Source organism: Martinezella lusitana, assembly GCF_010668395.1.
GTDB lineage: Bacteria > Pseudomonadota > Alphaproteobacteria > Rhizobiales > Rhizobiaceae > Rhizobium > Rhizobium lusitanum_A.
The window spans coordinates 280,167-509,415 of the sequence record NZ_WUEY01000004.1; the positions used below are offsets into that span (position 1 = coordinate 280,167).

Here is a 229,249-nt window from a genome sequence, read left to right on the forward strand (position 1 = left end):
CGGCCCTGCTTGCCGTACATGATGAAGGCATCGCCCTTTTCCGAGAACATGATGTTCTTGTCGCCCATGCGCACCAGATTGGCATCGGCGATGCCTTGCCTGCGGACGATCTCGACGGCACGCGTCACCGCATCGTCGGACACCGGCTCCAGCCGCTTCGTCGCGGGGCGCAAAAGGCTGAAGATCGCGATCGCCGACGACAGGATGGAAATGCCGAGCGCTGCGCGAAGGCCGCGCGGCGCCTCGTCGGCGAATTCGAACTGCCACCAAAGCTCGTTGCTGTAGCCGACATCGCGATAGACGAAGAACAGGACGACGATGGCGCCGATGCAGATCACCGCGATGGCCGTCAGCCAGCCGGCCGTCAGCGTCTGGTTGAGCAGCGATGCCGGCCTCCTGAACAACCGGCGGCTGACGACAAGGCTGAAGACGAAGAAGGCGAGCAGGCCGGCCTCGACGATGGCGATGGCCTTCACGAGCGACAGGAACAGGGCCAGCAGCGCGGAGAAGGTCGAGACCCACCAGGCGCCGTCGAGACGCTGGCTGAGGCCGCGCGCCGCCACGATGATCGCCAGCCCGAGAAGGCTCGAGAGGAAATGCGCGCTTTCGACGAGCGGCAACGGCAGGTAGCCGGAGAGCACGATCAGGTTCTGGTCCGGCGTCGGCGTCACGCTCGAGAACACCAGCATCATGCCGAGCAGCAGCGCGAAGGCCGACAGCAGTTGCGGCATGACGCGGGCGCCGATGCGGCGCATGCTCGACGCCACCGGATGGTCGACGAAACGGCGCAGCTCCGCCACCGAGATCGCCGCGATCGCGATGACCAGCGGGATGACGTTGTAGATGACGCGATAGAGGACCAGCGAGCTCAGCACCGCATCGGCGTTCACCGAGCTGCCGAGCCAGGCGATGATGATCGTCTCGAAGACGCCGAAGCCGGCCGGAACGTGGCTGAGCACGCCAAGGCCGACGGCGATGGCATAGATGGCAAAGAAGCCCGGCCAACCGATGGACGATTCCGGCAGCAGCACATAGAGCACGGAGGCCGAGGCGGCGATATCGAATGCGGTGACGAGGAATTGCCGCGACCAGGTGCGCGAATCCGGCAGACGGACGGCAATCGGTCCGATGCGCACCTCCCGGCCGTTACGCCCGGCATAGACGACGAAAGCCAGCGCCGCGAGGATGACGATGGCAACCAGCCGCAGCCAGAAACCATCGACGTTGATCAATGGGCCGATCTCATCGGCGATGACCAGGAGCGCGATGGCGCCGACGGCGGCAAGGCCGAGACCGAAGGCGAGCGTGACGAAGGCGATGACGCGGGTGATGTCGTCGGGCGACAAGCCAAGCCGGGTATAGGCGCGATAGCGGATTGCGCCGGCGCTGAGCGCGCCGAAGCCGGCCGTGTTGCCAACCGCATAGGAGCTGAACGAGGTCAGCGCCACATGCGGGAACGGCAGTTTCTTGCCGATATATTCGAGCGCGTTCTGGTCGTAGAAGATCAGGGAGGCAAAGCTCAGGCCGGTAAAGAGCAGCGCGAGCAGCACGGAAGAGATCTTCGTCGTGGTCAACGCGTGCACGACGTCGTCGTAACGTACCTCGTTGGTCAGGTCGAAGATCGCATAGGCGGCAATACTGAAGACCGCCACGGTGAGAAGAGCAACGATCAGGGCGCGATAGCGGTTCAGCAGACCGACGACGCCGCCCCGCTCCTCCAGCTCCTCATCAGCATTTTCCAGATCGATTGGGCTCGGCATGCTCTACCTGTTTATATTGATCTTCGCTGGTTCCGATGGTCCGGACGTCCAGTAATATCGGCGACGCGTCTTCGTGTTGCGATATACGCTTCTTTCGACGGGCCCGTTGTGACGCGCGTCCCATCATTCTCAATTTAGGCAATTTTGGCGCAGGCCCCGTTCCGCCGGCAATGAATCTGTTTTTATTGAAAGGATTTTGTCATTCACCCGGCTTTTAAGCTTATCCACACACAAAAATGACCTTCCCATGTTGCGTTCAGCGCAGCCCGGTCAGGACGTCGCGACTCGGTCTTCTTGCCTTGCGGATGCGGAAAACCCGTGCGGCGCGCAGCATCGGCAAAACGATTTCGAACGGAAGTGACGCATCCCCTACGATCATCTCGCCCCCACCACAACGCTAAATAGACCACACCCCGGCTCGATCAATCAAGTGTTCCGATAGCAACGATGCCGAAGACTTCGAACGTGTCCGGCTTCAGGAAACGGATAAGCCCGGCAAGGGCGTTCTTGCCGGGCCTTGGTGGGATTGGGCGAATGCAGGGATCAGACGCCCGATGGGCGATCGATGCCCGAGGCACCGCGTCAGAGCCTCAACGATCCGGCGCCTCCGCCGGCTCGCCGCGCATTTCGCTCAGGAAGAAGCCTTCGCGCAGGTTGATGCCGTATTCGACGAAGGCCTTCATGCAGCAGAGCATCTGCGTCCACCCCTCGCAATTCAGATAGGTGCCGCGGCGGCCGGCCTCATCCTCTCGCCAGCCGGTTTCCTCGATGATGAGAAGCGTGCCGCCATCGTCCAGGGCGTCGAAGGTCATCTCCACCTTGGTCCTGTAGCGAACGCCGTCCTCGCCGGTGCCGCCTTCCCAGTGAAAGACGATGCGCCTGTTTTCCTCGACCTGGTTGACCTCGACGGGCGCATTCTTCCACCAGACGACCGTCGTCCCCGCCACCAGCGGCGCGCTCGCCCCGCCGACGGTGGTGAAATAGCTCGAAAGCTTCTTCGGGTTGACGACCGCATCGAAGACTTCGTCGACCTTGCGGCCGATCCGTCCTGAAATCCGAACATTCAATGCCATGGCATCTCCTCCGTTGTTTGTCGCATCGCTCCATTGCGACCGGCCCCATTATGTTATAAAAACATAACATGTCAAACGAATCGAAAAGCGACCTCATTTTCAAGGCTCTTGCGCATCGTCGCCGGCGCGAGATTCTGGACATGCTGAAGGATGCGCCGCGAACGACCGGCATGCTCTGCGAAGCCTTCACGGACATGGATCGCTGCACCGTCATGCAGCATCTGAAAGTGCTGGAGGAGGCCGATCTCGTGATCGCAAAGAGGGACGGACGCGAGCGCTGGAACCACCTGAACAGCCTGCCGATCAAGCAGATCCACGACCGCTGGATCAGCGCCTACGCCGGCCATGCGCTATCCATTCTCGATCAATTGAAGAACGATCTGGAAGGCTGAAAAGAGAGGAAGGGATGGTAGCGACCGGCGGAAACCGCCGTCAGGCCTTAACGTCCCGGCGCAGCAATTGCTTCAGCTTGTCGCTCGTTCCGTCCTCGTCGAGCGGCGTATAGACCACCAGCTTCATGTCGGCGCGATCCATGACGGCAAGCGCGGTATATTCGAAGGTCATCAGCCCGCCTTCGGGATGGCGCAGGCGCTTGTGACCGGTCAGCGGCCGCAACACATCCTGTCTCGGCCACCAGGCGCGAAACTCGGGGCTGGACTGGGTCAGGGTGGCGATCAACCGCTCGAAATCCGGATCGCCGGCGTAGCGGGCACTGTCGGCGCGGAACATCGCGAGCGAATTCGCCGCCACGATCTCCCAATCGACGAGAAGCTGCCGGTGGGCAGGATCGGTAAACACCCGATGGACGCTGTTGCGCGCATCGCCCTGCAGCAAGGCGTAATCGCCGAAAAGCGCGACAGCCGCCGCATTCCAGGCGAGCACGTCCCAACGTCGGCCGAGAACATAGGCCGGCTGCCCGGCAAGGCTCGCAAGCATCCGCCGCAATGCGTCCGGCACATCCTCGGGCCCGCGCGACGGAACCTCCGCCGTCGGCCGATCGCTGAGGGTGAAGAGATGCCGGCGCTCGGCCGGATCGAGGCGTAGCGCGTCGGCAAGCGCCGACAGAACCTCCGCGGAGGGGCGGACATCCCGCCCTTGTTCCAGCCATGTGTACCAGGTGGTGCCGACGCCGGCGAGAAGCGCCACTTCCTCGCGCCTGAGCCCCGGCGTGCGCCGCCGAAACCCTTCCGCGAGCCCGACGCCTGCAGGCGTCAGCTTTTCGCGGCGGGAACGCAGGAAAGCGCCGAACTCGCGACGCCTGGCTTCGAGAATGGTCTGGGTCTGATTGATGGTCATGGCTTATCATAGCAGGATCAATACTAGGATAAAGTCAGAACTGTTTGCCGCCTCCGCAAGCTGCCAAATATCGCCATGCAGACAACAGAGAGGCGGTTTCGATGGATATGAGCGACAGAACGGTCCTGATCACAGGCTCGACGGATGGCGTCGGCCGCCGGGTTGCGGAAAGGCTGGCGACGACGGGTGCCACGGTGCTGGTTCACGGCCGCAACAAGGTCCGCGCCGAAGATCTGGCCTCCGGCATCCGCGACAATGGCGGGAAAGCAGCGGTCTATCTTGCCGACTTCTCCTCGCTGGACGAGGTCCGCGCCCTGGCCAATGCCATTGAACGCGATCACTCTCGCCTCGACCTCCTGATCAACAATGCCGGCATCGGTACGGGCGGCGATGCTGGACGCCGGACAAGCCGCGACGGATACGAGCTGCGCTTTGCGGTGAACTATCTCGCGGGCTTCCTGTTGACCGGCCGCCTGCTGCCGCTGCTGACAGCGAGCGCTCCCGCCCGCATCGTCAACGTTTCGTCCGCCGGCCAGCAGGCGGTCGACTTCTCCGACATCATGTTGACGCACGGCTATAGCGGTATGCGCGCCTATTGCCAGAGCAAATTGGCACAGATCATGTTCACCTTCGATCTCGCCGCGCAGTTGGCCGGCTCCGGCGTCACCGTCAATTGCCTGCACCCGGCAACCTACATGGACACGACCATGGTGCGCCAGGCGGGTGTCGCACCGCTGAGTTCCGTCGATCAAGGCGCCGACGCCATCCTCAATCTCGCCGTCTGCAACGCCTTGGAAGGGCAGAGCGGCCTCTATTACGACGGCCTGCGTCCCTCCCGCGCCGCCGCCCAGGCTTATGACGCATCCGCGCGGCAGCGTCTGCGAATACTCAGCGAAAGCCTCACCGGCCTCGCCTGAGCACGAACGTCCCTACTCCCATCTCAGCCTCAGAAAGGAGACACCCATGTCGTCTCAGCATGTCGTTATCATCGGCGGTTCCTCCGGCATCGGCCTTGCCGCGGCCGCCCACCTTCTCGAAAAAGGATATCGGGTCACGATCACGGGTCGCGACGCGGCGAAACTTCAGGCAGCCGCACAGAGCCTCGACGGCGATGTCGCCACCGTGACCATGGATGCGGCCGACCTTGCCGGCCTTGGCAAAGCCTTCCAGGCGATTGGGCCGCTCGACCATCTCGTCCTGGCGCTCGGTGGCGGACATGGGGCCGGTCCCTTCGCCACCGTCGACCTTGCCGATGTCAGAAGAGGCTTCGAACAGAAGACGCTGGCGCATTTCGCCTGTGCCCAGGCTTGCCTTCCCCATCTCTCCAAACAGGGAAGCATCACCTTCGTCTCCGCCGTCTCGGCGCAGGCGGCCATGCCCGGAACCGCCGGGCTTGGGGCCATCAATGCCGCGATTGCCGCTCTGGCGCCGATTCTCGCGGTCGAACTCAAGCCTGTCCGGGTGAACTGCGTTTCGCCCGGCGTCGTCGATACCCCCTGGTGGGATTTCCTGACCGCGGAACAGAAAGAGCCGACCTTTGCCGGCTTCGCGGCACGCACACCGGTCGGCCGCGTGGGCAGCTCGCAGGAGATCGCCGACGCCATCGCCTTCCTGATCGGCAACGGCTTTACCAGCGGTCACACGCTGATCTGCGACGGCGGCATCCGCCTCGGCCAATGATTCCCAGCGCCATTGCCGGCGATACCGGCAATGGCGCCTCTAGCCGTTTCGGGCATCCGCCTGAAGCTGCGTGAGGATTTCGATCAGTTTCGGCGCCATGTCGCGGATCTCGACCAGATGGATCGAACTGAGCCGCTGGAGAACCTCCTCGGATTTCTCCGTCAATCGCAGGGTCTGCCGCCGCTTGTCCGTGGGATCGGGATGCCGGGTCACATAGTCGCCGTCGATCAATCGCCCGACCAGTTCCGTCGCCGTATGCGGCGCAATCAGCAGCTTTTCCGCCAACATGCCGATCGTCATCGCCTCACCGGCGCCGTTCCCCTTGATGGCGAGCAGCGCCTGATGCTGCTGTGGCGGCAGGCCTGCCTCGTGCGCCGCCGAGGTGCTGAAATCCATGAACTTGCGCAGGGTATAGCGCAAGGTCGCCAGCGCCTCGTAATCCGCCTGGGATAGGGTTTTATCCAAACGTCGCACCATCAAATCGTCCTCACTGCCGCAATTCGCGGTCCCAAAGCATGTCGCGCAAAAGCGTTCAGCGGTTTTGCGGCAACGACGTGCTCAAGATCAAGGACCTAAAGCGCGGGAAGCGAATCTTGGAGATCGCGATACGCTTTGGTTGATTTATATCGCATTACGATATATTTGCCATCTCGAAGCGGAGAGCGGCTGACGGACGGCCGCGCACGCTGAGCACAGAAGGCCTCCGATGCAGGACACCCCTACCCCACAAACGCACACTCACGATTTCTCTGGCGGGGCCTCCCGCAAGGACAATGGCGATTTCACCACGGACAGGCGCGTGCTGGTGCTGATTGCCATGGCGCTCGTCGCCGGCACCGGCGGCGCATTCGCCGCCTGGGTGCTCATCAATCTCATCGCGCTCGTCAGCAATGCCGTCTGGCTGTTCAAGATCAGCACCGAGCCGCTATCCTTTACCGTGGTGGCGCGCTCGCCCTGGATGGTGGCGGCGCCCGTTCTCGGCGGCCTCGTCATCGGCCTCATGGCGCGCTACGGCTCGGAGAAGATCCGCGGCCACGGCATTCCCGAAGCCATCGAGGCAATCCTGATCGGCGGCAGCCGCATGTCGCCGAAGGTGGCGGTGCTCAAGCCGCTGTCCTCCGCCATTTCGATCGGTTCCGGCGGACCTTTCGGCGCGGAAGGCCCGATCATCATGACCGGCGGCGCCATCGGCTCGCTCTTTGCGCAGCTCTTCCATCTCAGCGCCGCCGAGCGAAAGACGCTCCTTGTCGCCGGTGCCGCGGCCGGCATGACCGCAGTCTTCGGCACGCCGATCGCCGCCGTCATGCTCGCCGTCGAACTGCTGCTGTTCGAATGGAAGCCGCGCAGCTTCATTCCGGTCGCGGTCGCCGCATGCGTCTCGGTCGTCTGGCGCCCACTGCTGATCGGCAGCGGCGCGCTTTTCCCGGCGCATTTCGACATGGCGCTCTCCTGGTGGGGCATCCTGCTCGCCGCCGGGCTCGGCATTGTCTCGGGCCTGCAATCCGGCCTGCTGACGACTTTGCTCTACAAGATCGAGGATGCCTTCGAGAAGCTGCCGATCCATTGGATGTGGTGGCCGGCCCTCGGCGGCCTCGTCGTCGGGCTCGGCGGCCTGATCGAGCCGCGCGCCCTCGGCGTCGGCTACGACATCATCGCCGACCTGCTGCACAGCCGCATCGCCGCCGGCGCCGTGCTGGCGATCCTGCTGGTCAAGGCGGGCATTTGGCTGGTGGCACTTTCCTCAGGCACCTCGGGCGGTGTCCTGGCGCCGCTGCTCATCCTCGGCGGCGCGCTGGGCTGGCTCGTCGGCCTCGTCCTGCCCGGCGACCCCGGCTTCTGGGCGATGCTCGGCATGGCGGCGATGATGGGCGGCACCATGCGCGCGCCCCTCACCGGCACCTTCTTCGCGGTCGAACTGACGGGAGACACGAGCGCGCTGGTGCCCCTGCTCGCGGCAACGGTCGCAGCCTATGCCGTCACCGTGCTGCTGCTGAAACGATCCATTCTGACGGAAAAGATCGCCCGGCGCGGCCAGCACATCACCCGCGAATATGGCATCGACCCGTTCGAACTGACGCGCGCCCGCGACATCATGATCGCCAAGGTAGATACCCTGCCCGCCTCCATGCGCCTGTCGGAAGCGCTGCAACAGATGACGGATCGGCCGGACGCGCATCGCTTCTATCCCGTCGTCGGCGACAATGACCGCCTCGTCGGCATGATCTCGCGCGCCGACGCCCTGCGCTGGCAGAGCGAGCCGGAGCTCATGGATCAGTCGCTGTATGACGTGATCTCGGATACGTCGCTCCCGGTCGCCCATGCCGAAGATACGGTCGGCCGCGTCGCCGATATCATGATCCATGCCGATACGGGGCGCGTTCCCGTCGTCGAGCCGCAGACCGGCCGCCTCGTGGGCCTCATTGCCCGCAAGGATCTGTTGCGGCTGCGCAGCGCGTCCAATCGCGCGGAACTCGAGCGCGGTGCCTACCTGCGGTCGAAAAGTTAAGGGGAGGAGGAGTGGCGTCAGCGCGGCAAAGAACTGCGCGGCTCCTTCCTTGCCATCGGCAGGAAGATTGAAGAGCGATCCACGACGACCGATGGATGTTTACGATCCTGGGTGCCTACAAACGTAGGTGGGCGCCATATGTCCAGGCCCACGGGCCTGGTCAGGGACAGCTCCCTTTGGATCGAGTATGGCCCCAGGGATTGTGGTTCCTGTCGGGAAGCGCAGACCGCCTGAACTATATAGAGCGGATTGTGCCCTCGCACCAGAGGGCCGCAGCCGGCATCCGCAGAAATAAACTCAAGCTTGCTCGGCGCCCGGCCGGGCAAGAAGCTTCTCGGTGATGCCGTGAATGCGCGTCGTCACTTCGTCGATGACGCTCGCCAGCGTCTCCTCGGCACGGGCATTGGCGGCAAGCGTCGTATCGCGGTTGCTGGTGAGCGATTCCAGCTCGGCCTCGAGCGTGGACATGCGGCGCGTCAGCTCCGACACCTCATCCATGATCATGATGCCGGCCATGACGGTCACCCGCAGGTCGCCGATTTCGCCGAACTGGCTCTTCAAATGCATGACATAACGGTCGAAGCGATTGGCGAGATCCGTCAGATGGTCTTCCTGGCCTTCTTCGCAGGCCATCCGGTAGGCTTTGCCGTCGATCGTTACCGTTACTTGTGCCATTCGACTTTCCGATCACTGCCGCACTGCGACGGCTGCCTCCCGAGGGATCAGCGGTCCAGCACGGCTCTTATGGTTTCCATCGCCGTGACGAGCCGGCGTGACACTTCACGATTAACCTCTTCGAGCCGGTTCGCGCGGAACTCCGCCTGATCCAGTTCCTGGGCAAGGCGGGAGCGATCGGCATGAACGCGCCGCACTTCGCCTTCTATGTCGCTCTGCGCGCGTTCCCGCTCGAACCGTCCGTCAACGGCACTCTCCAAAGTCGAGAGCGCCTGGCGCAACTGGGCGAGCGCCGCGTCCACCGTTTTGCCTGAAGGTGTCATACCCTTCGCTTCTCCGCGCAAGGCCCGAATCAAAACATCCGGCCACTTGTCTGATTTCGCAACAATATTCAACTCGGCAACAGCACGTCAATAAAGGCCGTCATGTGACACCCCCCCTATTCTGTGGATGAATGACGCCTTTGCCGATCATACAGGCCTTGTCGCATCATTGTCGTCTTTTGTAAAAGTGAACGGGCAAATGTCAAAAAATTGCCGCGGGAGACCCGGATTGGGCCCTCGATTTATTGACTTGCTCGCCCCAACTGCTATGTCTCGACCGCCTGAGGCGACGTTGAAAATGGAGTTCGGAGGACGGTCTCCCTTTCATCCCGCCTTTCAACCGATGGCCCTCCCTCCCAAGCGTGCGGCCATCCCCCGAACCCGGAACACTGCGGAAAAACCCATGAACTCTCGCGAACAACACGACCGGATGGCGAATGCGATCCGTTTCCTTGCCATGGATGCTGTCGAGAAGGCCAATTCCGGTCACCCCGGTTTGCCGATGGGGATGGCTGATGTCGCCACCGTTCTCTTTAGCAAATATCTTCGCTTCGATCCGAAGAACCCGCTTTGGCCGGACCGCGACCGTTTCGTGCTGTCGGCTGGCCACGGCTCGATGCTGCTTTATTCGGTTCTCTACCTCACCGGCTATCCGGACATGACGGTCGATGAGCTGCAGCGCTTCCGCCAGCTCGGTTCCAAGACCGCCGGTCACCCGGAATACGGCCACGCCACCGGCATCGAAACCACCACCGGCCCGCTTGGCCAGGGCATTGCCAATGCCGTCGGCATGGCGATCGCCGAGCGCAAGCTGCGCGAGGAGTTCGGCTCGGAGCTGCAGGACCACTACACCTATGCCATGTGCGGCGACGGCTGCCTGATGGAAGGCATCAGCCATGAAGCCATCGCGCTTGCCGGCCATCTCAAGCTCAACAAGCTGATCCTGTTCTGGGACAACAACTCCATCACCATCGACGGCGCCGTTTCGCTTTCGGATTCCACCGACCAGGTCGCCCGCTTCAAGGCCGTTCACTGGAACACCATCGAAGTCGACGGTCACGACCAGGCCGCCATCGGCGCCGCCATCGAGGCTGCACAGAAGTCCGACCGCCCGACGCTGATCGCCTGCAAGACCATCATCGGCTTCGGCGCCCCCAACAAGCAGGGCACCCACAAGGTTCACGGCTCGCCGCTCGGCGCCGAGGAAATCGCCGCCACCCGCGTCGCCCTGAACTGGCCCTACGAGCCCTTCGTCATCCCGAACGACATCCTCGGTGAATGGCGCGCTGCCGGCGAACGTTCCATCGGTACCCGCGAAGCCTGGGAAGGCCGCCTTGCCGCTGCCGACGCTGGCAAGAAGGCCGAATTCAACCGCCGCTTCGCGCATCAGCTGCCGGCCGGCTTCGACGCCGCCATCAGCGACTACAAGAAGAAGCTCGCCGAAACCAAGCCGACGGTCGCAACCCGCAAGGCGTCGGAAGACGCGCTCGAGGTCATCAACGGCTTCATCCCGGAAACGATCGGCGGCTCCGCCGACCTGACGCCGTCGAACAACACCAAGACCAGCCAGATGAAGTCGATCACCCCGACCGATTTCTCCGGCCGCTACATGCACTGGGGCATTCGCGAGCACGGCATGGCTGCTGCCATGAACGGCATCGCGCTGCACGGCGGTCTCATCCCCTACAGCGGCGGCTTCCTGATCTTCTCGGATTATTGCCGTCCGCCGCTGCGCCTCGCCGCCCTGATGGGCATCCGCGCCATCCACGTCCTGACGCATGATTCCATCGGCGTCGGCGAAGACGGCCCGACCCACCAGCCGGTCGAGCAGGTCGCCAGCCTGCGCGCCATCCCGAACTTCCAGCTGTTCCGCCCGGCGGACGCCACGGAAACGGCTGAGTGCTGGCAGATCGCGATCAAGACGACCAACCGTCCGTCCGGCCTCGCGCTGACCCGCCAGAACCTGCTGGCCGCCCGTACGGAATACAGCGAGAAGAACCTCTGCGAACAGGGCGCCTACACGCTGGCCGGCAATGCCGATGCCAAGGTGACGATCTTCGCTTCGGGCTCGGAAGTCGAACTCGCCGTCGCCGCTCGCACCGCTCTCGAAGGCAAGGGCATCGCGACGCGCGTCGTTTCCGTTCCCTGCACCGAGCTCTTCTTCGAGCAGCCGGACGCCTACCGCAAGGAAGTCATCGGCAACTCGCCGGTCAAGGTTGCCGTCGAAGCCGGCGTTCGCGAAGGCTGGGATGCCTTCATCGGACCGGAAGGCGCCTTCATCGGCATGAAGGGCTTCGGCGCTTCCGCTCCGTACAAGGACGTCTACAAGCACTTCGGCATCACGACGGAAGCCGTTGTCGCCGCCGCAGAGGCAAAGCTTTCCTGAGGGCGCTGACAAGCGCTCTCAAATCCAATAGATAAACACCCTGAGTGAACGGGAGTGAATTTCAATGACTGTAAAAGTTGCCATTAACGGCTTTGGCCGCATCGGCCGTAACGTTCTGCGTGCGATCGTCGAATCCGGCCGCACCGACATCGAAGTCGTTGCCATCAACGACCTCGGCCCGGTCGAGACCAATGCCCACCTGCTGCGTTACGATTCGATCCACGGCAAGTTTCCGGCCGAAGTGAAGGTCGAAGGCGACACGATCATCGTTGGCGGCGGCAAGCCGATCAAGGTCACGGCGATCAAGGACCCGGCAACCCTGCCGCACCGCGATCTCGGCGTTGACATCGCCATGGAATGCACGGGCATCTTCACGGCCCGCGACAAGGCCGCCGCTCACCTGGCGGCCGGCGCCAAGCGCGTCATCGTTTCGGCTCCCGCCGACGGCGCCGACCTGACCGTCGTCTTCGGCGTGAACCACGACCAGCTCACCAAGGAGCACCTGGTCATCTCCAATGCGTCCTGCACCACGAACTGCCTGGTGCCGGTCGTCAAGGTTCTCGACGACGCCGTCGGTATCGACCATGGCTTCATGACGACCATCCACTCCTACACCGGCGACCAGCCGACGCTGGACACCATGCACAAGGACCTGTACCGCGCCCGCGCCGCAGCCCTGTCCATGATCCCGACCTCGACGGGCGCCGCAAAGGCCGTTGGTCTCGTTCTGCCGCACCTGAAGGGCAAGCTCGACGGCACGTCGATCCGCGTTCCCACGCCGAACGTCTCGGTTATCGACTTCAAGTTCGTGGCCAAGAAGGCAACGACGGTCGGCGAAATCAACGAGGCCATCAAGGCTGCATCGAACGGCAAGCTGAAGGGTATCCTCGGCTACACCGACGAGCCGCTGGTTTCGCGCGACTTCAACCATGACAGCCATTCGTCGATCTTCGCGACCGACCAGACCAAGGTCATGGAAGGCAACTTCGTGCGCGTCCTGTCGTGGTACGACAACGAATGGGGCTTCTCCAGCCGCATGTCGGACACGGCCGTCGCCTTCGCAAAACTGATCTGACCGTGGCCTTCCGCCCGCTCCTTCCGACGACGGTTCGCTGGCGTCCCATGGAAGGAGACGGGCTGGAGCACTTGACGATCGCTCCCATAGACAATGCCGGCGGCGCGGCCATCCGTGCCGCCGGCATTATTGTTGGCGCGCGTGGCGGCACGCCCTACGGCGTCTCCTACCGCATCGATTGCACCGCCGGCTGGGCCGTTCTCTCCTTTTCCGTCGAAACCACCGACGGCCGCCGTCTCGCGCTGATGTCGGACGGCAAGGGACATTGGCGTAGCGAGGACGGGACCTCCCTGCCGCAATTCGTCGGCTGCATCGATATCGATCTCTACGGCTCGCCCTTCACTAACAGCTTGCCGATCCGCCGGCTCGAACCGAAGCCGGAAGACGGAACCGCCAGGCTCTCCATGCTCTATATCCCGTTCGATACCTTCGAGCCGGTGCGCGACGGACAGCATTACACCTGCATCGTGCCGGAGAAGCTTTATCGCTATGCCGCCGAGGACAGGGATTTCACCGTCGACCTTCCGGTTGACGACGACGGGCTGGTGATCGACTACCCGATCTATTTCAAACGCGCCGCTCTCTGAGGCGCCGACGCCACCGCTTCACGCATCATCTTAAAAACATTTCGATTTTTTTCGGCGCTGCCCTGCTATCGTCCAGATTTACCAGTAAATTTTAGAGCAGGAAGTCTCCCAGGGCATTCCAAGCCGCTTCGCCGTTCTGGCAGGGCGCATCACACCATGACGTTGCAGTCGCCGGAAAGAGTTTCAATCAGTAAGCTCTCCTCCGAACGACTTCCGTGTTTGCCAGTTTGCCAGGCACGGCGGCATGATGGAGAGTGGAGAGATTTCCGGCATTCCGGGCTTTGGGCCTGGCTGCGGCGCACGGAAAGGGGAAGAAAAGGTGGAGGCATTTTACGTCATCGTGCTGATCAGCACGGTCCTTATTCTCATTGCGGCTTTCTCCAGCCTCCTTGCCTTCCGTTTCGGCGCTCCCTTGCTGCTGCTCTTCCTCATGATCGGCCTTGCGGCCGGCACCGATGGGCTCGGCATCGAATTCTCCAACAACTACCTCGCCTATATCCTTGGTTCGCTGGCGCTTGCCATCATCCTCTTCGATTCCGGCTATGGCACGCCGATCCAGGCCTTCAAGCTTGCCGCCGCCCCGGCGCTGACCATCGCCTCGGTCGGCGTCATCGTGACGGCGGCGCTGTTCGGCTTCGCCGCCACCTGGTTGCTGGGCTTCACCTGGCTGCAGGGCCTGCTCCTCGGCTCCATCGTCGCCTCCACGGATGCCGCCGCCGTCTTCTTCCTGCTGCGCATCGGCGGCATCAACATCCGCGACAAGGTGCGCTCGACGCTGGAGGTCGAATCCGGCACCAACGATCCGATGGCGATCTTCCTGACGCTCGCGCTGGTCGAGCTGCTGGCAAGCGGCGAAGGCTATGCCGGCATCAATCTCGCCATGCTCGTCACCTTCGTGCAGCAGATGGGGCTGGGCCTCATTCTCGGCCTGCTCGGCGGCATGATGATCGTCCTCATCGTCAGCCGTCTGGAAACGGATCGCGGCCTGACGCCGATCTTCGTGCTGGCGCTGGCGCTGCTGGTCTTCTCCTTCACCGGCGCCGTCGGCGGCAGCGGCTTCCTGGCCGTCTACGTCGCCGGCATCTATGCCGGCAATCGCAAGATGCCGGCCTCGGCCTCGATCAAGCGCTTCCAGGACGGCATGACCTGGCTCGCGCAGATCATCATGTTCCTCGTTCTCGGCCTGCTCGCGACTCCGTCGGAATTTCCCGCCATCGCCATACCCGCCGTGGCGCTGGCGCTGTTCCTGATCTTCATCGCCCGCCCGATCGCCGTGTGGCTCTGCCTGCTGCCCTTCGACTATACCCAGCGCGAGACCGGTTTCGTCGCCTGGGTCGGCCTGCGCGGCGCGGTCTCCATTCTTCTGGCGATCATGCCCATCCTTGGCGGCCTTCAGGCCGGCCAGACCTATTTCAACGTCGCCTTCATCGTCGTGCTGGTGTCGCTGCTCGTGCAGGGATGGACCATCAAGCCGATGGCGAAACGCCTCGGCCTCATCATTCCCCCGCGCATGGGGGCGATCGACAAGGTCGAGGTCGACCTGCCGGGCACCGTCAACCACGAACTCCTCTCCTATCGCGTCGTCAAGGACAGCCCGGTTCTGCGCGGCGAGCGCATCCCGCGCTGGGCCATGCCCTCGCTCGTCGTGCGCGACGGCAAATCCATGCGCTATCAATATGCCGGCCGCCTGCGTGAGAACGACGTCGTCTATCTTTTCGTCTCGCCCAATTATTCGCGCCTGCTCGACCGCATCTTCGCCAGCCGCGCGCCGGTCGATCCGGACGATGCCGAATTCTTCGGCGCCTTCTCGATCTCGCCGCTGCGCCCGGCCTCCGATCTCGATGCCGCCTATGGGCCGGGCCTGCTGAGCGAGCAGGAAAAAGGCCTCACCATCGCCGACCTCATGCGCCACCGTCTGGGCGGCAAGGCCGATTATGCGGACCGAGTGCGCCTGGGCGAGATCATTCTCATTGTCCGCGACCTCGACGAGAACGACCATATCCAGTCCGTCGGCATGTCGCTGGAAGCGGTGGAGCCGCCCGTCCTCCTGCCGATCTTCATCAATCTCCACGATATTTTCAAAAGCGTCCGCGGCTACCTGCGAAAGCGGCGGGAACGGCCGGAAGAAGCCGTTTCAAACGATTCAAATACGGAAAAAAACGACGCCTGAATGGCCTTGCGTCTCCGATCATCCGTAGTATGGTCGGCGCACTTTCACGCCACCAACAACATTGGATCCTCCCATGGCAGCCTTCAAGACTCTCGACGATCTCACCGACATCACCGGCAAGCGCGTGCTCGTGCGCGTCGACCTCAACGTGCCGGTCAAGGATGGCAAGGTTACCGATGCGACCCGCATCGAACGTGTCGCCCCGACGATTCTCGAACTGTCCAAAAAGGGCGCCAAGGTCATCCTGCTTGCCCATTTCGGCCGCCCGAAGGATGGTCCCTCGCCGGATCTTTCGCTTGGCCTCATCGTGCCGGCCGTGGAAGAGGTTCTGGATCACGCCGTTCTCTTCGCGTCGGATTGCATCGGCGCCCCGGCAGCCGACGCCGTTGCGAAGATGAACAACGGCGACATCCTGCTGCTTGAGAACACCCGCTTCCACAAGGAAGAGGAGAAGAACGACGCGGCCTTCACCAAGGCGCTCGCCGCCAATGGCGATATCTACGTCAACGATGCCTTCTCGGCCGCCCACCGCGCCCATTCCTCGACCGAGGGCCTCGCCCACCTGCTTCCCGCCCATGCCGGCCGCACCATGCAGGCAGAGCTTGAAGCCCTGGAAAAGGGTCTGGGCAATCCGGTGCGCCCGGTCGTCGCCATCGTCGGTGGCGCCAAGGTCTCCACCAAGATCGATCTTCTGACGAACCTCGTGAAGAAGGTCGACGCGCTTGTCATCGGCGGCGGCATGGCCAATACCTTCCTCGCCGCCCGCGGCACCAATGTCGGCAAGTCGCTCTGCGAGCATGACCTTGCCGACACCGCCAAGCAGATCATGATCGAGGCTGCCGCATCCGGCTGCGCCATCGTCCTGCCCGAAGACGGCGTCGTCGCCCGCGAGTTCAAGGCCGGCGCCGACAACGAAGTCGTCGCGATCGAGGCTATTCCGGCCGATGCCATGGTGCTCGATGTCGGTCCGAAGTCGATTGAGGCCGTCAAGAGCTGGATCGGCCGCGCCACCACGCTGGTCTGGAACGGCCCGCTCGGCGCCTTCGAAATCACCCCCTTCGATACCGCCACCGTCGCGGCTGCCAAATATGCCGCCGAGTGCACCAAGGCCGGCAAGCTGACGTCCGTCGCCGGCGGCGGCGACACGGTTTCGGCACTCAACCATGCCGGCGTTGCCGATGATTTCACCTATGTCTCGACGGCAGGCGGCGCCTTCCTCGAATGGATGGAAGGCAAGGTTCTTCCGGGCGTTGCCGTTCTGCAGGCCGGCAAGTAATCAGGCCTCTTTGACAGGAATGACGCAAGCCGCGAAAGCTAAGCCTTTCGCGGCTTTTCCATGAGTGCTAGGATGATGTCCGAAACATTCAAACGGTTGAAATCATTTCAATCGTTTCAATTAGTTAGCCAGCCATTTCCCTCCTTCTATACTTCTGTTATCGCCGATCTATATTGATCTTGTCGCCGACTGAAATCGCCTTGGAGAAACAAAATGAGCGAACGCATTGAAGACATTGCCGTAAAGATGGTTGCCGGTGGCAAGGGCCTCCTCGCAGCGGACGAATCCACCGCCACGATCAAGAAGCGCTTCGACGCCATCTCTCTCGTTTCCACGGAAGAGAGCCGCCGCGACTATCGCGAGATGCTCTTCCGCTCCGACGATGCCATGAAGAAGTACATCTCTGGCGTCATCCTCTATGAGGAAACCCTCTTCCAGAAGGCCGCCAACGGCACGCCTTTCGTCGACGTCATCAAGGCCGCAGACAGCATTCCGGGCATCAAGGTCGATATCGGCGCCAAGCCGCTGGCCGGCTTCCCCGGCGAGACCGTCACCGAAGGCCTCGACGGCCTCGCCGATCGTCTGGCGAAATATTATGACGCCGGTGCCCGCTTTGCGAAATGGCGCGGCGTGATCGCCATTTCCGACGCCCTGCCCAGCTATGGCGCCATCAAGGCCAACGCCCACGCGCTCGCCCGCTATGCCGCGCTCTGCCAGCAGGCCAAGATCGTCCCGATCGTCGAGCCGGAAGTGCTGATGGACGGCGAGCCCGGCACCCAGAGTCTCGACCGCAGCGAGGAAGTGACCCGCTGGACGCTGCAGATCGTCTTCCAGGAACTCGCGGAAGCCCGCATCAATCTCGAAGGCATGATCCTGAAGCCGAGCATGGTCATCGACGGCAAGAAGGCCCGCAAGGCTTCCGTCGAGCAGGTTGCCGAACGCACCGTCAAGGTTCTGAAGGAAACCGTTCCTTCCGCTGTTCCCGGCATCGCCTTCCTCTCCGGCGGCCAGTCCACCGAAGAAGCCACCGCCCATCTCTCCGCCATCAACTCCGGCTATGACCTGCCTTGGAAAGTGACCTTCTCCTACGGCCGCGCCCTGCAGGATAGCGCCCTGAAGGCATGGGGCGGCAAGGCGGAAAACGTCGCTGCCGGCCAGCGCGCCTTCACGCACCGCGCCGAGATGAACTATCTCGCCGCCAAGGGCAGCTGGACGAAGGATCGCGAACAGGCTGCTTGATACCGGCCAGCCTTCGAATGAGCAGAGCCCCGATCGCGATGCGATCGGGGCTTTTTCTTTTGCGCGGCAGCATATCTGCTTCGGCGATCCGCGGAAGGAGCCGACGGTGAACTTGTCATGGGCACAAGTTCACGCTTTCGCGCGCAACCGGGCAGCGGCTAAATCCCTGCAGTTTCATCAAAACTCCTGAGGCTGCCATGAACACCGTTGCCTACGTCACCGTCGATGTCTTCACCTCGGAGCGTTTCGTCGGCAATCCGCTGGCCGTCATCCCCGATGCCCGTGGCCTGAGCCACGAGGCGATGCAGAAGATCGCGACCGAATTCAACTATTCCGAAACGACCTTCGTACTGCCCCCGGAAAATCCCGATCATACGGCGCGCGTCCGCATCTTCACGCCGACGGCCGAAATTCCCTTCGCGGGCCATCCCAACGTCGGCACCGCTTTCGCGCTTGGCCAGCAACTGGAGATCTTCGGAAAGCGTATAGGGGACAAGCTGACCTTCGAAGAGGATGCCGGCCTCGTGAATGTGACGCTGCTGCGCAGTAGCGAAGGCGTGATCGGCGCGAGCATACGCGCGCCGGGCAGGCTCACCATCGGAGAGACAATCGCCGATGAGCTGATTGCGCGCTGCGTCCAGATCGATCCTGGCTCCATCCGCCGGGCAACACATGCGCCGACATTTGCCTCCGTCGGCCTGCCCTTCGCCTTTGCTGAAGTGGATGGCCTCCAAACGCTCGGCAAGGCCTGGCCGAATGCGGCTGTCTTCACCGAAGCGGCGGCAAGGCACAAGGAAGACAAGACCGGTTTCTCGCTCTTTCTCTACACACGCTCCACCGAAAATCCGTGGCACATCCGCGCCCGCATGTTTGCGCCCCTGGATAATGTGACGGAAGACCCTGCAACCGGCAGCGCCTCGGCAGCCCTCGGCGCCTATCTGACCTCCCTGCTTCCGGCACGGGATGCCGAAGTGAAAATCACCATCGAGCAGGGCGTGGAGATGGGAAGACGCAGCGTCATCGGCGTCGATGTCAGGAAATCTGCCGGCAGGGTAAACGAAGTCTTTCTATCGGGCAGCAGCGTCGCTGTGATGCGCGGCGAGGTGTTGATTTAAGAAGCCCGCACGATCGCCGGAGAACCCGAATCCTGGCCTGGAACGCGCTAAAACGCCTCGTTGATAACAAGCGCGACAGTCCAGATGGCAAAGGCGAAGATGGCTATCTTCCAGAAGTCGGCCCTGCGCCTCAGGCCCGGCAGCCCCAAGGGCTTGATGATATGCACTGCCATAGCGAGCAGAAGCAGCAACCCTAAGGCTTTTGTCACGCTATTTTTCCCCGTTTGCGCAAGAGTGAGCATGGCCGCGACCAAAAACCGCTGCGCAGTTTTCGCGATCATGCTCTAATCGTCATAGGACGGACATTTTTCCGCGCCAACAGACTGCTTCTACACGCCGATAGCGGCAATCCGGGACACAATCAATAGCGAAGACAGGCAGGGCGGGATCCTGCCTTATCGGTTCCTTAAACGGAGCCGCATGAAGGTGGGGAGCATGAAAAGAAACATTTTGCCCGTATTGGCCCTGCTGTTCGGCACGCTCTTCCTGTTTACGGGAAACGGCCTGCATAGCCTGCTGCTGCCGGTGCGCGGCACGGCGGAAGGTTACGCGACGACGACGCTTGGCCTGCTCGGCACGACCTGGGCCACCGGCTTCGTGCTGGGCTGCCTGACGGCGCCGAAACTGGTCAGGCGCATCGGCCATGTCCGCGCCTTTTCGGGCTTCATTTCCGTCATCGCCATCATCGCGCTTTTGACCGGCATCGTCGTCGATGCGACCTGGTGGGTGGTGCTGCGTGCTGTCACCGGCTTCTGCACCGCCGGGACATCGATGATCATCGAGAGCTGGCTCAACGAGCGCGCCACCAATGAGAGCCGCGGCGCGATCTTCTCGCTCTATATCGGCATCACCCTCATCGGTGCCGTCGCCGGCCAGATGATGGTGCCCTTCGCCGACATCCATACGCCCATTCTCTTCATGATGTGCGGCATCTGCTATTGCGTCGCCATGCTGCCGACCACGCTGTCGACCGCGGCCTCCCCGCAGCCTTTGAAAGCCGTCAGCCTCGACCTGAAGGCGCTCTACCGCAATTCGCCCGTTGCCTCCCTCGGTATCCTGCTTGTTGGCATCGCGAATGGCGCTTACGGCACGCTCGGCGCGGTCTTTGGCGCCAATGCCGGCCTGTCCGACCGTGACATCGCAATCATGATGAGCTCGACCATCTTTGCCGGCGCGGTCATGCAGTTTCCGGCTGGACGTCTTTCCGACCGCATTGACCGCCGCTACGTGCTGGCGGGCATGGCCGCCATCGCGGCTCTGGACGGCTTGCTGCTCTTCGTGTTGAAACCCGCCAGCCCCTATTTCCTTATCGGCATGGTCGTGGTCTACGGCGCGGTTGCCAACACGCTCTATCCGATCGCCGTCGCTCACGCCAACGACTTCGCCGCGCCCGAGGAATTCGTCAAGGTTTCCGGCGGCCTGCTGCTGCTCTATGGCATCGGCACCATCATCGGCCCGACGCTCGGCGGACCGGTCATGTCCGCCGTCGGCCCCTATTCCCTCTTCTTCGTGACAGCCGTCGCTCATGTGCTGATCACCGCCTATTCCATCTTCCGCAGCCGCCGCCGGGCGGCCAGGCCCGCGGGCGATCGCGACGCCTATACGACGATGCCGTCCGCCAATGCCCAGATGATCACGCCGGAGAGCATGTCGCTCGCGCGAAGCGAGACTTCAAAAAAGGATGATATAACTGTAAATTACGGCACCTGATCCTATTGCAGGGAAAGGAGGAGCCGAAATGAGCATATTCGACGACGACCGCCCGAAGCAGCCGTCCGCCCACGAGATCGGCAGCGATCTCTCGGTGCTGTCCGTGGATGAGCTTAAGAACCGCGTGGCGCTGCTGCAGGGCGAGATCAGCCGGCTGGAACAGGAAATCGCCGCCAAGACATCCGGCCGCAAGGCCGCAGAGGGCCTCTTTCGTTTCTGAGGCGGCTGGAAGCAGCACAAAAGCTGTGCGCCGGCGCCCAAGAACAAGGCATGCTCAACCGAATATTAAGCTTTACGACATATTACTACGGACATCCAGATTCGCTCTGGACTCAGACAGTTCCTCCACTTGGCGAATTGGTCTGATTTTTCTCCCTGTTTTACCTTGAGAGCCGCTTTTGCGGCTCTTCTTTTTTGGCCTGTATCACGCCCCTCGCCGAAACTGTGGAGATTAACCCTTTCTTAAGAATCACCTTGCGAATTTCAGTTAAAACCAGCATCCTAAAGTCATAAAAGCAGATGCCGAAAGCTCTTAGGGACTTAACCGGCTTTTCCTGAACAAAAGTGTTGCGTGAAGCAGGGATTTATTCGATGTCGGAACTTGGGTTGAACACGATCAGCTTTGCTGGCCATGCCGCATCGTCGGCACAGTTCAGGGCACTTTATTCTGAAGGCATGTCGCTGGTCGAGGAAACCGCCGGCTATCTCGACGGTCAGGGCCGCGCCGCTTCCAAGGTTCTGCCGCGCATGGCCTCCGTTCTCTATGCTGCCGAATCCATGCGGCTGACGACCCGCCTCATGCAGATGGCCTCCTGGCTGCTGCTGCAGCGCGCCGTCAACAACGGCGAAATGTCGCGCGACCAGGTGCTGGCCGAAAAGAACAAGGTTCGCCTCGACGGCTTCAACGTCGACCGCAGCGCTCCGGGCTGGAACGACCTTCCCGAATCCTTCCGCGACCTCGTCGAGCGTTCTCTGCGCCTGCAGAATCGCGTCGCCCTGCTCGACCGCGAAATCTACCGTCCTGTGGAAACCGCCATCGTTCCGGACAACCAGAACAGCGTGAAGGCACAGCTCACCCTGCTGCAGACCGCCTTCAGCGGCAACTGAGCCGCTCGAGACATCGCCAGTGAATTTGAACCGGTCGCGCTTGGCGCGGCCGGTTTTGTTTTTGGTGATAATACCAGGAAAATGTGCAGCAGCTTTCCGTCCGGAACTACGAACATAGAGAGATAGAGTGTTTTGGCGGTTCGAAGAAAAACGAAAACACTCCCGCGTGAGCCGACGAGACAAAAACGCAAAAAAGCCCGGCAAGGCCGGGCTCTTTTCAAACGGCAGATCGCAAAGCGATTAGATGCCGAGACCGCCGAAGCGCTTGTTGAACTTCGAAACGCGGCCGGCGCGGTCAACCATCTGCTGGTTGCCACCCGTCCAAGCCGGATGGGACTTGGAATCGATTTCGAGGTTCATGACAGCGCCTTCAGAACCCCAGGTCGAGCGGGTTTCATATTCGGTGCCGTCGGTCATGACTACCTTGATGGTGTGATAGTCGGGATGAATGTTGGCCTTCATAACAATCTTCCTGTCATGCCAGGGTCCATTTGTCGCAAGCCATTGCGGCAACCGAACCGATTGAATAAATGAAGCCGCAGTCCGCTAAAGGCCACGGCTTCCAATTAAGATGGCGTGCCTATACATGAAGGCAGCAGCGATAACAAGGGGCGAAACGTCAAGTCCCTTGCTGATATGGGGATTGGAGACGACTTGTCAGAGACTGGCCAGGCAGAGGAAAAGAAAAACAGATCGATCCGTCCTCTCGGACGACTGACGCCATACCTCAGGCGATATCGAGGCATGGTGGCCGGAGCGCTCGTTTCGCTCGTGATTGCCGCCGTCACCTCTCTTGCTCTGCCGGTCGCCGTCCGGCGCATGATCGATCACGGCTTCGATCAGGTCGACCGAGGTCTGATCGACAGCTACTTTGTCGCGATCATGATCATGGCCCTGCTGCTCGCTGCGGCGAGCGCGCTGCGCTACTATTTCGTCATCTCCATCGGCGAGCGGATCGTCTCCGACATGCGCCGCGAAGTCTTCGATCACGTCACGCGGCTGTCGCCCTCCTTCTTCGATGTCAATCAGTCGGGCGAGATCGTCTCGCGGCTGACGGCCGACACGACTCAGATCAAGTCCGCGGTCGGCGCCACGGCTTCCGTCGCGCTGCGCAACCTCATTCTCTGTCTCGGCGCCGTGATCATGATGATCGTCACCAGCCCGAAGCTCTCGAGCATCGTCCTGATCGCCATCCCGATCATCGTGCTGCCGCTGGTCAGCTTCGGCCGTTCCGTGCGCAAGCGCTCGCGCGCCGCCCAGGATACCCTGGCGCAGGCGTCGGCCTATGCCAACGAAACCATCGCGGCCAACCGCACCATACAGGCTTATAATGGCGAGGCCGCCGCCTCTAAGCGCTACGGCGGCGCGGTCGAGGACGCCTATCAGGCGGCGCGCGCGGCGATCAAATCCCGCTCGCTGCTGACAGGCTTCGCCATTGCCATGGTCTTCGGCAGCATTGTCGCGGTTCTCTGGGTTGGCGCGCAGAACGTGCTTGCCGGCACGATGTCGGCCGGAACGCTCGGCCAATTCCTGCTCTATTCCGTCATCGCCGGCTCCTCGCTCGGTTCGCTGTCGGAAGTCTGGGGCGAGCTGTCGCAGGCGGCAGGCGCGGCCGACCGCCTGGGCGAGCTGCTGGCCGAAGTATCGCCGATCGCGCCTCCGGCCAATCCCCTGCCCTTGCCGCAACCGCCGCAGGGCCGCGTCGAATTCTCCGACGTCCATTTCTTCTATCCGTCGCGGCCGGGCAGATCCGCGCTGCACGGGCTCTCCTTCTCGGTGAAGCCCGGCGAGACGGTTGCGATCGTCGGAGCATCGGGTGCGGGGAAGAGCACCGTCTTTTCGTTGCTGCTGCGCTTTTACGATCCGCAGAAAGGCCGCGTCGCCGTAGACGGCGTCGATGCCCGCGACGTCCTGCCGGAGGCCTTGCGCGAGCGCATCGCCATCGTGCCTCAGGACACCACGATCTTTGCCGCCTCCATCCATGACAACATCGCCTTCGGCCGCCCGGACGCCTCGCGCGACGACGTGCGCGCCGCCGCCATCGCGGCACAGGCGGACGAGTTCATCTCGCGCCTGGAGACCGGATACGACACTCAGGTCGGCGAACGGGGCGTCACGCTTTCCGGCGGCCAGCGGCAACGCATCGCCATCGCCCGCGCCATACTGAAGAATGCGCCGATCCTCCTGCTCGACGAGGCGACCTCCGCCCTCGATGCCGAGAGCGAAACCCTTGTTCAGAAAGCGCTGGAAGGCCTGATGGAGGGACGCACCACCCTCGTCATCGCCCATCGTCTCGCCACCGTGCTCAAGGCCGACCGCATTCTGGTGCTAGACCAGGGTCGCATCGTCGAGGAAGGCACGCATCAAAGCCTGATCCGTCACGGCGGCATTTACGCCAAGCTCGCACGCCTGCAGTTCGATGCCGGCATAGAAGAACACATGCTCATTGCAAAATAGCGATCGCCGGGTAAGTCGCGTCCAATACAACCTTGTGGCAATAGCTTTGGAATTGAGCTAGATTTTCGACGTTATCTCGCGCTGACGCGATTCTAGGAGACGAAAGCCATGTATAAATTTGAAGTCTACAAGGACAAGGCCGGCGAGTTTCGCTTCCGCTTTAAGGCCTCTAACGGCGAAACCATGTTCGGTTCCGAAGGCTACAAGGCGAAGGCCTCGGCCCTGCATGCCATCGAGTCCATCAAGGCTCACGTCGGCGGCGCCGTCATCGACGATCAGACCATCGCTACCGCCTAAGACTTTCGCGTCAAGCGTCTGCTGTAAAGCCACTCACGGCCGGCTGCCTCTCGGGCATGCCGGCCGTTTTGTCTTTGCGAAAAGAAATTTCGAAAAATCCGGCCGCCTCTGTCGAAATCATCCTCGTCCGCGGCTCATTGTATCGAAGCGGCAGGATGTCGTTTCGCGGGCAGCGTTTGCTCATTCTGGAATCAGGTCCACAATGATGCCGCCGTCCGGTTCGTAAGCCAACACAGAGAACGGGAGTAGCTCCATGCAGTACGCCTTGATTATCCGGGAAGCACCCGAGGATTTCAAACGCCGCGAAGACCCTGCCTACAAGAATGGCTGGGTGGCCTATACCCAGGCCCTTGTCCAGGCCGGCATCATGACCGGCGGCGCCGGGCTCACTCCGCCTGAGACGGCAACCGTCATCCGCCGCCGCGGTGAGGATCATGACGTGCAGGACGGCCCTTTCCCGGAGGGCAAGGAGCAGCTCGGCGGCTTCTATCTCATCGACGTGCCGGATCTCGATGCGGCGCTGGAATGGGCCGTGCGGGTGCCGATCTCGCAGCAGGGTTCGGTCGAGGTCCGGCCGCGCCTGCAGATGTAGGCCTTCATGCTATCCGATGCTCAACGCGCCACCGAACGGGTGGCGCGCCAATCATACGGCAAGCTGATCGCTTTTCTCGCCGCGCGCTCGCATGATGTGCCGGCAGCGGAGGATGCCTTGTCCGAAGCGATCGCGGCGGCGCTGCGCAGCTGGCCGGACCGTGGCGTTCCAGACAGCCCGGAAGCCTGGCTGCTGGTCGCCGCGCGGCGCAACCTGCTTCGCGGCGCCAGGCATGAGACCGTCAAAGCCGCGGGCCGGGCCGGAATAGCGATGGCGATGGAAGAGGCGGAGGAACGTATGAATGCGGATCATCCAACCTTTCCGGACGAGCGGCTGAAACTCCTCTTCGCCTGCACCCACCCCGCCATCGACGCCTCGATACACGCGGCATTGATGCTTCAAACCGTGCTCGCCATCGATGCGGCCACCATAGCAAAGGCTTTCATCCTTTCACCGGAGGCCATGAGCCAGAGGCTCGTTCGCGCAAAGATCAAAATTCGCGATGCGCGCATTCCCTTCATCGTTCCGGAGCAGCCCCTGCTGCCGGACCGGCTGGCCGGAGTGCTTGCGGCGATCTATGCCGCCTATGGCCTCGGATGGGAGGGGCTCGGAGACAACGAGAAGCAGGGATCGCTGGCGGAAGAAGCCATCTGGCTTGGCCGCGCGTTGAACGCCACGCTGCCTCAGGAACCGGAAGCGATGGGTCTGCTGTCGCTCATGCTCTATAGTCAATCCCGCCATGGCGCACGCCGGAATGCGAACGGAGACTACATACCGCTTGATGAGCAGGATACGGCCCTGTGGAACGCTGCAATGATCGCCGAAGCCGATGATCTTCTACGGCAAGCAGGCGCTTTCGCTCGCTTCGGACCGTTTCAGTGCCTGGCCGCGATTCAGTCCGTACATGCGGAGCGGCGGCGCTTCGGCACGACCGACTGGCGAGCGCTTGCCAAGCTTTACGAGGCACTTCTGATGATGAAGCCGACGACGGGCGCGCGCATCAGTCACGCAGCCGTTGTCGCCAGGGTGCGGGGTGCCGCCGCCGGGCTGGAACTCCTGAACCGGATGGCCGAGCGGGATATCGTCAACTATCAGCCCTATTGGGCCGTTCGGGCGCATCTACTGTCCGAAGCCGGCGATGTGGAACATGCGATGAGCGCGTACCGCACGGCGATCGGATTGAGCAGCAGCGAGGCGGTGCGGCGATTCCTGCTGCAACGCCTCGAGTCCATTTCACCCGGAAATGGCTAAAGCGACTATTTTTCCGTCAGTTTCAGCTCGATGCGACGGTTGGTGGCGCGCGCATCCGGCGTGTCGCCAGGTGCGATCGGCTGGAATTCGCCAAAGCCCGCCGCAACCAGCCTGTCGGCGGGAACGCCCTGCGCGATCAGGAACTTGACGACGGCGATGGCGCGGGCCGACGACAGTGCCCAGTTATCCGGATAGCGGCCGTTGCCCGAAAGCGGCACGTTGTCCGTATGGCCGTCGACGCGCAGGACCCAGTTGATTTCAGGCGGAATTTCCTTGGCGAGATCGATCAGTGCCGCCGCAAGCTTTGCCATCTCCGCCTGACCGGCAGGATTGAGATCCGCCGCGCCGGACGGGAACAGGACTTCGGATTGGAAGACGAAACGGTCGCCGACGATGCGGATATTGTCGCGGTCGGAGAGGATTTCGCGCAGCCGGCCGAAGAAGTCGGAGCGATAACGGTTCAGCTCCTGGACACGCTGCGCCAGCGCCACGTTCAGCCGACGCCCGAGATCGGCGATCTTCACCTGCGATGACTGGTCCTTGGTCTCCGATGCCTGAAGAGCCGCTTCCACCGCGGCAATCTGGCTGCGCAGCGCGGCGATCTGCTGATTGAGCAGATCGACCTGGCTCAGAGCCCGCACGCTCACCTGCTTCTGCTCATCCAGTTCCTGCGAAAGCGTACCGGCTCGCTGCTCGGCGGCCTGGCTGTTGCCGGAACCCGTGGCAAGCAGGGCCTGCAGCCGTGAACGCTCGCTCTCGGCCGATGACAGCGATGCCTGCAGATTGGCGACGGCATCCTCGAGATCCTGCTTGCCACTTTTCTCCAGCGCCAGTTGCTGCACCAGATCGTTGATACGGCTGTTCAGGCGGGTAAGCACCTCGTCACGTCCGGAAATCTCGCGACTGAGGATGAATTGGCCGACGACGAAGACCGTCAGCAGGAACATGATGGCCATCAGCAGCGTGGAGAGCGCATCGACGAAACCGGGCCAGTAGTCGACGCTTCTCTGGTGGCGTCGGTTGCGGGCGAGCGCCATGGCTTACTTGCTCCCGGTCTTCTCGGTGTGGCCGATGCGGTCGGCGAGGCGGTCGAGCGTGCGGCGCATCGATTTCGCCTCTTCCTGCTGCGCCTCGATCCAGTCACGCAGCATCTGCTGTTCGTTGCGCATGTTCTTGACCAGGCCCTGGATGCCTTCGGCAAGGTTCGCCATGGCCGTTACCGAACGCTGGCCACCGCCTTCCTCGGCAATCTTGCGCAGATAGTCCGACAATGCCCGCACGTCCTCCGAGGACGCGCCGGCGGCACTTTCGATGACCGGGGCAAGATCGGAGCCGACATCGGTGACGGAAGACAGCCAGTTTTCAAGTTCGGTATAGAAGCGGTTCTGCGCGCGACCGGCCTGCAGATCAAGGAAGCCGAGGATCAGCGAGCCGGAAAGGCCGAGCAGCGACGACGAAAACGCCGTGCCCATGCCGACCAGCGGACCGGAAAGGCCGGATTTCAGGGCGCTCAGAATATCGCCGCTGTCGCCGGTGCCGGCATCGAGCCCCTGGATGACGTCGTTGATGGAGCCGATGGTCCCGATCAAACCCCAGAAGGTGCCGAGCAGGCCGAGAAAGACGAGCAGGCCGATGAGATAACGCGACGTATCTCGTGATTCGTCGAGGCGCGTGGCGATCGAGTCGAGGATGGAGCGTAGCGTCGCCGTCGACAGCTGCATGGCGCGGCGGTTGCCGAGCAGCGCCCGCATCGGCGCCAGGAGCCGTGGATTGCGACCGACCTTGTCCGCATCGCCGACCGCGCGGAAATGATTGAACCAGCGAACTTCCGGCCTCAGCATCAGCACATGATTGAAGACCAGCAGGATACCAACGGCCAGCACGCCCAGAATCAGGCCATTCAGGCCGGGATTGTGCATGAAGGCGACCTGGGCTTGCCGAAACAGGATGGAGACGATGAAACCGACGATGATCAGGAAAAGGATCATCGTCCAGAAGAAGGCCATCGGGCTTGAGAGCTTGTAGGCGTAGCTGCCCGATACGTTGTCGGTCGATCCCAGATCCGACAGATTCACATTTTCCATTATACGCTCCGCCACCGCATTTTCCGCAGCCGGAGACTAGAGCAACATTGCGCCGAATTGAAGAGACGGAAAGCACAAAACAGCCCGTTGGCAACAGACTGTTTTACCGCTCGAAAAGCAGCCGAAGCTAAACTTATTTCGTTGGGACAGGCCGCTTGACCACTTCGGCAAGCGCCTTCTGGATGTGCTCGTTGCCGCAGATGATCGAATTCGTGCCGAGCATGTCGGTGCCGCCATGGAAATCCGAAACGAAACCACCGGCTTCACGGACGAGCAGGATGCCGGCTGCGATGTCCCAGGGAGACAGGCCGGTTTCCCAGAAGCCGTCGAAGCGGCCGGCCGCCACATAGGCGATATCGAGCGATGCTGAGCCGAGGCGGCGAACGCCGGCGACTTCGCCCATGACATGGCGCAGCTCGACGAGGAACTTGCCATGATTGCCGCGGCCGAGGTGCGGAACGCCGCAGCCGATGACGCTATCCGACAGCACGCGGCGCGCAGCAACGCGCAAGCGGCGGTCGTTGAGGAATGCGCCGCCGCCGCGTTCGGCCGTATAGAGTTCGTCTGTCGCCGGGTTGAACGTGACGCCGGCGACGATTTCGCCGTTGCGCTCCAGGGCGATCGAGACGGCAAACAGCGGAATGCCGTGCAGGAAGTTGGTCGTGCCGTCCAGCGGATCGACGATCCAGCGATGCGCGCCGTCCGTGCCCGGCACCTCTTCGCCTTCCTCGCCGAGGAACCCGTAGGTCGGGCGTGCCTTCAACAGCTCGTCGCGGATGATCTTCTGCGCCTTCAAATCCGCCTGGCTGACGAAATCGCCCGGTCCCTTCACCGAAACCTGCAGGTTCTGCACTTCGCCGAAATCGCGGCTGAGTGACTTGCCTGCCTTGAGGGCAGCCTGAACCATGACATTGAGAAGAGCAGAACGGGCCATCGGGTTTCCTTGGATAATGCAGAAAGCGCTGATCGGGCCTGAAAGAAGGCCCCGACGGAGCGGGAGCGTCAGCGAAATAAAAGATTGGCGGCCTCAAGACCATAAAATCGGGAGAATTTCAAGTGGTGAGGCTATGACACGCGCAAACTGACCTCACATCAGCCCCGATACGATCGAATTTGGCCCACCGCTACTGCGCGCGACGGAACTTGTTGGCGGCGTCGATGGCCGCTTTCTGCTGATAGTCCTCGATGCCCTGATAGAAATCCTCAAGCTCGGGATCCTTCAGACCGGCGCGGCGGGAAATGACATACCATGTGGCCGCGGCCACCGGATCCTGCTTCGTGCCGATCGCATTGATATAAAGATGCGCCAGCTTGTTCTGCGCGACGACGTTGCCGCGATAGGCGGCAACGCGCATCCAGTTGAAGCCGTCTTCCAGGTCCTGTTTGCCGCCGGTGCCGTTGATCAGCCAGATGCCCATGTCGAGCTGCGCGGTATCGAAGCCGGCATTGGCTGCGCGCGACAACCATTCACGGGCGCGCGCCTTCTTCTCAGGCGGCAGATCGGGAAGATTGAGATAAAGCTGCGAGACGGCATATTGCGCATCGGCAATGCCCTGCTCGGCGGACTTCTCATAATAGGGAAGCGCCATCTGCAGGCCCTTCAGGCCCGGATTTTCCGCCGTCAGCATCTGGGCCACATTGAATTCGGCGGAAGGCTGCCCGGCATCGGCCGCTTTCCTCATCCATTCATCCGCCTTCTTCTTGTCGCGGGGAACATCGCGCCCTTCGATCAGCATCAGCGCATATTTGAACATCGAGGTCGGATCTCCGCCCTCGGCCGCCTTGCTATACCAGAAGGCCGCATCCTTGGGGTCGCGCTTGACGCCCAAGCCCTGCGACATCAGCTCCGCGATCAGGGTCTGTGCCGCCGGATCGCCGAGCTGCGCGCGTGGCAGCGCCTTTTGAAACGCCGTCAGGTAGTAGCCGCGCTGGAAGGCGCCGTAGGCGTCGTCGACCTTGCCCGTAAACGGCTTTTCCGGCGGCAGATCCGGCAGGTTGGCTCCCATGCGCTCGAAGACGCCAACGCCTTGCGATGGCTTGACGCCACCGTCGGCCTTCGGTTCGGCTCCCGGCTGGATGTTCTCGGTCTTGAAGCTGCCGGCATCTGCGCCCAGCGGCCGCGTCACGATGCTGCTGTCGCGCGCCGGCGCGTCCGGCACGGTGGATTCGTCGTCGGGTTGCGCCTGCTCATCCGGCCGAGCGCCCTTTTCCGCCGGCGCCGCAACACCCGGCAGCGACGTATCGCCATTGCTCGATTGCGCTGCGGCCAGCAAGGGAAATGACGCAAGCCCGGCTGCAAGCACGGCAACAAAGGATCGATGGCGGAATCGAGGCATCAACGACATGAATCGCTATCAATCCTCAAACCGTGGCGCTTTTTCGTCGAGAAGCGCATTCACTTCGGCAACGATCGACGGGGCCGCTGCGGGATCGGCAAAAACCGCCGCGTGCAGCGCAACGAACTCGGCACCCGTCAAAGCCACATCCAGGGCCGATTTCGGATCGGTGCCGCCCATGACGACGCAGGGGATCTCGATCATCGAGGCCCACCATTCGCCCAGCGCCAGATTTTTCGGATGCGCCTCTGGCTTGATATCGCCATCCAGCTTGCCGAAAAAGATATAGTCCGGCCGCAGCTCGCCGATTTCCAGAGCGCTGTGCCTGTCGGCCGCGCTGCCACCGCCGACGATCAGCTTCGGCACGAATTTTTCCACGGCCTCGGCAAGCTCCGGAAACTTGCCGGCAATATGCAACCCGTCGGCCTTGACGCGGCCCGCCACGCGGCTGTCGCCGGCAATCAGCGCCGCGGCACCGGCCGCCTGCACCACCGGCACCAGCTTCTCCGCATGTTTCTGGAACGTCCCGTCATCGAGACCATATTGAGGAATGATCACCGAGGCGACGTCCCCGCCCCTGAGAGCATCGGTCACCGCTTTCGTCTTCTGCTCGATATCGGCAATATCGGGAACGATGAGAACGAGGCGGCAACGATCTTCGGGCACGGTCATACGAGCTTCCATTGTTTCGGCTTCCATCGTCAGCGATGGCACACCGGTTCGATAGTCGTGAGTAAATCCGTTAGCTCTCTCTGACAAGAGGCAGCGTCCGAAACCGCCTGTCCGCACGAAAACGAATTGCTCCCGCAACCGCAGCAATCTGCGGGATCGCACAATATATCGTGCAGCGCACAATTAGCTTGCCGCCCTTTGGCGTTTGACGTAGCTTTCCGCCATGTCGACCATGGACCCCTTCGCAGCCATCGCGGATCCGAACCGGCGTCACCTGCTGGAGGAGTTGCGCCGCGCACCCAAAACGGTCAACGAACTGGCGCAGGGCCTGCCGATCAGCCGGCCGGCGGTTTCGCAGCATCTCAAGGCGCTGCTCGACAGCAATCTCGTATCCGTCACCAACGAAGGCACGAAACGCATATACGCGGTCAACAGCCGCGGTTTCGACAAGCTCAATCTATGGCTGGATCAGTTCTGGTCCTGAGCCTTCGCTTTGCCGACATTCTGGAAAAATTGCGAAATCGCTGAGATATCGGACGGGGAACGATGCCTCGAAAGTGGTTGGTCCGACTTACTCTGGTCCGAACGATGGGAGCCATGCCCGAACCGTCCTCTAGCGGGAAAATTGCGCCAGCCCCTACTTTCGACGCTATGAAGCCGGCGCATCCGTTTTAACGGAAATGCTCATCGATCCTGGCTGAAATTGCCTTGAGACCTTTCGATCTGCCTCTCTTGCCCCCAAGATCGATGGCTTTTTGAACTTTGAGGGCGTTACCTTAGTGAACTGAGGAACGCAGACGCTGGATTTCGTCCTTGACGCGCAGTTTCCTGCGTTTGATATCGGCTATTTCCGTATCATTGATAGAGGGAGATGACATTGCCATATGCAGCGCCTCCTCAAGCGCGACATGTTTCTTTTCGAGCGATTCAAGATGAGCTTGAACAGTCATATGACCCTTCCTTCCTCTGAAGAGCCTCAACCATCCATTCGCCGAGGCCCTAGGTGTCAACCCTCGCACTCTGCCATAACATCGAGCCTTTGTCGAAGGCGAAAACGTGTCCTATAGGCGGCAAATTCGTGATGAAGGATAACTTCCCGTTATCGTCATTTGATGATAGGAGCTTGCGAGATTCAGGAGGCGGGACGAATGCGATTCCGCAATATGCTGGGGAAAGAAACATGGCCGATCAGGAACAGGCGGAAATCAGGCTGATCGTGGCGCGTCTGCGTCAGGAACACGAGGATTATGACGCCGCAATCAATGCCATGATTCAGACGGGCTGCGATGCCCTTCGTATCCAGCGCATGAAGAAGAAGAAGCTCGTCATAAAGGACAAGCTGAGCAAGCTGGAAGACCAGATCATCCCCGACATCATAGCCTGAGGAGCAGAACGGAACGATGATGACCGAAAGACCGCCTGTCGCCATCATCATGGGAAGCCAGTCCGACTGGGAGACCATGAAGAATGCCGCGGACACTTTGGAAGCGCTTGAGATCACCTATGATGCGCGCATCATCTCCGCCCATCGCACACCCGACAGGCTGGTGAATTTTGCCAAGGGCGCAAGGGACGAGGGCTTCAAGGTCATCATCGCCGGCGCCGGCGGCGCGGCACATCTGCCGGGCATGGCCGCGTCGATGACGCCGTTGCCGGTCTTCGGCGTGCCGGTGCAATCCCGCGCGCTGTCCGGGCAGGATAGCCTCCTCTCCATCGTGCAGATGCCGGCCGGCATTCCTGTGGGAACGCTGGCGATCGGCAAGGCCGGCGCCGTCAACGCCGCCCTCCTTGCCGCGGCCGTCCTGGCGCTCGGTGACGAGGAAATCGCCGACCGGCTCGACGAATGGCGCGCGCGCCAGAGCGCTGCCGTTGCCGAATATCCGATGGACGACCTATGAGCGCGAAGACGATCGGCATCATCGGCGGCGGCCAGCTCGGCCGCATGCTGGCCATGGCGGCTGCGCGCCTGAATTTCCGCACCATCATCCTCGAACCGCAGGCGGACTGTCCGGCAGCCCAGGTCGCCAACGAACAGATCGCCGCCGCCTATGACGACGCGACAGCCCTTGCCGAACTGGCAAAGCTCTGCGACGTCGTGACCTATGAATTCGAGAACGTCCCGGTTTCCGCCGCCGAGGAACTGGCCTCGCGGGTAGCGGTCTATCCGCCGCCGAAAGCGCTGGAAATGGCGCAGGACAGGCTGACCGAGAAGCAGTTCATCAATGGCTGCGGCATCCCGACGGCCCGCTTCCATGCCGTCGACAGCCAGGCCGGCCTCGAAAAGGCTCTTTCCGACTTCGGCGGGCAAGGCGTGCTGAAGACCCGCCGCCTGGGTTACGACGGCAAGGGACAGCGCGTCTATCGCTCCGTCGCCGATAGCCCCGAGGGCGGCTACGCGGCATTGGGCAACGTGCCGCTGATTCTCGAAAGCTTCGTATCCTTCGAGCGCGAAATTTCCATCATCGCCGCCCGGGCGATCGACGGAACGGTTGCCTGCTACGACCCGGCCGAGAATGTTCACCGGAACGGCATTCTCCACACCTCCACGCTGCCATCGGGTATTTCGGAAAAGACGGCCGCCGCCGCCCGCGAAGCCGCGGAAAAGATATTGACGGCGCTCGGCTATGTCGGCGTCATCGGCATAGAGTTCTTCGTGCTTGCCGACGGCAGCCTGATTGCCAATGAAATGGCGCCGCGCGTCCATAATTCCGGTCACTGGACGGAAGCCGCCTGCGTCATCTCGCAATTCGAGCAGCATATCCGCGCCGTCGCCGGCCTGCCGCTCGGAAATCCCCGGCGGCATTCGGATTGCGTCATGACCAATCTGATCGGCGACGACATCCTGGCGCTGCCGGAATGGCTGCGTCTGGACGATACGCTCGTGCATCTTTATGGTAAGACCGAAGCACGGCCGGGCCGCAAGATGGGGCATGTTACCACCCTTGCACATGGAGCTTGAGAGCTGACTATAAAAACGCTCGCCTCGTTCCGAGAATTCTTAAGGACCGGAGTTTTAGGTACCATAAGGCCAGGATTGACCATATCCGAGGTGGTAGCTGCGCTGGGCGCTCCCAGCAAACTCGGAACGAGATCGGACGGGGGCGTACCTCTCTACTGGTGTTATGGAAAACTGGAAATCCAGTTCGATACAGATGCGCCATATAGAGCGAACTGGTTCCAGATCGAATGGGCAGGCGATCTGGAAGGCGACTTCGAGATTTTCACAAGCAATTTGGTCCTCGCCTTGGGTGGACTCACCGGCCGCGCGACGCCGCTAGGCTTTTTGTCCGCGGATATATGGCACCCATCGGACGTAGCCGTATATTTTGTCGAGATTGCCGGGGACATTACCGTCAATCTGCTGGTCGGAAAGGTGCAGTTGGTCTTTCGCGTTGATCAGACGTTCTTGAGCGACAAGGACCCCAAGATCTATTTGGCGAAGAATGCGATCGCAGACATTGTTCGAGGCATCGACTCACATTGTGAATTAGACAGCATTTATTCCTATTCGTCGGAGCTGGAAGCAGAAACAAGCAGCCGTCGCGCGCGACGTCAAATTTCCGGAACCAGCTATAAAAGTGCTTTGCTACATCCCGAGAGCTAAAGGTGCCCGCGCTAATAAAGCGTCAAACGACCGACTTTTACCTTGCATATTCGACGATCCCACCCCAAAAGTAGCGCCGTGTGGTTGACAGGCCCAGTATGACAGGGTATTTGCTCCCCACCCTAAAGAGCGCGCCCTGAGCGCGCTTTTGATTGTTAAAGACACGGGCGAATGTGACATTCCCCCTCGAACATCGCGGATCAGAAAAATGAAGATCAAGAATTCGCTCAAGTCGCTCAAGGCGCGCCATCGTGACAACCGTCTCGTCCGCCGCAAGGGCCGCATCTACATCATCAACAAGCTGAACCCGCGCTACAAGGCTCGTCAGGGCTGATTTAGCGCGCGGCTCGGATCCTGTGGGTCCGGCGCTCAGTTTTAGTTGATCGCATCAAATTTGTTTTGATCTTCGACATTGGCGGGCTACTATGCCCGCCATGCGCGTTTTTGCTTTGTCATATCTAGCCCTGCCGATTCTGCTTGCCTTGATTGCCACCGCCCCCCATGCGGCGCTGGCGGATGAGACGAGCCAAGTGGAAAAGACCGATCCCGGTGATTCCTCCGGCAGCCTGTCGCCCAAGCAGCAGCTCGACAATCTGTTCACGGCCCTGAAGCGCCAGCGCGATCCGGATCAGGCCAACCTGATCGCGGAACAGATCAATACCCAGCTCAGCGATTCCGGCAGCGCCACGATCAATCTTCTGATGCAGTGGGCCGACAAGGCCATCCAGGACAAGCGCAATTTCGCTGCCATGGACTATCTGGATCAGGTGATTTCGCTGAAGCCCGACTATGTCGAAGGCTGGAATCGCCGGGCGACGCTGAACTTCGCCATCGGCGACTACCGCAAATCCATGGAAGACATCAATCAGGTCCTGCGCATCGAGCCGCGCCATTTCGGCGCGCTGGCCGGCATGGCGGCGATCTTGACCGAACGCGGCAACGACGCGCTTGCCCTGAAGGCCTGGGAGCGCTTTCTGGAGGTCTATCCGGCGAATCGGTCGGCCCAGGAAGAAGCGGACAAGCTGTCGGAAAAGATTGCCGGAAGCCGCACCTGACGTCTTAGCCGCGGCTTTGCCCGTCCCGCCATTCGAATCAGGCAGGAAGGGATGAAAAGCCGCAACAATGCGCTAGATAAGTAGCTCGAGATATTTGATCCGTGCCGCAATGATCGATTCTTTGCTCGCCTCCGTTGTCATGCTTCTTGTCGTCGCTGCAGGCTTTTCCGCCTACAAGACGCGCGCCATCGAGCAGACCTATCCCAATATCGGCGAACTGACCGATATCGGCGGCTATCGCCTCAACGCCGTGCACTTGCCGCGCCCGGTAACGGCGGACCTGCCGGCCCTGGTGTTCATCCATGGCGCCAGCGGCAATCTGCGCGATCAGTTGGAAGCGTTTGCAGCGCCTTTGAGCGGCCGCGCCGAAATGCTGTTCGTCGATCGTCCCGGCCATGGCTATTCCGAGCGCGGAACGGCCGAAAACGCCCTTCCCTCCGGCCAGGCGGATGCCATCGCGCGGTTGATGGACGAGCGCGGCATCAAGAGCGCCATCGTCATCGGCCACTCCTTCGGCGGCGCAATCGCCGCCGCCTTCGGCTTGCGCCATCCCGACAGGACCGAGGGGCTGCTCTTTCTCGCTCCGGCGACACATCCCTGGCCGGGCGGCGTCGACTGGTATTATACGCTCGCCGCCATGCCCGTCCTCGGCTGGCTCTTCACGCATCTGTTTGTCATTCCGATCGGCCTGCGCCGGGTCGAAACCGGCACGCTCAGCATCTTCCGCCCGAACGAGCGACCGGCGGACTACATCATGAAAACCGCGCCCGAACTGGTGCTGCGGCCACATACCTTCCGCAACAACGCCGCCGATGTGGTCAACCTCCTCGCCTATGTCTCCGCTCACGCGCCGCGCTATAGGGAGATCAAGGCGCCCACGGTCATCATTACCGGCGACAGCGACGATATCGTGCTCGAGGAACTGCACTCGCGCGGTCTTGCACGGGATATCGCCGGCGCCGAGCTCGTCACCATCCGCAATCTCGGCCACAAGCCGGACTACGTGACGACGGATGTCGCGATCGCCGCCATCGAACGGCTGGCCGGCCAGCCGCGCGATCTGCAAGAACTTGCCGCACAGGCAGAAATCCGCATCGCCAGCTTCGGCAGCGGTGCATCCGGGCGGCCATCGCCATCTCAGGCCGTAACGGCGTCGTAGTCACGCGCATCCTCGAACAGCCGGCTCTGCGGCACGGCCTCGACGGTCTGCCGCACCGACTGCAGGATGATCGATGCCAGTCGTTCCGTCGCCGGGCTCGCCTCCACCTCGGCGCGATGCAACACGAGATCCAGCTTCGGCAAAGACGGCAGGCCGGCCTCGCCCGGCATCAGTTGCCGAACCTTGTCAGGCAAGCCGAGCGGCGTGCGCAACGCCAGGCCGAGGCCGGCCGCCGTCGCCGCCCAAAGCCCCCCGAGGCTCGGGCTGACGAAGGATATCCGCCAGCCGATACCGGCACGATCGAGCGCCTTCGTGGCGATGTTCCGCAGTAGACACGGTGCCTCCAATGAGGCAAGCGGCATGGTCTCGCCGCTGTCGGCACGCCAGTGCACCGCGCCATTGGCCGGCCCGACCCAGCAGAGCGGTACCTCCGCAATACGATCCGTATGGGCCGTACGAAAGCCATCGCTCCAGGCAAGCGCCAGATCGAGCTTGCCGGACGTTACCCGCTCGACCAGCTCCACATTGCGCACGACGCGCGCCTCGATGCGCACCTTTGGATGCGCGCGCGCGAAACGTCCGAGCACTTCGGGCAGCAGCGTTTCCCCGAAATCCTCTTGCAAACCCAGGCGCACCCATCCCTCGAGCTCGGTTCCGTGCAGCGCGGTGGCCGCCTCGTCGTTGAGATCCAGCAGCCTGCGCGCATAGGCGAGCATCGTCTCGCCGGCCTCCGTCAACGCCAGGCCTCGGCCTGCCTTGCGGAAGATCGGAGCGCCCGCCTGCTCTTCCAGCCTCTTGAGCTGGGCACTGATCGCCGAGGTCGAACGCCCGAGCCGATCCGCCGCCTTGGCATAGCTGCCGAGGTCCATGCCGGTGACGAAGCTGCGCAGGACATCGAGATCGAAGATAACTTTCCGCATGGATAACCATCCATATTTTTGGGACTATTAGTCCAGAATTTTCCAATTTTCAGGATGATTATCTCGTGGCAATCTATGCTCGTCAAGTGACACACAGACAGGAGCATCCCATGCCATTCACCCGCATCACCCTTCTGCGCGGCAAGTCGCCAGGATATCTCAAGGCACTGTCCGACAATTTCCACCGTGCTCTGGTGGAAGCCTTCGAGGTGCCGCCGACGGATCGCTTCCAGGCCATTCACCAGCTGGAGCCGCATGAGCTCGTCTTCGACCGAACCTATTTCGCCAGCACTCCGCGCTCGGACGATTACGTCTTCTTCGATGTGACGACGGGCAAACCGCGCAGCACCGAGGTCAAGAAGGCCTTTTATCGCAGGGTCGCCGAGCTTCTGGGCGATGCGCCCGGAGTTCGTCCCGAGGACATCATGATTACGATCACGACCGCAACGCGTGAGGACTGGTCCTTTGCCGACGGCCGCGCCCAGATGATCGAGCAGGCTTGAGAGCGATGTCCCAAACCACCTCCCGCCAATCTCCCGCCATTCACCGTGCCGGCACGGACATGCGTCAATCGCCCGCAGGTATCGCCACCGCCCCTTTCTGGGTGGAATCTCTCGTGGAAAGCAATGAAAACGGCGGCCTGACTGCGTTACGCTGCGCCCTCGAGCCCGGCGTCATGACACGCTGGCATACGCATCCGCACGGACAGATCCTCTATGTCCTGTCAGGCGTCGGGCTCGCCGAACGCTTCGGCGGCTCCGCTGAAGAACTGCGGGCTGGCGATTGCATCACCTTCGCGCCGAACGAGCGGCATCGGCATGGCGCAGCACCGGAAAGCACCTTTTCCTATATCAGCATCCAGGCCGCGCAGGACGGCAGCGCCGTGACCTGGCTGGAGGAACGGCCATGATCGCCATGCAGTATAACATTTCCTTGCCCGCGGACTACGATATGGCGATCGTCGATCGCCGCATCCGCGACAAGGGTCCCCTGCTCGACAACTTCCCGGGGTTGAAGTTCAAGGCCTATCTCTCGGCAAGAAAGGGCGATGCCGTGACCGGGAGCCGGGAAAACCTCTATTCTCCCTTCTATGTCTGGCAGCAGGAGGAGGGCTTGAGCGAATTCATCTGCGGCCCCGGCTTCGCGGCACTGACCGGGAGTTTCGGCAGACCCCAGGTCAATACATGGGTCGTCTGGGGTGCGGACACCGCCGCCAATATTCGCAGCGCGAAGTTTGCGGCACGGGAGGTCGTCCCGATCGAGCCTCACGCATCGCTTGCCGAACTCCGGATAGAGGAGAGCGAGGCGGCAGCTCAGGCAATATCGAATGGCGGCGCGCTCGCCTCGGTGGTTGCTTTCGAGCCGACCCACTGGACGCTGGTTCGCTTCCGCCTGTTGGCCGAGCCGCCGAAAGATCCGGCCCGATTGGGTCTGCAGATTTACAATGTTGGGCATCTTTCGCTGCCTGACGCCGCCTGAAGTGTCACGGAGACAATCTCCTTGTTTTAATGAGAAGCGGGGCGCTCTATGGATGGAAAGCCTTTCTAAATCAGAAGAGTGATCCCTCCATGGTCGATATCGCAATGATCGAAGCCGCCCGTACTCGCCTCGGCGGTCGGGCGCGGCGCACCCCGCTTCTCTCCTCCCCTTTTCTCGATGAGATCGCCGGGCGCCGCCTGTTCGTGAAAGCCGAGTGCCTGCAGCACTCCGGCTCCTTCAAGTTCCGCGGCGGCTGGTCGGCAGTTTCAGCGCTGGAGCCGTCCGTGCGTGTCAAGGGCGTCATCGCCTTCTCGTCCGGCAACCATGCGCAAGGCGTGGCGCTGGCCGCAAGGTTGCACGGCATCCCCGCCGTCATCGTCATGCCGACGGACGCGCCGAAGCTGAAGATCGCCAATACCCGCGCCTTCGGCGCCGAGGTGGTGCTTTATGATCGCGTGAAGGAAGATCGCGACGAGATAGGCGCGCGCCTTTCGAAAGAGCGCGGCCTGACGCTCATCAAGCCATTCGACGAGCCGCAGGTGATCGCCGGCCAGGGAACGACCGGGCTGGAAATCGCCGAACAGGCTGCGGAGGAAGGCATCGAGGCTGCAAGCGTGCTCGTGCCTTGCGGCGGCGGCGGCCTGACTTCGGGCATCGCGCTCGCGCTCGAATCCCGCGCGCCTGGCCTCAAGGTTCACCCATGCGAGCCGGAGAATTTCGACGACACCGCCCGCTCGCTGGCGTCAGGCAGGATCGAGCGCAACGCCGCGCTGCAAGGCTCGATCTGCGACGCCATCATCACGCCGCAGCCGGGCAACATCACGTTTCCGATCCTGAAACGCCTCTGCGGTCCCGGACTCGTCGTCTCGGACGAAGAGGCACAGAAGGCCATGGCGCTCGCCTTCACTCGTTTGAAGATCGTCGTTGAACCGGGAGGAGCCGTGGCGCTGGCCGCAGCACTTTTCCACGGGCAAGACATCGTCGGCGATACGGTGATCGCCGTCACATCGGGCGGCAACGTCGATCAGGATGTCTTCGAAGCGGCGCTCAGCCGCCACTAAATCCTCAGTTTGTGGCGCGACGATACAGCGCCAGCGATCCTGCCAGAGCCAGCAGCGCGCCGCCACAGGCGCGCTCGAGCCATCTTGCCCCTTCCGACTTCAGCACGCGCACGGCCTGCGAGCCGAAAACCGCATAGCCGAACATGATCGCGAAATCGAGCGCAGCGAAGATACCGCCCAGAACGATATATTGCTGCATTTGCGGCGCCGCCGGATCGATGAACTGCGGCAGGAAGGCCGAGAAGAAGAGATAGCCCTTCGGGTTGGTGACGGCGACCATGAAGCTCTTCAGGCCGATGGAAAAGACAGTTCCTCTCGGCTGGCTCGCGCCGGCCTGCAGGGCACCGTCGATGGTCCCCTTCGAGCGCAGCATCATGATGCCGAGAAAGGCGAGATAGGCCGCACCCACCCATTTCAGGGCGGAGAACCAGAATTCGGAAGCCGCCAGCAGCGCACCGAGGCCGATGGCGACGGCGCTGATGAGAACCGCATCGGAAAGCACAGCACCGACCATGCCCGGCAAGGCGCGCCTGACGCCGAAGCGCGAACCATTCGTCAGCGCCAGCAGCACGGTCGGCCCCGGCGTCACGATACCGATGAAGGAAACGGCGGCGAAGGCGAGCAACGTGGTCAGATGCATGTGTCCCTCCTCTTGAAGGGAGGAAGGTTGCATGTGGTGCGGTGCTTAGCAAGAGGGGCTTGCTTCCAATATGCCGAGCCGCTGATACCCCCCTCCCCACAGACTCGGCTGCCAATGGCTACTGCCCGTAACCTACTCCACCAACCCAGCGTCCGCCACCGTCGCGGCAACCCTGGCGCCTTCGCCGGCCAAAGCCTCGGCCTTGACGAGGTTGCCCGCCATGGCGCTGCCCATCTGACCCAATCCGATATCCGACTTTCATGGGCGGATTTCCTTTTCAATCCGCCTGTTGGGGTGATTGCAGGCACGTCGGCCTCAAAGTCATGACCTCCACCAAAGGTGGAGGTTTGAAACGCTGCGCTTGAACCACTAGAAGTGGTTTTGTTAGTGCTTAGTAGCTACGATTAAAGAGGTCGGCAAAGTCGGAAGCTTTGTCGGCCTTTTCTTGGTTCCGGATATATTGTCTGACGACCTGCTCATTATAGCCCGTCGTCGACACGAAATACCCACGTGCCCAAAAGTGATACCCTTTGTAGCGGCGCTTACGCGCGTACTTGTTGGCAATGTAAAGAGCCGTCTTGCCCTTCAAAAATCCAACTATATGCGCGACCGAGTATTTCGGCGGGATCGATATCAACATGTGGACATGATCGGGCATCAAATGACCCTCTTCGATCTGGCAGCCCTTTTGCTGAGCCAGACGACGTAAGAGTTCACCCAACTCTCGACGCACATCCCCGTAGAGTCTTTTCGTTCGGTATTTGCTGCCAAAAACAACGTGATATTTGCAGTCCCACGTCGCATGCGAGAGCGATTGCTCATCCATATAACCTCCTTGTTTGAAGTCTGGGCCACGCCAGCGGTTCAAGCAGGAGGTCTCTCAACTACCGTGTAAAACTCGTCCAGTCCTCCACCGTAGGTGGAGGTTTATTCTTGATATAGAAAAAACCCGCCGTCTTGCGACAGCGGGTTTCGGATATTTCAGGGTGCTTGCCGCAATCTTACATCGGCAATCACACGCCGGACTGGCCGTCCGAACCGATATAGGCGATGCGCAGCATGTTGGTGGCGCCGGGCGTGCCGAGCGGCACACCTGCCGAAATGATGATGCGGTCGCCGGGCTTGCCGAAGCCTTCTTCGGCGACGATGCGGCAGGCATTGTTGACCATGTCGTCGAGGTCGGTCGCATCGTGCGTGACGACACAGTGCATGCCCCAGACGACGGAGAGGCGGCGTGCCGTCTGGATGATCGGCGACAGCGCCAGGATCGGAACCTGCGGACGCTCGCGCGAGGTGCGCAGGCCGGTGGTGCCGGACGAGGTGTAGCAGACGATGGCGGCGAGTTTCAGCGTTTCGGCGATCTGGCGGGCAGCGAGCGAAATCGCATCGGCGCCGGTCGCTTCGGGAAGCGCGCGCTGGGCATAGATGATGCCCGGATAATGCGGCTCGCGTTCGATGGTGCCGGCAATGGAGGCCATCATGGAAACGGCTTCGACCGGATAATCGCCGGATGCGGATTCCGCCGAGAGCATGACCGCATCGGCGCCTTCGAAGACGGCGGTCGCGACGTCGGAAACTTCGGCGCGGGTCGGAACCGGTGCGGAGATCATCGATTCCAGCATCTGCGTGGCGACGACCACCGGCTTGCCGGAGCGGCGGCAGGCGCGGATCAGCTGCTTCTGAATGCCGGGAACGGATTCCAGCGGCATTTCCACGCCGAGGTCGCCACGGGCCACCATCAGCGCATCCGAAAGCTCGATGATTTCCTCGATGCGCTCGACGGCCTGCGGCTTCTCGATCTTCGACATCAGGCCGACGCGGCCATGGGAGATCTTGCGGACTTCCGTCAGGTCTTCCGGGCGCTGGATGAAGGAAAGCGCCACCCAGTCGACTTCGTTAGTGGCGAGGACGGCATCGAGATCGACACGGTCCTTCTCGGTCAGCGCGCCGACGCCGAGCAGCGTATCGGGCAGGCTGACGCCCTTCCGGTCCGAAATCTTCGTGCCCGAAATGACCGTCGTGACGATGCTCTTGCCGTCGCACTTCTCGGCACGCAGCGCCAGCTTGCCGTCATCGATCAGCAGGCGGTGGCCGGGCTGAACCGATTCCAGGATTTCCGGATGCGGAAGGTAGACACGCGTGTTGTCGCCGGGGATATCCTGATTGTCGAGCGTGAAAGTCTGGCCCGGCTTGAGATCGACCTTGGTTTCGGCAAACTTGCCGACGCGCAGCTTGGGACCCTGCAAGTCAGCGAGAATGCCGATCGGACGACCACAGCGGGCTTCGACGGCGCGAATGCGCTGGATCAACGTGCGCATCAAATCATGGCTGGCATGGCTCATGTTGATGCGGAACAGGTCTGCCCCGGCCTCATGAAGCTTCTGGATCATTTCCTCCGTCGAGGAAGCCGGACCGAGCGTTGCGAGGATTTTGACTTTTCTGTTTCGTTTCATCAATTCTGGCTCTCTTGGCTGCCCGGGGTATCGGAGAGCTGAACCATCCAGCTCGCCTGACGCCCCGTGTCGTATTCCTTGAATCCCATCTTCTGGAAGCCACGCGCGTAGCAGTCCTTCACGCCTGGGATCTTGAATTCGTTTTCCGCCACGCACATTTCGACGTCACCCGTCCAGCGGCCGCCGCGGGCCGCATCTTCTGCGTAGAGGTAATAATAGCGGGACTGGAGCGGCCCCTCGATCAAGGTGGCGCAGGTGTTGGCGGGAATCTGCCACCAGCCTTCCGTTACCCAGCCTTCTTTCGCGCGATACCCGATCGCCACACCGACGAGATTCTGCGTGCCGTTGCAAGTTCGGAAATCGGCATGAGCCGCATTCGGCATGAAGAAGAACGGCGCAGCCGCAGCGAGAATGAGGAAGGCGATTCGGGCTAGCGGACCTGACCGCTTAACGAAACGTGGCGCGACTTGGCTGGACACGGCTTCCAATTGGCTCCCGGTTATTCGTTGTTGCGTCTTCTTGCGCCGCCATCCCATGAATGTCAACGCAACTCTAATCGATTATATTTTCTTCGCGGACGGTCACGGCGCGACGCGCCGCTCTTCATCCGATCGAAGCTGCAAACCTTGCACCTTCCATCCGCACATGCAATCAAACAAAGAGTTGAAAATTACGATAACCGACAATCCGCATGGCCGACTTCAAAGCTTTCGAAATCATACCCGGCAATCGTGACAAAGGCATGGTCATTCTTGGCGATCATGCCATGCGGCACCTGCCCGAGCGCTACGGCAGCCTTGGGTTGCCGGAAGCCGCGTTTTCCCGCCACATCGCCTATGATATCGGCATCGAAGGCCTGTGCCGCCATCTCTGCCAGAGATTGGGCGTGCCGGGCGTGCTCGGCGGCTTCTCCCGCCTGCTGATCGATCCGAACCGCGGCGAGGACGACCCGACCCTGGTCATGAAGATCTCTGACGGAGCGATCATATCGGGCAATCATCCCATCACGGATGAAGAATGGAACTACCGCATAGAGGCTTTCCACCGGCCCTACCACAAAGCCGTCGACGAGACGATTTCCGCGGTGGCGGAAGCGACGGGCAAGGCTCCCCTGGTCTGGTCGATGCATTCCTTCACGCCGGCGTGGAAAGGCGTGCCGCGACCCTGGCACGCAAGCGTTTTGTGGGATAGCGACGAGCGCGCCGTCGCACCGCTCCTTGCAAAGCTCGGCGCCGATACCGATCTCGTTATCGGAGACAACGAGCCTTATGACGGCGCTTTGCGCAACGACACCATGTTCCGCCATTGCATGATGAAGGGTATTCCGCATGCACTGCTGGAAGTCCGCCAGGATCTGATCGGCGACGAGGCCGGCATTGTCGAATGGGCCGACCGGCTGTCGCCGATCTTCGCCGAGATCAATGCCGACCCGGCCTTGCACGAATATAGGCGCTATCCTTCACGCACCGGGCCTTACGAGGCTTTGGCATGAGGCGCGGCACCGCCAGCAAATCGAGGAAAAAGAGATGACCACACTCACCAGGGAACAGCAGACGGAGCTCGAGGCCGCCGCATTTCGCCATCTCGTCGTGCATTTGCGCGAGCGGAGCGACGTTCAGAATATCGATCTGATGAACCTCGCCGGCTTTTGCCGCAATTGCCTCTCCAACTGGTATCGCGAAGCGGCCGAAGAAGCAGGCCTGCCCGTCAGCAAGGACGAGTCGCGCGAGATGATCTACGGCATTCCCTACGAGGATTGGAAGAACCTGCATCAGAAAGAAGCCTCGCCTGTGCAAAAAGCCGCTTTCGAGCAGAACAAGCCGAAAGATTAACGCTCCCTTCACCAATACGGCTTGACCTTGCGCGCCATTCGCGGCACGTCAACTGCCCGATCGAATTCGAAATACCGCGCTCGCCTGAAGCGATGTTCCATATCGGTGATCCACCGATCTTATTTGCGACCGGCGGCAGGCGACCCTTTAGGACCCTTTAGGAGAAGTGCATGGAAGAGAACAGCGTCGAGAACGTGGCCGCGGCGGAACTGCGTCAATTCATCGAACGGATCGAACGCCTGGAAGAAGAAAAGGCCGCGATCGGCAGCGACATCAAGGATGTGATGGGCGAGGCCAAGGGTCGTGGCTACGACACCAAGGCGATCCGCACCATCATCCGCCTTCGCAAGAAGGACGCGAACGAACGGCTGGAAGAAGAATCCATCCTGCAGACCTACATGGCCGCACTCGGCATGGAATGATCGAGGCTCTCGTCAGCCTTGCGAAATGATCGGGAGCCGGCTTGCCGGCTCCTTTCTTTTTGGAGCGTGAGAAAACGTCATTCCGCGAAAAGACGGTCGATCAGCGCGGCGGCACTGCCCTGCCAGAGCTCGCCCCTGCCGGTTCCCGACCAAAGGGACAGGAAATCCGGCGATCCCTTCGCCGTCGATGCGCCGCGCATGTCGCGCGTGAACTTGTTTTGCGCCGGGAAGGGAAGGATGCCTTCCGGTTTCCCATCCATCTCATCCATGAAGCGGTTTTCGATGCCGCGGGCGAAGCGGCCGGAAAAGGCGCGGGTCGTACGCGTCCTGCGCTCCGGCGTTTCGAGAAGCTTCCTGCGATAGGGCGCCGATGTTCCGGCCTCCGCGCAGGCAAGGAACGCCGTACCCATCTGCACGGCCTGCGCGCCCGCCTGCAGCGCCGCCCGAATGCCGCCGGCCGTCATGATGCCGCCGGCCGCAATCAGCGGCACGCGAATGGTGCCGACGCATTGCGCCAGGAGATCGCGAAGGCCGATTTCCGGATCCGCCGCCCTGGCATCGAAAATGCCGCGATGGCCGCCGGCCTCGAAGCCCTGCAGCGTGACCGCATCCACGCCGCTCTCCTCAAGCGCCCTCGCCTCATCGAGCGTCGTCGCCGTGCCGATCAGCGGAATGCCGGCCTTTTTCGCCGCGCGGACATGCTCGGCAGGCAGCAGACCGAAGACGAAGCTGAAACATGCCGGCCTGAGGCCCAGCACGGCCTCGAACTGCGCGTCAAAATCCTCCTCGTAGGGAGCCTCAAGCTGCGGTGACGGCAGTTCCAGTTCCTGGCGATATCGGGCAGTCGCCTCCACCGCGCGGTCAACCCGGTCGCTTGCGACCTCTGGGATCGAGTGCGGAATGAAGAGGTTGATCGAAAACGGCTTGTCGGTCCGCTGTCGCACCTGCACCGCGAAAGCCTCAATGGCCGCGGCATTGGAATAGGCGCCTCCCATGGCCCCGAGAGCGCCAGCAGACGAAGCGGCCGCCACGAGTTCCACCGAAGAAGGACCGCCGGCCATCGGCGCGACGATCAATGGATGCTTCAAACCAAGCCGTTGAAAAAGATTGCTGTCCACAGGGGCAGACATGTCCGTTTTCCTTTCAGGAATGTCTGATGATTTCTCAACCGAACATAGGCATCGGACCGTGGTTTGCTAGGAGCGACGAAGCGCCGCGGTACGGGCCTCGATGGCTGCCACCACCGACACCATGTCGAGCCGGCCGTTGCCGAGCTCGACGCTTTCCCCATAGAGCTCGCGGCAAAGGTCGAGAACCGGCGACGCCAAACCGGCGGCGCGCGCCGCCTGCGCGATCAGTTTGGTGCTGTTGAACGCATCGGCCGTTGCCGCCTGCACTGAAAAATCCCGGACGACAAGCTTCGGAATTTTCACGCGCGTCAGATCGCTTGCCATCGGGCCGCTATCGATGGCCGCCCGAAAAGTCGCAAGGTTGAGCCCGTTGCTTTCGGCAAAATGCGCGGCCTCGGCGAGCCCCGCCAGCATCGTGCAAAGATAGAGATTGACGGAAAGCTTCATCAGCAACGCATTGCCGACCGGGCCGCACAGGATCGTCTCGCGGCACATGGGCGCAAGCAAGGGCCGCACCTCTACAACCGCGTCCGTATCGCCGCCCAACAGTGCGACGAGCTGCCCTGTTTCCGCGGGCTTGCGCGAGCCGGAAACCGGCGCCTCGACATAGCGCCCGCCGGCGGCAGCGATCTCGGCGGCGAGCCCGCGCGAATAGTCGGGAGAATTGGACCCCATGGACACCACGATGTGCCCGGCAACCAGCTTGGCAAAGGCGGGCGTGCCGCGCTGCAGGACCGCGTCCAGCGCCCCTTCGTTGACAAGCATCAGAATGACGATGCGCGTCTGCTCGAACACCTCTTCGACGCTCGCAGCCACGGCGGCACCAGCCTTAAGCAGAGGATCTGCCGCGGCCGGCGAGCGGTTCCAGACCACGAGTTTCGTACCGGCTTTTGCAAGATTGAGGGCCATCGGCTGGCCCATGACGCCGAGACCGACAAAGCCGATCTCCTCGCCCGGCTCGGTGCCGGGACGTTCGCTGACCTTGGTCATCACAACAACTCCGATGGTTCGGGTGACTATGCGATCTCTCGTGTCAGAGCCCGGCGGGAGCGTTTCCCGCCGGGTATCGATCATGCTCCGGTCAAAACCCGGCGCGGATCATAGGGCTTTCCGCTCAGAACAGGCGGTCCAGCCACTCATGCTTGTCCTGCGCCCGGCCGAACTGGATATCGGTCAGCGCAGCCTTCAGGCGAAGGGTGGCAGGACCGGCATTGCCGTCGCCGATCGTGAAGCCGTACTTGCGGCCCTTCACCTTGCCGATTGGCGTCACCACCGCTGCCGTGCCGCAGGCGAAGGCTTCGCGCAGGCGGCCGCTCTGGGCATCGGCCTGCCATTGATCGATGGAATAGGGCTCCTCGCGAACGGTCAAGCCCATGTCGCGCCCGAGCTTGATCAGCGAGTCGCGAGTGATGCCCGGCAGGATCGTACCGGTCAATGCCGGCGTCTGCAGCGAGCCGTCGTCGAAGACGAAGAACACGTTCATGCCGCCGAGTTCTTCGATCCAGCGCTTTTCGACGGCGTCGAGGAAGACGACCTGCTCGCAGCCTTCGCGCTGGCCTTCAGCCAGTGCGGAAAGGCTTGCCGCATAGTTGCCGCCGCACTTGGCAGCACCGGTGCCGCCAGGTGCGGCGCGCGTGAAATTCTCGGAAACCCAAAGCGTGACAGCCGATGCGCCGCCCTTGAAATAGGAGGCAACCGGAGAGGCGATGACGCAATAGAGGTAGTCGGTCGCCGGCCGTGTGCCGAGCGCGGATTCCGAGCCGATCATGAACGGCCGGAGATAGAGCGACGCGCCTTCCGCGGTGGGGATCCACTCGCGATCGATCTTCACCAGCTCGCGGACGGACTCGACAAAGACATTTTCCGGCAAGGTCGGCATGGCCAGCCGCTCGGCCGAATTGTTGAAGCGCCGGGCGTTGGCGCTCGGACGGAAGAGAGCAGCACCGCCATCGGGCAGGTGGTAGGCCTTCATCCCTTCGAAGATTTCCTGCGCATAGTGAAGCACCACGGTCGCCGGATCGAGAGCCAGCGCCTTGCGCGCCTCGATCTTGGCGTCGTGCCAGCCACGGTCCTGCGAATAGCGGATCGTCACCATATGATCGGTGAAGACGCGGCCGAAGCCCGGATTTTGCAGCAGCGCTTCCCGCTCGCTAGCCGTCGCGGGACTGGGGTTTTTCTGGATGTCGAAGGTTAGTGCGTCGCCGTTGCTCATGGCTCCTCCAATGCTTTATTTGTCGCGGCTTTCGCCGCCCATCTCCCGAAGGATGGTGTAAATCAAATCGGGTGGTATTTGATTGCGTTTACGCCTGTTCCTGCGCAAGTTTAAGAGCGATTTTCAGAAATTTGCGAGGCAAATCGCTATTTCGCGCCGGCAAATGGCTCATTGCTACCGTCAAGCCTCGATCACAGCGCTTTTACGACGGCTTCCGCCGCCGCGATGCCATTTTCATAGGCGCCGTGCGCCGTCGAATATCGCGCCCGCGAGCAGGCCTCTCCGGCAAAGAACAGACGGTCGTCGCAAGGGGCTGCCAACACCCCGCGCAGATCCGACGCGCCGGGCGTCGCATAGGAATAGGATCCGCCGACAAAGGGCTCGGCCGCCCAGGCGGACATGACGAGGGGCGACAGTTTCGCGCCGACATCCGAGCCGAAGACGCGCTTCAGCTGCTCCACCGAGAAATCGAACACGGCATCGATGCCCTGCCGCTCCAGATCGAGCGCGAGATCGGCGGCAAAATAGGCCTCGATGACAGGGGCGCCGAACGGTTTCAGCTGATAGGCGCCTGTGCGGCGGCTATGCTGCGATCCCATGACATGCGTATCGTCGGGAAACATCGCCGGCTCGACGGTGCGAATGAACAGCTTGTTTGCAAGGCCAAGGGGCAGACGCGACGCCGCCTCGATCTTCTCCGGCAGCGGCGGCCAGAAGGCGATGCGCTCGGCCGCCAGGACGTTTGTGGAAACGGTGACGATGACGGCTCTGGCCCGCAGCTCGCCCCTGTTCGTCGAAAGCACGATATGGCCCGCGGCGCTGTGATCGATGCGGCGGACCTCGACGCCAAGAACGGTCGGAACCGGCAAGCCGTAGGTCGCCACCAGCGTTCCATAGCCCTGCCGCACGCGCCAGTCGGGGCCAGGGCCGGGATCGTAGCGGCCGAGATCGATCACCGATGACTTGTCGAGTTCTCCCCCGGTCATGAATGCACCGACCGCGTAAATCCGCTCGCTCCACGGGTCGCCCGGCAAGACCATCGCGGTCAGATCCGCATCCTCATCGCCGTCGTAATCATCAACGCGCTCGAAAAAGTCGTTGACGGCTGCGGCGGCGGCCTTTGCGTCGGGAGTGTCCTGCTCCAGCCGATGACCGCCGTCGCTCCAGGGGGCCGGCGTGCGATCGACGGTCAGGCCGATTTTCTCGGCGATACCGGTCCAGGCGTTGGTGCGCGCACCATGCAGCCAGCCGCAGCCGAGATCGAGCGCGGCGCCATCGGCCCCGAATGGATGGATCGACCGGGCGCGGCCGCCGACGCGGTCGGAGGCTTCGAGCAGCAGGATCGACAGATCAGGCCGAAGCAACTGCAGTTGCCGGGCCGCACCCACACCGGCAGCACCCGCGCCGATGACGGCAACATCGACCTCGCCGCCGTTCCAGGACTCGATGGGCATCCCAATTCCTTTTCGCGCAAGCGCCGGTGAGCGAACCGGCCGCACGATGAGATGAACGATATGAGGCTCGCCAATCCGCCAGCGCGAGCCCCCGCCGCCATCTGTAGCCGAGCTCGACGCGGCGTGTAAACGGGCACGACGACGGCCATACCAAATTGCCGCATTGAGCTGAAACGGCGAATGTCGTACGTGCTTCATGCAGACAGATGATGAGGAGAGATCGTGCAGAAGCGGATCTTCGCAACAACGCAAAAGCTGATGCGCGTTCTGTGCGCCATCGCGTTGATATCCGTCGGCTTTGCCCACCATCCGACCGTTTCCAGCGCCGCCGAACTGCCGCTGGAGCTTTCACAGTACCGCTTGCCGGATGGAAGCCTGCCGATCATCTGCACGACGGAGAAGACATCCGACGGCAAGCAGCATGGCAAGGCGCATATGCCGGGCTGCGGAGCCTGCCGTATTTCCGCCGCTACGCTGCTTCCAGCCCCGCCGGACGATCCCTTCGGCCATCTCGCATTCGTGCGGCAGGATGTGGTCGCTCCCGTCAGCGAGACATTCCGGCGAGAGCTCTATCCCCCCAATGGCGGGCCACGCGCGCCCCCTGCTCTCCAAAACTTTGCCTGAGCCTGCGCTTCAGCGAAAATGCTGTGATTGACGGTCTCGTGGCATTCCGGTCGCCTGCGGCGGATTGACATCCGTGCGACCCTGGCGAACGCCTCTTCTCATAAAAAGCCTTGCGGCAGAACCTGCCACGAGGCGCAGAACTCCCCAAGGAACCCGCTCATGATCCGATCGATATGCCATTGCGCTGCCTTCGGCCCCTGCCCCGCCGAGACTTATGCCACTGGAGGCGACAATGCCGACACAGCTCAATAAGACGACGGCAGGGCGCCGAGCCACTTTCAAACCTCGCCAGGAAACGCCTGTGTTCGCGAAGGAATGGTCCATTCCGGCGATCCTCACCGTCTTCCTGCTCGGCGTCTGCGGCCTGATCGCCTACTTTACATGGACGCTCATGCCGCCGACCGCGACGGGACAGAGCCATGTGGGCGGGCCGATCACGCTCAGCGACAGCAATGGCCACAGCATCGAGAATCCCGCGCCGACAAAGCAGCCATAACCCCTGCAGCCGCTTGCTGGCGGCAGCCGGCGAGCGGCCGCATCCGAAAGAAAAACAGCGGCGGCTACGGTTTCACCGTAGCCCCATAACCGATGCCGCTAGCCGACGACGCACTTCTTGACGAAATGCAGCCAGCTGTCGTTGCGCCGAACGGTCGCGCGCGGCAGGCCGAACGGATCGTTATCCGGCCGTGCCCGCCCGCGCCGCGTCGTCGTCGCGGCACTATAGCCCGCCTCATAGGTCAGCACGCGATCGAGCGGCGTTTCGTCGCCATAGGGAAAGCAAAAGGACGAGACGCCCTCGTCGAGCAGGTCTTCCAGCAGCTCGCGCGAATGCGTGATCTGCCGTCGCGCCTCCTCCATCGGCAATTGCGGGAGATGAACGTGGTCGAGCGTGTGCGATCCGACCTCGTGGCCCAGGCTATGCCACCGGAGCAACTGTTCCACCGACATGCATGCCGCTTTTGCCACGCCGATGGGCGTGTCCCAGACGTTGCTGCCGCCGATCTGGTTCACGACCACGAAATTCGTGGCGGTGAAGCCGAGCTCCTGCAGCACGGGCAAGGCATTCTCATAGACATTGGCATAGCTGTCATCGAAGGTGATGGCGGCAACCTTGCCCGTTTTTTCGCCCCGGATGTAGGGCATTGCGTCGCGCAACGACAGACCCTGGATGCCAAGCCTCTTCAGCCACTCCATCTGGCGATGAAAGGCCGCGGGATGAACGACCATGCTTCTGAATGGCGCGGTGTGCGACGGCGGCACCGCTATCTGATGATATGCGAGAATCGGAACAGCCACGATGCGGGATCTCAGACGATGCGATGCGAACGAAGAGCGATCTTCGCACGATAGAGCGGCCGCAACACTTCCCTGGAGAGCCGTTCCGCCAATGTCCTGGGGGTCTTGATGGTGCTGCCGCCAAGCTGCGGGGAAATCTCGCGCACGCCGCCCGGAAGGACCGCAAGCGGAGACACGCGGGTAAACCAGCTCATCTGCATGGTCGTATCGACGGGCCGGTCGAAGACCGACGTCACTTCCAGCAGGCGTATGGCGGCATCGCGGCTCACAAGCTGGGCCACCATGCCGAGGCCGATGCGCTTGGGCTGAATGACGTTGGTTTCCCCCTGCGAGAGAACGCACTCGCCATGCTCCTTGCCCATGCGGAACGGGAAACGAATGAACGAGCCCGGCTTCAGACAGACCTTGGCCGCGGCAAAGGCCGCCTGAAACGTATCGTCGATCTCGACATCGTCCTCGAAGATCAGCCCCGCATCGACACCCTGCTCGACGATGGCTGCCCAAGCCTTCCGGTGCGACAGGAAGCAGGCAATCTCGCCTGCGCTCAATTCGAAAGGATAGTACGGCGTCTGGAGCCGGCGGCGATAGACACGCTCAATTTCATCGGCCGTCAAGGTGCGGCCATCGACCGCGTCGATGACCTCGCTCGGCACCGGAAGCTTTGCCGCGAGCTTTTCGACCTGAGACATACGGTCATATGCCCGATGCAAATGGATGATAAAACCGCGAATGATGGGCTGCTTCGGTTCGTCCAGTCTGATGCCGATCAGACCGGACGCGTGATCGAACTCGAATCCCGTAAGAGATCTTTCGAGCGGCATCGCCGAAGACGGGCTGAATTCGTGGGTTCGCATTGAGAATACCTCGGTCATTTCTGCGAGGCTCTAGCAACCGTGAATGAAAGCGGGCTTAGGCAAACATGAGGCGAAACTGAAAACGGTTGTTTTCAACCGATCTTGGCAACTGCCGGGCTAGACGAGCAGGCTGATACGCCCGCTGCCTATCCTGTCATCGACCCAGCGGCGCTCGTCCAGCCAGGCGTGACGCTTCCATCCCTCCCAGCTGAAGCCGCACAGCTTCACGTCCCATTCGTCGGCGGGCAATTGCGACAGGGCATAACGGATGCCGAAAAAGCCGGTGCTCGGAAAGAGCTGGTGCATCCGGCTTTCGGTCACCCCGAGTTCCGCACAGCCTTCGATATAGAATTGCGGCGGCATGATGCGGATCTCCTTGCCGGCAGCGCCGACCAGCTCGATTGTCCGCATCGTCCAGTCGCTTCTCCTGCCCTTCAGGCGCGACAGGAAATTGGGCTTGGGATGGTACTTTCTGATGATATCGGGATGATAGGCGAGCATGACCTCCCTGGCGGCCCGGAAGGTGGCGCTGGTCAGGAAGGTCGGATCCGTCAATCGGCGCTGCATCGGCTTGCTGGAGGCTGCCAGCATGAGAATGTCCGTGCGGGATCCGCTCATGCCGATAGACGCTTTCGGCTCGTTGAAGCGCATCGTGAATTCGGCATTGTCGACGATCTCCGAGAGATCGCGTTGCAGCTTGCCGTTGCCGATTATGATTGCCGTCTTGCGGTTCAAATGCCGTTATCCATCGCGTCCGAGCTTGTCGGCCTACTGGAGCTGGATGAAGCCAAACTGAACGAACGAGGCATGGAAAGCATAAATTCTGACACGAACCTGAAAGCACGCGCAATGTCGCCCGCAAGCAACAGACGTGCCGACCGAAACCATTCCAACCGACTATGCGCAACAGCAGCCGACTGATCCTTCCGGACCGCGACCGCATGACCGAAAGAAAAAGGGAGCCAAAAGGCTCCCTCGAGGATATGCGCTTCGGAACGACAGGCTATTCAACCGAATTGAACTTCTTCACCTGAAGGAAATTCACCGCGGTTCCGCTGAAACGCTCGGGATCGATGGAAGCCGTCTGCACCTTGAAGCCATCCGTATAAACGGCGGTCGGCTGGGCGCGGAGCGTCGGGCTCACGAAACGCGGCGCCTTGACCGGGCGATTCCCGATCTCGACGCGAGCCTTCGCGATCGCCCATTGCGAAATCATCTTGTCGGTCAGCTTCGGCGCAGTCGTCACCGTTGCCCGGCCGGCATCGGCATCGGCCGCATCCTGCTTGCTCGGCCGCCCGCCCTTGGCTGCAATGCCTGCGGCAATCGCACGTTCCTGCGGCGTTACCGTGTCGAAACTGTCATTGAAGCGATGAGTGCTCGCCTTCACCTCGTTGCGGATCGGCGCCAGCGCCGCCACCTGCATCGGCATCCGCTGGGCCGGCCTCTGCTGCGGCAGGACCGAAGCGATCGCCTGGGCCGCATCGTTGTCGGTCGCCATGCCGCCATTTACGGGCGCAACCTGATCCTTGGAGGCGACATTGTTGGACGGCGGCGTCATCGGAACCGCATTGTTCGCATCCGACCGATCCGGCCGGCTCTGCTCCAGTGCAGCGACGATCGACGGCGAAAGCGTACCTGCGTCGGCCTGATCGTCGATCGATTCCTGATCGGCGTCGGCGGAAGCCAGAAGGCTTTCGGCCAGCTCGGGGCGCTGTGCCGGGACGGGAACGGCAGCCAGTTGACCTCTCATGTCAGCCTCGGCCGATGCCACTTCGGCATCTCCGGGAGCACGGCGATCCAGCAGGGAAGGCACCGGCACATGATAGGCGCGCAGATCGGCATATTGCGGCTGATCGTCCGTATTCGGCATGGCGGCGGCGAGCGCATCCTGAGCCGCGTTACGAGACGGCGAGACAAGAGCGGAAGCAACGTCACTGCCGGCAGGCTGATTGCCAAAAGCGGGCCGAACCTGCGGGACAGGCGCATTTACGCTGGCAACCTGAACCTGGGCGGGAGCCTGAGCCGGGCTATCGTCACCCTCGTCGCTGGCGGCCGGAGCCGGCTGGCCCTTGCGGGCAGCCGAAGCGACAGCCACCGGCGCTGCGGCCGTGCCCGTATCTGCATTGTCCTCTTCTTCATCCGCACCACCGCCGCCGCCGAACAGGCGGGCGAAGAAGCCGCGACGAGGCGAAGAAGAACTGGCGATCTGGATATTGTCCGACGACATGCGGCGCTTGTAATCGGCCACGGCCTCCTGGTAGCCCGGCAGCGGCCGGCCGTCGGCCGGAATATGCATCGTCTTGCCGTCCGGGAAGAGGCGGACGAGATCCTGGCGGTCCATGCGCGGCCATGCGCGCACGCCGCCGACATCCATGTGGACGAAGGGGGAACCGGAGGTCGGATAGTAGCCGACGCCGCCCACCTGAAGCTTCATGCCGATTTCGCGCAGCTTGGTGAGCTTGACGTCGGGAATGTAGAAATCCATCGCGTTGCCGAGCATGTGCTGGCTCTTCTTGGCAACGCCGGTATGGGCGGAGCGCGTGCGCAGCATCTCGTTGGTGCCGGGCGAACGGAAGCCGCAAATCACGTAGATGAATTCATGCGAACCGCTTTCGCGGTAGACTTCCCAGATCAGGTCGAACAGGCGCGGATTCATCTTGGTCGGCTGATTCTTGCGCCAGTCGCGCAGGATGCGGTTCAGCTTCTCGAGGCCGTCCGGATCGAACTTGCCATTGCGCTTGTAGGTGATGACGGCCTTTTCACCGGTGTGGACGTAATAGATCTTGAGGCTACGGGTTTCGCCGCCCGCCTGCGAGGGCGTACCGACGAAAACAGGAGTGGAAACAGCCAAAGCAAGGAGGCCAACGGCTACTACCTTGGCCACCTTGCGAAATATGTCAGAGCACGCAGAATGCCAGCTCAAGCTATTAGGCTTGGTATTTCCACTCAAATTCGGCAATTCGATCCCCGTCCGACAGACAATGTCGCATCGTGTTCCAAATGGCTGTCAATTGCGGTGACACGATGGCAAAAATGCCACACATGGTCGCCCTCTTCATACATGGTGAACGATGCACTAACAAGTGCCTTACGACGGGTAACAAAATATGCTTGCCTAAACGTTAAGCATTCACTCATGCAGCGTTTTTCTGCGGATCGTCGGGGTCTATACCATAATCCTTCAACTTACGATAGAGAGTTGAGCGCCCGATGCCAAGCTTTCTGGCCACTTGGCTCATCTGCCCACGATAGAATTTCAGCGCGAATCGGATCAGTTCCTCCTCGACATCCGCCAGTTTCCTGACGTCGCCGGCTATGTTGGTGCTGACGATGACATTGTCGGAAGCGCTTGCCGATGCATCGGCCGCGGAAAGCGGAGAGGTTGCAGCCGCCCCGTGCGAAACCATGTGCGCCATGCGTTCGCCCCGTTCGACGGCGACGGTATCGGCCGGATGACCATGCGAATTATCCACAACTAAGGTCGGATGCTCGGCGGCGAAATAGCCGGGCAGCTGCGCGGCGATCTGCGGGAAATCCGTGTCAAGCAACTCCGGCCCTTCGGACAGAACGACCGCCCGGAAGATCGCGTTTTCGAGCTGGCGGATATTGCCCGGCCAGTCATAGGCCGTCAGCAGCGCCAGTGCGTCGTTGCTGATGCCGAGCGGGTGATCGAGCTTCTGCTCGAGCGCGAACCGGTCAACAAAGGCGCGCGCCAGGTGCGGAATGTCTTCCTTGCGGCGGCGCAGGGCCGGCATGGTGATCGGGAAAACGTTGAGGCGATAGTAAAGGTCCTCGCGGAACCGCCCTGCCTTCACCTCTTCGATCAGATCCTTGTTGGTCGCCGAAATCAGCCGCACGTTGACCTTCTGCGCGACACGCGCGCCGACGGTCTCGATTTCACCCTGCTGCACGGCGCGCAGCAGCTTGACCTGGACTTCCAGCGGCAGATCGCCGATCTCGTCCAGGAACAGCGTGCCGCCGTCGGCCTCCATGAACTTGCCGATGTGACGCTCGGCCGCACCCGTGAACGCGCCCTTTTCATGTCCGAAGAGGATGCTCTCGACCAGATTGTGCGGGATAGCGCCGCAGTTGACGGTCACGAACGGCTTGCCGGCGCGGTCGCTTGCAGCCTGGATGGCGCGGGCCACCAGCTCCTTGCCGACGCCCGATTCGCCTTCCAGCACCACCGGAATGTTGGATTGCGCGGCGCGATGAGCCAGATCGATCACCCGCATCATCGCCGGACTTGCCGAGACGATATCGTCGAAGGTGATGCTGCTCGAGCGCGACTTGCGTCCGGCGCGGGCCTTCGCCTCGCGCTGATCGAGTTTCAGCGCATTGGCGATCGATGCCGCGATGCGCTCCGGCGATACCGGCTTGACGACGAAATCGAAGGCGCCGGCCCGCATGGCCTGCACCACGGTATCGATGCCGCCCTGCCCCGTCTGCACGATGACGGGCAGGTCGATGCCCATATCGTTCAGCGCGCCGAGAAACTCTATGCCGTTCATCTCCGGCATCATCAGATCGAGCACGATAACGCTGATCTGATCGATGCCACGCTTCAAGAACTCAAGGCCGAGACGGCCGTTCTCTGCCAAATGGGCAACGTGTCCGTGCCGCTCGATGGCATTCTTCAGCAGACGACGTTGAATCGGATCATCCTCAACAACGAGAATCTGCGCGCCCCCCTTGGCGCTATTGTAACCGGTCATTGGTGCCTCACTTCATGCGAAACCTGAAGCGAACACTCGCAGAAAGGCTTGAACATGAAGTTTTGCCAAACCATCGCATTTTAATCATTATGACGAATATAAAATCGCTTATGATTCAACCGACAGTGCAGGAAAATCAGGCCTTGCGGCGGGCTTTCCAGCCGAATAGACACCAACGGAACGGACGTTCCGAACAATAAAAGCAGAGGAAATATCGCCCATGAGCCCGACCTCGCTCCATCGATCCCTTAATTTCTCCGCGAGCCAGGCCGCCGGTAGCGCGCTCGGAGACCTGCCAGCCTGGAAGCTCAGCGATCTCTATCCGTCCGCGACCTCGCCCGAGTTCCTCGGCGACATGGAAAAGGCCGGCAAGATGGCCGTAGCCTTCGAAGAGAAGTGGAAGGGAAAGCTTACCGATGCCGCCGCCAAATCAGGCGATGCCGGCATCGGCGCGGCTATAAAGGACTACGAGGCGCTGGACGACGTCATGGGCCGCCTCGGCTCCTTCGCCGGCCTCACCTATTTTTCCAACACAATCGATCCGGCCAACGGCAAGCTTTACGGCGACGTTCAGACAAAGCTGACGGACTATTCCGCGCATCTGCTGTTCTTTGCGCTGGAGCTGAACCGCATCGACGATGCGGTCATGGACGCCTGCATGGCGAACGACCCCGCCGCTGGCCATTATCGCCCCTGGATCGTCGACCTGCGCAAGGACAAGCCGCACCAGCTCGACGACAAGTTGGAGCAGCTGTTCCTGGAAAAATCCATGACGAGCGCCGCCGCCTTCAACCGGCTGTTCGACGAGACGATGGCGGAGCTGCGCTTCGAGATCGACGGCGAAAAGCAGCCGCTGGAAGTCGCCCTGAACATGCTGCAGGAGCAGGATCCGGAAGCGCGCCGCAAGGCGGCCATGGCGCTTGCCGAAACCTTCAAGGCCAACCTGCGCACCTTCACGCTCATCACCAACACGCTCGCCAAGGACAAGGAAATCGCCGACCGCTGGCGCGGCTTCGAGGATATCGCCGACTCGAGGCATCTGGCCAACCGCGTCGAGCGCGAGGTGGTGGATGCGCTGGCCGCCGCCGTGCGCGACGCCTATCCGCGCCTTTCGCACCGCTACTACAAGATGAAGGCCAAGTGGCTCGGCATGGACCAGATGAATTTCTGGGACCGCAATGCGCCGCTGCCGGAAACGCCGAATGCGCTGATCCCCTGGAACGATGCGAAAGACACGGTGCTGTCAGCCTATGGCAATTTCGCCCCGGAAATGGCTGATATCGCCAAGCGCTTCTTCGATGAGGAATGGATCGATGCGCCGGTGCGCCCGGGCAAGGCGCCGGGCGCCTTCGCGCATCCGACCGTACCGTCGGCTCACCCCTACGTCCTCGTCAACTACATGGGCAAGCCGCGCGATGTCATGACGCTCGCGCATGAGCTCGGTCATGGCGTGCATCAGGTGCTGGCCGGCGGCCAGGGCGCTCTGATGTGCCAGACGCCGCTGACATTGGCCGAAACCGCCTCCGTCTTCGGCGAGATGCTGACCTTCCGCGCCCTGCTCGACAGGACCACCGACAAGCGCGAGCGCAAGGCGATGCTCGCCCAGAAGGTCGAGGACATGATCAATACGGTCGTGCGCCAGATCGCCTTCTACGAATTCGAGCGCAAGGTGCATACCGCCCGCAAGAATGGCGAGCTGACGTCGGACGACATCGGCGCGCTGTGGCTCTCGGTCCAGGAGGAAAGCCTGGGCCCGGCCATCAAGATCTCGGAAGGCTACGAGACCTACTGGGCCTATATCCCCCATTTCATCCATTCGCCCTTCTACGTCTATGCCTATGCCTTCGGCGATTGCCTGGTGAACTCGCTCTATGCGGTCTACCGCAATGCCGAAAAGGGCTTCCAGGAGAAGTATTTCGAGCTGCTGAAGGCCGGCGGCACCAAGCACCACTCCGAACTTCTGAAGCCTTTCGGCCTCGACGCGACCGATCCGTCGTTCTGGAGCAAGGGCCTGTCGATGATCGAAGGGCTGATCGACGAGCTGGAAGCGCTAGATAAGAATTGAAATTCAGTCTGCTCGCAGGAGCAGGTCAGGCACGTCCGTCATTGCTGCAGCTTCCGTGCCTGACAATCGACATAACCAGAACCCGATCGAAATCCGCGCATGGCCGACGCCATACCCTACGTCCTCTTCAGGGACGACAGCACAGGACAAGTGATGATCTTCGCCGAGCCGGCGGAGATCATCATCGCCCATACGCGCGCGCAATTCTCCGATGCGCTGGAGCGCATGGAAGAGGCCAAACGGCAGGGAAAATGGCTTGCCGGATACATGGCCTATGAGGCCGGCCATCTCTTCGAAGAGAAGCTCGCATCCTTTGCCGAGGAGAACAGGGAGACGCCGCTGCTCTGCTTCGGCGTTTTCGACGGCCCGGCCGCCGATGGCCATCCCCTTGGCCAGCCGGCCCAGCGCCTGGAAAACCGGGAATTCCTGACGGAGCCGAAAGCGGCCTGGAATTTCGAGATCTACAAGGAGCGCTTCGACAGGCTGCATTGGCACCTCCGCCAGGGCGACTGCTACCAGGCGAACCTCACCATGCCGATCCATGCCCGCTGGAATGGCGACGCGCGGGCAGCCTTCTGGTCGCTGATCGAACGGCAGCCGGTGAAATACGGCGCACTCGTCGATCTCGGCGGCCCGGTCATCCTGTCGCGCTCGCCGGAACTCTTCTTCCGCACGGACGATGACGGCTGGATAGAGACGCATCCGATGAAGGGCACGGCCAAGCGCGGCGCGAGTGCGGCCGAAGATGCCGAGATCATCCGCGCCATGCTCGCCGACGAGAAGACGCAGGCGGAAAACCGCATGATCGTCGACCTGCTGCGCAACGATATCTCGCGCATCACCGAGGTCGGCACGCTCGACGTTCCCAAGCTCTTCGACATCGAAACCTACCCGACCTTGCACCAGATGGTCAGCCATGTGCAGGCAAGGCTGCTTCCGGGCATGTCCGTTCGCGATATCCTTGCAGCGCTCTTTCCTTGCGGTTCGATCACCGGCGCGCCGAAAATGCGGGCGATGGAGATTCTGCATGACCTCGAAGACGGCCCACGCGACGCCTATTGCGGCGCGATCGGCATGATCTCCCCCGCCGGCGCCATGCGTTTTTCGGTGGCGATCCGCACGATCACGCTTTTCGAAGACGGCCGCGCGGTGTTCAATGTCGGCGGAGGCATCGTCTTCGATTCGACGGCGGAAGCGGAATATGAAGAATGCCTCCTCAAGGCGCGCTTCGCCGTGGGGGACCGATGGATCGACCGGTAGAGGATTTTTCTCTGATCGAGACGCTGCGATACGAGCCGGAAACCGGCTTCGTCCGTTTGCGCCTTCATCTCGCCCGGCTGCAACGGTCCGCCCGCCGCCTCGGCTTTTCAGCTCCGCAGAACGTACTCGGGAAACTGGACCATGCGGTCGCCGCCGCCGCCGCACCTTTGAGGGTTCGGCTGACGCTGGATCGCCAAGGGCAAACGGAGGTGACGACGGCGCCGTTTGTCCCGCTGCTGCCCGATACCGTCTGGCGCGTCCGCATTGCGGCAACCCGCCTCGATTCCTCCGACAAGCTGCTGCGCGTCAAGACCACGCGCCGCGCGGTCTATGAAGCGGCACGCGCGGAATACCGGCCCGACGAGGCAGACGAGGTGCTGATGCTCAATGAGAAGGACGAGGTTTGCGAAGGCACGATCACCTCGGTCTTCGTCGAGGATGACCCGGATACGCTGCGCACCCCGCCCATTTCCGCCGGCCTGCTCGCCGGCGTCCTGCGCACCGAACTCATCTGCCAGCGCAAGGCCCGCGTCGGCCGCATCCGGCTCGACGATCTGAAGGACCGCACCCTTTACGTCGGAAACTCCCTGCGCGGCCTGATCCGCGCGCAACTTATATGGAATTGACGCATGTTCATCCTCTCGCTTACCTACCTCAAGGGCAATGACGAAGCCGACAAGCACATGGAGCCGCATATGGCCTGGGTGAAGGAAGGCTATGCCAGGGGCTGGTTCCTCGCATCGGGCCGCAAGGTGCCGCGCACCGGCGGCGTCATCTTCGCCCGCGGCGAGCGTGCCGAGCTGGAGGCCTACGTCGCCGCCGATCCCTTCACTATCCACGGTGTCGCCGCCTACGAAGTTCAGGAAATCGCCTTCACCACCGTCATCGATGGATTGGAAACCTTGAAGGGATAAGCGATGGAAGAAGGCCTTTTTCCGCTTATGTCAGCGAAAACCAACCTTGAAGGCAACAAACTCGTCGCATAAGGCGTGTATGTTGCCTTTACTTGACTTTGTCCGGCTAACCCTGAACAGCTCTTTATTGTGACATCAATTTGTGGTTAGAGCCGTTCACCTCGCGCATCCCCGCGCAAACTCTGATTGAGTTTCATGAACCGAACGGCGCACCGCCTTTCGAAGGAGAAAAGAATGACGGAACAGAACTATCCGGTATATGCCGAAATTACCGGTCCGATCGTGATGATCGGCTTTGGCTCCATCGGCCGTGGCACGCTGCCCCTGATCGAGCGCCATTTCAAATTCGACAAGAGCCGGATGGTCGTCATCGACCCGCGTGAAGAGCCAGCCGACATGGAGATCCTGGCAAAGCATGGCGTCCGTCATATCAAGGAATATGTCACCAAGGACAACTACAAGGATCTGTTGAAGCCGCTCCTGACGGAAGGCGGCGGCCAGGGCTTCTGCGTCAACCTTTCGGTCGATACCGGCTCGCTCGATCTGGTCAAGCTGTGCCGCAAGCTCGACGTGCTTTACATCGACACCGTCGTCGAGCCCTGGCTCGGCTTCTATTTCGACAAGAGCCTGAAGAATGCCGACCGCACCAACTACGCGCTGCGCGAAACCATGCGCAAGGAAAAGGAAAAGAATCCGGGCGGCACGACGGCGGTTTCCACCTGCGGCGCAAACCCGGGCATGGTCTCCTGGTTCGTCAAGCAGGCGCTCGTCAACCTCGCCAAGGATATCGGCCTGAAGTTCGAGGAGCCGGATCAGCACGACCGCGAAGGCTGGGCCAAGCTGATGAAGAAGGTCGGCGTCAAGGGCATCCACATCGCCGAGCGCGACACGCAGCGTACCAAGCATCCGAAGCCGCTCAACGTCTTCTGGAACACCTGGTCTGTCGAAGGCTTCATCTCCGAAGGTCTGCAGCCGGCCGAACTCGGCTGGGGCACCCATGAGGAATGGATGCCGAAGAACGCCAAGAAGCACAAGAAGGGCTCCAAGGCCGCCATCTATCTGGAACAGCCGGGTGCCAACACCCGCGTCCGTACCTGGTGCCCGACCCCCGGCCCGCAATACGGCTTCCTCGTCACGCACAACGAGTCGATCTCGATCGCCGACTTCTTCACGGTGCGCGACAAGGACGGCGAAGTCACCTTCCGCCCGACCTGCCACTATGCCTATCATCCGGCCAACGACGCCGTGCTCTCGCTGCACGAAATGTTCGGCAACGGCGGCACCCCGCAGCCGGTTCACCACGTTCTCGACGAGCATGAGCTGGAAGACGGCGTCGATGAACTCGGCGTCCTGCTCTACGGTCACGACAAGAACGCCTACTGGTACGGCTCGCGCCTGTCTCTCGAAGAGACCCGCCGCATCGCCCCCTACCAGAACGCCACCGGCCTGCAGGTGACCTCGGCGGTTCTCGCCGGCATGGTCTGGGCGCTCGAAAACCCGAAGGCCGGCATCGTCGAAGCCGACGAGATCGACTACAAGCGCTGCCTCGAAGTGCAGTTGCCCTATCTCGGCCCGGTTGAAGGCCACTACACCGACTGGACCCCGCTCGACGGCCGCCCGGGCCTCTTCCCGGAAGACATCGACACGAAGGATCCCTGGCAGTTCCGGAACATCCTGGTTCGCTGAGAGTCGTAGGGTTCGCCCGATCCAACACTCCAATGCCCGCACAGGTCGTGCGGGCATTTTTGTTACGCAGGCCAGATAAATCAAGCAGATCCGCTGTGAAGCCTTGCTTTAGCCCAATGGTCGCGCCATCTTCTTTACAACCGATATGCCTCTAGTCCGCCCTTTTCCGCGGGAGACATTTATGAAGATAAGAAACGCTCTTGCCCTCCTCGCTGCCGCGGCAGCTCTTTCTGCCTGCGTCGATTTCGGTGGCTCCAGACCGCCGCCGATGGCGACGAACACCGGCGTCCAGCCGCGGATGAACTCCGTGGAAGGCAGCTGGGCCGATTCGAACGGGCTGAATTCGACATTTACCGCCGGGCGTTTCGAAACGCATACCACGGACGGCACGAACCAGCAGATGGCGTCGGGAACCTACACGACCGATGCCTCCGGCGTGATCCAGATCGATCTCTACTCGAACATCAAGCGCACATCCTCGAAGGTGAATTGCTTCCTGGCCAATCCCAGCCAGCTCAATTGCACCTCCGAAACCGGTGGACATTTCTCGCTCAACCGCCAGGGCTGACGTTAGCCGCCGGAGAGATGAGGCATCATGCGCGGCATGCCGGTCCTTTATCTGATGCCTGTCGCAGCATTACCCGTCGCCGTTCTGGCGGCGGTCCTCCCGGTAAACAGTTACCGTGCTCAAGGCATCGAAGCGCTCGATTGCGACGGCCCGATGAGCGTTCTCATTTTCGCTTTGCCCGCTTTGCTGGTCTACGGCGCCAGCACGATCCTTTTCTACAGGGGGCGGAGCCGGCGTTTTCATCTCGCAGCCTCTCTATGCTGCCTGCTCGTCTTTTGCTGCGTCGGCTGGAATGCCGCTGCCGCGTTGCGAGAATCCTACGCCGCAGTCGAAGCATGCGCCTGATCTGACGACACGCTCCCTCGCTTTGCAAAATCCTAATGAAGCCAACAGCTTTTGCTTGCGCTCGCTCCGCCGTGATGAAAACATCCGGGCGGGAAACCGCTGCGCGGCAAAGGCGGGCCGGATTGTAATGACCAACAGGAGAGACAGATGAAGCAGCCCTTCGGAGTGGGTCTTTTGGCCGCCACGCTGCTGGCGCTTAGCACAAGTGCCGCCTTCGCGGACTATCAGCTCAACATCCTGCACTTCAATGATTTCCACTCGCGCGTGGAGTCGATCAACAAGTTCGACGCCACCTGCTCCGCAGCCGAAGAAGCCAAGAACGAGTGCTTCGGCGGCGCCGCGCGGCTGAAGGCTGCCATCGACCAGAGGCGCGCAGCGCTTGCGGGCCAGAATGTGGTCGTGCTCGATGCCGGCGACAATTTCCAGGGCTCTCTGTTTTACACCACGTACAAAGGGGCCGCCGAAGTCGAGTTTCTCAATGACATGAAAATCGACGCCATGACGGTCGGTAATCATGAGTTCGATGACGGCGAAGGGCCGCTCGCAGCCTTCCTCGACAAGGCGCAGTTTCCGGTCGTGACGGCCAATCTGGTGGTCGACGATCAGTCGAAGCTCGGCGACCGCATCAAGAAATCCATCGTGCTCGACATCGGCGGCCAGAAGATCGGCATCGTCGGCGCCGTGACGACCGAAACGCCCGAGCTGGCCTGGCCCGGCCCGCATGTGAAGATCACCGACGATGCCGCCGCCATCAGCGCCGAGGTGGACGCGCTGAAGTCGCAGGGCGTCAACAAGATCATCGCGCTCACCCATGTCGGCTATCCGCGCGATGTCGAGAAGATCGCCAAGATCGCCGGCGTCAGCGTCGTCGTCGGCGGCCACTCGCATACCCTATTGTCGAATACCGATCCGAAGGCCGCCGGCCCCTACCCGACCATGGTCGACAATCCCGCCGGCTATAAGGTGCCGGTGGTTCAGGCCGCCTCCTACAGCAAGTATCTCGGCGATCTCGTCGTCACCTTCGACGACAATGGCGCCGTCAAGGATGCCAAGGGCGATCCGATCCTGCTCGACTCCACCATCAAGCCCGATCCCGCAATCGCCGCCCGCATACTGGAAATGGCCAAGCCGATCGAGGAACTGCGCAAGAAGGTCATTGGCAGCTCGCAAGGCCCGATCGAAGGTGCGCGTGAAGTCTGCCGCGTTCAGGAATGCTCGATGGGCAACCTCATCGCCGATGCCATGCTCGACCGCACAAAGGCGCAAGGGATCAACATCGCCATCCAGAACGGCGGCGGCCTGCGCGCTTCCATCGGCGCAGGCGACGTCACCATGGGCGACGTGCTGACCGTGCTGCCCTTCCAGAATACGGTCGCGACGTTCCAGTTGACCGGAGCGGATGTGAAGGCGGCGCTCGAGAACGGTCTCAGCCAGATCGATGACGGCGCCGGTCGCTTCCCGCAGGTTGCCGGCCTCAAATACAGCTTCGACAAGTCGAAGCCGCCGGGCAGCCGCCTAGTGTCCGTCGATGTCCAGGAAGGCACCGAATTCAAGCCGATCGACCCGGAAAAGACCTATGGCGTCGTCAGCAACAACTACATGCGCGCCGGCGGCGACGGCTACACGGTCTTCGCCAAAGACGGCAAGAACGCCTATGATTTCGGCCCCAACCTGGAAGCTGTCGTCGCCGACTACCTTGGCGCGCACAATCCCTACAAGCCCTATACGGACGGCCGCGTAACCCAGGTCGGCGCGGCACAGCCAGCCGCCCAGCCGGAACCGGCAAAGCCCGCCGATGCCAAGCCGCAGCCCGCGCCTGAGCAAAAACCGGCACCGGCTGCCGCCGATAGTGCCGCCTCCTCGTCTGCACCGACGCCGCCGGCCTCTTCTGCTCCCGCCGTCACGACGCCAGGCACGACCATGTCGGCAAACCCGACGGCCACGCCATCCGTTCCGGCAAATTCGGCAGCCGAAACAGCGGCGCCGACATCCTCCGCGCCCGCCACTTCAACGCCCACGCCCGCGACCGAGACTCCGACGACACCGGCACCGGCCGCCTCCACGCCCGCGACGACGACGCCCGTCGCCACAGCACCGGAAGCCAAGGCCAGCGAGCCGCCCAAAACGCCGACGACTCACGTCATCGTCGCAGGCGATACGCTCTGGGATCTTGCCAGGACCTACTATGGCAACGCCGGGCAATGGCGCAAACTTCTGGCGGCCAACCGCAATATCAAGCCGCATCGTCTGGCCGTCGGCGAAAAGTTGAGGATTCCGGCCAAGTAAGGACGATTTGTCTCGCATGCCCCAGCCGGTCCGGGCTTCCCCGGACCGGCTTTTGTTCCTATGTGAAGTGCTTCGTATCTTGAGAGGAATTCAATCGATGACAGCAGATTTGAGCGCGCTTCCGTCCGATCATCCAAGCGTGAAATACGGCAAGGTCGGCGTGCTGCTCATCAACCTCGGAACACCCGACGGCACCGACTATTCCTCGATGCGCCGCTACCTGCGCGAATTCCTGACCGACCGCCGCGTCATCGAGTGGTCACGCTGGAAATGGTACCCGATCCTGTTCGGCATCGTGCTCAACACCCGGCCGCAGAAGGTCGGCAAGGCCTACGAGACGATCTGGAACAAGGAAAAGAACGAAAGCTATCTGCGCACCTATACGCGCAACCAGTCCGACCTCATGGCCGAGCGCCTGCGCGACCTGCCCAACGTCCGCGTCGACTGGGCCATGCGCTACGGCCAGCCCTCGATCGGCGACCGCATCCAGGCCCTGAAGGACGAAGGCTGCGAGCGCATCGTGCTCTTTCCGCTGTATCCGCAATATGCGGCCGCGACGACGGCGACGGTCAACGACAAGGCGTTCGAGAAACTTCAGAAGATGCGCTGGCAGCCGGCGGTTCGCACCGTCCCACAATATCATGACGACGAGACCTATATCGAGGCGCTGGCCAACTCCGTGACCCGGCACCTTTCGACGCTGGACTGGCAGCCCGAAAAGATCCTCGCATCCTTCCACGGCATACCGATGTCCTACTTCAAGCTGGGCGACCCCTACTATTGCTTCTGTCAAAAGACCGGTCGCTTGCTGCGTGAGAAGCTTGGCCTTTCCGAAGATCAGTTCATGGTTACATTCCAGTCCCGTTTCGGTCCCGAGGAATGGCTGCAGCCCTATACGGACAAGACGGTGGAGGCGCTCGCCCAAAGCGGCACCAAGCGCATCGCCGTGCTCAACCCCGGCTTCGTCTCGGACTGCCTGGAGACGCTGGAGGAGATCTCCGAGCAGGCCGCGGAATCCTTCCATCACAATGGCGGCGAGAAATTTGCACACATCCCCTGTCTTAACGACAGCGAGGACGGCATGAACGTGCTGGAGAAGGTGGTCAGGCGGGAACTGCTCGGCTGGGCCTGATGATCCGCCGGGAAGAGTCCCGGCGAAAAACCTATTGCAGCTGCGGCTTCCTGAGGAAGCTGCCGCGATCGGCGGATTTGATGCGCAGCCAGGCCTCGCGGCCGTCGCGCAGCACCCGCATGGGGATCTCGGCGCCGGCCGGTCCGCTCTGCCAGATCTTGCGATAGAAATCGGCGAGCCCGTCGACCTCCCCGTCGCGGATTTCCGAAATGACGTCGCCCCGGCGCAACCCCGCCTTGGCCGCCGGACCGCCGTCCGTGACGCTCATGACCACGACTTCACCGTTGCTTTCGGCGGAAAAGGCACCGAGCCAAGGCCGCGGCGGCTTGTTGACGTGACCACGTTTGATCAGGTCGTCGAGGATCGGCATCAGCAGGTTGATCGGCACGATCATGTTGATGTCGGCGCTGTCGCCATTCTGGGTCGCCATCTGCAGGTGCAGCGAACCGATGCCGAGAAGCTTGCCATCCTCATCGAGAAGCGCCGCCCCGCCCCAGGAGGGATGGGCCGGTGCCGTGAAGATCGCCTCGTCCAGCAGATATTCCCAATAGCCGGCAAACTCCTGCTTGGCGACGATCTTCGCCTCCACGAACTGGCCGATCCCATCGGCAACGACAACCTCGTCGCCGATCTCGGTCCTGCTGGCATCGCCGAATTCGAGGGCCGGCACATCGAGCGGGCCGAGCGCCTGCACCAGGCCGAATCCCGTTTCCTGATCGTAGGCCAGCGCATGCCCCGGCACGACGCGACCGCTATTGGTCGTCAGCCAGACCTCCTCGGCTTCGGTGATCAGATAGCCGATGGTCAAGACCAGACCATTTCCCCGAATGACGACGCCGCTGCCTTCCCTGCGGACGCCGAGCGTCGTCGCCGTGAAAGCGTCTTCCGGAATTGATGCGTGCACGGCCACGACCGACCGCAAGGTCCTATCTATGTTCATAGCTTCACCCTGATGATGATGCGCGATGGCTTGGCCCGAAAGGTTGGGAGGCGGTGGGCCGGAAATTTCCATAATAAGGTATGAAGATCAATCGCCGGAAGCAAGACCCGGGTCGCGATTGATTGATCGGAGCTGACGAAGATGGCCCGTTTTGAGGCCATTCCTCACTTGCCGAGAACATGCTAACCCACCACATCTGATTGAGCTGCCGTCTCTTTGCTCGACCGAGCATATAGAGGCCGAACGGCAGCGGTTTACGCGACGCGAATTCCGCCACGGGCGGGCGCGTCCATGGAGGAGTTCGATGGTTGTGGGTGGTTTCAGCATCGTCGTGATTGCCCTGGTGGTCTTGGTTATCCTGGTGCTCTTTGCGGGCATCAAGACAGTTCCGCAGGGCTATCGGTACACGGTCCAGCGCTTCGGCCGCTACACCCGGACGCTGGAGCCGGGCCTCAACCTGATCCTGCCTTTCATCGAAACGATCGGCGCACGCATGAACGTGATGGAGCAGGTTCTCGCCGTGCCGACGCAGGAGGTCATCACCAAGGACAATGCCAGCATCTCCGCCGATGCCGTGGCCTTCTTCCAGGTGTTGAACGCCGCCCAGGCGGCTTATCAGATCACCAATCTCGAAACCGCGATCCTCAACCTCACCAAGACCAACATCCGCTCGGTCATGGGCTCGATGGATCTCGACGAGCTCCTGTCCAACCGCGACGTCATCAACGAACGGCTGCTGCGCGTCGTCGACGAGGCGGCCGAGCCCTGGGGCATCAAGATGACGCGCGTCGAGATCAAGGATATCCAGCCTCCGAAGGATCTGGTCGACGCAATGGGCCGGCAGATGAAGGCCGAGCGTGAAAAGCGTGCCCAGGTTCTGGAAGCCGAAGGGCTGCGCAACGCACAGATATTGCGTGCCGAAGGCGCCAAGCAGGCAGCGGTACTGCAGGCCGAAGGCCAGCGCGAGGCGGCATTCCGCAATGCCGAGGCCCGCGAACGCCTGGCGGAAGCGGAAGCCAAGGCGACCCGCGTGGTGTCCGAGGCCATTGCCGAGGGCAATGTGCAGGCCATCAATTACTTTGTCGCGCAGAAATACACCGAGGCCCTCACCGCGATCGGTTCCGCCGGCAATTCCAAGATCGTTCTGATGCCGATGGAGGCGAGCTCCCTCATCGGCTCGCTCGGCGGCATCGGCGCCATCGCCCGCGAGGTCTTCGGCGACAATGGCGACGGCAGCGGAGCGCCGCAGCCTCCCCGCCCGCGATCCGGCTCCGCTCGCACCACGCCTTCAATCAATCCGCTGACGTCGAAGGAGAGCTGAGATGCTCGACAATCTCGCCGTCGAACTCGGCCCCTGGATCTGGTGGTTGCTGGGGTTGGTGCTGCTGGCCGCCGAACTGATCCTGCCAGGCTTCTTCCTGGTCTGGATCGGGCTTGCAGGCATCATCGTCGGCGCTTTGTCGCTGCTTTTCTGGGAGAGCGCCTTCTGGATCTGGCAGGTGCAGGGGCTTGTCTTTGCAGCCACGGCAGTCATCGTCACCCTCATCGGTCGCCGCTATCTCTATAACAACAACCAGACCACCGACGAACCCTTCCTGAACCAGCGCGGCGCCAGCCTGGTCGGACGGACGGCAACGCTGGAGCAGCCCATCACCGAAGGCCGAGGGCGGATTCGTCTCAACGATACCTATTGGACGGTCAATGGACCCGACCTGCCGGTCGGCACCCGCGTCAAGATCGTCGCCAGCAGCGGTCGCGACCTGACGGTGGAACCCGTCTGATCAGGCCACGCCGATCCGCAGCAGGTCGTGGAAATGCACGATGCCGATCGGGCGTCGCGTGTCGTCGACAACGATAAGCGCCGAAATATTGTGGCGATTGAGCACGGCCATGGCGCTCGTCGCCAGCGTCGTTTCCTTCACCGTCTTCGGATTGCGGGTCATCACCTCGTCGACGCGCATGTCGGCAAGACTGGTGCCGAGATTGCGGGCGATATCGCCGTCGGTGACGATGCCGCACAGGCAACCCTCGTCATCGATCACGCCGACGCAGCCGAAGCGCATCTTCGACAGCGTCATGGCCGCTTCCGGCATACCCGTCCCAAGCTTGACCAAAGGTACGCGCTCGCCCTTGTGCATGATATCGACCACATGCGAGAGGCTCGCCCCCAGCTTGCCGCCCGGATGGAAGGTGCGGAAATCCTCGGCCGTGAAGCCGCGCGCCTCCAGCAGAGCGACGGCGAGCGCATCGCCGATGGCAAGCTGCAGCAGCGTCGATGTCGTCGGCGCCAGACCGTGCGGGCAGGCTTCCTGCTCCTTGGGCAGCAGCAGAACCACATCCGATTCACGCGCGAGCGTCGAGGATTCGCCGGCGGTGATGGCGATCATCGGAATCGAGAAACGGCGGGAATAGCTGATGATGCCGCGCAACTCCGCGCTCTCGCCGCCCCAGGACATCGCAACGATGACGTCGTCCTGCGTGATCATGCCGAGATCGCCGTGATTGGCCTCGACAGGATGCACGAAGAACGCCGGCGTTCCGGTCGATGCGAGCGTCGCGGCGAGCTTGTTGCCGATATGGCCGCTCTTGCCGACGCCGGTGATGATAACGCGGCCGCTGATATCGCCGATGATCTCTACCGCACGGCTGAAGGGCTCGGTCAGACCATTGGTCAGTGCGCGTTCCAGCGCTTCCATGCCCCGTCTTTCGGTTTCGATCGTTCGCACAGCGGATTCGATCGCACCGTTCGCGATGAGTCTTACAGCTCTCTTGTTCATGAGGGAGGCCTAACGCTTTTCTGCAAATCTGTCCACCGAAGATCGACCTGCAGCCACAGCGCCGGGCTGCTGCATCACGTCGATAATATTGCCGATCCACATCCTTGCGTAGTCCTTTGGCAACCAAGCGTTAACCACGCGGCTTTACACTTGGGTAAGAATTTAGGGCATTTCCAGCAGGATCAGATACAAACAACATGGACATCGGCAAGGACAAGGCGGGTCATGGTGCCCTCCGGCTGACGGCATGGGCGACATCCGCCGTGCTCGGCTGGGGTATCGCATTTGCCGCGCCGCTGCCGGCCCAAGCACAATCGCTCTCGCCCGACCAAAGTCTCGACGACACCTTGCCAGCCCCGACAACGTCGGCGGCGCCGGCCGATGCCGCGACCGGGCCGCTGACCGACACGCAAACGGGCGCACCAGTAAATCAGGCTTCACCGGCAAGCCAGGGATCGGGCGGCAGCGACACTCCGCCGAACATGCGCCTTCGCCTCGATGGGGTCGACCCCACAACCACGGGCTCCACGCTGGATGACGACCTACGCCGCGTCAACCTGCCCGAAACCACGGTCGACGGCCTGAGGACGCGCCAGTATCCGGATCGGGCTGATGTCCAGGGCATACCGCTCGGCACGTTCACCCTGCGCCCCTCGGTCAATCAGTCGATCAATCTCGAGCGGGACCGCACCGGCTCGGTTGAGGACAACCGCACCTTCCTGCAGACGGACCTGCGCAGCACCCTGACCTCCGATTGGGATCGGCATGCCCTGACAGTCACCGGCGAAGGCGTCTGGCAAAGGAACATCAGCGGCACCGGCGAAGAAAAGCCGACGATCAGCCTCGATGCCGACCTGCGCCTGGATCTTCCTGCCGACACCATCGCGCATATCACCGCCGGCTATCAGTTCTACCGCGAGGACACCAGCGATCCGAACGCCATCGCCGGCGCCTCGAAGCAATCCGCCGTCAACCAGTTCACGACGGGGCTTTCGCTGGAGCGTGACTTCGGCCTGCTGCGCGGCACGACGGCCCTGGCGCTGACACGCACGGTCTATTCCGATGCCGAACTCTCGGATGGAACCCAGGTCACGCTCAGCGACCGCGACCAGACGGCCGGCACATGGCGCGGGCGCATCGGCTACGAACTGTCGCCGGCCATCATTCCCTTCGTGGAAGTCAATCTCGGCCGCGCCGTCTACGACCAGACGCGAGACAGCAACGGCTATGCCCGCTCCAACCAGAGCTACGGCGGCAAGGGCGGCGTCGAATTCGACCTGGGCGAAAAGTTCAAGGGCGAGCTCGGCTTCGGCTACCAGCATACGGAATTCGACGATTCGCGCCTCGCTTCGGTCGACTCCCCGACGATCGACGGCAATCTGGCCTGGTCGCCGCAGCGCGGAACCGATGTCAGCATCGGCCTTTCCACCACCGTTCAGCCATCCACCACGCCCGGCCTGAGCGGCTATAGCGCTTACCAACTCACGAGCACGGTGAGCCATCAGCTGCGTGACGATCTCACGGCCAAGCTGACGGGCGGAACGATCTGGCGTGATTATCCTTCCAGCGGCAGTGCAGCCGACGAGACCGAATACGACGCGGCCTTCGGCCTGACCTGGGGGATCAACCGCTACCTCGATCTGACGAGCAATGTCGGCTATCAGCTGACCACCCGGAAGGAGGGCGACGACACACGCCAGCTCCAGGCCGGCGTCGGGCTGACGGTGAAGCGGTAACGGCCGCCCGGGATTCCTCGCAGCCATCCCCGGCGGCAAGCGTCCTCTTCAAACGAAACGAGGCCCGGTCCATGCCGAGCCTCGATGCTTTGCGTCCAAAGACCCGAACGCCTATTTCAGGGCGGCGATCAGGGCCTTCAGTTCGTTTTCGATGGTCGGGCGGATATCCGCACGCGCCAGCGAGAAGGCCACGTTGGCAAGGATAAAGCCATCCTTTGCACCACAGTCGAAGGTCTGGCCTTCAAAGTGATAGCCTGCGAAATCCTGCGTCTGCGCCAGCTTCAACATGCCGTCCGTCAGCTGGATCTCGTTGCCGGCGCCGCGTTCCTGGCTCTCCAGGATACGGAAGATTTCCGGCTGCAGGATATAGCGGCCGTTGATGAAGAAGTTGGACGGAGCCGTACCCTTGGCCGGCTTTTCGACCATTTCCGTGATGCGGAAGCCGTTGCCGATCGTCTCGCCGACGCCGACGATGCCGTATTTATGGGTCTGATCGGGGCTGCATTCCTCGACGGCGATGACGTTGCCGCCACTATGCTCGTAAAGCTCGATCATGCCCTTCATGCAGCCCTTTTCGGCGCGCATGACCATGTCCGGCAGCAACAGCGCGAACGGCTCGTCGCCGACGATCTCGCGGGCGCACCAGACGGCATGGCCGAGGCCGAGCGGCTCCTGCTGGCGCGTGAAGCTCGCCGTGCCGGCTTTCGGCAGCAGGCCGTTCAGCAACGACAGTTCGGCGTTCTTGTTGCGCTGGCGCAGCGTGTGCTCGAGCTCGAACTGAATGTCGAAATAATCTTCGATGACGTGCTTGCTGCGGCCCGTCACGAATACGAAATGTTCGATGCCGGCTTCCATCGCCTCGTCGACGACATACTGGATCACCGGCTTGTCCACGACGGTCAGCATTTCCTTCGGCACCGCCTTGGTCGCAGGCAAGAACCGCGTCCCGAGTCCAGCGACAGGAAATACTGCCTTACGAACCTTCTTATGTTGTCCCACTCATACCTCCTGGGCATTAAATCGCTTGGCGCCAAGCCATTCTAAAGGTCAGTAGATTAAATTTGCTACTGTTTTGCAAATAATGACTGACCCGGACTTCCATGGTAAAGAATTTGTTGACTTCGTTCGTTTAGCGTCACGCTTGGGCGAATGCCATGCGCATCCGCCGCACCGAAATCCAACGATTGATGGACAAGGCTGTAGATGACCGTAAACCGCAAAAACTCCCTTCGTGGTCTCGCTCTGGCGCTCGCGCTCGGCGCCTTCGCGGGATTCCTTCCCGTTAACGCCAATGCTGACCCAGGGTTCCAGAAATGGATCGCGGGCTTCTACGCTACCGCCGCCAAAAGCGGCATTACGCAGTCGACCTATCGCGATGCATTTGCAGGTGTGACGGACCCCGACCCCACGGTCCTCGAAAAGGCGCAATACCAACCGGAATTCAAGTCCCAAATCTGGGATTACCTGGACTCCCGTGTCAATCCCTATACCATTGATATTGGCCGTAAGATGGCGGTCAAATACGCATCCACGCTGCGCACCCTCGAACAGCGCTTCGGCGTCGACCGAAATATCATGCTGGCAATCTGGTCGATGGAGTCGAATTACGGCGCCGTTCTGGCCAAGAACGACCGGCTGCATTACGTGCCCCGCGCCCTGGCGACACTCGCCTATGCCGACCCGAAGCGGGGCAGCTACGCCAGGAAGCAGCTCATTGCCGCGCTGAAAATCCTGCAAAGCGGCGATATTTCGCGCAAGGAACTGAACGGCTCCTGGGCTGGCGCCATGGGCCACACGCAATTCATCCCGACCAGCTACCTGCTCTATGCGGTCGACGCCGACGGCAGCGGCCATGCCGATATCTGGAACTCCATTCCGGACGCCCTGGCGACGACGGCCAATCTGCTGGCCAAGAACGGCTGGGATACCGGACGCACCTGGGGCTATGAAGTCGTCGTCCCGCCGGGTGGCAGCGCTCAGGCCGGCAAGACCCATACGATCGCCCAATGGGCGGCCCTCGGCTTCGCGCGGCCGAACGGCAAGGGTTTCCGCCTGATGTCCGACCGTGCGCAGCTGAAGATGCCCGGCGGCCCGGACGGCCCCGGCTTCCTGATGACCGGCAACTTCTTCACCGTCAAGCGCTACAACGCCTCCGACAGCTATGCCCTGGCTGTCGGCCTGCTTGCCGACCAGATCGCTGGCTATGGCGGTATGCAGCAAACCTGGCCGCGCCCCAGCGGCACGCTCGACGTCAAGCAGAAATTCGAACTGCAGACGCGGCTGAAGGAGCTCGGCTATTATGACGGCGTCGTCGACGGCAACTTCGGATCGGGTTCGAAGGCTGCGATATCGGCCGTTCAGGAACGCATGGGCATGGATGCGGATGGCGAGCCGTCGATGAGCCTGCTGAAGGCCTTGCGCAAGTAAGCCGCCATCCAGCAAATCCGCGGTCGCTGGCGGAGAAGCCGTCCTTGTGCGACCATGGATGCGTGAGCGGAAAAGAAGCTATGATAAAACCACCTGTCCGCGCGACCATGGCAACCGCAAAGTTCATTCTCACGGCATTCCTTGCTGCCGTCATGGCACTTGCCTGCCTTCCGAAAATGGCGGAAGCGCAGGAACGGCGCAGGACGTTGCTCGACATGCTGTTCGGCAACCCCGAGCCCGATTATCCCGACCAGCCGGCCGAGCAGCCGCCGCCGCGACGCAAGGTGCAGCCGAAAAAGCGGCCGACGCCACCGCCTCGCCAGCCGGTGGCCCAGCCGGAGACGCCGCCGCCGACCGAAAAGCTCCCCGATGCCAGGACAATCCTGGTCGTTGGCGACTTCATGGCAAGCGGCCTGGCAACCGGATTGGAGGATGCCTTCTCCACCTCCCCCGGCGTCGTCGTCCAGGCGCGCGGCAATGTCGCCTCCGGCCTCGTTCGGCAGGATTATTACAACTGGCCGCAGCAGCTGCCTGGCATGATGGACCAGCTGAAGCCGGCCATGGTCGTCGTGATGATCGGAGCCAATGACCGTCAGCAGATGATCGGTGACGGGCTGAACGAGAAATACGGCACCGATCCGTGGTTCCTCGCCTACGAGGAGCGCGTGCAGCAATTTGCCAAGCTCGTGACGAGCCGCCACATCCCGCTGCTCTGGGTGGGGCTACCGTCATTCGGGTCGGACCAGCTGACGGCCAGCGCCGTCAAGCTCAATCAGATCTATCAAAGCCAGATGACCAGCGTCGGCGGCGAATTCATCGACATCTGGGATGGCTTCACGGATCAGGGCGGCGAGTTCATCGTGACCGGTTCCGATATCAACGGCCAGCAGGTGCGGTTGAGAACGGCGGACGGGGTCAACTTCACGGCGGCGGGCAAGCGCAAGGTCGCCTTCTATCTGGAGAAGTCGGCGCGACGGATATTGGGCGATCAGGCAAGTCCCGACATCACCCGCCTCGACACCGGCAACCCGCTGCCGGCGCAGCAAGCCAATCTGCCCGCGGCGGAGAGCGAAAAAATCACCCGTACGCAGCCCGTGAGCATTTCCGATCCGGACCTCGATGGCGGCTCGCAACTTCTCGGCGGCGCGCCTGCGCCTGCTGCGACGGCACCGTCGCCGCGCGATCTTCTCGTCGAGAAAGGCCAGATGGACCCCGCACCGGCGGGCCGCGTCGACGACTACCGCCTGCCAGGATCGGTCGCCCGATAGATATGCCGGAGGCGGTTTGACAACGCCGCACGCCGCCAATAGAAGAACAACATGAGCACGAACAGCGCAGATCATATCGATCGTTACCGCACCTGCCTGCAGGCTGTGGTTCCGTGCGCTTTCTCCGGCCGAGGTCTCCGCGTCCAGTCGTGACGGCCGGAGGCGTTGATGCGTCCGGCGGCGGCTGGACGTAAAGCCCTCGCCTCGAAACATCAACGTTGCCCATGGAGAAAGGCACCGTGCTCAATATCTATAACATCAATTCGCTCGTTCACTGGGAAGAGCGTGACATACGGCTGCGCGACGATCTTACCCGGTTCTTTTCGGATGAAGTCCGCAGCTTCCTGCGATCCGTAAACCCCGCCTGGGATGTCCGAAGGGTGGAGGCCCCTGCCCTCATGCCGCGCAACCTCGTTTCGGATGCCTATTCGAACGAGGACATATGGGTGCAGGAACGGCTGTCGGACACCGATGCCGAACTCGTGCTGCGTCCCGAAACGACGCCGTCAACCTATGTCTACATGCAGCATCTTCTCGGAAATCATTCGAGAACGCGTCTGCCCTTGTGCGTCTGGCAAGCGGGAAAATCCTATCGCCGCGAACAGGATCAGCCGACCAAGCATGTGCGGCTCAAGGAATTCTGGCAGCTCGAATTCCAATGCGCCTTCACCGCCGACAGCGGCAACGACTACCACGCCGCCGCCCTGGAACCGGTCCGCAGGATGATCGCTTCGGTGATCCATCTGCCGACAAGGATCGTGCCGTCCGACCGCCTTCCGGCCTATTCCGAGGTCACGATGGATATCGAGGTCGATAACGGCGATAAATGGATGGAGGTCTGCTCGATTTCGAGACGCACGGATTTCCCTGAGCGCTATCGCAGCCAGGCCAGGAAGGGACCGGCGATAGACCACGCTGTCACGGTGCTCGAGATCGCCATCGGGCTCGACCGCTGCATCTACAACTGGAACATCGCGGCGAACAGATAAGCAAAAGGCCGGGTTCATCACGAACCCGGCCTTTCAGATCCTGTTTGGGGCGGCCGTGAGGCTTATCGCGGCAGAACCGTCGAGCCCATCAGCGCCTCGTCGATCGCCCGGGCTGCCTGACGGCCCTCGCGGATCGCCCAGACCACCAGGGACTGACCGCGGCGAATGTCGCCGGCCGTCCAAAGCTTGTCGACCGACGTCTTGTAGTCCTTGTCGTTGGCGACGACGTTGGTCGAGCCGCGGCGGTCGGTGTTCAGCGTCAGCTTGCCGTCGAGTTCCTTCAGCACGCTGTCGGTAAACGGACCGCGGAAGCCGATCGCGATGAAGGCGAGATCGGCGCGGATGACGAATTCCGTTCCGGCGATCGGCTGGCGGCGCTCATCCACTTCGCAGCACTTCACGCCCGTCAGGACACCGTCTTCACCGAGGAATTCGAGCGTCGCGACCTGGAACTCACGAACGGCGCCTTCGGCCTGCGAGGACGAGGTGCGCATCTTCGTCGCCCAGAACGGCCATACGGCGAACTTGTCTTCCTTTTCCGGCGGCTGCGGACGGATGTCGAGCTGGGTGACCTTCACGGCACCCTGCCGGAAGGCCGTGCCGACGCAGTCCGATGCCGTATCGCCGCCGCCGACGACGACGATGTGCTTGCCGCCGGCGAGGATCGGGTCGGCGGGCCACCCGGCGCTGTCGATGTTTTCACGGCCGACACGGCGGTTCTGCTGCACGAGATAGGGCATGGCGTCATGGACGCCCGCCAGTTCGACACCGGGAATGCCGGCCTCGCGCGGCGTTTCCGAGCCGCCGCAATAGAGCACGGCATCATGGTCTGCCAGAAGCTGCTCGATCTTGACATCGACGCCGACATTGACGCCGCAATGGAAGGTCACGCCCTCGCCCTTCATCTGCTCGACGCGGCGATCGATGAAGTTCTTCTCCATCTTGAAGTCCGGAATGCCGTAGCGCAGCAGGCCGCCGGCCTTGCTTTCACGCTCGTAGAGGTGAACCTCATGGCCGGCGCGGCCGAGCTGCTGGGCAGCCGCCATGCCGGCGGGGCCGGAGCCGATGACGGCGACCTTCTTGCCCGTGTGCACCGTTGCCGGCTGCGGGCGGATGAAGCCGAGCTCGTAGGCCTTGTCGGCAATCGCCTGCTCCACGGTCTTGATGGCGACCGGCGCGTCTTCCAGGTTCAGCGTGCAGGCTTCCTCGCAAGGCGCGGGGCAGACGCGGCCGGTGAATTCCGGGAAGTTGTTGGTCGAATGCAGGTTGCGGATCGCCTCTTCCCAGTTGTTGTTGTAGACGAGGTCGTTCCAATCGGGGATCTGGTTGTGCACCGGGCAGCCGGTCGGGCCGTGGCAATAGGGTATGCCACAGTCCATGCAGCGCGCTGCCTGTTTCTGCACTTCCGGGTCCGACATGGGGATCGTGAATTCACGGAAATGCCGGATGCGATCCGACGCCGGCTGATACTTCGCCACCTGCCGGTCGATTTCCAAGAAGCCTGTTACCTTGCCCATGCTTTCGTTTCCTCACTCTAAAAGAGGAGCTCATGGCTCCCGTGCCTGAGGGTCATCCAAGTTTCCCTGTCCGGCACTTTAATTCAAATCCGATTCCGCTGTTCGACAGTCGCGACCGCCATGACGGCGACCGCAGTGCGAGGCGAAACCCTCGACTGGCGTTTGAACCGGGGCGGATTACTCCGCCGCCACGCTCAACCGGCTGCGCTCCATTTCCTCAAGGGCGCGACGGTACTCGACCGGCATGACCTTGCGGAATTTCGGGCGGTAGTCGGCCCAGTGATCGAGGATTTCCTTGGCTCGCGTCGAGCCCGTGTAGTGGAAATGGTTCGAAATCAGCTGGTAGAGGCGCTCCTCGTCGTGACGCGTCATGTCATCCGAGACGTCGACGCGTCCCTTGTGCATGATGTCGCCGCCGTGATGGTGCAGTTTCTCCAGCAGTTCGTCCTCTTCGGGAACCGGTTCCAGCTCCACCATGGCCATGTTGCAGCGACGGGCGAAATCGCCCTTCTCGTCGAGCACATAGGCCACGCCGCCCGACATGCCGGCCGCGAAGTTGCGCCCGGTTTCGCCGAGAACGACGACGACGCCGCCGGTCATGTACTCGCAGCCATGATCGCCCACGCCTTCGACGATGGCGATGGCACCGGAGTTTCTGACCGCGAAGCGCTCGCCCGCGACACCGCGGAAGTAGCACTCGCCCTCGGTCGCGCCGTAGAGCACGGTGTTGCCGACGATGATCGAGTTTTCAGCGACGATCTTCGAATTTTCCGGCGGACGGATGATGATGCGACCACCCGACAGACCCTTGCCGACATAGTCGTTGCCGTCGCCGACAAGGTTGAAGGTTACGCCGCGTGCCAGGAAGGCGCCGAAGGACTGACCGGCGGTGCCCCTCAGGGTGACGTTGATCGTATCGTCCTTCAAGCCGCGATGGCCATAACGCTTGGCAACCGCGCCCGACAGCATGGCGCCGGCCGAACGGTCGACGTTCTTGATGTCGACCTCGAAGGCAACCGGCGTCTTGGAAGACAGGGCCGGCTCGGCCTTCTCGATCAGCTTGCGGTCGAGAATATCGTCGATCGGGTGCTTCTGCAGCTTGGTCCAGTAGGTCTCTTCCTTGGCGGCATCGACCTTGTGGAAGATGCGGCTGAAGTCGAGGCCCTTGGCCTTCCAATGGGCAAGCATCTCGTCCTTTTCCAGAAGCTCGGAAGCGCCGATGATCTCGTCCAGCTTGGAAACGCCCAGCGAAGCGAGGATCTCGCGCACTTCCTCGGCTACGAAGAAGAAGTAGTTGATGACATGCTCCGGCGCACCCTTGAAGCGCTTGCGCAGCACCGGGTCCTGCGTGGCGACGCCAACCGGACAGGTGTTGAGGTGGCACTTGCGCATCATGATGCAGCCGGCAGCGATCAGCGGCGCGGTGGCGAAGCCGAACTCGTCGGCACCGAGCAGCGCGCCGATGATGACGTCGCGGCCGGTCTTCAGGCCGCCGTCCACCTGCAGGGCGATGCGCGAGCGCAGCCCGTTCAGCACCAGCGTCTGCTGGGTTTCGGCAAGGCCGATCTCCCAAGGCGAGCCGGCATGCTTCAGCGAAGTCAGCGGCGAAGCGCCGGTGCCGCCGTCATAGCCGGAGACGGTGATGTGGTCGGCGCGCGCCTTGGCGACGCCGGCGGCAACCGTGCCGACGCCGACTTCCGAGACGAGCTTGACCGACACATCCGAGGTCGGGTTGACGTTCTTCAGGTCGAAGATCAGCTGCGCCAGGTCTTCGATCGAATAGATGTCATGGTGCGGCGGCGGCGAAATCAGGCCGACGCCCGGCGTCGAATGCCGGGTCTTGGCGACCGTGGCATCGACCTTGTGGCCGGGCAGCTGGCCGCCCTCGCCGGGCTTGGCGCCCTGCGCCACCTTGATCTGCAGCACGTCGGCGTTGACCAGATATTCGGTCGTCACGCCGAAGCGGCCGGAGGCGATCTGCTTGATGGCGGAGCGTTCCGGGTTCGGCGAGCCGTCGAAGAGCGGCATATAGCGATCGGCTTCCTCGCCGCCCTCGCCGGTGTTCGACTTGCCGCCGATCCGGTTCATGGCGATTGCCAGCGTCGTATGCGCCTCGCGGCTGATGGAGCCGAAGGACATGGCGCCGGTCGAGAAGCGCTTGACGATATCGGCAGCCGGTTCGACCTCGTCGATCGAGATCGGCTTGCGGCCGAGCGCTTCCGCACCCTTGATGGTGAAGAGACCGCGGATGGTGTTCATCCGAAGCGCCGACTCGTTGACCATTTCGGAGAACTCGCGATAGCGGTCCTCGGCATTGCCGCGCACGGCATGCTGCAGGGCAGCCACGGCATCCGGCGTCCAGGCGTGGCTTTCGCCGCGCATGCGGTAGGCATATTCGCCACCGATGTCGAGCGTGCTCGCCAGCAGCGGATCGCGGCCGAACGCAGACTTGTGACGGGCGACGGTTTCCTCGGCGATCGTATCGAGGCCGATGCCCTCGATCATGGTTGCCGTACCGAAGAAATACTTGTCGACCAGCTCCTGCTGCAGGCCGATCGCATCGAAGATCTGCGCGCCGCAATAGGATTGATAGGTCGAAATGCCCATCTTCGACATGACCTTGAGGATGCCTTTGCCGACCGCCTTGATGTAGCGGTAGACGACTTCGGTCGCATCCACTTCCTTCGGGAATTCGCCGCGCTGATGCATGTCGAGCAGCGTGTCGAAGGCGAGATAGGGGTTGATCGCTTCGGCACCGTAGCCGGCCAGCAGGCAGAAATGATGCACTTCGCGCGGCTCGCCGGTTTCGACGACGAGACCGACCGAGGTGCGCAGCCCCTTGCGGATCAGGTGGTGGTGCACGGCGGCGGTCGCCAGCAGCGCCGGGATGGCGATGCGGTCCGGCCCAATCTGGCGGTCGGAGAGCACGATGATGTTGTAGCCGCCGCGAACGGCCGCTTCCGCCCGTTCGCAGAGGCGGTCGAGCATCTCCGGCATGCCTTCGGCACCCCGTTCGACATCATAGGTGAAGTCGAGCGTCTTGGTGTCGAAACGGTCCTCCGTGTGACCGATGGAGCGGATCTTTTCGAGATCGCCGTTGGTCAGGATCGGCTGGCGCACTTCCAGGCGCTTGGCGTTGGCCATGCCGGTATGGTCGAGCAGGTTCGGGCGCGGGCCGATGAACGACACGAGGCTCATGACGAGCTCCTCGCGGATCGGGTCGATCGGCGGGTTCGTCACCTGAGCGAAGTTCTGCTTGAAGTAGGTGTAGAGCAGCTTCGCCTTGTCGGACATGGCCGAGATCGGCGTATCCGTGCCCATGGAGCCGACGGCTTCCTGCCCTGTCGTCGCCATCGGCGACATCAGCAGCTTCGTGTCTTCCGTGGTGTAGCCGAAGGCCTGCTGGCGATCGAGCAGCGACACGTCGCGGCGCAGCGCCCGCGGCTCTACCGGCTTCAGGTCTTCGAGGATCAGCTGCGTGCGCTTCAGCCAGCTCTGGTAGGGATGCTTGGTGGCAAGCTCCGACTTCACCTCGTCGTCGGAGATGATGCGGCCCTTCTCCATGTCGATCAGCAGCATCTTACCGGGCTGCAGACGCCACTTCTGGATGATCTTCTCTTCCTCGACCGGCAGAACGCCGGCTTCGGACGCCATGATGATGCGATCGTCATTGGTAACGAGGTAGCGGGCCGGACGCAGGCCGTTGCGGTCGAGCGTCGCGCCGATCTGCTTGCCGTCGGTGAAGGCGACGGCGGCCGGGCCATCCCATGGCTCCATCAAGGCAGCATGATACTCGTAGAATGCCTTGCGCTCGGCAGCCATCAGCTGGTTGCCGGCCCATGCTTCAGGGATCAGCATCATCATGGCATGCGCCATGGAATAGCCGCCGCGCACGAGGAATTCGAGCGCGTTGTCGAAACAGGCCGTGTCCGACTGTCCTTCATAGGAGATCGGCCAGAGCTTGGAGATGTCCTCGCCGAACAGCGGTGAGGATACCGATGCCTGGCGCGCGGCCATCCAGTTGACGTTGCCGCGCAGCGTGTTGATTTCACCGTTATGGGCGACCATGCGATAAGGGTGCGCCAGCTTCCACGACGGGAAGGTGTTGGTCGAGAAACGCTGGTGCACCAGGGCAACCGCCGTCTCGAAGCGCGGATCGGAGAGGTCCTTATAATAGGCGCCCACCTGATAGGCGAGGAACATGCCCTTGTAGACGATGGTCGAGCTCGACAGCGATACAGGGTAGAAGTTGCTCTCCTCGCCCTCGTATTCGGCATAGATGCGGTTGGAGATCACCTTGCGCAGGGTAAAGAGGCGACGCTCGAACTCCTCGTTGGTGCCGGCATCGCGGCCGGCGCCGATGAAGACCTGCACATGATGCGGCTCGGTGGCAGCGATGTCGGGAGCCTTCGACAGCGACGAGTTGTCGACCGGCACGTCGCGGAAACCGAGCAGCACCTGGCCTTCTTCGGCAACGACCTGCTTGATAGCCGCCTTGAAGTGCTCGATCAGAGCCTCGTCGCGTGGCAGGAAGCAATGGCCGACGCCATATTCGCCCGCCTTCGGCAGGATGACGCCCTGCTTGGCCATCTCCTCGCGGAAGAAACGGTCCGGGATCTGCACGAGAATGCCCGCGCCGTCGCCCATCAGCGGATCAGCGCCGACGGCACCGCGATGCGTCAGGTTTTCGAGAATGAACAGGCCGTCGCGCACGATCTGATGCGACTTCTGGCCCTTCATGTGCGCGACGAAGCCGACGCCGCAGGCATCGTGCTCGTTGCGCGGATCGTAGAGGCCCTGCTTCGGCGGGATGCCAACAGCGCGTTTCGACGTTTTGGCCGTGGCAGCTGCATTGGCGGCTGCGGTCTGGTCAAAACTCGTGAACGTCGTCCTGTTCGTCATGGTCTTCCCTCCGGTAAGGCCCGCGTCGCGGGCGATCCTTCGTCTCGCGCGGTCCGTTTCCGGATCCGACGCGCGACAGCGCTGTTGCATTGTGAAGATCCGGCCGCGAACCGTGGCCCCGTGAGTGGAGCCCGTCGTCAGCGTTCCGCGCCTTGCTATTCCACCGCCGCAGTACCCACCGCCCGAAAGGCTTGAAAGGGCATGCTCTCGACGACTATAGCTCGAAATCCCGACATCGTCAGGACCCTGGGGGCACATCTTCGGCCTCGGCGGCCAAAATAGGACAGCAACCCTGTCCTAATTCATCAGCTCTATGCCAGAAAGCTCACGTCTTCGCAAGAGCAAAACGGCAAAAATTCGTCAACGAAAGACGGAAGATTGCCCATGTTGCATAAATCGAGCAATAAAGTTTCGCTGCGGCGCATCATTTTATTTGTTGATTGCGTAGATCAATTTCTGTGATGCATTCTTCAAGTTCATGCTCTTGATAGGTTTTTGCATTGGCGTAATGTCCGCCCGACCCTATTTAACCTAGCCGTAATTCAATCCTTCAACTGGTGCATTTCCATGTTCTTTGCTTCCGATAACTGGGCCGGCGCCCACACCAAGATCGCTGAACGTCTCCTTGCCGAATCCGGTGGCTTTGCCACCGCATACGGCTCGAGCGACCTGGATCAGAAGATCGAGGCCAAATTCGCCGAGGTCTTCGAGCGCGACGTCGCCGTTTTCTTCGTCGCAACCGGCTCCGCCGCCAATTCGCTGTCGCTTGCCAGCGTCCAGAAGCCGGGCGGCATCACGTTCTGCCACAGCGAGGCGCATGTGGCCGAAGACGAATGCGGTTCGCCGGATTTCTTCAGCAACGCGCGGCTGGCAACGGTCAAGGGCGCGGCCGGCAAGATCGACCCGCAGGCGCTCGCCGCAAAAATTGCCCGCTTCCCCCAGGACGCCGTGCACCACGGTCGCGCCGCCGCCGTGACGATCACGCAGGCGACGGAAATCGGCACGGTCTATTCGCTCGACGAGATCGATGCGGTCGCCTCCGTCGCCAAGGCGAACGGCCTGCCGCTGCACATGGACGGCGCACGCTTCGCCAACGCCCTGGTCGCTCTCGGCGCCAGCCCCGCCGACATGACATGGAAGCGCGGTGTCGACATCCTCTCCTTCGGCGGCACCAAGAACGGCTGCTGGTGCGCCGAGGCGATCGTCTTCTTCAATCCGGAGCAGGCAAAGGAGATGCCTTTCATCCGCAAGCGCGCCGCCCAGCTCTTCTCCAAGTCGCGCTTCATCGCCGCGCAGTTCGATGGCTATTTCCAGGATGGCCTCTGGCTCGATCTGGCCCGCCACTCCAACGGCATGGCCGATCGCCTGCGCGCCGGCATCGAAAAGGCGCCGGGCGCCCACCTCGCCTGGCCGACAGTCTCCAACGAGGTTTTCGCGATCATACCGAAATCCTCGGCCAAGACCGCCGAGGACAAGGGCGCGAAGTTCTACGAATGGCCGATCCCGGAATCGCAGCCGGATCTGGTCGGCGATGACCAGACGCTGATCCGTCTCGTCACCAGCTTCGCCACGACCGAGGCCGATGTCGCGAACTTCCTCGCCTGCCTGGGCTGACACGCACGAAGAGAGCGCCGGAGCCGGCTCGGAGCCGGACGGCGCTCATATAGACGGCAGGCGGACTAATTCTAATTCCGATGGGCGAACATTGCCGAGGTCGACTGGTCGCTGTGGGCGAATGCCGGAGCATGGTGAACGATCACCGTCATGGCCACGACGCAGGCGACAAGTCCGGAAATGAAGATGGCACCATAGGTCATCGGGACGGATATCCTCGCTCAGCTCCCTCGTAACCATCAACGATAGCAGCCAAAGCTGACTTCGACCTGAACCGGTGCAATGAGAAGGCGGGACGCGCAAAGATAGAAAATCCAGCCGGCAGAAGATCTCCCGATGGGAGGCCAATCGCATCGATAGGATCGGAAACGGTTTGTCGGGCCCGGCAAGCCCGAGCGTTGTCAGGTCGATCTCGGCCCCCTGACCTTTGCCAGAATATCCTCCGAGAGCGCTTCAACCAGAAGCCGGTCCGCCCCCTTACGGGGCACGAGCACGAATTCCACATCCTCGAGAGTAGGCAGCCAGCCCGGCCCGATCTCCATCAGGCCGGCGGGCGCCATGCTCCGGGGCTGGACGAGGACGCCCATGCCGGCGCGCGCCGCCGCCGTCAGGCCGCTGAGGCTGCCGCAGGTGCAGACGATCCGCCATGGCATCTGCTGCCGGCGCAGCGCCTCCAGCGCCACCGCACGCGTAACGCTCGGCGTGGGAAAGGCAATCAGCGGCAGAGGAGCCGCGAGCTTGCGAATGCGATCCGGATCGCGCGCCAGCCACACCAGCGGCTCGCGATAGACGAGCTTGCCCCTGACATCCCCGAGCCGGCGCTTCGCCAGCACGAGATCGAGATCGCCATTGTCCTGCATTTCATAAAGCGTGCCGCTGAGAGCGACCGTCAGCTCGAGATCGACGGACGGATGCGAACGGACGAAGTCTTCCAGAACGTCAGGGAGCTGGCTGGTGACGAAGTCCTCGGAAACGCCGAGCCGAAGGCTGCCGCGCAGGCTGTTGCCGGCAAAAAGCTGCCGCACATCGCCTTCGATCGACAGCATCTGGCGCGCATGGCCGAGCAAGGCCTCGCCGTCGCCGGTCAGGACCACGCGATGCGTGTCGCGCGCCAGCAGCTTGCGCCCGAGTTCGGTTTCCAGCCGCTGTATGTGCTGGCTGACGGTCGATTGCCCAAGACCGAGACGCTCCGCCGCCAGCGTGAAGCTGCCCATCTGCTCGACGGCGACGAAGCTGCGCAACTGTGTGAGATCCAGCATGGATTATCCTGTATCGCGATAACTGTTATTTCTTGCATCGTGGATCACGATAGGTCTATCTGCAAGGATTAATCCTGCGACTTGTAACTGCGATTGGGGTAGGCACGATGCGCCGCTTTCTTCCAGACACCTTCACCATGCTGCTGGTGCTCACCGTTCTGACGGCATCCTTCTTTCCCGTGCAGGGAATGAGCGCCAAGTATTTCGGCATTGCCACCAATTTTGCCATCGGTCTGCTGTTCTTCCTGCATGGCGCGCGCCTGTCGCGCGATGTGGTCATCGCCGGCATGCTGCACTGGCGGCTGCACCTCGTCATTTTGCTGACGACCTTCGGCATCTTCCCGCTGCTGGTGCTGGCCATGGGCCATATCGTTCCGAACAGCATCCTGCCCGTGTCGCTCTATACGGGCATGCTGTTCCTGAGCGTGCTGCCCTCGACCGTGCAGTCCTCCATCGCCTTCACCTCCATCGCCGGCGGCAACGTGCCGGCCGCGATCTGCTCGGCGTCGGCCTCGAATATCTTCGGCATGTTTCTGACACCGCTGCTCGTCGGCGTGCTGTTCTCCGTCGGCGGCCAGGGCGGCTTTTCCTGGGATGTCCTGTGGCAGATCATGCTGCAGCTGCTCGCCCCCTTCATCGCCGGCCAGTTGCTGCAGCCATGGATCGGTAACTGGATCCGCTCCAAGAAGAAGATCCTGATGCCGGTCGATCGCGGCTCGATCCTGATGGTCGTCTATTCGGCCTTCAGCGAAGCCGTGGTCGAAGGGCTGTGGCACACCTTCTCGGTGCTTGACATCGCTACCGTCATCGTTGCCAACATGGTGCTTCTTGCGATGGTGATCTGCATCACCATGTTCGGCAGCCGCGCACTCGGCTTTTCGAAGGCCGACGAGATCACCATCACCTTCTGCGGCTCGAAGAAATCTCTGGCGAGCGGCGTGCCGATGGCCAATGTCATCTTCGCCGGCCAGGGTATCGGCGCCATCGTGCTGCCGCTCATGCTGTTCCACCAGATTCAGCTGATGACCTGCGCGGTCCTTGCGCAGAAATACGCCGATGCGGCCAAGCGCCGGGAAGCGGCAAAGGCCGGGGCAAAGTCGGCTGAAGCGACGCACGCCGCCTGAGAATTCCAAAAGATTCCAAAGTATGAGCCAAAACAAAAGCGGCGCCCGAATGGGCGCCGCTTCTCGTTTGACCTTGGGAGGATCAATGCCGATGGCGGTATGGGACCGCCGTCGGCCGCATGTCTTAGTTTATGTGTGCCTCGATGGCCTTCGGGGTTTCCACGGGCTCGGCCTCAATGGAGATGCGGCGCGGCTTCATGGCTTCGGGAATGTTGCGCAACAGATCGATGTGCAGCAAACCATTCTTCAGCGAAGCAGCCTGGACCTCGACATGATCGGCGAGCTGGAAACGGCGCTCGAAGGCGCGCTTGGCGATACCGCGATAGAGATATTCGCTGGTTTCAGCCGGCTCCTCGCTCTTTTCGCCCTTGACGTGAAGCACATGGGCGTGGGCCTCGATGCTCAGTTCCTTTTCGTCGAAACCGGCAACGGCCATGGTGATGCGATAGGTGTTTTCACCGGTACGCTCGATATTGTAGGGCGGATAGGTCTGGGCCTGATCCGGCTGGCCAAGGCTGTCGAGCATGGTGAACAGACGGTCGAAACCGACGGTGGAACGGTAAAGGGGAGAGAAGTCTACGTGGCGCATGGAGTCCTCCTGTGAGCGACAATTGCGATTTCAAGGTTTGTCCCATGACCCCACTCCGGGCGGCCTCGGGACGGTTTCGCAGGCCCGTTTGGCACCTGCAGACTGGAAATGGGGATCGCTTTTCCGGAGTTCAAGACCCCTGTGCAGCTGCGCGTATCCTGCGGAAAAGCATTGCGTGAACCGCAGATGAACGGTTGGTTCGGAACCTGTTCAGGCTGGCGGGCGTATCACTGAATCATCGGAACACCATCATCCGATGACTGAAGTGTATCGTCCCTTCTTCTTCAGTCCTTGCTCGGCCGGCGAAGCGGATTTCTCTATTCCGCGAGCCGGCCTTTTTTCTTTCCGGCCTCAGCGCAGCAGCTTCAGCGAGCCCGTCAGCGATTTCACCCATTTCGATGGACCCGCTATTCCCAGACCGTCGATGGCTTCCTCGGAAAGATCGCGGCCGGGAAATGTGGCCTCATATTCCCTGTAGTCGTGCAGAGACCGTGCGAAGGCCGGAAAGGCAACGACCGCCCGCTCTCCCTGTTGAGGCAGCGCCTTCAGCAACAGCGATCGGATGGCATCGGCATCGGCCTGCAGCATCGGCACCGGCATGTTCGAGCTGATGTCGATCGCACGCTGTTGCCTGTCGACCAATTGCCTTGCCGCAAGTGCTGGAAATCGCGCCCCCAGCCCTATCGCGATGGCGCCGGCAGTATTGGCGATCAGCCCCAGCGGCAAATCCGGATTGATGATGATGGCGAGACGAATGTCGGGGAGCATGGGAAACCTTTTGCTGTTGTCGACGCTGGCCCGCAGAATATCTCCAACATCGGGGAAGTTCCTGCCTTTCATTGCTGAAAATCGATGATAGAAGGTAGATGCTACCTTAATATACTGGCATTGGGGTCACATATGCCTTCCACACTCGAACCTATCGACCTGAGAATCCTCGAGGCGCTCCAGAAGGACGGACGCCTGACCAATCAGGCGCTTTCGTCCGAAGTCGGGCTTTCCACCTCGCCATGCTGGCGGCGCGTGCGGCAACTGGAGGAAACCGCGGTCATCCAGGGCTATACGGCAACGCTGGACAGGCGCCAGATCGGCCTCGGCGTCCTCGCCTTCATCAGGGTGAAGATCGACAGCCACAGCGAAGCCGAAGCCGAGGAGTTCTCGCGCGACGTCCTGAAGCTGAGCGAAGTCGTGGCGTGCTACAGCATCGCCGGGGACGCGGATTTCCTATTGCAGGTCGTTGCCGCCGACCTCGACAGCTATGCGGATTTCGCCATGGCCGTCGTTCGCCGTCTGCCGCGCATCAAGGAGATGCAGACAACCTTCGTGCTCAAGGAGATCAAGCCATTCAAGGGCTTTCCGCTTGACGTCGGGCAGCGATGACGGCGCAGGACTTGGAATGCCGTCTTCAGTGGTCGACACTTGGTTGCCGTGCAGTCGACACTTGGTTGCCGTGCAAATGCCTCCGCCCCTTTACGTTTGGATCGCAGGCATCCTATTCTGCGAAAATGGCAGCCCAGTCGGGGTATTGAATGTCGGCGCTCCCTTTCTCGAAGATTTCCGCATCGCTGAACGCGCTGCTCGCCGCAATCGGTCTGTTGACTGTGGCCGCGCTTACGACACCGGACATATCCGGACAGACCAGGCTCATCCTGGAAGTCCTGCTTGCTGGTGTCTGGGCTGCCTATGTTCTGCAACTGATCGAGACGCTGATCATGCAGCGCAAGAGAGACGTTCGCGGCCGGGCGCTGGAAATCGCCGTCGACGTGCTTGCGGTTTTGGTCCCCGTGGCCGCATTCCTTTTCATCCGCGGACGTGACCAGAGCCTCTATTGCGCCATCTGGCTCTTGAAGCCATTGCGCGGCTCGACCTTCTTCCGCCTGCTGGGCAGGGTCCTGAGCAAGGAAGCGCGCAACCTGATCGGCGTCACCTCGATCTTCGGCCTCGTTCTGTTCAGTGCGGCGCTCGCGGCCTACATCATCGAGCGCGATGCCCAGCCTGACAAATTCGGCAGTATCCCCCTCGCGATGTGGTGGGCGGTGGTCACGCTATCCACGACAGGCTATGGCGACGAGATCCCGCAAAGCTTCGCCGGCCGCATCCTTGCCGGGCTGGTCATGATGAGCGGAATCGGCATCTTCGCGCTATGGGCGGGTATCCTTGCCACCGGCTTCTACGAAGAAGTCCGCCGGCAGGATTTCGTGCGCAATTGGCAGCTGGTGGCAGCGGTGCCGCTCTTCCAGAAGCTCGGGTCGGGCGCACTCATCGAAATCGTGCGGGCGCTGAGACCTCGTGTCGTACCGGCCGGCGCAGTAATCTGCCGCAAGGGCGATACGGGCGATCAGATGTTCTTCATCGTCGAAGGCCGTGTCAGCGTCGCCACACCGAACCCCGTGGAGCTCGGCTCCGGCAGCTTCTTCGGCGAGATGGCGCTCATCAGCGGCGAGCCCCGCTCGGCGACCGTCAGCGCCGTGACCGAAGTCTCGCTGCTGTCGCTCTATTCGTCGGATTTCCAGATGCTGTCCAGCAGCAGCCCGGAAATCGCCGAGATCATCCGCAAAACCGCACTCGAGCGACGCGGAACAACCACGAAAGCCTGATATTGGCGACGTCGTGGCAAGGCGCGGTCGAAAGCGTCACAGGCGCCGGCGCTGCCGTCGGAGAGGCCGATGGGGGGATGCCGGCACCAAGGATTCAGCCAAAGGGGACCGCCAACAAATCTGTTGCAATTCCGTCCACCTGCGCTATCCCCTTGAGGTGGGCCATTTGTCAGCGAGGCGCGACATCGCCATGGATTCGATCCTCTATTCCAAGGCAGACAATCCGGTGCCGGAGAACCGCACCGAGGGGTTCTTCGAGAGCTTCGACGGGCGCAAGCTGCGCTACGCCATTTTCCGTTGCGAGCAGCCGGTCGCGAGAGGCACCGTGGTTTTGCTGCAGGGCCGCAACGAGTTCATCGAGAAATATTTCGAGACGATCCGCGATCTCACCGCCAAGGGCCTGTGGGTCGCGACCTTCGACCTCCGCGGCCAGGGCGGATCGGAGCGGCTGCTGAAGGATCCCCTGCGCGGCCATATCAGCCGATTTTCGGATTATGAGCGCGACCTGACCGTATTCCTCGACAAGATCGTCCTGCCCGATACCCGCCTGCCCTTCTTTCTCCTCGCCCATTCGACGGGCGCGCTGATCGCCATGTCGGCAGCCCCTGGGCTTGCAACCCGCATCGACCGCATGGTGCTGTCGGCACCCTTTATCGGCCTCACGGGTCATGGTGCCTCGCCGGGCCTCATCCGCTTTGTCTCCGGCACCGTCAGCGGCATCGGCCTTGGCCGGATGCAATTCAGCAAGAAGTTCAAGGAAAAACCCTTTGCCGACAATCCGTTGACGACGGACGAGCAGCGCTATCGACGCAATATCGGCATCGGCACGACCTTTCCGCAGCTCTGCCTGGGGCCGCCGACGGCACGCTGGCTGTCGCAAGCCCTGCGGGCGATCGAGCGCGTCAACAGGCCGGAACATCTGTTTTCGATCCCCATCCCGACCGTTCTGATCGCGCCGACGCGGGACGGCGTCGTGCCCTATGCCGATCAAGAGCGCCTGTCGCGCTATTTCCGCGCCGCGCAGCTCGTGCCGATCCACGGCGCCAAGCATGAAATCCTGCAGGAGCGCGATATCTACCGCAACCAGGCCCTCGCCGCGATCCACGCCTTCATCCCCGGCAGCGATACGGAAATCAATGCCTACGAGATAGAAGCGGAAGCGTGACGCTGAAGCAGCTCGCTATTCCTGGAAGCGCCCGGAGCAATTCCAGGAACAGTGCATAGCGGCTTTCCGTCCGGAATTGCGCGAACGCAAAAGAACGGAACGTTTTCGCGAATCAGGGAAAAGCGGAGGCTCTAGCGGGAGAGGATGGCCAGAGCCTGTTCATAAACGGCTCGGCTGCCTGCGGCGATGATCGTTCCGCCCATTTCCGGCCGGCCGCCATCCCAGGTGGTCATGATGCCGCCAGCCTGCTCGACGACCGGAATGATGCCGCCGACATCATAGGGCTTCAGCGAATTCTCGATGACGAGATCGACGTGGCCGGCCGCAAGCAGCGCGTAGGCATAGCAGTCCGTGCCGTAGCGGAAGAGCCGGACCTGGCTTTCGATCTCGCGATATTTGGCAAGTTCCTCGCCGACGAAGAGATGCGGCGACGTGGTGAACAGGATGGCCTTCGACAGGCTGCCGCAATCGCGCACCTGCAGCCGCCGTTCACCGTCCGGGCCGGAATAGGTGGCGCCGTTGCCATCGGCGAAATAGCGCTCGCCGGTGAAAGGCTGGTCGATCAGGCCCATCACGGCACGGCCGTTCGTCTGCAATCCGATCAGGGTTCCCCATACCGGAACACCCGAAATGAAGGCGCGCGTGCCGTCGATCGGGTCGATCACCCAAACGTGCTCGCGATCGAGCCCGACATTGCCGTGCTCCTCTCCCAGAATGCCGTGATCGGGAAATTCGGCTTCGATCAGCGCGCGAATCGCCTCTTCGGCAGCGCGATCCCCTTCCGTCACCGGATCGAAGCCCCTGGCTTCCTTGTTGACCACATCGACGCCGGCGCGGAAGCGCGGCAGGGTTTCGGCCTTGGCCGCCTCGGCCAGACGATAGAAGAACGAACGATCGGGAAGCATGGTCAATCCGAGTGAGTGGCGGGATGAGCGAAGTCATAGCGCATATGAGCAGCGAAGCAAACCGGATGCTGAAGCGACAGGCGCAATGCCTGCCGATCAGGCAGAATTTTCAGAATTGCCTAATTATTTTGCACTGCAATAAAATGCTTGACATTTGTGCAATGCGATAGCAGTATCCGGCTACAGTCTTTTGACTGTAAATACCCTCCTTGGGTGTTTCCTCCCTAGACTTAGCCGCGCCACGAGCGCGGTTCTTTTTTGGCCGGATCGGCGATTTTCGCGGGAAGCCGCGCTCACTACGGCATTGTGGAGCGCACCTTCGTTTTCAGAAAATCGAGAACATCGACCTTCTCCGTCTGGATGGGCAGCGTCATGAGCTGGTTGATAGCCGTAAATATCATCCAGTGGGTCGGCCGCTCCCAGATCTCGATAACGGTGGACCAAGGAATTTTCGCCGATCCCAGATCAGACGCGACGTCAAACCCCTCGTCATAAAAAACAAACGTCGCCTGTCGGGTCTGCATTCGGTGGAATTTCCCGACAGTATTGCGGTAATGCGCAATCCACGCGACGAGAATCATAGCGGGATAGAGAAGAACAAGGCCGCCGAAGACACCGGTCAGCCATCCGGCATCACCGCTCCAAAGCTGCCAAAGAAACAGCGCAACCATTGCAATTTCCGCGACCCAGAGACGCTTCTGATTGGCAATCAGCCGCCGCCAGACAAAAGTCCTCACGGCATCGCGTACGATTTCTTCTGTATAGGTGACGGTGATAGTCTGATGCATGGCCCATCTACTGCGTTCAGCCTATCGCCAAGCTTTGGATTTCCGCATCATCCATAGGCAGATTTAACTTGCTGATGCATCCTCTGGCGAGCCGAACGGCACGGTCACTCCGCCGCCAGCGCCGGATCGCCCGTATAGGATTCCACATGCTCGGCCATGCGCTTCATGAACAACGTGATGGCAGCGGCGACCGTGTCGAAATCCGGACGTTTTTCGAGCGTCGTTTCATCGACATAGAGCGAACGATTGACCTCGATCTGCAGGGCATGCAGCCCGCGCGAGGGGCGGCCATAATGCTCGGTGATGAAGCCACCGGCATAGGGCTTGTTGCGCACGGCGTTGAAGCCGAGTTCCTCGAGGATCTGCATGGCGGCGCGCGAAAGCTCGGCCGAGGCGCTGGTGCCGTAGCGATCGCCGAGAATGAAATCCGGTCGGGCATTGCTGCCCGCGATACGGATATTGCCCGGCATGGAATGACAATCGACCAGCACGCCGAAACCGAACTTGACATGGGTGCGCGCGATCAGCCGCCGAAGCGTGGCATGATAGGGCTTGTAGATGGTGTCGATGCGCTTCAACGCATCCTCCACCGGCACGCGGCGCGCGTAAATCTCCATGTTCTCCGCGACGATTCGCGGAATGGTGCCGAGCCCGCCGGCCACGCGCAGAGAATTGATGTTCGCATAGGGCGGCAACGCCCCGTCGAACATGCGCGGATCGAGCTCGTAGGGCTCGCGGTTCACATCGATGTAGGCGCGCGGAAAGTTGGCAAGCAGCAACGGCGCGCCGAGCGAGCTTGCGGCCGAAAAAAGCTCGTCGACGTAATGGTCTTCCGAGCGCCGGATGGCGATGCCCTGAAGGCGGGACTGCGCGATGAAATCCGGGGGATAGACGCGACCACTATGAGGCGAGCTGTAGACAAACGGTATCGTCTGGGAGGCGGGCTCCAATACCTCGAAAATCTCGAAACTACGCATTTCCGCCGACATCAACGTCTTTACCATGCCAACAACTTGTCGCAGTAATCATGTTGCCAGTTGCATGACCGCAAGTCCATAGTAACTTGAACGAAATGGCCTTAATCCAAAGCGCCGTAATCGAAATCTCCGGATGCCCGGCCAGCGGAAGCGCAAGGCGTTTTCGTGGAAAGTAACTATGCCTCGAACAAATGCTGGAATGGCGCGTTTTGGCTGTCCATTCACAGCTTGTTTACGGCGTGGCGCTAACCTAAACGCTGGACGAGTCCAACAAGACAAAGTTGATTAGCGAAAAGATGATGACCCAGAAGATACTTCTTGCCGAAGACGACAACGACATGCGTCGCTTTCTCGTGAAAGCACTCGAAAAAGCCGGCTACAAGGTCTTGTCCTTTGACAATGGAGCAAGCGCTTACGATCGGCTGCGGGAAGAGCCGTTCTCGCTGCTTTTGACTGACATCGTCATGCCGGAGATGGATGGCATCGAGCTGGCCCGCCGCGCCACCGAGCTCGATCCGGACCTCAAGGTGATGTTCATCACCGGCTTTGCGGCCGTCGCGCTGAACCCTGATTCGAAGGCGCCGAAGGATGCAAAGGTCCTTTCCAAGCCCTTCCACCTTCGCGAACTCGTTGACGAGGTCAACAAACTCCTTGCCGCGTAGGGCTTTCGGCGGCCTCGTCACAAAACCGAAAAAAGCCTATTGACGGCCACCAAGGTTTTGTGATCTATGCGCCGCCATCGGATGGGCGTGTAGCTCAGCGGGAGAGCACTACGTTGACATCGTAGGGGTCACAGGTTCAATCCCTGTCACGCCCACCATCCTAATTCGCTGAAAAGCAAGGCCTTTCGAGAAATCGAAAGGCCTTTTCAGTTTCATATCGATCTGTGGAACGTCACGTTTGCCTTGAACCGGATTGTCCTAAAGGCTCACCGGGAGCCAAGGCGAATTGCAGGCGGTCAGCGATCCAGAAAATGCCGGAAGACTGCCGTCGTCGGATAGGCGTAGACGCCACGATCGACAAAGCCGTGGCGGTAGAGGCAATCCCTCAGCGCCAGCCAGTAGAAAGTGCTGTTCGGATCCGGCGACCCCCGATGCCAGGAATAGGCTTCCGGCTCGCAATAATTGAGAGCCCTGTCATATCTTGCCAGCACCACCGGATCGCTGTCGGCACGAATGCCCTGGTAAGTCTGATAGTTTGAAGGCGCCTCACCTGCGGAGACGCATGCCAGGCTCAAAATCGCCCCCAGCGCTAACATCATTCTCATGTGCTTCGATCTCCAACTTGCCGCGTCCCGAAAATTCGAGCGCAGGTCGAGAATAATCGCCTTTTGGGCGATAGCCAATCACATGCTGATGTTCGTGGGGATTGCGCGCTGCGCGAAGCCTGCGACACAAGTTCCCGCCACAAGCCGCTTGACTTCCGGCCGCGCCGTCATCCTACTGTCACATCAGCGCATCGATCATACGGGAGGACGAGATGACGGTGATGAAGCGGCAGTTCTACAAGAACCACAAGCCCAATGGCGACGAATACATGTTCCACCTCGCCCGCGACACTGAAAGCGGCGAAGTCTTCGTCATCCGCCAGGCGGACTATACCGTCGACGGCGGCAGCGAAAAAACCATGACCCTTTACGAATTCCTCGCCGGCGGCGGCAACCGCCAGAATGCCCTGCTGCAACTGATCGGCTCCCTCGTCCCGGAAGCCGCGCCACACTGAAGGATCTCGCGCAAAAGCGTGCAGCGGTTCCGTGATAGCGATATCGCGAACCATCGGCCTGAAGCGCGATGAGCTGATTCGAAAGATCGGAATGCGCTTCAGGCCTGCGTGCCCGCTTCGGGTTGACTGCCACATTTGGATCGGCGAATCTGCAGGGGCTTGAAAGGAGCCCCTCTTATGCGATTCGCAGGCATTGCTTTTGGATTAACCGTATTGACGGCAACGTCGGCCGGCGCTGTGGAAAATTTTCCGTCGCAAGGCGTCACCGTCGTCAGTGGAAAATGTTCCAAACTCGTGGTCGGCAAGCTCGATGCCTCCAAGGGGTGCAAGGCCGAAATCGCCAGCGTGACGACCCCTGACGGCACGGTGACCTTCATCTTCACCTCCGGCGGCAAGATGCTCGGCTTCCAGGGCAACGGCAAGGGCATCAAGCCAGGCAGCCAGAAGGGAACCGCGCAGCTGCCGATCGATATCATCTCGACGGGTGCCGGCAACAAGATGGCCGGCCGGGTGGAAGCCAAGGGCACCTGCACGTTCGCCAATCCCTACGCGGGCAAGCCGATCGCCATTGAATGCTCGGCTAAATCGACCGAAATGAGCTTCAACGGCAACTTCACCTCCGACGGCAAGGCGCCCCGACACAAGTGAGCGGCGTCCCTGGCCTGACTTGCGGCCGGACTAGTGCCGCCGGCCGCTCTTCTGCTTGTGGCCGTGGTTGGCATCGGCCGGCGCTTCGCGCGAAAGGTCCGCGCCATTGACGTGGGCCGGGACGTGAACATCCTCATGCGTCACGGGATGCAGCGTCAGGTCCACCTGATGCGGCGGCAGGACCTGGGCCTGCCGAAGCGTGTTCGGCCGGGCCTTTTTCTGCCGCTCCGTCAGTTCCGGCTTTTCCGATTGTTCTTTGCGGTGAATGGGGTTCGGGCTCATGGGAGCTGCTCCTGTCGGTCGTTGTCGTTGAAACACTAGATCCGCTCTAGGATCCGCTTGGCGGGCGGCACAAACATGCCTCAAGGGCAAACGCCGCCTTTTCCGTTTGGTTCCCGGAATTCTCAATTATCGGGAGTAGCCGCCGCGGCCGCCATTTCAACTCTTGACCTGCGTCGCGACTTCACTAACTATGAGCCATCTCCGCGCCTCTCTGACATCGGCGACGGATTGAACTTTGGTGCCGGGCCCCTCTGGCGAGAGTTTTCACGGCGCTCTCGCGATGTCGGTACCGCCTGCAGATTAGCCGGCGGATTTTTTTCCATGATCAGTCTGACCATGCCTCACCCGCATGCCGTCTTCGGTATGCGGCCATGCGCGCGACCCGGATATAGTCACTCCTCTTGCAACGAGGTGCGCCCATGACACCGGCCCCTGCCTCCAGATCCGTGCTCGGCTATTTCGGCTGGGCGTTTGCCGTCACCATCGGCGGCCTTGCCCTCGGCGCCCTCCTGGGCTGGAACACCACCGGCACCTTCGGCGGCCTCGCCACGGCCTTCTTCATCTGCGCGGTCCTGGCCGTCCTGGAGATTTCGCTCTCCTTCGACAACGCCATCGTCAATGCCAACAAGCTCAAGGAAATGACCCCAGTCTGGCAGCATCGCTTCCTGACGTGGGGCATCATCATCGCCGTCTTCGGCATGCGCATCGTCTTCCCGCTGATGATCGTCGCCGTCGCCGCCTGGATCAATCCCTGGGAGGCATTGAAGCTTGCCGCCGCCGAGCCGGAGCAATATGCGCAGATCATGCGGGCGGCACATCTGCCCATCGCCGCCTTCGGCGGCACGTTCCTGATGATGGTCGGCCTGACCTATTTCTTCAATCAGGAGAAGGATGTGCACTGGATCGGCTTCATCGAGAAGCGCATGGCGCATTTTGCCACCGTCAAGGGTGTTGAAATCGCCTTCGTGCTGATCCTCGTTCTCGTCTTCAGCTCCCTGCTCGACGGCGATGATTCGACGACGTTCCTGCACGCCTCCATCTACGGTCTGCTGACCTTCCTGCTGGTGGAGGTCCTGGCCGGGTTTCTGGATGCGTCGCAAAAGACGATGAGCGCTGCGGCAAAGGGCGGCTTCGGCGCCTTTCTCTATCTCGAAATCCTCGACGCCAGCTTCTCCTTCGATGGCGTCATCGGCGCTTTCGCCCTGACGCAGAACCTGTTCATCATCGCCATCGGCCTCGGCATCGGCGCCATGTATGTCCGCTCCATGACGATCATGCTGGTGGAAAAGGGCACGCTCGCCCACTACCGCTATCTCGAACATGGTGCCTTCTACGCCATATTGATCCTGTCGATGATCATGTACGTGCAGACGCTCATGCATATTCCGGAAGTCATCACCGGCCTCGGCGGCGCGGCCCTGATCGGCATCTCTCTCTGGTCGTCGATCCGCTACAACAGGCGCAATAACCTCGCTCCTGCATCGGCAAACGACGAGCACGACAGGGCGGAAGCCTAGGCAGACGAGTTGCGATCATCGCAATTCGCGGCCGAGCCGTGACGCATGCAAGACGGAAGCCGCTTACGACGGCTTCCGTTTTTGATTCGGGAAGACGTCTTCGGCGGACTTTCTTCGGACTTTCCAAACCAAGGTCGCCGAATGTTTACGATCTCGACGCATTGACGCTGGTGCTTTAAGAAAAAATATCGCAATGGCGATGAAAGTTGTCGAAGGAGCGTAAGCGAAAGCGCAATGGTTGCGCATCGTCGAGACGGCTCCCGAATGAGACGCTCAGGGGAGGCAAAACATGGCGGCAAGGATCGTTCCGGTGATCATGGCAGGCGGCAAGGGAACGCGACTGTGGCCGCTATCGCGCGCTTCCGCCCCGAAGCAGTTCATTCAGTTCATCGGCGACAGGACGCTGTTTCAGAATACGCTGGAGCGTGTGGCCGATCCGGAGCTTTACGAGGCGCCTATCGTCCTGACCAACGAGGAATTCCGCTTCCTCGTTGCGGAACAGGCGCGCGAACTGGGCCTGAAGCTTGCCGCCGTGCTGTTGGAACCGGTCGCACGCAACACCGCCGCCGCCGTTGCCGCCGCCGCGACACTCGTTTCCGAACTTTTCGGCAAGGACGCGATCATGCACGTCCTCGGCTCCGATTACGAGATCGACGCCAGCGCGACCTATTACGACTGCGTGCGCCTGGCGCGCGATACGGCGCACCATGGCAAGCTCGTCACCTTCGGTATCACGCCGACGGAGCCTGCCACCGGCTACGGCTATATCGAAAGCGGCAAGGCGCTCTCGACCGGCGCCCATGCCGTCAAGCGCTTCGTCGAGAAGCCCGCGCTCGAAAAGGCCGAAGAGATGGTCGCAAGCGGCGGCTTCTATTGGAACTCGGGCATGTTCATGTTCTCGGCAAGCCAGCTTCTCTCCGAGATGAAGGAGTTTGCGCCGGACGTCGAAAAAGCCGCCAGCAAGGCCGTCTCCAAATCGACGCGCGATCTCGATTTCACCCGCCTCGACGCCGACAATTTCGCAAAGAGCCCGGACATTTCCATCGACTATGCCCTGATGGAAAAAACGGCGAATGCCGCCGTCGTTCCCTCGCCTTTCACCTGGTCCGACCTCGGCAGCTGGGATGCGGTTTGGAAAGTCGGCAAGCGCGATGAAAGCGGCAACGTCTCGGCCGGCTCCGCGACCCTGGTCAACACGAAGAATTCGCTCGTCATGAGCCACAGTCTCCACGTCGCCGTTCAGGGGCTCGAGGATGTCGCCGTCATCGCCAGCGAGGATGCCGTCTACGTCGGCCCCTTAAGCGAAAGCCAGGAAGTCGGCAAGCTCGTCAAGCTGCTGGCGAGCCAGAAGGCGACGGCCAAGCTCACCGAAACGCATCCGACATCCTATCGCCCGTGGGGCGGCTATACGTCGGTGCTGAACGGCGAGCGCTTCCAGGTCAAGCGCATCTTCGTGCTGCCCGGCAAGAAACTGTCGCTGCAGAAGCATCATCATCGCTCCGAACACTGGATCGTCGTCAAGGGCACGGCCGAGGTGACGGTTGGCGAGAATGTGCAGATGCTGCGCGAAAACGAGTCGATCTATATCCCGCTCGGCGAAGTGCACCGCCTGTCCAATCCGGGCAAGATCCTGCTGGAGCTCATCGAGGTGCAGACGGGCTCCTATCTCGGCGAGGACGATATCATCCGTCTCGTCGACGAGTTCGGCAGAAGCTGAGCCGAAGTAAAGCAATAGAGTTTTCAAAAACGGCGGGTAAAACCCGCCGTTTCTGTTTCCGGACTACATGGCAGGAGATGACGAAGCAAAGAGAGACGCCTTGCTTTCTTTCGCTGCATTGCACACACTGCCCATGGGAACAGCAATCACCGCACAACGATGCGGGCAAGGCGAAGAGACATATGGCGATCAAGGCGAGCATCTATCATCTCACCCATTACAAATACGACAATCCGGTCCGCCTCGGCCCCCAGATCATCCGCCTGAAACCCGCCTCGCATTCCAAGACCCGTGTGCTGAGCCACTCGCTGAAGGTCACCCCCTCCAATCATTTCGTGAACCTGCAGCAGGATCCCTACGGCAACTATCTCGCCCGTTTCGTCTTTCCCGATCCGGTGACCGAGCTGAAGATCGAGGTCGATCTGGTCGCCGACATGACGGTTTACAATCCCTTCGACTTCTTCGTCGAAGAGGAAGCCACCAAATGGCCCTTCGACTATCCCGAGACCATCCGCGAGGATCTGTCGATTTACATGACGCCGGAAGAAACCGGCCCACGGCTGAAAGCCTTTCTCGACACGCTCGACCGTTCCGAGCAGCCAACCGTCGACATGATCGTCGGTATCAATGCACGGCTGCAGCAGGAGATCGGCTACGTCATCCGCCTGGAAACCGGTGTGCAGACGCCGGAGGAAACGCTTGAAAGAGCCAAAGGGTCTTGTCGCGACACCAGCTGGCTGTTCGTCCAGATCCTGCGTCATCTCGGTCTCGCCGCACGCTTCGTCTCGGGCTATCTCATCCAGCTCACGCCGGATCTGAAGGCGCTCGACGGCCCCTCCGGCACCGAAGTCGATTTCACCGATCTCCATGCCTGGGCCGAGGTCTATCTTCCCGGAGCCGGCTGGGTCGGCCTTGATCCGACCTCGGGCCTTCTGACCGGCGAAAGCCATATTCCACTCGCCGCCACGCCGCATTACCGCAACGCCGCGCCGATCTCGGGCGGCTATTTCGGCGAAGCCAGGACCGAATTCGACTTCAAGATGACGGTCACCCGCGTCGCCGAACATCCGCGCATCACCAAGCCCTTCTCCGACGAAAGCTGGGAGGCGCTGAACGCGCTCGGCATGGAGGTCGATCGCATCCTGCAAGCCAATGACGTGCGCCTGACCATGGGCGGCGAGCCGACTTTCATCTCGATCGACGATTTCCAATCGGAAGAATGGAACACGGCCGCCGTCGGTCCGACCAAGCGCGACAGGGCCGATCAGCTGATCCGCCGCCTGCGCGATCGCTTCGCGCCCGGCGGCTTCCTGCATTATGGTCAGGGCAAATGGTATCCGGGCGAAAGCCTGCCGCGCTGGACCTTCTCGCTTTACTGGCGCAAGGACGGCAGGCCCGTCTGGCAAAACCCGGCTCTGATCGCCGAGGAAACCGCAAAAACCGGCGCGAACGACGAGGACGCCGGAAGGCTTCTGGCCGCGATTGCCAGCGAACTGGCGATCGAGCCCGACATGGTGCAGCCGGCCTACGAGGATCCGGCCGAATGGATCGTCAAGGAAGGCAGCCTTCCCGAAAACGTCGATCCATCCAATTCGAAACTGAAGGACCCCGAGGAGCGCAGCCGCATCGCCCGCGTTTTCGAGCGCGGCCTGACGACACCGACCGGCTATATATTGCCCGTACAGGCATGGAACGCCCGCGCCGGCCGCACGCGCTGGGTCAGCGAAAAGTGGCGCACCCGCCGCGGCAAGATTTTCCTTGTGCCGGGTGATTCGCCGGTCGGCTATCGCCTGCCGCTCGGCACGCTGCCCTATGTGCCGCCGTCACGCTATCCCTATATCCATACCGCCGACCCCACCATTCCGCGCACGCCTTTGCCCGACGTCATCGTGCCGGCTGGCCGCGCCATGCCGGAAGCCTCGTTCCAGGCGGATGAAAGCGCGCAATCGCGTGTCGAACAGACGCTCGGCGAAATCGGCGGCGCCGTGCGCACGGCAATCTCCGTCGAGCCGCGTGATGGCCGGCTCTGCGTGTTCATGCCCCCGGTCGAACAGATCGAACACTATCTCGAACTACTGGCGGCGGCCGAGAATGCTGCAGCCGAGCTTGGCCTTCCGGTCCATATCGAGGGCTATTCGCCGCCGCAGGACGAGCGCATCAACGTCATCCGCGTCGCGCCGGATCCCGGCGTGATCGAGGTCAACATCCACCCGGCATCGAACTGGCAGGACTGCGTCGATATCACGACAGCGGTTTACGAAGAGGCGCGGCAGACGCGGCTCGGCACCGACAAGTTCCTGATCGACGGTCGTCACACCGGAACCGGTGGCGGCAACCATGTCGTCGTCGGCGGCGCCAATCCGAACGACAGCCCGTTCCTGCGCCGTCCCGACCTGCTGAAGAGCCTGGTGCTGCACTGGCAGCGCCATCCTTCTCTCTCCTACCTCTTTTCCGGCCTGTTCGTCGGCCCGACCAGCCAGGCGCCGCGCATCGACGAAGCCCGTCATGACAGCCTCTACGAGCTGGAAATCGCCATCGCCCAGGTGCCGGCTCCCGGCGGGGGGCAACCGCCGCTGCCATGGCTGGTGGATCGCCTCTTCCGTAACCTTCTGACCGACGTCACCGGCAACACCCACCGCTCAGAAATCTGCATCGACAAGCTTTTCTCGCCGGATGGACCGACGGGACGCCTCGGCCTGGTCGAATTCCGCGGCTTCGAAATGCCGCCGAATGCCCGCATGAGTCTTGCCCAGCAGTTGCTGGTGCGCGCGCTCGTCGCCCGCTTCTGGCGCAACCCCATCGATGGCGGGTTCGTGCGCTGGGGCACGACCCTGCACGATCGCTTCATGCTGCCGCATCACATCTGGCAGGACTTCCTCGACGTGCTTGCCGATCTCCGCGAAAACGGCTTCGATCTGCGGCCGGAGTGGTTCCAGGCACAGCTCGAATTCCGTTTTCCCTTCTGCGGAGAGGTGGAATACGAGGGCAACAAGCTGGAACTGCGCCAGGCACTCGAACCATGGCATGTGATGGGCGAAGAAGGCGCGGTCGGCGGCACGGTGCGTTATGTCGATTCGTCGGTGGAGCGGCTGCAGGTGCGGATCGAATCGGCCAATCCATCGCGCTACACGGTTGCCTGCAATGGCCGCCCCTTGCCGCTGACGCCGACGGGCTTGTCAGGCGTTTCCGTCGCCGGCGTGCGCTACAAGGCATGGCATCCGGCGTCGGGCCTGCATCCCGTCCTGCCCATCGATACGCCGCTGACCCTGGACGTCTACGATAGATGGTCACGGCGCTCGATCGGCGGCTGCATCTACCATGTTGCCCATCCCGGCGGCCGGAACTACGACACTTTCCCGGTCAACGGCAACGAGGCGGAAGCGCGACGTCTTGCGCGATTCGAACCTTGGGGGCATACAGCAGGTAGCTACGCCCTGAGACCGGAGGCCACGTCGGCGGAATTCCCGCTGACCCTCGACCTCAGGCGACCGGCGGGAATTTGAGACGGAACTAACTTTACATGGGTAGAAAACCGGCGACGGAACGGCGGGACAGCGTAAAGACCGGGGTCGGCAAGGATCCGGCCTTTGCCTATCGTCCTTTGCCGGGTATCGCCGACGAAATGGTCGACAATGACGGGACCGTCCGTCCGGTCTGGCAAAACCTGTTGTCGGCGCTGTCGCGCATGTCGGAACCGGAGCTGGTGGAGCGCTTCGCGCGCGCCGACCGTTACCTGCGGGACGCGGGCGTTTTCTATCGAGCCTATGGAACCACGGGCGCCAGCGAACGCGGCTGGCCGATCTCGCATATTCCCGTGCTCATCGACGAGCGCGAATGGCAATCGCTTTCCGAGGGCCTGCGCCAGCGCGCCGATCTGCTCGAAGCGGTCATTGCCGACATCTACGGCGATAGCCGGCTGGTGAGCGAAGGGCTGCTGCCGCCTGCATTGATCGCGGCCAATCCGGAGTTCCTGCGTCCACTCGTCGGCGTCAAGCCCGCAAGCGGTCACTATCTGCATTTCCTGGCTTTCGAAGTCGGCCGTGGACCGGACGGTAACTGGTGGGTGCTGGCGGACCGCGCGCAGGCGCCGTCAGGCGCCGGCTTCGCACTGGAAACCCGCGTCGCCACGACCCGCGCCTTCTCCGACATCTATGCCGAAACCAAGGTCCATCGCCTCGCCTCCTTCTTCGGCGCCTTTCGCGATGCACTGCTCGGCGGCAAGCGCAGCGGCGAAGGACGCGTCGCCGTGCTGACGCCGGGGCCGGCCAATGAGACCTATTACGAGCACGCCTATATCGCCCGCTATCTCGGCTTCATGCTGCTGGAGGGCGAAGACATCACCGTGGTCAACGATCAACTGATGGTGCGCACCGTCGCGGGCCTGCGGCCGATCAGCGTGCTCTGGCGCCGCCTCGACGCCTCCTACGCCGATCCGCTGGAACTCAACCAGCAATCCCATATCGGCACGCCGGGCCTGGTCGAGGCATTGCGGGCGCAGACGGTGACCATCGTCAATGCGCTCGGCTCCGGCATCCTCGAGACGCGCGCCCTGCTTGCCTTCATGCCCACCATCTGTCGGCATCTGCGCGGCGAGGAACTGAAGCTGCCGTCGATCGCGACCTGGTGGTGCGGCCAGAAGAGCGAGCGCGAGCATGTCGCCGCCAACATCGAGAAGATGGTCATCGGCCCGGCCTATTCCTGCATGCCCTTCTTCGACGACAGCGGCCAGTCCGTGCTGGGCTCGACGTTGCGCAGCACCGCTCGCGATTCGATCGCCGACTGGCTGACGACGGAGGGCCAGAAGCTTGTCGGCCAGGAGGTCGTCACGCTTTCCACCACACCGGCCTGGGTCAACGGCAAGCTGACGCCGCGGCCGATGAGCCTGCGCGTCTTCGCCGCCCGCACCGAAAACGGCTGGCAGATCATGCCCGGCGGCTTTGCACGCATCGGCAGCGGCGACGACGTCGCGGCCATTGCCATGCAGTCGGGCGGCTCGGCCGCCGATGTCTGGATCGTTTCCGACAAGCCCGTCGAAGCGCATACGCTGCTGCCGGCCGAAGAAACCTTCACCCGCAACATGCCGGGCAGCCTGCCGAGCCGCGCGGCCGACAACCTCTTCTGGCTTGGCCGCTATATCGAGCGCGCCGAAGGCGCTTTGCGCATCCTGCGCGCCTGGCATGGGCGTTTCGCCGAGGCGGCCGACCCGAGCCAGCCGCTGCTTGCCGACGTCACGGATTATCTCGCCGCCATCGACATCGACACCAAGCAGGCCGTGCCGGAAAACCTGCTGCGCAACATCGACAGCGCCGTCTATTCGGCCAGCAACATCCGCGATCGCTTTTCTCCGGACGGCTGGCTCGCCCTGAACGACCTCGCCACCACCGCGCGCCGCTTCAAGGAAAGGGTTAAGCGTGGCGACGACGCCAGCCATGCCATGACGATCCTTTTGCGCAAGCTTGCAGGCTTTGCCGGTCTGGTGCACGAAAACATGTATCGCTTCACCGGCTGGCGTTTCCTGTCGCTCGGACGCTACATCGAACGCGGCCTGCACATGACGCGGCTGCTCGGCCACATGTCAGGCCCCGATGCGCCTGATGGAGCGCTCGACATGCTTCTGGAAATCGGCGACAGCGTCATGACCCATCGCCGCCGCTACAACGTCAATACCGCCCGCCTGACGGTGACGGACCTCCTCGCGCTCGACCCCCTCAACCCGCGCTCGATCCTCTTTCAGATGAACGAGATCCACCGCGAGGTCGAGCAACTGCCGAACGCCTTCGTCAACGGCCAGATGTCGCCCTTCTACCGCGAGGCCATGCGCCTGCATTCGGGGCTGGCCGTCATGACGCCGGAAACGATGACCGTCGAGGTCTATCAGCAGTTGGCGCGCGAATTGGAGCGGCTTTCCGACCTGCTGGCGCGCACCTATCTCGGATGACGTGATGCTTTACGATCTCTCGCTTCACATGGGCTATATCTACGACGTGCCGGCAAGCGGCGCGCGCCATATTCTGCGCGTCATGCCACTCTCCCTGCCCCATCGGCAGCGGCTGATCGCCGGTTCGGTGAAAGTGACCCCAGGCCCGGACGAGCAATCGAATTTCACCGACTTCTTCCAGCATCCGGCAACCTCGATCCTGGTGCGTGATCCGCATGAAAGGCTCGACATCCGCATGCAGGCGCGCGTGCAGGTGGAAAGCCAGCCGGTGGCGGCCGATTTCTCGCCGGTGCTTGCCAAGTTGCCCGAGGAAATCAGCGACTGCTGGTCGATCGATCCCTCGTCGCCCCATCATTTTATCGGCAGCAGCCCGCGCCTGCCCGAAACAGGCGAAATTGCCGACTATGCCCGGCGATGGAAGGCCACGAATCTGACGACGCTGCAGATCGCGCATGCGGCCTGCGCACAGATACACAAGGATTTCACCTACGATCCCAAGGCGACGACGGTCGACACCACGCCCAAGGAGGCCTTTCGCCTCAAGCGCGGCGTATGCCAGGATTTTTCGCATGTGATGATTATCGCGCTTCGCAGCCTCGGCATCCCCGCCGGCTATGTCAGCGGCTTCCTGCGCACCATCCCGCCACCCGGCAAGGAACGGCTCGAAGGCGCCGACGCCATGCATGCCTGGGTGCGCGTCTGGTGTGGCGAGACGGCGGGCTGGATCGAGCTTGATCCGACCAACAACATCCCCGCCGGCACGGATCACATCGTCGTCGCCTATGGCCGCGATTATTCCGACGTCGCGCCGGTCATCGGCGTGCTCAAGAGCTACGGCAACCAGAAGACTGTCCAAGCCGTTGATGTTATTCCTCTAAAATAGCAAAGTTTGAAATAGTAGAAATTCAGCTCAAATTGAGACCGATCAAACAATTTGTTAAAAAACAACCGGTCGCATAAACGTTCAACTAATGTTTGTAATTGATAGTCCCGCCATTCTTGAGGTTTCACTCTTTCCAATAGGCGGACATGATGATTGCCGGCTCCGATTTACTTCGCGCACTAAAGCAACTTCTACGTGATAGAGCCGGAAATTTTGGCATCCTGACGGCGATTTCGATACCCGTACTGGCAGCCGCGAGCGGCATTGCCATCGACGTTACCAACATGTCGCTGTCTCACAGCCAGCTCCAGGAGGCGACGGACGCCGCCGCGCTTGCCACGGCGACAGCGCTTGCCGACGGCAGCGTCACAACGACGACGGCAAAGGACTTCGGCAATAATTTCGTGCTCGGCCAGATGTCGAATTACCTGTCGGGAGATACCACGACGGCGAATGCGCTGAAAAGCGGGACCAACACGGTCGTAACAAAAACGACCGATTCCTCGGGGAATTCAGGCTATTCCGTCGTGATAAATGCATCGTATTCGATGCCCGTGAACAGTATGACGCGCCTGCTTGGCCAAAGTTCGATGAATATTTCGACGTCGAGTACCTCGATCAGCGGAAAAACTTCTGAAACCCAGAAAAATGCCCTGTCTATGTATTTCGTTCTCGATCGCTCCGGATCCATGGACGAGGCCACAGATACGGTTAACGCCGAACAACCAACGGTTTGCACAAAAACGAGGCAGGACGGGACGTGCAAAACGACCGCGACCAATTATTACACCAAAATGGAATCGCTGAAGATTGCTACGTCCAATCTTTCCTCCCAGTTGAACAGCGCCGATCCGAATATGATGTATGTGCGCACGGGCGCGGTGTCCTATAATTCCGCCGCCCAAAGCGCTTCATCGCTTACGTGGGGCACAAGCGGCATCAAAAGCTATGTCAATAACCTGACATCAAGCGGCTCCACCAATTCGGCCCCCGCTTTTAAGATCGCGGTCGATGCGTTGACGAAACCATCGACAACCGCCGGACTGACGGATGAGCAGCAGCAGCATAAAACCAAGAGCGGCGTCACAAATCCGACCATGTACATCGTTTTCATGACGGACGGTGATAACAATGTGGCAAACGCCGACACGGATACGAAAACCCAGTGCGATAAAGCACGTAGCAATGGAATCCACGTCTACACAATTGCCTTCATGGCACCGGCAAATGGTCAGGCATTGCTGAAGTATTGCGCTACCTCACCCTCCGACTACTTCACCCCGCAGAGCGCCGCAGATCTCTTCAAGGCGTTCACGACAATCGCCACGGAAACATCAAAGCAAATGACGCTCCTGACCAAGTGACCGCCGGCGTTTGGCGCCCGGCAACCGCAGGTCGATGCAAAAGAAAAAGCCGCGCGATGCGAGTATCGCGCGGCTTTTTCTTTTATCGGTGCGCGAATAAAAGCCCGAAACACCATCGGAATCAAGTCTTTTCCCGTGAACGGCAAACCTTTCGCGGCTATTTTCGCATCTGCCCAACTCGCTTGTTGCAACTGCTTTACATCAATGCGTAAACTGATAGCGAAACGGAAAGGCAATTCGATTTACGAAGGCGTAACACCCTGAATATAAATCACAAATGGCGAGAGTTGATAGTATGAATAACTTGACGAAGGCCGATCTCCCCGTTCCCGCGCCGCGCAGTTCCCGCCCCGAAATCCTTGCCGAAGAAATCATCGAGCGCCTGACATACCGCATCGGCAAGGATGCGAAGGTCGCCAAGCCGCACGACTGGCTGACGGCAACGATCCTTGTCATTCGCGACCGCGTCATCGACAAGTGGATCGAATCGACCCGCAAGGTCTATGAGACGGACGCCAAGCGCGTCTACTACCTATCCCTTGAGTTCCTGATCGGCCGCCTGATGCGCGATGCCATCTCCAATCTCGGGCTGATGGAGGAAATCACCAACGCACTCGCCTCGCTTGGCGTCGATATCCGCGTCATCGCCGGCCTCGAGCCCGATGCAGCGCTCGGCAACGGCGGCCTCGGTCGTCTCGCCGCCTGCTTCATGGAATCCATGGCGACGGTCGACGTGCCCGCCTACGGCTACGGCATCCGCTACGTGCACGGCCTCTTCCGCCAGCAGATGGCCGATGGCTGGCAGGTGGAACTGCCCGAAACCTGGCTGGCGCATGGCAATCCCTGGGAGTTCGAGCGCCAGGAAAGCTCCTACGAAATCGGCTTTGGCGGCGCTGTGGAGACCGTCAGCGGCCATGACGAACTGCCGCGCTACGTCTGGAAGCCGGCTGAACGCGTCATCGCCACGGCATTCGACACCCCGGTCGTCGGCTGGCGCGGCCATCGCGTCAACACGCTGCGCCTGTGGTCGGCCCAGCCGATCGATCCCATCCTGCTCGATGCCTTCAACGCCGGCGACCATATCGGCGCGCTGCGCGAAAGCAACAAGGCCGAAAGCCTGACGCGCGTCCTCTATCCGGCCGACGCGACACCGGCCGGCCAGGAATTGCGCCTGCGCCAGGAGTTCTTCTTCTCGTCCGCGTCGCTGCAGGACATCCTGCGCCGCCACCTGCAGCAATACGACGATCTGACCAATCTTGCCGAGAAGGTCGCCATCCAGCTGAACGACACGCACCCCGCCGTCTCCGTCGCGGAGATGATGCGCCTACTGGTCGACGTTCATGGCCTCGATTTCGACAAGGCCTGGGATATCACCCGCGAGACGTTCGGCTACACCAATCATACGCTGCTGCCGGAAGCTCTCGAAAGCTGGCCGGTGCCGCTGTTCGAGCGTCTGCTGCCGCGCCACATGCAGATCGTCTATGCCATCAACGCGAAGATCCTCGTCGAGGCGCGCAAACTTCGCAATTTCAGCGATACCGAAATCCGCTCGATTTCCCTGATCGACGAGGCCGGCGATCGCCGCGTGCGCATGGGCAATCTCGCCTTCGTCGGTTCGCACTCGATCAACGGCGTTTCCGCGCTCCATACCGATCTGATGAAGGTCACTGTCTTTGCCGACCTGCACAAGCTCTATCCCGACCGCATCAACAACAAGACGAACGGGATTACGCCGCGCCGCTGGCTGATGCAGTGCAATCCGGGTCTCACCAGCCTCGTGCGCGAAACCATCGGCGATGCCTTCCTCGACGATGCGGAACAGCTGAAGCCGTTGGATCAGTTCGCCCGCGACAGCGCCTTCCAGGAGAAGTTCGCCGCCGTCAAGCGCGCCAACAAGGTGCAGCTCTCCAACCTCGTCGCCAGCCGCATGGGCATCAAGCTCGATCCGAATGCCATGTTCGACATCCAGATCAAGCGCATTCACGAATACAAGCGCCAGCTTCTCAATGTCATCGAAGCGGTGGCGCTCTACGATCAGATCCGTTCGCATCCCGAGCTGGATTGGCAGCCGCGCGTCAAGCTCTTCGCCGGCAAGGCGGCGCCGAGCTATCACAACGCCAAGCTCATCATCAAGCTGATCAACGACGTCGCCCGCGTCGTCAACAACGACCCATCGGTGCGGGGCCTGCTGAAGGTCGTCTTCGTGCCGAACTACAATGTCTCGCTTGCCGAGGTCATGGTTCCCGCCGCCGATCTTTCCGAGCAGATTTCCACCGCCGGCATGGAAGCATCGGGCACCGGCAACATGAAGTTCGGCCTCAACGGCGCCCTGACGATCGGCACGCTCGACGGCGCCAATGTCGAAATGCGCGACAATGTCGGCGAGGACAACATCGTCATCTTCGGGTTGCGGGCCGACGAGGTCGCCAGCCTGCGCAATGACGGTCATGACCCCCGTGCCATCATCGAGCGCTCGCGCGAGCTCTCGCAGGCTCTCTCGGCCATCGCTTCCGGCGTCTTCTCTCCCGACGACCGCAACCGATACGCCGGTTTGATCGAAGGCATCTATAGCCACGACTGGTTCATGGTTGCCGCCGATTTCGACGCGTATGCCTCGGCGCAGCGCGAAGTCGATATCCTTTGGGCCAATCCGTCCGAATGGTATGCCAAGACGATCAACAACACCGCTCGCATGGGCTGGTTCTCCTCCGACCGGACGATCCGTCAGTATGCCAAGGAAATCTGGAGAGCCGGATGAAAAAGCCGAAAAAACCCGCTGACAGCATAAGCTTGAGGGATATTTCGGCAGACGATATTGCTGCAATTCTCGCAGGCACGCATTCCAATCCGTTCGCCGTCCTCGGCATCCACAAGACGGACGAAGGCTACGTGGCCCGTTGCTTCATCCTCGGCGCGGAAGCCATCACCGCCTTGGCGCTGGACGGCTCCGTCATCGGTGAGCTGGACTGCCTCGATCCGGCAGGTTTCTTTTCAGGCGACGTGAAGCTCACCAAGCAGCAGCCGGTGCGTTATCGCGCAAGGCGCGGCGATGCCGAATGGGCGGTGACCGACCCCTACAGCTTCGGTCCGGTTCTCGGGCCGATGGACGACTATTTCGCCCGTCAGGGCACGCATCTGCGCCTCTTCGACAAGATGGGCGCTCATCCCCTGAAGCATGAGGGCGTGCAGGGCTTCCATTTCGCCGTCTGGGCGCCGAATGCGCAACGCGTTTCGGTCGTCGGCGATTTCAACAACTGGGACGGCCGCCGGCACGTCATGCGCTTCCGTTCGGATTCCGGCATCTGGGAGATTTTCGCCCCGGATGTGCCGACCGGCGTTGCCTACAAGTTCGAAATCCGCGGCAAGGACGGCGTCGTGCTGCCACTGAAGGCCGATCCCTTTGCCCGCCGGAGCGAATTGCGCCCCAAGACCGCTTCTGTGACGGCAAGCGAACTGCAGCAGGTGTGGGAGGATTCGGCCCACCGCGAACATTGGGCCAGCATCGACATACGGCGCCAGCCCATCAGCATCTACGAGGTTCATGCCGGCTCATGGCAGCGCCGCGATGACGGCTCGATGCTGTCGTGGGACGAACTCGCCTCGCGGCTGATCCCTTATTGCGTCGACATGGGCTTTACCCACATCGAATTCCTGCCGATCACCGAGCATCCCTATGATCCGTCCTGGGGCTATCAGACCACCGGCCTCTATGCGCCGACCGCCCGCTTCGGCGAACCGGAAGGCTTCGCCCGTTTCGTCAACGGCTGCCACAAGGTCGGCATCGGCGTCATCCTCGATTGGGTGCCGGCACATTTCCCGACCGACGAGCACGGCCTTCGCTGGTTCGACGGCACCGCGCTCTACGAGCACGAGGATCCGCGCAAGGGCTTTCATCCCGACTGGAACACGGCGATCTACAATTTCGGCCGTACCGAAGTGCTCGCCTATCTTCTGAACAACGCGCTCTTCTGGGCGGAAAAATTCCACCTGGACGGTTTGCGCGTCGATGCCGTCGCCTCCATGCTCTACCTCGATTATTCGCGCAAGCATGGCGAATGGATCCCGAACGAATATGGCGGCAACGAGAACCTCGAAGCCGTCCGCTTCCTGCAGTCGATGAACACTCGGCTTTACGGTGCGCATCCGGGCGTCATGACCATCGCCGAGGAATCGACCTCGTGGCCGAAGGTGTCGCAGCCGGTTCACGAAGGCGGCCTCGGCTTCGGCTTCAAGTGGAACATGGGCTTCATGCACGACACGCTGAGCTATCTCTCCCGCGAGGCCGTGCATCGCAAGTATCACCACAACGAGCTGACCTTCGGTCTGATCTACGCCTTCTCGGAAAATTTCGTCCTGCCGCTCTCCCACGACGAAGTGGTGCACGGCAAGGGATCGCTGATCGCCAAGATGACCGGCGACGATTGGCAGAAATTTGCCAACCTGCGGGCCTATTATGCCTTCATGTGGGGCTATCCCGGCAAGAAGCTGCTCTTCATGGGCCAAGAATTCGCCCAGTGGAGCGAGTGGAGCGAAGAGCGCGCGCTGGACTGGAACCTGCTGCAATACCGTATGCACGAAGGCATGCGGCGTCTCGTTCGCGATCTCAACTTCACCTATCGCAGCAAGCCGGCATTGCATGCCCGCGATTGCGAGGGCGACGGTTTCGAATGGCTCATCGTCGATGATTTCGAAAACTCGGTCTTCGCGTGGCTCCGCAAGGCGCCGGGCGAAAAGCCGGTTGCGGTCATCACCAATTTCACGCCAGTCTATCGTGAGAATTATACCTTGCACTTGCCAGCTGAGGGGCGGTGGCGCGAGATATTGAATACCGATGCCGACATCTACGGCGGCAGCGGCAAGGGTAATGGCGGACGAGTGCAGGCCGTCAACGCAGGCGGGGGCATACAAGCGACCATAACGCTGCCTCCACTGGCGACGATCATGCTCGAACCGGAATTCTGAGATCATTACGGACAGGGAGGAATAAAATGGTAGAAAAACGTTTCCAACCGCTGGCGCGCGATGCCATGGCCTACGTTCTTGCCGGGGGACGCGGCAGCCGCCTGAAAGAACTGACCGACCGCCGTGCCAAGCCGGCCGTCTATTTCGGCGGCAAGACCCGAATCATCGATTTCGCGCTGTCCAACGCTCTCAATTCCGGTATCCGCCGCATCGGCGTCGCAACGCAGTACAAGGCGCACTCGCTGATCCGCCACATGCAGCGCGGCTGGAACTTCTTCCGCCCCGAACGAAACGAAAGCTTCGACATCCTGCCAGCATCGCAGCGCGTCTCGGAAACGCAGTGGTACGAAGGCACGGCCGACGCCGTCTACCAGAACATCGACATCATCGAGCCCTACGGCCCGGAATACATGGTCATCCTCGCCGGCGACCATATCTATAAGATGGACTATGAATGGATGCTGCAGCAGCACGTCGATTCGGGCGCCCAGGTTACCATCGGCTGCCTCGAAGTGCCCCGCATGGAAGCGGTCGGTTTCGGCGTCATGCATGTCAACGAGAAGGATGAAATCATCGATTTCGTCGAGAAGCCCGCGGATCCGCCGGGCATCCCAGGCAATCCGGATTTCGCGCTGGCCTCGATGGGCATCTATGTCTTCCACACGAAATTCCTGATCGAATGCCTGCGGCGCGACGCCGCAGACCCGAATTCCAGCCGCGACTTCGGCAAGGACATCATCCCCTACATCGTCAAGAACGGCAAAGCCGTCGCGCACCGCTTCGCGCAGTCCTGCGTCCGCTCGGATTTCGAGCGCGAGGCCTATTGGCGCGACGTGGGCACGATCGATGCCTACTGGCAGGCGAATATCGACCTGACCGCCGTGGTGCCGGAACTCGACATTTATGACAAATCCTGGCCGATCTGGACCTATGCGGAAATCAGCCCGCCGGCGAAATTCGTCCACGATGACGAAGACCGCCGCGGTTCGGCCGTGTCCTCCGTTGTCGCCGGCGACTGCATCATTTCGGGCGCCAGCCTCTATAACAGCCTGCTCTTCACCGGCGTGCGTGCCAACTCCTACTCCAAGCTGGAGGGAGCAGTGGTGCTGCCGGGCGTGAAGGTCGGCCGCCGCGCGCAGCTCAAGAATGTCGTCATCGACCATGGCGTCACCATTCCGGAGGGCCTGATCGTCGGCGAGGATCCGGAGCTGGATGCCAAGCGCTGGCGCCGCACGGAAAGCGGCATCTGCCTCATCACGCAGACGATGATCGACAAGCTGGATTTGTAACTTATGAAGGTCCTCTCGGTTTCGTCCGAAGTCTTCCCTCTGATCAAGACAGGGGGCCTGGCCGATGTCGCCGGCGCCCTGCCTATCGCGCTCAAGCCCTATGGCGTCGAAACCAAGACCCTCATTCCGGGCTACCCAGCCGTCATGAAGGCCATTCGCGATCCGGTTGTCCGCCTGGAGCTTCCGGATCTCCTCGGCGAGCCGGCAACAGTGCTGGAAGCCGACCACGCGGGCATTTCCTTCCTCGTGCTCGACGCTCCGGCCTATTACAGCCGGACGGGCGGCCCTTATGTCGATGCAACGGGCAAGGATTACCCCGACAACTGGCGGCGTTTCGCCGCACTGTCGCTCGCCGGCGCGGAGATCGCCGCCGGTCTCATGCCCGGCTGGCGGCCGGATCTGGTGCATGCGCATGACTGGCAGTCGGCCATGGTGCCGGTCTACATGCGCTACTATCCGACGCCGGAGCTGCCGAGCGTCCTCACCATCCACAACATCGCGTTCCAGGGCCAGTTCGGCGCTGATATCTTCCCCGGCCTGCGTCTGCCGGCCCACGCCTTCTCCGTCGAAGGCGTCGAATATTACGGCGATGTCGGCTTCCTGAAAGGCGGGCTGCAGACGGCCCATGCGTTGACCACCGTCAGCCCGTCCTATGCCGAGGAAATCCTGACGCCGGAATTCGGCATGGGTCTCGAAGGCGTCATCGCCAGCCGGGCTTACAGCCTCTACGGAATCGTCAACGGCATCGACGACGACATCTGGAACCCCTCAAGCGATCCGATGATCGCTCAGACCTACAGTGCGACGACGTTGAAGGACCGCGCCGTGAACCGCCAGCGCGTCATCGAGCATTTCGGCCTCGATAACGACGACGGCCCGATCTTCTGCGTCGTCAGCCGGCTTACCTGGCAGAAGGGCATGGATCTTCTGGCAAGCGTCTCCACCGAAATCGTCCACATGGGCGGCAAGCTCGCCATTCTGGGGGCCGGCGATCCGGCGCTGGAGGGTGCGCTCTTTGCCGCAGCCGGCCGTCACCGCGGCCGCGTCGGCGTTTCCGCCGGCTACAACGAACCGATGTCGCATCTGATGCAGGCCGGTTGTGACGCGATTATCATCCCATCGCGCTTCGAACCCTGTGGCCTCACGCAGCTTTATGGCTTACGTTACGGCTGCCTGCCGATCGTTGCGCGGACAGGCGGGCTCAACGATACCATTATCGACGCCAACCATGCCGCCCTGCAGGCAAAAGTCGCGACCGGCATCCAATTTTCCCCCGTCACCGCCGAGGGGCTGCTGCAGGCCGTACGCCGTGCCATGCATCTCTTCCAGGATCGAAAGGTCTGGACGCAGATGCAAAAGCAGGGCATGAAATCCGACGTATCCTGGGGCAAGAGCGCAGAACGCTACGCCGCTCTATACTCCAGTCTAGTCTCGAGAGGCGCTTAACCCGATGATTAAAACCGTATCCACCACCCCCTACGCGGATCAGAAGCCCGGCACCTCCGGCCTTCGAAAGAAGGTTCCCGTATTCCAGCAGCCGAACTATGCGGAAAACTTCATCCAGTCGATTTTTGATTCGCTCGACGGCTATCAGGGCAAGTGCCTGGTCATCGGCGGCGACGGCCGCTACTACAATCGCGAAGTCATCCAGAAGGCCATCAAGATGGCCGCTGCGAACGGCTTCGGCAAGGTGATGGTCGGCAAGGGCGGCATCCTCTCGACGCCCGCGGCCTCCAACATCATCCGCAAGTACAAGGCCTTCGGCGGCATCATCCTGTCGGCCAGCCACAATCCCGGCGGCCCGACGGAAGACTTCGGCATCAAGTACAACATCGGCAATGGCGGCCCCGCGCCGGAAAAGATCACCGACGCCATCTATGAGCGCTCCAAGGTGATAGAGAGCTACAAGATCTCGGACTTCCCGGACATCAACCTCGACCGCATCGCCCGCGAAGATGTCGGCGGCATGATCGTTTCGGTCATCGATCCGGTCGAGGACTATGCGGCTCTCATGGAAGAGCTGTTCGACTTCGGCGCCATCCGCAACCTCATCAGCCTCGGCTTTCGCCTCTGCTTCGACGCCATGAGCGCGGTCACCGGTCCCTATGCCAAGGAGATCTTCGAAATCCGCCTCGGCGCACCGGATGGATCGGTTCGCAACTTCCTGCCGCTGCCGGACTTCGGCGGCCATCACCCGGATCCGAACCTCGTCTACTGCAAAGAGCTCTACGACGACATGATGAGCGACGATGCGCCCGATTTCGGCGCGGCATCGGATGGCGATGGCGACCGCAATCTCATCATCGGCAAGGGCATCTACGTCACCCCGTCCGACAGCCTGGCGATCCTGGCCGCCAACGCCAATCTTGCTCCCGGCTATTCCCACGGCATCGCCGGCATTGCACGCTCCATGCCGACCAGTGGTGCCGCAGACCGCGTTGCCGAGAAGCGCGGCGTCGGCATTTACGAAACGCCGACCGGCTGGAAATTCTTCGGCAATCTGCTCGATGCCGGCATGGCGACGATCTGCGGCGAGGAAAGCTCCGGCACCGGCTCGAACCACGTTCGCGAGAAGGACGGGCTCTGGGCTGTGCTGCTCTGGCTGAACATTCTCGCCGTTCGCGGTGAAAGCGTCATCGATATCGTGACGCAGCATTGGGCCACTTACGGCCGCAACTATTATTCCCGCCACGACTATGAAGGCGTCGATACCGATGCCGCCAACGGCCTGATTACGGCGCTACGCGAAAAGCTGCCGACCCTGCCGGGCACCAAGTACGGCGATCTCACCGTTTCCGCCGCCGACGACTTTGCCTACCACGATCCGGTCGACAAGTCTGTCAGCCAGCACCAGGGCATCCGCATCCTGTTCGAGGGCGGTTCCCGCGTGGTCTTCCGCCTCTCCGGCACCGGCACGACGGGCGCGACGCTGCGCGTCTATATCGAGCGCTACGAGCCCGACTCGACCCGCCACAATATCGAGACTCAGGAAGCGCTGGCCGATCTCATCACGGCAGCCCAGGACATCGCCGACATCAAGGGCCGCACCGGCCGCGATGCCCCGACGGTCATCACCTGATAGGGCAAGAGCCTAAGTCCCTTCTCCCCGCTCATGCGGGGCGAAGGTGGCCGGAAGCTGCTGAATGAAGTGAAGCGGCAATTGGCCGGATGAGGGGCCTTCCAAAATCCATTACAGCCGCACGATTTGCCGAGTGCTCCGCCCACACCCCAACCCTCTCCCCGCAAGCAAGGAGAGGGAACAGTTTCGAGTCATCCGGAAAGCCCCTAAGACATGTCAGAACCGATAGCCCGCTGCCTGGGTGCAACCCTCACCGATGCCGGCGTTGAATTTGCCGTCTGGTCCAGGAATGCCGAGCGCCTGGAGCTCTGCCTGTTCGATGCCGAAGGCCATAAGGAGATCGCTCGCCTGCCGTTCACCCGCGATGGAGACGAGCACCGTCTTTTCGTGAAAGACGCCGGGGAAGGCACGCGCTATGGCCTGCGGGCCCATGGCACCTACGATCCCGATCGCGGCCTGTGGTTCGATCCGTCCAAGCTGCTCGTCGATCCCTATGCCAGGGAAATCGACCGACCCTTTCGTTACGACCCGCGCCTGGGAGTGTTCGGAGCCGACACGCAGGACCTCGTGCCGAAGACGATCGTCACGCGCGCTGTCGCCGTCAAGCCGGCCAAGCCGTTGTTTCAGCCCGGCGGCCTCGTCTACGAGATCGCCGTAAAGCCCTTCACGATGCTGCATCCGGATGTGCCGGCGCAGATGCGCGGCACGCTCGGCGCCCTCGCCCATCCCTCGATCATTGCGCATCTCAAGCGCCTGCAAGTGGACGCCGTCGAGCTGATGCCGATCACGGCATGGATCGACGAACGGCATCTCCCGCCGCTCGGCCTGACCAATAGCTGGGGCTACAATCCCGTCGCCTTCATGGCGCTCGACCCGCGTCTGGTCCCCGGCGGCATCCGGGAACTGCGCGAGACGGTCGCCGCCCTTCACGCCGATGGCATCGCCGTCATCCTCGATCTTGTCTTCAACCATACCGGCGAGAGCGACCGCCAGGGCCCGACGCTGTCCTTGCGCGGTCTCGACAACCCCACCTATTTCCGCAGCCTGCCGGATCAGCCCGGCACGCTGGTCAACGATACCGGCACGGGCAACACCGTGGCCTGCGATCAGCCGGCAACCCGCAAGCTCGTCATCGACAGCCTGCGCCATTTCGTGCGCTGCGCGGGCATAGACGGCTTCCGCTTCGATCTCGCCACCGTGCTCGGCCGCGGCAGCAAGGGGTTCGATCCGGAAAGCATGACGCTGCGCACCATGCTGGCCGATGACGTGCTCAGAGATCGGATCATGATCGCCGAGCCCTGGGACATCGGCCCAGGCGGCTATCAGCTTGGGAATTTCCCGGCGCCTTTCCTCGAGTGGAACGACCGGGCCCGCGACGACCTGCGCCGCTTCTGGCGCGGCGATGCCGGCGCCGGCGATCTCGCGACCGTGCTTGCCGGTTCCTCTTCCATCTTCGGCCGTGACGGACGCACGCAGACGCGCAGCGTCAATTTCCTCGCCGCCCATGACGGCTTCACGCTGATGGATCTCGTTTCCTACGAAAACAAGCACAACGAAGCCAATGGCGAGAACAATCGCGACGGCCACAACGAGAACTTTTCCTGGAACAACGGCGCCGAAGGCGGAACAGACGATCCAGCGATCCAGAGCAAGCGCCGTGCCGATATCGAAGCCATGCTGTCGACGCTCTTTGCCACGCGCGGCACGATCATGCTGACGGCCGGTGACGAAGCCGGGCGCAGCCAGCAAGGCAACAACAACGCCTATTGCCAGGACAACGCGATGACCTGGATGGACTGGAAGACGCTGGACGAGGAACTGATCGGCCATGCCGCGTGGCTCGCCGGCCTGCGCCGCCGCTTCGCCGCCTTCGGCAACATGGACTTCTTTCACGGCGATGGCGATGTGCTCTGGTTCTCCGCGGCCGGAACGGCGATGACGGTGCCGGATTGGCAGGCATCGAACGCGAGCGTCCTCGGCATGGCGCTGCGAACTGAGGATCGCGCCACGGGCCGATCGACACGCCTCGCCATACTGTTCAATCGCGCCGCAGCCGAGTGTTCCGTCACGCCGCCCGCCTCGGAGAATGGCGGCTGGTCCCTGCTGACCGCAACGGGCGAAACGGCTGCCGGAGAGCGGATCGTCGTTCCCGGCCGCTCCGTTGCCTTCCTTCTGGAAGCCTGATCCCGGTTGCGCTTTCATTCCCGATTCGCCAGAAAGGGCGCCAGAACAATTCCAGGAGAAGAGCGCGGCGGTTTTTCGTCCGGAATTGTGTGGATGCAAAGAGACAGAACGGCACAGACCGACGAGGATGGGAATGCCCGGCGAAATTTCGCTTGTTGAGATCATGAAACTTGCGGGAACCGAGATCGGCGTTTCCGACTGGATCACCGTTGACCAGACGATGATCGACACCTTTGCCGATGCGACGCTCGATCATCAGTTCATCCATGTCGATCCCGAGCGCGCCAAGGCTGAAACGCCCTATGGCGGCACCATCGCCCACGGCTTCCTGACGCTCTCGCTGCTCTCGGCAATGAACTACAGCGCCCTTCCGAAGATCCGCGAACAGACCATGGGCATCAATTACGGTTTCGAGCAAATCCGTTTCATGTCGCCGGTCAAATGCGGCGCGCGGGTACGCGGCCGCTTCAAGCTTGCCGAAACGCGGCTGCGCGGCGCCAGCATGCTGATGCTGACCTATGACGTGACCGTCGAAATCGAAAACGAGCGCAAAGCGGCGCTGACCGCGACATGGACGACCATATCGCAGTTCGATCCGAAGGATCGGCCGGAGGAGTCTTAAAACTTTTTCAGGAGGGGGCGGATTTTCTGTATAAGTATAATCAGCAAAAGAGCCGCAATTCCGCATAAAGCTTCCGGGATCTGGGAAGTTAACGCATAAAATATGGAAAGCGCATCAAAGGAAATTTTGCCGTCTAAAGCCCGCTCAATTATATGAAGAACTATTATTGCAGGTATGAAAAACGTCAAGTAGCTTCGAATATGATCTAAAGCGTTAAATTTACTTGGTATCGCTTGCTGCGTGCTTCCAAGGCCTATTCCAGTCCATGACTTGGAATCATATTCAAGGCCATCGTTGTCAGAGCCCATAGGCATGACCTTTGTGTCGCGCGTCCCAGTGCGCGGGTTGAAGGCGAGTGTTTCGATCCCGCCGATACAACCATTATGCGACCGAAACTGATGGCAAACAAGATCGATTGCCATCAGCTGCGGTTGTTATGCCGCGAGCCGATTTTGTGTAGGCTTTGCTCGCCAAGGCCTGTCGAACCTAAAGCCCCGCATCTTCCGCGCCCTCGGCCAGAAGACCAAAGACATAGTCGGAAAAGGAGCGCCAGACCTCGACGCGGAATGTCTCTTCATCGAGCCGCAGGATCACCACTTCAGCCTTGCCGTAGAGCGTGCGCGAGCAGGCGCCAACGGGGAATGCGCTCAACGAAACGTCCTGCGGGCAGCCGGCGGCAAGCGTCGCTTCGGCACCGGGGCCGGAGACGATAACGGCTGTGTTGCGATGCGAGACGTCGGTTGCCGAGTGCAGCACGCCAGACGATGCGGCGACCCCAACGAGTTCAGCGCCGTTCTCGTCGATGACGAGCCATTCATCCGGGCCGAGCCACAGGGCATGACGACCGTTGGCGCTGGCCGAGGTCTTCGGCCGGGTCGGCAACTGCAGGCCGAGCACATGCGAAAGACCGCCGACCGAATCAGCGGGAGCGCGCAGCGAGATTCGGCTGGCCGGTGCGGCCGGCGTCAGCCGGACGGTCGAGGAGCCGCCGTGGCGGCCGGCGAGCGGCAGTTTGCGGGTAGCGAGATCAGCCATTGATCCGGCCTCCTTCCTTGTCAAAGAACACCAGATCCGTCACCTCGACTGATATCGTCTTGTCGGGCATCGGCACATAGAGCGTCTTGCCCATGCGCTCGCGTCCGCCGGCCACGAGCGCGAAGGCGATGGAGCGGCCGAGATTTTCGGACCAGTAAGCTGAGGTGACATGGCCGAGCATGGTCATCGGCTTCTGCTCGTTCGGATCGGCGACGATCTGCGCGCCTTCCTCCAGCACCACCTTCGGATCGCGTGTAACAAGGCCGACAAGCTGCTTGCGCCCTTCCTTGACGAGATCCGGCCGCTTCAGGCCGCGAATACCGACGAAATCGGACTTCTTCTTGGAAACGGCCCAGGCAAGGCCGGCATCGTCAGGGGTCACGGTGCCGTCTGTGTCCTGGCCAACGATGATATAGCCCTTCTCGGCGCGCAGGACGTGCATGGTCTCGGTGCCATAGGCGCAGGCGCCCAGCGGTTCTGCACGAGCCCAGACGGCTTCGAGAACCGACTGGCCGTAATCGGCCGGCACGTTGATTTCATAGCCGACTTCGCCGGTAAAGGAGACGCGGAACAGCCGCGCCGGCACGCCGCAGACCTTGCACTCGGCCACACTCATGTGCGGGAAGGCCTCGTTGGACAGATCCTGCCCCTCGACGAGCGGCTCGATGATCTCCCGCGCCTTCGGCCCCTGCACGGCGATAACGGCCCATTGCTCCGTGGTGGAGGTCAGCCATACCTTCAGATGCGGGAATTCGGTCTGGAGATAATCCTCCATGTGATGCAGCACGCGCGGCGCACCGCCGGTCGTCGTCGTCACATGGAAGCGGTCGTCGGCCAGACGCCCGACGACGCCGTCGTCATAAACGAAGCCGTCTTCGCGGGTCATGATGCCGTAGCGGCAGCGGCCGGGCTTCAGCGTATCCCAGGCATTGGTGTAGATCAGGTTCAGGAACTCGGCCGCGTCCGGCCCGACCACTTCGATCTTGCCGAGCGTCGAGGCATCGAACACGCCGGCCACTTCGCGCGCCGTGCGGCATTCGCGATTGACGGCCTCATGCATGGTCTCGCCGGCACGCGGGTAGAACCAGGCGCGCTTCCAGTTGCCGACATCCTCGAAGATTGCGCCGTGCGCCTCTTCCCAGGCATGCATCGGCGTCTTGCGGGCGGGATCGAACAGCGATCCGCGCGAATGGCTGATCAACGTGCCGTAGGTGACGGGCGTATAGGGCGCGCGGAAGGTGGTGAGACCGACCTGCGGAATGTCCTTGCCGAGCATTTCTGCGGCAATCGCCAGCCCGTGCATGTTGGAAAGCTTGCCCTGGTCGGACGCCATGCCGTTGGTGGTAAAGCGCTTGATATGCTCGATGGAATGCATCCCCTCGCGCACCGCAAGGCGGATATCTTTGGCGCAGACATCGTGCTGGAAATCGACGAAAGCCTTCGCATTCGTGTCCGGCCCGGCGCCTTCGGCAGCACCGATCATGCCGCCGGTCCACTCGAAGGCCTGCTCGGCATGAAGCTGGATTTTCTCGCCGCCATTGGTGGCGCCGGTGGCGCGCGCCATCAGCTCGCCGGCGGCAAGCGATTCCTCGATGGCGGCCTGCAGACCGTCCGTGCCATTGCAGGCGCCGACCGAAAGGCAATCCTGAACATAGGTTCCCGGCAGGAAACGCTGCTTCTCGGCATCGAATTTCAGCTTGCCGCGCGACTGCGAGAACAGATGAACCGAGGGCGTCCAGCCGGAGGAAACCAGAAGTGCGTCGATGGCGATCTTGCGGGAGCTGGAACTGCCGTTGCGCGCAACCGTCATGGAGGAAACGCGCAGCTTGCCGGCCGTATCGATGACCGCATAATCAGTCATGACTTCGATGCCGAGCCGCTTCGCTTCGGCCAGCACTGCCTCGCCCGGCCGCGCACGGCTATCGACGATGGCAACCACGGAGACGCCGGCGCGCTTGAGATCGAAAGCCGCTTCATAAGCCGAATCATGCGCGGTGTAGACGCCGATCTTGGCGCCGACGGCGACGCCGTAATGGTTGAGATAGGCGCGCGCGGCCGAGGCCAGCATGATGCCCGGCCGGTCGTTGTTCGGGAACACCATGTGGCGCTCGATCGCGCCCGTCGCCAGGATGACGCGCTTGGCGCGGACCTGCCACAGGCGCTCGCGCGGCAGCTTACGGCCCGGCTTCGCCAGATGGTCGGTGACCCGTTCGGCAAGACCGAAGAAATTGTGATTGTAGTAGCCGAAGGCCGTCGTGCGGGTCAGCACCTCGACATTTGGCAGCGCCTTGAGCTTGGCAACGACGTCCTGCGCCCAGGCATAGCCCTCGACGCCATCGATCTTGACGCCGGTGTCGAAACGCAACGCGCCGCCCGCTTCCGCCTGCTCGTCGCAGAGAATGACCTTGGCGCCGGTTTCGGCAGCGGCCAATGCAGCGGAAAGGCCGGAAATGCCAGCGCCGACGACGAGCACGTCGCAATGGGCATAGCGGCTGGCATAGTGATCCGGATCCTCTTCCGTCGGCGCGACGCCGAGGCCGGCGGCACGACGGATGAGAGGTTCGTAGATGTGCTTCCAGGCCGCCTTCGGCCACATAAAGGTCTTGTAGTAGAAGCCGGCCGCAAAGAAAGGCGCGGCAAGATTGTTGACGCCGCCAACATCGAAGGCGAGCGACGGCCAACGGTTCTGCGACTGCGCCTTCATGCCGTCGAAGACCTCCTGCACGCTGGCGCGCACGTTCGGCTGCCGCCGCGCCGCATCGCGCGAGATATCGAGAAGCGCACTCGGCTCCTCGGCTCCGGCCGAAAGAATGCCGCGCGGGCGGTGATATTTGAACGACCGGCCGACGAGATGAACGCCGTTGGCAAGCAGGGCCGAGGCAACGGTGTCGCCCTCCAGCGCCGTATAGCTCTTGCCGTCAAAGGTGAAGCGGGCGGTTCTGGCCGGCGTCAGACGTCCCTTGCCCGCGATACGATTGGCGCCGCTCATTCAGCAAATCCCTCTGTTTGTGCCGTCTGTTCTTGTTCGTTCTGGCTCTGGACGGCCGGCTCGGCGGCACCCGGCAGCAGCGTCACGAGATCCGGCTTCGGCTCGCCGGCCTTGTAGGTGCGGTAGAAATGATCGCTCACCGTATCGCGCGCCGCATTGAAGAAGCGGCCGCAGCCATGGATATGCCGCCAGCGCTCGAAGATCAGACCCTTCGGATTGTCGCGCAGGAAGAAATATTCCTCGAACTCCTCATCCGAGATCCCGGCAATATTGGCCGGCCGCACGATATGCGCGTCGCCGGCGTTGCGGAATTCGAGTTCCGAACGCTCTTCCTCGCAATAGGGGCAGTAAATCAGCAGCATCGTTTTCTACCTGTGTTAAAGCTCGGAGCCCGAAAGGCTTGTACCGGGAGGCTGGGCGCAGAGCCGCCGTCCCATGGTGACGAAAGGTGTTATGCGCTTCAAAAGCGTTTCCAGCGATTCGTAGGATTTCAGCACGTTGGTCATTCCCAGATTGACCATGCTCATGCCCAAGAGATCCGTATCCAGTGCGAAAGCCCTTGATACCTCCGGCGTCTGCTCCGGCACGAAGTATACCATCGGCTGGTTCAACACCTTGGCGCAAAGCAGCGTTCCGCTTTCGGCCACGAAGGGCCAATCGGCTTCATCCTTCGCCTTGTGGATCACCTGCATGCGAAAATCCTTGACCCCCGGAACCAGATCATTGACTTCGATCGTGATCGTTCCCGCTGGCAAAGAAAGCCCCGCTGCAAGAACGATCCCGACCGCCGCCAGCATCAGTGCGCCACGGCCGCCGCGGCCGCCTCGTCGATCAACCGGCCGGTGCGGAAGCGATCCAGATTAAGCCCGGCATTGAACTTGTGCGGCTCGTCGCGGGCAATGAGATGCGCGAAGAGATTGGCCGAGCCCGGCGTCGCCTTGAAACCGCCCGTGCCCCAGCCGCAATTGACGTAGAGCCCCGGAACCGGCGTCTTCGACTGGATCGCCGAACGGTCCGGCGTGTTGTCGACGATGCCGCCCCAGGAGCGCATCATCTTGACGCGGCGGAACATCGGGAAGAGCTCGCAGATCGCATCCAGCGTATGGGTGATGATCTGCAGACCGCCGGTCTGGCTGTAGGAATTATACTGGTCCGTGCCGGCGCCGATGACGAGTTCGCCCTTGTCGGACTGCGAGATATAGGCATGCACCGTGTTCGACATGACGACGCAGGGGAAGATCGGCTTCAGTGGCTCGGAAACGAGCGCCTGCAGCGGGCTCGATTGCAGCGGCACGCGCACGCCTGCCATCTGCATGACGACAGTAGTGTGACCGGCCGCGGAAACGCCGATCTTTTTGGCGCCGATGAAGCCCTTCGTCGTGTCGACGCCGGTCACGCGGCCATCCGGCGCGCGGCGGATGCCGGTCACTTCGCAATTCTGGATGATGTGGACGCCGCGGTCGGAAGCCGCGCGGGCAAAGCCCCAGGCCACCGCATCGTGCCGCGCCGTGCCGCCGCGACGCTGCAGGGCGGCGCCGTTGATCGGGTAGCGCGCCGTGCTGGAAATATCGAGCGGCGGACAATAGGCTTTCGCCTGTTCAGGCGTCAGCCATTCATTGTCGATGCCGTAGAGACGGTTGGCATGGATATGCCGCTTGAAGGACTGCTGGTCGTGTACATTGTGCGACAGCATCATCACGCCGCGCGGCGAGTACATGACATTGTAATTGAGATCCTGAGACAGCCCCTCCCAGAGCTTCATCGAATGCTCGTAGATGTGCATGCTCTCTTCGTAGAGATAGTTCGAGCGGATGATCGTCGTATTGCGGCCGGTGTTGCCGCCGCCGAGCCAGCCCTTTTCGATCACGGCGACATTGGTGATGCCGTGCTCCTTGGCGAGATAGTAGGCCGCGCCCAGACCATGACCGCCAGCCCCGACGATGATGACGTCATACTCCTTGCGCGGCTCGGGCGAGGTCCATTGAGCCTCCCAGCCCTTGTGAGCCCGCATCGCTTCCCTTGCCACGGCAAAAACCGAGTATTTACGCATTCGCCCTCAACTCCTTCAGGCAAGACGCCTTTTGATGGGTCATACAAATCGCAAATCGAAAACCGACACAACGGCTCTTTTGCGACGCATTCAGGACCGGCTTTCGACACGGTTAAAATTGCCAGGCACTCGAACGGCGTGCTTGCATCTTCTTAACAGCTTCATTTGCGTTGCAGATGGCAGACCTTTACCCGCCCGCCATGACCATCGCTACGCCAGGCGCATCCCTCTTTCCGCGGCTTTCGATCATAAAGATAGATTCTCGCGCGATGCTTGCTGTCAAAAGTCTGGTGCGAAAAATCGTGACCGCCGACGCGGACATTCTTGCCAAAACGCACTTCACCGGCTGCGGCGGGCGCAACCATTGCAGCAAGAATGACGAGCACAAGCATGGGCACGGCAAGCAGCCTCCCGGCGGCAATGAGGCCAAGTGAGTCCATAAGGCATTTCTCCCTTCGCACCACCCAACCACAGGAATCAGACAGCCATCGTGACGCGCGAATGACTGTGATCCGGATTCTTCGCACAGGCGTGTCAGTGTCGCAAAACATCGCAAATCGAGCCCTCATTTTCGCACCTTCACAAAGCGGCGAAAGCAGCGTCAGCTCAACTCGGCACTCGACAAGCCGCTTTTTCCCCTGCAAACTCACGATCTGGCTAGACTTTGACAAATCGATCTGCTATCTCGCCTAACCAATCGCAAGGCTACGGCTGCGCGAACGTTATATTTTTGCCTCCTGGCGCTGCTGTCGCCGCTGGCATCAACCAAACCAAAGGAACGTGATTCTCGTGCAGGTACTTGTCCGCGATAACAATGTTGACCAGGCTCTCCGCGCTCTCAAGAAGAAGATGCAGCGCGAAGGTATTTTCCGCGAAATGAAGATGCGCGACTACTACGAAAAGCCGTCGCAGAAGCGTGCTCGCGAAAAGGCTGAAGCTGTTCGTCGCGTTCGCAAGCTCGCTCGCAAGCGCGCTCAGCGCGAAGGCCTGGTAGCCAAGTAATCGCCGTTTTTTCGACGTTTTCAGATGCATGTGTGGCGGGGGCGAGTCGTTCGCCGCCGCCTTTTTGATTTATTCTCTGCGCAAATCGGATTAAATCAGAACAGCCTGATATGACGCATGGGGAAAGCGAACCCGATAATGGCAATGACGACTTCCGTAAAGTTCCGCACTTCGAACCTCTCCTTCCTCGTTTCGAAGCGCGCGGCAGTGCTGCCTGCCTTGGCGATTCTTGCCGCAATCAGCCTCTCCGGCTGCCAGACCGCTTCCACGGATAACGTGATCCGCATCGACAAGGCGCAGGGGTCTTCGGAAAACATCGCGTCGCTGACGTCGGTCATCAATGCCAATCCGCAGGATCCCGAAGGCTACAATGTGCGCGGCACGGCCTATGGCCGCGGCGGTGATTTCAACCGCGCGCTCGGCGACTTCAATCAGGCGATCCAGCTCAATCCGAAGTTCTATCAGGCCTACGCCAACCGCGCGCTCATTTACCGCAACATGGGCAAGCTGCCGGAAGCGATCGCGGACTACAACGCCGCGCTGCAGATCAACGGCAATTACGATGTCGCCTATATCGGTCGGGGCAATCTCTATCGCCAGGCAGGCCGCGACAACGACGCCTTCAACGATTACTCCAAGGCCATCAGCCTCGGCACCACGGATGGCCGCGCCTATAACGGCCGCGGCGTGATCTACCAGAAGCGCAATCAGCAGGATAAGGCTATCGACGACTTCTCCAAGGCGATCTCGCTCTCGCCGAACTCGCCGGAGCCGTATAACAGCCGCGGCATCTCCTATCTCGCGCAGAACGACGACGACAACGCCTTCGCCGACTTCAATCATGCCATCGAACTGAACAACAAGGTTGCCGAATCCTGGGCGAACCAGGCCTTCGTCTACGAGCGCAAGGGCGACAAGGCGAAAGCCCGCCGCTCCTATCAGCACGCGGTCAACCTCGACCCAAGCTACCAGCCGGCCAAGGACGGTTTGTCCCGCGTCGGCGCCGGCGCCTGACAAAGGCGCCTGGCAATCGGATCAGCGGCCGCCCGGCGAACCTCGCCCGGCGGCTTTTCTTTGCCTTATGGAAAGCCTAGTCTCGGTTCACATCAATCCGAACGAGACAGCGACATGCCCTCCCCTCAGAAAATCATCGTCATCGGCGCCGGCATCATCGGTGCGTCCATCGCCTGGCATCTCCAGCGCAAGGGCGCATCCGTCACCGTGGTCGCGCAGCAGAGCGGCGGCGTTGCGACGCCGAATTCCTTCGCCTGGATCAATGCGAGCTGGGGCAATCCGGAATTCTATTTCCAGCTCCGTCACCGTTCGATGGCGGAATGGTCGAGACTTGCCACCGATCTTCCCGATCTGCCTCTGTCGTGGTGCGGCGGCCTGTGCTGGGATCTGCCCGAAGCGGAGCTCGATGCCTATGCGGCGCAGCATCATGGCTGGGGCTATGGCATACAGCCGGTCAATCGACCCACCAGCACGATGATCGAACCGAATCTCGCCAATCCCCCGGACTATGCGCTGCATATCGCCGAGGAGGGTGCCGTCGAGCCGGTCGCAGCCTCTGAACTGCTGCTGAAAGACGCCAGGAGCCGAGGCGCGACCATCTTGTCCGGCGTCGAAGTCAAAGCTCTGCTCCGGGAGGGTGGCCGGATTGTCGGCATCAAAACGAGCGAAGGGGTGATGCACGCCGATCATGTCGTTCTTGCCGCCGGCGCGGGCACGGCGGCACTGGCGGCATCGGCCGATATCCTCGTGCCGCTCGAAACGCCGCCGGGGCTCATCGTTCATTCCCGCCCTACGAAAAAGCTTCTGAACGGGCTGGTGATGGCGCCGGGGCTGCATATGCGCCAGACGATGGAAGGACGGATCATTGCCGGCGGCGATTTCGGCGGCACCGATCCCGGCGACAATCCTGAGACCGCTGCCCGCAGACTTTTCACCAAGGTCCAGTCAGCCCTGAAAGGCGGCGAAGCCCTTGAACTGGATTTCCACACGATCGGCCATCGCCCGACACCGAGGGACGGCTTCCCCATTCTGGGTGAGGTCGACGCAGCACCCGGTCTCTATCTCGCCGTTCTGCATTCCGGCGTAACGCTGGCGCCCCTGGTCGGCCTGCTGGCAGCTGAGGAGATCGTCGATGGCAAGGCGGATCCCCAGCTTGCGTCCTTCCGGCTTTCCCGTTTCGCCCAGCCCGGCGAAGCGCCGGGTCCGCGCAACCCAAGGGATGCATTGCCGCAATCTTAAATACCCGGGATCGCTTACGAATTCGCAGCAATGACTTTTCAGATGTTGCAAGGCAATTTACCGAGCCCTAACATGGGCGCTTCGAGAGCATGTAGCTCGGGTCTGGGCACGGGGGCGCTTGGCATGACGACCAAAACCATTCCTTTCGCGTTTGCCGACGCTTCAGATCGTCGTGGAGGCACGATCGGTTGATCGCCTCATGAGGAAACTGCATTTCCCGAAAGCGTCGATTGGAGCCTATCTGATCGCCATAGCCCTGGCGATTGCCTTGCCTATTCTGGCCTTCGTCGCACTGCTGCTGGTTCAGCTGGAAGACAATGAGCGCGATGCGCTGAAAGGCGATACGGTTCAGGACGCCCAGGCCCTGGCGCGCGTCATCGACCGGCAATTGCAGGACATGGCGACGACGCTGCGGCTCTTGTCCTCCTCGCCGGAGCTGGAGCGCAACGATATCGCCACCTTCTTCGCCCGGACGGAAACGGTCCTGCGCACCGATTCGCTCTTCGTCCTCCTCATGGAAAAGAATGGCCAGCTCCGGCTGAATACGCGCTGGCCCCTCGGCAAGCCTCTTGGCAAGACCGGCAACCTGCCGGCCCTGCAATCGGCGCTGGACTCGGGCCGCATCGAGGCATCCGATGTCTTCATAGGCGCGAATGCCCGCCGGTGGGTCTACAATGTCACCCTGCCGCTCGAGCACTCTCCCGCCGGCGCTGCTTTGGCGGTGACCCAGGATGCGGACGAACTCGCCAAGCTGGTAACGACGGAAGCCCTGCCACCGGGCTGGTCGGCGGCCGTCCTCGACAAGTCCGGCCATGTCGTTGCCGCCGGCGGCCCGACCACTCTTGCGCCCGGCGATATGTTCAACAAGGATATATTGCCGAGGCTGATCGCATCCAGCGGCGTCTACCAGGATGACAAGATCCTGCCGAACGCAGTGCTGGGTTATGCGCAGATTTCCGGCTGGTCCTGGAAAGCAGTCGTCTGGGGACCCATAGCCTCCGCGCAGGCCTCGCTGATGAGCACATGGCGCTTCCTGATCTATGGCGGCGTGACGCTGCTGCTGATCGCGCTGATTGCCGTCTACGCGCTGGCGCGCCAGGTGCGCATCACCATACAGAGCATCGCCGACATGGCGGACCGCATGGGACGCGGCGAGATCGTGGCGCCGATCGATACCAGCGTGATCGAGGCCAACCAGGTGGCCGTTGCGCTTTCCAACGCGTCGTTCGACCGAAGCGTCACGGAAGACCGGCTGCATTTCGTCATGCACGAGCTCGTTCACCGTACCAAGAACCTGCTGGCGCTTGCCCAGGCGATGACCCGGCAGCTCGCGCGGCAGACGGACAGCGTCGATACATTCCAGCGCGCCGTCGCCGACCGGCTGGAAGGGTTGGCGCGTTCGATCGAGGTCCTGACCAGTGAACAATGGTCCGGCGTTTCGCTGCGCCGGGTGATCGACATCCATCTCGCGACCTTCCTGCAGGCGCCGCAGCAGCTCGACGTCCTCGGCAATGATTTCCTGCTGAAGCCGGAGGCCGTGCAGAATCTCGGCCTCGTCCTGCACGAGCTTGCGACCAATTCGGTGAAATACGGGGCGCTGTCGGCACCGGAGGGTAAGATTACCATCGAATGGACGAATGAAACCGGCGAGATCGGAACCATCATTCGCCTCGCCTGGACCGAGAGCGGCGGGCCGCCGGTCAAGCCGCCGAGCGAGAGCGGCTTCGGCACCACCGTCACCAAAACCCACGCAGCCGCCTCCTTCAGCGGCAATGTCGAGGTCGATTTCCGGCCCACCGGCCTCGTCTGGGTCCTGACCGCGCCGCGAAACACGATGGAACGACAGCGGACATAAAGCCTATGGCCGCCTGAGGGGAACCTCGACGCGCGCCGGAAAAAAAGCACGTTCTCTTTCGTTGCCGGTCAATTCGGCGACCCGGCGAAACGTCGCACGGGCCTCCACGATGACGCCACCGGAGCCAGAGAGCCACACAGCAGGCCGCGATGGCAATCCAGGCCGCTCACCGCTCGGCTCAGTCCCCACCCCAAGGCGCGGGAACCGAGCATAGACGCTGCGTGTTATTCGTTCATCGCCTTGACGATTTCCTCGGTCACCTTCTTGGCGTCGCCGAGCAGCATCATCGTGCCGTCCTTGTAGAACAGCGTGTTGTCGATGCCGGCATAGCCGGAGCCTAAGGAGCGCTTGACGAACAGGCAGGTCTTGGCCTTGTCGACATCGAGGATCGGCATGCCGTAGATCGGCGAGGTCTTGTCGTCGCGCGCCGCCGGATTGGTGACGTCGTTTGCACCGATGACATAGGCGACATCGGCCTGGGCGAATTCCGAGTTGATGTCCTCGAGCTCGAAGACCTCGTCATAGGGGACGTTGGCTTCGGCGAGCAGGACGTTCATATGACCGGGCATGCGGCCGGCAACGGGGTGGATGGCATATTTCACCTCGACGCCGTGCGCCTTCAGCCTGTCCGCCATTTCGCGCAACGCATGCTGGGCCTGCGCCACCGCCATGCCGTAGCCCGGCACGATGATGACCTTGGAGGCATTCGCCATCAGATAGGCGGCATCCTCGGCCGAGCCGAGCTTCACGGTCTTATCGGAATTGTCGGCCCCACCCGATACCGTCTCGCCGCCGAAGCCGCCGAGAATGACCGAGATGAAGGAGCGGTTCATGCCCTTGCACATGATGTAGGACAGGATCGCACCCGAAGACCCGACAAGCGCGCCGGTGATGATGAGCGCCAGGTTGCCGAGCGTGAAGCCGATGCCGGCGGCGGCCCAGCCGGAATAGGAATTCAGCATCGATACGACGACCGGCATGTCGGCGCCGCCGATCGGCACGATCAGCAGCACCCCGAGCGCCAGCGACAGTGCGACGACGGCCCAGAAGGCGAAGTGGCTTTCACTGACCGCCAGGCTGATGACGGAGAACACGATCAGGATAAGCAGGGCCGCGTTGATGATATGCCGGCTCGGCAGCAGGATCGGTTTGCCGGACATGCGCCCGTCAAGCTTCAGGAAGGCGATGATCGAGCCGGTGAAGGTCAATGCGCCGATGGCGACGCCGATCGCCATTTCGATGCGGGCTTCCGTATGAATATGGCCGATGTCGCCGATCCCGAAGGAAGACGGCGTATAGAGCGCGGAAGCGGCCACGAGGACGGCTGCGAGACCGACGAGCGAATGGAAGCCGGCGACAAGCTGCGGCATCGACGTCATTGGAATGACGCGGGCGATATAGGCCCCTGCTCCGCCGCCGATGGCAAGACCGAGAACGATCAGCACGAAGCCGCCGAAGGATGGCGTTGCCAAAACCAGCGTGGTGGCGATGGCGATGCCCATGCCGATCATGCCGTAGAGATTGCCGCGCCGGCTGGTTGCCGGGTGAGAGAGGCCACGCAGCGCCAGGATGAACAGGACGCCGGACACCAGGTAGAGGAAGGCCGCGATATTGGTCAGCATGCCGCCCTCACTTGTCTTTCTTCTTGTACATCGCCAGCATGCGCTGGGTGACAAGGAAACCGCCGACGATATTGACCGAAACGAGCACCAGCGCCACGAAGCCGAAGCCGGTGGCAAGGCCGCTCGCCGAAATGCCCACGGCCAGCAGCGCGCCGACGACGATGACCGAGGAGATGGCGTTCGTCACCGCCATCAATGGTGTGTGCAAGGCCGGCGTCACCGACCAGACGACGTAATAGCCGACGAAGATCGCCAGCACGAAGATCGCGAGCTGGAAGACGAAGGGATCGACCGCCCCGCCCGTCGCGGCGCTCGCAGCCTCCGGTGCCTGTGCGGCGGCGGTCGTGACGGCGGACACGGCGTCGTTCAGTTGCCGGAGTGCCTGCTCCATTGCTTGGCTGGCCATCTCAGAGACCTCCCTTGTTGACCGTCGGCTGATCGGGGTCGACGAAATTCGGGTGCACGACTTCGCCGCCGTCGGTCAGCATCGTCGCCTTGATCAGCTCGTCGGCGCGGTTGAGGCCGAGGCTCTTGCTGTCCTTGTCGACCATCGTTTCCAGGAAGGTGACGAGGTTCTTGGCATAGAGGGCGGAGGCGCTGGCCGCGATCCGGCCCGCCATGTTGGGATAGCCGATCACCCTGACGCCCTCGACTTCGGCCACCGTCCCGTATTCGGCGCCCTCGATATTGCCGCCGCGCTCGACGGCGAGATCGACCGCGACCGCACCCGGACGCATCGCCTTCAGCATGTCGCGGCTGACGAGCCGCGGCGCCGGCCGGCCGGGGATCAGCGCCGTGGTGATGACGATATCCTGCTTGGCGATATGATCGGCAACGAGAGCTGCCTGCTTCGCCTGATAATCCCTGGACATTTCCTTGGCATAGCCGCCGGCGGTCTCCGCCGCCTTGAACTCCTCATCTTCGACGGCGATGAATTTCGCCCCGAGCGAGGCGACCTGCTCCTTGGCGGCCGGGCGCACATCCGTTGCGGAGACCAGCGCTCCCAACCGCCGTGCCGTGGCGATCGCCTGCAGGCCGGCAACCCCGGCGCCCATGACAAACACCTTGGCGGCCGGCACCGTGCCCGCCGCGGTCATCATCATCGGCAGCGCCCTGTCATAAACGGCCGCAGCCTCGATGACCGCCTGATAGCCGGCCAGATTGGCCTGCGACGAAAGCACGTCCATCGACTGCGCGCGCGTGATGCGCGGCATCAGCTCCATGGCAAAGCTCGTCAGCCCTGCGCGCGCCATTTCCGCAAGCGCCGCCTCGTTGCCATACGGATCCATGATGGCGATCACGACGGCACCATTCTTGTAGCCGGCGATCTCGCTGCCTGTCGGCCGCCTGACCTTGAGAACGACGTCGGCCGTCTTCGCATCGCCGATGGAGCCGATTCGCGCGCCGACGGCTTCATATTCCGCATCCGGAATGCGCGACAGCGTGCCGGCACCGGCTTCGATCACGACATCGAAGCCGAGGTTCCTCATCTTCTTCACCGTCTCGACGGAAGCCGCGACACGCGTCTCTTCCGCCACGCTTTCCTTGGCCACGAAAACCAGATTGCTCAACGACAATACCTCGCATCAAACGGCGGCACGCCTGAACACGGCGGCGATGCAGCCTGCAGAATCACGGGAAGGCTCGGACCAGAAAGGACCGGCGTCGATCAGCCCTGGAACGTCAGCGCAACAGGATGATGCTGGCGATGGAAAGAACGATGAAAATAAGGATGCCGCCGAGGAAGCCGGCATGACCGAAGAAGCCGGCCGCCATCGCGATCAGCAACGCAGCAACGATCGCGGATCCGACCTTGGCGCCCGAGACGAAAAGATTGTAGGTCTTCTCATGCTCCTTGTAGTCCATGGCAGCGCCGGTTTCGACCGGTCCGGTATGATGTTCGGCCATTCAGAAATCTCCCCTCAATCCTCTCCTCCGGCAGATCACCTGGATCTGGCGGCTGGAGTTTGTCCTCAAAAGCCGCGGCATCCCGCAAAGAGATGCCGCAACCGAATTTCCTCTACCGAGGGGTTACACAAAGCGAGGAAAAATGCAATGCACGAGAAGGTCGCACGGCGCGCGCAGCCTAACCGAATTGCCCGCGGATTTCGCGCCGGCCTCCGCTTGCCAGCCGCGCCGTCGGCAAAATGGTCAGGGGCGGCGAGCCGGTATCCTCCCCGCGGGAGAACATCATTCGCCGCTCGTAGGGTTCCGAATCGAAAAACGGATATCGTTTCATCAACTTGCCGCGAATCTCCTTCGAGCGGGACGCCAGGAGCGTCAGCTCGAAACCGTAGGTCTTGGTCATGCGTGGCGGCACGACCGTATCGGCATAGAAGACGCGCTTGTAAAAGGCCGCATGCGCCGGACGGATGTGCTGCATGACGCGATCCGTGTTGAAATAGATCGCGCCGACGATCGCAGGCCTTAGCGTCAGATAGGGCAAAGCCGGCAAGTCCAGCTCGAAATCGGGATCGACGGCAAAGCGTGCCGGATCGATCAGCGTCATGCCGGCATCGAGGAAGGCGTGGATCTCCTCGGGAAAGATACCGGTCGACTGGCATATGCGATGGTCCGGCGTGACATGATGTATTCGCACCGTGCTCACCAGTTCTTCGAAGTAATAAACTCCGAAAACATAGGCGTGATCATCGAAATCGATGTCATCGATCAAGTTCTTGGCCGCCACTGGCAAGACATCGCGCGACTTGTAGGCCTTGTAGCGCAGCCGCGCCACATCCTCCATGTCTTCGCTGGTTTCGATCCGGCGGTATTCTACGTGATCGAGCACCGCCATCAGCTTGCCGGCGAAGCTGTCTTGCAAAGCACTCATATGAGTCATGGTTCATGTTCCGTAATGGTTAACGAAACATTAATGGTAGTAACGGAGAACTTGATCAATATTTGATTTAACTTTTATTAACTATTCATCCATTAAGGTTAATTTCTTTAACCAATACCGGTATAGATTTGGCTGCGCGAGAGCGATCGAGCTTTCGCTGCTTTGCCGACAGGACTAGGCGGGATGAATCCGGCTGTTTCACCAGACTAAAAACGAGCGGGGGGTGCGTGATTTCTGGCCCCGACAAGCCGCTCGGGATGCGCTGAACGAGCGTCCTCTTCGACTGCAGCGGCGCCTTGCTACCACCGCCTGCGAGGCCGCTGTGCTAATCGGAACAAAGACGCGCGGCCGTTCGTCACGTCAGGCGACGTGATCCTGCCGCACGATAGGCAGCCGGCGGCTGAGATTGTCGACCATCTCGACGATCTGCTCGTGCGACACGGGCGCGGAGAATACATAGCCCTGGATGATGTCGGCCAGATTCTTCTCGACGATAAGCGCCAGCTGCTCCAGCGTCTCGACGCCCTCGATCACGATATGGAGGCTGAGGGCGCGGGAAAGATCGACGATGCCGCACAGAAGCTTGAAACGGCGGCTGTCCGTGGTGATGTCGCGCACGAAAGACCGATCGATCTTGACGACGTCCACAGGCAGCGAATCGAGATAGCTGAGGCTGGAAAATCCCGTGCCGAAATCGTCGATCGCGATCGTGATGCCTTTGCTGCGCAAATCGGCAAGGATGGATCGGACGGTCGCCACTTCGTCCATCAGGCAACTTTCGGTCACTTCGAGATGCAGCCGCGAAGGCACAAGACCGGAGGCCTCGAGCGCCTCCGTGACAATGCCGATGATATCGTCGCTGCGCAGATCCTGCGCCGAGAGATTGACCGAGACGGCGAGCGGTTCAGGCCATGAAGCGCAGTCCCGGCAAGCCTGGTTGATCATGAAGCGGGTGATGCCGGCAACGATCCCCATCTCCTCGGCGACCTGCACGAAGATATTCGGAGGAATCGAGCCCTTTTCCGGATGAATCCAGCGCGCCAGGGCCTCGCAGCAGTCGATGCGCGAACCGTCGGGCGTGAACATCGGCTGGTAAACGGCGTGAAGCTTGCCGGCTTCCACGGCTTCGCGCAAATCATCCTTCAGCTTCTGGCGCTCGACATAGCGCGCATCCATCTCCTGTTCGAAGGCACTGCACCCGCCCTTCATCCGCGACTTGGCATCGAACAGCGCCAGATCGACCTTGATCTGCCATTCCTCCGGCCGGAATTCCCGGCTCGACATCGCCACATATCCGCCGCTGAAGGAAATCCGGAAGCTGTTGTCATCGACGTCATACGTGCCCGTCATCGCCGCGTGCAGTTCGCGGATGCGGCTATCGATACCGGGCGCACCGCCCTCATTCGGAAAGAACAGCATGAACTGGTCGCCGACAAGGCGTGCGGCGATCGCGGAGGTGCCAGCGAATTCCTTCAGCCGCTCGGCAATGGCGACCAGCAGGCGATCGCCGGCAATGTGCCCCTTGGTATCGTTGACATGCTTGAAATCGTCGACATCGAGAACCAGGATCCCGATCTGGCTTTCCCGTGTGCGCGTAGCGAGCCTTTCCTTGACCAGTTCGACGAAATATTCGCGGTTCGGCAATCCCGTCAGCGGATCATAGCGCACCATATGCAGAATCTTGCGCTCTGCCCGGATGCGCACCGTCACGTCCTCGAAGATCAGGATCACGATCCCATCCGCGCGCCGACTGGCCGAGAACTCCAGAAACTGGTCCTCGTTGAACTGAATGAGGGTGCGTGACAGCGTACCGCTGACAAGTTGCGCCATCTGCCGCTGGATAAGCCCTGGCAGCGATCCATCGATGAAGGCGTTGCGCGCGCCGTAGCGCAGGACGACATCGAATTCGCAATCCTTGAGCTGTTCCGGATGCGCGAAATTCAGAAGCTCGCAGGCCTTGCGATTGACGACGAGGATGCGGTTGTCGGCATCCAGCATGAACAATCCGTGCGTCATGTTGTTGAGCGCCGTGTCGAACCTGTCGGCGATCAGCGATATCTCACGCGAGGCGATGACGTTCTTGTAGAGAAACTCCCGCACGCCGTTCGCCATCGCGCGGGTCGTCAGCCCGAACGGGACGAGCATGACCGAAACGATCGCCTTGTACAGCTGCTGCGACATCAGGCAGGCGATGATGATGGGAAGACAGCAGGCAAGCGTCTGCAGATCGATCGCCTTCTGCGAACCGTAGTTGCGGCCGACGATCGATACCATCGACGCCATCGTGACGGCGATGCAGATGAATTCCGCCAGCGGATCCTGCACGATCAGGATGGCATAGCCGCTTCCGATGCCGAGGATGGAGGCCGTCGCGGCCGCGCCGATCACATAGCGCGTTTCCCATCTGGCGATATCGGCGCGCTTGAAACTATGCTTGTCGGCCGCATCGAACAGCCAGAACGAATACATGCGCAAGCCGAACACGGCGGCGAAAGCCAGGCAAAGGACGAGATAGATGCTTGCATGCGTGCTGAGAAAAACGACGACATATGTGAGGATGTGAACGAACACGCCCGTAAAGAGTGTTTTACGGTTTCCGAAAAGCGAACTGACGAACGACAGATAAACATCCGTCGGCACGGTGTCCGGGCTTGGAGGCTTCATTCAGACTTCCCCTGATGCGGCGGACACCCTAGTTGAAACTTTTTAAAATTTGATTGCCCAAATAGCACGCATCTGTACAGATTTTCCAATCATACCGGTAACTTACGTTGAATTTAGATTGCGATCCGCATCGTATTAGTGCAGTCACTCCCATCGCACTCTACCGTGGATATAATATTCAGTCACCGATGAGCAAAACAAGATATCACTAAAGACTTATATAATACGATCAAAGCTTACCCGCTCGCTGCTGAATCATCATGAATGTATCAAAAGTATACTCTGAAAGTTGCATCCAAAGATACGCATCCTTCTTATAGCCAACTTGATCCTCATAGATGCGCTTGAAATAGTCGTTCGATTTGGAGAGGTCCGCGTAAAGCGCGCTGGCTGCCTGGAAGCAGGCCTCCATGATCTCCTGGCTGAACGGCCGCAACGTCACGCCCTGCTGCACGATGTCCTTGAGCGCCTGAGGGTTTTTCACATCGTATTTCGCCAGCATGTTGGTGTTGGCGAAGGCGCAGGCGTCGGTGAGGATCACCTGATAGTTCTTCGGCAAGGCATTCCATTTTTCGAGATTGAAGAAGGCGTGCACCACGGCGCCGCCTTCCCACCAGCCCGGATAATAGTAATATTTGGCGATCTTCTGCAGCCCGAGCTTCAGATCGTCATAGGGGCCGACCCATTCGACCGCATCGACCGTGCCTTTGTTCAATGCATCGTAGACACCGTTGACCGGAATGTCCTGCTGCGGCACCACGCCGATTTTCTCGATGACCTTGCTGGCAAGGCCGGCAATGCGCATCTTCAGGCCCTTGAGGTCATCGAGCGTGTTGATTTCCTTGCGAAACCAGCCGCCCATCTGGGCGCCGGTGTTCCCGGCCGGCAGGCCCAGTATGCCCTGTGTGGCATAGAATTCGTTCATCAGCTTATTGCCGTTGCCCTGGTAGAACCAGGCATTGGTCAGCCGGGCATTGAGGCCGAACGGCAGCGCCGTGCCGATGGCATAGGTCGGGTCCTTGTCCGAGAAATAGTAGGAGCAGGTATGCGCCGCATCGACAGTGCCGGCGCTCACCGCATCGGCGGCCTGCGCGCCGGGCACGATTTCGCCGGCCTCGTAGGTCTGGATGACGAAATTGCCGTTCGTCGCGTCGGACACATGCGCGGCGATATCTTCCGCACCGCCATAGATCGTGTCCAGGCTCTTCGGAAAGGAAGAGGTCATCTTCCAGGTGATCTTCGGATATTCCTGGGCAAGGGCCGGGCTTGCGAGCGCGGAGGCTGCAGCACCTGCGCCAACGGCGCCTGCCCGCCTTATGAAGGAACGGCGATCCATCGAATTCTCCCATACGGACGGCATTGCTGGAGAGCGGCGCGCTCCCCGTCACGGCGCAAGCGATGGAACTAACCATGCCGCACACGGTCTTTCAAGTTTGCTCTTGCACCGCATTATGGCGATTCCTGTACATCCGCGTAACGACGGGAAACAAAGCCCGATCAAGACCACTGCGCGTTGCCGGTCGGGCCGTCTTCGCGTAAGTTCATGGCGCGTGCACCTGCCCTCGGATTGACATCATGGTCATCCAGAGGTTTCGATGCACAACCGTTTCGCAGCTTCCGGAGCCCTGAATGTCCAGACCGATCATCGCCATTCCCGCCGACATCCGCGAGTTCGACGGCGCGAACTGGCACGCGGTGCAACTGCAATATGTCCGCGCCGCCGTGAAGGCTGCGGGATTGATGGCGCTGATCGTTCCGGCGCTCGAAGAAGACAATGATGCGGACGCCATTCTGGACCGGGTCGACGGACTGCTCGTCTCCGGTTCGGCAAGTAACGTGCATCCGTCTCTCTATGGAAAGGAAGCGCGCGAAAGCGACGGCCCCTTCGATCCGGCGCGCGATGCGACGTCGCTCCCGCTTATTCGCCGCGCCATCGACCGCGCCATTCCGATGCTCGCCATCTGCCGCGGCATTCAGGAACTGAACGTTGCGCTCGGCGGAACGCTTGCAAGCGAGATCCAGGAGCAGCCCGGCATCTGGGATCACCGCAAGCCGCAGAATGTCGACCGCGATACGATGTATTCCATCCGCCAGAGCGTTTTCGTCAAGGAAGGCTCCTGTATCGCCCGCGTCGTCGGGCCTGGCGAGGTGCGCGTCAACTCGCTGCACCGTCAGGCGATCGCCGATACCGCTCCGAAGCTGCAGGTCGAGGCGCTGGCCGAAGACGGCACGATCGAAGCCGTTTCCGTTATCGGCGCCAAGGCCTTTGCCGTCGGCGTGCAATGGCATCCGGAATATTGGGCGGAAACGGATTCGCCGTCGCGCAAGCTCTTCGTAGCCTTCGGCGATGCCGTGCGCGACTACGCGGCAAGCAAGGAGCGGCTCGCCGCCGCTCCCTATCAGCAAAAAGCCGTGTGATCAGCCGCGCGGCTTGACCGGCGTTTCCGGCACCGGCGTCAGCGGCCGGCCCTTTGCGAACCATTCGATGATGTTGTCGGCGACAAGATCGGCCATGGCGTTGCGCGTCGGCACCGAGGCGGACGCCACATGCGGCAGCAGCGAAACGTTCGGCAGCGAGAGATAGCCGGCCGGGACATTGGGTTCGTCATAGAAGACATCGAGGCCGGCCGCACCCAGCGTTCCGTTGCCGAGGGCGGCGATCAGCGCCTCGTCATCGACGGACCAGCCGCGGCCGACATTGATGAACACGCCCTGCGGTCCGAGCGCGGACAGGATCTCCGTATTGATGACCTTGTGCGTTTCCTGCGTCTTCGGCACGATGGAGATCAGCGTATCCACCGATTGCGCCATCTCCTTTAGCGTCGGATAGTAGTCGTAGGGCAGCGAGTCGCGCGGCGAGCGCGTGTGGTAGCCGATCTTCACCTTGAACGGCTCCAGCCTCCTCGCAATCTCCAGACCGATGCGGCCGAGACCGTAGATGCCGACGCGGCGGCCCTTCATGGAAAAGGGCGAAAGCGGAAACGCCCCGTCCTTCACCCAGCGCCCGTCGCGCAGCCAGCCTTCCGCCTTCGGGAACTGCCGCAGCGTGTTCAGCAGCAGGGCAATCGCGGTATCCGCAACCTCATCGTTCAGCACGTCGGGCGTGTTGGTGACGACGATCCCCCTGGATGCCGCGTACTTGACGTCGATACCGTCGTAGCCGACGCCGAAATTGGCGATGACCTCGATATTCGGAAGGGCGTCGATCCAGGCGGCATCGAAGCCGCCGGAAACGGCGACGCCGCGCACGCGGGCCGCAATTTCCCCGTCGACCTTCGGGCCGCCATCGCGCTCGACGGACACGATATCGAACTGCTTTTCGAGCCTTTCGAGAACACGCGGATGTATCTTCCCCGGAACGAGGACGGCGATGCGATTATCGGACATGGATCTTTCCTCTTGAGACACGGTTCGGCGCTATTCAGGCAATCCCGGGAAAAGTGCGCAGCGGTTTTCCGTCCGGAATTGCGTAAACAATGAGATGGAACGGTTCAGGAATTCCGCGAAGAGCCGAACCGCTTAGCGAGCCTTGTAGGGAGCCGTCGACTGGCGGATACGCATCTCGGGCTTGATAAGATGAATACCGTCCGGCTCGTGGCTTCCCGCCAACCTATCCAAAAGCGCGCGCGCTGCAAGCCTTCCGACCTCGGCCTGACCGTTCCAGACGGTGGTCAATGCCGGCGTCGCGATCGCCGCCTCTTCCAGATCGTCGTAGCCGGTCACCGAAATGTCCCTCCCCGGCACAAGGCCGGCGCGGGAAATGCCGTTCATCAGCCCGATGGCGACCAGATCGTTCCAGCAGACGGCCGCCGTCGGCTTCTGCGGCAAGGACAGGAAATGCACCGCCGCCTCGAACCCGCCTTGCTTGGAGCGGGCGCCGGGAATACGCAGCTCGGGATCAACCTCGATGCCCGCCTTGCGCAAGGCATTCACATAGCCCTGATAGCGGTCGCGGCCGGTCGATGTCTGGTCCGTGCCGCCGATCATCGCGATCGAGCGGTGGCCAAGGCTGATCAGATGATTGGTCGCAAGCGAAATGCCGTAGCTGTCGTCGCCGCGAAAGGTCGGGAGATCCAGCGCCTCGATCTGTCGGGCGACCAGGATGGCCGGCATGCCGTTTTCCTCGGCCAGTTCGAAATCCTCGGGCGGGGTTCCGATCGCCGGCGACATGATGACGCCGTCGCCGCCCAGCTGCAGCAGCGTCTCGATGAAAGTCCGCTGCTTCTCGACCGAATCGTAATGGTTGGAGAGGATGAACGTATGACGGCTGCGGTCGAGCTCGCTTTCGATCGCCTTCAGGATTTCCCCGTAGAAAGGGTTCATGATGTCGTGCACGACGACGCCGATGATGCCCGATCGCGATGTCCTCAGGCTCGCCGCGCGGCGGTTGTAGATATAGCCCAGCGCACGGGCCTGGTCCTTGATCTTCTCGCGCGTGTTGACCGCAACCAGCGGACTATCGCGTAAGGCCAGAGATACCGTTGCCGTTGAAATGCCGAGCGTTTCCGCAATCGTAGAAAGCTTTATCTTTTGCGCCACGCGCCCCTCCCCGTGAAACGCAGCCGTAAACATATTCCGTTTCGTTTTATGATACCGGAATTTAAAATATTTAATTAAAAGCTTTAATCACGTCGCGCAACACGAATTCTCGGGGATTCTCAGAATTCGTCTTCGTCCTCGTCGTCATCCCCGGCCTGGAGATTGCTCTCGATCGTCTTGAGCAGGCGCACGAGCGAGCGGATGTCCTTTTCGGAGAAGCCGCGCGTGGCCAGCTCGTCGCAGCTCGCCGCCGAGCTTTCGATCTCGCTGACGCTGTTTCGCCCGGTCTCGGTGAGATAGACCTTGGTCAGGCGCGCATCCTCGGCATCCGGCCGCCGTTCGACGAAGCCCTGCGCCTCCATGCGGCCGATGGTGCGCGTCATGGTCGGCGCCTTGACGCCAAGTTTCTGCGCCAGCGAGCCTGCCGGAAGCCCGTCATTTGCAGCCAATGCGAGAATGACGCCGTCCTGCCCGGCATAGAGGCCACTCGCCGTCAGGCTGCGGGTCATCGCCGTGCGCATGGAACGCGCCGCCTGTGTCAGTGCCGGCGACAGATCGGCAAGCGTGTAGTCACGGTGATCCTTCTTCTTACCTGACTTACTTTTCTTCCCGACCTTGTTCTTCTTGCCCATCGTGATTCCGCTGACCTTTTCGTCGCTACGCCATCACGCTATGACATTGCGCAGGTTATTGACATAAACAAGAGGCACACTCTCAGATGGCGCATCCTTTGCCATGTTTCGATGACAATGATGAAACATTGACACCGCAAGAACGAGCAAAATGGATTGCCGTGCTGCCACTTGCCGCCTATGAGCAACACGGGCCGCATCTCCCGTTCGAAACCGACGCGCTGATCGCCGGGGGAATCGTTTCGCGCCTCAGGGTTGCCCTTCCAGCCAATCTACCCGTCACCTTCCTGCCCGTCGAGTCCGTCGGCTATTCCATCGAACATATGGACGTCGCCGGCACGAAGACGCTGGCCTTCGACGAAGCCGTCAGGCGCTGGCTCGGCATCGCCGAACGGCTGGAAGGCCTCGGCATCCGCAAGCTTGTGATGCTGAACGCCCATGGCGGCAACTCTCCGCTGATGACCATCGTCGCAACGGAAGCGCGCGTGCGCTTCCACATGCTGGCGGTAGCAACCAGCTGGACGCGCTTCGGCATACCGGACGGATTGATCGCGCCCGAAGACAAGGCCATCGACATCCATGGCGGCGATATCGAGACCTCGGTCATGCTCGCGCTTCACCCGGAGAAGGTGGACATGTCGAAGGCGGAAAACTTCCCCTCCCGCCAGTCGGAGTTCACCGGGCGCTTCAGGCATCTGCGCGCCTACGGTCCCCACGCCTTCGGCTGGAAGATGTCCGATCTGAACAGGCAGGGCGTCGCCGGCAATGCAGGCGCTGCGACGGCGGCAAAGGGCGAAAGGCTGATTGCGCACGCGGTCAACGGGCTCGTCGAGCTGCTGGAGGACGTCGATGCATTCGATGCGACGACGCTGGCTTGAGCCGGCCGCCGGCTCGGCCATCCGCAATCCAATGTGATCTTATAACATATAAAAGCCTTTGAACTGACGTCGCCAACTCCTTATATGAAACGCGAAACTTGTCCGCTCCCCGGGGCAACCTTCCCTATTTCGAGGCTCCCATGACCGAAACAGCCACGCAAAAGCCCATTCCCGTCACCGTTCTCACCGGCTATCTCGGCGCCGGCAAGACGACGCTGCTCAACCGCATCCTCTCCGAAAATCACGGCAAGAAATACGCGGTCATCGTCAACGAATTCGGCGAGATCGGCATCGACAACGACCTCATCGTCGAGTCGGACGAAGAAATCTACGAAATGAACAATGGCTGCGTCTGCTGCACGGTGCGCGGCGACCTTATCCGCGTCGTCGAAGGCCTGATGCGCCGCCCCGGCCGCTTTGACGGCATCATCGTCGAAACCACAGGCCTTGCCGATCCGGTTCCCGTCGCCCAGACCTTCTTCATGGACGACGATGTCCGCGCCAAGACCGAACTCGACGCCGTCGTCGCGCTGGTCGACGCCAAGCACCTGCCGTTGCGCCTGAAGGACAGCCGCGAGGCCGAAGACCAGATCGCCTTTGCCGATGTCGTCGTCATCAACAAATCGGATCTGGTATCGCCGGAAGAGCTGGCCCAGATCGAGGATGTCGTCCGCGCCATCAACCCGGCTGCCCGCGTCTACAAGACGACCCGCTCCGGCGTCGATCTCGCCCGCGTGCTGAACCAGGGCGCCTTCAATCTGGAACGCGCGCTCGAGAACGACCCGCACTTCCTCGAGCACGGCCATGAGGATCATGTCTGCGGCCCGGATTGCGATCACCACCATCACGACCATGGCCATGACCACCACCACCACCATCATGACCACGATCATGATCATCACCACCATGACCATGACCATGACCATGATCACGACCATCATCATCATGGCCTGTCGCCGATCCATGACGTCACCGTGCAATCGGTTTCGCTCCGTGGCGGCGAGATGAATGCGGAACGTTTCTTCCCCTGGATCCAGAAGATCACCCAGACGCAAGGGCCGAACATCCTGCGCCTCAAGGGTATCATCGCCTTCAAGGACGATCCGGAGCGCTACGTCGTTCAGGGCGTGCACATGATCATCGAAGGCGATCATCAGCGTGCCTGGAAGGACGGCGAAAAGCATGAGAGCCGCTTGGTCTTCATCGGCCGCGAACTCGACCGCGAGAAGCTGGAAGCAAGCTTCAAGGCCTGCGAGGCGTCTGCCTGATGCCGACTGTTGCTCCGCTTGATATCGACGGCCACGTTCTGGCCGTCGAATTTTTAGGTGACACCCCCTTCTTCGCCAGCGCCGCCGGCGCAGTTCATCGACTGGAAGGCGGAGACAAGGTCACCGAGGCTCATCAGGGAATGCTGACCTGCCTCCGCGATCCCTATAGCGAGAGCCTGATTTCGGGCGGCGAGGACGGCAAGGTCGTCAGGATCGCATCCGACGGCAGCACGACGACGCTGGCCGAGGCGCCGCGCAAGTGGATCGGCCAGGTTGCTGCGGGTCCGCAAGGCGCGGTCGCCTATTCCTATGGCAAGAGCACCTTCGTGCGCCTGTCCGACGGCACGACGAAGGAGTTTCCGGAAGAGCGCACGGTCGAAGGCATCGCCTTCGCTCCCAAGGGTCTGCGCATCGCCGTCGCCCGCTACAATGGCGTGTCGCTGCACTGGGTCGGCATGAGCGCCCAGCCGGTCAATCTCGAATGGAAGGGCGCCCATACCGGCGTCACCTTCTCGCCGGACGGACAGTTCATCGTCACGACCATGCAGGAAAACGCCCTGCATGGCTGGAAGCTGGACGCCAAGCCCGGCGCCGAAGCCCGGCACATGCGCATGACCGGCTATCCCGCCAAGGTGAAGTCGCTTTCCTGGTCCAACAAGGGCAAATGGCTCGCATCGTCCGGTGCGCCGGCCGCGATCGTCTGGCCCTTCCAGGGCAAGGACGGCCCGATGGGCAAGGCGCCGCTCGAGCTCGGCAGCCGCGCGAACATCATGGCGACATCGGTGAAGTTCCATCCGGCGGAGGATATCCTTGCCATCGGCTTCATCGACGGCATGATATTGGCGGTACGGCTCGGCGACGCCAAGGAGGCGCTCTTGCGCCGGCCCGGCAAGGGTGCGATTACGTCGATGAGTTGGAGCAAATCGGGCAAGCTGCTCGCCTTTGCCTCCGAAGCCGGCGACTGCGGTGTCGTCGACGTTTCGGCCTGAAGCCACTCCAAAAGAATACGCAGCGGCTTTCTGGTGGCTATCGCGTAAAAACAATAAGGTAGAGCGGTTCGAAAGTTCCGTGAGGAGCCGAACCGCTCTGGAGAGAAAGACAGGATCATGCCCCCATCGGGAACGGCAGCTGCCGAAAATACCCCTGCCCCAGCCGAAAATGTCTGGGACGTGATCCGTCATGAAGCCGCCGAGCTTGCGGCGCGCGAGCCGACGCTTGCGGCGTTGCTGCAGGCGCAATTGCTTGCCAGCAGCTCCGATGCAGAAAGCCTGGCCAATGTGCTGGCCGCCCGCCTCTGCGTCGTCAGGATCGAGCACGCCGATATGCTTTCGCTGCTGTCCGACGTGCTCGGCAGACATCCCGCAATCCTGCAGGCGACGGAAGCGGACCTCATCGCCGTACGCACCCGCGATCCCGCCTGCACCACCTATCTGCATGCGCTTCTCAACCTCAAGGGCTTCCATGCCCTGCAGACGCACCGCATCGCCCATGCGCTCTGGACGGAAGGGCGCAGGGAAATCGCGAGCTGGCTTTCCAACCTCGTCTCGCTCGTCTTCGGGCCGGATATCCACCCGGCCGCGAAGATCGGCTCGTCGATCATGCTCGATCATGGCTCCGGCATCGTCATCGGCGAAACCGCCGTCATCGAAGATGAAGTCTCCATCCTGCAGAACGTAACGCTTGGCGGCACCGGCAAGGAAACCGGCGACCGCCATCCGAAGATCCGCCACGGCGTGATGATCGGCGCCGGCGCCAAGATCCTCGGCAACATCGAAGTCGGCGCTTTCAGCAAGGTTGCCGCCGGCAGCGTCGTGGTGAAAGCCGTACCGCCCCACTGCACCGTCGCCGGCGTGCCGGCCGTCGTCGTCCGTATCCACCGCGCCGACGAAATCCCGGCCGAGACGATGGATCAGAATATCTAGTCGCCGGGGATTGTGGCCGCCTCGTCCTTCGAGGCATTTCTACGCTTTGCTCCGAAATGCACCTCAGGATGAGGTAGAGCGGGCCGCCGCTCCGACGCATTCGCTAAACGACGAAGCCATTCTTCCAGCCCAGTCCCGGAAGACCAGCCCTCATGGAGAGGAGGCCCAGAGGGCCGTCTCGAACCACGAGGGCGGATGAGGGAACTCATTTTCCTGCTTAGCCGTGACATAAGGTAGCATCGCAGACAAACGACACGGCTGCTTTCCAAGCACTTATCGCTGAATACAGCAGAATCAATGACTTGCAGGATGCGGTACGGTCGAGGTCGAATCCCCTCACCGCTCCCTTCATGGAACTGTCATACTCCGTTGATAGCTCGAAAGGGTTCTCTCTGCCCGGCGCGGCGCAACAAGCGCCGGAGCGATGCCCCCACTCGAAGAGGATATCACCATGACCAGTCTTTCGCGTCGCGCCGCCCTTGCAGCCGGCAGCGCGCTTACCCTTGTTTTGCTCTGTTCCACCGCCAGCGCCGCTGACCTAGCGCCGGTGCCGAATACCGCGACACCGATCAAGCATCTTGTCGTTATCTTCCAGGAAAACGTCTCCTTCGACCATTATTTCGCGACCTACCCCAAGGCCGCAAACATCGACGGCGAACCGGCATTCAAGGCAGCCGACAACACGCCGGCCGATATCAACACGCTGGCCAATGCCGGGCTTCTCGACAGCAATCCGAACAAGACCAATCCGGCCAACGGCGCGGATGCCGCCGCTCCCTTCCGGCTCGACCGCACGCAGGCGGCCACCCAGTCGCAGAACCACGGCTACACCGCCGAACAGGCCGCCTACAACAACTTCGCGATGGACCTTTTCCCGGCCAATACCGGCCACGGCACCAAGGGCGCCGCCGGTGCATTCGGTACCAAGGGGCAGGTCATGGGGTACTATGACGGCAACACCGTCACCGCGCTCTGGAACTACGCCCAGCACTATGCCCTGAACGACAATTCCTTCTCCACCAACTTCGGCCCCTCGACCCCCGGGGCGCTGAACCTCATCTCCGGCCAGACCAACGGCGCCATCCTGCCGCCCGGCTACACGCTGGAAAGCGACGGCACCTATTCCAAGGGCCGCATCGTGCCGGACGGCAATGGCGGCTGGACCGCGATCAGCGATTTCGATCCGACGGGCGACGTCTGCTCGGCCGGCCAGACGGCACTGATGTACGGCAAGAACATCGGCGACATGCTGAACGAGCACAAGATCACCTGGGGCTTCTTCGAAGGCGGCTTCGACCTGACGGCGACCAACCCGGACGGCACGACGAACTGCAAGCGCGCGACGACCTCGGCCGTCACCAAGGTCAACAGCGCCGACTACATCCCGCACCACCAGCCGTTCCAATACTACGCCTCGACCGCCAATCCGACCCATGCGCGCCCGTCTTCCGTGGCGGCGATCGGCACCACCGACGCGGCCAACCACCAGTATGACATGACCGATTTCTATGCGGCGCTGAAGAACGGCAACACGCCGGCCGTCAGCTTCCTGAAGGCCCCCGCCTATCAGGACGGCCACGCCGGCTATTCCGATCCGCTCGACGAGCAGGAGTTCGTGACGCAAGTGGTCAACACCGTTCAGGATTCGCCGGATTGGAAGGATACCGCCATCATCGTCCTCTACGACGATTCCGACGGCTGGTACGACCACGCCCACGCGGTCGTCAATCCGTCGAAGCTCGCGGTCAAGGGCTACGATGTGCTGAACGGCGACAGCTGTTCCACCGGCACGCCGCTGCCCGGCGTCAACGGCCAGCCGGCGCAGGGGCGCTGCGGTTACGGCACGCGCCAGCCGCTGCTTGTCATCTCGCCCTACGCCAAGGTCAACTTCATCGACCATACGCTGACGGACCAGACCTCCATCATGCGCTTAATCGAGGACAACTGGATGGACGGCGCTCGCCTTGGCGGCGGCTCGTTCGACGCGCTGGCCGGCTCGCTGAACGCCATGTTCGACTGGTCCAAGGGTGACGCACCGAAGTTGATCCTCGACCCGAAGACCGGCAATCAGGCGTCCTAGAACGATAAGGGAGACGGAAATGCCCTTGCAGTTCAACCGCCGTCTCCTGCCGCTCCTCGCACTTGCGAGCCTCTCGCTCGCGGGTGCGGCCGTCGGCATGGCAAGCGAGCCTGCCGCAAACTCTGCGGCTACGGATGGCTATGACGACCCAGCGCCGCTGAGTACGGTTGCCCAGCTCGGCAAGAGACTGTTCTTCGACCCTTCGCTCTCGGGCGACGGCCAGATGTCCTGCGCCACCTGCCACGATCCCGCCAACCACTACGCGCCGGCCAACGGCCTCGCCGTCCAGCTCGGCGGCGCACATCTCGATCAGCCCGGCATCCGCGCTGTGCCCAGCCTTGCCTACAAGATGTCGACGCCCTCCTTCTCGATCGGAGAGGAAAGCCCTGCCGACGAGGCCGCGGAGGCCTCGCCGATGACCGAAGCATCGGGCGTGGCCCTGGCCAATGCGCCCGCCAGCGTCGCCGGCCCGCTGACGGCACAGGCCGTCGTCAAGGCCGATGCGGCCGCCGCCAACCTCGTGCCGCAAGGCGGCATGTTCTGGGATGGGCGCGTCGATTCGCTGGAAGAGCAGGCCCTGCAGCCGATGATCTCACCCTTCGAAATGGCGAATCCCGATGCGACCACCGTCTACGCGAAGCTGAAAAAGGGTTACGGCAAGGATATTTCGGCGCTCTTCGGCGACAATGTCCTCAACGATCAGGACATGACGATTTCAGAAATCGGCTTCGCGCTTGCCCGCTATCAGATCGAGGAACTTTCCTTCCACCCCTATACCAGCAAGTATGACGATTATCTGCGCGGCAAGGCGGTGCTGACGGATGCGGAAGCGCGGGGATTGAAGCTGTTCGACGACCCGAACAAGGGCAATTGCGCCTCTTGCCATCTCGACAAGATGACCGGCGACGGGCAGATGCCCAATTTTACCGATTTCGAGTTCGAAGCGCTCGGCGCGCCGCGCAATCCGGCCATTCCGGCCAATGCCGATGCGCGCTACTACGACACCGGCATTTGCGGCCCGCTGCGCAACGACACCTATTCCGCCCAGCAGCAGAATTGCGGCCTGTTCAAGACGCCGACGCTGCGCAACGTCGCGACCCGCCACGTCTTCTTCCACAACGGCGTCTACCGCACCCTTGAGGATGTGACCCGCTTCTACGTCAAGCGCGACACCAATCCGGAGGAGATCTATCCGAAGGATGCGAGCGGCAAGGTCTTGAAATACGATGATCTGCCGCCGCGGTATCAGGCCAATATCGACGTCATCGACGCGCCGATGAACCGCAAGCCCGGCGATGCCCCGGCCCTCAACGAGGCCGAAATCGCCGATGTCGTCGCCTTCCTGAAAACGCTGACGGATGGCTACGATCCCGCAAAGGACAGTGTGAAGGCCGCCAAATAAAAACGCCTCCGCCCGGGTGGGAGGAGGCGCAGTAGGACTTCAGAACTGTTCGTTGGTTTTACGCAGCCTTGGCGACCGGCGGCTGGGCAAGCTTGCGGCCGCTGGCAACGATCATGCCGGCAGCGCTGTCCAGCCAGCCGTCCTTGAGCTCGAGCGCAAGGAAGCGCTCGCGCTGGAACGGGCCCGGCATGACAAGATGGCGGGTCTTTGCGGCAAAGAAGCCGAAGCGCTCGTAGTAGGGCGCATCGCCGACGAGCAGGATAGCGCCATGGCCACGCTTCTTGGCTTCCATGATGGCGGCGCGCATCAGCGCCGAGCCCATGCCCTTGCCTTCATAGGCGGGATCGACGGCCAGCGGGCCAAGCAGCAGCGCATCGACCGGACGGGTCTCGCGATCGACGCCGGCTTCGACGTTCCAAAGGCGAACCGTGCCGATGACGTGGCCCGAACGGTCGCGAGCGACCAGCGCCAGGCCTTCGGCCGGAACGCGGCCCTGGCGCAGCTTTTCCGACGACTTCTTGCGGCGATCGGCGCCCATGGCGCGATCCAGCAGGTTTTCGCGCGCAACGACATCGCCTGCGTTTTCCAGGTCGAGAGTGAAAGTGGTGGGCGCAAAGAATGCGCGGACAGAATCAAGAACAGCGGCCATCTCGGCCTCCCGTGCCCAATACCGTTATCAGCGGCGGTGACAAACTATTGTGAGGGTGCCGCCCCGACTGGCTACGGGGGCGGCTTTATCGGACCTTAGATGATGTAGGCCTTCAGCGGGTCGAAACCGTTGAACGCCACAGCCGAGTAGGTCGTGGTGTAGGCGCCGGTGCCTTCGATCAGGACCTCGTCGCCGATGGTGAGCGTCACCGGCAGCGGATAGAGGTTCTTCTCATAAAGCACGTCAGCCGAATCGCAGGTCGGGCCGGCAATGACGCAGGGTTCCATCTCGTCGCTATCGCGCTCCGTGCGGATCGGGTAGCGGATTGCCTCGTCCATGGTTTCGGCGAGACCGCCGAACTTGCCGATGTCGAGGAAAACCCAGCGAGCGGCATCGTTGTCCGACTTCTTCGAAATCAGGACGACTTCAGCCTTGATCACGCCGGCATTGCCGACCATGCCGCGGCCCGGCTCGATGATCGTGTGCGGGATCTGGTTGCCGAAATGGGCGCGCAGAGACGCAAAGATCGCCTTGCCATAGGCTTCGGCCGACGGAATGTCGCGCAGGTACTTGGTCGGGAAACCGCCGCCCATGTTGACCATCTGCAGGTGAATGCCCTGCTTGGCGAGCGATACGAAGACGCGCTTGGCATCGGCCAGAGCAGAATCCCAGGCATCGACCTTGGTCATCTGCGAGCCGACGTGGAAAGACACGCCGTAGGATTCCAGACCCAGCTGATGGGCGTAGACGAGAACGTCGACAGCCATCTGCGGGACGCAGCCGAACTTGCGCGACAGCGGCCATTCAGCGCCTTCGCCATCCGTCAGGACGCGGCAGAACACGCGGGCGCCGGGAGCGGCACGGGAAATCTTCTCGACTTCCTCGTGGCTGTCGACGGCGAAGAGGTTGATACCGAGTGCATGCGCACGGGCGATATCGCGCTCCTTCTTGATGGTGTTGCCGAAGGAGATGCGGGCAGCGGTCGCACCGGCCTCGAGCGCCATTTCGATTTCAGCGACGGACGCGCAATCGAAGTTGGAGCCGAGGCTGGCAAGCAGGCGCAGCACTTCCGGAGCCGGGTTGGCCTTGACGGCATAGTAGATGGCGCTGTCGGGCATGGAATGACGGAAAGCATGAAAGTTGTCGCGGACGACATCGAGATCGACCACCAGGCAAGGACCGTCCGGACGTCGGGTAGCGAGGAAATCGCGAATACGTTGCGTGGTCATGTCAATTCCCTTTCAAATTCCAAAAGCTCCGGGAAAAGACCCAGAGGACAAAGGGCGACGCTCATTCGCTCAGGAACCAGCCGGTGGAGACCCCGGTACCGTGCAAATGCGCGAAGCGCGGATGATGAACGAGTGCCGCAAGCGGCGCTGGTTCGCTTTGTCTGCCATGGATTGGAGGGATTATCCCAACCGCACTTCCGGCAATGAAGGTGTGCCTCTTCAGTAACCCCGGCTGATGGAAAGCCGGGAGAGAACAAAAAGGCCCGCACCGTCGTTGCTTCAGATGTCCTCGCATTTTTCGGTTGGCCGAAATAGCGACTGGAGGGGTTAGTTCCAGGTACCTTACCGATTTTCTCACCACATCGAGGATCGGCGGACACCCACGGGCACGTGCGACTTTGGGCTGATCCGGAAATAGGTACATTCGCCGTAACAATCAAGAATTTTTTTCGCCCCTGCCCTAAAAAAATAATTGAACAAATCAACGCGTTTTGTTCAACATCCGGAAACAGTTAACGGGAGGCTTCACCATGGATACGTTGACCCGGATTCGTGCCTTTATCGACGTGGTGGAAGCGGAGGGGTTCTCGGCGGCGGCGCGCAAGACCGGGCGCTCCAAGGCCCTGCTCTCGAAATATGTCCGCGAGCTTGAGGACGAACTCGGCGCGCTGCTGCTCAACCGCACGACGCGCCAGTTCTCCATGACCGAGGCCGGCCACACCTATTATCGCACCGCCTCCGACATCCTCAAGGAGATCGACAATCTCGCCGATCTCGTGCGCGAGAACAACCAGCAGCTCAAGGGGCGGCTGCGCGTCTCGGTGCCGCGCACCTTCGTCGATGCCGATGTCGGGCAGTCTCTGATCGACTTCGCCAAGGAAAACCCGGACCTCGCGCTTGAGATTGCAGCGGATGACCGCTTCGTCGACCTGATCGAGGAAGGCTTCGACGTCGCCGTGCGCATCACGAAACTCGAAGACTCCGGCATGATCGCCCGCAAGATCTCGGACTTCCGCGTCCACCTGTGCGCGACACAGGAATTCCTCGATCGCTATCCGGCGCTGGAACACCCGACCGATCTTACACGCGTGCCTTTTATCATCGACACCAACACCCGCTCGCAGGGCAACATTCGTTTCGTCGATGCCGACAGCACCACCTTCAACGTCGCCATCAACGGCACGCTCGAAGTCAACAGCCCGCATGCGACGCTGCGTGCCGCGCTGGCCGGTCTCGGCATCGCCATCGTTCCGGACTTCATCGGCCGCAAGGCGATCGAAAGCGGACAATTGCTGACGCTGTTCAACGATTATCTGCCGACGGATCGCGGCATCTATGCCGTTTATCCGCACCGGCGCTATCTACCGGCCAAGGTGCGCATCTTTGTGGACTACCTGTATAACTGGTTCCGCAAGCACGGCTGAACGGCCCAAAGCCGGCCGGCCGGTCCCAATTCCGTCTCATTTTCTGACCAGAAATCAAAGTGAATCAATGCTCGCGAAACACATCGGACGCATGAGAAAATCCACGACCGTCTATGCTGTTGCCCTGACCGGCGGCCTCCTGCTTGCGCCGGCTGCCGTGTCGGCCCATCCGCATATCTTCGTGGAAGCACGTCTGGAGGTGCTCGCAGGTCCGGATGGCAACGTGAAGGAGATGCGCAACGTCTGGCGCTTCGACGAAGTCTTCTCCTCCTCCGTGCTCATGGATTTTGACAAGAACACCAATCTGAAGCTCGATCCGGACGAACTGAAGGAGGTCGGCAAGACCGTTCGCGATTCTCTTGCCGAGTACGACTACTACACGAACCTGACGCTGAACGGCAAAACCATCAAAGTGGACAAGCCCGACGTCATCAATGTCGACTATCGCGACGGCCAGCTCCTGATGTTCTTCGCCGTGAAGCCGTCCGAGCCGATGCCGCTCACCAAGGGCAACAAGCTGAGCTTCGGGATCTACGATCCGACGCTCTACACCTCGATCGACTTCCCGAGCGACAACGAGCTGGTGACCGAGGGCGACGCCTTCAAAAGCTGCACGCAAAAGGTCGTTCGTCCCGATCCGGACGAGGTGATCGCCGAGAACAGATCGACCCTGACGGACGCCTTCTTCAACGATCCGACGGGAACGACCATGTCGAAACTCTTCGCAACGCGGATAGATGTCGAATGCTGATTTCGAACGTAAAGAGGCTCGCTCCGGCCGCAATGCTCGCCCTTCTGGCAACCGCCGGCCTGGCGCATGCCGCAGGCTCGCCATTGGGCATCGGCACGGCCGAACCGAGCTTCCAGCCGATCGGCGGCCCGCTTGCGCCGATCTTTCTGTATGTGAATTACGAGCAGCAGGCCTTCTATCGCGCCCTCACCAAGTCCATCGAGGCCATGCGCCAGGACCCCTGGCAGCTCTGGACGCTGATCGGCCTTTCCTTCGCCTATGGCATCTTCCATGCCGCCGGCCCCGGCCATGGCAAGGCGGTGATCTCCTCCTACATGGTCGCCAATGAAATCGAACTGAAGCGCGGCATCGGGATTTCCTTCGTGTCGGCGCTCATTCAGGGCCTCGTTGCCGTGCTGGTCGTCGGTGCCGCCTATTTCGTGCTGCGCGGCTCGGGCATCACCATGACGATGGCAACCAATGCCATGGAGCTGGCAAGCTTCGTCATGGTCATCCTGTTCGGCGCCTGGCTGCTGTTCCGCAAGCTGCGGGCGATGTTGCAGAGCCGTGCGCAACGTCAGGAGATGCAGCTCGCGACGTCGGCCGGCCCGATCAGCCTCTCGCTGTTCGAAGGGGCGGCGACCGGCACGGATTCGGCAAGAGGCTTTACGCTCAGCCGTGCCGCGATGCCCGCAGCCGGCGGCTATCAATGCTATGACCCCGCGCACGCGACAGGCGACGGCGCCTTCTGCGAGACCTGCGGACACGCCCATCTTCCCGATCCGAAGATGTTGTCCAACGAGAAGTTCAGCGCGCGCGAAGCCTGGTCGGCCATCGTCGCCGTCGGGCTGCGCCCATGCTCGGGTGCGCTGCTGGTGATGACCTTTTCCATGCTGAACGGACTTTATCTCGGCGGGCTGCTGTCGGTGCTCGCCATGTCGATCGGCACGGCTATGACCGTCTCGCTGCTTGCCATCATTGCCGTTTTCGCCAAAGGCACCGCCGTCCGCCTCACCGGCAAGGGCTCGAGACTTTCGGTCTGGGTCGGCAATGGCATCGAAATATTCGGCGCGCTGCTGGTCATCTGCACCGGCGTCATCCTGCTCGGCGCTTCGCTACAGAACTGAAGCAATTCAATAGGAGCGCTGCAGGATGAGGGGGCCTATTGCCCTTTGCGGCGCTGGTAGCGGGCTCGCAGCCAGAACACGAAGAAGAACGCCAGGATGACGAGCACGCCGAAACCGGTGCCGAGCCATGGCGATATCGAACCCAGCCAGACGATGACGTTCGGCATCAGGTAAAGCAAGGCTGTCGCGACCAGCAAGATAATGCCGGCTGCAATTGCCGCAGATCGGGTTTCGCTTTTCTTATCCGTCAATTTAGCCGACCCCTGGCACCGATGCATGTGTTCCGGCGAAGGCTTAGGCCAGCTGCCGAGGAAAGGCAACCGGCCCGAACGTCACACGGGATCAGACTTTGGCGCCTGCAACCGTGGCTTCGATATGATCGACCAATGCATCCGGCAGGCCGAGGCGACCGGCGAGCAGGTCGAGGTAGCCGCGCTCGGCCCGCGAATCCGGCTCGATCGCCAGACGCGAGGCCGTGTAGACCTGCACGCGCTGCTCATCCGTCTTCGCCGAGGCGACGATGGCATCGAGATCGACGGGGTTGGCAAGCTCGCGCTGGAAGAAGCTTTCCGCCTCCGATCCGACGCCGGCCTCCTGTACCTTGCCGAGAATGCGCTGACGCTCCGCATCGTCGATATGGCCGTCGGCACGGGCGGCAGCGATCATCGCCCGCACGAGGGAGAGCGTAAAATCGTTGCTGGCGATCGCCGGCGCCGTGCTGAAGCCGGAGTCCGTCGGCGGCGGCAGGAACTGCGGCTCGGCCTGCGGGGCGGATTGAGGAGCCGGCTCTGGCTGGTTGCCGGCCTGGTAATTCTTGTAGGCCTGGTATCCGAGGCCCGCGATCGCGGCGAGGCCGCCGAGCGCCAGGGCATTGCCGGCGATCTGTCGCCCGGTCTTCGTGCCGACCAGCACACCGGCGATCGCACTCGTCGCCATGGGATTGTCCCGGGCGAGATTGATCACATCGGTCGCCTTGTCCTTGACGCTTCCCTGCAATCCCGGGATCTGCGATCCCAGAAACTGATCCAGCAGCTTGCGGGCATCGATCATGTGGTGCTCCTTCCGTCCTGGCGTTGGTGAAAGGGAGATAGGAAGCGCAACCGCAAATACAAATCCGCGACAAATAAAAAAGGCGCGCATGGCTCCATGCACGCCTTTGAAATCGGGTTTCGGCGGGTTCAGCCCTTGAGCGCCGCAGCCTCGGCAGCAAGCTTGGTGATGCCGGCCCAGTCGCCGGCAGCGACCAGCTCCTTCGGCGCGACCCAGGAACCGCCGACGCAGATCACATTCGGCAGCGAGAGATAGTCATGGGCGTTCTTTAGCGAGATGCCGCCGGTCGGGCAGAAGATCGTGCCGGCAAGCGGCGACGACAGGGCCTTGAGATAGGCAGCGCCGCCGGCCTGCTCGGCCGGGAAGAACTTGAGCACCTTATAGCCCTCCTCGCGCAGCGCCATGACTTCGCTTGCGGTTGCAGCGCCGGGCAGCAGCGGCACATGCGATCCGCGCGCAACATCGAGCAGCTCCTGCGTCGTGCCGGGGCTGACGATGAACTTGGAGCCGGCTTCGACGGCCGCTTCCCACTGGCTGACGTTGAGGATCGTCCCGGCGCCGACTTCGGCCCCTTCCACTTCCTCGGCAACGGCGCGGACGGCGTCGAGCGCGCCGGCGGTGCGCAGCGTGATCTCGATGGCCTTCAGACCGCCTGCCACAAGCGCGCGGGCGAGCGGCACGGCCGATTTCGCGTCATCGACGATCAGTACCGGAACAACGGGCTGCAGTTTCAGGATGGAAAGAAGCTTTTCGGTTTTCTCGCCCATGGTCGGTGCGCTCCTTTAAAACGATTGAAACCGGCTTTCGAATACCCTCCCCGTGAGGGCTTGTCGAGACAAAAGCATGTGTTGGGCACGACGGGTAGGAATTCGTCGTAACATGCTATACGTTAGACCGATCTGTGCCGGTGGAGCATGTCAAACGCATGGCAAAAGAGATCGAGCGAAAGTTTCTGGTGCGCGGCGATCATTGGCGTAATCTCGTGACCGAGAGGCTGATCCTGCGCCAGGGATATATCGCCTCCATGGACGGTCGTTCCGTAAGGGTACGGCTGACGAACGATACGAAGGCGACCTTGACGATCAAGATCGGCAAGGCGATGACGCGGGACGAGTTCGAATACGAAATCCCCGTCGACGACGCGGAGGAATTGCTGGGAACGGCAATCGGCCTGGTCATCGAAAAAACCCGCCACAAGGTGCCGTTCAAAGGTTTCGTCTGGGAAGTGGATGTCTTTCGAGGCGCCCATCGCGGCCTTGTGATCGCCGAAGTGGAAATGAGCTCCGAAAACGACAATCCCGAACTCCCGGACTGGATCGGCCGCGAAGTGACCGGCGAATATCGCTATTCCAACCAGGCCCTCGCGACGCAGTTCGAACGGGAGTACGATGAGCTATCGCATACGGCCTGACCGGGCTCTCGATGACGAGGTGCACAAAGCCGCCGCGCATCAACTCGGCAAGGCGATGGCCGCCCTGACGGACAGGCCGCAAGGCCTGCACGAAGCGGTTCATGCCGCACGCAAGAACATCAAGCGCGTGCGCGCGCTCTATCGATTGGTAGCCCCCGTCGCGCGGGAATTTCAGCGGCGGGAGAACGACCGGCTTCGCGCCATGGCGCAAACGCTGTCCGGCGTCCGCGACGCGACCGCGCTGATCGAGATCAGCCACTACCTTCAGACGACCGCCGCATCGGAGGATGAATCGCACGCGCTGACCCGCGTGAGCGACGTCCTGACCACCCGGCGCGACCATCTGGCGGAAGCCGAGACGGATTTGGAAGACAAGGCGCGGGCCGCGGTCGCCACATGCAACGAGGCGCTCGAAGCGCTGAAGGACGTATCGTTCGGGTGCGGACGTCGCGATACGGCTCGCCTCTTCCAGAAAGGCTGGCGCAAGAACGTCCGCAAGGCGATGGAGGCATTGTCAGAATGCCATGCGGATGCGGCCCACGCGGAGAGTTTTCACGATCTGCGCAAGCGCAGCCAGGATTACTGGATGCATCACATGCTGCTGCGCGACGTCTGGCCCGCCGCCATGCATGCCAAACAGCTGGAAGCCAAGGCATTGGTCGATGTGCTCGGCCGCTATCTCGACATGTCGATACTATCGGATGTCGCGGATCGCGAGCCGCATCTCTTCAACGGAAGCGACGATCGCGCCCGCCTGCTGGAAGCAATCATCTCCCGGCAGCAGATCGCACGCGAGGAGGCGCTGACCCGGGCCCGCTGGGTCTTTGCCGACAAGCCGGAACGCGAAGCGCGGACCGTAAAGCGCCTCTGGCTGGAAGCGGCGGATTGAGGCTGACGAGGCCCCTCGCCCGCCCTCGTGCTTCGAGGTCCCCGCCTGACGGCCTGCGCACCTCAGCATGAGGGGCTGGTCACCAGCGCCCGGTCATCGCCGCGGAGCACTGTCTGAAGCCCGCAGGCCATTCCACCCTCATCCTCTGGCCCCGGTGGCAGTGCCTCGAAGGATCGAAGCTGCCCGGTCTCATGGTGTCAAAATACGAATCCCGATTGCCTGAAAGCTCACAAAATTGTATTTCCCCGCCATGACCGACATGTTCTCAGATCCACGGCGCGACACGACCGGCGCATTCCTCGTTGCCGCGCTCTATCATTTCGTATCCTTTCCGCGCTTCGAGAGCCTGCGCGAGCCTTTGTTTGCGCTCTGCGAGGAGAACGGCGTCAAGGGCACGCTGCTGCTCGCGCATGAGGGGATCAACGGCACCATTGCCGGCACGGATGCAGCCATCGGCACGGTCCTCGCCTTCCTGCGCTCCCAGCCGGAATTTGCCGGCCTCGAGCACAAGGAAAGCCGCGCGTCGAAAATGCCTTTCGTGCGCATGAAGGTGAAGCTCAAGAAAGAGATCGTCACCATGGGCGTCGAGGATATCGACCCCACCAGGGTCGTCGGCACCTATGTCGCGCCGCAGGATTGGAATGCGCTGATCTCCGATCCCGATACCATCGTCATCGACACCCGCAACGACTACGAAACCGCCATTGGCGTCTTCAAGGGCGCGGTCGATCCGAAGACCAAGACCTTCCGCGAGTTTCCCGAATGGGTGCGGCAGAACGGCGGCCTGCACAACAAGCCGAAGATCGCCATGTACTGCACCGGCGGCATCCGCTGCGAAAAGGCCACCGCCTTCATGAAGCAGGAAGGTTTCGACGAGGTCTACCACCTCAAGGGCGGCATTCTGAAATATCTGGAGGAAGTCCCCCCGGAGGAAAGCCTCTGGGAAGGCGCATGCTTCGTCTTCGACGAGCGCGTCTCCGTCGAGCATGGGTTGAAAGAGGGCAATCACAAGCTCTGCCACGCCTGCCGCACTCCCATCACCGCCGAGGAATTGACCTCGCCGCTTTACGAGGCCGGCGTCTCCTGCAGCCATTGCTATCACGAGCGCAGCGAAGAGGATCGCGAGCGTTATCGCGAAAGGCAGCGGCAGATCGCGCTTGCCCGCAAGCGCGGCCATGAGCATATCGGCGGCTGATCTCAGGCGGCCGCGCCGCGTTCCTCATCCAGCACCGCAGCCAGCTGGACAGCAAGCCGCTTGCCGATTTCGGGCTCCGGCATCGGCTTGCCGTAGAAATAGCCCTGCAGCTCGTCGCAGCCGAAACCCTGGAGCGCCCTGCCCTGTTCCTCGGTCTCGATGCCCTCGGCCGTAACCGGGATATCGAGCGAGCGCGCCAATGCCACCGTCGCCTTCAGCATTTCGCGGGCGCGGTTGTCTTCCAGCACATCCATCGTCAGCGAACGATCGATCTTGATGCGATCGAAGCCGAACTGGCGCAGATAGCCGATGGAGGAGAAGCCGGAGCCGAAATCGTCGAGCGCCACCTTGACGCCGAGCGCCTTCAGCCGCTCGATCGACTGGCGTGTGCGCTCCGGATTTTGAATGATATAGCCCTCGGTGATTTCCAGCGTCACCCGCTCGGCCTCGATCCCCGTTTCGTTCAGCACGCTGCGGACATAATCGGCAAAGGCTGGATTGCGGAACTGGCCGGGCGAGACGTTGACGGCGACACGCAGATCCGGCCACTGCTGCGCGGCCTTGCAGGCCTTGCGCAGAACGAGCAGGCCCAACGCCTCGATGAGGCCGCTGGTTTCGGCAATGGGGATGAAGGCTTCCGGCGAAATCGGCCCGTGGCCAGGGCGGTTCCACCGCACGAGCGCCTCGACGCCGGTCATTTCGCAGCTCGACGCATCGACCAGCGGCTGATAGGCGACCGTCAGCTCCTCGGTCTCGATGGCGCGGCGCAGATCGAGTTCCAGCGCGTTGCGCTCCTCGCGATGCGCATCCATGGCCGTCTCGTAGCAGGTCATGCGGGCACGACCCGCCTCCTTCGCCTTGTACATGGCAAGGTCGGCGCGGCGCACCAGCTCCTCTCGGTCTATGCGGCCTTCCGGCGAGCTCGCAATGCCGATGCTGGCGCCGACGACGACCACCCGGCGGCCGATCTCCAACGGCTCCGAAAGGAAATCCAGGATCTGCTCGCCCAGCCGCAAGGCCGGCGCGTCGTTGAGCTCCCTCGTCGGGAAGACGATGGCGAACTCGTCCCCTCCCAGGCGCGCAAGCGCCGCCTGCGGCGGCACGAGCACCCTGAGCCCGGCTGCCACGGCACGAATGAGCTGATCGCCCGTTCCATGCCCATAGGCATCGTTGATTTCCTTGAAGCCGTCGAGATCGAGGTAGAGAAGCAGGACATTGGTGCCGTCGCCGCGCGCCCGCTCGACCAGGCGATCCACATCGAGCCGCACCCCCTCGCGATTGAGGAGGCCGCTCAGCCGGTCGCGCAGCGAAACCTGACGCGCCTGCACCTCTTCCGCCCGCAGCCTGCGCCCCGCCAGCGATCCCAGGATCAGCAGCACCACGAAGAACAGGCCGACAAGCCCGAGCGCACCGAGAACCACCGGACGAACCTGCTGATAGCTCATGTCGCCCGGTTCACGCGAGCTCCAGATGAGCCGCCCCAGCGACTTGCCGAGTGGATCGACGATGGAGACGGCATAGCGCGCCACGGTCTCTGGCGGCACCAGCGTCAAACCGCTGATGACATAGGTGTTGGAGAGCATCTTGATCCGCGCGGCATCGAGATAGCGCACCAGGATCAGATAGCGCCGCTGACCTTCGGGCACCGGAATGCGGCCGGATCTTTCACGGATCGTCGCAGCGCCCGCCACGGCGATGCCATCCCTTGTCATGATATAACCCGAGGCCTCCGGCACACCGGTCACGCGCGTATTGCGCGCCTGGTCGACCAGAGCCCATACGGCGGCACCGAGGACATCCCCGATGTTCTCTGTCAGCAGCTCGCCATCGTGATAGGCAATGATCGGCTTGTTGTCGTCGTCGACGATGACGGCGGTATCGAACAGCGCACCGTTGGACGATATGTCGCCGTAATTGCCGGCGATCCAGCCGCGATCGTCGATGCCGTAGACGCTTCGCGCCGCATCGTTGCGCGCGGAATGATCGTGCAGCGTCGCCTCGAGCTGCCCCTGGAAGGTCTTCAACGCGCCGACGGTCGTCTCCCAGGAGCGTTCGTCGTCGAGCTTGTTGGAATAATCGGCCACCCGCCCGATTGCGGTCAGTACCATCAGCGTCACGACGGCAACGACCAGCGCAAAAGAAATCAGAACGGCCGTCACGATGGAATGACGACCGATTTGCGCATCGACCCGCAACGACTTGAAAGCTGCTCCCAACACCTTTTCTCCTTGGCATGGGAGTCTGCCGTCAGGTCTTCAAAAAACGGTTAAGGTGAATTCGAGATTCCTACAGGAAATAGTTGTATATTTGCAGAAGCGCAAAGAATTTACGTGCTGGCGGCGATCGCTCGCGCAAAACGGCCGAGACTCGCCGAAAGAAGGCCGCTTTCGCGCGCCTCCAGCAGCATCTGTGCCTGTGCCTCGTCGCTCTTGCCGGCAATCGGCAGGCGTAAAAAGGCGTCCTGCACGATCTGCAGCGACATGGTCTGCAATACATCGGTCAACTGCGCCAACACGAGATCGCCGCGATGCGAGGCGTGGGCGAACATCAGCGGCTTGAACGGCACCTCATCCCGAGAAACCAGCCAGTCCAGGGCGTTCTTGAACCCGCCGGGTATGCCGTGAGCATATTCCGGGCAGGATACGATCAAACCATCGGCCTTGCGGATCTCCGCCGCAAAGGTCTCGACGAGGGGCGGCGTTTTCCCGCCCTCATGGTCCGGATTGAAGACCGGCAGATCGCCGATCACATCGCAAATTACGATGGTGACATCGCCCGGGCACGCAGATTGCAAGGCTTCAAGCAGTCTGCGGCTGCTCGAAGCGTGCCGCTGGCTGCCGCAAAGCGCATAGAGGGAAACGGAGCGCGAGGTCATGCGCCGTGTCTATCAGGCCCCGCCGATTCGGGCACGGCCCGAAATTCCTGCGCAGAAGAAGCCGGACGATCAGACCGGCTTGTGATTGCCCTTCGGAAACTGCGCGGCAAGCTTGCTGTACCATTTGCCGCTCTTCTTGATCGTGCGGACCTGGGTCTCGTAATCGACGTGGACGAGGCCGAAACGCATGCGATAGCCCTCCGCCCATTCGAAATTGTCCATCAGGCTCCAGGCGAAGTAGCCGCGCATCGGATAGCCGTCCTTGATGAGGTCGGCGACGATGCCGAGATGCTCGATGTAATAATCGAGGCGCGGCTGGTCATCGACCTCGCCGTTGACGATGCCCATATTGTAGCAGGCGCCGTTCTCGGTGATGTAGCACTCCGGCAGGTCGTAGCGCTTGTTGAGGTCCTCGACGACATGCTTCAGGCCGGGCGCATAGATTTCCCAGCCGATGTCGGTCTTCACGTCGCTTGCCGGCGGTGCTTCCTTCGTCCAGGGGAAATCGCCACTCTTGGACGCATCATCGAAGACCCGGTCCGGCTTGTAGTAGTTCAGGCCCCACCAATCGAGCTTCTGATTGATGGTCTTCAGATCGCCGTCCTCGATGACAGGCATGCGATCACCGAGCGCCTCGACGAACTCCTTCGGATATTCGCCCTTGAAGATCGGATCGAAGAAAGCGCCGTTGTGGAACTGATGCGCGCGCTCGACCGCTGCCAGATCTTCGGGACGATCCGAGCCCGGCAGGATGGACGACGCGTTGAGCACGATACCGACAGGCACCTTCGGCGCCACGGAGCGGATTGCCTCGACGCCGAGACCATGGGCGAGGTTCATATAGTGCATGGCATAAAGCGCCGCCTGCATGTTGCGTTCGCCGGGCGCGTGGACGCCGTAGAGGTGGCTGAGCCAGACGATGCACCACGGCTCGTTGAAGGTAGCGACGGAATCAAGCCGGTCGCCGAGGCGGCCCATGACCGTCTTGGCGTAGCGCTGGAAGGCATGCGCCGTCGAGCGCGCCGTCCAGCCACCCTCGCCGGCGAGCATCAGCGGCAGATCCCAGTGATAGAGGGTGGCGAAGGTCTTGATCCCCCGCGCCTTGCAGCCGTCGATAAGGCGGTCGTAGAAATCGAGGCCGGCTTCGTTCACCGGGCCGGTGCCTTCGGGAATGATGCGCGGCCAGGCGATCGAGAAGCGATAGGCTTCGACGCCCATCTCCTTGATCAGGTCGAGATCCTGCTCCAGCCGATTGTAGTGGTCGCAGGCGACATCGCCGTTCTGCCGCTGATAGACCCGGCCGGGCATATTGGCGAAGGCATCCCATATGGATGGCTTGCGGCCATCGGCCTTGGTGGCGCCCTCGATCTGGAACGCGGCGGTGGCAACGCCGAACGTGAAATCGCCGGGGAAGCGATCGGCAAGAAGCTTCGGATCGATCATGATGAAAATCCCGTCTGTTATAGGCTTCGTTAGCGGCGGTTTAGCCAACCCGCGTGGCAAAGTACAGTAGCGGCACCGGAAAACTGCAACGTTGCAGATGCCTGTAAGCCAAGCCGGCCAAGGGCATCCCGGAAAATTGCGCCGGCGTCGGCAACGATTATCGCACGGCGGGATAACATCAATGTCAACAGTCGTGACTTGTCTTTTTGCAGCGGATCAATTGAGGGTAGCAATCAAACTTGACAACGAAAGGATACAAATGCTCCCTGCGCTCCACATTCTTCACCCCTATCTGCTGAGCCTCCTGCGCATCGTCGCCTCGCTTGTGCTGTTCAGCTACGGAACGCAGAAAGTGCTGCATTTCCCCGCGGTTGAAAACGTGCCGCCGGTGGGATCGCTTCCCTGGATCGCCGGCCTGCTCGAACTCACCCTCGGCTTCCTTGTCCTCATCGGCTTCCAGACGAGGATCGCTTCTTTCATATTGTCGGGCCTGATGGCTTTCGCCTATTTCCTTCGCCATGCGCCGCAGAGCTTCTACCCCGCGCAGAACGGCGGCGTCGCAGCCATCCTCTTCTGCTTCATCTTCCTGTTTCTCGTCAGCGCCGGCGGCGGCCCGCTGAGCGTCGACGCGCTCGCCAAGCGCAAGCAGGGAACCGCCGCCTGACCGGCAGCCGTTTATCAGGTTCGAGGCGGCGAAACCGCCTCGAACCCAAGCTCAACCTTAAAGCTTGACCCAGGCGCCGTTGCGCTTCGAGGAAGCGACGCAGGCCTCGACGAAAGCCACGCCCTTCACGCCGTCATCGACGGTCGGATAGACCACGGCCGGATCGACCGCCACACCCTTCTTGCGGGCGTTGATGGCACGCGCAGCTTCGGTATAGATCGTGGCGAAGGCTTCCAGATAGCCTTCCGGATGACCCGACGGGATGCGCGAAACGCGGGCGGCAGCCGCGCCGGAGCCGGCACCGTTGCGGGTAATCAGCCGCTTCTGATCGCCGAACGGCGTGTACCACAGATAGTTCGGATCGGCTTGCGTCCACTCGATACCGCCCTTGGTACCATAGACGCGGAGCTTGAGGCCGTTCTCGTGGCCGGGCGCCACCTGGCTGCACCAGAGCATGCCTTTCGCCGGCTTTTCCTTGCCTTTCGCCTTGAAGCGCAGCAGCACGTGGCCGTTGTCATCAAGACGGCGGCCTTCGACGAAACTGTCGAGATCGGCGGCAAGGCTATCGAGTTCGAGGCCGGTGACGAAGGAAGCGAGGTTATAGGCATGCGTGCCGATATCGCCCGTGGAGCCGCCGGCGCCGGACTGGGCCGGATCGGTGCGCCAGGCGGCCTGCTTCTGGCCGGACTGCTCGATATTTTCCGTCAGCCAGTCCTGCGGATATTCCGCCTGCACGATGCGGATATCGCCGAGCTCGCCATTGGCGATCATCTCGCGGGCCTGGCGGATCATCGGATAGCCGGTGTAGTTGTGCGTGAGAATGAAGAGCGCGCCGCTCTCGTCGGCCACCTTCTTCAGCTTCTTGGCATCGGCAAGATTCGACGTCAGCGGCTTGTCGCAGATGACATGGATGCCGCGCCGCAGGAACTCCTTGGCCGCGTCGTAGTGGACATGGTTCGGCGTGACGATCGAAACCGCTTCGATGCCGTTCTTCAGCTTGGCTTCACGGATCGCCATGTCGCGGTAGCTGGAATAGGTGCGCGAGGGATCGAGGCCGAGATCGCGGCCGGAAGCCTGGGCCTTGTCCGGCGAAGACGAGAGCGCCCCGGCGACGAGATCGAACTGGTCGTCGATACGCGCGGCTATGCGATGCACCGCGCCGATGAAGGCGCCGGCACCTCCGCCCACCATGCCAAGCCGAATGCGCGGCTCCCGCGTCTGTTCCGATGATCCTTCGATTGCCATAAGGGTCCTCCTGAATAAATTAAAATTCGCATTCCTGATGCTTGCCGTTTCAAGCCACCCGCCTCGCCCTTCGAGGGCCCTGCGGGCCACCTCAGGGTGAGGCTGATCTTCTGCGCCAGCACCACTACCCTCCACCTACCAATGCCGAAGATGGCCTTTGTGAAGTTTCGCAAAAGCCCGCTCCGCCCTCATCCTGAGGTGCGGAGCCTCCTGAGCTCTGCGAGGGAGTGAAGCCTCGAAGGACGAGGGTGGCCTCTACCTTCTCCCCGCACTCGCGGGGCGAAGGGGTTTGATCAGATGCCCAGCATGCGCCGGTTGGCCGCCTGGTCCGTGCCGCTGCCGGCAAAATCGTCGAAGGCCTTCTCCGTCACGCGGATGATGTGCGCCTTGACGAATTCGGAGCCTTCGCGCGCGCCGTCTTCGGGATGCTTCAGCGCGCATTCCCATTCGACCACGGCCCAGCCATCGAAATTGTTTGCCGTCATCTTCGAGAAGACGGCCCCGAAATCGACCTGACCGTCGCCGAGCGAGCGGAAGCGGCCGGCACGTTCCACCCAGCCCTGATAGCCGCCATAGACGCCCTGCCGGCCGGTCGGGTTGAATTCCGCGTCCTTGACGTGGAACATCTTGATCCGGTCCTTGTAGATGTCGATGTTGTCGAGATAATCGAGGCACTGCAGGACGTAGTGCGAGGGGTCGTAGAGCATGTTGGCGCGCGGATGGTTCTTCACGCGCTCCAGGAACATCTCGAAGGTGATGCCGTCATGCAGGTCTTCGCCCGGATGGATCTCGTAGCAGACGTCGACGCCGTTTTCGTCGGCGTGATTGAGGATCGGCGTCCAGCGGCGAGCCAGTTCCTCGAATGCGGTCTCGACGAGACCGGCCGGGCGCTGCGGCCAGGGATAGATGAAGGGCCAGGCGAGAGCGCCCGAGAAGGTCGCATGCGCCTTGATGCCGAGATGCTTCGAAGCCGTCAGCGCCATCTTCACCTGCTCGACGGCCCATTCCTGGCGTGCCTTCGGATTGCCGCGCACTTCCGGCGCCGCAAAGCCGTCGAAAGCTTCGTCATAGGCCGGATGCACGGCAACGAGCTGGCCCTGGAGGTGGGTGGAAAGCTCGGTGACTTCGACGCCGTTGGCGCGGGCGACACCGGCGAATTCATCGCAATAGTCCTTCGAGGAGGCGGCCTTCTTCAGGTCGATCAGCTGGCTTGCCCAGGTAGGAACCTGCACGCCGATATAGCCGGCATCGGCAGCCCATTTCGTGATCGAATCCCATGAGTTGAATGGCGCCGCGTCACCGGCGAACTGGCCAAGAAACAGCCCCGGACCCTTGATCGTCTTCATCAGTATTTCCTCCCTAATCGCGTTCTGTAAACGTTTCCGATGCCTTTCGGACCCATATCCGAGGCGGCGGGGACGCCGTAACCTCAAAAACTATAGGGTCTTCAGGATGAAAGTCGAATGCCTTGCGACCTAATCACGGCCGGCCGCCCACGGCAAGAGGTACGTGCCGCAAAAATTATCACAGCGTCGCGGACACGGCGGCAGCTGCATAAAAAACGCCCGCCGGTTCCGGCGGGCGCGCTTGTCTGAACCAGCCGATCAGAACGGTGAATCGGCGAAGTAGAAGTCCTTGGCGTTGTCCTTCGTGACGAGCGTCGCATCGAGGATGTAGTTGCCGCGGACCGGAACCTGGTTGTAGAAATTGGCAGCCGTCAGCTCCATGGCCGTGCCGACCATTGCCGGCGGATAGAGCACGTCGACCGGGATCAGCTTGTCGCCGTCCATGACCTTCTTGATCATGTCCTTCGAACCGGCACCGGCAATGACATACTTGATGTCGGTGCGCTTGGCCTGCTCGATCGCCTGCAGCACGCCGACGGCCATGTCGTCATCCTGGCACCAGACGACGTCGATCTTCGGGAACTTGGTCAGGTAGTCCTGCATGACCTTGAAGGCGTCGTCACGGTTCCAGTTGCCGTACTGGCGGTCGAGAACCTTGACGTTCGAGCCGGCAATGCCCTTGTCGAAGCCATCCTGGCGCTGCTGGTCGATCGGAATCGGCAGACCGCGAATGACCACGACCTGAGCGTCCGGCGTGTTGGCCTTGATGTACTCGCCGGCGGTCTGGCCGAGAGCCGGATTGTTGCCGGCGACATAGAGGTCACGCACGGAATTGTCGTTGCTGCTCGGCGCACGGTCGACGAGCGTCACGAACTTGCCCTTGTCCTTGACTTCCTTGATGGCATTGACGAGCGGGTCCGGATCCGACGGCAGGATCACGAGAGCATCGATGCCCTGGGTCTCGAGGTCCTGCACCGCGTTTGCCTGGCTCGCGGCGTCGGGCGAAGTCTTGACGATGACGTTAAGACCCGGATGCTCCGCCATCAGCAGCTTGGCGACACGCTCGGCATGGAACACCACGCCCGAGGTCCAGCCATGGTCGGCGGCCGGAATGGAAACGCCGATGGTCACCTTCTTGTCTTCGGCATGAACGGTGCCGGCCAAAGCCGCCATCACCACCGCCAGTCCCAATAGTCTCTTACGCATGTTTTATCCTCCCAGATAGAGACAGGGCCTTGTCATAAGAACCGGGCGCCCCCTGACCCGGTTATTCATGATTTGCGCGCAAGCGAGCGCTGGACCAGCATGGCGATGATGATGATCGCGCCCTGGATAGCGCTCAGCAGGTACTCGCTGATGAAATTGGAAAGCAGCATGATGTTGCCGACGAGTTCGAGGATGAAGGCGCCGCAAATCGTGCCCCATACCCTGCCCGCGCCGCCTTTCAGCGCCGTGCCGCCGACGACGACGGCGGTAATCGCCTGCAGCTCCCAGAGAATGCCCGTCGTTGCCGACGTGGAGCCAAGCCGAGGCACGTAGAGAAGCACGGCAATCGACACACACAGGCCCTGGATGACGAAGGCGACGGTGCGGACGCGATTGACCGCTACGCCGGAATAGCGCGCAACGTCGCGATTGGAACCAACGGCAATGACATGCCGCCCGTAGCGGGTGCGATAAAGGATGAAGGCCGCGATGCAGGTGACGACGAGGATGACCACGATCGGAACCGGCACGCCGAGCACGGAGCCATAATAGGCCGGCTTGTAGAGCGCCTGCAGATCGGCCGGCCGCAGGGTGATCGCGCCGCCCTGCGACAGCCAGGTCGTCAGGCCGCGATAGACGCCCATCGTGCCCAGGGTCGCGATGAAAGGTTCGATCTTGCCCATGGTCGTGATCAGGCCATTGGCCAGGCCGCACAGCACGCCCGCGACGACCGAGAACAACACGGCAGCCGCCAGCATCAGGCTCGGATCGGCGATGACGCCCGAGTTCATGAACAGGATCATCAGGCTCGCGACGAAGGCGACCATCGCGCCAACGGACAGATCGAGATCGCCCGCGGAGATGACGAAGGTTGCTCCCACCGCGATGATCGCAATGAAGGCGCATCTCGTCGCGACATTGGTGAGATTGGTCATGCCGATGAAATTCGGATTGACCAGCGCGCCCACGATCAGAAGCAGCACCAGCGCCGCAAACGGTGCGACGGCCCGCAGATCCACATCCCGCCAGGATCGGCCACGCCTGACTGCCTTCTCGCTGCTATCCTCGCCCACGCTCATATCCAAAACCAACCTCCCGTCCCATTATTGCTTGGGAATTCGCCCTTGCCCTCGCCGCCCGTTCAGGCAGCCGTCTTTTTCTTCAGGCCCGCCGCATAACGCATGATTTCCTGTTCGGAGATTTCGTCGCCTTCGAGCATGCCGACGATCCGGCCTTCGCGCATCACGGCTACCCGCGTGCACAGCCCGATAACCTCAGGCATCTCCGAAGAGACGACGATGATCGAATGCCCGTCTCGCGCCAGCGCCGAGATGAAATGATAGATCTGCTGCTTCGTGCCGACATCGATGCCGCGGGTCGGCTCGTCGATGATGATGATCTGCGGCTCGGTCTCCATGACCTTGGCCAGCAACAGCTTCTGCTGGTTGCCGCCGGACATGCGGCCGGCAACGATGTTTCCGTCGCGGACGCGGATATCGAAACGCCGGCGCGCCCGCGCCAGGGCATTCGCTTCGCTCGCGGCGCTGAGATAGCCGAACTTGCCGTGCCGTTCGAGGGATTGCAGCGTAAGGTTGGCCGTCATGCCCGAATTCAGAAGCAGGCCCTTGGATTTGCGGTCCTTGGTCATATAGGCAAGGCCGGCGTCGATCGCCGCATGCACGTCATGCGGCGGCACGGATTGCCCGTTGGCGACGACTTCGCCGGCAGCCCGCGGACGCAGGCCGACGATCGCCTCCATCAGCTCGGTGCGGCCGGAGCCGATCATGCCGGAAAAGCCGAGTATTTCGCCCTTGCGCAGCTCGAAGCTGGCGTCACGGACATAGCCCGTCGACACGGAATTCACGGCGAGCACGACCTTCTCATCGACATCGGGCTCGTTCTTGGCCGGATAGAGGCTGGAAAGCTCGCGCCCGACCATCAATTGCGCGATGGATTCGCCATCCAACAGCGAGGTCGGCGATGTCTTTACCCACTGCCCGTCGCGCAGCACCGTGATCCGGTCCGTCAGCTCCATGACCTCGTCGAGCTTGTGCGAGACGAATACGAAACTTGTCCCCTGGTCGCGCAGCTTGCGCACCTGCTTGAACAGAAAATTGGTTTCCTCCCGCGACAGCACGGCCGTCGGCTCGTCCATGAAGACGATCCGCGCATCGCGGCTGATCGCCTTGGCGATCTCGACCATCTGCTTGTCGGCGATGGAAAGGGTGCTGATGACGGCATTCTCGTCGACATGCGAACCGAGGAGATCGAGCACGCGCCGCGTTTCCGCCCGCATCCGCTTGCGGTCGAGCACGCCGAAATGCGTGATTTCCCGGCCGAGAAACAGGCTTTCGGTCACGGTCAGATGTTCGGCGAGATTGAATTCCTGGTGAATGATGACGATGCCGAGCGCCTCGGCGGCGCCGTTCGGCGGCAGCTTCACCGGCTTGCCGTCAAGCAGGATTTCACCGGAACTGGGCTGTTCGAAGCCGGAGAGAACCTTGACGAGCGTGGACTTTCCCGCGCCGTTTTCGCCCATCAGCGCATGGATTTCGCCGGCCCGCAGATCGAAATTGACGCTGAACAGCACCTGCACGCCATTGAAGGACTTACAGATTCGCCTCGCGGACAGCACAACAGCACCGTCGACGGCCTCCGAACTCATTGCATCCTCCCTTGCGGCTCCACCCGCTTTCCATGGTGTGTAAACCTTTACATATAACGTGTAAAGGTTTACATCATTGGATATTGCACAATTTTTCGCGGTCGCCTTTGACCTCTACGGAAGTCTGTGTAGTGTCCGGTGCGAGACGAGACCCAAGGCAGAGCGCAGTGTCGAATTCCACGCCCGCAACCATCGAAGACGTCGCCCGAATTGCCAATGTTTCGATCGCAACGGTCTCCCGGGCAATCCATATGCCGGAGAAGGTCGCAAACTCGACGCGGCTGAAGGTCAATCAGGCGATCGCCGTCACCGGTTACACGACCAACGCCATGGCGCGCAGCCTCAGGCTCGGCCGCTCCAACATGATTCTGGTGGTCGCGCCCGACATCGGCGACCCGAATTTCTCCAATATCCTCATCGGACTGGAGAACGAGGCGCGTTCCCACGGCTATGGCATCCTCATCGGCCACACGCAGAACGATGCCCAGCGCGGATTGGAATATCTGAAGTTCCTGAATTCCAACCAGGCGGCGGGATTGATCCTGTTCACCGGCATCCTGCCCTTCGGGCACCAGACGATGACGGCACGGCTGCCGCCGAGCGTCGGCGTCTTCGAGCCGGTCTTCAATGGCGGCATCCCCTATGTCGGCGTCGACGACGTCGCCGGCGCGCGCAAGGCGGTCGACCTGCTGATCGCCGAAGGTCACCGCAAGATTGCCTTCATCGGCGATTCCCGCACCCGCCTCGCCTACAGCCGGCGGCGCATGGGCTATGAAGCCGGGATGGATGCCGCCGAAATCGGCGCCGATCTCCGCATCGTCTTCGAAGGCGACGGCACGGTCGAGAGCGGGCGGCTGGCCGTCGAGCAGCTTTTCATGCGCGACACGCTGCCGACAGCCTTCATGTGCGTCAACGATCAGACCGCGATCGGCGTGATGATCGGCCTGAAGACGCGCGGCTACGATATCCCGCGAGACTTTTCCGTGACCGGCTTCGACGACGTGCCGCAGGCCGTCTTCATGACGCCGTCGCTGACGACGATCCGCCAGCCGCGTACCGCCATCGGCAAACACGCCATGGCGCTCCTGCTGGAACTCCTGTCGAACGGCCAGCCGACAGAAACGGAAATCCTGCTGCTGCCGGATCTCGTGGTGCGCAATTCGGTGTCGGCGCCGTCCCGTGTCAGGCGATAGGAAAGCGCAGCCATGCCGCTCGGTAGCGTCGTCCTCTATGTCCGCGATGTGGAAGCGACGATCGGCTTTTACGAGAGACATTTTGGGTTCAAGCCGCTCCGGCAGGACGGTGATCGGATTGTCGAACTATTGGCGCAGGATGGTGGTGCCAATCTGATGATCCATCCTGCAGGAAAGGCCCAGAAAATGGGCCAGGTACTGGTGAAACTGGTCTTCGATATCGAGCACGTCGAAGCTTTTCGCGCCAAATGCGCTGGCGAAGGCCTTAAATTCGGGCCTCTGCATCAGGCCGACGGCTACGTATTTGCCAATGCCAAGGATCCCTCGGGGAATTCCATCGCCATTTCGAGCCGCGCATTCAGGCGGTAGGCCGGGAGGCGACGAATAGCCGCCTCCCGAATTTTTCGATCAAACGTAACGGTTGACGATATTCTCAAGCAGTTCCTGCTTGCCGGACTTCGGCTGCGGATTGACGTCCTTGGTTTCGACCCACTGGGCGATCTGATCGAGCGAATACTCGCCGCGCAGCAGCTTCTGGCCCTCGGCCGAATCCCAGCCGGCGTAACGGTCGGCGAGCGGCTGCGACAGCGCCTTGTCCTCGATCATCTTGGCGGCTGCCTTGAGGCCGCGGGCGCAGCAATCCATGCCGCCGATGTGACCGATGAGCAGATCTGCCGGATCGAGCGACTGACGGCGCAGCTTGGCGTCGAAGTTCGTGCCGCCGTTCTTGAAGCCGCCGCCTGCCAGAACCTGGTAGTAAGCCAGCGTCATTTCCGGAACATTGTTCGGGAACTGGTCGGTATCCCAGCCGGACTGGTAGTCGTTGCGGTTCATGTCGATCGAGCCGAAGATGCCGAGCGCGTTGGCAAGCGCCAGTTCGTGCTCGAAGGAATGGCCGGCAAGGATCGCATGGCCCTGCTCGATATTGACCTTCACTTCGTTTTCGAGGCCGTTCTTCTTCAGGAAGCCGTAGACGGTCGCGACGTCGTAATCATACTGATGCTTGGTGGGCTCCTGCGGCTTCGGCTCGATGAGGATCGTGCCCTTGAAGCCGATCTTGTGCTTGTACTCGACGACGAGGTTGAGGAAGCGGCCCATCTGGTCGAGCTCGCGCTTCAGGTCGGTGTTGAGCAGAGTCTCGTAGCCTTCGCGGCCGCCCCACAGAACGTAGTTTTCGCCGCCGAGTTTGTGCGTGGCGTCCATGCAGGTCTTCACGGTCGCCGCCGAGAAGGCGAAGACGTCCGGATCGGGATTGGTCGCAGCGCCCGACATGAAGCGGCGGTTGGAGAAGAGGTTCGCCGTGCCCCACAGCAGCTTCACGCCGGTATCGGCCTGCTTCTGGGCGAAGTAATCGACGATCTCGTTAAGGTTCTTGGTATTCTCGGCAAAATTCTTGCCTTCCGGCCGCACGTCGGCGTCATGGAAGCAATAGTAGGGAGCGCCGAGCAGCGTGAAGAATTCGAAGGCGACGTCGGCCTTCAGCTTGGCGGCTTCCATCGTCTCGTTGAACCACGGGCGAAGGAAGGTCTGGCCGCCGAAGGGATCGCCGCCCGGCCAGGTGAACGTGTGCCAGTAGGCGACGGCAAAGCGCAGATGGTCTTCCATGCGCTTGCCGGCAACGATCTCATCCTTGTTGTAGTGGCGGAAGGCCAGCGGATTGGTGCTGTCGGGGCCTTCGTATTTTACCTTGCTGATATCGCCGAAAAATCCGGTGCTCATAGTGTGTCTCCTTGGGTTTGGTATTTCGGTATTCTTGTTCGTGCCATGTAGCTTTGCCCCTCACCCTAACCCTCTCCCCGCTTGCGGGGAGAGGGGACGACCTCTGTACCCTCGCCCAAATCAGAGACGGGAGGGACCGCGATGGTGCGCCTATCCCCTTCTCCCCGTAAAACGGGGAGAAGGTGCCCAACAGGGCGGATGAGGGGCTTTAAGCCACAGTATTTCAATGCGCCGACAGCGGCTTGATCGCCGGATAGAGCGCCCGATAGCGCTTGTAGGCATCGGCATAGGCATCCGTCAGCGACGCCACGGGATCGATCGTGCCGGCCGTCTGCGGCGGGGTGCATACCGCGACGGGATCGGCGCCGGTGGCCGCAATCAGGCCGAGACGCGCGGCACCGAAGGCCGCTCCGAAATCGCCGTCGGCCGGCAGATCGACGGGCACGCCGAGCGCGGTGGCGATCGAGGCCAGCCAGTAGCGCGAACGCGAGCCGCCGCCGATGGCGGTGACGCGCGCGATGTCCGTGCCGGCCGAACGCAACGCTTCCAGATTGTCACGGATGGCGAAGGATACGCCTTCGAGCACGGCCTGCGTCAGCACCACGCGGCCGCTTTCATGCCCGAGGCCGATGAAGGCGCCGCGGATCGTCGCGTCATTGTGCGGCGTGCGCTCGCCCGAGAGATAGGGAAGGAAGGTGACGCTGGTCGGCGCCTTCAGCGTCTCGCCTAGCTCGGCGGTGAGTTCGGCGGCGGACTTGCCCGTTACGTTCGAATGCCAGTTCAGCGCATCGGTTGCCGACAGGATGACGCCCATCTGGTGCCAGGTGTTCGGCAGCGCGTGGCAGAAGGCATGAACGGCGCTCTCCGGCTTCGGCAGATAGGAGCCGTTGGCCGCGAAGAGTACGCCCGACGTGCCGAGCGAAACGAAGGCGGCGCCGTGGCTCACCGTGCCCATGCCGCAGGCCGAGGCCGCATTGTCCCCTGCCCCGCCGGCGACGACGGCATCGCTGCCGATACCCCATTTCGAGGCCAGCTCGCCGCGCAGCTTGCCGGCAACTTCGGTGCCCTCGACCAGCGTCGGCATCTGCTTCTCATCGAGGTTCGTCGCGGCCAGCAGCTCGGAAGACCATTTGCGCTTGCCGGTATCGAGCCAGGACGTGCCGGCGGAGTCAGACATTTCCGACATGTGCTCGCCCGTCAGCCAAAGGCGCAGATAGTCCTTCGGCAACAGCACCCAGCGCACCTTGGCGAAGACATCCGGCTCATGCTTGGCGACCCATGCGAGCTTCGGCGCGGTAAAGCCGGGGAAGACGATATTGCCGGTCAATGCGCGGAAGCGCGGATCGGCATCGAGGGCGGCGGCTTCGTGATAGCTGCGCGTGTCGTTCCAGAGAATGCAGGGGCGCAGCACCTTGTCGTCGGCGTCGAGCAGCGTCGCGCCGTGCATCTGGCCGGAAAGGCCGATGCCGCGCACGGCCGCCAGTTCCTTGGGGTGCGCCGCCTTCAGCCCGGCAACGGCTTCTTCCGTCGCGCGGATCCAGTGCGCCGGATCCTGCTCCGACCAGCCGGGATGCGGGCGCGATACGTCGAGGCCGCCATTGGCGGAGCCGATGATCTTCTGATTGCCGTCGATCAGCATCGCTTTGACGCCGGACGTTCCGAGATCGAGACCCAAATACATCAGATGTAACTCCCTATGCTCTGCCGCGTTGAAATGATCAGGGCAGATTGTCCTTCAAGAAAATGTCGAGCCGTATGCGCTCCTGATCGGCGATGACGGCCTGGCCATCGGCGGTCGCCTTCATGACGCGTATGGCGCTGCGCACCTCATGGCCGGCATCCTGATTGAGAACGGCATCGATCGTGCCGTCGATCAGCGCTGCCCGCGTATGCTGCGTCAGCTCATGCACGACCACCGTCAACCCGCGCTCGGGCCTGACGGCCTTCAAGGCAGCGATCAGACCCCTGTTGCCGGCACCAAGATTGTAGATGCCGATAATCTCCGTGTTTTCGGAAAGCGCCTTGGAAACGAGCGATCTGGTTCGCTCCGAAGCGTCGCGCCCTTCCAGCACGGGCAGCAGCCGCAGCTTGGGAAACTCCGCCGCCATAACGGCCGAAAAGCCCTGCAGGCGCTCGCGATGGTCGCGCACCAGCATGGAGCCGGCAAGAACGGTGATTTCGCCCTCGCGGCCACCGAGGAACCGCCCGAGCAGCCGGGCAGCGGTGCGTCCGGCGGCGATATTGTCGATACCGGCATAGTGATGGCGGTTGGAATCGCTAAGGTCCGAAACCAGCGTGACGACAGGAATGCGCTCGGACACCAGCCGGTCGACGGCGGCCCGCACCTCCGGCGCATCGGTCGCCACCAGGGCAACACCGGCGATATCCTGCCCCTGCAATGCGTCGAGCGCCGCAACCAGAGCCGGCACATCGAAAGCCGGCACCTCGACGATGCGGATATCCGTGCGCTCTATGCTCGCGCGCAGGGTCGCCTGATGCACCTCGAAGCGCAGCCCGTGCATGAAGGAATTGTCGCCCGTCGGCACGATGAAAACGAGGGGATAGACGCGGCCCTTGGCCAGATTGGCGGCGGCAACGTCACGGATGTAACCGATCTCGCGGATGGCCGCCTCGACCTTTTCCCGCGTCACCAGCCGCACGCCCGGCCGCTGGTTCAGCACGCGGTCGACGGTAGCGAGGCTGACGCCTGCAACGGCAGCGATATCATGCACGGTCGGTCTCATCGGTTCCTCCTGCAGACACACTTACTTCGATTTCTGATGTACGTAAATCAAAAATTTCTGACCGTAGGATTTTCCAGCCGTTCGCAGTCCGGAAACAAAAAAGGCCCCTCGCAAGGAGGGGCCCAGTCTTGGGAGTATTTTTTAAAGGATATCAGTGGCCTCCGCCACCGCCACCACCGCCTGGCGCGCTTGGCTTGCTCAGCATGAGCACGCCAAGAATCATCGCCAGGAACAACACAGTCAGCATCAGGAAAATGTCGCCGAAGGACATGACGATCGCCTGCTGCGTCGCCATGTTGACCATCTGTCTCAAGGCGGCCTGTTCGCCATCCAGGCCGGCGGCATTGAAATTGGCGGCCATGTTGTTCAGCTGCGTGACGGCAGCGTGGCTGCCCCAATGAACATGGTCGCGCAGACTGAAGTAATGCTGGTCCTGACGGTTCGTCAGCAGCGTGTTGATGATCGCAAGGCCGACGGCGCCGCCGAGGTTACGCGTCAGGTTGAACAGGCCGGAGGCGCCGCGCATACGGGCGGGCGGCATGGTTCCAAGCGCGATGTTGTTGATCGGCACCATGCACAGCATCAGGCCGAAGCCGCGCAGGATCTGCGGGATCAGCAGTTCCCAGAAGTCCCAGTCCACCGTCAGATGCATCATGATGTAGGTGCCGGCCGAGAAGCTGGTGAAACCGATGATCATCAGGATGCGCAGATCCACCCTGCCCGCCAGGAAGCCGGCAAGCGGCGCCGTGAAGAACATGGTCAGACCGGAGACGAACATCGTCTCGCCGATCTGCAGCGAATCGTAACCGCGGATGCGCGCAAGATAGAGCGGGTAGATATAGGTCAGTCCGTAGAGGCCGATACCCATGACGAAGGAGAACATCGAGCCGAAGGAGAAGTTCTTGTTGGTGAACGCCTTCAGATCGACCACGGGGAAATCCACCGTAAAGGCGCGATAGAAGAAGATCACCGCACCGATGGCCGAGGCGATGGCGCCGATGACGATGTAACTATCGTTGAACCAGTCGTTCGTATTGCCTTCCTCGAGCACATATTCCAGCGCTCCAAGGAAAACGCCCATCGAGATCAGCCCCCACCAGTCGAATTTCTTCATCAGCGACAGTTCGGGCTTGTCGAAATCGATGAAATTCCAGGTGACGATGGCAACGACGATGCCCGGCGGGATGTTGACCAGGAACAGCCAGTGCCACGAAAAGGCATTGGAAAGATAACCGCCGACCGTCGGGCCGATGGTCGGCGCCAGCGTCGCGATCAGGCCGATGATCGGCGATACGACGTTGCGCTTGGACGGCGGGAAGATCGTGAAGGCGGCCGCGAAGACCGAAGGGATCATGCCGCCGCCGATAAAGCCCTGCAGGGCGCGGTAGATGATCATCTGATCGATGTTCGTGGCGGTCGCGGCAAGCGCGCTCGCCGCGGTGAAGCCGGCGGCCGAGATCGCGAACAGATAACGCGTGGAAATGATGCGCGCCAGCGTTCCCGACAGCGGGATCATGATGACTTCGGCGATCAGATAGGCCGTCTGCACCCAGCCGATTTCATCCGAGCCGGCGCTGAGGCCGGCCTGGATTTCGCTGAGCGACGCCGAGACGATCTGAATGTCGAGGATCGACATGAACATGCCGAGCACCATCGCCAGGAAGGCGATGAGCTTTCTCGGCTCGATATGATCGGCCGCGGCTGGCGCGGCGGGCCCGGCGGCGCGTGGGGGCGCTCCGGCTGTAGTGCTGGCGGACGACATGGCGCGTCTCTCCCGAGCTTGATCGCTTACTTGTCCGGTGCCGTGCGGGTATCGACGTCGACGACGACGCTGAGGCCTGCGCGCAGACGGCCAGTGTTGAGCGCATCCTGCGGCAATGCGATGCGGACAGGCACGCGCTGGATGATCTTGGTGAAGTTACCCGTCGCGTTTTCCGGCGGCAGGAGCGAGAAGACCGAGCCGGAAGCCGGCGAGATCGACTCGACGGTGCCGACGATCGGATGATCGCTATAGGCATCGACGTGGATATTGACCTTGGAGCCGGGAACCAGATGCTGGATCTGCGTTTCCTTGAAGTTCGCATCGATATAGAGCTGCCGGATCGGCACGAGCGCCATCAGCTTCTGGCCCGGAGAAACCAGATCGCCTTCCTGCAGCGAGCGGTTGCCGACGATACCGTCGTAGGGTGCCTTCAGCACGGTGAACGACAGGTCTCGCGAGGCCTTGTCACGAGCGGCCTCGAGCCCCTTGATCGTGCTTTCGGCCTGGCGGCGCTGGGCCTGCAGCAGGTTGATGTTGGCCTGTGCGGATGCGATGGCGGCATCGCCGCCGACCAGGTTGGCCTTGGCTTGGTCGAGCGCGATATTGGCGCTATCCAAGGCGGCCGTGGTGCCGACCGACTTGGCTTGCAGTTCGGCAGCGCGCGTCTGGGTGATCTGGGCGCCACGGACGGTGGCTTCCAGGGCAACCTTCTGTGCCTGCGACTGCGCAAGAGCGGCCTGGCCGGCTGCGATCTGGGCATCGATGGTATGAAGCGAAAGCTGTTCGGTATCGAGCGAAGCCTGAGCCTGGTCCAGCGCGAGCTTGTAGTCGCCGTCGTCAAGCGTGGCGAGCACGTCGCCGGCCTTGACCTCCTGATTGGCCACGACATTCACCTTGGCGACGTAGCCGGTCACCTTCGGCGAGATCGTTGCCATGTCGCCTTCGATATAGGCGTCGTCGGTGGAGACCATGAAGCGGCCGTTCGTCCACCAGTCATAGCCGTACCAGCCGCCTGCCGCCAAGGCCAGGATACCGACGATCGGCATTACCAGGCTGCGCCGCTTCTTTGCCGGCGGCGGTGGGGCCGCAGGGGCCGGAGAAGCTGGCGCAGCCTGGGCGGGGGCGGGGTTGCCGCGCGTTTCGGCTGCAGGAGCATCGGCAGGTGCCCCGGCTTCCCGAGCTTCCGCCTCGGCATCAGCGGGCTCGTTCACGATCCGCGCTACATTGTTTCCATGACTTGACGACATTGCCCTACCACCGAAATCTAGGTAAAAATAATCGAACCGAACGGTTCAGTTCAATTGACATAGAGCCTTTTTCATTCCATATCAAGAGATATCGAACTGAGCGGTTCGATTTATTTGGCGAATCTGTTTAAGATTCAGAAAAAATGATCGAGTGAAGGAGACGATGAAACACGAATCGCAAAATGCCGCTGTGTTGAACGCGCCCGCGCCAGGTTCCGGTGGCCGTTGGGCGGCGGGCGAAGATCCGGTCAAACGCCATCAGATTCTGGAAGGCGCCAAACGTGTCTTTATGAAGATGGGCTTCGATGCGGCGAGCATGAACGATGTCACCCGCGAAGCGGGCGTCTCCAAGGGCACTCTTTACGTCTATTTCGCCAACAAGGAAGACCTGTTCTCCGCCATGATGGAGAGCGAACGTACCCAGTTCGTCAACCTTGTGCGCACGGCGCTGTCAGACGAAGCGGATGTCACGACGTCTCTTTATGATTTCGGCATCGTCTTCGTCACCCACGTCACCTCGGACAAGACCATCAGCGCCATGCGTACGGTCATCGGCGTGCGCGAACGCATGCCCTCGCTCTGTCAGCGCTTCTTCACGGGTCCGGAAAACCTGCGGACCGTGCTGCGCGGCTTCCTTGAGCGGCAGGTCGCGGCCGGACATCTCAAGATCGACGACTTCGACATGGCAGCCCGCCATTTTCTCGAAATGGCCAGCGGCGGCTACTTCAAGCTGCGGCTGTTCGGCGATATGGAAGAGCCGCCGTCCAAGGAAGAGATCGACTATGTCGTGCGCGGCGCCGTGCGCGTCTTCCTGGCGGGCTACGCTCCGGACCGCAAGGATTGATGCCGAAAACCTCCTTATTGCCGGTGAGTGGCTAAGCGAGCCAACTCCGCAACAGCGATCAAGCGGCACCGCCGTCCATCGCCTATGACTGGCCCGGCAACCAGGGAGTTGAAGATGAGCGCGATCGGCCGGGCGATATGGTACATTGAAAGCCATTTTGCATCCGAGATCTCGCTGGACGAGATTGCCGGGATAGCGGGGCTGTCGCGCTTCCACCTGTCGCGCGTCTTCGGCATGACCACGGGCCATTCGATCAGCAGCTATATCCGGAGTCGCCGCCTCAGCGGGGCGGCCCTCGCGCTGGTCGACAGTTCTTCCTCCATTCTCCAGGTTGCCCTCGATGCCGGCTACGGCTCGCACGAGGCGTTCACCCGTGCCTTCCGCGAGCAATTCGGCATCACGCCGGAAAGCCTGCGCAAACAGGGGCACGTTCGCAACCTCGCTCTACAGGAGCCGATCAGAATGGACGACACCCGCCTTCCCAAACTCGACGCGCCGCGCTTCGAGACCCGTGCCCCGATGCTTCTTGCCGGTCTCGCGGAGACCTATGCTCACGACGCCAACCAGGCGATCCCCTCGCTCTGGCAGAAATTCAACCAGCATTTCGGTCATATTCCGGGCCAGGTCGGCAACGTCGCCTACGGTGTCTGCACCCAGGTCGACGGAAACAGCGAGGGCTTTCGCTACATGTCCGCCGTCGAAGTGACCGGGGCCGATGACCTGCCCCAAGGGTTCGTCACCACGAAGCTGCCGCAGCAACGCTATGCGATCTTCGCGCATCGCGGCCACATCTCCGGCATCACCGGAACGGTGCACCAGATCTTCGGCGAATGGCTGCCGGAATCGGGCCACCAGCACGCCGGCGTACCCGACATGATGGAACGCTACGACGACCGGTTCGATCCGCGTACCGGCATGGGCGTGACGGAGATCTGGATCCCCCTGAAAGCCTGAAGCGCGAGAAGCGAATCTGAAGGATTGCGATGCGATTTGGAAACAAGGCCGCCGCCATCAAACCGGCTGCGGCCTTGTACGGACGACGGCGCTCCTTACATTACGGCCATTCTGGAGAGGCCGGGGCTGGGGGTCAGCAGCGGCGAATGCTGACAAAAGGGGAAATTGCTTATGAATATTGTTGGGCTCATACAGGATCCCGGCGCGTGGGTCGCACTCATCACGCTCGTCGTCATGGAGGTGGTCCTCGGCATAGACAACCTCATCTTCATCTCGATCCTGACCAACAAGCTTCCGGCGGAACACCGCGACAGGGCGCGCAAGATCGGCATCGGACTGGCCCTCGTCATGCGCCTTGCCCTGCTCGGAACCGTCGCCTGGATCGTACAGCTGACGCAGCCGGTGTTCGAGCTGTTCGGCCAGGGCTTCTCCTGGAAGGATATGATCCTGATCGGCGGCGGCCTCTTCCTCGTCTGGAAGGCCACGAAGGAGATCCATCACAACGTCGATCCGCAGGAACAGGGCGAGGATTTCATCGCCAAGTCGACGACATCGAGCTTCGCCTCGGCCATCGGCCAGATCCTGCTGCTCGACCTGGTGTTCTCGATCGACAGCATCATCACCGCCGTCGGCATGACGCCGCATCTGCCGATCATGTTCGTCGCCGTGATTGCCGCCGTCACGGTCATGCTGGTGGCCGCGAACCCGCTCGCCAACTTCATCGAAAAGAACCCCAGCATCGTCATGCTGGCGCTCGCCTTCCTGCTGATGATCGGCACGACCCTGATCGCCGAAGGCATGGGAGTGCACGTTCCCAAGGGCTACATCTACGCCGCCATGGCCTTCTCGGCTCTCGTGGAGGTGCTCAACATGCTGGCGCGCAACCGCAGGAAAAGAGCATCCGGCGGTCATTGATCCGCAGCCGTTGACTGCGAGGCCGCACCCCGGAACGGGTGCGGCCTCGATAGCAGCCGGTCAGTCCTGAACGTGGATGTCGACCCATTCGCCGATATCGCCGCGTCCGTAAATATCGACCTTGATCCAGACGTTGCCGCGAACGATGAGGTTGCCGGCGTCGTTGGCGATGTCGCCGTTTGCCAGCATGGCTTCCAGCTTCTGGCGATTGGACGCCTGCGAGAAGAAGCTGTCGCCCTGGTCGCCCCGGTCGCGGCGGCGATAGGCGTGATAGTTCGCGCGGTCCTGCCGGATGATCTGCCAGGGCAGCGTCAGGCGCTCGCCCTTGGAGTTGTAGAGATCGTCGCTGCCGATATAGGCGCGGTAGGACTCGATCAGTCGTGCGGAGCTGTCGCGCGTGATGGTCGATTGGGCGGCGGCGACATCGACCATGGAAGCCGCCAATAAGAAGCTCAAAATCAATTTCTTCATTATTTCCTCGCGGTGAATGATTGAAGACCTATTTCGCCACTGCCGTAGAAATTGCAAATCAAATTCGGCAAGCGTATGGCTTTTATCCCGATACCCTTACGAAGGGTAAATCTGCGCGGTGAATTCGCAAGGGCCGGCTCTTTTCGAGGCAACGCGCCGCCCTTGGCGCCTCTGCCTCTCTCCCGGTGCAGTTTCCCTTGACGCCACCCCTTGAATATGGCCTAAGGCCAGCCATACGGAAATCGTGGAATTGAAGCGGCAAATCGCCCTTTTCCGGCCGGTTTCCTGATCCAGATACACATTTTCGGCTGGACGGCGCTTGTCCAAAGCGCAGCCCGGCCTTTTATGATGGGCAAACAAGATGACCACTTCAGGCGTTCGCGTCCGCATCGCACCCTCCCCCACCGGCGAGCCGCATGTCGGCACTGCCTATATCGCGCTGTTCAACTATCTCTTCGCCAAGAAACACGGCGGCGAGTTCATCCTGCGCATCGAGGATACCGACGCGACCCGCTCCACCCCGGAATTCGAGACCAAGGTGCTCGACGCCCTGAAATGGTGCGGCCTGAAATGGTCCGAAGGACCCGATATCGGCGGCCCTTACGGCCCCTATCGCCAGAGCGACCGCAAGGAACTCTACAAGCCCTACGTCGAACAGATCGTCAGCGCGGGACACGGCTTCCGCTGCTTCTGCACGCCCGAGCGTCTGGAAAAGATGCGCGAGGCGCAGCGCGCCGCCGGCCTGCCGCCGAAGTACGACGGCCACTGTTTGAACCTGACGGCCGAGGAAGTCTCCACGCGCGTCGCCGCCGGCGAGCCGCATGTCGTGCGCATGAAGATCCCGACCGAAGGCTCCTGCAAGTTCCATGACGGCGTCTACGGCGATGTCGAAATCCCGTGGGATGCCGTCGACATGCAGGTACTGCTCAAGGCAGACGGCATGCCGACCTATCACATGGCCAACGTCGTCGACGATCACCTGATGAAGATCACCCATGTCGCGCGCGGCGAGGAATGGCTCGCCTCCGTGCCGAAGCACATCCTGATCTATCAGTATCTCGGCTGGGAACCGCCTGTTTTCATGCATCTGTCGCTGATGCGCAATGCCGACAAGTCGAAGCTGTCGAAGCGCAAGAACCCGACGTCCATCTCCTATTATACGGCGCTCGGCTATATCCCCGAGGCGCTGATGAACTTCCTCGGCCTGTTCTTCATGCAGATCGCCGAAGGCGACGAACTGCTGACGATGGAAGAGCTCGCCGCAAAGTTCGATCCGGAAAACCTGTCCAAGGCCGGCGCGATCTTCGACATCCAGAAGCTCGACTGGCTGAACGGCCGCTGGATCCGCGAGAAGCTCTCGGAAGAGGAATTCCAGCAGCGTGTCCTGACCTGGGCGATGGAAAACAGCCGCCTGCAGGAAGGCCTGAAGCTGTCGCAGTCGCGCATCACCAAGCTCGGCGAACTGCCCGATCTCGCCGGTTTCCTGTTCAAGTCCGACCTCAACCTCGATCCTTCGGCCTTTGCCAAGATCAAGTCGACGCCGGAAGAGCTGCTGGAAATCCTGAACACGGTGCAGCCGGACCTCGAAAAGATCCTCGAATGGAATGTCGAGACGATCGAAGCGGAGCTGCGCGCCATCGCCGACCGCATGGGCAAGAAGCTGAAGGTCATCGTCGCGCCGCTCTTCGTCGCCGTATCGGGCTCCTCGCGTTCCCTGCCGCTTTTCGATAGCATGGCGATCCTCGGCCGTTCCGTCGTGCGCCAGCGGCTGAAACTCGCGGCCCAGACCGTTGCGACCCTCGTCGGCCCGAAGAATTGAACCGGACGTAGAACCATGAACGACAAGACAGAAACCGCCACCCTCTCCTCCGACGCAACGGAAGTTCGCGCGCAGAAGCTGAAGCTGCTGCGCGAGCAGATCGGCGACGTCTATCCGGCGCATTTCCACCGGACGATGACCAATGCCGAGCTGGCTGCGAAATATGAAGGGCTGGAGCCGGACACGGAGACCGGCGATGTCGTCACCGTCGCCGGCCGCGTCTATTCCTCGCGCAACTCCGGCATGTTCATGGATATCCATGACGCCTCGGCGAAGATCCAGATCTTCAGCCACAAGGACGTAACCGGCGAAGAGGCCCGCGCCCTGCTGCCGATGATCGACATCGGCGACATCATCGGCGTTACCGGCGTCGTGCGCCGCACCAAGCGCGGCGAGCTGACGATCAATGCGCAGCAGATCACCATGCTGACCAAGTCGCTGCTGCCGATGCCGGAAAAGTGGCACGGCCTCTCCGACATCGAGCTGCGCTACCGCAAGCGCCACCTCGACATCATGACCAACGAGGAATCGAAGCTGCGCTTCCAGCAGCGCAGCCGCATAGTCTCCGGCATCCGCCGCTTCATGGAGAATGACGGCTTCATGGAAGTCGAGACGCCGATGCTGCACTCGGTCTATGGCGGCGCCACCGCCGAGCCGTTCAAGACGCATCACAACACGCTGAAGCTCGACATGTACCTGCGCATCGCGCCGGAACTGTTCCTGAAGCGGACGCTGGTTTCGGGCCTGACCGACAAGGTGTTCGAGATCAACCGCAACTTCCGCAACGAAGGCGTCTCCACCCGGCACAATCCAGAATTCACCATGATGGAGTGTTACTGGGCCTATGCCGACTACGAGGACATCATGGACCTCGTCGAGCGCCTGTTCTCGACGCTCGCCATGTCGATCCACGGCAGCACCGAATTTGCCTTCGGCGACAAGCAGATCTCCTTCAAGGGTCCGTTCCGCCGCGTGCCGATGCCAGACGCCGTCAAGGAAGCGACCGGCATTGATTTCCTGGCGATCAAGACCGACGAAGAAGCCCGCGCCGCCTCCAAGGCCGCCGGTTTTGCCGTCGAGAAGGACGCCACCTGGGGCGAATGCCTTGCCTTCATCTTCGAAGAGAAGGTCGAGGGCACGCTGATCCAGCCGGCGCATGTCACGCATTTCCCGAAGGACATCTCGCCCTTCGCCAAGGAAGTGCCGGGCGAGCCCCGCCTCGTCGAGCGCTTCGAGACCTATTGCAACGCATGGGAACTCGGCAACGCCTTCTCGGAACTCAACGATCCGGAAGAGCAGCGCGCCCGCATGGTCGAGCAACTCGAGCAGGCGCATGCGCGCGGCGAAAAGCAGAAGGAACTGGACGAGGAATTCCTCGACGCGATCGATCAGGGCATGCCGCCGGCCGGCGGTCTCGGCATCGGCGTGGACCGCCTCATCATGCTTTTGACCAACTCGCCGTCGATCCGCGACATCATCCTGTTCCCGGCCCGTCGCAACAAGGCGGACTGAGACAGTCCTCGTCCTCCCAAAGCCAAAGGTACGAACCATGACCGAAAAAGAGATATCAGCCGCGGATGCCGACAGCGAGCGTCAGCGGCTGGCCGATCTTGCGGAGGTCGGCGATATCGACCTTTCGCAATACGCGCCGGGAACGTTCGGTTGCCATGAAGCGATGCATACGACATCGCTCATGCTCGACATGACCGACGATCAGTTGCTGCAGCACCCCGCCATTCTGGCCGATCCCGACTTCTACCGTCTTGCCGGCGAAGTTCACGAGGCGCTCTTTGCGCTTTATCAGGCTATCGGCGAGAAGCATCTGGTTGATTGACGGCACTGCGCTGTCGTCTGACAGCGCGGCGTCAATTCCGGTCAGTTCGTGACGGGAGAGCGGCGGTCGGCCGCCCCCGTCATCGTCGGATCCAGCCCGGGTGACGGGTTCTTTCCCTTGCCGGCGTCGGCACCGATGAACTCACCGTTTTCGTCATAACCCGGCTGCACGTTGCCGGTGGATTTCGGCTCCGGCGGCAACGGCTTGGCATCGTGCGCATCCGCCTGTTTCGCAGCCGCCTTGTCTTCGGCGGCGATCGCCGCTTTCATCTTGTCCTTCTTGGCATCGCCATTGTCGGCGGCCAGCGCATTGTCGCAATCGCTATAGTCCTTCATTCCGGCGATCGCGGCGTCGATATCCTGCGGCAGCATGGTGATCTGCTCGCCATAGAAAAGACCCGCATTGCTCGCGCCGCCATCGAAGTACCGCGCCGTCACCGGCGCCTCGGAATTTCCATCGACGAGCTTGTCGGGGTGCGGCACGTAGACGACGTCGGCTCCCAGAGCCCGGCCACGGATATCGGAGCGCAACGTCGGCCCGTTCTTGTCGAGAACCACAACCTGAACGAGATCGGGCTTCTGTTCCTGATAGACCGCCTTGGCGACCCTGAGCGCGGTCTTTACCCGCGTCAGGCCATCGGTCGGTTCAGTGCTGATATATTTGCGGATCCAGAAGCGGTTGTCCTTGCGAATGGTGACCAGGTTGATGTCCGTGCACTGGAGGCCGCCGGGGGAAGCGGATGCGAGGCCGAGCAGCTTGTCCTTGCCGATACAAAGCGCCAAAACGCCGGAGGAGCCTACGAGAAAGGCCACTCCGCCGATAATGACGACAAACTTCCGGGGCAACCGGAAAATGTGCAGTAAGGCGCTCACGCCAACTGCTCCAGCATAGACCACTCCAAGCCGACAAAGATGATCAACCCTCACGTTAGGGAATTGGCGTTTCGGAATACTTAAAACAGTGACGAAACTTGCGATGCCGACGACATCATTACCAAAAAAGGTCCAAACTTTCATAACAATGACAGGCGCTTGCGTTCCGTGCCGCCGACATGCTCTAACCGGAGCATGGCCTTCACCTTGAGACAGCTGCAATACTTCGTCGCCGTAGCCGAACAGGGCTCCGTGACGCGTGCCGCGCAGAACCTGTCGATCTCGCAATCCTCGGTGACCGAAGCCCTCAAGGAGCTTGAAAGCGACCTCGGCGTCGAGCTGTTCGAGCGCCATCCGCGCGGACTGTCCATCACGCATAACGGCCACCAGTTCCTGCGCCACGCGACGAAGATCCTGGCAACCGTTTCCGATGCGCGCACCAGCTTTTCCGGCAAGCGGAACGAGGCCGGCGGCACGCTGAACATCGGGGTGACATCGCTCGTCGCCGGCTATGTGCTGTCGGATCTTCTGGCGCGTTATCGCCGCGCCTGCCCCGGTGTCGAGGTCAGCGCCATCGAGGATAATGGCGGCTATCTGGAACATCTTCTGGTTGGTGGCGAACTCGACGTCGCCGTCATGGTCATTTCCAACCTGCGGGACCGCATGGCCCTGCAGGCCGAAATCCTGGAGACCTCGCCCTATCGCCTCTGGCTGCCGATGGGCCACCCCCTCGTCTCCGCCGATATCATCAGTGTCGCCGACATCAGCCGCGAACCGCTGATCATGCTGACGATCGACGAGATCGAGGAGAATACCGGCAAGCTGCTGACCGCGCTCGGCGCACGCCCTCATGTCGCCTTCCGCACGCGGTCCGTCGAAGCGGTGCGCAGCCTGGTTGCGACCGGCGCCGGCGTCGCGCTGCTGCCGGATCTCGTCTATCGGCCCTGGTCTCTGGAAGGCGACCGCATCGAGAGCCGTGACGTCTCCGGCTCGCTGCCGGTGGTGCAGGTCGGCATGGTCTGGCGAAAGGGATCGAGCCTGCCGCAGGCGGCCCGAGATTTCGTGGGTGTTGCCGAGAGCATGCGCACCGGACGGCAGCGGTAGTGGAGAGCTATTCCACAGGCACCAAGGAGTGGAGGATCGATCATGAAGACCGCCATCATATTCGACTGCGAATTTCTTTGTCTCGAAGGCTCGCAACGCCGATTCTGGTGTGCTGCCCATGATCCGGACCCGGTGATCGCCGAGATCGGGGCGGTAAAACTGGGGCTGGAACGAGACTTCCCCATTCTCGGCACCTATAAGGCCTATGTCCGCCCCATCGACAGATTTGGCAACCGGTACGCGCTCGACCCGTTCTTCACCGCGCTCACCGGCATCACCGAAGAGAATATAGAGACGGAAGGCGTCACCTTGCAGGATGCACTTGCCGGCCTCGACAGCTTCTCGGACGACGCGCGCTTCTGGTCCTGGGGCAAGGACGAGCTGAACATGGTGGCGATCAGCTGTTATATCGCCGGCATCCAGCCCCCAATTCCCGCCCACCGCTTCGACAACGCCGTCAAATTGCTGCTGGCAGCCGGAATGCCCATCGAGGATCTGGCGAAGACCCCAAGCAACAAGCTCGCCGACTATTATAAAGTAGACCATCCCCCCTTGCAGGGGCATGACGCGCTCGACGATGCGCTTTCCGTGTCCTACACCCTGCAACATCTTATGAAGGCTGGGAAATTACAGCCAGAAGTCTTCGCCCGCCCGTAGGGTCTTTCCTCGAAATGCTTTGGGCTCTGGACTCAACCAGTCGAGCAGCGAGGTTCCGCTCACCGCTCGATCGCAGCCGTTTGCACAGGGCAGTCAGGAACTGGTGGCGATAAGCAAGACCTCGGGAGCCCCATAGCCTATCAATCTCCAGCTCTACTTCGCGAGAACGATATGCGTGGCTCGCTCCGTCGGAACATGTTCGATCGTCCGGTATCCCAGCGCATGAAGATCAATGCCGCTAAAGAGCGGTTCTCCTTGCCCCAGCGCTGTGGGGACAAAGGCAAGGTGAATTTCATCGACGTGGCCGGCCTGAACATATTGCCTCACCGTCTCGGCACCGCCGCCGATCTTGACGTCCTTTGCGCCCGCCGCCTCGCGCGCCCTTTGCAACGCCTCCTCGATGCCGCCAGTGACAAAGTGAAATGTCGTTCCCCCGAGCATCTCGATCGATGGCCTGGGATAATGCGTCAGTATGAAAGTCGGTGCGTGATAAGGCGGATTGTCACCCCACCAGCCTTTCCACTGATCATCAGGCCACTCCCCGCGAATGGGCCCGAACATGTTTCGGCCGAGGATGAAGGCGCCGAAACCTTGCATCGCGCGTTGGCCGAACCGGTCATCGACGCCCGTTTCTCCGTCGTCTTTTCCGAGCATCTGACGAAACGCCCGCGTCGGGAAGAACCACTGAAAAAGCTCCTCGCCTCGCAAGCCAAGCGGGCGATCCAAACTCTGATCGATGCCCGCGGCGAAACCGTCAAGCGAGACACTGAACCCAGCAACTTTTACTTTAGTCAATTCTACCTCCATACATGCCAGCACTCTAGGGCAGAGATCCGCGCCGGCGCATTGCGGCTAGCTCCGTTCACTAGGACGATTGAGATCGCCGGGAGTCGACAACCTATTTCATTTTTTTTCGATCGCGCTGAATGGATGAAGAACGCGCGTTCGAATACATTCGCCGTTGCCGCCTCCAAACGGCACACCGCGCGGCTCCTGAAACCGCAGCACCGACAACGCTTTGCTTGGATTTAAACTCCAGCCGCGCGTGCTACCATGTCAGTGCCTACGGCGCGGTCTCCCTTCCGTCCCATGACCGAGCCCCTAGGAATCGGAATTTCCGATATCGCCTTTCTGATAAATGAATTTGCGAATGCGGCGAAATCGCGTCACCTTTTCTACCGGGAACAAAAAGCCAGCCACTGGCTCCACAATATCAAGATTCAAAAACCGGGAGAGTCCGATGAAGCATCTGCTGAAATCATGCACGGCTGCACTCGCATGCTTAAGTTTTGCCACGCAGGTCATCGCCGCCGAGCCGCTGAAGACGCTCGGCAAGGGCGAAGGCGCCGTCAGCATCGTCGCCTGGGCCGGCTATATCGAGCGCGGCGAGAGCGACAAGAATTACGACTGGGTAACCGGCTTCGAAAAGGAAACCGGCTGCAAGGTCAGCGTCAAGACCGCGGCGACGTCCGACGAAATGGTCGCGCTGATGAACGAAGGCGGCTTCGACCTCGTCACCGCTTCCGGTGATGCTTCGCTGCGGCTCGTTGCCGGCAAGCGCGTCCAGCCGATCAATATCGACCTGATCCCGAGCTGGAAGAACCTCGACGACCGATTGAAGAATGCGCCATGGCATACGGTCAACGGCGTCCATTACGGGGTTCCCTACCTCTGGGGGCCGAACGTGCTGATGTACAACACGGACGCCTTCAAGGGCGAGGCGCCCAAGAGCTGGAATGTCGTCTTCGAGGAAATGACCCTGCCCGACGGCAAGTCCAACAAGGGCCGCGTGCAGGCCTATGACGGCCCGATCTACATTGCCGACGCCGCCCTCTACCTCATGGCCCACAAGCCGCAACTCGGCATCAAGGACCCTTACGAGCTCAACGAAGACCAGTATAAAGCCGCCCTCGACCTCCTGCGCGGCCAGCGCAAGCTCGTCAGCCGCTACTGGCATGACGCCATGATCCAGACCGACGATTTCAAGAACGAAGGCGTCGTCGCCTCGGGCTCCTGGCCGTTCCAGGTCAATCTCTTGCAGTCCGACAAGCAGAAGATCGCCTCCACCTTCCCCGACGAGGGAACGACGGGCTGGGCGGATACCACCATGCTGCATGCCGACAGCGAGCACCCGAACTGCGCCTATATGTGGATGGAGCATTCGCTCCAGGCCAAGGTCCAGGGTGATGCCGCCGCCTGGTTCGGTGCCGTGCCCTCCGTTCCCGCAGCCTGCAAGGGCAACGAGCTGCTCACCGACAGCGGTTGCGCCACCAACGGCTACGACCACTTCGACAAGATCCGGTTCTGGAAGACGCCCGTCGCCAAGTGCAGCACGCAGAGCGAATGCGTGCCCTATCACCGTTGGGTTTCCGACTATATCGGCGTGATCGGCGGACGGTAGGAACTTACCTTCTCCCCTGGGGGAGAAGGTGGCCCGAAGGGTCGGATGAGGGGGTGGCGCAGCATAGCAAAAGCTGCGTTTCGCTTGCCGCTCAACCCCCGCTTCGCTCCGCTCTTCAGCCCCCTCATCCGCCCTATCGGGCACCTTCTCCCCACGGGGGAGAAGGAAAACAAGTACCCCTGGAGCATCCCATGAACGCCGTTCGTTTCCAGCAGGTGTCGCGCCATTTCGGTCAGGTCCGCGCTGTGGACCGGGTCGATCTGGAAATCGCGCCCGGCGAATTCTTCGCCATGCTCGGCCCTTCCGGTTCCGGCAAGACCACCTGCCTCAGGCTGATTGCCGGCTTCGAGCAACCCACAGGCGGCCATATCGAGATCTTCGGCGAGACCGCCGAAGGCGTGCCGCCCTACCGGCGCAACGTCAACACGGTCTTCCAGGATTATGCGCTCTTTCCGCATCTCAACATCCTCGACAACGTCGCCTACGGGCTGATGGTCAAGGGTGTCGGCAAAAGCGAAAGGCTGCGCGCCGCCGAACAGGCTCTGGAGCTGGTAAAGCTGCCGGGCTATGGCGCCCGCCGCCCCGGTCAGCTCTCCGGCGGCCAGCGCCAGCGCGTGGCGCTCGCCCGCGCCCTCGTCAACAAGCCGAAAGTCCTGCTTCTCGACGAACCGCTCGGCGCGCTGGACCTGAAACTGCGCGAGCAGATGCAGGAGGAACTGAAGACCCTGCAGCGGGCGCTCGGCATCACCTTCGTCTTCGTCACGCATGATCAGGGCGAGGCACTGTCCATGGCCGACCGCGTTGCCGTCTTCAACGATGGCCGCATCGTGCAGCAGGGCACGCCGCACGATATCTACCAGAAACCAAGGACCCGTTTCGTCGCCGATTTCGTCGGCTCTTCCAACGTGATTTCCCCCGACGTCATGTCGTCGCTCGGCGGCGAACGCCGCTGGGCAAGCCTGCGCCCCGAGGCAATCCGTGTGACCGAGGAGAGCGGCGTGGCAGCGACGGTGAAAGCGACGAGTTTCCTCGGTGCCGCTACGCGCCTCTCTGTGGAAGCAAACGGCGCGCGCCTGCATGTGACCGTGCCCGCCGGCCAGTCGGCACCCGACACCGGCGCTGCCGTCCGCCTCGCATGGCTGCCGGCGGATGTGCATTACATGGATGACGCCGCATGAACGCCGCCGCCTTTCCCACCTCGGCACAGCAGGTGCCGGCCTCGATCCTGCCGAGCCGCGGCGGTGTCTTCGGCCGCCTCTCGGATCTCTTCTGGCGCCGCCCGAAGCTGCTGCTGTTCCTGATGCTGACACCGCCGCTGCTCTGGCTCGGCGTCATCTATATCGGCTCGCTAATTGCGCTGCTGCTGCAGAGCTTCTTCTCGATCGACGACTTCTCGGGAATGGTGAACTACCAGTTTACCCTCTCGACCTATGCGCAGCTGCTGAACAGCGCGAACTTCGACATCATCGTGCGCACGGTGGCCATGGCTGCCCTCGTCACGCTGGCCTCCGGCTTCGTCGCCTTCCCCATTGCCTATTATGCGGCGCGCTATGCGCAGGGCAAATGGAAGGCCCTGTTCTATCTCGGCGTCATGCTACCGCTCTGGTCGAGCTATCTGGTCAAGGTCTACGCCTGGAAGCTGATCCTCGCCAAGGAAGGCATCCTCACCTGGATCTTCGACAAGCTGCACCTGAGCTGGCTGCTCGACGGCGTGCTCGCCCTGCCCGTCATCGGCGGCAACTCGCTCTCGGTCAGCTACATCGGCACCTTCCTCGTCTTCGTCTATATCTGGCTGCCCTATATGATCCTGCCGACGCAGGCCGCTCTCGAGCGCGTGCCGGCAAACCTGCTGGAAGCCTCGTCCGACCTCGGTGCCACGCCGAACCAAACCTTCCGCACGGTGCTGTTGCCGCTCGCCCTGCCGGGTGTCGTCGCCGGCTCCATCTTCACCTTCTCGCTGACACTGGGCGATTATATCATCCCGCAGATCATCGGTTCCTCGCGCCTCTTCATCGGCCAGGCCGTCTATACGCAGCAGGGCACCGCCGGCAACGTGCCGCTGGCCGCCGCCTTCTCGGTCGTGCCCATCGTCATCATGGCCATCTATCTCTGGATCGCCAAGAAACAGGGAGCTTTCGATGCGCTCTGATCGTGGCCAACGCGCCTCCTTCCCTTTGAAGATCGCGGCTGCAGGCGGCCTGCTTTTCCTGCACCTGCCGATCCTGCTGATCTTCGTCTATGCCTTCACGACGGAGGAAAAGAGCTACCAGTGGCCGCCTCCGGGACTCACGTTGCAATGGTTCGGCATTGCCTGGAACAGGCCTGATGTCTGGTCGGCATTGGCGCTATCGGTTCAGGTCGCGACCATCGCAACCATCATCGCTCTGCTCCTCGGCACCCTATGCGCCGCAGCCGTCAGCCAGACGAAGTTCTTCGGCCGCGAGGCGGTGTCGTTGCTGGTCATATTGCCGATCGCTCTGCCCGGCATCATCACCGGTATTGCGCTTCGCTCCGCCTTCAGCCTCTTCGACATCCCCTTCTCGGTCTGGACGATCGTTCTCGGCCATGCCACCTTCTGCGTCGTCGTGGTCTACAACAATGCCGTCGCCCGTTTCCGCCGTACCTCCGGTTCGCTGATCGAGGCCTCGATGGATCTCGGCGCCGACGGCTTCCAGACCTTCCGCCATATCGTCCTGCCGAATATCGGCACCGCACTGCTCGCCGGCGGCATGCTCGCCTTCGCGCTGTCCTTCGATGAAGTCATCGTCACCACCTTCACCGGCGGCCAGCAGATGACCTTGCCGATCTGGATGCTGGAGGAACTTATCCGCCCGCGCCAGCGCCCCGTAACCAATGTCGTCGCCATGGTCGTCGTGCTCGTCACCTTCCTGCCGATCCTGGCAGCCTACTATCTTACCCGCGACGGCGACCAGATCGCCGGCGGCGGCAAATGAAAAGGGAGAGAATAATGGATACCCAGATGCTGATCGGCTCCCGCTTCGAAGCGGGTACGGAAACCGAAGAGCGTGTCCTCAACCCGAAGACGGGCGAAACCGTGCTTGCCCTGCCGGAAGCCTCGCTCGGCCAGATCGATGCCGCCGTCGATGCCGCGGAAAAAGCCTTCACCAGCTGGTCGCAGACGACGCCGGGCCAGCGCTCGGCCTATCTCCTCAAGATCGCCGACGCCATCGAGAGGGATGCCGAAGGCTTCGCGGCGCTCGAGGCGCTGAACTGCGGCAAGCCGATCAATGCCGTGCTCAATGACGAGATCCCCGCCATCGTCGATTGCTATCGCTTCTTCGCCGGCGCGGTGCGCAACCTGCATGGCCCGGTCGCCGGCGAATATCTGCCCGGCCATACCTCGATGATCCGCCGTGATCCGGTCGGCATCGTCGGCTCGATCGCGCCTTGGAACTATCCGCTGATGATGATGGCCTGGAAGCTGGCGCCGGCCATTGCCGGCGGCAACACCGTCGTCTTCAAGCCCTCCGAGCAGACCCCGCTGACGGCGCTGAAGATGGCGAAGCTGCTCGCCGATATCCTGCCCGAGGGCGTGGTCAACGTCATCCTTGGCCGTGGCGAAAGCGTCGGCAACGCACTCATCAACCATCCGAAGATCGGCATGGTCTCCATCACCGGCGACGTCGCCACCGGCAAGAAAGTGCTTCAGGCTGCCGCCAAGACGGTCAAGCGCACGCATCTCGAACTCGGCGGCAAGGCGCCCGTCATCATCTTCGACGATGCTGATATCGATGCCGTCGTCACCGGCATCCGGACCTTCGGCTACTACAATGCCGGCCAGGACTGCACCGCCGCCTGCCGCATCTATGCCGATGCCAAGGTCTACGACAATTTCGTCGCCGACCTCACCTCCGCCGTCTCCAGCATCAAGTTCAACCAGGCCGACGACACGGAAAACGAGATCGGCCCGCTGATCTCCAAGCGCCAGCGCGACCGCGTCGAAAGCTTCGTCACCCGCGCTGCCGAACACAAGCACATGGAGATCACCACCGGCGGCAAGACCTCAGGCGAACGCGGCTTCTTCTATGCGCCGACCATCGTTGCCGGCGCCACGCAGGACGACGAGATCGTCCGCCGCGAGGTCTTCGGCCCCGTGGTCTCGGTCACCCGCTTCACCAATCCCGACGACGCCGTTGCCTGGGCCAATGACAGCGACTACGGCCTTGCCTCCTCGGTCTGGACCAAGGATATCAGCCGCGGCATGCAGACGGCCGCGCGGCTGCAATATGGCTGCACCTGGATCAACACCCACTTCATGCTCGTCAACGAAATGCCGCATGGCGGCCTGAAGCAATCCGGCTATGGCAAGGACATGTCGGTCTACGCCATCGAAGACTATACCGCCGTACGGCATGTGATGATCAATCACGGGTGAGGCATAGCTCTCGATTTGACCATCCTTTTCGAGCTTGACGCACCGCTACACCCCCTCTGTCCCTGCCGGGACAGAGGGGGGCCGCACTCTCTGCAACTCCTGCGAAAGCCGGCAATCCCCCATTAATCGAAACGCCTTCGGAACAATTTTCCATCTCCCGCGTCTTTAAAGAGTACAACGCAGAGGAGACTGCTAAATGCTGAAATGGGCTCTTATTTTCTTTGTAGTTTCGCTGATCAGCGGCTTTTTCGGCTTTTCCGGCGTGTCGGCCGCAACCGCAACCATCGCGCGCGTTCTCTTCGCCATCTTCCTGATCATCTTCCTGGTGTTCCTGGTCCTGGCTGTCATGGCAGGCAACGCCGTCGTCTGACGAAACAAGCCGCTATCGTTGAAGGGGCGGGCCTAGATCAGGCTCGCCCCGACATTTATAGCCAGCGCCAGGATCGTCGTATTGAACAGGAACGACAGGATGGCGTGCAGCAGCGCCAGCTTACGCATCGATACGGTGGAAATGCCGATATCGGCGGTCTGCGCCGCCACGCCGATGGTGAAGGAGAAATAGAGGAAGTCCCAATAGATCGGCTCCTCGACCGGCTCGGCGAATTTCAGCCCCTGCCCCTTGCCGGGGCCGCCATAGAAGCGATGCGCGTAGTGGATCGTGAACAGCGTGTGCAGGAACGTCCATGAAATCAGGATCGTCGCGATCGCCACCATGAGGCGGAACAGGCCGACTGCGGGCGGCGCGTCCTTGACGCCCAGCAGATCCAGCACGATCCCGCCAATGCTGGCAACCGCTGCCGCGATCGACAGAAACAGCAGAAATATGTCGGAAAAATCGAGATCGGCGGAGCGTTTGCGAATGCGCTGCGCATCGGCCGTCAGCATCCGGTACAGGCTATAGATAATGTAAACGACGGCGGTCGTATCCCACGCGATAAGCAGGTTGCCGACATTCAATTGCCGGGATGTCAGCAGCAGGAAGACCGCAATGCCTGCAAGTATGGAAATCAGGATCACATGATGCTTGCGCCATAGCACGAACCCTCTGGAGCGATACAAAGGCCCGTTGGCATCCATGCCATTCTCCGATCACAGCCGCGTCTCAACAAATCGATTCGCTGAAAAGAGTGGCAAATAAAAGGAGGCCCCGCAATACGAGACCTCGGTTAGAGCCTTTCCGCTTTTCCTCGAATCGCGAAAACGCTCTATCCTTTTGTTTTTATGCAATTCCGGACGAAAAACCGCTATGCACTTTTCCTGGAATTGCTCCGGGCAAAACGAGGCTCAGGCCGTCCAGCCGCCGTCGATGACATGGGCCTGGCCCGTCGTGAAGCCCGCTTCGTCACCGGCCAGGTAGGTCACCAGCGCGGCGATCTCCTCGGCGGTCGCGATCCGGCCCATCGGCTGGCGCGCGATGAAATCCTTCATCGCCTTGTCATAGTCGCCGGTTGCCCGCAGCCGCTCATGCAGGGAGGGGCTGTCGACCGTGCCGGGGCAAATGGCGTTGGCGCGAATGCCCCTGGAAACGAAATCGGCGGCGATCGACTTGGTAAGCCCGATGACGGCAGCCTTGGAGGCGCAATAGGCAAAGCGATTGGGCACGCCCTTCACGCTGGAAGCGACCGAGGCCATGTTGACGATCGAGCCCTTGCCCTTCTCCAGCATGCCCGGCAGGAAAGTGCGGCAGGTCGTGTACATCGCCTTGGCATTGAGGTTGAAGGAGAAATCCCAATCCTTCTCCTCGCAATCGAGGATCGTGCCGGCATGGACGAAGCCGGCGCAGTTGAAGAGCACGTCGATCGGGCCAATCTCTTCCGCGTAAGCCTTGACCGCCGCACCGTGGAGCACGTTCAATATGTGCTTGGTGGCGCCGTCGAGCGTCGAGAGCGTCTGCTCGTTGATGTCGGTGGCGTAGACATGCGCGCCGAGCGAAATGAAGCGCTCCGCCGAAGCCCGGCCGATGCCCTGCCCCGCCGCCGTGATGACGACCTTCTTGCCTTCCAACCCGTGACCCATAATCCTGATCCTTTCCTCGGGAATATGATCTCATCCATTCCGGCCGCCGGAAAAAATCGCTGGCGACGTCTTGAATAAGATCATGCAATAACAAACAGATGCGCGGTCTTTGCCTTAACCTTCGAACGATTGCGCGAAGCGCCGGTTGAGCTTTTCGATTAGGACTGTATGCCGCTCGCCGGTTCGCAGTCCATCGCTAATCACCTCGGATGCCTCGCTTTGGAATGCCATGTAGCCGTCATGCCGCGGCCGCACATAGGCGCCCTCCAGCGTGGCGCGCGTGTTGCGGTAAAAGCCGAGCGCCGGCGCATTGACGGCATCGCTGACCCAGGCGTCGGCATGGCCGGGCTGACCGTTACCATCGGCATAGATGCCTGCCTGCACCGAACCGCTTGCTATCCAGCGCGCAAAGGCCTTCGCCTCTTCAGGCGCGCGGGTGCGCGACGAAACGGCAATTCCGGTGCCGCCCAGCGCCGAGCCGTTCGGCGCACGGCCGTCGATGACGGGCATATCCGCAAAGGCGATCCTCGCCAGCCTGAATCCGGCAAAGGAATAGTTCACATAGCCGTAGATGAAAGGCGAGGCCAGATAAGGACTGTCGGGCTGCCCCATCAGATCGAGCACGGCGATCGGGTCCATCTCGTAGCAGCGGGCATCCATGGCTGCGACGATCCGCGCCATCCAGTCGAGCACCGCCTCGCCGTCGGCTTTCGCGATGAAGTCAGGTCCCTCGATGCTGCAGGGCGTGCCGAGATGGGCAGCAAGCGTGATGAAAGTCATCAGCGAATGCGGCGGCCGCATCGGCAGGATCGCCTTGCCTTCCGCCGCCAGAGTCACGAACTCGGCAAGATCCCTGACCGGCGCGCCCAGCCGGTCCGGCCGATAGGCCTGCACCTGCGTCGCCGCGTCGAGCGGAAAGGCCCATTGGTGGCCCTGCCAGTTGTAGCTCGGATAGGAGCGCCCGACGGTGCCGGCGGCGATCGCAGCGACTTCCTGCGAGTGCGCCGCATCGTCGAGCGGCAACAGGCAGTTTTCGCGGGTGATCTGCCCGACATGCGGATGATCGATGACGATGAGATCGTAAGCGGCGGCAAGTTCCTCCACCGGGAATGTCTCGAAATCCTGCAGCGAGCGCTTCTCCCAGCTGATTTCGACGCCGGTCTTTTGCTGCCATTGCTTCGAGCAGGCGATCATCGGATCATAGCCGCGCGGATGCGACCAGGTCATTCCCTTGAGCTTCACCATCATGCCTTCTCCGCGCCCGGCTTGCGCTCGACGATCAGGATGTGATCGGCGGCGAGCACGACTTCGTCGCGCTGGTTCAGCACCTCGCAACGCTCGACGACACGGCCGGCCGCCGGCCGCTTCGGATCATCCTCTTTCGCCGAGATGGTGACGCGGGTGCGGATCGTATCGCCGATATGCACCGGACGAACGAAGCGCAGCCGGTCGTAGCCATAGGAAAAGGCGACGGGATTGATGAGCGACGCGGTCAGCCCGACGCCGATCGCGAAGATCATCGTGCCATGCGCGATACGCTGGCCGCCGGGCAAGGTCTTGGCGAATTCGGCATCCATGTGGTGCGGAAAGAAATCGCCGGTATGGCCGGCGTGAACGACAAAATCGGTCTCGGTGATCGTCCGCCCGGTGGTCAGCCTGACATGGCCGGGCTCGTAGTCTTCGAAATAGATGGTTTGCTCTGCCATTTCTCAAGCCTTTGGAAGTTCTGCAATCGGCGTCGCCGGAGCGGCGCTCGACTGATAGGCGGCTTCGACAAGCGCCATGGTCTGCCAGGCATCCTCGACGGAGCCGATCAGTTCCCGATCTTCTCCGGCTGCGAAGCGCTGCAGGTTGGCCATGCGGTTGACGAAAGCATCCGGGAACCAGGCGCCCTCCAGCTTGACCTCCACCCAGTCACTGCCACCCTCGGGACGGATCCAGAGCTCGTCCGGCTCGCCGCGCGGATAGTCGAGGTTGACGCCAAGCTTGATATAGGCGGCTCCCTTCGTGCCTGAGATGCGGAATTCGCAGGCCTGATACTTGCGGCCGAAATCATGGTCGTGATTGACCGAGAGCACGCAGCGTACCTTGTCGCCATAATCGAGGATCGCCGCCGTCCGCGTCTGCGCGACATCGTGGTTGGGGTGGCCAATGGTTTTGGCGTGGATGCCCTGGGGGTTGCCGAGCAGTCCGCGAATGAAATCGAAATAATGGATCGAGTGCATGGCGATCTCGATCCGCGGCAGGCCCTTCAGGAAAGGCCAGAGCCCCCATGGCGTCGCAAGCGCCAGCCAGGCGTCGAAATCGACGACTTCGCCGAGATAGCCCTTGTCAACCGCATCGTAGAGCGCCAGCATCATCGGCGCGAAGCGCAGCTGGAAATTGACGGCCGCCTTGATGTCGCGCTCGCGGCAGACCCTCAGAATCTCGGTGGCCCCGGCAAGATCGCTGCCCATCGGCTTCTGGATCAGCGCGAACGAGCCGCGCGGCAATTTCGCAAGGATCGCGGCATGTGCCGCCGGCGGTGTCGCGAGATCGAAGATCGCACCCTTGACGGCCAGCGCCTCGGCCTCGGACGCAAAGGCGCGAATGCCCCATTGACCGGCAAGTGCCGCCGCCTTTTCGGTATCCGGGTCGTAAAGGCCGGCGACAGGAAAACCGCCTTGCCTGTAAGCCGGAAGATGCGCGTCGTCGACAATGCTGCCGGCGCCGAAAATCACGATCGAACGAGGGTTCGAAGGCTTCGGCCACCACTGGCGGAGGGATTTGGGATCGAAGGTCATTGAAGTGCTCCCGAAGCATTAGCTTTGGAGTTTGCTGAAGCTACACACCCCCCTCTGTCACTACGTGACATCTCCCCCACAAGGGGGGAGATCGTGGGGAACGTTTCGTGCCGCCTCGGGAAACGAATAGCTGTCTTGTCAGCAAATTCGATGCCTGTTGTTTGCGAGAGATAACCGCGAGTGACCAATCTCCCTCCTTGTGGGGGAGATGTCAGCGAAGCTGACAGAGGGGGGTATTCCCTCCCCAGTCTCCCCGCTGGCGGAGTGAGAACCTCTTGTTGGAAGCTAATCATGATGAAACACCTCTTCCATCATGGCCCACCACTCACCTTCCTTGCGGGTCTCGAGCGGCTTCTGGCAGGGTATGCAGACGGACCACCATTCCTGGTTTTTCGGGCTGGCCGCCATCTTGCGCATGTCGGCCGCGAAATCCGTGCCGACATATTCCCAATAGCCGAACAGGAGATTTTCCGGCTCCTTCAGGAAGATCGAATAGTTGGTGATGTTGCATTCGGAGATCAGCGCCAGGATCTCGGGCCAGACGGCCGCGTGAAGCGCCTTGTATTCCGCGACCTTAGCCGGTTCCAGGCCGATCACCATTCCCATCCGCTGCATGGCGCGTTCCTCCTCAGCCGTGGATTTCCCGCGTGAATTCGCCGATCGAGCGCGCCTTCACCGCCTCCCAGTCCCAGGCGATGCCGAGACCGGGCTCGGAAGGAGCCAGCGCCCGGCCATCGACGATCTCCATGCCCTTCGTGGTGAGATCGTCGAGCTGCGGGATGTATTCGACATATTTCCCGTTCGGCACGGCGCAGACGAGGCTGACATGCAGCTCCATCAGGAAGTGCGGGCAGACCGGAATGTCGAAGGCCTCGGCGGCATGGGCCACCTTCAGCCAGGGCGTGATGCCGCCGATGCGGGCGACGTCCACCTGGACGATCGAGCAGGCGCCCTTCTGCATATACTCACGGAAATGCCGGATCGAATACATGGATTCGCCGACCGCGATCGGCGTCGGCGTCGAGCGCGTCAGCCGGATATGGCCGTCGAGATCGTCGGCCGGCAGCGGTTCCTCGATCCAGGCGAGGTCCAGCTCCTTCAGCCGCGCGGCGCGGCGGATCGCCTCGTCGACGGTAAAGCCCTGATTGCAGTCCGTCATGATCTCGAAGCCGGAGCCGAGCGCCAGGCGCATCGCCGCAAGCCGGTCGTAATCCTCGGAGCCATGCGGCTTGCCGATCTTGACCTTCGAGCCGGAAAAGCCCTTGGCCTTCGCCTGCAGGGCGTCCTCGACCAAGGCTTCCTTCTCGATATGCAGCCAGCCGCCCTCTGTGGTGTAGAGCGGGCAACGGTCCTTGGCGCCGCCGGCGAGCTTCCAGAGCGGCAGGCCCTGCTTCCTGGCCCGCAGGTCCCACAGCGCCGTGTCGATGGCGGCGAGCGCCAGCGCGGTGATGGGCCCGATGGTCGTCGCGTGAGTGGCGAATTCCAGCTTGTGCCAGATCGCCTCGATGCGATCGGCATCCTCGCCGATCAGAAGCGGCACCAGATGGTCGGACAGCAGCCGCATGACGGAAGAGCCGCCGGTACCGATCGTATAGCTGTAGCCGGTGCCGACGGTGCCGTCGCTGTCGGTGATGGTGACGATCGGCGTTTCCTGGCTGACGAAACTCTGGATCGCATCCGTCCGCTTCACCTTCGGCGGCAGGTCGACCATGCGCAGCTCAATTTTTTCGATACGTGCCATGGGTCGGCTCCTTAGTTTGCCAGGCTCTTGCCGGTTTCGACGGAGAAGAGGTGCGCCTGACTGAGGTCGAAGCTCATCTTCAGCCGTTCGCCGCTCTTCAGCGCGCGCGGATTGAGCATGCGGGTCACCCATTCGCGCCCGGCGAATTCGACGAAGACGAGCGTCTCGTTGCCGAGCGGCTCGGTGATAGCGACAGGCAGCGTCAGTTCGTATACGGCCGATTCCGTGCCGGAATGCAGACCGTGACCGGTCGGGAAGATATCGTCGGGCCTGAGGCCGAAGGCGACCTTCTCGCCTTCCTTGACCTTGCCGGCAAACTGGCTCGGCAGCGGCAGCCGGTCGTCGTTCTTGAACACGAGTTCGCCCGCCTTCACGGTGGCCTCCTCGATATTCATCGGCGGCGAACCGATGAAGCCGGCGACAAAGCGCGTGGCGGGCTTCTTGAACACCTCGTCCGGCGTGCCGACCTGCTCGATATAGCCATCGCGCATGATGACGATACGGTCGGCCAGCGTCATGGCTTCGACCTGGTCGTGCGTGACATAGACCACGGTCGACTGCACCTTGGCATGCAGTTTCTTGATCTCGGTGCGCATCTGCGTGCGCAGCTTGGCATCGAGGTTCGACAGCGGCTCGTCGAACAGGAACACTTCCGGCTGGCGCACGATGGCGCGGCCCATGGCGACGCGCTGGCGCTGACCGCCGGAAAGCTGCGCCGGGCGACGATCCATCAGGGCCTCGAGGCTCAGAATGGCAGCCGCCTCGTTGACGCGCCGGTCGATCTCGGCCTGTGGCTGCTTGGCGATCTTCAGCGAAAAGCCCATGTTCTCGCGCACGGTCATATGCGGATAAAGCGCATAGGACTGGAACACCATGGAGATGTTGCGGTCGCGCGGCGGCAGGTCGTTGACGACGGTATCGCCGATCTCGATCGTACCGCCTGAAACCTCTTCGAGGCCGGCGATCATGCGCAGCGTCGTCGACTTGCCGCAGCCGGACGGGCCGACGAGCGCGATGAACTCCTTGTCCGCGATATCGAGATCGATCCCGTGGACGATTTCCAGAGCGCCATAGCGCTTCACGAGTTTTTTGAGGGAAACCTGAGCCATGAAGATCAACCTTTGACCGCACCGAATGTCAGACCCGACACCAGATGCTTCTGAATGATGAAAGTGAGAGCGAGCGCCGGAATGATCATCACGACCGCGAGCGCGCACATGCCGCGCCAGTCGATGGTGAATTCGGCCGTATAGTCGAGCAGGCCCACGGGCAGCGTCTTGGAATCGACGGAGCGCGTCAGCTGCGAGGCCAGGGCATATTCGTTCCAGCAGGTGAGGAAGGCGAAGATGCCTGCCGATGCGATGCCGGGGCCGGCAAGCGGGAATTCCACCTGCCAGAAGGCCTGCCAGCGGGTGCAGCCATCGATCTGCGCGGCTTCTGCAAGATCCTTCGGCACCTGCCGGAAGAAGCCGTCGATCAGCCATATGGTGAAGGGCACGTTCAGCGCGACATAGGTGAGGATCAGGCCGAAATGCGTGTCGATGATGCCGAGCCGCGCATAGACCATGAACAGCGGCAGCGACAGAGCAACGCCGGGCACGGAGCGCGTCAGCATCAGCCCCAGGAACACGGCCGACTTGCCGCGAAAGCGGAAGCGGGCGAAGGCATAGCCGCCGGACATGCCGATCACCAACGCGATGGCAGTCGAGGTGACGGAGATGACGAGCGAATTGCGGAAATACTCCCAGACGGGAATGCCGCCCTGCCCCACGCCGCTGAACATCGAGCGATAGGCTTCCAGCGAAAGCTCTTGCGGAATCCAGACCGCCGGCTTCGCCATGATTTCGACGGTCGGGCGCAGCGAGCTGATGATGATCCAGAAGCCCGGCAGGCAGATGATGAGCATCGCGATGAAGAGGCCGATGAGATAGACGACTTTCCCGATACGGCGATGCAGGCGTTGTTGAGCGTTGCGATCCATGATTACCACTCCGCTCCGATCTGGGTGCGGGCAAGCGCCAGCTTACGGAAGAAATAGACTGTGAAGGCGATCGACAGAATGATCGAGACATAGGCCATGGCGTTGGCGAGCCCCATCTGCGCATCGGCATAGGCGGTACGCCCGACCAGCGTCCAGATCAGCTCCGTGCGCCGCGCCGGGCCGCCATCGGTCATGATCTTGACAATGTCGTAGGCGCGAGCGACGTCGAGCGAACGGATCGTCATGGCGATGAAGGCAAAGGGCATAAGGAACGGCCAGGTGACATAGCGGAAGGTCTGCCAGCTCGTACAGCCGTCGACCTTGGCGGCCTCGACGGGCTCCTGCGGCATGGCAAGCAGGCCGGCGAGAATGAGGATGGCGAAGACCGATGTCGAAGACCAGACCTCGGCGATGACAATGGACAGCAGCGCCAGATTACCGTCGATCAGCCAGGGGATCGCATCATTGGTAATGCCGAGCGACTGCAGGGCATTGTTGATGATGCCGACATTGTCGTTGAACATGAATTTGAACTGGAAGCCGACGAGCACGGGCGAAAACATCATCGGAAACATCATCAGCGTGCGCAGGATGCGCTTGCCGTGCGTCGCCTTGTTGACCAGCAGGGCCAATCCCAATCCGAGCAGCATTTCCAGGTTGAGCGCGATCGTCAGCAGCACGACGGTCCGCACGAAAGCAGCCAGGAACACCGGATCCGTCAGGATGCGGATGTAGTTGCGCAGGCCGATGAAGGTAAAGAGCGTCGCCGGCCGGGTCAGGCGAAACGGCGTGAAGCTCGAATAGAAGGACAGAAGCAACGGAAACAGCACCACGGCCGCAAGGACGATGATCGCCGGAAGAAGAAGCAGGACCGGTGGAGATATTCTTTTGAGCATGGTTTGCACCTGTCGGCATTCCTCGGCAGCGTGGCCCGGACTGCGTGGAATGAATTACCTGGGACCGAGAAGCCGGCAGAAAACCGGCTGAACAGACCGGCCCCTTGCGGTGCCGACCGAAAGCCATTCTCGAAGTCAGATTGCGGAAGTCCCGCGCGGTCGAATGCGCGGGACTTCGATTGCGTGGCTTAGAGCGCGCCTGCGTCCTTCAGGACATCCGTGGCCTTCTGGGCTGCGGTATCGAGCGCTTCCTTGGACGTCTTGTCGCCGAGGATGGCGGCCTGGAGTTCGGGATAGACGACGTTGGAAATCTCGATCCATTGCGGCGTGCGCGGAACCGGGAAGGCGTATTTCATCGATTCCTGGAAGGTGCTCAGCACTTCCTTCTTGTAGGGGTCGGAAGCCGCCTGCTGGATATCCCAATCCCAGACCGCCTTGCGGGTCGGCAGCGTGCCGTTGGCGGCTTCGAGCTTCTGCGAGTCGTCGTTCGTCAGGAACAGGACGAGCGAAGCGGCCGCATCCTTGTGGGCGCAGGCTTCGGTCACCGAGAAGCCGTGATGGCCGGACCAGCCGGTGTGCTTGCCGGAGGAGCCGACGGGCTGCACGACGACGCCGACATTGCCGGCGACCTTCGAGGACTTCGGATCGTTGAAATAGGTCGCCCAGCCCGGCCAGTCGAGATCGAGCGCGACGGAGCCGGAAGCAAAGCCGGCGCCAAGGTCGTCCCAGAGATAATTGGTCGTGCCGGCCGGAACCGCCTTGACCTTGTACATGTTGACGAACCAGTCGAGCGCACGCACGCCGGCTTCGGAGTTGAAGGCAGGCTTGCCGTCCTTGTCGAGATATTCGCCGCCTTCCGCGACCAGCATTTCATAGAAGCGGCCGTTGATCGCCTCTTCCTTGCCGGGGAACTGCGTGCCGAAGAAGTTCGGCGGGTTGGAGAAGAAGGTCGCCTGATCGGAGACTTCCTTCCAGGTCTTCGGCGGCGCGAGGTCGTAGCCGTACTTCGCCTTGAAGGCCGTCTTCTTGGCCTCGTCGTTATAGAGGCTCTTCTGATAGTAGAGCGCCGAAACGTCGAACTGGGCGCGCGGCAGCATGATCAGGCGGCCGTCGATGGTCGAGGCCTGGATGGTCGATTCGACGTACTTGTCGATTTCTTCCTTCGGCAGAAGCTTGGAAAGATCGGTGTAAAGGTCAGGATACTGCGGCGCGAAGGACGAATGGTTCGAGCCGACGCACCAGGAAATGCTGCCCGAGGCCATGTCGGACTTGATTTCCTTGTCGAGCTCGAAGTGGTTCTTCTTGGAGAGAATGTTGACCTTGGCGCCCGTTTCCTTCTCCCACTCGGCAATGCGCGCATAAAGCGGCTCGTATTGCTGACCGCCGATGAGCTTGGCGTCGATCGTCACACCCGGAAATTTGCCCGGCTGATCGGCGGCGAAGACCGCCGTACCGGCAAGCAATGCCATCGTGCCGGCAGCGAGACCGGCCTTCCAATTCCTCATCGAAGTTCCTCCCTTAAGATCGGACCCCTTGTCCGATTCCCCTCTCGACCCAAATATGGATCAATGATTTATAAGTAAACATCTTATTCATTGGCCGTCAAGCCGTGATCGCGCGCTTGTAAAATGCATTCATTCATATATGAATGATGATTCATGTTTCTTCGCATGGGGGACTTGTTGATGAGTGTGGAAGACGACAGTGATCGCTATCGCGCGCCGGCCCTGGACAAGGGGCTCGACATATTGGAGCTGCTGGCGACGATCGACGGCGGCCTGACACAGGCGGAAATCGCCAAGGCGCTCAACAAGAGCCCGAACGAATTCTACCGCATGCTCGATCGCCTGGTGCGGCGCGGCTATGTGCAAAGGCAGGACGGCGATCGGTTCTACCTGACCCTCAAGCTCTTCGGTCTGGCGCATTATCATGCGCCGGTGCGCCGGCTCGTATCCTTCGCCACGCCGCTGATGCGCGAATTTTCCAACCGCGCCGAGCAGGCCTGTCATCTGGCGATCTACGACCGCGGCTCGGTGGTCGTCATCGCCCAGCAGGATTCACCGACCTATTGGGGCATCTCGATCCGCGTCGGCGCCCAGATCAATCTCTACAATACCGGGTCGGGTCACATCCTCCTGGCGTTCCGCGACGACAAGCAGCGCCAGATGATGATCAACGAACAGCGGCGCCAGCAGGATCAGGAGGGTGAAGAGCCCCCCGCCGATCTCGAGGAGAAGCTGCGGGCAATCCGCGAAAAGGGCTATGAGACCATGGACAGCCTGCAGACGAGCGGCGTGCGCAACATTTCCGCCCCGGTCCTGGCCATGGACGGCAATGGGCTTGCCGCGCTCACCTGCCCCTATATCGAGCCCGTCAACCCCAAGGCGCCCACTTACGATCAAGTCATCCAATATGTGCGGGAGGCGGCAAAGGAGATTTCCGAAACCGTGGCCGGCACGGTCGACAAAGCCGAGCTATAATTTTTATTTGAATAAACTATTCTTCTGTGAGTATATGCTGAGCAAGCAGGTATGGGAGGAACGCCATGCTTTTCGACAGTCATTTGCACATCGTCGACCGGAAACACCTCGCCTATCCCTGGCTGGCGGACGCCGGCCCGCTTGATCGCGACAGCCTTTACGGGGACTATGCGCGCGAGGCCAGGCGGCTCGGGATCACCGATACGCTTCACATGGAAGTCGATGTCGCCGAAGACGATATCGAACGGGAGACGGAATATGTCAAAGGCCTGAGCCGGGAGCCTGGCAGCCTGCTGCGCGGCGTTATCGCCGCCTGCCGCCCCGAAAGCGCCGGCTTCCCCGCCTATCTCGAACGCGTGCTCGCCGACCCCTTCGTCAAAGGTTTCCGGCGGGTGCTGCATGTCGTGCCTGACAATGTCTCCGAGGGCGCTCTGTTTCGCGAAAACCTGAGGCGGCTCGGCAATACCAACCTTACCTTCGATCTCTGCGTCTTGCCGCACCAGATATCCAAGGCGATCGCGCTGATCGACCTCAATCCCGATATCCGCTTCGTCCTCGATCATTGCGGCGTACCCGCCGTGAAGGACGGGCTCAGCGAAAGCTGGTCCTCGGGCATCACCGAAGTTGCGAAGCGGCCGAACGTCACCGTGAAGATTTCCGGCGTCGTCGCCTATGCCGACCCCGATGACTGGACGCCGGAAACGCTGCGTCCCTTCGTCGAACATTGCATCGCGCGCTTCGGCTGGGATCGCGTCATCTGGGGCAGCGACTGGCCGGTCTGCACGCTCGGCGGCAATCTCTCCACCTGGGTCGCCGCCACCCATGCGCTGATGCAAGGCGTAAGCGATGACGAACGCAACAGACTTTATCATCTCAATGCCAAGCGCCTCTGGTCTCTTTGAGACCGGAGGATTTCCAGCGAAAGACACAGCCATGACCGCCACCGTCGGCGTATCCAGCACCTATCCGAAGACCATGCCGGCCGATCACGCCGAAATCCCAGTCTGGAACGCGGAAAACTGGTTCTACGAGGATTTCGAGGTCGGCCACAGGATCCGCTCGCTGCGCCGTACGATCTCGGAGGGCGAGTCCCAGCAGTTCAATGCGCTGGTGCTCGACATGCATCCTTACGTCAGCGACCAGATCTTCGCCGAAACCGAGGGCCTGTTCGGCAAGCGGCTCGTCGCCGGCGCCTTCGTCTTTTCCGCCGGCCTGGGTCTCGTCGCCACCAACTGCGTCAACGCCTTTTCCTATGGCTACGATAAGCTGCGCTTCATCAAGCCCACTTTCATCGGCGATACGATCTACACCATCCGCACCAATCTCGATAAGCAGCCGAAATATGCCGAGCTCGGCCTGATCCGCTCCTCCTACGAAGTCTTCAAGGGCGAAGGCGAGCTGGTGCTCTATTGCGAGCATATCCAGACCGTGCGCTACAAGAACGGCCGGCCGTCGGACGCGCCGCCGCTGAAAGCCTGACATGAATACGAAAAACGAAGAGGGCCTGCTCTCCGGCATCGTCGTGCTGGACATGAGCCAGTTTCTTGCCGGCCCGATGGCGGCCCTACGGCTCGGCGATCTCGGCGCGCGCGTCATCAAGATCGAGCGGCCCGATGGCGGCGACCTCTGCCGGAGGCTCTATCTCAGCGACACGGAAATCGGCGGCGATTCCACGCTCTTTCACGCCATCAACCGCGGCAAGGAAAGCTTTGCCGTCAATATGAAGGACGAAAACGACCTGCGGGAGCTGCGGACGCTGATTGCCAAGGCCGACGTCGTCATCCAGAACTTCCGCCCCGGCGTCATCGAAAGGCTCGGCCTCGATTACGCCGCCGTTGCCGCGATCAATCCCCGCATCGTCTATGGCAGCATCACCGGATACGGCCCCGACAACGAATGGCGCCACTTTCCCGGCCAGGATCTGCTGGCGCAGGCCCGCTCCGGCGTCATGTGGCTGAACGGCGAGGCCGATGACGGCCCGGTGCCCTTCGGGCTCGCCGTCGCCGATATGCTGGCCGGCAATCTGCTCGTTCAGGCCATTCTCGCCGGGCTCGTGCGGCGCGGCGTCACCGGCCGCGGCGTGCATGTGGAGACGAGCCTGCTGGAAGCGCTGGTCGATTTCCAGTTCGAGGTGCTGACGACGCACCTGAACGACGGCGGCCGTCTGCCGAAGAAATCCGCCGTGCGCAATGCCCACGCCTATCTGGCCGCGCCCTATGGTGTCTATCGCTGCGCCGATGGCTGGCTGGCGCTGGCGATGATGCCCCTGTCGAAACTCGCACCGCTGCTGGATCTGCCGGTCCTTGCCGAATACACGCCTGACGGTGCCTTCCAGCACCGCGACGAGATCAAGAGCCTGATCGCCAGCCGTCTTCAGGAAAAGACGGTTCAGCAATGGCTCGCCATATTGGAGCCCGCCGATATCTGGGCGGCCGAAGTGCTGGATTGGCCGCAGCTGCTGCAAAGCGCGGCCTTCCGCCAGCTCGACATGCTGCAGACGGTGACGCGCGACGACGGCGTGTCGGTGCGCACGACCGCAAGCCCGATCCGGGTGAATGGCGTCAGAGCCAAGAATAGCCTGGCGGCGCCGACGATCGGCAGTGAGTCGGACAAGGTCAGGGCGGAGTTTATTGGGTAGGTCATCTCCGGCCTCGCATCCACCGCGCCTGTGATACCCCCCTCTGTCACTATCGTGACATCTCCCCCACAAGGGGGGAGATCGTTGGGGCGCATCACCACCTCCACAAGATGAAGCAAAGTAGCTCAGCAGATACGATGCCTGTTGTTTTGCGATAGCAACGCTGCGGATTGCCAATCTCCCCCCTTGTGGGGGAGATGTCCCGACAGGGACAGAGGGGGGTATCGCGGTTGCGCCATGCTCAAAAGTTCCGTGCGCCCTCGATAATACAAAAAGGGGCGCCGCATCTCTACGGCACCCCCTCAATTGAAATGCTCCCCCCTAAAGAGAGAAGCAAAGTCGCATTAAGCAGCAGCGAGCTGCAGTTCCTTGCTGACCATGGCGCGCAGCGTGCCGAGGTCCTTGGCGAAGGCGCGGATGCCTTCGGAGAGCTTCTCGGTTGCCATAGCGTCTTCGTTCATCATCCAGCGGAAGGTCTTTTCGTCGACAGCGATCTTTTCGACGGAACCCTTGTTCTCCGGCGAGAGCTTGCGCTCCAGCTTGCCTTCGTCCTTGGACAGTTCGTCGAGCAGGTTCGGGCTGATCGTCAGGCGGTCGCAGCCGGCCAGCGCTTCGATTTCGCCTGTGTTGCGGAAGGAGGCGCCCATGACGATCGTCTTGATGTCGTTGGACTTGTAGTAGTGGTAGATGTCACGAACCGAGATAACGCCCGGATCTTCCTCTGCCGTGTAGTCCTTGCCGGTCGACTTCTTGTACCAGTCGAGGATACGGCCGACGAAGGGCGAGATCAGGAATGCCTTGGCATCGGCGCAGGCAATGGCCTGGGCCTTGCTGAAGAGCAGCGTCAGGTTGCAGTCGATGCCTTCCTTCTGCAGCACTTCGGCGGCACGGATGCCTTCCCAGGTGGAGGCGAGCTTGATCAGGATGCGGTCGCGCTCGATGCCGCGCTCCTTGTAGGCGGCGATGATGGCGCGGGCCTTGGCGAGCGACGCTTCGGTGTTGAAGGACAGGTCGGCGTCGACTTCGGTCGAGACGCGGCCCGGAACGAGACCGGAGAGCGCCGCGCCGACCGAGATTGCCAGACGATCGGCAACGGCGTGGACGACGGCTTCCGACGCGCCGCCCTGCTTCTTGCCCCAGGCGACGGCTTCCTTGATCGCATCGGCGAACATCGGCGTACCGAGCGCCTTCAGCACGATGGTCGGGTTGGTGGTGCAATCCACCGGCTTCAGGCGAGCGACTGCCTCGATATCGCCGGTATCGGCCACGACCGTCGTCATGGCGCGGAGTTGGTCAAGCTTGGAAGTCATAACAGGTATCCTTGTTGAATGAGGCCCATGGGGATGGGAGATGTCGGGCAGCGTATTCCGTCTTTTTATCCGACGGGCTCGAAGGCGTCAGGGATGCAGCCTTCCTTCTCCTATGTTTCGGTAACGGGATAAAAAGTGCGAAAGTTCCATTTCCGGTGAACGGCCGAGCGGTGAAGAGACAACACTCCGAAAACAAGCTTTCCGCCGGCACCGGGCGCCCTATATGGCTCCCTGTCCGGCCTGGCATCTGCTCGGAGCAGCACTCGCACATTGTCCTCCTCGACTGGACAAGACCGAATTCCTCACTGCTGACTATCAGCAATCTCGCACCGAAAAGTCAAGGACATTTGTGCAATTCGATTGACATAAGTTTCATGTCATAGAATATCGGCAGCAGAAGAGCCGATCTCGCCTGCTCCCACCATCCGCCATAGCCACATCTCGCATCCCGGGCGGATCATGACCTTAAATGGCGCGGGCGACAATCTTGCCGGAGGACCTGTGGCCAAACTGAGACGCGGAACCCATACCGCCTATTCGGAGACCTCGTCGCTGAGGCTTCGCGCCGCATGGCTCTATTACAATCAGGGCCTGACGCAGAAGGACGTTGCCGAGCAGCTCGGCATCAGCCGCACCACCGTCATCCGCCTGCTGGACGAGGCGATGCGCCGCGCCGAGGTGCAGATCTGGATCACCGAGGGCATCGACGATTGCGTCGAGCTGGCCATCAAGCTCGAACGCACCTACGGGCTGGACGAAGCGATCGTCGTACCCGCGCCGGCGAACGGCGACGTCAATGCGCAGGCAAAGAGCGTCGGCCTGGCGCTCGGCCAGTTCCTGACGGAAGCCATCCCCGACAATTATACGATCGGTGTCGGCTGGGGCCGGACGATGACGGCCTCGCTCGCGAGCTTCCGCCCTCCCCGCCGCGACAATTGCAAGGTGGTCTCCCTGCTCGGCGGCATCGTCGCCGTCCACCAGACCAATCCGATCGACTATACATGGCGCCTGGCCAGCCAGCTCGGCGCGGAATGCTACATGTTCCTGGCGCCGCTCCTGGTCGATTCCGTCGAGACCAAGCGCAATCTGATCGAAAAATGCGGCCTCGAAGCCATCTACCGGCTGGCGGAGAACCTCGATCTCGCCATCGTCAGCTGCGGCGACATCGGCCCGCAATCGACCTCGCTTTCGGAAGGCTTCATCTCGAAGCGCGAGCTGGAGGAATTGATCGAGGCCGGCTGCGTCTGCGACACCATGTTCAACTTCCTCGACGCCGAGGGCAATTCCGTCGATCATCCGATCAACAAGCGGGTGATGTCCGTGGATCTTGATACGCTCAAGAAGGCGAAGCACATCGTCATTTCCTCCGGCGGCGCCCACCGCGCCCAGGCGATCAGCGCGACCATCAAGCGCATCGGCTGCAATACGTTGATCACGGATGAAAGCGCCGCCAAGGCATTGCTGCAGATGGCTATGGCGAAGGCGGCTTGAGGAGACGGCTGTCAGCTCCGTATTCGGCGAAAGTGCGATACCCCCTCTGTCACTGTCGTGACAGAGGGGGTACTGCGGGCTCGGCAAACTCCGAACCTGCGAAAACACCCCTCAAGCATCCCCCGATTCCCATCCCAGTATGGCGCGCTTGCGCGTCAGGCCCCAATGATAGCCGGTGAGCTGGCCGTTCTTGCCGAGTGCGCGGTGGCAGGGCACGACGAAGGAGATCGGGTTACGGCCGACGGCCGCGCCCACGGCCCGCATCGCCGTCGGCTGGCCGATATCCCTTGCGATATCGGAATAGCTCACGGCACGGCCCATCGGGATCTTCAAAAGGCTTTCCCAGACGCGCAGCTGGAAATCCGAGCCGATCAGCACCACCCGCAGCGGCTGGTCGCTCGACCAGTTCGATCGCTCGAAGATGCGCGCCGCATAGGGCGCCGTCGCCTGCGGATCCTCGATGAACTGCGCGTTCGGCCAGCGGCAGGTCATATCGGCCAGACAGGCCTTTTCATCGCCGCTGTCGCTGAAGGCAAGGCCGGCGAGACCGCGATCCGTGACCATGATCAGGGCAAGGCCGAAGGGGGAGATGTGGAACGCATAGCGCATCACCAGCCCGCTGCCCTTGGCCTTCCATTCGCCTGGCGACATTGCCTCGTGCGTGACAAAGAGATCGTGCAGCCGGCTGGGCCCCGAAAGGCCGACTTCGAAGGATGTCTCCAGCAGCGGCAGATCCTCCTTGCGCAGGAGCCGCTTGGCATGATCGAGCGTGACGGCCTGAAGGAACGCCTTGGGCGACAGTCCAGCCCAGCGCGTGAACGTCTTCTGCAATTGGGTCGGCGACTGGCCGAGCCTTTCGGCAAGCATCTCCAGCGACGGCTGGTCGCGATACTCCTCGGTAATGAGCTCGATGACCTCCCGCACGGTCTCGTAATCCTGACCTTCCGGCGTGATGTCTTTCTTCAGCTGTGCAATCGCATTCATGTTCTTTCTCCTTGGAAAGGAGAAAACCACGGCAGAAGGGGTAAAACCACCCGTTTCTTGCGTAAGCGGGCTCCCTGCGGAAATGTGATTGTGCCGGCTTTGCTGAAAGCGCTCATATCCGCTGCGTGACTGTGGCAAGCGCGCGCTTGAAGGCCTTGGCAAAGCTCTCGCGATCCTCCGGATTGAGGAAGGAGCCGACGTCGGTGTCGTGGCTTCTGTCGCGGACATGCATCGACACGACCCCGATCTCGCGGTGGCGGCGAACCAGAAACCGCGTCCAGAACGGATTGAAATGATGTTCCACCATCCGCCCGGTCGGCGAGAACTTGCGGATGGAAACATTGGTGCGCGATACCGTCACCTCTTCGCGCACGCGCCCCGAGCGGTAGTTGAGCCAGAAGGCGCCGTAGAGCAGGAAGAAATCGGCGCCGAAGAAGAAACCGACCGGCCATGCGCCGCGCGTGACGAAGAGAATGCTGTAGAACAAGCAGACGGTGCCGGCCAAGGCGAGCATGACCTTGAACCCCTTTCGTCCGAGCGAGCGATGGGGAAACAATTCGGCGGCGAAAACCGGCCTGCTGCCGTCTGCCGCCGTATCGGCGTTGCGTTCCGTCATAGGACTTGAGTATAGGTCGTTCATGGCAAATCTTAAGATCAAATCCAGCGCCCAAACCGCGAAAAAGTCAAATGCGACCGCAGGCCGCAAGCCGACCGTAAAGAGCCTTTATTCCAAGGCGGACCTGGAAGAGATCTTCCGCCGCTTTTCCATCCAGCGGCCGGAGCCCAAGGGTGAGCTGGAGCACGTCAATCCCTTCACGCTGGTCGTCGCCGTGGCGCTGTCCGCGCAGGCGACCGATGCCGGCGTCAACAAGGCGACGCGCGCCCTCTTCGCCATTGCCGACACGCCGCAGAAGATGCTCGATCTCGGCGAGGAACGTATCCGCGAATACATCAAGACGATCGGCCTTTACCGCAACAAGGCGAAGAACGTCGTGGCGCTGTCGGAAAAGCTGATTACCGATTTCGGCGGCGAGGTGCCGCGGACGCGCGAGGAGCTGATGACCTTGCCGGGCGTCGGCCGCAAGACCGCAAACGTCGTGCTGTCCATGGCTTTCGGCCAGGCGACGATGGCCGTCGACACGCACATCTTCCGCATTGCCAACCGGCTGCTGCTGGCGCCCGGCAAGACGCCGGACGAAGTCGAGCAGCGGCTGATGAAGATCATTCCCGACCAGTATCTCTACCATGCCCACCATTGGCTGATCCTGCATGGGCGCTACTGCTGCAAGGCGCGCAAGCCGGAATGCGAACGCTGCGTCATAGCCGACCTCTGTCGGTCGCCGGAAAAGACCTGGGATATCCCCGCCCCGCTGGTCGAACTGCCGGCGCAGATCATCGGTACGCAGGCGGGCGCCTAGGACTACCGCGCTCTCAGGGCCGTCTCCTGCCGCGATATGAGCTTGTGCAGATGCACCATCATCCCGGCGGCGAACAGCGGCGTCAGCAGGTTGAGAAGCGGGATCGCCAGAAACGCCGCGATGACCAGGCCAGCCGAAAAGACCGTCAAGGCGTGCTTGACGCGGAACTGCCGCGCCTCATCCGGCGTGCGAAAGCGCATGGCCGCGAATTCGAAGAATTCCCGGCCGAGCAGATAGCCGTTTACCAAAAAGAAGGCGACGAGATTGACGCCCGGAATGAACAGCAGGAACAGCGCCACGATATTGCCGACGATGACGACGCCGAGAAACCGCACCGAGCTTTTCATGGCGGCGGCGATCGGCATGGCCGTTCCGGGAGCATCTCCGGGATAGTTCCGCTTCTCCACGACCTCAGCGACATCATCGAGAAAGAGGCCGGCGATCAGCGCCGTGACGGGCGAGATCAGCAGCGCCATCGCCAGTGCCAATGCGATACCGGCAAAAATGGCAAGGAAGAGCGTAAGCCAGCCCGTCCAGTCCGAAGTGGATGGCATGAAGCCCTGCAGCCAGGGAAGGATGAAGGAATTGAATGCGCCGCGCAGTGCGAACCAGAGCGCGACAAGCGCAAACAGTGTCAGGCCCACAACCTTCCAGAAAACCTTTCGCGTCTCGGGCGCAAAGAGATTGGCAAGAGAAAGGCGCGCTGCAAGGACAATCATTCGGTCGATCCCGTTTCAGTGGTAACCGGAGACCTAGGAAGCGGTTGCATCGATATCAATATCTCGCGCGGATATATGAGTATGCTCAATTAAAAATTTGAATTATTGTAATACAGATTACACTAATATATTCTGTGCTTCACATTAAGAACAACAATCAAAACAAGATCGGCAATCCGATTAGATTTGCATGGCCGATTGATGCAGAAATTTGTGCAACCAGACAACGGAAAGACCATCGACGAGGCGCAAACTTTGGAAGACCTCAGCCAGAGACTTAAGCAATATATAAAGGTCGGCACTCCGGCCGAGCGAAGAATTGCTAAGTATTTCTCCGAGCACCTGAACGAACTGCCGTTCGAAACGGCTTCTTCGGTTGCCGACAGGCTGGAGCTGAGCCCGATGACGGTGGGACGATTCTTGCGCTCGCTCGGCTATCACGGGCTGGACGGTATCAAGGTCCACCTCAAGGAAAATGCGCCCGCGCTGGCGTCGCAATTGCCGAGCGTGCTCGAACAGTTACAGAAGGATGCCAGCGAGGGCCGCCCGCTTGCGACCCAGATCGCCGAACAGGTCGAGATGCTGCAGCATATCTACAACCTCGCCGGCCAGCCGCAATGGCAGGAGGCGGTCGCAACGATCCTGTCCTCTGGAAGTGTCTTCGTCACCTCCCATCCCGGCCTCGCCGGGATCGGACGCTATTTCAGCGATCGACTGACCTTTGCCCGCGATCAGGTCCTGTTCCTCGACGGCGCCAATGGCAGTTACATCGAGCTGTTTGGCGGACCGTCCGATGACGGGGTGCTTGTCGTCGTGGACTCTCAAAGCTTCGTCTCGTCGCGCCTGCTGGCCCGCTCCGCACGCCGGGCCGGATGCAAGGTGCTGCTGGTAACGGGCCAGTTTACCGAATGGGCGCATGAATTCGCAAATATCACGCTGTCCCTGCCGCCCCAGCGGGCCAACGGTCCGGAGAACCTCCCCGCCATGATGTCGCTGCTGGAATATCTGGCGGTGGCTGTCATCCATGCCGCGGGCGAAACGGCGGAAATCCGGAGCCGCCGCATAGAAGAACTTCAAGGCATGTTCGTCCACGCGCCGCTCAGGTAAACCGCCGGCTATTCCATGGCGTCCAGTTCCGCGCGATGACGGTACATGGCGAGGAAGCGCCTGTAGTCGCGATCGTAAAGCGCCTGCTTTTCGGCATCCGGCAGCCGTTCGTGACTGCCCGGATACATCGCAGCACCCGCCGCCCCCAGGCTCTCATGGAGACCGCAGGAGACGGACGCGGCAATCGCCGTGCCGAGAAGCACCGTCTCGTTCATCTTCGGCATCACGACCTTGCAGCCGGTCACATCGGAATAGAGCTCCATGAGCACCGAATTCTTTACATGACCGCCGGCGACATGCAGCGTGTCGGGCACATAGCCATAGTCCCGCATCCGCTCGAGGATGTGGCGGATGCCGAGCGCGATACCGACGCTGGTGCGCCAGTAGAGGCGGCAGAGACCATCGAAGGAGGCGTCCAGCGTCATGCCGCTGATGACGCCGAGTGCGTGCGGATCGGCGAGCGGCGAGCGGTTGCCGTGAAAATCGGGCAATACATGGATACGCCCGCCGAGGGAGTCGCCCTCGGCAAGCCGCAGCTCGGCAATGCGCCGCACGATACGATCATGCAGGGCCGCCGTCGGCGGACCGCCGGCCGCGTGCATGCTGACGATATGGTCGAGAAGCGCGCCCGTTGCCGACTGCCCGGCCTCGGCAAGCCACATGCCCGGAAACACGGCCTCGTAGTAAGGTCCCCACATGCCGGTGCTGCGCTTGCGCTCCCGCGCGAAGGAGACGACGCAGCTCGAGGTGCCGGCTATCAGCGCCAGCTGATGCTCCAACGTACCGGCATCGCCGGCATGGCCCGCAAGCGCGCCAAGCGCCCCGGCATAGGCGTCGATCATGCCCGCGCCGACGTGACATGCGCGATCGAGCCCCAGCGCCTCGGCCGCTTCGGCCGTCAAAGTGCCGATGCTCTTGCCGACGGGAACGCTCTCCTCGGGCAGGCCGCCGCGTTCCCGCAGATCGCCAAGGCCGATCACATTGAGAAAATCGGCCTGCCAGCCCGGCTCGCGATGGGCGAGGTAGTTCCATTTCGCCACCAGCGTCGAGCGCGACCGGGCCAGAGAGCCCGTCGCCTTCCAGGTCATGAAATCGGCAAGATCGAAGAAATAACCGGCCTGCGCCCAGCTTTGCGGCAGGTTCTCCTTCAGCCACATCAGCTTCGGCATTTCCATTTCCGGCGACATGAAATCGCCGGAATAGTCCAGAACCTCGTGCTTCGTGGCCGTGCAGTAATCTGCCTCGGCGAGCGCGCGGTGATCGAGCCAGACGATGGTGTCGAACCGGCTTTCGCCGCCCGTGGAAACGGTGAGCTGCCCGCCATCGCGATCGCGCACGACCAGCGAGCAGGTTGCATCGAAGCCGATCGCGCCGATGACGGATGCATCGACGCCGGAGGCATTCACGGCCGAGCGAACGGCAGTGCAGACGGCGGCCCAAATGTTTTCGGAATCGTGCTCGGCGTGGTTTTCGCGCGGGCGATTCATCAGGATCGGATGCTCGCTCTTGGCCAGCAACGAGCCACTCGCCGTGAAGACACCGGCGCGTGCGCTACTTGTGCCGATATCGACCGCAACTACGTGATCACGCATGCAAAAGAGGTCCCGACCACTTATCTCTTGTTGCGGACAAGTTGTATCAATTCCGGCATTGCGTCAAACACGACTTCCGGCGAAAGCTGCTCCAGTTCCGCCCGGTAACTCGGCGAATGCGCATGCGAGCCGCCGGTAAATGCAAAGACCGTCATGCCGGCCGCGCGCGCCGCGGTAATGCCCGCCGGGCTGTCTTCCACGACGATGCACTCCTTCGGCGGCACGCCCATCTTTTCAGCCGCGTAAAGGAAGAGATCAGGCGCAGGCTTGCCGCGCTTGACCATGCTGGCGCTAAAAATGTTCGGCTCCAGCTTGCCGAGAAGGCCGGTCACGCCCAGCGACAGGCGGATGCGCTCCAGCTGGCTCGAAGAGGCGACGCAACGCGGCAGCGAAAGCGCATCCAATGTCGCCGCAATGCCGTCGATCGGCTTCAGCTCGTGCTTGAAGCGCTCGTAGAGATCGTTGCGGATGCGATCGAGAAATGCCTGGTCGATGAAGACATCGAATTCCGTCTGCATCGTATCGACGAGCGTCGCCAGGCTCTTGCCGAGGAAGCGGCTGTAGACATCCTCCTCGCTCATATCCACGCCGACATCGTGCATCGCCTGGATGAGCACGCCGACGGACAGCGGCTCGCTATCCACAAGCACACCATCGCAATCGAAGATTACGAGGCCTGTTCCCTCACTCGTCATCGCAGATCCAACCCGAATTCTGTTGCTGTCCCGCTTTCGAAATACGCGCGACAATGGAAAACGGCCGGAACAGGAGAACTCCGGCCGTTTGAAAGTTATTCCGCGAGTTTGTTGTCCAAGTATAGCTGCAGGGTGACGCGGGTACCCTTTTCCCACAGCGTTTTCAGGGCATGCGCGAAGCGCTTGCGGAAGAGATCCGACTTGGCGACATCGCCGAAGATGTCATCGAAGACGAGGAAGGCATTCGGATCGTCCTTCGCCTTGAGGGCGGCTTCATGCAGTCGGTCGGCGCTGGCATCGTTGAAGACGATGTCCTTGCCGCTGTCGCTCTTGCCCGCGAAGTATCGGCACCAAAGCGCCGAGACCAGCGCGAGGCCGACGATATCCTCGCCGCGGCGAAGACGATCGGCCGTCGAAGGCAGGATGAATTTCGGCTGGCGGTTGGAGCCGTCCTGCGCGAGACGCGGAATGGTGTCGGCGATCTTCGGATTGGCGAAGCGGTGCTCGATCAGCTTGAAGTAATCCGCAAGCACGGTATTCGGCACCGGCGGGATCACCGGAATGATTTCATCGTTCTCGAGCTTGGCGAGGAAGGCGCGGATCAAGGGCTCTTCCATGGCTTCATGCACGAAATGGATATCCATCAGCGCCGCCGGATAGGCGATCGCCGCATGGCCGCCGTTGAGGATGCGGATCTTCATGTGCTCATAGGGCGTCACGTCGGACACGAAAGTCACGCCGACCTTTTCCAGCGCCGGACGGCCGGCCGGGAAATTGTCCTCCAGCACCCATTGCTTGAACTCTTCGCAATAGACCGGCCAGTTGTCCTCGATGTCGAAGACTTCCTTGAGGAAGTCGATCTCGCGCGCACCGGTCGCCGGCGTGATGCGGTCGACCATGCCGTTCGGGAAGGCGACGTTCGCGGCGATCCAATCGGCGAAGGCCGGGTCGGACAGCCGCGCGGTGCCGACGACCGCAGCCTTGGTGACGCCGCCATTGTGGGGAATGTTGTCGCAGGACATGACGGTGAAGGGTGGCACGCCGGCGGCGCGGCGCGCCTTGAGGCCGGCGACGATCAGACCGAACACGGTCTTCGGCGCATCCGGATTCTGCCCGTCGGCGACGATCGCCGGATGCGCGGGATTGAACTTGCCGGAGGCATCGATGAAATAGCCGCCCTCGGTGATCGTCATGGAGACGATGCGGATCGTCGGGTCGGCAAGCTTGGCAATGATGGTCTTGGCGTCGCCGACCGGCAGGATGTCGATCATGGGCGCGGTGACGCGCGCGGCCGTGCGGTTGTTGTCCTGCTCGACCACGGTCGTCAGAAAATCCTGGGCGGCAAGCTTCTCCCGCATGGAAGCATCGGAGGGCAGCACGCCCGCGCCGATGATCGCCCAGTCATGGTTCTGGCCGGCATTGAAAAGATCGTCGAGATAAACGGCCTGATGGGCGCGATGGAAGTTGCCGACACCGAAATGCACGATGCCCGCCGAAAGCGATTTCGGATCGTAAGCAGGAATGGCCGCCTTTGCTGCCGCCTCCTGGAGAGTTGCGAGCGATAATTTGCACGTCATGTCTCTAGTCCTTCTGGAAAGGTCTCTGGCTCCGGACGACTGGGAAAGGCCGCTCCGGCTCGTATGCTTTCCGGCCCGCAAATATCCGGGCGGACCGGGATCGGTGCGTTCCCCATGCGCGGGCGGCGCGCATGGGCTTGGCGCTTGGCTCAGATCGCCAGCCCCTCGGCGTTGAACCGGTGAATATGCGTCTTGTCCGGCGTCAGGTAGACGGTATCGCCGGCCCGGGCCGGGAAATCGCCCGAACCGCGCGCCGTCACCGTGCCGATGCCGTCGACGTCGATATGCAGGAAGGTGTCGGAACCGAGATGCTCGGCAACCAGCACTTTGCCCTGCCAGTCGCCCGAGCTGGTCGACAGCACCACATGCTCAGGGCGCACGCCGATGGTGTCGCCGCCGAGACTCTGGGCATAGGCGCCCTTGACGAAGTTCATCTTCGGCGAGCCGATGAAGCCGGCGACGAAGAGATTGCGCGGGCTGCGGTAGAGCTCCAGCGGCGAACCCACCTGCTCGATATTGCCGCGGTTGAGCACGACGATCTTGTCGGCCATGGTCATGGCTTCGACCTGATCGTGCGTCACGTAGACCATCGTCGTCTTCAGCTGCTGGTGCAGCTCGCTGATTTCGAGGCGCATGTTGACGCGCAGCGCCGCGTCCAGGTTCGACAAGGGCTCGTCGAACAGGAAGGCCGCCGGCTGGCGCACGATGGCGCGGCCGATGGCGACGCGCTGGCGCTGACCGCCGGAGAGCTGGCGCGGCTTGCGCTCCAGATAGTCCGTCAGGTTCAGGACACGCGCGGCGTCCGCCACCTTCTTGTCGATTTCCGCCTGCGACATGTTCGCCATCTTCAGCGGAAAGGCGATGTTCTTGCGCACGCTCATATGCGGATAGAGCGCGTAGGACTGGAACACCATGGCAAGCCCGCGGTCGGACGGCTTCAAATTGGTGCCGTCCTTGCCGTCGATCAGGATCTGCCCGCCGGAAACATCCTCGAGGCCGGCGATCAGACGCAGCAGCGTGGACTTGCCACAGCCGGACGGGCCGACGAACACGACGAACTCGCCATTGTCGATCTCGAGGTCGATGGAAGGGATGACCTTGGCTTCGCCGAAGACCTTGGAAACCTTCTTGAGAACAATGCTACCCATGCTTGTCTTCCTTACTTAACCGCGCCGAAGGTGAGGCCGCGAACGAGTTGCTTCTGGCTGAACCAGCCGAGGATCAGGATCGGAGCGATCGCCATGGTCGATGCCGCCGAAAGCTTGGCATAGAACAGGCCCTCCGGGCTGGAATAGGAGGCGATGAAGGTGCTCAGCGGCGCTGCGTCGACGGACGAGAGATTGAGCGTCCAGAAGGCCTCGTTCCAGGCGAGGATGATGTTGAGCAGCATCGTCGAGGCAAGGCCGGGGATCGCCATCGGCGTCAGCACGTAGATGATCTCCTTGACGAGCGTCGCACCGTCCATGCGGGCCGCCTCGAGGATCTCGCCGGGAATTTCCTTGAAGTAGGTGTAGAGCATCCAGACGATGATCGGCAGGTTGATCAGCATTAGCACGACGACCATGCCCAAGCGGCTGGCGAACTGGTTGTTGAGCAGGCCGAACCCCTGGAACAAGAGGTAGATCGGGATGAAGGCGCCGACCGGCGGCATCATCTTCGTGGACAGCATCCACATCAGCACGTCCTTGGTCCGCTTGGTCGGCGAGAACGCCATGGCCCAGGCGGCAGGAACGGCGACGATCAGGCCGAGGATCGTCGAACCGAAGGCGATGATGACGGAGTTGGCGAAATGGAGGAAGTAGTTCGAGCGCGACTGCACCTCGACGTAGTTCTCCAGCGTCCAGTGGAAGAAGAGGAACTGCGGCGGCGAGGCAATGGCGTCGCCCTCGGTCTTGAAGCTCGTCAGGATCGTCCAGAGGATCGGGAAGAAGATGAGAAGCGCCACGGCCCAGGCGACAACCGATACGAAAATCTTGCGTTGCGTGGTGATCTTGCGTGCCATCTCAAGCCTCCAGATTCTTGCCGACTGCGCGCATCAGGAAGATCGCGACGATATTGGCGAGGATGACGGCGATGATGCCGCCTGCCGATGCGCCGCCGACGTCCTGCGACAGAACGATCTGCGAATAGACAAGGTAGGTCAGGTTCGTCGTCGCCGTGCCCGGACCGCCGTTGGTGGTGACGAGGATCTCGGCGAAGGCGGACAGCAGGAAGATCGTCTCGATCAGGATCACTACCGTAATGGCGCGCGCCAGATGCGGAAGGATGATGTAGATGAACTTCGAGACCGGGCCGGCGCCATCCATTTCGGCGGCTTCCTTCTGTTCCTCGTCCAGCGACTGCAGGGCGGTCAGCAGGATGAGGGTTGCGAAAGGCAGCCATTGCCAGGCGACGATGATGATGATCGACAGCAGCGGCACCGTCTCCAGCCAGGTCAGCGGATCCAGCCCGAACAATCTGAAGAGATGCGCCAGAAGCCCGTTCACCGGGTTCATGAACATGTGCTTCCAGATGAGGGCGGCGACCGTCGGCATCACGAAGAACGGCGCAAGCACCAGCATGCGCACGATGCCCTGGCCGAAGATCGGCTGATCAAGAAGGAGCGCCAGCGCAATGCCGCCGATGACGGTAATCAGCAACGCACCGCCGACGAGCAGCAGCGTCACGATCAGCGAACTCAGGAAAGCCGGGTCGGTGACGAAGTATTCGTAGTTGAGCCAACCGATGAAATCATGCGCGCCGGGCGACAGCAGATTGTAGTTCAGCGTCGAGAAATAGATCGTCATCACGAGTGGAACGATCATCCACGCAAAGAGAAGCAGAACCGATGGCGCCATCATGACGCGCGCGGTCGAACGGGTGTGCAACGTTGCCATGGCAAGTACCGACCTATCTTTAACAAGGAAGAGGTGGCCGTGGATCGGCTGAAACGAAAAGGGCCGCCAAGGGCAGTTCGGCGCTCGGCGGCCTAGTGGAAAGCAGTGCTCGAGAGGGGGCGCTGCTTTCCTTTGCTTCGAAGGCCCTTACTTCGGATAGCCGGCCTTCTTCATTTCGCGTTCCGTCAGCTGCTGCGCAGCCTTCAGAGCCTGGTCCACGGAGATCTGGCCGGCGAGAGCAGCGGAGAACTGCTGGCCGACGGCCGTGCCGATACCCTGGAACTCGGGGATGGCGACGAACTGGACGCCGACATACGGAACCGGCTTGACGGTCGGATGCGTCGGGTCAGCCGAGTTGATCGAGTCGAGCGTCATCTTCGCGAAGGGGGCTGCCTTCTGGTAGTCCGCATTCGCATAGAGCGACGTACGGGTGCCGGGAGGTGCGTTCAGCCAGCCTTCCTTCTGTGCGACAAGGTTGGTGTATTCCTTGCTGGTTGCCCAGGAAATGAACTTCTCTGCGGCTTCGGTCTTCTTCGACGAAGCCGGGATGGCGAGGTTCCATGCCCAGAGCCAGTTGCCGCGCTTGCCGAGCCCCTTGTCCGGAGCCAGTGCGAAGCCGACATTGTCGGCGACCTTCGACTGCTTCGGGTCTGCGACGAAGGAAGCGGCAACCGTGGCATCGATCCACATCCCGCACTTGCCGGACTGGAACAGAGCCAGGTTTTCATTGAAGCCGTTGGAAGAAGCGCCCGGAGGGCCGGCGTCCTTCATCAGCTTGACGTAGAAGCTCAGCGTGTCCTTCCATTCCGGCTGGTCGAACTGTGCGTTCCACTTCTCGTCGAACCAGCGCGCGCCGAACGAATTCGACATCGCCGTCAGGAATGCCATGTTTTCGCCCCAGCCTGCCTTGCCGCGAAGGCAGATGCCGTAGACTTCATGGTCCTTGTCGGTGATCTTGCGGGCTGCATCGGCAATGAAGTCCCAGGTCGGCGCGTCCGGCATCTTCAGGCCGGCCTTGTCGAACAGGTCCTTGCGATACATGACCATCGAGCTTTCGCCGTAGAACGGCGCTGCATAGAGCTTGCCGTCGGTGGTCAGACCGCTGCGAATGGCCGGGAGAAGGTCATCCACATCATAGTCCTTGTCGGCGGAAAGCTTGTCGAGCGGCGCAAGCCAGCCGAGCTTGCTCCAGATCGGCACTTCATAGGTGCCGATGGT

213 protein-coding genes, 1 tRNA gene, 1 other RNA gene and 2 pseudogenes (2 of these 217 only partly in view) are annotated in these 229,249 nt (G+C 61.7%); 114 read left to right on the plus strand and 103 right to left on the minus strand.

What is annotated here, in order from left to right:
* Together mprF and GR212_RS11405 are read right to left on the minus strand one after the other, a co-directional pair.
* Positions 1-1,760, minus strand: partial view of a bifunctional lysylphosphatidylglycerol flippase/synthetase MprF gene (mprF, locus tag GR212_RS11400; RefSeq protein ID WP_163986625.1) — the 5' portion only. It extends 850 nt beyond the left edge of the window; the window shows 1,760 of its 2,610 coding nt (coding positions 1-1,760); it begins with the start codon at positions 1,758-1,760; its stop codon lies off the left edge, out of view.
* Positions 1,761-2,350: 590 nt separating this feature from the next.
* A complete protein-coding gene (locus GR212_RS11405; protein ID WP_163986626.1) occupies positions 2,351-2,833 on the minus strand; it encodes an SRPBCC domain-containing protein in 483 nt (160 codons plus the stop codon).
* A 68-nt stretch (positions 2,834-2,901) separates the two neighbouring features.
* On the opposite strand from GR212_RS11405, the gene GR212_RS11410 reads away from it, so the two are divergent.
* The gene (locus tag GR212_RS11410; protein WP_163986627.1) at positions 2,902-3,225 is read left to right on the plus strand and encodes an ArsR/SmtB family transcription factor; all 324 of its coding nucleotides are present in this window, start codon (positions 2,902-2,904) and stop codon (positions 3,223-3,225) included.
* Positions 3,226-3,265: 40 nt separating this feature from the next.
* On the opposite strand, the gene GR212_RS11415 is transcribed toward GR212_RS11410, so the two are convergent.
* The gene (locus GR212_RS11415) at positions 3,266-4,129 is read right to left on the minus strand and encodes a helix-turn-helix transcriptional regulator (protein ID WP_163986629.1); all 864 of its coding nucleotides are present in this window, start codon (positions 4,127-4,129) and stop codon (positions 3,266-3,268) included.
* Between the two features lie 101 nt (positions 4,130-4,230).
* Here GR212_RS11415 and GR212_RS11420 point away from each other — a divergent pair, with 101 nt between their 5' ends.
* Positions 4,231-5,046, plus strand: a complete 816-nt coding sequence (locus GR212_RS11420) for an SDR family NAD(P)-dependent oxidoreductase (RefSeq protein WP_163986631.1) — start codon at positions 4,231-4,233, stop codon at positions 5,044-5,046.
* A 46-nt stretch (positions 5,047-5,092) separates the two neighbouring features.
* A complete protein-coding gene (locus GR212_RS11425) occupies positions 5,093-5,809 on the plus strand; it encodes an SDR family oxidoreductase (protein ID WP_163986633.1) in 717 nt (238 codons plus the stop codon).
* A gap of 39 nt (positions 5,810-5,848) precedes the next feature.
* On the opposite strand, the gene GR212_RS11430 is transcribed toward GR212_RS11425, so the two are convergent.
* Positions 5,849-6,286: a MarR family winged helix-turn-helix transcriptional regulator gene (locus GR212_RS11430; RefSeq protein ID WP_163986635.1), complete on the minus strand. Its 438-nt coding sequence runs from the start codon at positions 6,284-6,286 to the stop codon at positions 5,849-5,851.
* 229 nt (positions 6,287-6,515) lie between these two features.
* On the opposite strand from GR212_RS11430, the gene GR212_RS11435 reads away from it, so the two are divergent.
* On the plus strand, positions 6,516-8,315 hold the full coding sequence (locus GR212_RS11435; protein WP_163986636.1) for a chloride channel protein: 1,800 nt from the start codon (positions 6,516-6,518) through the stop codon (positions 8,313-8,315).
* A gap of 72 nt (positions 8,316-8,387) precedes the next feature.
* Here the strand turns inward: GR212_RS11435 and ssrS are convergent.
* From ssrS to GR212_RS11450, 3 genes are all read right to left on the minus strand, one after another.
* Positions 8,388-8,546, minus strand: a non-coding RNA gene (gene ssrS / locus GR212_RS11440) — 6S RNA.
* 66 nt (positions 8,547-8,612) lie between these two features.
* Positions 8,613-8,990, minus strand: a complete 378-nt coding sequence (locus tag GR212_RS11445; RefSeq protein ID WP_163986638.1) for a cell division protein ZapA — start codon at positions 8,988-8,990, stop codon at positions 8,613-8,615.
* A gap of 47 nt (positions 8,991-9,037) precedes the next feature.
* Positions 9,038-9,313, minus strand: a complete 276-nt coding sequence (locus GR212_RS11450; protein ID WP_015341018.1) for a DUF4164 domain-containing protein — start codon at positions 9,311-9,313, stop codon at positions 9,038-9,040.
* Between the two features lie 403 nt (positions 9,314-9,716).
* Between GR212_RS11450 and tkt the strand changes: the two genes are divergently transcribed.
* The 7 genes from tkt to GR212_RS11485 all read left to right on the plus strand — a co-directional run bounded on the left by tkt (position 9,717) and on the right by GR212_RS11485 (position 19,161).
* Positions 9,717-11,699, plus strand: a complete 1,983-nt coding sequence (tkt, locus tag GR212_RS11455) for a transketolase (protein WP_163986639.1) — start codon at positions 9,717-9,719, stop codon at positions 11,697-11,699.
* 64 nt (positions 11,700-11,763) lie between these two features.
* Positions 11,764-12,774, plus strand: coding sequence for a type I glyceraldehyde-3-phosphate dehydrogenase (gene gap, locus GR212_RS11460; protein ID WP_163986641.1), 1,011 nt, complete (start codon positions 11,764-11,766; stop codon positions 12,772-12,774).
* A 2-nt stretch (positions 12,775-12,776) separates the two neighbouring features.
* A complete protein-coding gene (locus tag GR212_RS11465; protein ID WP_163986642.1) occupies positions 12,777-13,361 on the plus strand; it encodes a putative glycolipid-binding domain-containing protein in 585 nt (194 codons plus the stop codon).
* Between the two features lie 319 nt (positions 13,362-13,680).
* Positions 13,681-15,531 (plus strand): potassium/proton antiporter, encoded by a 1,851-nt coding sequence (locus GR212_RS11470; RefSeq protein WP_163986942.1) that lies wholly within the window; start codon positions 13,681-13,683, stop codon positions 15,529-15,531.
* 73 nt (positions 15,532-15,604) lie between these two features.
* Positions 15,605-16,807 (plus strand): phosphoglycerate kinase, encoded by a 1,203-nt coding sequence (locus tag GR212_RS11475; protein WP_163986643.1) that lies wholly within the window; start codon positions 15,605-15,607, stop codon positions 16,805-16,807.
* A gap of 213 nt (positions 16,808-17,020) precedes the next feature.
* Entirely contained in the window at positions 17,021-18,046 is a 1,026-nt protein-coding gene (locus GR212_RS11480; protein WP_163986644.1) for a class I fructose-bisphosphate aldolase, read from the plus strand.
* Positions 18,047-18,243: 197 nt separating this feature from the next.
* Complete coding sequence (locus GR212_RS11485) at positions 18,244-19,161, plus strand: PhzF family phenazine biosynthesis protein (protein WP_163986646.1); 918 nt, start codon at positions 18,244-18,246, stop codon at positions 19,159-19,161.
* A 47-nt stretch (positions 19,162-19,208) separates the two neighbouring features.
* Here the strand turns inward: GR212_RS11485 and GR212_RS11490 are convergent, their stop codons facing one another.
* The gene (locus GR212_RS11490; protein ID WP_163986340.1) at positions 19,209-19,442 is read right to left on the minus strand and encodes a hypothetical protein; all 234 of its coding nucleotides are present in this window, start codon (positions 19,440-19,442) and stop codon (positions 19,209-19,211) included.
* 154 nt (positions 19,443-19,596) lie between these two features.
* On the opposite strand from GR212_RS11490, the gene GR212_RS11495 reads away from it, so the two are divergent.
* From GR212_RS11495 to GR212_RS11505, 3 genes are all read left to right on the plus strand, one after another.
* Entirely contained in the window at positions 19,597-20,871 is a 1,275-nt protein-coding gene (locus GR212_RS11495) for an MFS transporter (RefSeq protein ID WP_163986647.1), read from the plus strand.
* Positions 20,872-20,899: 28 nt separating this feature from the next.
* On the plus strand, positions 20,900-21,091 hold the full coding sequence (locus tag GR212_RS11500) for a DUF1192 domain-containing protein (protein ID WP_163986649.1): 192 nt from the start codon (positions 20,900-20,902) through the stop codon (positions 21,089-21,091).
* A 371-nt stretch (positions 21,092-21,462) separates the two neighbouring features.
* Positions 21,463-21,978, plus strand: a complete 516-nt coding sequence (locus tag GR212_RS11505) for a DUF1465 family protein (protein ID WP_163986651.1) — start codon at positions 21,463-21,465, stop codon at positions 21,976-21,978.
* Positions 21,979-22,218: 240 nt separating this feature from the next.
* Here the strand turns inward: GR212_RS11505 and rpmE are convergent, their stop codons facing one another.
* Positions 22,219-22,440 (minus strand): 50S ribosomal protein L31, encoded by a 222-nt coding sequence (gene rpmE / locus GR212_RS11510; RefSeq protein ID WP_037196451.1) that lies wholly within the window; start codon positions 22,438-22,440, stop codon positions 22,219-22,221.
* 174 nt (positions 22,441-22,614) lie between these two features.
* Between rpmE and GR212_RS11515 the strand changes: the two genes are divergently transcribed.
* The 4 genes from GR212_RS11515 to GR212_RS11530 all read left to right on the plus strand — a co-directional run bounded on the left by GR212_RS11515 (position 22,615) and on the right by GR212_RS11530 (position 26,575).
* A complete protein-coding gene (locus GR212_RS11515; RefSeq protein ID WP_432444363.1) occupies positions 22,615-24,435 on the plus strand; it encodes an ABC transporter transmembrane domain-containing protein in 1,821 nt (606 codons plus the stop codon).
* Positions 24,436-24,543: 108 nt separating this feature from the next.
* A complete protein-coding gene (locus GR212_RS11520) occupies positions 24,544-24,732 on the plus strand; it encodes a YegP family protein (RefSeq protein WP_068400257.1) in 189 nt (62 codons plus the stop codon).
* 253 nt (positions 24,733-24,985) lie between these two features.
* Positions 24,986-25,324: a YciI family protein gene (locus GR212_RS11525; RefSeq protein WP_163986654.1), complete on the plus strand. Its 339-nt coding sequence runs from the start codon at positions 24,986-24,988 to the stop codon at positions 25,322-25,324.
* A 6-nt stretch (positions 25,325-25,330) separates the two neighbouring features.
* A complete protein-coding gene (locus tag GR212_RS11530; protein WP_163986656.1) occupies positions 25,331-26,575 on the plus strand; it encodes an RNA polymerase sigma factor in 1,245 nt (414 codons plus the stop codon).
* 5 nt (positions 26,576-26,580) lie between these two features.
* Here GR212_RS11530 and GR212_RS11535 read toward each other — a convergent pair whose 3' ends face one another.
* From GR212_RS11535 to GR212_RS11555, 5 genes are all read right to left on the minus strand, one after another.
* Positions 26,581-27,612, minus strand: a complete 1,032-nt coding sequence (locus tag GR212_RS11535; RefSeq protein WP_163986658.1) for a peptidoglycan -binding protein — start codon at positions 27,610-27,612, stop codon at positions 26,581-26,583.
* Between the two features lie 3 nt (positions 27,613-27,615).
* Positions 27,616-28,659, minus strand: a complete 1,044-nt coding sequence (locus GR212_RS11540; protein ID WP_163986659.1) for a flagellar motor protein MotA — start codon at positions 28,657-28,659, stop codon at positions 27,616-27,618.
* Positions 28,660-28,792: 133 nt separating this feature from the next.
* The gene (locus GR212_RS11545) at positions 28,793-29,593 is read right to left on the minus strand and encodes an inositol monophosphatase family protein (RefSeq protein ID WP_163986661.1); all 801 of its coding nucleotides are present in this window, start codon (positions 29,591-29,593) and stop codon (positions 28,793-28,795) included.
* 190 nt (positions 29,594-29,783) lie between these two features.
* Positions 29,784-31,004, minus strand: a complete 1,221-nt coding sequence (locus tag GR212_RS11550; protein WP_163986663.1) for a tetratricopeptide repeat protein — start codon at positions 31,002-31,004, stop codon at positions 29,784-29,786.
* A gap of 9 nt (positions 31,005-31,013) precedes the next feature.
* Positions 31,014-31,667, minus strand: coding sequence for a thiamine phosphate synthase (locus tag GR212_RS11555; protein ID WP_163986665.1), 654 nt, complete (start codon positions 31,665-31,667; stop codon positions 31,014-31,016).
* Between the two features lie 223 nt (positions 31,668-31,890).
* On the opposite strand from GR212_RS11555, the gene GR212_RS11560 reads away from it, so the two are divergent.
* Positions 31,891-32,151, plus strand: a complete 261-nt coding sequence (locus GR212_RS11560; protein WP_015341040.1) for an ArsR/SmtB family transcription factor — start codon at positions 31,891-31,893, stop codon at positions 32,149-32,151.
* 292 nt (positions 32,152-32,443) lie between these two features.
* Here GR212_RS11560 and GR212_RS11565 read toward each other — a convergent pair whose 3' ends face one another.
* Positions 32,444-32,617, minus strand: coding sequence for a YdcH family protein (locus tag GR212_RS11565; RefSeq protein ID WP_163986666.1), 174 nt, complete (start codon positions 32,615-32,617; stop codon positions 32,444-32,446).
* Between the two features lie 230 nt (positions 32,618-32,847).
* Here GR212_RS11565 and GR212_RS11570 point away from each other — a divergent pair, with 230 nt between their 5' ends.
* The 7 genes from GR212_RS11570 (at position 32,848) to GR212_RS11600 (ending at position 37,485) form a co-directional block, all read left to right on the plus strand.
* Positions 32,848-33,051, plus strand: a complete 204-nt coding sequence (locus tag GR212_RS11570) for a YdcH family protein (protein WP_112800742.1) — start codon at positions 32,848-32,850, stop codon at positions 33,049-33,051.
* Positions 33,052-33,070: 19 nt separating this feature from the next.
* On the plus strand, positions 33,071-33,565 hold the full coding sequence (purE, locus tag GR212_RS11575; protein WP_106999120.1) for a 5-(carboxyamino)imidazole ribonucleotide mutase: 495 nt from the start codon (positions 33,071-33,073) through the stop codon (positions 33,563-33,565).
* Positions 33,562-34,626 carry a 5-(carboxyamino)imidazole ribonucleotide synthase gene (locus tag GR212_RS11580; protein WP_163986668.1) on the plus strand — a complete coding sequence of 355 codons (1,065 nt, stop codon included), beginning with the start codon at positions 33,562-33,564 and terminating at the stop codon, positions 34,624-34,626. The genes purE and GR212_RS11580 overlap by 4 nt, the downstream gene beginning before the upstream one ends.
* 75 nt (positions 34,627-34,701) lie before the next feature.
* Positions 34,702-35,271 (plus strand): hypothetical protein, encoded by a 570-nt coding sequence (locus GR212_RS11585; protein WP_163986670.1) that lies wholly within the window; start codon positions 34,702-34,704, stop codon positions 35,269-35,271.
* A 208-nt stretch (positions 35,272-35,479) separates the two neighbouring features.
* On the plus strand, positions 35,480-35,605 hold the full coding sequence (gene ykgO / locus GR212_RS11590) for a type B 50S ribosomal protein L36 (RefSeq protein WP_003582204.1): 126 nt from the start codon (positions 35,480-35,482) through the stop codon (positions 35,603-35,605).
* A gap of 91 nt (positions 35,606-35,696) precedes the next feature.
* Positions 35,697-36,326: a hypothetical protein gene (locus GR212_RS11595; protein WP_163986672.1), complete on the plus strand. Its 630-nt coding sequence runs from the start codon at positions 35,697-35,699 to the stop codon at positions 36,324-36,326.
* A gap of 109 nt (positions 36,327-36,435) precedes the next feature.
* Complete coding sequence (locus tag GR212_RS11600; RefSeq protein ID WP_163986674.1) at positions 36,436-37,485, plus strand: alpha/beta fold hydrolase; 1,050 nt, start codon at positions 36,436-36,438, stop codon at positions 37,483-37,485.
* Here the strand turns inward: GR212_RS11600 and GR212_RS11605 are convergent.
* Positions 37,464-38,405, minus strand: a complete 942-nt coding sequence (locus GR212_RS11605; RefSeq protein ID WP_163986675.1) for a LysR substrate-binding domain-containing protein — start codon at positions 38,403-38,405, stop codon at positions 37,464-37,466. The two genes, GR212_RS11600 and GR212_RS11605, sit on opposite strands and share 22 nt — an antisense overlap.
* A 110-nt stretch (positions 38,406-38,515) precedes the next feature.
* Between GR212_RS11605 and GR212_RS11610 the strand changes: the two genes are divergently transcribed.
* From GR212_RS11610 to GR212_RS11625, 4 genes are all read left to right on the plus strand, one after another.
* The gene (locus GR212_RS11610; RefSeq protein WP_163986676.1) at positions 38,516-38,908 is read left to right on the plus strand and encodes a tautomerase family protein; all 393 of its coding nucleotides are present in this window, start codon (positions 38,516-38,518) and stop codon (positions 38,906-38,908) included.
* Between the two features lie 5 nt (positions 38,909-38,913).
* The gene (locus GR212_RS11615) at positions 38,914-39,315 is read left to right on the plus strand and encodes a cupin domain-containing protein (protein WP_163986678.1); all 402 of its coding nucleotides are present in this window, start codon (positions 38,914-38,916) and stop codon (positions 39,313-39,315) included.
* Positions 39,312-39,884: a DUF4865 family protein gene (locus GR212_RS11620; protein WP_163986680.1), complete on the plus strand. Its 573-nt coding sequence runs from the start codon at positions 39,312-39,314 to the stop codon at positions 39,882-39,884. Before GR212_RS11615 ends, GR212_RS11620 begins: the two co-directional genes overlap by 4 nt.
* 89 nt (positions 39,885-39,973) lie before the next feature.
* Positions 39,974-40,945, plus strand: a complete 972-nt coding sequence (locus tag GR212_RS11625; RefSeq protein ID WP_163986682.1) for a threonine ammonia-lyase — start codon at positions 39,974-39,976, stop codon at positions 40,943-40,945.
* 4 nt (positions 40,946-40,949) lie between these two features.
* On the opposite strand, the gene GR212_RS11630 is transcribed toward GR212_RS11625, so the two are convergent.
* The 4 genes from GR212_RS11630 to GR212_RS11645 all read right to left on the minus strand — a co-directional run bounded on the left by GR212_RS11630 (position 40,950) and on the right by GR212_RS11645 (position 44,526).
* Positions 40,950-41,585: a LysE family translocator gene (locus GR212_RS11630; protein WP_163986683.1), complete on the minus strand. Its 636-nt coding sequence runs from the start codon at positions 41,583-41,585 to the stop codon at positions 40,950-40,952.
* 391 nt (positions 41,586-41,976) lie between these two features.
* A complete protein-coding gene (gene tnpA, locus GR212_RS11635; protein ID WP_113356627.1) occupies positions 41,977-42,411 on the minus strand; it encodes an IS200/IS605 family transposase in 435 nt (144 codons plus the stop codon).
* Positions 42,412-42,598: 187 nt separating this feature from the next.
* Entirely contained in the window at positions 42,599-44,038 is a 1,440-nt protein-coding gene (gene pyk / locus GR212_RS11640; protein WP_163986685.1) for a pyruvate kinase, read from the minus strand.
* Positions 44,038-44,526 (minus strand): DUF1036 domain-containing protein, encoded by a 489-nt coding sequence (locus tag GR212_RS11645; protein WP_163986943.1) that lies wholly within the window; start codon positions 44,524-44,526, stop codon positions 44,038-44,040. Before GR212_RS11645 ends, pyk begins: the two co-directional genes overlap by 1 nt.
* 203 nt (positions 44,527-44,729) lie before the next feature.
* Between GR212_RS11645 and GR212_RS11650 the strand changes: the two genes are divergently transcribed.
* The 3 genes from GR212_RS11650 (at position 44,730) to GR212_RS11660 (ending at position 46,292) form a co-directional block, all read left to right on the plus strand.
* The gene (locus GR212_RS11650) at positions 44,730-45,530 is read left to right on the plus strand and encodes an N-formylglutamate amidohydrolase (RefSeq protein WP_163986686.1); all 801 of its coding nucleotides are present in this window, start codon (positions 44,730-44,732) and stop codon (positions 45,528-45,530) included.
* 34 nt (positions 45,531-45,564) lie between these two features.
* Complete coding sequence (locus GR212_RS11655) at positions 45,565-45,870, plus strand: DUF1244 domain-containing protein (protein WP_163986688.1); 306 nt, start codon at positions 45,565-45,567, stop codon at positions 45,868-45,870.
* 170 nt (positions 45,871-46,040) lie between these two features.
* Entirely contained in the window at positions 46,041-46,292 is a 252-nt protein-coding gene (locus tag GR212_RS11660) for a DUF2312 domain-containing protein (protein WP_015341059.1), read from the plus strand.
* A 77-nt stretch (positions 46,293-46,369) separates the two neighbouring features.
* On the opposite strand, the gene GR212_RS11665 is transcribed toward GR212_RS11660, so the two are convergent.
* The 4 genes from GR212_RS11665 to GR212_RS11680 form a co-directional block, all read right to left on the minus strand.
* On the minus strand, positions 46,370-47,422 hold the full coding sequence (locus GR212_RS11665) for an NAD(P)H-dependent flavin oxidoreductase (protein ID WP_163986690.1): 1,053 nt from the start codon (positions 47,420-47,422) through the stop codon (positions 46,370-46,372).
* Between the two features lie 66 nt (positions 47,423-47,488).
* The gene (locus tag GR212_RS11670) at positions 47,489-48,412 is read right to left on the minus strand and encodes an NAD(P)-dependent oxidoreductase (RefSeq protein ID WP_163986692.1); all 924 of its coding nucleotides are present in this window, start codon (positions 48,410-48,412) and stop codon (positions 47,489-47,491) included.
* Positions 48,413-48,536: 124 nt separating this feature from the next.
* Positions 48,537-49,634, minus strand: a complete 1,098-nt coding sequence (locus GR212_RS11675) for a branched-chain amino acid aminotransferase (RefSeq protein WP_163986693.1) — start codon at positions 49,632-49,634, stop codon at positions 48,537-48,539.
* Positions 49,635-49,825: 191 nt separating this feature from the next.
* Positions 49,826-51,088: a flavin monoamine oxidase family protein gene (locus GR212_RS11680; protein ID WP_163986694.1), complete on the minus strand. Its 1,263-nt coding sequence runs from the start codon at positions 51,086-51,088 to the stop codon at positions 49,826-49,828.
* Positions 51,089-51,310: 222 nt separating this feature from the next.
* Here GR212_RS11680 and GR212_RS11685 point away from each other — a divergent pair, with 222 nt between their 5' ends.
* A complete protein-coding gene (locus GR212_RS11685) occupies positions 51,311-51,712 on the plus strand; it encodes a hypothetical protein (protein ID WP_348643460.1) in 402 nt (133 codons plus the stop codon).
* A gap of 301 nt (positions 51,713-52,013) precedes the next feature.
* Positions 52,014-52,208, plus strand: coding sequence for a hypothetical protein (locus GR212_RS11690; protein WP_163986696.1), 195 nt, complete (start codon positions 52,014-52,016; stop codon positions 52,206-52,208).
* Between the two features lie 98 nt (positions 52,209-52,306).
* On the opposite strand, the gene GR212_RS11695 is transcribed toward GR212_RS11690, so the two are convergent.
* The 6 genes and pseudogenes from GR212_RS11695 to GR212_RS11715 form a co-directional block, all read right to left on the minus strand.
* Complete coding sequence (locus tag GR212_RS11695; RefSeq protein WP_163986698.1) at positions 52,307-53,008, minus strand: polysaccharide deacetylase family protein; 702 nt, start codon at positions 53,006-53,008, stop codon at positions 52,307-52,309.
* Positions 53,009-53,019: 11 nt separating this feature from the next.
* Complete coding sequence (locus GR212_RS11700) at positions 53,020-53,862, minus strand: glycosyltransferase family 25 protein (protein WP_163986700.1); 843 nt, start codon at positions 53,860-53,862, stop codon at positions 53,020-53,022.
* A gap of 117 nt (positions 53,863-53,979) precedes the next feature.
* A complete protein-coding gene (locus GR212_RS11705) occupies positions 53,980-54,597 on the minus strand; it encodes a hypothetical protein (protein ID WP_163986701.1) in 618 nt (205 codons plus the stop codon).
* Positions 54,598-54,865: 268 nt separating this feature from the next.
* Entirely contained in the window at positions 54,866-56,821 is a 1,956-nt protein-coding gene (locus GR212_RS11710; protein WP_163986703.1) for a DUF882 domain-containing protein, read from the minus strand.
* A 175-nt stretch (positions 56,822-56,996) separates the two neighbouring features.
* Positions 56,997-57,209 (minus strand): annotated as a pseudogene (locus GR212_RS37700) (helix-turn-helix domain-containing protein); the annotation flags it as partial.
* A 116-nt stretch (positions 57,210-57,325) separates the two neighbouring features.
* Positions 57,326-58,577 (minus strand): annotated as a pseudogene (locus GR212_RS11715) (sigma-54-dependent transcriptional regulator); the annotation flags it as partial.
* A gap of 220 nt (positions 58,578-58,797) precedes the next feature.
* Between GR212_RS11715 and GR212_RS11720 the strand changes: the two are divergent.
* From GR212_RS11720 to hemH, 9 genes are all read left to right on the plus strand, one after another.
* Positions 58,798-60,642, plus strand: a complete 1,845-nt coding sequence (locus tag GR212_RS11720; RefSeq protein WP_163986706.1) for a M3 family oligoendopeptidase — start codon at positions 58,798-58,800, stop codon at positions 60,640-60,642.
* A 99-nt stretch (positions 60,643-60,741) separates the two neighbouring features.
* Complete coding sequence (locus GR212_RS11725; RefSeq protein ID WP_163986708.1) at positions 60,742-61,902, plus strand: aminodeoxychorismate synthase component I; 1,161 nt, start codon at positions 60,742-60,744, stop codon at positions 61,900-61,902.
* Positions 61,887-62,528: an aminotransferase class IV family protein gene (locus tag GR212_RS11730; protein WP_163986710.1), complete on the plus strand. Its 642-nt coding sequence runs from the start codon at positions 61,887-61,889 to the stop codon at positions 62,526-62,528. Before GR212_RS11725 ends, GR212_RS11730 begins: the two co-directional genes overlap by 16 nt.
* 3 nt (positions 62,529-62,531) lie before the next feature.
* The gene (locus tag GR212_RS11735; protein ID WP_163986711.1) at positions 62,532-62,816 is read left to right on the plus strand and encodes a YciI family protein; all 285 of its coding nucleotides are present in this window, start codon (positions 62,532-62,534) and stop codon (positions 62,814-62,816) included.
* A 234-nt stretch (positions 62,817-63,050) separates the two neighbouring features.
* Positions 63,051-64,502: a homospermidine synthase gene (locus GR212_RS11740; protein WP_163986712.1), complete on the plus strand. Its 1,452-nt coding sequence runs from the start codon at positions 63,051-63,053 to the stop codon at positions 64,500-64,502.
* 181 nt (positions 64,503-64,683) lie between these two features.
* Entirely contained in the window at positions 64,684-65,070 is a 387-nt protein-coding gene (locus GR212_RS11745; RefSeq protein ID WP_163986713.1) for a hypothetical protein, read from the plus strand.
* Between the two features lie 27 nt (positions 65,071-65,097).
* Positions 65,098-65,415 (plus strand): hypothetical protein, encoded by a 318-nt coding sequence (locus GR212_RS11750; RefSeq protein WP_163986715.1) that lies wholly within the window; start codon positions 65,098-65,100, stop codon positions 65,413-65,415.
* Between the two features lie 147 nt (positions 65,416-65,562).
* Entirely contained in the window at positions 65,563-67,701 is a 2,139-nt protein-coding gene (locus tag GR212_RS11755) for a 5'-nucleotidase C-terminal domain-containing protein (protein WP_163986717.1), read from the plus strand.
* Between the two features lie 97 nt (positions 67,702-67,798).
* Positions 67,799-68,833 carry a ferrochelatase gene (gene hemH / locus GR212_RS11760; RefSeq protein ID WP_163986718.1) on the plus strand — a complete coding sequence of 345 codons (1,035 nt, stop codon included), beginning with the start codon at positions 67,799-67,801 and terminating at the stop codon, positions 68,831-68,833.
* Positions 68,834-68,864: 31 nt separating this feature from the next.
* Here the strand turns inward: hemH and GR212_RS11765 are convergent, their stop codons facing one another.
* Complete coding sequence (locus GR212_RS11765; RefSeq protein ID WP_163986719.1) at positions 68,865-69,773, minus strand: S1C family serine protease; 909 nt, start codon at positions 69,771-69,773, stop codon at positions 68,865-68,867.
* 304 nt (positions 69,774-70,077) lie between these two features.
* Between GR212_RS11765 and GR212_RS11770 the strand changes: the two genes are divergently transcribed.
* Together GR212_RS11770 and GR212_RS11775 are read left to right on the plus strand one after the other, a co-directional pair.
* A complete protein-coding gene (locus GR212_RS11770; protein WP_163986722.1) occupies positions 70,078-71,094 on the plus strand; it encodes an SPFH domain-containing protein in 1,017 nt (338 codons plus the stop codon).
* Position 71,095: 1 nt separating this feature from the next.
* A complete protein-coding gene (locus GR212_RS11775; RefSeq protein WP_163986723.1) occupies positions 71,096-71,554 on the plus strand; it encodes an NfeD family protein in 459 nt (152 codons plus the stop codon).
* Here the strand turns inward: GR212_RS11775 and GR212_RS11780 are convergent, their stop codons facing one another.
* On the minus strand, positions 71,555-72,550 hold the full coding sequence (locus GR212_RS11780) for a KpsF/GutQ family sugar-phosphate isomerase (protein WP_163986725.1): 996 nt from the start codon (positions 72,548-72,550) through the stop codon (positions 71,555-71,557).
* 197 nt (positions 72,551-72,747) lie between these two features.
* Here GR212_RS11780 and GR212_RS11785 point away from each other — a divergent pair, with 197 nt between their 5' ends.
* Positions 72,748-74,286: an outer membrane beta-barrel protein gene (locus tag GR212_RS11785; protein ID WP_163986727.1), complete on the plus strand. Its 1,539-nt coding sequence runs from the start codon at positions 72,748-72,750 to the stop codon at positions 74,284-74,286.
* Between the two features lie 111 nt (positions 74,287-74,397).
* Here GR212_RS11785 and galU read toward each other — a convergent pair whose 3' ends face one another.
* A complete protein-coding gene (gene galU, locus GR212_RS11790) occupies positions 74,398-75,285 on the minus strand; it encodes a UTP--glucose-1-phosphate uridylyltransferase GalU (RefSeq protein ID WP_163986729.1) in 888 nt (295 codons plus the stop codon).
* Positions 75,286-75,489: 204 nt separating this feature from the next.
* Between galU and GR212_RS11795 the strand changes: the two genes are divergently transcribed.
* The 3 genes from GR212_RS11795 (at position 75,490) to GR212_RS11805 (ending at position 78,970) form a co-directional block, all read left to right on the plus strand.
* Positions 75,490-76,713 carry a lytic murein transglycosylase gene (locus GR212_RS11795; protein WP_163986731.1) on the plus strand — a complete coding sequence of 408 codons (1,224 nt, stop codon included), beginning with the start codon at positions 75,490-75,492 and terminating at the stop codon, positions 76,711-76,713.
* An 80-nt stretch (positions 76,714-76,793) separates the two neighbouring features.
* Positions 76,794-77,981, plus strand: coding sequence for an SGNH/GDSL hydrolase family protein (locus GR212_RS11800; RefSeq protein WP_163986733.1), 1,188 nt, complete (start codon positions 76,794-76,796; stop codon positions 77,979-77,981).
* A 239-nt stretch (positions 77,982-78,220) separates the two neighbouring features.
* Positions 78,221-78,970 carry an aminoacyl--tRNA ligase-related protein gene (locus GR212_RS11805; RefSeq protein ID WP_163986735.1) on the plus strand — a complete coding sequence of 250 codons (750 nt, stop codon included), beginning with the start codon at positions 78,221-78,223 and terminating at the stop codon, positions 78,968-78,970.
* Between the two features lie 62 nt (positions 78,971-79,032).
* Here the strand turns inward: GR212_RS11805 and GR212_RS11810 are convergent, their stop codons facing one another.
* Together GR212_RS11810 and gltB are read right to left on the minus strand one after the other, a co-directional pair.
* Positions 79,033-80,487 (minus strand): glutamate synthase subunit beta, encoded by a 1,455-nt coding sequence (locus GR212_RS11810; RefSeq protein ID WP_163986737.1) that lies wholly within the window; start codon positions 80,485-80,487, stop codon positions 79,033-79,035.
* 177 nt (positions 80,488-80,664) lie between these two features.
* The gene (gene gltB, locus GR212_RS11815; protein WP_163986738.1) at positions 80,665-85,389 is read right to left on the minus strand and encodes a glutamate synthase large subunit; all 4,725 of its coding nucleotides are present in this window, start codon (positions 85,387-85,389) and stop codon (positions 80,665-80,667) included.
* A 567-nt stretch (positions 85,390-85,956) separates the two neighbouring features.
* Between gltB and GR212_RS11820 the strand changes: the two genes are divergently transcribed.
* Positions 85,957-87,003, plus strand: coding sequence for a threonine aldolase family protein (locus GR212_RS11820; RefSeq protein WP_163986739.1), 1,047 nt, complete (start codon positions 85,957-85,959; stop codon positions 87,001-87,003).
* 71 nt (positions 87,004-87,074) lie between these two features.
* On the opposite strand, the gene GR212_RS37520 is transcribed toward GR212_RS11820, so the two are convergent.
* Both GR212_RS37520 and GR212_RS11825 read right to left on the minus strand, forming a co-directional pair.
* Positions 87,075-87,206 (minus strand): hypothetical protein, encoded by a 132-nt coding sequence (locus tag GR212_RS37520; protein ID WP_281411022.1) that lies wholly within the window; start codon positions 87,204-87,206, stop codon positions 87,075-87,077.
* A 198-nt stretch (positions 87,207-87,404) separates the two neighbouring features.
* The gene (locus GR212_RS11825; RefSeq protein WP_163986741.1) at positions 87,405-88,262 is read right to left on the minus strand and encodes a LysR family transcriptional regulator; all 858 of its coding nucleotides are present in this window, start codon (positions 88,260-88,262) and stop codon (positions 87,405-87,407) included.
* A gap of 107 nt (positions 88,263-88,369) precedes the next feature.
* On the opposite strand from GR212_RS11825, the gene GR212_RS11830 reads away from it, so the two are divergent.
* Positions 88,370-89,386: a bile acid:sodium symporter family protein gene (locus GR212_RS11830; protein WP_163986743.1), complete on the plus strand. Its 1,017-nt coding sequence runs from the start codon at positions 88,370-88,372 to the stop codon at positions 89,384-89,386.
* Positions 89,387-89,510: 124 nt separating this feature from the next.
* Here the strand turns inward: GR212_RS11830 and GR212_RS11835 are convergent, their stop codons facing one another.
* The gene (locus GR212_RS11835) at positions 89,511-89,975 is read right to left on the minus strand and encodes an Hsp20 family protein (protein ID WP_163986744.1); all 465 of its coding nucleotides are present in this window, start codon (positions 89,973-89,975) and stop codon (positions 89,511-89,513) included.
* A gap of 351 nt (positions 89,976-90,326) precedes the next feature.
* Positions 90,327-90,743: a DUF2000 domain-containing protein gene (locus GR212_RS11840; RefSeq protein WP_163986746.1), complete on the minus strand. Its 417-nt coding sequence runs from the start codon at positions 90,741-90,743 to the stop codon at positions 90,327-90,329.
* A gap of 132 nt (positions 90,744-90,875) precedes the next feature.
* Here GR212_RS11840 and GR212_RS11845 point away from each other — a divergent pair, with 132 nt between their 5' ends.
* The 3 genes from GR212_RS11845 (at position 90,876) to GR212_RS11855 (ending at position 93,737) form a co-directional block, all read left to right on the plus strand.
* Positions 90,876-91,355: an Lrp/AsnC family transcriptional regulator gene (locus tag GR212_RS11845; RefSeq protein WP_163986748.1), complete on the plus strand. Its 480-nt coding sequence runs from the start codon at positions 90,876-90,878 to the stop codon at positions 91,353-91,355.
* Between the two features lie 149 nt (positions 91,356-91,504).
* Positions 91,505-92,572 (plus strand): cyclic nucleotide-gated ion channel, encoded by a 1,068-nt coding sequence (locus GR212_RS11850; RefSeq protein WP_163986750.1) that lies wholly within the window; start codon positions 91,505-91,507, stop codon positions 92,570-92,572.
* A 190-nt stretch (positions 92,573-92,762) separates the two neighbouring features.
* Positions 92,763-93,737 carry an alpha/beta fold hydrolase gene (locus tag GR212_RS11855; RefSeq protein ID WP_163986945.1) on the plus strand — a complete coding sequence of 325 codons (975 nt, stop codon included), beginning with the start codon at positions 92,763-92,765 and terminating at the stop codon, positions 93,735-93,737.
* 131 nt (positions 93,738-93,868) lie between these two features.
* Here GR212_RS11855 and hisN read toward each other — a convergent pair whose 3' ends face one another.
* From hisN to GR212_RS11870, 3 genes are all read right to left on the minus strand, one after another.
* Positions 93,869-94,642, minus strand: a complete 774-nt coding sequence (gene hisN, locus GR212_RS11860) for a histidinol-phosphatase (RefSeq protein ID WP_163986751.1) — start codon at positions 94,640-94,642, stop codon at positions 93,869-93,871.
* A 296-nt stretch (positions 94,643-94,938) separates the two neighbouring features.
* Positions 94,939-95,430: a YcxB family protein gene (locus GR212_RS11865; RefSeq protein ID WP_163986753.1), complete on the minus strand. Its 492-nt coding sequence runs from the start codon at positions 95,428-95,430 to the stop codon at positions 94,939-94,941.
* A gap of 104 nt (positions 95,431-95,534) precedes the next feature.
* The gene (locus GR212_RS11870) at positions 95,535-96,434 is read right to left on the minus strand and encodes an N-formylglutamate amidohydrolase (protein ID WP_246725740.1); all 900 of its coding nucleotides are present in this window, start codon (positions 96,432-96,434) and stop codon (positions 95,535-95,537) included.
* Positions 96,435-96,706: 272 nt separating this feature from the next.
* Between GR212_RS11870 and cpdR1 the strand changes: the two genes are divergently transcribed.
* The gene (gene cpdR1 / locus GR212_RS11875; RefSeq protein ID WP_004117561.1) at positions 96,707-97,069 is read left to right on the plus strand and encodes a response regulator CpdR1; all 363 of its coding nucleotides are present in this window, start codon (positions 96,707-96,709) and stop codon (positions 97,067-97,069) included.
* Positions 97,070-97,152: 83 nt separating this feature from the next.
* A tRNA-Val gene (locus GR212_RS11880) sits at positions 97,153-97,227 on the plus strand.
* Between the two features lie 138 nt (positions 97,228-97,365).
* On the opposite strand, the gene GR212_RS11885 is transcribed toward GR212_RS11880, so the two are convergent.
* Complete coding sequence (locus GR212_RS11885; RefSeq protein ID WP_163986755.1) at positions 97,366-97,674, minus strand: hypothetical protein; 309 nt, start codon at positions 97,672-97,674, stop codon at positions 97,366-97,368.
* A 212-nt stretch (positions 97,675-97,886) separates the two neighbouring features.
* Here GR212_RS11885 and GR212_RS11890 point away from each other — a divergent pair, with 212 nt between their 5' ends.
* A complete protein-coding gene (locus tag GR212_RS11890) occupies positions 97,887-98,129 on the plus strand; it encodes a hypothetical protein (protein WP_163986757.1) in 243 nt (80 codons plus the stop codon).
* A gap of 177 nt (positions 98,130-98,306) precedes the next feature.
* Positions 98,307-98,777 (plus strand): hypothetical protein, encoded by a 471-nt coding sequence (locus GR212_RS11895; RefSeq protein ID WP_163986759.1) that lies wholly within the window; start codon positions 98,307-98,309, stop codon positions 98,775-98,777.
* Positions 98,778-98,807: 30 nt separating this feature from the next.
* Here GR212_RS11895 and GR212_RS11900 read toward each other — a convergent pair whose 3' ends face one another.
* Complete coding sequence (locus GR212_RS11900) at positions 98,808-99,059, minus strand: hypothetical protein (RefSeq protein WP_163986761.1); 252 nt, start codon at positions 99,057-99,059, stop codon at positions 98,808-98,810.
* A 419-nt stretch (positions 99,060-99,478) separates the two neighbouring features.
* Between GR212_RS11900 and GR212_RS11905 the strand changes: the two genes are divergently transcribed.
* From GR212_RS11905 to GR212_RS11965, 13 genes are all read left to right on the plus strand, one after another.
* Entirely contained in the window at positions 99,479-100,576 is a 1,098-nt protein-coding gene (locus GR212_RS11905; protein WP_163986763.1) for a DUF475 domain-containing protein, read from the plus strand.
* 289 nt (positions 100,577-100,865) lie between these two features.
* Positions 100,866-102,293 (plus strand): mannose-1-phosphate guanylyltransferase/mannose-6-phosphate isomerase, encoded by a 1,428-nt coding sequence (locus GR212_RS11910; RefSeq protein WP_163986765.1) that lies wholly within the window; start codon positions 100,866-100,868, stop codon positions 102,291-102,293.
* 182 nt (positions 102,294-102,475) lie between these two features.
* The gene (locus GR212_RS11915; RefSeq protein ID WP_163986767.1) at positions 102,476-105,796 is read left to right on the plus strand and encodes a DUF2126 domain-containing protein; all 3,321 of its coding nucleotides are present in this window, start codon (positions 102,476-102,478) and stop codon (positions 105,794-105,796) included.
* A gap of 17 nt (positions 105,797-105,813) precedes the next feature.
* Positions 105,814-108,231 (plus strand): circularly permuted type 2 ATP-grasp protein, encoded by a 2,418-nt coding sequence (locus GR212_RS11920; protein WP_163986769.1) that lies wholly within the window; start codon positions 105,814-105,816, stop codon positions 108,229-108,231.
* A 4-nt stretch (positions 108,232-108,235) separates the two neighbouring features.
* Positions 108,236-109,114 (plus strand): transglutaminase family protein, encoded by an 879-nt coding sequence (locus GR212_RS11925; RefSeq protein ID WP_163986771.1) that lies wholly within the window; start codon positions 108,236-108,238, stop codon positions 109,112-109,114.
* A 146-nt stretch (positions 109,115-109,260) separates the two neighbouring features.
* Positions 109,261-110,478 (plus strand): vWA domain-containing protein, encoded by a 1,218-nt coding sequence (locus GR212_RS11930; RefSeq protein ID WP_246725741.1) that lies wholly within the window; start codon positions 109,261-109,263, stop codon positions 110,476-110,478.
* A gap of 295 nt (positions 110,479-110,773) precedes the next feature.
* Positions 110,774-113,236, plus strand: coding sequence for a glycogen/starch/alpha-glucan phosphorylase (locus GR212_RS11935; RefSeq protein WP_163986773.1), 2,463 nt, complete (start codon positions 110,774-110,776; stop codon positions 113,234-113,236).
* A complete protein-coding gene (gene glgB, locus GR212_RS11940) occupies positions 113,233-115,440 on the plus strand; it encodes a 1,4-alpha-glucan branching protein GlgB (protein WP_163986774.1) in 2,208 nt (735 codons plus the stop codon). The genes GR212_RS11935 and glgB overlap by 4 nt, the downstream gene beginning before the upstream one ends.
* Before the next feature lie 26 nt (positions 115,441-115,466).
* Positions 115,467-116,729, plus strand: coding sequence for a glucose-1-phosphate adenylyltransferase (glgC, locus tag GR212_RS11945; RefSeq protein ID WP_163986776.1), 1,263 nt, complete (start codon positions 115,467-115,469; stop codon positions 116,727-116,729).
* A 3-nt stretch (positions 116,730-116,732) separates the two neighbouring features.
* A complete protein-coding gene (gene glgA / locus GR212_RS11950) occupies positions 116,733-118,175 on the plus strand; it encodes a glycogen synthase GlgA (RefSeq protein WP_163986777.1) in 1,443 nt (480 codons plus the stop codon).
* 4 nt (positions 118,176-118,179) lie between these two features.
* Entirely contained in the window at positions 118,180-119,808 is a 1,629-nt protein-coding gene (locus tag GR212_RS11955; RefSeq protein WP_163986778.1) for an alpha-D-glucose phosphate-specific phosphoglucomutase, read from the plus strand.
* A gap of 213 nt (positions 119,809-120,021) precedes the next feature.
* Positions 120,022-121,992 carry a glycogen debranching protein GlgX gene (glgX, locus tag GR212_RS11960; protein WP_163986779.1) on the plus strand — a complete coding sequence of 657 codons (1,971 nt, stop codon included), beginning with the start codon at positions 120,022-120,024 and terminating at the stop codon, positions 121,990-121,992.
* A gap of 133 nt (positions 121,993-122,125) precedes the next feature.
* Positions 122,126-122,614: a MaoC family dehydratase gene (locus GR212_RS11965; protein ID WP_113435512.1), complete on the plus strand. Its 489-nt coding sequence runs from the start codon at positions 122,126-122,128 to the stop codon at positions 122,612-122,614.
* Here the strand turns inward: GR212_RS11965 and GR212_RS11970 are convergent.
* The 6 genes from GR212_RS11970 to GR212_RS11995 form a co-directional block, all read right to left on the minus strand.
* Entirely contained in the window at positions 122,611-123,036 is a 426-nt protein-coding gene (locus tag GR212_RS11970) for a hypothetical protein (protein ID WP_163986780.1), read from the minus strand. The genes GR212_RS11965 and GR212_RS11970 overlap by 4 nt on opposite strands.
* 64 nt (positions 123,037-123,100) lie before the next feature.
* Positions 123,101-123,649: a sarcosine oxidase subunit gamma gene (locus tag GR212_RS11975; RefSeq protein ID WP_163986781.1), complete on the minus strand. Its 549-nt coding sequence runs from the start codon at positions 123,647-123,649 to the stop codon at positions 123,101-123,103.
* Positions 123,642-126,638: a sarcosine oxidase subunit alpha gene (locus tag GR212_RS11980; protein ID WP_163986782.1), complete on the minus strand. Its 2,997-nt coding sequence runs from the start codon at positions 126,636-126,638 to the stop codon at positions 123,642-123,644. The genes GR212_RS11975 and GR212_RS11980 overlap by 8 nt, the downstream gene beginning before the upstream one ends.
* Positions 126,635-127,000 carry a sarcosine oxidase subunit delta gene (locus GR212_RS11985; protein ID WP_163986783.1) on the minus strand — a complete coding sequence of 122 codons (366 nt, stop codon included), beginning with the start codon at positions 126,998-127,000 and terminating at the stop codon, positions 126,635-126,637. The genes GR212_RS11980 and GR212_RS11985 overlap by 4 nt, the downstream gene beginning before the upstream one ends.
* A gap of 15 nt (positions 127,001-127,015) precedes the next feature.
* The gene (locus tag GR212_RS11990) at positions 127,016-127,435 is read right to left on the minus strand and encodes a hypothetical protein (protein ID WP_163986784.1); all 420 of its coding nucleotides are present in this window, start codon (positions 127,433-127,435) and stop codon (positions 127,016-127,018) included.
* Complete coding sequence (locus GR212_RS11995) at positions 127,435-128,688, minus strand: sarcosine oxidase subunit beta family protein (protein ID WP_163986785.1); 1,254 nt, start codon at positions 128,686-128,688, stop codon at positions 127,435-127,437. The genes GR212_RS11990 and GR212_RS11995 overlap by 1 nt, the downstream gene beginning before the upstream one ends.
* A 200-nt stretch (positions 128,689-128,888) precedes the next feature.
* On the opposite strand from GR212_RS11995, the gene GR212_RS37705 reads away from it, so the two are divergent.
* The 5 genes from GR212_RS37705 to GR212_RS12020 all read left to right on the plus strand — a co-directional run bounded on the left by GR212_RS37705 (position 128,889) and on the right by GR212_RS12020 (position 133,798).
* A complete protein-coding gene (locus GR212_RS37705) occupies positions 128,889-129,122 on the plus strand; it encodes a hypothetical protein (protein ID WP_163986786.1) in 234 nt (77 codons plus the stop codon).
* Positions 129,123-129,477: 355 nt separating this feature from the next.
* Positions 129,478-129,690 carry a 30S ribosomal protein S21 gene (gene rpsU, locus GR212_RS12005; protein ID WP_004117638.1) on the plus strand — a complete coding sequence of 71 codons (213 nt, stop codon included), beginning with the start codon at positions 129,478-129,480 and terminating at the stop codon, positions 129,688-129,690.
* A 138-nt stretch (positions 129,691-129,828) separates the two neighbouring features.
* Positions 129,829-130,704: a tetratricopeptide repeat protein gene (locus GR212_RS12010; protein WP_163986787.1), complete on the plus strand. Its 876-nt coding sequence runs from the start codon at positions 129,829-129,831 to the stop codon at positions 130,702-130,704.
* A 114-nt stretch (positions 130,705-130,818) separates the two neighbouring features.
* Positions 130,819-131,943, plus strand: coding sequence for an NAD(P)/FAD-dependent oxidoreductase (locus tag GR212_RS12015; RefSeq protein ID WP_163986788.1), 1,125 nt, complete (start codon positions 130,819-130,821; stop codon positions 131,941-131,943).
* Between the two features lie 199 nt (positions 131,944-132,142).
* Complete coding sequence (locus GR212_RS12020) at positions 132,143-133,798, plus strand: sensor histidine kinase (protein ID WP_163986789.1); 1,656 nt, start codon at positions 132,143-132,145, stop codon at positions 133,796-133,798.
* Between the two features lie 224 nt (positions 133,799-134,022).
* On the opposite strand, the gene GR212_RS12025 is transcribed toward GR212_RS12020, so the two are convergent.
* From GR212_RS12025 to GR212_RS12055, 7 genes are all read right to left on the minus strand, one after another.
* Positions 134,023-135,417, minus strand: coding sequence for an NAD(P)(+) transhydrogenase (Re/Si-specific) subunit beta (locus tag GR212_RS12025; protein ID WP_163986948.1), 1,395 nt, complete (start codon positions 135,415-135,417; stop codon positions 134,023-134,025).
* Between the two features lie 10 nt (positions 135,418-135,427).
* Positions 135,428-135,826: a proton-translocating transhydrogenase family protein gene (locus tag GR212_RS12030; protein ID WP_163986790.1), complete on the minus strand. Its 399-nt coding sequence runs from the start codon at positions 135,824-135,826 to the stop codon at positions 135,428-135,430.
* A 1-nt stretch (position 135,827) separates the two neighbouring features.
* On the minus strand, positions 135,828-136,991 hold the full coding sequence (locus GR212_RS12035) for a Re/Si-specific NAD(P)(+) transhydrogenase subunit alpha (RefSeq protein WP_163986791.1): 1,164 nt from the start codon (positions 136,989-136,991) through the stop codon (positions 135,828-135,830).
* Between the two features lie 112 nt (positions 136,992-137,103).
* Positions 137,104-137,328, minus strand: coding sequence for an aa3-type cytochrome c oxidase subunit IV (locus GR212_RS12040; protein WP_163986792.1), 225 nt, complete (start codon positions 137,326-137,328; stop codon positions 137,104-137,106).
* Positions 137,329-137,506: 178 nt separating this feature from the next.
* Complete coding sequence (locus GR212_RS12045; protein WP_163986793.1) at positions 137,507-138,262, minus strand: N-acyl amino acid synthase FeeM domain-containing protein; 756 nt, start codon at positions 138,260-138,262, stop codon at positions 137,507-137,509.
* 360 nt (positions 138,263-138,622) lie between these two features.
* Positions 138,623-140,926, minus strand: a complete 2,304-nt coding sequence (locus GR212_RS12050) for a putative bifunctional diguanylate cyclase/phosphodiesterase (RefSeq protein WP_163986794.1) — start codon at positions 140,924-140,926, stop codon at positions 138,623-138,625.
* A gap of 229 nt (positions 140,927-141,155) precedes the next feature.
* A complete protein-coding gene (locus tag GR212_RS12055; protein ID WP_163986795.1) occupies positions 141,156-142,262 on the minus strand; it encodes a TRAP transporter substrate-binding protein in 1,107 nt (368 codons plus the stop codon).
* A gap of 293 nt (positions 142,263-142,555) precedes the next feature.
* Here GR212_RS12055 and GR212_RS12060 point away from each other — a divergent pair, with 293 nt between their 5' ends.
* Positions 142,556-143,344, plus strand: a complete 789-nt coding sequence (locus GR212_RS12060) for a gamma-glutamyl-gamma-aminobutyrate hydrolase family protein (protein WP_163986796.1) — start codon at positions 142,556-142,558, stop codon at positions 143,342-143,344.
* Here the strand turns inward: GR212_RS12060 and GR212_RS12065 are convergent, their stop codons facing one another.
* The 3 genes from GR212_RS12065 to GR212_RS12075 form a co-directional block, all read right to left on the minus strand.
* The gene (locus GR212_RS12065) at positions 143,345-144,313 is read right to left on the minus strand and encodes a 2-hydroxyacid dehydrogenase (protein ID WP_163986797.1); all 969 of its coding nucleotides are present in this window, start codon (positions 144,311-144,313) and stop codon (positions 143,345-143,347) included.
* 132 nt (positions 144,314-144,445) lie between these two features.
* The gene (locus GR212_RS12070; protein ID WP_112800582.1) at positions 144,446-145,465 is read right to left on the minus strand and encodes a substrate-binding domain-containing protein; all 1,020 of its coding nucleotides are present in this window, start codon (positions 145,463-145,465) and stop codon (positions 144,446-144,448) included.
* Positions 145,466-145,584: 119 nt separating this feature from the next.
* Entirely contained in the window at positions 145,585-146,097 is a 513-nt protein-coding gene (locus tag GR212_RS12075) for a MarR family winged helix-turn-helix transcriptional regulator (protein WP_163986798.1), read from the minus strand.
* Between the two features lie 86 nt (positions 146,098-146,183).
* On the opposite strand from GR212_RS12075, the gene GR212_RS12080 reads away from it, so the two are divergent.
* The 6 genes from GR212_RS12080 to GR212_RS12105 all read left to right on the plus strand — a co-directional run bounded on the left by GR212_RS12080 (position 146,184) and on the right by GR212_RS12105 (position 153,647).
* On the plus strand, positions 146,184-146,975 hold the full coding sequence (locus tag GR212_RS12080; protein WP_163986799.1) for a creatininase family protein: 792 nt from the start codon (positions 146,184-146,186) through the stop codon (positions 146,973-146,975).
* 140 nt (positions 146,976-147,115) lie between these two features.
* Positions 147,116-148,243 carry a CobW family GTP-binding protein gene (locus GR212_RS12085; protein ID WP_163986800.1) on the plus strand — a complete coding sequence of 376 codons (1,128 nt, stop codon included), beginning with the start codon at positions 147,116-147,118 and terminating at the stop codon, positions 148,241-148,243.
* Complete coding sequence (locus GR212_RS12090; RefSeq protein WP_163986801.1) at positions 148,243-149,232, plus strand: WD40 repeat domain-containing protein; 990 nt, start codon at positions 148,243-148,245, stop codon at positions 149,230-149,232. Before GR212_RS12085 ends, GR212_RS12090 begins: the two co-directional genes overlap by 1 nt.
* A 117-nt stretch (positions 149,233-149,349) precedes the next feature.
* A complete protein-coding gene (gene cysE, locus GR212_RS12095) occupies positions 149,350-150,165 on the plus strand; it encodes a serine O-acetyltransferase (RefSeq protein WP_163986802.1) in 816 nt (271 codons plus the stop codon).
* A gap of 451 nt (positions 150,166-150,616) precedes the next feature.
* Positions 150,617-152,245 (plus strand): phospholipase C, encoded by a 1,629-nt coding sequence (locus GR212_RS12100; protein ID WP_163986803.1) that lies wholly within the window; start codon positions 150,617-150,619, stop codon positions 152,243-152,245.
* A 19-nt stretch (positions 152,246-152,264) separates the two neighbouring features.
* The gene (locus tag GR212_RS12105; protein WP_163986804.1) at positions 152,265-153,647 is read left to right on the plus strand and encodes a cytochrome-c peroxidase; all 1,383 of its coding nucleotides are present in this window, start codon (positions 152,265-152,267) and stop codon (positions 153,645-153,647) included.
* 58 nt (positions 153,648-153,705) lie between these two features.
* On the opposite strand, the gene GR212_RS12110 is transcribed toward GR212_RS12105, so the two are convergent.
* Together GR212_RS12110 and odc2 are read right to left on the minus strand one after the other, a co-directional pair.
* Positions 153,706-154,296, minus strand: coding sequence for a GNAT family N-acetyltransferase (locus GR212_RS12110; protein ID WP_163986805.1), 591 nt, complete (start codon positions 154,294-154,296; stop codon positions 153,706-153,708).
* A 95-nt stretch (positions 154,297-154,391) separates the two neighbouring features.
* Complete coding sequence (gene odc2, locus GR212_RS12115) at positions 154,392-155,525, minus strand: ornithine/lysine decarboxylase (protein WP_163986806.1); 1,134 nt, start codon at positions 155,523-155,525, stop codon at positions 154,392-154,394.
* A gap of 530 nt (positions 155,526-156,055) precedes the next feature.
* Between odc2 and GR212_RS12120 the strand changes: the two genes are divergently transcribed.
* The 3 genes from GR212_RS12120 to GR212_RS12130 all read left to right on the plus strand — a co-directional run bounded on the left by GR212_RS12120 (position 156,056) and on the right by GR212_RS12130 (position 158,806).
* A complete protein-coding gene (locus tag GR212_RS12120; RefSeq protein WP_163986807.1) occupies positions 156,056-156,949 on the plus strand; it encodes a LysR family transcriptional regulator in 894 nt (297 codons plus the stop codon).
* A gap of 91 nt (positions 156,950-157,040) precedes the next feature.
* On the plus strand, positions 157,041-157,700 hold the full coding sequence (locus GR212_RS12125) for a DUF1007 family protein (protein WP_204326537.1): 660 nt from the start codon (positions 157,041-157,043) through the stop codon (positions 157,698-157,700).
* On the plus strand, positions 157,694-158,806 hold the full coding sequence (locus GR212_RS12130; RefSeq protein WP_163986809.1) for a nickel/cobalt transporter: 1,113 nt from the start codon (positions 157,694-157,696) through the stop codon (positions 158,804-158,806). Before GR212_RS12125 ends, GR212_RS12130 begins: the two co-directional genes overlap by 7 nt.
* Positions 158,807-158,841: 35 nt before the next feature.
* On the opposite strand, the gene GR212_RS12135 is transcribed toward GR212_RS12130, so the two are convergent.
* From GR212_RS12135 to GR212_RS12145, 3 genes are all read right to left on the minus strand, one after another.
* Positions 158,842-159,057 (minus strand): hypothetical protein, encoded by a 216-nt coding sequence (locus tag GR212_RS12135; RefSeq protein ID WP_204326538.1) that lies wholly within the window; start codon positions 159,055-159,057, stop codon positions 158,842-158,844.
* 91 nt (positions 159,058-159,148) lie between these two features.
* A complete protein-coding gene (locus GR212_RS12140) occupies positions 159,149-159,856 on the minus strand; it encodes a tellurite resistance TerB family protein (protein WP_163986811.1) in 708 nt (235 codons plus the stop codon).
* A 128-nt stretch (positions 159,857-159,984) separates the two neighbouring features.
* Positions 159,985-160,623: a 2-dehydro-3-deoxy-phosphogluconate aldolase gene (locus GR212_RS12145; protein ID WP_163986812.1), complete on the minus strand. Its 639-nt coding sequence runs from the start codon at positions 160,621-160,623 to the stop codon at positions 159,985-159,987.
* Positions 160,624-160,781: 158 nt separating this feature from the next.
* Here GR212_RS12145 and GR212_RS12150 point away from each other — a divergent pair, with 158 nt between their 5' ends.
* The 3 genes from GR212_RS12150 (at position 160,782) to GR212_RS12160 (ending at position 163,351) form a co-directional block, all read left to right on the plus strand.
* A complete protein-coding gene (locus GR212_RS12150; RefSeq protein WP_163986813.1) occupies positions 160,782-161,267 on the plus strand; it encodes a CYTH domain-containing protein in 486 nt (161 codons plus the stop codon).
* Complete coding sequence (locus GR212_RS12155) at positions 161,245-162,156, plus strand: CHAD domain-containing protein (protein WP_163986814.1); 912 nt, start codon at positions 161,245-161,247, stop codon at positions 162,154-162,156. Before GR212_RS12150 ends, GR212_RS12155 begins: the two co-directional genes overlap by 23 nt.
* A gap of 259 nt (positions 162,157-162,415) precedes the next feature.
* Entirely contained in the window at positions 162,416-163,351 is a 936-nt protein-coding gene (locus GR212_RS12160; protein WP_246725750.1) for a rhodanese-related sulfurtransferase, read from the plus strand.
* A 2-nt stretch (positions 163,352-163,353) separates the two neighbouring features.
* Here GR212_RS12160 and GR212_RS12165 read toward each other — a convergent pair whose 3' ends face one another.
* From GR212_RS12165 to GR212_RS12175, 3 genes are all read right to left on the minus strand, one after another.
* Entirely contained in the window at positions 163,354-165,567 is a 2,214-nt protein-coding gene (locus GR212_RS12165; protein ID WP_163986949.1) for a putative bifunctional diguanylate cyclase/phosphodiesterase, read from the minus strand.
* Between the two features lie 110 nt (positions 165,568-165,677).
* Entirely contained in the window at positions 165,678-166,226 is a 549-nt protein-coding gene (locus GR212_RS12170; RefSeq protein ID WP_163986816.1) for an NADPH-dependent FMN reductase, read from the minus strand.
* 69 nt (positions 166,227-166,295) lie between these two features.
* Positions 166,296-167,669, minus strand: a complete 1,374-nt coding sequence (locus GR212_RS12175) for a GH1 family beta-glucosidase (protein WP_163986817.1) — start codon at positions 167,667-167,669, stop codon at positions 166,296-166,298.
* A gap of 259 nt (positions 167,670-167,928) precedes the next feature.
* Here GR212_RS12175 and GR212_RS12180 point away from each other — a divergent pair, with 259 nt between their 5' ends.
* On the plus strand, positions 167,929-168,333 hold the full coding sequence (locus GR212_RS12180) for a DoxX family protein (protein ID WP_163986818.1): 405 nt from the start codon (positions 167,929-167,931) through the stop codon (positions 168,331-168,333).
* 57 nt (positions 168,334-168,390) lie between these two features.
* On the opposite strand, the gene GR212_RS12185 is transcribed toward GR212_RS12180, so the two are convergent.
* The 5 genes from GR212_RS12185 to GR212_RS12205 form a co-directional block, all read right to left on the minus strand.
* Positions 168,391-169,578 carry a Gfo/Idh/MocA family protein gene (locus tag GR212_RS12185; RefSeq protein ID WP_163986819.1) on the minus strand — a complete coding sequence of 396 codons (1,188 nt, stop codon included), beginning with the start codon at positions 169,576-169,578 and terminating at the stop codon, positions 168,391-168,393.
* 293 nt (positions 169,579-169,871) lie between these two features.
* On the minus strand, positions 169,872-170,924 hold the full coding sequence (locus GR212_RS12190) for a sugar phosphate isomerase/epimerase family protein (protein WP_163986820.1): 1,053 nt from the start codon (positions 170,922-170,924) through the stop codon (positions 169,872-169,874).
* A gap of 258 nt (positions 170,925-171,182) precedes the next feature.
* A complete protein-coding gene (locus tag GR212_RS12195) occupies positions 171,183-172,130 on the minus strand; it encodes a substrate-binding domain-containing protein (RefSeq protein ID WP_163986821.1) in 948 nt (315 codons plus the stop codon).
* A gap of 65 nt (positions 172,131-172,195) precedes the next feature.
* Positions 172,196-173,209, minus strand: a complete 1,014-nt coding sequence (locus tag GR212_RS12200) for an ABC transporter permease (protein WP_163986950.1) — start codon at positions 173,207-173,209, stop codon at positions 172,196-172,198.
* Between the two features lie 62 nt (positions 173,210-173,271).
* Positions 173,272-174,795: a sugar ABC transporter ATP-binding protein gene (locus tag GR212_RS12205; RefSeq protein ID WP_163986822.1), complete on the minus strand. Its 1,524-nt coding sequence runs from the start codon at positions 174,793-174,795 to the stop codon at positions 173,272-173,274.
* 167 nt (positions 174,796-174,962) lie between these two features.
* Between GR212_RS12205 and GR212_RS12210 the strand changes: the two genes are divergently transcribed.
* Both GR212_RS12210 and GR212_RS12215 read left to right on the plus strand, forming a co-directional pair.
* Positions 174,963-175,988, plus strand: coding sequence for a substrate-binding domain-containing protein (locus tag GR212_RS12210; protein ID WP_163986823.1), 1,026 nt, complete (start codon positions 174,963-174,965; stop codon positions 175,986-175,988).
* A gap of 12 nt (positions 175,989-176,000) precedes the next feature.
* Positions 176,001-176,357 (plus strand): VOC family protein, encoded by a 357-nt coding sequence (locus GR212_RS12215; protein WP_163986824.1) that lies wholly within the window; start codon positions 176,001-176,003, stop codon positions 176,355-176,357.
* A 39-nt stretch (positions 176,358-176,396) separates the two neighbouring features.
* On the opposite strand, the gene xylA is transcribed toward GR212_RS12215, so the two are convergent.
* From xylA to GR212_RS12240, 5 genes are all read right to left on the minus strand, one after another.
* Entirely contained in the window at positions 176,397-177,707 is a 1,311-nt protein-coding gene (xylA, locus tag GR212_RS12220; protein WP_163986825.1) for a xylose isomerase, read from the minus strand.
* Between the two features lie 223 nt (positions 177,708-177,930).
* Positions 177,931-179,388: a xylulokinase gene (gene xylB, locus GR212_RS12225; RefSeq protein ID WP_163986826.1), complete on the minus strand. Its 1,458-nt coding sequence runs from the start codon at positions 179,386-179,388 to the stop codon at positions 177,931-177,933.
* A gap of 37 nt (positions 179,389-179,425) precedes the next feature.
* Positions 179,426-180,451 (minus strand): LacI family DNA-binding transcriptional regulator, encoded by a 1,026-nt coding sequence (locus tag GR212_RS12230; protein WP_163986827.1) that lies wholly within the window; start codon positions 180,449-180,451, stop codon positions 179,426-179,428.
* A gap of 151 nt (positions 180,452-180,602) precedes the next feature.
* Positions 180,603-182,213 (minus strand): DHA2 family efflux MFS transporter permease subunit, encoded by a 1,611-nt coding sequence (locus tag GR212_RS12235; protein WP_163986828.1) that lies wholly within the window; start codon positions 182,211-182,213, stop codon positions 180,603-180,605.
* A 26-nt stretch (positions 182,214-182,239) separates the two neighbouring features.
* Positions 182,240-183,460, minus strand: a complete 1,221-nt coding sequence (locus GR212_RS12240; protein ID WP_163986829.1) for an HlyD family secretion protein — start codon at positions 183,458-183,460, stop codon at positions 182,240-182,242.
* A 163-nt stretch (positions 183,461-183,623) separates the two neighbouring features.
* Here GR212_RS12240 and GR212_RS12245 point away from each other — a divergent pair, with 163 nt between their 5' ends.
* From GR212_RS12245 to GR212_RS12255, 3 genes are all read left to right on the plus strand, one after another.
* Positions 183,624-184,304 carry a TetR/AcrR family transcriptional regulator gene (locus tag GR212_RS12245; RefSeq protein ID WP_163986830.1) on the plus strand — a complete coding sequence of 227 codons (681 nt, stop codon included), beginning with the start codon at positions 183,624-183,626 and terminating at the stop codon, positions 184,302-184,304.
* A 114-nt stretch (positions 184,305-184,418) separates the two neighbouring features.
* Complete coding sequence (locus tag GR212_RS12250) at positions 184,419-185,258, plus strand: GyrI-like domain-containing protein (RefSeq protein ID WP_163986831.1); 840 nt, start codon at positions 184,419-184,421, stop codon at positions 185,256-185,258.
* A 171-nt stretch (positions 185,259-185,429) separates the two neighbouring features.
* Entirely contained in the window at positions 185,430-186,173 is a 744-nt protein-coding gene (locus GR212_RS12255; RefSeq protein WP_163986832.1) for a TerC family protein, read from the plus strand.
* Between the two features lie 60 nt (positions 186,174-186,233).
* On the opposite strand, the gene GR212_RS12260 is transcribed toward GR212_RS12255, so the two are convergent.
* On the minus strand, positions 186,234-186,644 hold the full coding sequence (locus GR212_RS12260; RefSeq protein WP_163986833.1) for a hypothetical protein: 411 nt from the start codon (positions 186,642-186,644) through the stop codon (positions 186,234-186,236).
* A gap of 361 nt (positions 186,645-187,005) precedes the next feature.
* Between GR212_RS12260 and gltX the strand changes: the two genes are divergently transcribed.
* Genes gltX through GR212_RS12275 form a run of 3 tightly spaced genes read left to right on the plus strand, consistent with a single transcriptional unit; the run spans position 187,006 to position 190,297 of the window.
* A complete protein-coding gene (gene gltX, locus GR212_RS12265; RefSeq protein WP_163986834.1) occupies positions 187,006-188,463 on the plus strand; it encodes a glutamate--tRNA ligase in 1,458 nt (485 codons plus the stop codon).
* A gap of 15 nt (positions 188,464-188,478) precedes the next feature.
* Positions 188,479-189,975: a lysine--tRNA ligase gene (lysS, locus tag GR212_RS12270; RefSeq protein WP_163986835.1), complete on the plus strand. Its 1,497-nt coding sequence runs from the start codon at positions 188,479-188,481 to the stop codon at positions 189,973-189,975.
* Between the two features lie 37 nt (positions 189,976-190,012).
* A complete protein-coding gene (locus GR212_RS12275; protein ID WP_163986836.1) occupies positions 190,013-190,297 on the plus strand; it encodes a hypothetical protein in 285 nt (94 codons plus the stop codon).
* 41 nt (positions 190,298-190,338) lie between these two features.
* Here the strand turns inward: GR212_RS12275 and GR212_RS12280 are convergent, their stop codons facing one another.
* Positions 190,339-191,169: a hypothetical protein gene (locus GR212_RS12280; RefSeq protein WP_163986837.1), complete on the minus strand. Its 831-nt coding sequence runs from the start codon at positions 191,167-191,169 to the stop codon at positions 190,339-190,341.
* A gap of 195 nt (positions 191,170-191,364) precedes the next feature.
* On the opposite strand from GR212_RS12280, the gene GR212_RS12285 reads away from it, so the two are divergent.
* Entirely contained in the window at positions 191,365-192,273 is a 909-nt protein-coding gene (locus tag GR212_RS12285; protein WP_004117752.1) for a LysR family transcriptional regulator, read from the plus strand.
* Between the two features lie 42 nt (positions 192,274-192,315).
* Positions 192,316-192,930, plus strand: coding sequence for a 3'-5' exonuclease (locus tag GR212_RS12290; RefSeq protein ID WP_163986838.1), 615 nt, complete (start codon positions 192,316-192,318; stop codon positions 192,928-192,930).
* A 153-nt stretch (positions 192,931-193,083) separates the two neighbouring features.
* On the opposite strand, the gene GR212_RS12295 is transcribed toward GR212_RS12290, so the two are convergent.
* Positions 193,084-193,725: a dihydrofolate reductase family protein gene (locus tag GR212_RS12295; protein WP_163986951.1), complete on the minus strand. Its 642-nt coding sequence runs from the start codon at positions 193,723-193,725 to the stop codon at positions 193,084-193,086.
* Between the two features lie 445 nt (positions 193,726-194,170).
* Here GR212_RS12295 and GR212_RS12300 point away from each other — a divergent pair, with 445 nt between their 5' ends.
* The 6 genes from GR212_RS12300 to GR212_RS12325 all read left to right on the plus strand — a co-directional run bounded on the left by GR212_RS12300 (position 194,171) and on the right by GR212_RS12325 (position 200,097).
* Positions 194,171-195,331 (plus strand): ABC transporter substrate-binding protein, encoded by a 1,161-nt coding sequence (locus GR212_RS12300; protein ID WP_163986839.1) that lies wholly within the window; start codon positions 194,171-194,173, stop codon positions 195,329-195,331.
* 191 nt (positions 195,332-195,522) lie between these two features.
* Positions 195,523-196,509, plus strand: a complete 987-nt coding sequence (locus GR212_RS12305) for an ABC transporter ATP-binding protein (protein ID WP_163986840.1) — start codon at positions 195,523-195,525, stop codon at positions 196,507-196,509.
* Positions 196,506-197,480: an ABC transporter permease gene (locus tag GR212_RS12310; protein WP_163986841.1), complete on the plus strand. Its 975-nt coding sequence runs from the start codon at positions 196,506-196,508 to the stop codon at positions 197,478-197,480. The genes GR212_RS12305 and GR212_RS12310 overlap by 4 nt, the downstream gene beginning before the upstream one ends.
* Positions 197,470-198,285, plus strand: coding sequence for an ABC transporter permease (locus tag GR212_RS12315; protein ID WP_163986842.1), 816 nt, complete (start codon positions 197,470-197,472; stop codon positions 198,283-198,285). Before GR212_RS12310 ends, GR212_RS12315 begins: the two co-directional genes overlap by 11 nt.
* A 14-nt stretch (positions 198,286-198,299) precedes the next feature.
* Complete coding sequence (locus tag GR212_RS12320; protein WP_163986843.1) at positions 198,300-199,727, plus strand: gamma-aminobutyraldehyde dehydrogenase; 1,428 nt, start codon at positions 198,300-198,302, stop codon at positions 199,725-199,727.
* Between the two features lie 196 nt (positions 199,728-199,923).
* Positions 199,924-200,097 carry a DUF1328 domain-containing protein gene (locus tag GR212_RS12325; protein WP_034483222.1) on the plus strand — a complete coding sequence of 58 codons (174 nt, stop codon included), beginning with the start codon at positions 199,924-199,926 and terminating at the stop codon, positions 200,095-200,097.
* A gap of 32 nt (positions 200,098-200,129) precedes the next feature.
* On the opposite strand, the gene GR212_RS12330 is transcribed toward GR212_RS12325, so the two are convergent.
* The 11 genes from GR212_RS12330 to GR212_RS12380 all read right to left on the minus strand — a co-directional run bounded on the left by GR212_RS12330 (position 200,130) and on the right by GR212_RS12380 (position 210,649).
* A complete protein-coding gene (locus GR212_RS12330) occupies positions 200,130-200,804 on the minus strand; it encodes a DUF1345 domain-containing protein (protein ID WP_163986844.1) in 675 nt (224 codons plus the stop codon).
* Between the two features lie 207 nt (positions 200,805-201,011).
* Positions 201,012-201,743: an SDR family oxidoreductase gene (locus tag GR212_RS12335; protein ID WP_163986845.1), complete on the minus strand. Its 732-nt coding sequence runs from the start codon at positions 201,741-201,743 to the stop codon at positions 201,012-201,014.
* Positions 201,744-201,857: 114 nt separating this feature from the next.
* Positions 201,858-202,991: an extracellular solute-binding protein gene (locus GR212_RS12340; RefSeq protein ID WP_163986846.1), complete on the minus strand. Its 1,134-nt coding sequence runs from the start codon at positions 202,989-202,991 to the stop codon at positions 201,858-201,860.
* Positions 202,988-203,449 (minus strand): MaoC/PaaZ C-terminal domain-containing protein, encoded by a 462-nt coding sequence (locus tag GR212_RS12345; RefSeq protein ID WP_163986847.1) that lies wholly within the window; start codon positions 203,447-203,449, stop codon positions 202,988-202,990. Before GR212_RS12345 ends, GR212_RS12340 begins: the two co-directional genes overlap by 4 nt.
* Positions 203,450-203,452: 3 nt before the next feature.
* On the minus strand, positions 203,453-204,526 hold the full coding sequence (locus tag GR212_RS12350) for a Gfo/Idh/MocA family protein (protein ID WP_163986848.1): 1,074 nt from the start codon (positions 204,524-204,526) through the stop codon (positions 203,453-203,455).
* A gap of 285 nt (positions 204,527-204,811) precedes the next feature.
* Positions 204,812-205,141 (minus strand): L-rhamnose mutarotase, encoded by a 330-nt coding sequence (locus tag GR212_RS12355; protein WP_163986849.1) that lies wholly within the window; start codon positions 205,139-205,141, stop codon positions 204,812-204,814.
* A gap of 13 nt (positions 205,142-205,154) precedes the next feature.
* Positions 205,155-206,267 carry a mandelate racemase/muconate lactonizing enzyme family protein gene (locus GR212_RS12360; protein WP_163986850.1) on the minus strand — a complete coding sequence of 371 codons (1,113 nt, stop codon included), beginning with the start codon at positions 206,265-206,267 and terminating at the stop codon, positions 205,155-205,157.
* 11 nt (positions 206,268-206,278) lie between these two features.
* A complete protein-coding gene (locus tag GR212_RS12365; RefSeq protein WP_163986851.1) occupies positions 206,279-207,376 on the minus strand; it encodes an ABC transporter ATP-binding protein in 1,098 nt (365 codons plus the stop codon).
* A gap of 5 nt (positions 207,377-207,381) precedes the next feature.
* On the minus strand, positions 207,382-208,248 hold the full coding sequence (locus GR212_RS12370; protein ID WP_163986852.1) for a carbohydrate ABC transporter permease: 867 nt from the start codon (positions 208,246-208,248) through the stop codon (positions 207,382-207,384).
* A 2-nt stretch (positions 208,249-208,250) separates the two neighbouring features.
* Positions 208,251-209,144 (minus strand): carbohydrate ABC transporter permease, encoded by an 894-nt coding sequence (locus GR212_RS12375; protein ID WP_163986853.1) that lies wholly within the window; start codon positions 209,142-209,144, stop codon positions 208,251-208,253.
* Positions 209,145-209,332: 188 nt separating this feature from the next.
* Positions 209,333-210,649 (minus strand): sugar ABC transporter substrate-binding protein, encoded by a 1,317-nt coding sequence (locus GR212_RS12380; protein WP_163986854.1) that lies wholly within the window; start codon positions 210,647-210,649, stop codon positions 209,333-209,335.
* A gap of 180 nt (positions 210,650-210,829) precedes the next feature.
* Here GR212_RS12380 and GR212_RS12385 point away from each other — a divergent pair, with 180 nt between their 5' ends.
* The 4 genes from GR212_RS12385 to GR212_RS12400 all read left to right on the plus strand — a co-directional run bounded on the left by GR212_RS12385 (position 210,830) and on the right by GR212_RS12400 (position 214,262).
* Positions 210,830-211,624, plus strand: coding sequence for an IclR family transcriptional regulator (locus GR212_RS12385; protein WP_163986855.1), 795 nt, complete (start codon positions 210,830-210,832; stop codon positions 211,622-211,624).
* 65 nt (positions 211,625-211,689) lie between these two features.
* A complete protein-coding gene (locus GR212_RS12390; RefSeq protein ID WP_163986856.1) occupies positions 211,690-212,526 on the plus strand; it encodes an amidohydrolase family protein in 837 nt (278 codons plus the stop codon).
* A 31-nt stretch (positions 212,527-212,557) separates the two neighbouring features.
* Positions 212,558-213,103, plus strand: a complete 546-nt coding sequence (locus GR212_RS12395; RefSeq protein WP_163986857.1) for a MaoC family dehydratase — start codon at positions 212,558-212,560, stop codon at positions 213,101-213,103.
* A gap of 1 nt (position 213,104) precedes the next feature.
* Positions 213,105-214,262, plus strand: coding sequence for a CaiB/BaiF CoA transferase family protein (locus GR212_RS12400; protein WP_163986858.1), 1,158 nt, complete (start codon positions 213,105-213,107; stop codon positions 214,260-214,262).
* 344 nt (positions 214,263-214,606) lie between these two features.
* Here GR212_RS12400 and tal read toward each other — a convergent pair whose 3' ends face one another.
* On the minus strand, positions 214,607-215,572 hold the full coding sequence (gene tal / locus GR212_RS12405; protein WP_163986859.1) for a transaldolase: 966 nt from the start codon (positions 215,570-215,572) through the stop codon (positions 214,607-214,609).
* 501 nt (positions 215,573-216,073) lie between these two features.
* On the opposite strand from tal, the gene GR212_RS12410 reads away from it, so the two are divergent.
* Positions 216,074-217,063, plus strand: coding sequence for a sugar-binding domain-containing protein (locus GR212_RS12410; RefSeq protein WP_163986860.1), 990 nt, complete (start codon positions 216,074-216,076; stop codon positions 217,061-217,063).
* A gap of 111 nt (positions 217,064-217,174) precedes the next feature.
* On the opposite strand, the gene GR212_RS12415 is transcribed toward GR212_RS12410, so the two are convergent.
* Both GR212_RS12415 and GR212_RS12420 read right to left on the minus strand, forming a co-directional pair.
* Positions 217,175-218,047: a methylated-DNA--[protein]-cysteine S-methyltransferase gene (locus tag GR212_RS12415; protein WP_163986861.1), complete on the minus strand. Its 873-nt coding sequence runs from the start codon at positions 218,045-218,047 to the stop codon at positions 217,175-217,177.
* Between the two features lie 112 nt (positions 218,048-218,159).
* Positions 218,160-218,663 (minus strand): DUF2244 domain-containing protein, encoded by a 504-nt coding sequence (locus GR212_RS12420; protein ID WP_163986952.1) that lies wholly within the window; start codon positions 218,661-218,663, stop codon positions 218,160-218,162.
* A 22-nt stretch (positions 218,664-218,685) separates the two neighbouring features.
* On the opposite strand from GR212_RS12420, the gene nth reads away from it, so the two are divergent.
* The gene (nth, locus tag GR212_RS12425) at positions 218,686-219,465 is read left to right on the plus strand and encodes an endonuclease III (RefSeq protein ID WP_163986862.1); all 780 of its coding nucleotides are present in this window, start codon (positions 218,686-218,688) and stop codon (positions 219,463-219,465) included.
* 2 nt (positions 219,466-219,467) lie between these two features.
* Here the strand turns inward: nth and GR212_RS12430 are convergent, their stop codons facing one another.
* Positions 219,468-220,184 (minus strand): sulfate transporter family protein, encoded by a 717-nt coding sequence (locus GR212_RS12430; protein WP_163986863.1) that lies wholly within the window; start codon positions 220,182-220,184, stop codon positions 219,468-219,470.
* Positions 220,185-220,439: 255 nt separating this feature from the next.
* Between GR212_RS12430 and GR212_RS12435 the strand changes: the two genes are divergently transcribed.
* Positions 220,440-221,291 (plus strand): MurR/RpiR family transcriptional regulator, encoded by an 852-nt coding sequence (locus GR212_RS12435; RefSeq protein WP_163986953.1) that lies wholly within the window; start codon positions 220,440-220,442, stop codon positions 221,289-221,291.
* An 8-nt stretch (positions 221,292-221,299) separates the two neighbouring features.
* Here GR212_RS12435 and GR212_RS12440 read toward each other — a convergent pair whose 3' ends face one another.
* From GR212_RS12440 to GR212_RS12470, 7 genes are all read right to left on the minus strand, one after another.
* Entirely contained in the window at positions 221,300-222,883 is a 1,584-nt protein-coding gene (locus GR212_RS12440; protein WP_163986864.1) for an FGGY-family carbohydrate kinase, read from the minus strand.
* 20 nt (positions 222,884-222,903) lie between these two features.
* Complete coding sequence (locus GR212_RS12445) at positions 222,904-223,578, minus strand: HAD family hydrolase (protein WP_163986865.1); 675 nt, start codon at positions 223,576-223,578, stop codon at positions 222,904-222,906.
* 95 nt (positions 223,579-223,673) lie between these two features.
* Entirely contained in the window at positions 223,674-225,155 is a 1,482-nt protein-coding gene (locus GR212_RS12450; protein ID WP_163986866.1) for a mannitol dehydrogenase family protein, read from the minus strand.
* 149 nt (positions 225,156-225,304) lie between these two features.
* A complete protein-coding gene (locus tag GR212_RS12455; RefSeq protein WP_163986867.1) occupies positions 225,305-226,303 on the minus strand; it encodes an ABC transporter ATP-binding protein in 999 nt (332 codons plus the stop codon).
* Positions 226,304-226,314: 11 nt separating this feature from the next.
* Positions 226,315-227,157 (minus strand): carbohydrate ABC transporter permease, encoded by an 843-nt coding sequence (locus GR212_RS12460; RefSeq protein ID WP_163986868.1) that lies wholly within the window; start codon positions 227,155-227,157, stop codon positions 226,315-226,317.
* Position 227,158: 1 nt separating this feature from the next.
* Positions 227,159-228,031: a carbohydrate ABC transporter permease gene (locus GR212_RS12465; RefSeq protein ID WP_163986869.1), complete on the minus strand. Its 873-nt coding sequence runs from the start codon at positions 228,029-228,031 to the stop codon at positions 227,159-227,161.
* A gap of 147 nt (positions 228,032-228,178) precedes the next feature.
* Positions 228,179-229,249: the 3' portion of an ABC transporter substrate-binding protein gene (locus GR212_RS12470; protein WP_163986870.1), read on the minus strand. It continues 246 nt past the right edge of the window; 1,071 of the gene's 1,317 nt are visible here — the last part of the coding sequence; the start codon falls outside the window, past its right edge; its stop codon occupies positions 228,179-228,181.

Coding starts and splice junctions, on each gene's coding strand:
- GR212_RS11895 (WP_163986759.1), top strand. CDS start 98,307: ATGCGATTCGCAGGCATTGCTTTTGGATTAACCGTATTGACGGCAACG.
- tnpA (WP_113356627.1), bottom strand. CDS start 42,411: ATGGATGAGCAATCGCTCTCGCATGCGACGTGGGACTGCAAATATCAC.
- GR212_RS12205 (WP_163986822.1), bottom strand. CDS start 174,795: ATGAGTTCGGAGGCCGTCGACGGTGCTGTTGTGCTGTCCGCGAGGCGA.
- GR212_RS12275 (WP_163986836.1), top strand. CDS start 190,013: ATGACCGAAAAAGAGATATCAGCCGCGGATGCCGACAGCGAGCGTCAG.
- GR212_RS12385 (WP_163986855.1), top strand. CDS start 210,830: ATGAGTGTGGAAGACGACAGTGATCGCTATCGCGCGCCGGCCCTGGAC.
- gap (WP_163986641.1), top strand. CDS start 11,764: ATGACTGTAAAAGTTGCCATTAACGGCTTTGGCCGCATCGGCCGTAAC.
- GR212_RS11480 (WP_163986644.1), top strand. CDS start 17,021: ATGAGCGAACGCATTGAAGACATTGCCGTAAAGATGGTTGCCGGTGGC.
- GR212_RS11990 (WP_163986784.1), bottom strand. CDS start 127,435: ATGCTGGCGGCGGTCGGGATCGTTCTTGCAGCGGGGCTTTCTTTGCCA.
- GR212_RS11725 (WP_163986708.1), top strand. CDS start 60,742: ATGGCCGACGCCATACCCTACGTCCTCTTCAGGGACGACAGCACAGGA.
- GR212_RS12085 (WP_163986800.1), top strand. CDS start 147,116: ATGACCGAAACAGCCACGCAAAAGCCCATTCCCGTCACCGTTCTCACC.
- GR212_RS11935 (WP_163986773.1), top strand. CDS start 110,774: ATGAATAACTTGACGAAGGCCGATCTCCCCGTTCCCGCGCCGCGCAGT.
- GR212_RS12150 (WP_163986813.1), top strand. CDS start 160,782: ATGGCAAAAGAGATCGAGCGAAAGTTTCTGGTGCGCGGCGATCATTGG.
- GR212_RS12040 (WP_163986792.1), bottom strand. CDS start 137,328: ATGGCCGAACATCATACCGGACCGGTCGAAACCGGCGCTGCCATGGAC.
- GR212_RS12395 (WP_163986857.1), top strand. CDS start 212,558: ATGACCGCCACCGTCGGCGTATCCAGCACCTATCCGAAGACCATGCCG.
- gltB (WP_163986738.1), bottom strand. CDS start 85,389: ATGACGAACAGGACGACGTTCACGAGTTTTGACCAGACCGCAGCCGCC.
- GR212_RS12185 (WP_163986819.1), bottom strand. CDS start 169,578: ATGGCAATCGAAGGATCATCGGAACAGACGCGGGAGCCGCGCATTCGG.
- GR212_RS11515 (WP_432444363.1), top strand. CDS start 22,615: ATGGGGATTGGAGACGACTTGTCAGAGACTGGCCAGGCAGAGGAAAAG.
- GR212_RS12180 (WP_163986818.1), top strand. CDS start 167,929: ATGCTCCCTGCGCTCCACATTCTTCACCCCTATCTGCTGAGCCTCCTG.
- GR212_RS12235 (WP_163986828.1), bottom strand. CDS start 182,213: ATGTCGTCCGCCAGCACTACAGCCGGAGCGCCCCCACGCGCCGCCGGG.
- GR212_RS12370 (WP_163986852.1), bottom strand. CDS start 208,248: ATGGATCGCAACGCTCAACAACGCCTGCATCGCCGTATCGGGAAAGTC.
- GR212_RS11670 (WP_163986692.1), bottom strand. CDS start 48,412: ATGACCAAGGTCAGCGAACGTCCCGGCACCGAGCCGGGCGAGGAGATC.
- GR212_RS12125 (WP_204326537.1), top strand. CDS start 157,041: ATGAGAAAATCCACGACCGTCTATGCTGTTGCCCTGACCGGCGGCCTC.
- GR212_RS12380 (WP_163986854.1), bottom strand. CDS start 210,649: ATGAGGAATTGGAAGGCCGGTCTCGCTGCCGGCACGATGGCATTGCTT.
- ykgO (WP_003582204.1), top strand. CDS start 35,480: ATGAAGATCAAGAATTCGCTCAAGTCGCTCAAGGCGCGCCATCGTGAC.
- GR212_RS12345 (WP_163986847.1), bottom strand. CDS start 203,449: ATGGCAGAGCAAACCATCTATTTCGAAGACTACGAGCCCGGCCATGTC.
- GR212_RS11835 (WP_163986744.1), bottom strand. CDS start 89,975: ATGCGCCACGTAGACTTCTCTCCCCTTTACCGTTCCACCGTCGGTTTC.
- GR212_RS12230 (WP_163986827.1), bottom strand. CDS start 180,451: ATGAGACCGACCGTGCATGATATCGCTGCCGTTGCAGGCGTCAGCCTC.
- GR212_RS11450 (WP_015341018.1), bottom strand. CDS start 9,313: ATGACACCTTCAGGCAAAACGGTGGACGCGGCGCTCGCCCAGTTGCGC.
- GR212_RS11810 (WP_163986737.1), bottom strand. CDS start 80,487: ATGGGCAAGGTAACAGGCTTCTTGGAAATCGACCGGCAGGTGGCGAAG.
- hisN (WP_163986751.1), bottom strand. CDS start 94,642: ATGCTTCCCGATCGTTCGTTCTTCTATCGTCTGGCCGAGGCGGCCAAG.
- GR212_RS12245 (WP_163986830.1), top strand. CDS start 183,624: ATGAAACACGAATCGCAAAATGCCGCTGTGTTGAACGCGCCCGCGCCA.
- GR212_RS11595 (WP_163986672.1), top strand. CDS start 35,697: ATGCCCGCCATGCGCGTTTTTGCTTTGTCATATCTAGCCCTGCCGATT.
- GR212_RS11545 (WP_163986661.1), bottom strand. CDS start 29,593: ATGGCCCGTTCTGCTCTTCTCAATGTCATGGTTCAGGCTGCCCTCAAG.
- GR212_RS11745 (WP_163986713.1), top strand. CDS start 64,684: ATGAAGATAAGAAACGCTCTTGCCCTCCTCGCTGCCGCGGCAGCTCTT.
- GR212_RS11655 (WP_163986688.1), top strand. CDS start 45,565: ATGACCACACTCACCAGGGAACAGCAGACGGAGCTCGAGGCCGCCGCA.
- GR212_RS11445 (WP_163986638.1), bottom strand. CDS start 8,990: ATGGCACAAGTAACGGTAACGATCGACGGCAAAGCCTACCGGATGGCC.
- GR212_RS12190 (WP_163986820.1), bottom strand. CDS start 170,924: ATGAAGACGATCAAGGGTCCGGGGCTGTTTCTTGGCCAGTTCGCCGGT.
- GR212_RS11825 (WP_163986741.1), bottom strand. CDS start 88,262: ATGCTGGATCTCACACAGTTGCGCAGCTTCGTCGCCGTCGAGCAGATG.
- GR212_RS11775 (WP_163986723.1), top strand. CDS start 71,096: ATGCTCGACAATCTCGCCGTCGAACTCGGCCCCTGGATCTGGTGGTTG.
- GR212_RS12255 (WP_163986832.1), top strand. CDS start 185,430: ATGAATATTGTTGGGCTCATACAGGATCCCGGCGCGTGGGTCGCACTC.
- GR212_RS12440 (WP_163986864.1), bottom strand. CDS start 222,883: ATGCGTGATCACGTAGTTGCGGTCGATATCGGCACAAGTAGCGCACGC.
- GR212_RS11550 (WP_163986663.1), bottom strand. CDS start 31,004: ATGTCGTTGATGCCTCGATTCCGCCATCGATCCTTTGTTGCCGTGCTT.
- GR212_RS11830 (WP_163986743.1), top strand. CDS start 88,370: ATGCGCCGCTTTCTTCCAGACACCTTCACCATGCTGCTGGTGCTCACC.
- gltX (WP_163986834.1), top strand. CDS start 187,006: ATGACCACTTCAGGCGTTCGCGTCCGCATCGCACCCTCCCCCACCGGC.
- GR212_RS12145 (WP_163986812.1), bottom strand. CDS start 160,623: ATGGGCGAGAAAACCGAAAAGCTTCTTTCCATCCTGAAACTGCAGCCC.
- GR212_RS12045 (WP_163986793.1), bottom strand. CDS start 138,262: ATGACTCATATGAGTGCTTTGCAAGACAGCTTCGCCGGCAAGCTGATG.
- glgX (WP_163986779.1), top strand. CDS start 120,022: ATGTCAGAACCGATAGCCCGCTGCCTGGGTGCAACCCTCACCGATGCC.
- lysS (WP_163986835.1), top strand. CDS start 188,479: ATGAACGACAAGACAGAAACCGCCACCCTCTCCTCCGACGCAACGGAA.
- GR212_RS11915 (WP_163986767.1), top strand. CDS start 102,476: ATGGCGATCAAGGCGAGCATCTATCATCTCACCCATTACAAATACGAC.
- glgC (WP_163986776.1), top strand. CDS start 115,467: ATGGTAGAAAAACGTTTCCAACCGCTGGCGCGCGATGCCATGGCCTAC.
- GR212_RS11735 (WP_163986711.1), top strand. CDS start 62,532: ATGTTCATCCTCTCGCTTACCTACCTCAAGGGCAATGACGAAGCCGAC.
- GR212_RS12290 (WP_163986838.1), top strand. CDS start 192,316: ATGAAGACCGCCATCATATTCGACTGCGAATTTCTTTGTCTCGAAGGC.
- GR212_RS11405 (WP_163986626.1), bottom strand. CDS start 2,833: ATGGCATTGAATGTTCGGATTTCAGGACGGATCGGCCGCAAGGTCGAC.
- GR212_RS12310 (WP_163986841.1), top strand. CDS start 196,506: ATGAACGCCGCCGCCTTTCCCACCTCGGCACAGCAGGTGCCGGCCTCG.
- GR212_RS11560 (WP_015341040.1), top strand. CDS start 31,891: ATGTCGACCATGGACCCCTTCGCAGCCATCGCGGATCCGAACCGGCGT.
- GR212_RS12215 (WP_163986824.1), top strand. CDS start 176,001: ATGCCGCTCGGTAGCGTCGTCCTCTATGTCCGCGATGTGGAAGCGACG.
- GR212_RS11955 (WP_163986778.1), top strand. CDS start 118,180: ATGATTAAAACCGTATCCACCACCCCCTACGCGGATCAGAAGCCCGGC.
- GR212_RS11600 (WP_163986674.1), top strand. CDS start 36,436: ATGATCGATTCTTTGCTCGCCTCCGTTGTCATGCTTCTTGTCGTCGCT.
- GR212_RS11680 (WP_163986694.1), bottom strand. CDS start 51,088: ATGCCCATCGAGTCCTGGAACGGCGGCGAGGTCGATGTTGCCGTCATC.
- GR212_RS12020 (WP_163986789.1), top strand. CDS start 132,143: ATGAGGAAACTGCATTTCCCGAAAGCGTCGATTGGAGCCTATCTGATC.
- GR212_RS11630 (WP_163986683.1), bottom strand. CDS start 41,585: ATGCATCTGACCACGTTGCTCGCCTTCGCCGCCGTTTCCTTCATCGGT.
- GR212_RS12340 (WP_163986846.1), bottom strand. CDS start 202,991: ATGATGGTGAAGCTCAAGGGAATGACCTGGTCGCATCCGCGCGGCTAT.
- GR212_RS11995 (WP_163986785.1), bottom strand. CDS start 128,688: ATGCGTAAATACTCGGTTTTTGCCGTGGCAAGGGAAGCGATGCGGGCT.
- GR212_RS11750 (WP_163986715.1), top strand. CDS start 65,098: ATGCGCGGCATGCCGGTCCTTTATCTGATGCCTGTCGCAGCATTACCC.
- GR212_RS11755 (WP_163986717.1), top strand. CDS start 65,563: ATGAAGCAGCCCTTCGGAGTGGGTCTTTTGGCCGCCACGCTGCTGGCG.
- GR212_RS12350 (WP_163986848.1), bottom strand. CDS start 204,526: ATGACCTTCGATCCCAAATCCCTCCGCCAGTGGTGGCCGAAGCCTTCG.
- GR212_RS12200 (WP_163986950.1), bottom strand. CDS start 173,209: ATGAGCGTGGGCGAGGATAGCAGCGAGAAGGCAGTCAGGCGTGGCCGA.
- GR212_RS12460 (WP_163986868.1), bottom strand. CDS start 227,157: ATGGCACGCAAGATCACCACGCAACGCAAGATTTTCGTATCGGTTGTC.
- GR212_RS12325 (WP_034483222.1), top strand. CDS start 199,924: ATGCTGAAATGGGCTCTTATTTTCTTTGTAGTTTCGCTGATCAGCGGC.
- xylB (WP_163986826.1), bottom strand. CDS start 179,388: ATGTATTTGGGTCTCGATCTCGGAACGTCCGGCGTCAAAGCGATGCTG.
- GR212_RS12450 (WP_163986866.1), bottom strand. CDS start 225,155: ATGACGTGCAAATTATCGCTCGCAACTCTCCAGGAGGCGGCAGCAAAG.
- nth (WP_163986862.1), top strand. CDS start 218,686: ATGGCAAATCTTAAGATCAAATCCAGCGCCCAAACCGCGAAAAAGTCA.
- GR212_RS37705 (WP_163986786.1), top strand. CDS start 128,889: ATGACCATCGCTACGCCAGGCGCATCCCTCTTTCCGCGGCTTTCGATC.
- GR212_RS11840 (WP_163986746.1), bottom strand. CDS start 90,743: ATGCTCCCCGACATTCGTCTCGCCATCATCATCAATCCGGATTTGCCG.
- GR212_RS11530 (WP_163986656.1), top strand. CDS start 25,331: ATGCTATCCGATGCTCAACGCGCCACCGAACGGGTGGCGCGCCAATCA.
- GR212_RS11435 (WP_163986636.1), top strand. CDS start 6,516: ATGCAGGACACCCCTACCCCACAAACGCACACTCACGATTTCTCTGGC.
- GR212_RS11525 (WP_163986654.1), top strand. CDS start 24,986: ATGCAGTACGCCTTGATTATCCGGGAAGCACCCGAGGATTTCAAACGC.
- GR212_RS11565 (WP_163986666.1), bottom strand. CDS start 32,617: ATGACTGTTCAAGCTCATCTTGAATCGCTCGAAAAGAAACATGTCGCG.
- GR212_RS11555 (WP_163986665.1), bottom strand. CDS start 31,667: ATGACCGTGCCCGAAGATCGTTGCCGCCTCGTTCTCATCGTTCCCGAT.
- GR212_RS12105 (WP_163986804.1), top strand. CDS start 152,265: ATGCCCTTGCAGTTCAACCGCCGTCTCCTGCCGCTCCTCGCACTTGCG.
- GR212_RS12160 (WP_246725750.1), top strand. CDS start 162,416: ATGTTCTCAGATCCACGGCGCGACACGACCGGCGCATTCCTCGTTGCC.
- tkt (WP_163986639.1), top strand. CDS start 9,717: ATGAACTCTCGCGAACAACACGACCGGATGGCGAATGCGATCCGTTTC.
- GR212_RS12430 (WP_163986863.1), bottom strand. CDS start 220,184: ATGATTGTCCTTGCAGCGCGCCTTTCTCTTGCCAATCTCTTTGCGCCC.
- GR212_RS11965 (WP_113435512.1), top strand. CDS start 122,126: ATGCCCGGCGAAATTTCGCTTGTTGAGATCATGAAACTTGCGGGAACC.
- GR212_RS11475 (WP_163986643.1), top strand. CDS start 15,605: ATGGCAGCCTTCAAGACTCTCGACGATCTCACCGACATCACCGGCAAG.
- GR212_RS11580 (WP_163986668.1), top strand. CDS start 33,562: ATGAGCGCGAAGACGATCGGCATCATCGGCGGCGGCCAGCTCGGCCGC.
- GR212_RS12030 (WP_163986790.1), bottom strand. CDS start 135,826: ATGGCCAGCCAAGCAATGGAGCAGGCACTCCGGCAACTGAACGACGCC.
- GR212_RS11660 (WP_015341059.1), top strand. CDS start 46,041: ATGGAAGAGAACAGCGTCGAGAACGTGGCCGCGGCGGAACTGCGTCAA.
- GR212_RS11605 (WP_163986675.1), bottom strand. CDS start 38,405: ATGCGGAAAGTTATCTTCGATCTCGATGTCCTGCGCAGCTTCGTCACC.
- GR212_RS12375 (WP_163986853.1), bottom strand. CDS start 209,144: ATGCTCAAAAGAATATCTCCACCGGTCCTGCTTCTTCTTCCGGCGATC.
- GR212_RS11410 (WP_163986627.1), top strand. CDS start 2,902: ATGTCAAACGAATCGAAAAGCGACCTCATTTTCAAGGCTCTTGCGCAT.
- GR212_RS11975 (WP_163986781.1), bottom strand. CDS start 123,649: ATGGCTGATCTCGCTACCCGCAAACTGCCGCTCGCCGGCCGCCACGGC.
- tal (WP_163986859.1), bottom strand. CDS start 215,572: ATGACTTCCAAGCTTGACCAACTCCGCGCCATGACGACGGTCGTGGCC.
- GR212_RS12075 (WP_163986798.1), bottom strand. CDS start 146,097: ATGGGCAAGAAGAACAAGGTCGGGAAGAAAAGTAAGTCAGGTAAGAAG.
- GR212_RS12320 (WP_163986843.1), top strand. CDS start 198,300: ATGGATACCCAGATGCTGATCGGCTCCCGCTTCGAAGCGGGTACGGAA.
- GR212_RS11500 (WP_163986649.1), top strand. CDS start 20,900: ATGAGCATATTCGACGACGACCGCCCGAAGCAGCCGTCCGCCCACGAG.
- GR212_RS11615 (WP_163986678.1), top strand. CDS start 38,914: ATGTCCCAAACCACCTCCCGCCAATCTCCCGCCATTCACCGTGCCGGC.
- GR212_RS11870 (WP_246725740.1), bottom strand. CDS start 96,434: ATGGTAAAGACGTTGATGTCGGCGGAAATGCGTAGTTTCGAGATTTTC.
- GR212_RS12195 (WP_163986821.1), bottom strand. CDS start 172,130: ATGCGTAAGAGACTATTGGGACTGGCGGTGGTGATGGCGGCTTTGGCC.
- GR212_RS12465 (WP_163986869.1), bottom strand. CDS start 228,031: ATGGCAACGTTGCACACCCGTTCGACCGCGCGCGTCATGATGGCGCCA.
- GR212_RS11970 (WP_163986780.1), bottom strand. CDS start 123,036: ATGGCAATCGATCTTGTTTGCCATCAGTTTCGGTCGCATAATGGTTGT.
- GR212_RS12080 (WP_163986799.1), top strand. CDS start 146,184: ATGGCGCATCCTTTGCCATGTTTCGATGACAATGATGAAACATTGACA.
- GR212_RS11930 (WP_246725741.1), top strand. CDS start 109,261: ATGATGATTGCCGGCTCCGATTTACTTCGCGCACTAAAGCAACTTCTA.
- cysE (WP_163986802.1), top strand. CDS start 149,350: ATGCCCCCATCGGGAACGGCAGCTGCCGAAAATACCCCTGCCCCAGCC.
- GR212_RS12300 (WP_163986839.1), top strand. CDS start 194,171: ATGAAGCATCTGCTGAAATCATGCACGGCTGCACTCGCATGCTTAAGT.
- GR212_RS11535 (WP_163986658.1), bottom strand. CDS start 27,612: ATGGCGCTCGCCCGCAACCGACGCCACCAGAGAAGCGTCGACTACTGG.
- GR212_RS11490 (WP_163986340.1), bottom strand. CDS start 19,442: ATGATCGCGAAAACTGCGCAGCGGTTTTTGGTCGCGGCCATGCTCACT.
- pyk (WP_163986685.1), bottom strand. CDS start 44,038: ATGAAACGAAACAGAAAAGTCAAAATCCTCGCAACGCTCGGTCCGGCT.
- GR212_RS11740 (WP_163986712.1), top strand. CDS start 63,051: ATGACGGAACAGAACTATCCGGTATATGCCGAAATTACCGGTCCGATC.
- GR212_RS11650 (WP_163986686.1), top strand. CDS start 44,730: ATGGCCGACTTCAAAGCTTTCGAAATCATACCCGGCAATCGTGACAAA.
- GR212_RS11675 (WP_163986693.1), bottom strand. CDS start 49,634: ATGAGCAACGGCGACGCACTAACCTTCGACATCCAGAAAAACCCCAGT.
- GR212_RS11540 (WP_163986659.1), bottom strand. CDS start 28,659: ATGGAAAATGTGAATCTGTCGGATCTGGGATCGACCGACAACGTATCG.
- GR212_RS11785 (WP_163986727.1), top strand. CDS start 72,748: ATGGACATCGGCAAGGACAAGGCGGGTCATGGTGCCCTCCGGCTGACG.
- GR212_RS12060 (WP_163986796.1), top strand. CDS start 142,556: ATGTCCAGACCGATCATCGCCATTCCCGCCGACATCCGCGAGTTCGAC.
- GR212_RS12240 (WP_163986829.1), bottom strand. CDS start 183,460: ATGTCGTCAAGTCATGGAAACAATGTAGCGCGGATCGTGAACGAGCCC.
- GR212_RS11985 (WP_163986783.1), bottom strand. CDS start 127,000: ATGCTGCTGATTTACTGCCCCTATTGCGAGGAAGAGCGTTCGGAACTC.
- GR212_RS11900 (WP_163986761.1), bottom strand. CDS start 99,059: ATGAGCCCGAACCCCATTCACCGCAAAGAACAATCGGAAAAGCCGGAA.
- GR212_RS12130 (WP_163986809.1), top strand. CDS start 157,694: ATGCTGATTTCGAACGTAAAGAGGCTCGCTCCGGCCGCAATGCTCGCC.
- GR212_RS12175 (WP_163986817.1), bottom strand. CDS start 167,669: ATGATCGATCCGAAGCTTCTTGCCGATCGCTTCCCCGGCGATTTCACG.
- GR212_RS12015 (WP_163986788.1), top strand. CDS start 130,819: ATGCCCTCCCCTCAGAAAATCATCGTCATCGGCGCCGGCATCATCGGT.
- GR212_RS12090 (WP_163986801.1), top strand. CDS start 148,243: ATGCCGACTGTTGCTCCGCTTGATATCGACGGCCACGTTCTGGCCGTC.
- xylA (WP_163986825.1), bottom strand. CDS start 177,707: ATGAGCACCGGATTTTTCGGCGATATCAGCAAGGTAAAATACGAAGGC.
- GR212_RS11890 (WP_163986757.1), top strand. CDS start 97,887: ATGACGGTGATGAAGCGGCAGTTCTACAAGAACCACAAGCCCAATGGC.
- GR212_RS11730 (WP_163986710.1), top strand. CDS start 61,887: ATGGATCGACCGGTAGAGGATTTTTCTCTGATCGAGACGCTGCGATAC.
- GR212_RS11925 (WP_163986771.1), top strand. CDS start 108,236: ATGCTTTACGATCTCTCGCTTCACATGGGCTATATCTACGACGTGCCG.
- GR212_RS11905 (WP_163986763.1), top strand. CDS start 99,479: ATGACACCGGCCCCTGCCTCCAGATCCGTGCTCGGCTATTTCGGCTGG.
- GR212_RS12260 (WP_163986833.1), bottom strand. CDS start 186,644: ATGAAGAAATTGATTTTGAGCTTCTTATTGGCGGCTTCCATGGTCGAT.
- GR212_RS11920 (WP_163986769.1), top strand. CDS start 105,814: ATGGGTAGAAAACCGGCGACGGAACGGCGGGACAGCGTAAAGACCGGG.
- GR212_RS11865 (WP_163986753.1), bottom strand. CDS start 95,430: ATGCATCAGACTATCACCGTCACCTATACAGAAGAAATCGTACGCGAT.
- GR212_RS11700 (WP_163986700.1), bottom strand. CDS start 53,862: ATGCGAACCCACGAATTCAGCCCGTCTTCGGCGATGCCGCTCGAAAGA.
- GR212_RS11765 (WP_163986719.1), bottom strand. CDS start 69,773: ATGAACATAGATAGGACCTTGCGGTCGGTCGTGGCCGTGCACGCATCA.
- GR212_RS12390 (WP_163986856.1), top strand. CDS start 211,690: ATGCTTTTCGACAGTCATTTGCACATCGTCGACCGGAAACACCTCGCC.
- GR212_RS11665 (WP_163986690.1), bottom strand. CDS start 47,422: ATGTCTGCCCCTGTGGACAGCAATCTTTTTCAACGGCTTGGTTTGAAG.
- GR212_RS11430 (WP_163986635.1), bottom strand. CDS start 6,286: ATGGTGCGACGTTTGGATAAAACCCTATCCCAGGCGGATTACGAGGCG.
- hemH (WP_163986718.1), top strand. CDS start 67,799: ATGACAGCAGATTTGAGCGCGCTTCCGTCCGATCATCCAAGCGTGAAA.
- GR212_RS11625 (WP_163986682.1), top strand. CDS start 39,974: ATGGTCGATATCGCAATGATCGAAGCCGCCCGTACTCGCCTCGGCGGT.
- GR212_RS12400 (WP_163986858.1), top strand. CDS start 213,105: ATGAATACGAAAAACGAAGAGGGCCTGCTCTCCGGCATCGTCGTGCTG.
- glgA (WP_163986777.1), top strand. CDS start 116,733: ATGAAGGTCCTCTCGGTTTCGTCCGAAGTCTTCCCTCTGATCAAGACA.
- GR212_RS12455 (WP_163986867.1), bottom strand. CDS start 226,303: ATGGGTAGCATTGTTCTCAAGAAGGTTTCCAAGGTCTTCGGCGAAGCC.
- GR212_RS12360 (WP_163986850.1), bottom strand. CDS start 206,267: ATGGCACGTATCGAAAAAATTGAGCTGCGCATGGTCGACCTGCCGCCG.
- GR212_RS11520 (WP_068400257.1), top strand. CDS start 24,544: ATGTATAAATTTGAAGTCTACAAGGACAAGGCCGGCGAGTTTCGCTTC.
- GR212_RS11620 (WP_163986680.1), top strand. CDS start 39,312: ATGATCGCCATGCAGTATAACATTTCCTTGCCCGCGGACTACGATATG.
- GR212_RS11485 (WP_163986646.1), top strand. CDS start 18,244: ATGAACACCGTTGCCTACGTCACCGTCGATGTCTTCACCTCGGAGCGT.
- GR212_RS11820 (WP_163986739.1), top strand. CDS start 85,957: ATGTTCTTTGCTTCCGATAACTGGGCCGGCGCCCACACCAAGATCGCT.
- GR212_RS11795 (WP_163986731.1), top strand. CDS start 75,490: ATGACCGTAAACCGCAAAAACTCCCTTCGTGGTCTCGCTCTGGCGCTC.
- GR212_RS12055 (WP_163986795.1), bottom strand. CDS start 142,262: ATGGATCGCCGTTCCTTCATAAGGCGGGCAGGCGCCGTTGGCGCAGGT.
- GR212_RS11610 (WP_163986676.1), top strand. CDS start 38,516: ATGCCATTCACCCGCATCACCCTTCTGCGCGGCAAGTCGCCAGGATAT.
- GR212_RS11415 (WP_163986629.1), bottom strand. CDS start 4,129: ATGACCATCAATCAGACCCAGACCATTCTCGAAGCCAGGCGTCGCGAG.
- GR212_RS12155 (WP_163986814.1), top strand. CDS start 161,245: ATGAGCTATCGCATACGGCCTGACCGGGCTCTCGATGACGAGGTGCAC.
- GR212_RS11845 (WP_163986748.1), top strand. CDS start 90,876: ATGCCTTCCACACTCGAACCTATCGACCTGAGAATCCTCGAGGCGCTC.
- GR212_RS12355 (WP_163986849.1), bottom strand. CDS start 205,141: ATGCAGCGGATGGGAATGGTGATCGGCCTGGAACCGGCTAAGGTCGCG.
- glgB (WP_163986774.1), top strand. CDS start 113,233: ATGAAAAAGCCGAAAAAACCCGCTGACAGCATAAGCTTGAGGGATATT.
- GR212_RS12170 (WP_163986816.1), bottom strand. CDS start 166,226: ATGACCTCGCGCTCCGTTTCCCTCTATGCGCTTTGCGGCAGCCAGCGG.
- GR212_RS11980 (WP_163986782.1), bottom strand. CDS start 126,638: ATGAGCGGCGCCAATCGTATCGCGGGCAAGGGACGTCTGACGCCGGCC.
- GR212_RS11800 (WP_163986733.1), top strand. CDS start 76,794: ATGATAAAACCACCTGTCCGCGCGACCATGGCAACCGCAAAGTTCATT.
- GR212_RS12335 (WP_163986845.1), bottom strand. CDS start 201,743: ATGGGTCACGGGTTGGAAGGCAAGAAGGTCGTCATCACGGCGGCGGGG.
- GR212_RS11720 (WP_163986706.1), top strand. CDS start 58,798: ATGAGCCCGACCTCGCTCCATCGATCCCTTAATTTCTCCGCGAGCCAG.
- GR212_RS12420 (WP_163986952.1), bottom strand. CDS start 218,663: ATGACGGAACGCAACGCCGATACGGCGGCAGACGGCAGCAGGCCGGTT.
- GR212_RS11420 (WP_163986631.1), top strand. CDS start 4,231: ATGGATATGAGCGACAGAACGGTCCTGATCACAGGCTCGACGGATGGC.
- GR212_RS12010 (WP_163986787.1), top strand. CDS start 129,829: ATGGCAATGACGACTTCCGTAAAGTTCCGCACTTCGAACCTCTCCTTC.
- GR212_RS11495 (WP_163986647.1), top strand. CDS start 19,597: ATGAAAAGAAACATTTTGCCCGTATTGGCCCTGCTGTTCGGCACGCTC.
- GR212_RS12415 (WP_163986861.1), bottom strand. CDS start 218,047: ATGAATGCGATTGCACAGCTGAAGAAAGACATCACGCCGGAAGGTCAG.
- GR212_RS11850 (WP_163986750.1), top strand. CDS start 91,505: ATGTCGGCGCTCCCTTTCTCGAAGATTTCCGCATCGCTGAACGCGCTG.
- GR212_RS12140 (WP_163986811.1), bottom strand. CDS start 159,856: ATGATCGATGCCCGCAAGCTGCTGGATCAGTTTCTGGGATCGCAGATC.
- GR212_RS12445 (WP_163986865.1), bottom strand. CDS start 223,578: ATGACGAGTGAGGGAACAGGCCTCGTAATCTTCGATTGCGATGGTGTG.
- GR212_RS11885 (WP_163986755.1), bottom strand. CDS start 97,674: ATGAGAATGATGTTAGCGCTGGGGGCGATTTTGAGCCTGGCATGCGTC.
- GR212_RS12330 (WP_163986844.1), bottom strand. CDS start 200,804: ATGGATGCCAACGGGCCTTTGTATCGCTCCAGAGGGTTCGTGCTATGG.
- GR212_RS11770 (WP_163986722.1), top strand. CDS start 70,078: ATGGTTGTGGGTGGTTTCAGCATCGTCGTGATTGCCCTGGTGGTCTTG.
- GR212_RS12365 (WP_163986851.1), bottom strand. CDS start 207,376: ATGGCTCAGGTTTCCCTCAAAAAACTCGTGAAGCGCTATGGCGCTCTG.
- GR212_RS11780 (WP_163986725.1), bottom strand. CDS start 72,550: ATGAACAAGAGAGCTGTAAGACTCATCGCGAACGGTGCGATCGAATCC.
- GR212_RS11505 (WP_163986651.1), top strand. CDS start 21,463: ATGTCGGAACTTGGGTTGAACACGATCAGCTTTGCTGGCCATGCCGCA.
- rpmE (WP_037196451.1), bottom strand. CDS start 22,440: ATGAAGGCCAACATTCATCCCGACTATCACACCATCAAGGTAGTCATG.
- GR212_RS12120 (WP_163986807.1), top strand. CDS start 156,056: ATGGATACGTTGACCCGGATTCGTGCCTTTATCGACGTGGTGGAAGCG.
- GR212_RS11910 (WP_163986765.1), top strand. CDS start 100,866: ATGGCGGCAAGGATCGTTCCGGTGATCATGGCAGGCGGCAAGGGAACG.
- GR212_RS12250 (WP_163986831.1), top strand. CDS start 184,419: ATGAGCGCGATCGGCCGGGCGATATGGTACATTGAAAGCCATTTTGCA.
- GR212_RS11855 (WP_163986945.1), top strand. CDS start 92,763: ATGGATTCGATCCTCTATTCCAAGGCAGACAATCCGGTGCCGGAGAAC.
- GR212_RS12305 (WP_163986840.1), top strand. CDS start 195,523: ATGAACGCCGTTCGTTTCCAGCAGGTGTCGCGCCATTTCGGTCAGGTC.
- GR212_RS12315 (WP_163986842.1), top strand. CDS start 197,470: ATGCGCTCTGATCGTGGCCAACGCGCCTCCTTCCCTTTGAAGATCGCG.
- odc2 (WP_163986806.1), bottom strand. CDS start 155,525: ATGACCACGCAACGTATTCGCGATTTCCTCGCTACCCGACGTCCGGAC.
- GR212_RS12065 (WP_163986797.1), bottom strand. CDS start 144,313: ATGTCCGATAATCGCATCGCCGTCCTCGTTCCGGGGAAGATACATCCG.
- purE (WP_106999120.1), top strand. CDS start 33,071: ATGACCGAAAGACCGCCTGTCGCCATCATCATGGGAAGCCAGTCCGAC.
- GR212_RS37520 (WP_281411022.1), bottom strand. CDS start 87,206: ATGACCTATGGTGCCATCTTCATTTCCGGACTTGTCGCCTGCGTCGTG.
- GR212_RS11570 (WP_112800742.1), top strand. CDS start 32,848: ATGGCCGATCAGGAACAGGCGGAAATCAGGCTGATCGTGGCGCGTCTG.
- GR212_RS12050 (WP_163986794.1), bottom strand. CDS start 140,926: ATGAAGCCTCCAAGCCCGGACACCGTGCCGACGGATGTTTATCTGTCG.
- GR212_RS12110 (WP_163986805.1), bottom strand. CDS start 154,296: ATGGCCGCTGTTCTTGATTCTGTCCGCGCATTCTTTGCGCCCACCACT.
- cpdR1 (WP_004117561.1), top strand. CDS start 96,707: ATGACCCAGAAGATACTTCTTGCCGAAGACGACAACGACATGCGTCGC.
- GR212_RS12285 (WP_004117752.1), top strand. CDS start 191,365: ATGGCCTTCACCTTGAGACAGCTGCAATACTTCGTCGCCGTAGCCGAA.
- GR212_RS12100 (WP_163986803.1), top strand. CDS start 150,617: ATGACCAGTCTTTCGCGTCGCGCCGCCCTTGCAGCCGGCAGCGCGCTT.
- GR212_RS11425 (WP_163986633.1), top strand. CDS start 5,093: ATGTCGTCTCAGCATGTCGTTATCATCGGCGGTTCCTCCGGCATCGGC.